Source organism: Xenophilus sp. Marseille-Q4582 (assembly GCF_916700565.1).
GTDB lineage: Bacteria > Pseudomonadota > Gammaproteobacteria > Burkholderiales > Burkholderiaceae_C > Xenophilus.
Genome location: NZ_CAKAKO010000001.1, coordinates 1 through 227,069 on the forward strand (window position 1 = coordinate 1; position 227,069 = coordinate 227,069).

Genomic DNA, 227,069 nt, shown 5'->3' on the forward strand with positions numbered 1-227,069 from the left:
CGTGCGTTCTGTACTCAGAAACGGGCTCGATCACCCCAGCCGCTACCAAACTGCACGGGCCGGTCTGGCCGCCTCAACGGCGGTCAGACTCTACCGCGCTGGTCTGGTTTAAAGATACAAGCCCCGGAGGCGGCCCGGAGGCCGGCGGCGGCGAGCAGCGGGCGGCTGAAAGCCCGGCCGGCCCGGTGCGCCGCGCGAACGGCGAGAATCCCGGCCTCCCTTCGAACATCCGGGACAGGAAGACGACAACATGGACTGGCAGGTCTGGTTGGCCTATTGCGTGGCCGCGTGGGTGATTGCGCTGTCGCCCGGCTCGGGCGCGGTGCTGAGCATGAGCCACGGCCTGGCCTATGGCGTGCGCCGCACCACGGCCACCATCGTGGGGCTGCAGATCGGCCTGGCTTTCACGCTGCTGGTGGCGGGCGTGGGCATCGGCGCCCTGCTGATGGCCTCGGCCACGGCTTTCCTGGTCGTGAAGATTGTGGGCGCGGCCTACCTGCTGTGGCTGGGCTGGCGCCAGTGGCGCGCCCCCGTGGCGCCCGACCCCGGAGGCGCCTTCGCGGCCGGCGAAGGGGCGGGCCACGTGCTCTCGGTGCGCCAGCGCGTGCTGCGCGGGGCGCTGACCAACATGACCAATCCCAAGGGCATCGTCTTCATGGTGGCCGTGCTGCCGCAGTTCATCGACCCGAAGCGCCCCTTGTGGCTGCAACTGCTGATTCTCTTGCTCACCACCACGGCGGCCGACGTGGTCGTGATGCACGGCTACGCCTGGCTGGCGGCGCGCCTGCAGCGCCTGCTGCGCAGCGCCCGCGCGCGGCGTTCGCAGAACCGCGTGTTCGGCGGCGTGCTCATGGCCATGGGCGCGAGCCTGTTCCTGGTCAAGCGCGCGGCGGCCTGAACGGCCCCTGCAGGGCGTCCAGGCGCGCGCTTTGGGTACAGTGTCCGCTGCGGCGCGGCCTGCGGGCGGCGCCGGTGTTTCCTCCCATCCATCTCTCTTCCCGGAACCCGAGTTGTCTATGTGTGGAGCTGAACTCCATGCGCTGCCCGAAGGCGTGCAGCGCGTCGCCCGCCACCTGCAGGCCGCCGGCCATCCCCACGCGCCCCGCATGCTCGACGATGCCGCGCGCACCGCGCAGCAGGCGGCCGACGCGCTGGGCATCGCGCTCGGGCAGATCGCCAAGAGCATCATCTTCCGCCGCAAGGCCGACGACGTGGCCGTGCTGGTCATCACCTCGGGCGACCGCCGCGTGGATGAAAAGAAGGTCGATGCGCTGGTCGGCAAGACCGGCCGCGCCGATGCCGATTTCGTGAAGGCCAAGACCGGCTTCTCCATCGGCGGCGTGTCGCCCGTGGCGCACGCCGAAAAGCCCGTGGTGCTGATCGACGCCGAGCTGTTCCGCTTCGACGAGATCTGGGCCGCGGCCGGACATCCGCATGCCGTCTTCCGCCTGCAGCCGCAGGACCTGGCCACGCTGACCGGTGGCGCGCCCGTGGCCGACGTGGTGCAGCCGCCGCCCGCGGCGGCCTGATCGAGGACGCCGTCGATGTCGCAAGGACTGCCCGGCCACCACGCCGACCCGCATGCCGTGCTGCGCGAACGCGCGCAGCAGGTGCGCAAGCAAGCGCTCGCGCAAGGGGTAGCCGAAGGGGACGGCGCGTTGCCCGTGGCCTCGCCCTGCGTGTCGGTGTGCCGGCTGGACCCGGAGCGCCTCGGCTGCGAAGGGTGCCTGCGCACGCTCGACGAGATCCGCGCCTGGAAGGTGATGGACAACGCGCAGCGGCTGGCGGTGTGGCGCCTGATCGAAGACCGCCTGAACACTGTCACGGAGACGCCTGGACCATGAAGCACATCGACTTCTACCTGGACTTCATCTCGCCCTATGCCTACCTGGCCTTCGAGCATCTGCCGCAGGCGCTGGAAGGGCTGAGCTACAGCGTGGACTACCGGCCCGTGCTGCTGGGCGCGATGATCCGCCACCACGGGCAGCTGGGGCCGGCCGAGATCCCGGCCAAGCGCACCTGGACCTACCGGCACGTGCTGTGGCTGGGCCATGCGCACGGCATTCCCATCGACATGCCGGCCACGCATCCCTACAGCCCGCTGGCGCATCTGCGGCTGGCGCTGGCCGCCAGCGGCGCGCCTACCATCAACCGCTACCTGGCCGAAACGATCTTCCGCGAGGTCTGGCGCGGTGGCGCCGAGGCGGCCGACCCGGCGCGCCTGGCGGCGCTGCAGGCCCGCCTGGCGTCCGCCCAGCCCCTGGCGATGGCGCCGGGCGACGCGGCCGTGAAGGCGCAGCTCAAGGCCAACACCGACGAAGCGATCGCGCGCGGCGTGTTCGGCGTGCCGGCCTTCGTGGTGGACGGCCAGCTGTTCTGGGGCTTCGACAGCCTGCCCGCGCTGCGCGCCTGCCTGCAGGGCGACCCCTGGTTCGACGGGCCGGGCTGGCGGGCTGCCGACCAGCGGCCTTCGGCGCTGCCCGCGACCCGGCCGGCCTGACCGGCCCCGCACCGACGCCGCGCGCCTCGGTGCTTTCCCGGGGGCAGGCGCTGGAAAGTGTGCATTTCTGCATGCTGAAAGGCCGGCAGCGGGTTTGTCCCTAAATCGTCAGGAACGGTTCAGTTTGGCGCAAGCATTCGGTCAGTCAGTCTCCCAAGAATGCGCGCAGGTCCATGGCCATGGACCCCTGGCAATTCAAGACACAGAGGAGACAAGCATGGCAGCCACACTGGATTCGAAGGGAGTGCCGCATCCCGCGCCACGTCCCATGTCCGCGGAGGAGAAGAAAGTCATCTTCGCCTCGTCACTCGGCACGGTGTTCGAGTGGTACGACTTCTACCTGTACGGTTCGCTGGCGGCCATCATCGCCAAACAGTTCTTCAGCGGCCTGGATGCGGGCGCGGCCTTCATCTTCGCGCTGCTGGCCTTCGCGGCCGGCTTCCTGGTGCGGCCCTTCGGCGCCATCGTGTTCGGCCGCCTGGGCGACATGATCGGGCGCAAGTACACCTTCCTGGTCACCATCCTGATCATGGGCCTGTCGACCTTCATCGTCGGCCTGCTGCCCAGCTACGCGACCATCGGGGTGGCGGCGCCGGTGATCCTCATCGTGCTGCGCATGCTGCAGGGCCTGGCCCTGGGCGGTGAGTACGGCGGTGCCGCCACCTACGTGGCCGAGCATGCGCCGCACGGCAAGCGCGGGGCCTACACCTCGTGGATCCAGACCACGGCGACGCTGGGCCTGTTCCTGTCGCTGCTGGTGATCCTGGGCGTGCGCACCGCGCTGGGCGAGCAGGCCTTCGGCGACTGGGGCTGGCGCATCCCGTTCCTGGTCTCCATCCTGCTGCTGGGCATCTCGGTGTGGATCCGCCTGAGCCTGAACGAGTCGCCGGCCTTCCAGAAGATGAAGTCCGAGGGCAAGACCTCCAAGGCGCCGCTGTCCGAATCCTTCGGCCAATGGAAGAACCTGAAGATCGTGATCCTGGCGCTGGTGGGCCTGACGGCCGGCCAGGCCGTGGTCTGGTACACGGGCCAGTTCTATGCGCTGTTCTTCCTCACGCAGCAGCTCAAGGTCGATGCCACCACGGCCAACCTGATGATCGCCGCCGCGCTGCTGCTGGGCACGCCCTTCTTCATCGTGTTCGGCTCGCTGTCCGACAAGATCGGCCGCAAGCCCATCATCATGGCGGGCTGCCTGCTGGCCGTGGTCACCTACTTCCCGGTCTTCAAGATGCTGACCGAGGCCGCCAACCCCGACCTGGCCCGCGCCCAGGCCACGGCCGGCGTCACGGTGACGGCCGATCCCGCGACCTGCTCCTTCCAGGGCAACCCGGTGGCGCGCGAGATCGACTTCCGCAGTTCCTGCGACATCGCCAAGCGCTACCTGGTGCAGAACTCGGTGAGCTACGAGAACGTGGCCGGCCCGGCCGGTTCGCCCGCCGTGGTGAAGATCGGCGACAAGACCGTCACCGCCCCCGCGGGCAACGTGGTCAACCTCAAGTTCGACGAGGCCTCGTCCAAGTCCATCGCCGCCTTCAAGAAGGAAGTGGCGGACGACCTGAAGCTGGCCGGCTACCCTGCCAAGGCCGACCCGGCCAAGATGAACAAGCTGATGATGATCCTCATCCTGTTCTGGCTGGTGCTGCTGGTGACCATGGTCTACGGCCCGATCGCGGCCATGCTGGTCGAGCTCTTCCCCACCCGCATCCGCTACACCTCGATGAGCCTGCCGTACCACATCGGCAACGGCTGGTTCGGCGGCCTGCTGCCCACCACCTCCTTCGCCATCGTGGCCTCCACCGGCAACATGTACAACGGCCTGTGGTACCCGATCGTCATTGCCGGCATCACGCTGGTGATCGGCACGCTGTTCGTGCGTGAAACGAAGGATGTCGACATCTACGCCAACGACTGATCGTCCTCATCTCTCCCCGCTGGCGCCGGCTTCACGCCTGCGCCAGCGCCGGCCGCCCTGCGCGGCCGGTTCAGCCAAGCGGCCTGCGCATGTCGTGCCGGTGCCCGGGCCTTTTCGCTGAACCCAACCCCAGACATCAAGGAGACCCTCGCATGTGGAAGATCGCCGTCGGCTTTGTCATCTTTGCCGCCATTTCCCTGTTCGTGATCATGAAAGCCGGCGACAAGATCGAGATGGGCGGTGAGCAGCACACGGGGGACATCCAGCATGCGCCTGGCAAGCCCGCCGAGCCCGCGCCGACCAAGTAAGGCTTCGGGATTCAAAAAAGGCGGCGTCGCCGCACTCCCTTTCGCCTTCCCATCGATCAAAGGCCCGCCGCACATCGAGTGCGGCGGGCCTTTGCCCTTGACGCGCGGCGGCAGCGCTCAGCGCTTGAAGCGGCCCTCGCTGATGATGGACAGGTCGGCGTAGTCGATGCCGCTGTGGTCCTGCGGCGAGTAGCTGACCTCCAGCCCGCCCAGGTCGTAGTCGCGCATGCCCTCCAGCGCGGCCAGGATGCGGGCGCGCGTGGGCTTGGGGCCGGCGCGGCGCAGCGCTTCGATCAGCACCTTGGCCGAGGCGTAGCCCTCCAGCATGGCGGGCGACAGTTCCTTGCCGCGCGCCAGGCCCATGGCCTCCTTGACCATCGGCGTCGCCATCGAGCGCTCGTTGGGAAAGACCTGCGTCACGATCACGCCGCGGCTCGCATCGCCCAGCGCCTGGATGAAGCCGCTGGAGGCGTTGTTCGACAGCGTGACCACCTGCGCGGCCGAGCCGGCCTTGCGCAGCGCCTTCACGCCTTCGACCACCGCCGTGCCCGAGCCGATCCACACGACGGCCTGCGCCTGGGCCTGCACCAGCTGCGGCACGATGGCCGCGTAGTCGGGCTTGTCGCGGTCGGCCGCCACCACCGCGGCCGGCTCGATGCGGGCCGCGGCGAAGCCCTTGCGCGCGCCCTCCAGCGCATCGGCGCCGAAGGAGTCGGTCACGTGGACCACGGCGATGCGCGTCATGCCCACCGTGCTCAGGTGATGCACGGCCTTCTCGGCCTCGCGCTGGTAGGTGGCGCGCACGTTGAACACGTGGCGCTGCAGCGGCTTGTGCAGCACCATGGCGCCGGTCGAGGGGCCGATCAGCGGCACGCCATGGCGGTCCAGGTGCGGGATGATGGCCTGCGTGTGCGGCGTGCCGCGCGTCATGAACAGCGCGACGGCCTTGTGGTCCTCGATCAGCGCGCGGCCGTTCTCGCCGGCGCGCTTGGGGTCGAAGCCGTCGTCCAGCCGCACCACCTCCACCGGCTCTCCGTGCACGCCGCCCTGGGCGTTCACGGCATCGATGAGCAGCTTCGTGCCCGCGATGGTTTCGTTGACGCTGGACGCCACGGGGCCCGTGATGCCCGCGGTCTGGCCGATGACGATCTGCGCGTGCGACGGCGTGCCGGCCAGGCCCATGGCCAGACACAGTGCGGCCGCGCCCCCACCGAGGCGGAATGCACCCATGCTTGCTCCTGCGTTGTCTCCGAACCCGCAAGCCATGGGCGCTGCGGTGCGCATGCCCAGGCCGCTTGATGTGACCAATTGTTAAATCGGTTCTGGATTTGTTTTCACGGGACAAACCCGCGGCACGGCTGCCAGGCCGTGCCCCGGGGCAGGACGAGGCGCCGGCCGCGGCGCTCAGGCCGGCGTCTGCAGCGAGCCGGTGCGCACGAAGCTGTCGACGTTCGCGATCAGCAGGTCGCCCATGGCCCGCCGCGTCTGTGCGGTGGCGCTGCCCACGTGGGGCAGCAGCACGACGTTGTCGAGGGCGAAGAGCGCCGGCGGCACGTTCGGCTCGTCGGCGAACACGTCGAGCGCGGCGCCGCCCAGCGTGCCGGCCTGCAGCGCGGCCACCAGCGCCGCCTCGTCGATGACCGAGCCGCGCGCGACGTTGACCAGGTAGCCGGCGGGGCCCAGCGCGGCCAGCACCTCGGCCGTCACCAGCCCGCGCGTGGCCTCTCCGCCTGCGCAGGCCACGATCAGGAAGTCGGCCCACTGGGCCAGCGCTTGCAGCGAAGGTTCGTGCGCATGCGGCAGCCCATCGACCGGTCGGCGCGTGTGGTAGCGGATCTCCATGTCGAAGCCGCCCAGGCGCCGCGCGATGGTCTGGCCGATGCGGCCCATGCCCAGCAGGCCCACGCGGCGGCCGCTCACGCGCGTGCCCAATGGGCCGGGCCCTGTGCGCGGCCAGTCGCCGCGGCGCACCAGCCGGTCGGCGCGGCCCATGCCGCGTGCCACGTCGATCATCAGGCCCACCGCGAGGTCGGCCACGCAGTCGTTGAGCACGTCGGGCGTGTTGCTCACGGCGATGCCGCGGCGCGCGGCGGCCTCCAGGTCCAGCGCGTCCACGCCCACGCCCAGGCTGCACACGGCGCGCAGCTGGGGCAGGGCGGCCATCTGGGCCTCGCTGGCGCCCTCGGTGGCGGTGGTGACGAAGACGGTGATGTGGGAGGCGTGCTGCGCCGCGAGCGTGGCCAGCTCGTCGCGGTTCGCGGCGCTCAGGCTGCGGGGATGCATCTCGCGCAGCGCGGCCTTGAGCGGCGGCGGCACGGTGGGCGCCAGCAGCAGGCGATGAGTCGGAGCGTCGGTCATGTCTTTGGGGTTTGAAGCGCGGCGAAGGCCGCGAAATCGACTTCGCGGAAGATGGCGTTGTGCTGCGCGCGGACCTGGTCGGCCTGCAGGCTGCGCGCGCGGTAGGCCCCCCAGCGCGGATCGGCCTCCAGCGCGGCGCGGCGCGCGTCGCGGTCCGCCAGGTCGCGGTAGCGCCAGGCATGCACCACCTGGTTCTGCTCGCCGATCTCGCTGGCCAGGTACAGCACGGGCTCGCCCAGGTGGCTGACCTGGACGGCGCGGCCCTCGGCTGCATAGAGCGCGAGGAACTCACGCATCGCGCCCAGGCGCAGGGTGTAGGTGCGGACTTCGATGATCATGGGTCGTTGCCAAAGAAAGGGCTGTGTCAGAGGTCCGCCAGCGCGCGGCGCAGCAGCTCGTCCAGCGACGGATCGGGCACAAAGCCCAGCGCACGCGCGGTGGCGGCGTCGTGCGTGGGCCAGCGCGCGAACTGCGGGATCAGCGTCGGGTCCGGCGCGTAGCGGATGCGCCGCGCGACCTCGGTGCCATGGCTGCGCATCAGCGCGGCCACTACCTCGGCCACGGTGGCGCGCAGCGAGGGCAGGGTCCAGGCGCGCGTGGCGGGCAGCCGGTCCGCGTCGATGCGCATCGCATGCAGCAGCGCGTCCACGCAGGCCGGCAGCGACAGCAGCCACAGCGTGCCTTCGGCATCCACCGGGCAGTCGTAGGCGCGGCCCTGCGCCAGTTCGCGGATCAGGTCGCTGGCGAAGGAGGAGCGCGCGCCGTTCGGGCCGGCGGGCCGCGCGACGATGCTGGGCAGGCGCGGCGAGCGGCCGTCGATCCAGCCGCGGCGGCTGTAGTCGGCCAGCATCACTTCGAGCGCCAGCTTCTGCGCGCCGTAGCTCAGCGTGGGCACCAGCGGCGTGGCGTCATCGATGTGCGCGGGCAGCGGCAGGCCGTAGATGCCGATGGAGCTGCTCTGCACCAGCCGCGGCATTTCGCCCGTGGCGAGCGCCTGGGCCCGCAATGCCTCGAACAGCGCCAGGCTGGCCTGCAGGTTGACCTGCAGGCCCAGATCGAACTCGCGTTCGGCCTGCCCGCTGGTGATGGCGGCCAGGTGGAAGATCTGCTGCGGCCGGCCTTCGAGCGCTTGGGCGCGCACGGCCGGGTCGGCAATGGAGCCCTGCACCACGCGCAGCGCGGGGTGCGCGGGCAGCTTGGCGGCATCCAGCGCCAGGTCGACCACGGTCAGTTCTTCCAGCGGCAGGCCGGCAGCCGGTTCGCACAGCCGGCGCACCAGCGCCTGGCCGACGAAGCCGCCGGCGCCGGTCACGAGGATTCGGGTCATGTCAGTGCTGCCCGGCCGCCCGTAGGCACTGACGCGCCCCCTTGGGGGGCAGCGGACCGCGCGGAGCGGGGGGACGTGGGGGCCGATTTCATGCAATCACTCCTTCGGCGCGCAGCGGGGCGCACCAGCTCAAGCCTTCGGCCGGCGTGCCGCGCGGCCGGTATTCGCAGCCCAGCCAGCTGTGATAGCCGGCGGCCGGCAGTTCGCGCACGGCCTGCAGCAGGCCACCCTGCGACAGATCGGGTTCGAAGCGCTCGGGCGCACCGCCGATCTGCACATGGCCGATCCAGCCGCGCGCCTGTGCGAGTTCGGCGCCCAGGTCGAGGCCTTCCCTGGCGCAGTGGTAGCAGTCGAACTGCAGGCGCAGGTGCGGCGAGTCGAACTCGCGCAGGATCGCGATCACCTGCGAAGGCAGGTGGTACAGGTAGCCCGGCATGTCGGCGCGGTTCAGCGGCTCCAGCGTGAGCGTCATGCCATCGGCCTGGGCCGCGGCCAGCGCATGCGCGAGGTTCTGCCGCAGCGCCTGCTGGCAGGCGTCGGGCCTGTGGCCTTCGCAGTGGCCGGCCATCACGTGGATGCGGCGGCAGCCCGTAGCCTCGGCCACGGCGCGCGCCTGCGCGAAGGTCTCGCGGAACTCGGCCTGCGCGCCCGGGATGGCGGCCCAGCCCAGGCGGCCCGGGCTGTTGGGCCGGAAGGGCGTGTTGATCAGCACCAGCTGCAGCCCATGGCGGCGCAGCGCGCCGGCGTACCACGCGGGTTCATGCGCATAGGGCGCGAACATCTCCACGCCGGCAAAGCCGTCCGCCGCCGCGGCGGCCAGACGGTCGTCCGCCGGCAGCGCGCCGTAGAGCCAGTCGAGGTTGGCCGCCAGTCGCAGCGGTGCATCGCCGGCGGCAAGCGCCGGCGCGCGGGACGCGCCGCTCATCCCTGTCGCGCCTGGGCCAGGAAGGCCTCGCGCCGCTGCGGCGTCATCAGGCTCACCACGGCCGACAGCTCGGCCGGGCCCAGGCCCATGGCCTCGGCCAGGCGCAGCACCTGTTGCACCGCGCCGGTGACGGGCATGGGCGCGCCGCTGTCCTTGGCGACGGCGGCCACGGTGTCGATGTCCTTGAGCATGGTGGACAGCGCGCCGATGATCTGCGGCTGGGCCTGCGCCATGCGCGGCGCGAAGACCTGCAGCGGCTTGGAATCGGCCCAGCCGCCGGCCAGCGCGGGCGCCAGCCGTTCCACGGCGATGCCGTTGCGCTCGGCGAAGCCGATGGCCTCGGCCAGCGCCACCACGGCCGTGGCCACCAGCGTCTGGTTGCACAGCTTGGTCGCCTGACCGGCGCCGCTGGTGCCCATGTGCGTGATGTTGGCGCCGTAGGCGCGCATGGCGGCGAAGGCCTGCGGCAGGTGGCGTTCGGCGCCGCCCACCATGATGGCCAGCGTGCCGGCTTCCACGCCGCCGATGCCGCCCGAGACCGGCGCATCGAGCCAGTCCGCGCCGCAGGCGGCATGCAGGCGCTCGGCCAGCTCGCGCGTGCGCTGCGGGTGGATGCTGGAATGGTCCACGATCCAGCGCAGGCCGGGCGCGGCGGCCACGCCCTGCGGGCCGAAGACCACGGCCTCGGCCGCATCGGCGTCGAACAGGCACATCAGCACGCCGTCGGCGCCGGTCGCGGCCTCGGCCGGCGTGGCGGCGGCGATGGCGCCCTGCGCGCGCAGCGGCTCCACCTTGGCGGCGGAGCGGTTCCACACGCGCACCTGGTGGCCCGCGGCCAGCAGGCGGCGCACCATGGGCGCGCCCATCAGGCCCAGGCCGCAGAAGGCCAGGGTCAGCTTCGTCGCCGAGTCTGCCGTCGAGTTGCTCATGGCCGTGCTCATGCGTTCTCGTCCAGGGCGGGGTAGGGCCAGTCGGCGTTGCCCGAATGCGTGACGGCGCCCAGGTGCGTGGGCCCCACCAGCTTGGCGAACTTCTCCAGCGCGCCGGCCAGGCGCTCGCGCTGGTAGGGCTGCCAGGCGGCGCGGCGCTGGGCCAGTTCGGCCTCGGGCACGTCCAGCGTGATGCTGCCGGCGGCGGCATCGATGACGATGCGGTCGCCGTCGCGCACCAGCGCGATCGGGCCGCCCGCGGCTGACTCGGGGCTGGCGTAGCCGATGCACATGCCGCGCGTGGCGCCCGAGAAGCGGCCGTCGGTCAGCAGCGCGACCTGTTCGCCCCGGCCCTGGCCGTAGATGGCGGCCGTCACGGCCAGCATCTCGCGCATGCCCGGGCCGCCGCGCGGTCCTTCGTTGCGGATCACCAGCACGTCGCCCGCTTCGTAGGCCTGGGCCGCCACCACCTTGGCGCAGTCCTCCTCGGTCTCGAAGACGCGCGCGCGACCGTCGAACTGCAGCGACTTCAGGCCCGCGATCTTGATCAGCGCACCGTCGGGGCAGAGATTGCCCTTGAGCACCACCAGCCCGCCCGAGGCATGAATGGGCGTGGCCGATTCGCGCACGATCTCGCCGTCGGCGCCCGGAAAGGCCGCCAGTTCCTCGGCCAGCGTGCGGCCCGTCACGGTCATGCAGTCGCCGTGCAGGTGGCCGCTCTTGAGCAGCGCGTTCAGCACCACGGGCACGCCGCCGATGCGGTTCAGGTCCTTGGCCAGGTACTTGCCGCCCGGCGACAGGTTGGCGATCAGCGGGGTGCGCTTGAACACCTCGGCCACGTCATCGAAGGTGAAGGCGATGCCCGCCTCGTGCGCGATGGCCGGGATGTGCAGCGCCGCGTTGGTGGAGCCGCCCGTGGCCGCCACGGCGGCGCAGGCGTTCTCCAGGCTCTTGCGCGTGACCAGCGAACGCGGCAGCGGGCCGCCCTCGTCGATGATCTTCATCACCAGCCGGCCGGCGCGCCGCGCCAGCGCCAGCCGTTCGCTGTACACGGCCGGCAAGGTGGCCGTGCCCAGCAGCGACAGGCCCATCGCCTCGCCCACCATGGCCATGGTGTTGGCCGTGAACTGGCCGGGGCAGGCGCCCACGGTCATGGCGCAGGTGCGCTCGATCTGGTCCAACTGCTGCAGGTTGATGGCGCCGGTCTGGTAGCGGCCCGTGGCCTCGATGGCGGTGAGCACGGTGCGCTCCTCACCATCGGGCGAATAGCCCGGCAGCATCGAGCCGCCGTAGACGAAGACCGAGGGCGTGTTCAGCCGCACCATCGCCATCATCATGCCGGGCAGCGTCTTGTCGCAGCCCGCGAAGGTGACCAGGCCGTCGTAGGCATGGCCGCGCACCGCGAGTTCCACGCTGTCGGCGATCAGTTCGCGCGACAGCAGGCTCATGCGCATGCCGTCATGGCCCATGGAGGTGCCGTCGGACACCGAGATGGTGGTGAACGAAACCGGCACGCCGCCGCCTTCGGCCACGCCCAGGCGCGCGCTGTCGGCCTGGGGCGAAAGCGACTTGGAGCAGGGCGTGTTGTCGCCCGCCGTGCTCACGATGCCGACCAGCGACTTCTGCAGGTCCTCGCCGTCCAGGCCGGTGGCGCGCAGGAAAGCGCGGTGCGCGGCGCGCGAGGGGCCGTCGGTGACGGCGCGGGAGCGGTGCTTGTGGAGCGACTTGTTCTCGGTCATGGTCGTGGGCAGGGGTTATCGGTCTCAAAAATCACGCCCCATCTTTCCAGATGGGAGAGGGGCCACAGGACGGGCGGTGTCAGGCCAGGTCGAGGTCCAGTCGGTCGAAGACCCAGCTGATGTCTTCCTCGATGCGCCGGCGCGCGGTGGCGGCATCGCCGGCGCGCAGCGCGGCGATGCACTGCTCGTGCAGGTGGTCGGCCGGCTGCTCTTCGGTGTGCAGGAACTCGCGCGTGGCGCGCAGGTAGGCGCCCGACTGCAGCCACAGGCTTTCGATGCTGGCCAGCAGCACGGGCGATTGCGCGGCCTGGTACAGCGTGAAATGGAAGACCAGGTTCTTCTCCAGGCTCACGGCCACGCCTTCACGGGTGCGGCGGGCGGCGGTGATCTCGCGCGCCAGCACTTCCAGCTCGTCCAGCTGCGCGGGCGTCAGGTGCGGCGCGGCCCATTCGATGGCCGTGCCCTCGATCAGCAGGCGCGTGCGGCGGATGTCGACCAGGCGCTCGCGCGTGATCAGCGGCACGCGTGTGGTGCCGTTGGGCAGCGGCTCCAGGCCCTGCTGCGCCACCAGGCGGCGTAAGGCTTCGCGCACGGGCATGGTGCTGGTGCCCAGCGCATCGGCCAGGTACTGGATGCCCAGCGGCTGGCCGGCGCGGTATTCGCCATGCATCAGCTTGTTGCGCAGTGCCTGGTAGACCGACTCGTTGACCGAGGAGCGCGTGATGGGCGTGAGCAGGCTCAGCGCATCGGGCGCAGGGTCGAAAGGGAGGGCGCTGGCCATCGCGGGAATAGATCTGTGATGTTTGATCAAATCTTAGCGGAGGTGGACGGCCGACGCAATCCGGGCCGGGGCGGATGCGAGAGGCGCGCCGGCCGCAGGCGCGCGGCCGGCCGGTCTCTGCGTGCGCTCGTGCCCGAGCGGCGGCCGGGCGGGGCGGGCCGCGGGGCGCAGCGCTCTGCGGGTGGCATCCGGCGCCGCCTCCCCTCGCGCTGCGGCCGTGGCGTGCTCTCCTGCGCGCGGGTCCGGCCTGCGCTTTCGGGGCGCGGTGCGCCCGGCAAGGCAGAGTCCCTGCCGTGGCGCACCGCGGCTGGCCTTGCGCGGCGGCCGGGCATGTCCCGCCGCGCCGAAGGCCCGGCCCGCCCTTCCTAGAATGACCGCCCCCTTCTTTCCGGCACCCCCAAGGCACGCATGACTCAGGGCTCCATCCGCATCCGCGGTGCTCGCCAGCACAACCTCCGCAACCTCGACCTCGACATCCGCACCGGCGAGCTGACGGTGGTCACGGGGCCCAGCGGGTCCGGCAAGTCCAGTCTGGTGTTCGACACGCTGTATGCGGAAGGGCAGCGCCGCTACGTGGAGACCTTCTCGGCCTATGCGCGCCAGTTCCTCGACCGCATGGACAAGCCGGCGGTCGACAAGGTAGAAGGGGTGCCGCCGGCCATCGCCATCGACCAGACCAACCCGGTGCGCAGCTCGCGCTCCACGGTCGGCACGATGACGGAGCTCAATGACCACCTGAAGCTGCTGTTCGCGCGCGCGGCGCAATTGTTCGACCGGCAGACGGCGCTGCCGGTGCGCCACGATTCGCCCGACACCATCTATGCGGAACTGCGGCAGCGGGCCGAGGCGGCGGGCGATCCGCGCCTGGTCGTCACCTTTCCGGTCGAGCTGCCGGGCAGCACCACCGAGGCCGAGATCGAGCAGTGGCTGTCGGCCAGCGGCTTCACGCGCGTGCAGGCGCGGCGCGAAGAGCCGCGTGCCTATGAGTCGGGCCCGCGCACGAGCGCCGCGCCGGGCCGCCCCAAGCAAGCGAGCGCCCCCTCGGGGGGCAGCGAACCTCGCGAAGCGGGGAGCGTGGGGGTCGTCAAGATTCTGGATGTGGTGGCAGACCGCTTCCGCATCTCGAACACGGAGCGCGCGCGCGTGGTCGAGGCCATCGAGGTCGCGCTCAAGCGCGGCACGGGGCGGGTGACGGTCTATGCGCTGCCTGCTGAAGAGGGTGGCGCGGAGCAGTTGTGGAAGTTCTCGACGGGTCTGCATTGCCCCGAGAGCGACATCCGCTACGCCGACCCGATCCCGTCGATGTTCAGCTTCAACTCCGCCGTCGGCGCCTGCGAGGCCTGCCGCGGCTTCGGCCGCGTGATCGGGGTGGACTTCAACCTCGTCATCCCGAACGACAAGCTCACCTTGCGCGCGGGCGCGATCAAGCCGATCCAGACGCCGGCCTGGAAGGAGATCCAGGACGACCTGATGCGCCATGCCGAGGCGGCGGGCATTCCGCGCGACACGCCCTGGGCCAAGCTGACCGAGGAACAGAAGCACTGGGTCATCGAAGGCACGCCCAACTACAAGGAAGGCAACTGGAGCAAGCAGTGGTACGGCATCCGCCGCTACTTCGCCTACCTGGAAAGCAAGGCCTACAAGATGCACATCCGCGTGCTCTTGTCCAAGTACCGCAGCTACACGGCCTGCCCGACCTGTGGCGGCGCGCGGCTGAAGGTCGAGAGCCTGCTGTGGCGACTGGGCAGCCAGGCCGACGCCGATGCCGTGCTGGCGCCGGAGAAGCGCTTCATGCCCGTGGGCGTGCCGTGGACGCGCGCACAGCTCGAGGCGCTGCCGGGCCTGAGCCTGCATGACCTGATGCTGATGCCCATCGAGCGGCTGCGCGCCTTCTTCGACCGCATCGAGCACCAGGGAGACGGCAGCAGCACCGAGGGCGAGGCCCAGGCACTGAAGCTGCTGTTCGAGGAGATCACGACGCGACTCAGGTACCTGCACGACGTCGGCATCGGCTACCTCACGCTCGACCGCCAGAGCCGCACGCTCTCGGGTGGCGAGGTGCAGCGCATCAACCTCACCACCGCGCTGGGCACTTCGCTGGTCAACACGCTCTTCGTGCTCGACGAGCCCAGCATCGGCCTGCACCCGCGCGACATGGACCGCATCACCGAGGCCATGCAGCGCCTGCGCGACGCGGGCAACACGCTGGTGGTGGTGGAGCACGACCCGGCGGTGATGATTGCCGCCGACCGCGTGATCGACATGGGCCCGGGCCCCGGCGCGCGCGGCGGCCAGGTCGTGTTCGACGGCACGGTCGATCAGCTGCGCGGCGCGCACACGCTCACGGGCGAGTACCTGGGCGGGCGCAAGCACATCGGCATGGGCTTCAAGCGCCCGGTGGGCGACGGCACGCCGCGCCTGATCCTCGAAGGCGCGCGCGAGCACAACCTGAAGGACGTCACGGTGGAGATCCCGCTGCAGCGCCTGGTCGCCGTCACGGGCGTCAGCGGCTCGGGCAAGTCCACGCTGATCCAGGATGTGCTGGCCCCGGCGCTGATGCGCCACTTCGGCAAGCCCACCGAGGGCGCCGGCGCGTACGATCGCCTGCTCGGGGCCGATCACCTGAGCGACGTGGTGTTCGTCGACCAGTCGCCCATCGGGAAGACCGCGCGTTCCAACCCCGCGAGCTACGTGGGCGCGTGGGATGCCGTGCGCGAGATCTTCGCCGTCGCGCCCTTGTCGAAGCAGCGCGGCTACACGGCCGCGAAGTTCAGCTTCAACTCCGGCGACGGCCGCTGTCCGACCTGCGGCGGCTCGGGCTTCGAGCATGTGGAGATGCAGTTCCTGTCGGACGTGTACCTGCGCTGCCCCGACTGCGACGGCAAGCGCTACCGGCCGGAAATCCTCGAAGTGACGATCGAGCGCAAGGGGCGCGTGTTCAACGTCTCCGACGTGCTGGAACTGACCGTGGCCGAGGCCACGGAGCTGTTCAGCGCCGACCGCGAGGTGCAGCGCGTGCTGCAGCCCATCGTCGACGTCGGCCTCGACTACGTGAAGCTGGGCCAGCCGGTGCCCACGCTCTCCGGCGGCGAGGCGCAGCGCCTCAAGCTCGCGGGCTTCCTGGCCGAGGCGGCCAACGGCGCCAGCAAGTCGCGCCAGCCGCTGGCGAAGAAAGGCCAGCTCTTCCTCTTCGACGAGCCCACCACCGGCCTGCACTTCGACGACATCGCGCGCCTCATGCGGGCGCTGCGCAAGCTGCTCGACGCGGGGCATTCCCTCGTGGTGATCGAGCACAACCTCGACGTGATCCGAGCCAGCGACTGGGTGATCGACCTCGGCCCCGAGGGCGGCGAGGGCGGCGGCCAGGTGGTGGCCGTGGGCACGCCCGAGCACGTGCGCACGCTCACGGGCACGCACACGGGGGCGGCGCTGGCGGCCTACGAGGCCGCGCTCGGCCCGGCGGCGCTCGTGGCACGCGAGAAGGCCCCGCGCTACGAGGTGGCGCCTGCACCGGGACGCGAGGCGATCGAGATCGTCAACGCACGCGAGCACAACCTGAAAAACCTCAGCGTGGATATCCCGCGCGGGCGCTTCACCGTCGTGACAGGCGTCAGCGGTTCGGGCAAGTCCACGCTGGCTTTCGACATCCTCTTCAACGAAGGGCAGCGCCGCTACCTCGAGTCGCTCAACGCCTACGCGCGCAGCATCGTGCAGCCGGCCGGCCGGCCCGAGGTGGATGCGGTGTACGGCATCCCGCCCACGGTGGCGATCGAGCAGCGCCTGTCGCGCGGCGGGCGCAAGAGCACGGTGGGCACCACGACCGAGGTGTGGCACTTCCTGCGCCTGCTGTACGTGAAGCTCGGCGTGCAGCACTGCGTGAAGGACGGCGCCGCGGTGCAGCCGCAGACCCCCGACAGCATCGCGGCGCAACTGCTGAAGAACTTCAAGGGCCAGCACATCGGCCTGCTCGCGCCGCTGGTGGTCAACCGCAAGGGCGTCTACACCGAGCTGGCCGACTGGGCGCGGCCGCGCGGCTACACCCACCTGCGGGTGGACGGCGAGTTCCTGCCCACCACGGGCTTCCCGCGCATCGACCGCTTCAAGGAGCACACCATCGAGCTGCCGGTGGCCAGCCTCGACATCGAGCCCGCGCGTGAGGCCGAGCTGCGCGCGGCCCTGGCCACCGCGCTGGAGCATGGCAAGGGCGTGGTGCATGTGCTGCACGGCCTCAGGGGGCTGAAGGCCGCCATGCTGGCCGGCAGCTCCACCGCCGGCATCGGCCGGGTGCAGGTCTTCTCGACCCTGCGCGCCTGCCCGGTGTGCGCCACCTCGTACGCCGAGCTGGACCCGCGCCTCTTCTCGTACAACAGCAAGCACGGCTGGTGCCCCGACTGCGTGGGCACGGGCGTGAAGCTGACGAAGGAGCAGCGCAAGGCGCTGGACGATTCGACGATGGCCGAGGACAACCGCGGCCGCGAGCAGACCTTCGCCGAGCCGGATGTGGAGGATGTGGCCGACGTCGCCTGCCCGACCTGCGAGGGCACGCGCCTCAACGCCACGGCGCGCGCCGTGCGCTTCGCGGGCGTGGGCATCGCCGACATTGCGCACCTGTCGGTCACCGACATCCGGAAATGGGTTGAGACCCTGGCCATGAGCGGCCGCGAGGCTGACATCGCGCGCGACCTGATTCCCGAGATCAAGAGCCGGCTCGAGTTCCTGGAGGAGGTGGGCCTGGGCTACCTCACGTTGGACCGCGGCGCACCCACGCTCTCGGGCGGCGAGGCGCAGCGCATCCGCCTGGCGGCGCAGCTGGGCAGCAACCTGCAGGGCGTGTGCTACGTGCTCGACGAGCCGACCATCGGACTGCATGCGCGCGACAACCAGATCCTGCTCGACGCCCTGCACAAGCTCGGCGACAAGGGCAACACGCTGGTCGTCGTGGAGCACGACGAGGACACCATCCGCCGTGCGGACCATGTGATCGACATCGGGCCCAGCGCCGGCAAGCGCGGCGGCCGCGTCGTCGCGCAGGGCACGGTGGACGAGGTACAGAAGTCGGAGGAGTCGCTGACCGGCCGCTACCTGCGCGATGCGATCCGGCATCCGCTGCATCCGCGCCGCCCCGTGTCCGAGAGCGCGGAGGAGGGCGAAGGCGCTGTGTCCTGGCTTGCTGTGGCGGGCGCGAATCTGCACAACCTGCAATCGGTCAACGTGTCGGTGCCGCTCAACCGCCTGGTGGTGGTCACGGGCGTCAGCGGCTCGGGCAAGTCCACGCTGGCGCGCGACGTGCTGCTGGCCAACGTGCAGGCGATCGTGCAGCAGCGCACGACCAAGGCCGGGCGCGACGCCGACGCGGCGGGCAAGCGCCCCAAGTGGTCCGGCTGCACCGGCGTGGCCGGCTACGAAGGCATCGACCGCGTGCTCGAGGTCGACCAGACGCCCATCGGCAAGACGCCGCGCAGCTGCCCGGCCACCTACATCGGCTTCTGGGACACCATCCGCAAGCTCTTCGCCGACACGCTGGAAGCCAAGGCCCGCGGCTACGGCCCGGGGCGCTTCAGCTTCAACACCGGCGAAGGCCGCTGCCCCACCTGCGAAGGCGCGGGCGTGCGCACCATCGAGATGAGCTTCCTGCCCGATGTGAAGGTGCCCTGCGAAAGCTGCCACGGGGCGCGCTTCAACCCCGAGACGCTGGCCGTCACCTGGCGCGGCAAGAGCATCGGCGACGTGCTGCAGATGGAGGTCGACGAAGCCGTCGAGTTCTTCGCCAGCATGCCCGTCATCAGCCACCCGCTGCAGCTGCTCAAGGACGTGGGGCTGGGCTACCTCACGCTGGGCCAGCCGAGCCCGACGCTGAGCGGCGGCGAGGCGCAGCGCATCAAGCTGGTCACCGAGCTGAGCAAGGTGCGCGACGACGTCACGCGCCGCGGCAACCGGGCGCCGCACACGCTCTACGTGCTCGACGAGCCCACGGTGGGCCTGCACATGGCCGACGTGGAGAAGCTCATCCATGTGCTGCACCGCCTGGTCAACGGCGGCCACAGCGTGGTGGTGATCGAGCACGACCTGGACCTCATCGCCGAGGCCGACTGGATCGTGGACTTGGGGCCCGAAGGCGGCAGGAACGGCGGCCAGGTCGTGGCCAGCGCGCCGCCCGAGGCGGTGGTGGCGCTGGGCACGCACACGGGCGTGGCGCTCGCGCCGGTGCTGGCGCGCTGAGCGGCTCGGCTGCGCAGGGCCACATGTCAGGCAGGCGCACGATCCTCAGCACGGCCAGCCCGCGCCGGGCACCTCGACTTCGGTGGCCCACAGGGCCGCATCGGTCAGCGAGCGGGCCTGCCCCGGCACGCCGTCGGGCGCCACGCACACGTACAGCGTGCGCCGCGCCGGCCCGCCGAGCATGCAGGCATAGGCGCCCAGCGTGCCGGTATCGATCTGCTGCAGGATGCGGCCGCCTTCGGCCACGCGCAGCACGCGCCGGTGCCGCGCATCGGCCAGCCACACCGCGCCCTCGGCGTCGAGCGCCATGCCGTCGGGGGCGACCACCATCGCCTCGCGCACGGCCGGCATGCGCAGGTCGGCTGACACGGGGCCGAACACGGCCCAGTCGCGGCGCGGGCCCGGCGTGCCGTCGGCGGCAAGAGGGAATGCCGAGATGCGGTTGCCCATGGTCTCGGCCACGATCAGCGTGCGGCCGTCGGGCGTGATGACCGAGCCGTTGGGAAAGTACAGGTCCTCGGCCACGGCGCGCACCGTGCCATCGGGCCACACGCAGGCCAGGCGCGCTGGGGTGAGCTTCGCATCGCCGCTGCGGTCGAAGCCGAAGTTGCCCACATAGGCGCGGCCCCGGCCGTCGACCACCATGTCGTTGATGTGGCCGCCCGCGATGGCCGAGAGGTCGGCATGCGGGACCAGCCGGCCGTCCGGCTCCAGGCGCAGCACGCGGCGCTCGCGCATCGCGCACACCAGCAGCCGCCCGTCGGGCAGCCAGCCCAGGCCCGAGGCCCGGGCGGGTACCTCGCACACTGTCTCGACGCGGCCGGCGGCATCCAGCCGCAGCACGCGGTGAGTGTAGAAGTCCGACAGCCACAGCCGGCCTTCATGCCAGCGCGGGCTTTCGAGGAAGCTGAAGCCGGCGGCGATCTCGGTGAAGCCGTTCGGGGGCATGGCGGTCTCCGGGGGGCAGGTGTCCCATTCTGGGCGGCGCCCCGGGCGGAGGCGGTCGCTTGCGCGTCAAGCCGGCGGGCCGCAGCGGACGATCGGTCGCTCAGCGCAGGAAGCGCCCGTCCTTGCCCACCACGGTGATCTCGACGAAGTCGGAGCCGTGGTGGTGGCCGGCGCTGTAGGCCAGCTTGTAGCCCTGCAGGTCGACCGTGCCCAACCGCTCCAGGGCCTGCGCGATGGCCGCGCCGTTGGCGTTGCGGCCGGCCGCGCGCAGGCCTTCGATCAGCACGCGTGCGTTGATGTAGCCGGCGTAGTGGTCGTAGTCGATGGGCTTGCCGGCGCGCTCCATGGCCTGCTGGAAGCCGCGCGCCAGCGGGGTGGTTGCGCGCCAGGGGTAGGGCGTGACGCGCGCGACCGCGAGGCCGTACGCATCGGCGCCCAGCGCCTCGAGGATGGCCGAGCCCACGGACAGCGACAGCGTGTACAGCGGAATGCCCTTGCGCGCGTGGCTGGCCTTCACGAAGGGCACGACGGCGGGGCCCGCCACGATCATCAGCACGGCCTGCGGCTGGCTCGCGTAGGCGGCCTCGGCCACCGCGCGGGCATCGGCGCCCGCGGCCTCCAGCGGCAGCGCGGCGGTCACGGTGCCGCCCTCGGCCGCCACGATTTTCTGCACCAGCGGCAGCATCGCGGTGCCGAATTCGTTGGCCTGGTAGACGATCGCCAGCCGCCTGAACTGCACCTGCTGCAGGTAGCGCACCATCTGCACCAGTTCGTCGGCGTAGCTGGCCTGCGTGGTGAAGAAGTAGGGGTTGTGGCGCGTGCGCAGGCCGGGGCTGCCGGTGTAGGGGCCGATGAGCGGCGTGCGCAGTTCGGCCACCACGGGCAGCGCCGCCGCGGTCTGCGCCGTTCCGACCGTGCCCAGCAGCGCGACGGCCTGGTCCTGCAGGACGAGCTGCCGCACGTTGGCCGCCGTGCGTGCGGGGTCGAAGCCATCGTCCAGCTGCACCAGCCGCAGCGGCCGGCCGTCGATGCCGCCCTGACGGTTGACTTCGTCCAAGGCCAGCCGGCTGCCGCCGGTCAGGCCCGTGAGCGTGGGCGCCATCGGCCCGCTGAGCGGCAGCGTCTGGCCGATGACCCATTCAGGCGCCGCCGCGCGCGGCTGGGTTCGGCCCGGCAAGGCCAGGCTGGCGGCGGCCGCGGCAGCCAGCCATTGGCGGCGGCTCAGCGCGCTCGGGGCAGGGGTTCGGTTCACGGCAAGGCTTTCCAGGGATTCGGACGGCCGGGTTGTAACCAGCGGTGACGCAGCCGCCGCCTCGGGTTATGCCTAGCGTGCTGACGCATGGGCGACACGCCAGCCCCCCCGCGGGGCAGGCCCACCGGGACTTCACGGATTGCTGGGCTGGCGGGGCGGCGGCCCAATGGGGCCCGCTGAGCCCCGCAAGGGGCTTTCTTGATGACGCCCCCCACGAGGAATGTGCCCATGCGACGTCGCCTGCTGCTGTGCTCCGCCCTGCTTTCGGCCTTCGGCCTCACCCCGGCCGCGCAGGCGCAGGCCTGGCGCACCTTCCCCGAAAAGCCCATCAAGCTGATCATCGCCTTCCCAGCCGGCGGGCCGACCGACCTGACCATGCGCGCACTGGCCGACAACGCCTCCAAGGTGCTGGGCCGGCCGGTGATCGTGGAAAACAAGCCCGGGGCCGGCGGCACGCTGCCCGCGCAGGCGCTGCAGGGCGCGCCGGCCGATGGCTACACGGTGGCGCAGATCCCGCTGGGCGTGTTCCGCCTGGGCTACACCACCAAGATCAACTGGGATCCGGTGCAGGACATCAGCTACATCATCAACGTGACCGGCTACGCCTTCGGCATCGTGGTGCCCACCGACAGCCCGATCAAGAACTGGGCCGACTTCGTCGCCTATGCGAAGGAGAACCCGGGCAAGCTGACCTACGGCTCCACCGGCACGCTGACCAGCCCGCACCTGACCACCGAGGTGCTGGCGCAGCAGGCCGGCATCGAGCTTCAGCACGTGCCCTACAAGGGCAACGCCGACCTCATGCAGGCCATCATGGGCGGGCAGGTGATGGCCGCGGCCGACAGCACGGGCTGGGCCCCCTTCGTCGAAGCCGGCAAGCTGCGCGTGCTCAACACCTGGGGCGCCAAGCGCCTGGCCAAGTTCCCCGACGCGCCCACGCTCAAGGAGCTGGGCTACGACATCGTGCAGAACTCGCCCTTCGGCATCGGCGCGCCCAAGGGCACGCCGCCCGAGGTGGTCAAGCGCCTGCACGACGCCTTCAAGAAGGCCATGGAAGATCCCAGCTACATCGCGGCCCTGGCCAAGTACGACATGCTGCCCGACTACAAGAGCTCGGCCGACTACACCCAGTTCGCCAAGGACACCGTGGCGCGCGAGAAAGCGGTGATCGACAAGCTGGGCTTGGGCAGGCCGCAGTAGAGCCGGGCGTTCAAGGCCCGTGGCGCGCAGCGAGCGGCCGTGCGCCGCTCATTGGTAGGCCTCGGTCTGCATGCGCACCAGCGCTTCGGCGCGGATCGGCAGCCGGCCCCGGATGCGGCACATGTCCGTGCCGTTGAAGAGGGACAGCGCCAGGCGCAGGAACTCGTTGGCCAGCGGCATCCTGGGCTCGTAGCAGTAGGTGAGCCGGATCTTCAGGAGGTTGGCGTCCTGGATGTTCTGGCCCGAGGTCGCCTTGACCCGTGTGCTGCGGTACATGAGGCTGTCGTTGGGAATGAAGCGCGGCTTGCCGGCCGCGTTGACGCCGTGGTCGGCGAAGCTGGCGGCCGTGGGGTTGAGCACGTCGATGGACATGTTCAGTGCAATCAGGTCCGCATGCGCACGCACGATGGCACTGGCCAACTCTGCGCTGCCCGTGCCGGTGCGCATGTACAGCGGGGCCAGCGCGGTGCGGCCGGCCATGTGCATCTTGCTGGTGGGTCCCGCGCGCGCATGGTCCACCGCCCCGGCGCGCGCGGCCGCCAGCGCCGCCATGTCCACCACCGCCTTGGCCTTGAACATCAGCGCCACCTCGGCGATGGCGAAGATCACCATCAGGAAGATCAGCAGCGAGACCGACATTTCCACCAGCGTGGCGCCGCGCATGGCGCTGGCGCGCGTCGGGCGCGCGCGGCGGGGGGCGAAGAGCGAGGGCTTCATGGCTGCAGCTCCGGTGTGCGGGGGAGGGGCGGCGCGACGGCCTGGAACTGCAGCCGCTGACCGGCCCGCAGGTCCAGCCGCGCGAGGGTGCCGGCCGCGCATTCGAGCACCGCGTGCGCCCGGGCTGCGCCGCGCAGCTGCCAGGGGCGCAGCGTGCAGGTCTGCAGCACGGTGCCTTCGCGGCCGAGGAAGAGCACATCCAGCGGCTGCCGCATGCCCCACATGTGGACGCTGGCGCAGGGGCGGATGAGCAGGGCCAGGTCGGGCGGCAGCGGCACGCCCAGCAGGCCGCGCAGCCGGCTGCCGAAGGACGCGGCCAGGCGCACGCGCAGGTCCAGGCAGCGGCCCGCCCGCCACGCGGCCAGCGCGGGCAGGTGCGACAGCGGATCGGGCGCAGACGCGGCGCCCATCAGAAGCCTCCGGACATGGCGATCTTCTGGTACAGGAAGTAACCCAGGAAGGCGAAGGTGCCCGGGAAGATGAAGATGACCAGCGGGCCGAGCATCAGCACCGGCGCCTCGAAGGCCTTCTTCTCGGCCGCCAGGAAGCGCTCGGCGCGCCGCTGCGCCGCCTGCTCGCGCAGCACCGGGGCGAGCGAGGAGCCCACGCGCTCGGCCTGCACCATGGCGCTGACCATGTTGGTGATCTCGCGCACGCCCACGCGGTCCTGCATCTGCTGCAGCGCGTCGGCGCGCGTCACGCCGGCCGAGATGTCGCGCAGCACGCGCGTGAACTCCTGGCGCAGCACGCCCGGCGGCCCCTTGGCCAGCGTGAGCCGGATCGCGCCCGACAGGTTCTGCCCGGCCTCGATGCCCAGCACCAGGAAGTCCAGGAAGTCGGGCAGCTCGCGCACGATGCGCTTGCTGCGCAGCTTGCGCGCATCGTTGAGCCGCAGGTCGGGCAGGAAGAAGCCGAGCGCGCCGGCCAGCACCAGGTACAGCGGATCGAGCGCGCCCAGCATGCCCAGGGCCAGCGCCATGGCCAGCGCAGCCAGCAGGCCGCCGATCACCTTGACGCCCAGGAACTGGTCGACGGTGAGCAGGTAGTGCATGCCGCTGAGCAGCAGCCGCCGCTGCAGGTTGGCGCGGTAGGCGGCGGGAAAGAAATGCGCGGTGCGCGCCGTGGCCCAGTTCACCAGCGGCCAGATGCGCTGCAGCAGGCCGGGCAGCGGGTCCATGAACTCGCGCTCGTCCCGGGGCACGCTGCTGAATTCCAGGTACAGCAGCACGAGGAAGATCACCACGGCCAGCGCGGCCGTGGCGAAGATGGCGAGCAGGATCCCGTTCATATGTCGATGCTCATGATCTTCTTGATCACCCGGAAGCCGATGTGGACCCAGATGAGCACGCCGATGAACACCGCCCAGCCCAGGACCGAGTTGAACATCGGCGCCATGGCCGGCGGGTCCAGCTTGTGCAGCATGTAGAGCATGAAAAAGGGCAGGCCGGACATCACTAGCGCCTGCATGCGGCCCTGGGCCGTGAGCGCGAGCACCTTCTTTTCCATGTTCTGGCGGTCACGCACCGAGCGCGAGAGGTTGTCCAGCGATTCCGACAGGTTGCCGCCGCTCTCGCGCGCGATCTTGATCGCCGCCACGACCATGCGCATCTCGGCCGTGCGCACGCGCTCGGCCAGGTGGTCCAGCGCCAGGTCCATGTCGATGCCCACGCGGATCTCGCGCAGCGTGAGGTCGATCTCGTTGCGCAGCGGCACCGGGCCGTCCCGCGCCACCGAGTCCAGCGCCCCCATCAGGCTGCCGCCGGCGCGGATGGCGCCGGCCATCATGGCCAGCACGTCCGGGATCTGGCCGTCGATGGTGGCCTGCAACCGCTTGCGCTGCCATTCGAAGTACTTGCCGGGCAGCACGAAGCCCGCCACCGCAAGCAGGAAGCACCACAGCAGGCTGCCCAGCACGAACCAGCCCGCCAGCACCAGCCCCACGGCGAGCAGGCCCTGGATCAGCCAGCGGTTCTGCGACAGCCCGGCGAACAGGGCGCTGCGGCCGCGCGCGGGGGCTGCGCCGTCCGCGCGCGAAAGCAGCCGGCTGCCGCCCAGGTAGGCGAGCAGGCCCAGGCTCAGCGCCGCGAGCAGGGGGATCAGCAGCTCAATCATGGGCGTCGGGGGCGTCGAAAATGGACAGCGGCGGCGTGCGGATGCCGGCCGCGCGCAGTTCCTCGATGAACTCCGGGATCGCGCCCGTGGCCACGAACTGCCCGCGCACGCGGCCGTCCTCGCCGAAGCCCTCGGGCTTGAAGACGAACAGGTCCTGCATCTGGATGGTGCCGCTCTCCACGCCCGTCACTTCGGTGATGGCGGTGATCTTGCGCGAGCCGCACTTGAAGCGCGTCTGCTGCACAACCAAGTTCACGGCCGAGGCGATCTGCTCGCGGATGGCCGTCACGGGCAGGTCCATGCCGGCCATCAGCACCATCACCTCCACACGGCTGAGCATGTCGCGCGCAGAGTTGGCGTGGGCGGTGGTCAGCGAACCGTCGTGGCCGGTGTTCATGGCCTGCAGCATGTCCAGCGCCTCGCCGCCGCGGCATTCGCCCACCACGATGCGGTCCGGCCGCATGCGCAGCGCGTTGCGCACCAGTTCGCGGATCGGCACGCCCCCCTTGCCTTCGCTGTTGGCCGGGCGGGCCTCGAGCGACACCAGGTTGGGCTGGTGCAGGCGCAGCTCGGCGGCGTCCTCGATGGTGACGATACGCTCCGTGTCCGGGATGAAGTTGGACAGCACGTTGAGCAGCGTGGTCTTGCCCGAGCCCGTGCCGCCCGAGATGATCATGTTCTGCGCCTGCTCCACGGCGAAGGACAGGAACTGCAGCATCTGCGGGCTCAGCGAGCCGAACTTGAGCAGGTCCTCCCCGTACAGCCGGCGCACCGGGAACTTCCGGATCGAGATGCACGGCCCCTTGAGCGCCAGCGGCGGGATCACCGCGTTCACGCGCGAGCCGTCCTTGAGCCGCGCGTCCACCATGGGCGAGCTCTCGTCGATCTTGCGGCCCAGCGGTGCCACGATGCGCTCGATGGCGCCCAGCACGGCCTTGGGCGAGGAGAAGGTCACTTCGCTGCGCGTGATGCGGCCTGCGCGCTCGATGAAGATCTCGTTGTGCGCATTGACCATCACTTCGGTCACCGCCTCGTCCTGCAGCAGCGGCTCCAGCGGCCCCAGGCCCACCGCCTCGGCCACCACCTGGCGCGCGAGTTCGCCCACGTCGATCTCCTCGGGCAGGCCGAGGTCGGGCAGGGCCAGGTAGACCATGGCGTTGGTCGCCGCGCGCAGCTCCTCATCGCTCATGGTGGTGATGTCGGTGCGCCGCACGTCCATGAGCGCGATGACGGCATCGTGCACCTTGATCCGCCAGGGCAGGTAGATGTCCTGCGGCGGGGCCTTCGCGGCGCCGGCCCGCGGCGGCGCTTCGGCGGGAAGGGGCGCGGCGCCGGGCATCGGCGGCCGCCCGGGCGGCGCGGCCTCGGCCGGCACGGCACGGGGCGCCGGCTCCCGGCTGCCGCCCGGCGCCGGCCGGGCATGCGGCCCCTGGGCGCCTGCGGCATCCGGCAGCGGCGGCGGCGGGCTGTCCTGCGCGGCGCTCTTCTTCGCACCGGCGCCCCCCACCACGTAGATGGAGTAGCCGCCGACCTGGATCTCGTCGCGCGACGACAGCGGGCCGTAGGACTTGATCCGCCGGCCATTGACGTTGACGCCCACCACCTGGTTGACCGACACCACCTGCGGGCCGTCCTCGTCGAAGCTGATCTCGGCATGGCGCTTGCCGATGGACCAGCCCTTGATGACGATGTCGCAGGCCTCGTCCTTGCCGATCGACAGGGTGCGCCCTTCCACGCCGCGCTCCTCGATGGCGCCCTGCGGCGTGCGGATGACGATGCGCGTCTGGCCGGCGGCTGCGGTGTTCACAGGCGTCTCCCGGCTCAGGGCAGCGCCGGCGCGGCGGCGGGTGCCGCGGGCGGCGGGGGCAGCGGCGCCACCGTCTGCGCAGGGACCGCCGCGTCCGGCGCCAGCACCTTGCGCTGGCGCAGCCGCTCCTCGGCCGACTCGGCCAGGCGGCCGCCCTGGTTCAGGCGCTCCACCACCTGCAGGCTGTCCGGCGTGACCACCGAGGGCGTGATGAGCAGCACCAGCTCCGTGCGTTCGCCGTTCAGGTCCTTGTTGCGGAACAGGTTGCCCAGCACCGGCACGTTGCCGATGCCCGGCACCTGGTCCACCACGTCCGAGGCCCGCAGCTGGCTCAGGCCCGACACCAGCATCGCGCGTCCGTCCACCAGGTCCAGCTGGGTGTCGGCGCGGCGGGTCAGCAGGCCGGGCACGCCCATCACCATCACGGAGGGATCGATCTGGCTCAGCTCCATGCCCAGGTTGGCTCGGATGTTGCCGCGCGTGTCGCACAGCGGCGCGATCTCCAGCCGCACGCCGTAGGGCTTGTATTCCACCGAGACCTGGCCCGGTCCGCTGGCGATCGGGATCGGCAGCTCGCCGCCCGCGGTGAATTCCGCTTCGCCGCCGCAGCGCGAGGTGAGCTGCGGCGAGGCGATCACGTAGGCGTCGCCGCGCTGCTCCAGCAGGTTGATGCGCGAAGTGATGTCGGTGGCCAGCGCGAAGGTCCAGACCAGCGGATTGATGACCTGCGAGCCGCTGCCCTGCACCGTCGCCCGCCCGTTGGCCGAGACGCTGGGACCGTTGATCTCCTGCGCCCAGCGCACGCCCAGGTTGTCCAGCGCGCTGCGCCGGATCTCGATGATCTGCGCGTGCATGTAGATCGTGCGTTCCCGCAGGTTGCTCTGGCCGCCGATGATGGGCACGAACTGCGCGGCGTAGGCCTTCTCCAGGGCCTCCACCTTCTTCACCTGCAGGGCGTCCAGGTCGGTGGCCTCGAAGAAGATCTTGTCGCCCACCGGATTGACCACCACGTTGGGGTCGTTGCGGAACAGGGCCCGCACTTCGGTGGCGATGCGCGCCATGTTGTTGAGCGTCACGCGCACCGTGTAGTGGCGCTGCGAGCGATCCTTGAGCCAGACCGTGAGGCGCGCCTCGCCCGCGTCGTTCGCCACCAGCAGCACTTCGCGGTTGCTGATGTTGGAGGCCGAGAGCACCTTGCCGTTGCCGATGGCGATGCGCGCCACGTCGCTGGGAAAGTTCAGCGTCTGCGTGTCGCCCACATAGAGCTGCAGCGCGGATTCGGCCTGCACGGGCACGGCGGCGGGCTGGGAAAGGGCCGCGGGCGTGAACAGCGCGCTCAGGGCGGCGATGGACAGGCTCGCGTGAAGGTGGGTCCGGTTCATGAAGGGCAAGGAAGAGAAAGTCTGGAAGGCCTGCGATGCCACCGGACGCATCGCCAGAAGGAATGGGGTGTGGGGTGCCTGAACTGTGGCGGCTGTATGTGGCAGGCGCGCGACGGCGCGTGCAGCGGGCCGCTTCGGGCGGGCGCCGGTGCGTTCCCGGCTGACTATTCGCTTCCGGCCGCCGGCGCCGGCGCGGCGGGCCCGCCGGCCAGGTTCGTGGGCGTCCAGGCGGCCGGGTCGATGGCCGCCTGGCTGGGCGCCGGCCCGGCCAGCGCCGGTGCGCCCGGCGGATTCGGGGCGTTCCGGCCGGCGGCGGGTCTGCCCGGCGCGGCCGGGAGGCCGGTGTTCATCGTCGGCGTGCCGGGCATCACCAGCTGCGGCAGCAGCACGCCGCCCTGCTGCCCGCCCACGTACATGGCGACCAGCGCGCCCGAGGGCCGCGGCTGCCCGGCAGCGCCCAGGAGGTCGGCCGCTGTGGTGATGGCATAGCCCGGGCTCTTCGCATCGGTGGCGTGCTTGAGCACGGCGCGCAGCGCGCCCTGCTCCTGCGCCAGGATGACGCGGCCCGTTTCCGAGGGCGACAGGTCCAGCGTCAGCGTGCTGTACTGCCGTTCGACCGGCTCGCCGCCGCCCGGCGGCACCTCGCGCCGCGTGATGTTGCCCGTGGCCTTGACGAAGATGTTCTGCAACAGCGGAACCACGACCCGGTTGTTGCCGCTGCCGCCGCCGCCCTGCGGCTGGACGGATTCGGCGATGTAGAACAGGTCGATGCGGTCGTTGGGCCGGATCATTCCCGAGATCGAGTTGAGTTCGTCCACTGCGATGGTCAGGGCCCGCTTGTCGCTCTGGATCGAGTCCGAGAACGAAGGCGTGGCGCCGCTGGACAGGTAGCCCCATTGCAGGGAACGCCCGCGCGGCAGGTCCAGCTTCAGGGTCTGGCCTTCGGCGCGCTCGATGTCCTCGGGGAACACGGCATCCGGCGGCACCAGGTCGGCCGCGACCTGGCGCACCGCGAAGTTGCCGGTGTCCACCACCGCGTTGCGCGGCACGTCGGTGCGCGCGACGACCACGCCCACCAGGTCCCTGTCCTTGTCGGCGAACTCGGCCCGCAGCCGGTCGGACATGTTCGTCAGGTAGAGATGGACCAGGAAGGCGGCCAGCGCGGCGAGGCCGATCGCGGCCGCCAGAAGAAGAAGGCGGGACTTGGGGCTGGAAGCCGGGATGCTCATGCGGATGCTCTGCGGTGGCGGACGGTCACTTGGCCACGCCCACGGTGGGGCTGCCGATGGCGTAGGTCGAGGCGCTGTGGTTCTGGCGGAGGGACGTGAGCAGCTGCTCCAGCGGGGAAGGGTTGCCCGTGAACAGGAACAGGCAGACGAAAACGGCGCCGATGGCGTACTCGACGGTGGCGAGGCCGGCCTGGGCCCGCATGCGCAACTGCCGGCGGCGCCAGGAGGAAGTTTGTGAGCGGTTCATGACGATGGTGTGGCCGTGGGACCGGCTCGGGTGGGCGTTCACTGGGTTTCGTTGAAGACGATCAGGGTGGCGCCGTCGCGGCGCTGCAGGTCCACGCGCATCTGCCGGCCGGGCTTGGCGAAGCCCAGCTGGCGATGCGCCCCGGCGTCCAGCGTTTCGTCGCGCACGCGCTGCCAGCCCTGCAGCAGCATCTGCGCGCGCAGGTAGTAGGCGTTGGACTCGACCGAGTAGCGGTTGCGCATGCTGGTGGTCACGTGGCCCCCGGCCGCTTCCACGCTCTCGAGCACCTGCAGCACGTCGGTGCCGGGCATGCGGGGCGTGCCGCGGGCCAGCTTCTCGGGCGCCTGCACGCGCTCCGGCACCATGGAGGACACCAGCACCGTGTAGCCGCTGCGCTCGGGCAGCAGCTCCACCGTGATCAGGCGCTTGTCCACCATGCCCGACAGCAGGCGCCGGCCCTCGAACACCACGTCCGACATCACGCCGCGTTCGCCGCGCTGGCTGAAGTAGTCCTTGTAGAAGCGCTCGATGGGCGCCAGGTCCTGCACCTGCATCATCGAGATCTGCATCGGGCTGCCGTTCATGCGCATGTGGGGCGCGATCTGCTCCACCGCCTGGTCGCGCGGCAGGGGCAGCGGGGGCAGCACCTCGGGGGGCGCCGCGCCGCCCGGCTGCGGCCATGCGGCGGACCCCGCCAGCGCCAGGCCCAGCGCAAGCGCTGCCGCACGCGCGCGCACCGCGCTGCCGCGCGGCCGGGCCGGCGCCGTTCCCGTGCAGAGCCTGTCCTGGCGCATGCAAGGCGTCCTGTTCCAGCGCCGCCAGCCTCAGCGCCGGCGATCCGGCGGCAGCCGGTCCGCGTCCACGTAGCCCGGCTTCAGGTTGCTGCTGTTGAGTGGCGTGACGATGAAGCCGACGACGTCGCGGATGGTGTTGAGCACGCTGTTGTCGAAGATGTTGCTGGGCACCAGGGGCTTCACGCGGCGTTCCTCGTGCTGCCAGCCGCCCACGTTCCAGGGGTCGCCCATGGCGGCGGCGGTCTCGGTGAAGGTGACGAAGGGCAGGTACGGCTGCCGGCCGTTGGAGACAGCCGAGACGTTCAGCGCATGGGGGCGCAACTGCACCTGCGCCTGCCAGATGCCGCGCGACTCCAGGTCGATGCGCGGGCTGCCGCTCAGCGGGGAGGTGACGGCGCTGAGCTGGTTGAGTGCGTCGGCCACGCCCGTCGAGGTGCGGATGCCCGTGTCCGCCAGCCGCAGCGCAGGCCGTGAGCCCTGCTCGTTCTGGCCGTTGAGCCGCTCCAGCTCCACGCGGTCGCGGCCGTCGTGGCCTTCGGTGTAGGTCACCAGGTCGCTGTTGCGCGGGCCCTGCTGGGGCAGGGTGGAGCGGATGGCCGGGCCGTTGCCCGTGTGGCGCACGAACACGCGGTCCAGCATTTCCTGCTGCACGGTGGCCTGCGGCTTCTGCACGCGCAACTGGCCGGTCAGCGGCGAATCGGTGGGCGCGCTTTCGAACCACACGGTGCGTTCCCAGGCCGCATAGCGCGCGGCGCTCAGCGCCAGGTTGCGCGAGGTGCCGTAGGAGTTGATGGCCCAGGCGAAGACGAAGAGCGGGATCAGCACCAGCAACAGGGCGACGACCATTTCCGTCATGGCCTGGCCGCGCTGGCGGCGCTGGGGCGCCGGCAAGGCGCGAGGGCGGCGGCGCGAGAGGAGCGGTGTTCGCATCGGAGGCCCCTCAGTCGAAGGCCTGCAGCGCGCCGATGGCGGCCAGGGGCACATCGGTCAGGCGCGCCTGCCAGTAGGGACTGAACAGGTTCGCGTACTCGCCACCGCTGTAGTAGCGGTTGCGCAGGTGCTGCGCGTCGTTCACCGACTCGTAGCTGCGGTAGGGCCGGTGGAAGTAGACCTGGCTGGCCGCGACCGCGACGGCGTTGTTGCGGCCCGTGGGCAGGCGGAAGGCGCCGTCGGCCTGGCCGGTGCCCAGCGCCGTGTCGCTGAGCTGGGACTTGGGATCGCTGGCGCGGTTCAGCCGCTTGGACGCGGCGACCACGATAGGAGGCGATTCCTTCAGGTCGTCGTTCCTGTTGAAACTGCGCAGGTCGAAGTACGGGCGAATGCCCTGGTAGCCGCCGTTCATCTTCTGGCGCGCGTTGAAGGCGCGGTTGGCCGTACGGCGCGCCAGGCCGCCATAGCTCTGGCTGCCCCGGTTCCAGGTGTTGGTGCCGGTTTCCGCGCCGCCCCAGCTCAGGTAAATGCGCGTAAGGAAGAGGTTGATCTCGGCGCCGTCCAGCCCGGTCCAGGTCTCGTTGTTCTCGCGCATGTTGGAGCCGCCGCGGAAGATGAGCCAGCGGCGGTCACGCGTGAAGTTGTCGCGCGAGTCGTTCACGACGTTGCGGAAGCGGTCGTAGGCCTGGTTGTTGTTGTTCCGACGCTGCCTGCTATAGCTGATGAATGTGTCGAGGCTGGCGGCCGTGGCCAATGCGCCCCCCACACTTATGTCCCAGATCGCATGAGGATCGTTGGCGCGGATCACATCATCCACATTGGACTTCGCGTCGACGATCGTGAGGCCGCGCACAGCCAGCTGGGACCCTGACAAGGCCTCGATGATCGCCGTCTCAAAGGCAATGAACGGCGTCATCATCGGCGGCAGCCGGTCGATCAGGTTGTCCACGCGCTCCAGCGCCGTGGCCAGGCCCTGCAGGGCCTGCAGGCCCGGCACCAGGCCGATCACGCGCATCACGGTAGCGGCGTTGCGCGAGAGCTGGCCCAGGTTCTGGGTGAGCGAAACCAGGCTCACCACCTGCCCGACCGCCACGTGGTTGGCCACCATGGCGCGGTTGGTGTAGGCCATGTAGTTCATGTCGCGGGCCAGCGTGGAAGCAGCCGCGTAGGCGCCGCCGTCGGCCGCGTTCATGACCTTCTGCTTGGAGTGGCTGGCCTGCTGGACGTTGAAGACCCCGAGGGTCATCACCGTCAGGAAGATGAGGGCGCCCAGCGCGAGGATGGTCGCCTGACCCCGCTCGCGCCGGGCCCGGCGACGCTCCTGAAAGAAGCTTGGCTTGTTCATGATGCGTCGCACGGTGCGCAGATCAGTAGTTCTGCAGGGTCTTGTTGACGTTGTCCTTGGCCTTGTCCTTGGCGTCGTTCATTTCCTGCACCGACTGCTTGTTGCCGCCCGCCAGCACCGAGGAGGCATTCGACACCTGGGCGCGCATCGTGTCGCCGAAGGCGGCGTACACGGCGATGGAGCCCAGCGCGATCAGCGCGACGATGATGATGTACTCGACCATGCCCTGGCCGCGCTGGCGGTTGCGGACCTGCGGGGCGGTGCGAAGGATGCTGTTCATGGTGTGTTCCTGCTTGATGATGAGTTAAGAGGGAAAGGAAGCCGCCGGAGCAGACGCCACCGGCCGGTCAACGCTGCGGCCCTAGGAATCCAGCGGGCCGGGCAGGTTGCGGGGGGCGGGAACCGGGATCAGCAGCAGCGCGTTCCCGATTCGCCGTGAAGAGAGGTGTGGGTGTTCGGGCCCTTGCCGCGGCCCGGAGGCAGCCTGGCGCAGGTCTTCCGGGTGGCCGGCCAGCCGGGGCGGTGGGACGGCGGCGCGCCAGGGCTGCGCCCCGGCCAGCAGATGGCGCTGGCGCGCCAGCACCTTCGTCACATAGGCCTGTGTTTCCGGATAGTCGGGCACCGCCCGGCCGGCGCGCTCCACCGCCAGGGGGCCGGCGTTGTACGCGGCCAGGGCCAGGCGGGCATCGCCCGCGTAGCGGTCCAGCAGGTCGCGCAGCAGCCGCGAGCCGCCCTGTGCGTTCTGCCAGGGGTCGAACGGGTCGCTCACGCCGTATTGCCGCGCGGTGGCGGGCATGAGCTGCATCAGTCCCATGGCCCCCTTGGCGGAGACGGCTTCCGGGCGGAAGCCCGATTCGGCCCAGGCCACGGCATGCACCAGGTGCGGGTCCAGGCCGGAATCCGCCGCCGCGCGGGACAGGAGCGCGAGGGAAGCCTTGCAGTCGCCGCAGCCGGCCGCGCGCCCCGCGGCCGCGGGGCGGGCCGCCCGGCCCGGCTCATGGATGGCGCCCCGGCCGATTGCCCGGCCGGCCGCCGCCAAGACCGGGGTTCCGTCGGCGCGGAGTTGGATGGCTTGGGCCGACGCAGCGCCCGCCATCCAGAAAAATGACAGGCACAGCAGCATCGGCCCCCCATTGAAGGTGGACCTGTTCATGGAATTGATGGCTGCCGCACAGGTTTGTGCGTTGCGGCAAATTCTAGGAAGCACTTGCGGCGGCGCGCAAAACAAATCGGTTCAAGAATTCAACGACTCAAGAGTTATTGAATTTATTCCCGGCGCGCCGGCCCGGCTGTCATTTTTCCTTCACGAAAATGGGCTACAAACGCCGCAAAAAGGCCAACAACGCGAAGCGCTGGCCCAGCACACAGGGTTCATGCAGCAGGAGAAGGCCGGCCGATGCCGGCAATGCCATGCCGGAGTGGAATGCATCCGCAGTTACCGAATTTCTGAAAGCCGTGGCGCATGAGACACGGCTGCAGATCGTGCGGCTGCTGTACCTGCATCCGCAGGAGGAAATGTCGGCGGGCGTCATCTCGGTGGAACTCGAGGTTCCGCCCAATTTGCTTTCGTTTCACCTCAAGGAATTGGTGGTGGTGGGCGTCATCAGCAAAAATGTTTCTGGAAGAAACGTTTTCTACGCTGTCACACCCCGTACCCGCAAGTTCGTGCATATTTTCCGGGACGAATTCGGAATCCGGAAGGCGGCAGACGACGAGGTCTGGACGACCGTCTGGAGCGATTTGAAGACGAGGTGATTTCTTGATGCGTTTTCCCAGTGCTTCCCGTGCGCTTGCACAGGCCGCCGCGATCTCGGCCACGCTGGTGTTGTTGGCTGCTTGTGACAGTCAGTCCCCACCTTCGTCCGCAGCGGCAGCCACGCCGGCCCCGGCCCCAGCGTCTGCCGCCGCGCCCACCACACCCACCGCCGTGGCCGCGGGAATGCCGGACGGTTGCGCGAGCGCGTTCTCGCAATTGCAGCAGTGCCACCGTCAATTGGCCGCGAGCAGCCAGGCGAGCGCGGGCCAACTGGAGCGCTCGGCCACCTATTTGCGCCGCCTGCAGGCGTGGTGGGAAATGGACCGGAACAATCCGGCCATTCTGAATGCCTGCCAGGCGATTGCTGCGGGAGGCATGGAATGCGCGCCCGAAGCCGATGGCGACGAGGCGGAAAGCGCCGCGGAATTCAAGATGCTCATGGAGCAGTTCGACGCCGCTGGCGTGCCCCGATGAATTCGGGCGCCACAGGCGCATCGGTCGGTGGCAGGTGGCAGGAATTGCGGGCCGGCCCGCAATGAATGAGCGACTCCCTTGACGCAGGCGCCGAAATGGCCGCGAATTTCGTGCGATGAACAGGGCTTGCTCGGCATCGCGGGCCAATTTTCTTCGGCCGGATTCCCGCTGGTCTCCCGGCCTCACGGATCGCATGCCCGGGATGGCTGCGGGCCGCAAAAATATGGGTGCTGCCATTTCGGAGGGCATGGCCGCGAGCGCCTGAATTGCGAAGGCGGCGCAAGCGGGCGTTATTTCATTCGCGGCCATGCGCTGGTCGCGCTGGGTGAGCGGAATTGCGGGAATTCTTTTCCATCCATGATTCCGCGCGCCGTGCATGCCAGCGATGCGCGGCCGATTCCCGCGACGGGGATGGTGGCGTGGCGCACTGCCGCGCGCCGGGCGGTGGCGGCTTTCCTGATCCTGCCCCCAGCCGGGTGGCGGGAGGCGTGGGCCGCGGATCCCGGTGCGGGTTCATCGCGCAGAATCGGCGCTTTCCTTCCTTGTGCGCCTGGCGCCTCCCCTGCAAACGTGTCAGAACCCAAACGCCGAAGTGCCTCTTCCTCCCCGGCCGCGGGAGCGCTCGATCCCGGTGCGCCCCGTGCCCGCAGCGGCCGGCGCCGGGCGACGGACGCGGGCCTCGAGGCCCGCATCCTCGACGCCGCCCTGGAAGAGTTCGCCGAGCACGGCTTCGCGGGTGCGCGCATCGAACGCATCAGCAGCGCCGCGAACACGGTGGACCGCATGCTGTACTACTACTACGGCAACAAGGAGCGGCTCTACCAGGCCGTGCTGGAGCAGGCCTACGCGCAGATGATCGGCGCGCAGCGCGCCTTCGTGACCCCCGAGGACCCGGTGGCCGCCATGCGGCAGCTGGTCGAGCATTCGTGGGACCACTACGTGAGCCACCCGCACCTGGTGCGCCTGCTGATGAACGAGAACCTGCTGCGCGGGCGGCACATCGTGCAGTCGGAGCAGGTGGGGCCCACCTCCTTCCCGCTGGTGGAGACGGTGAAGACGGTGCTCGAGGCCGGCCAGGCGCGGGGCGTGTTCCGCGCCGACGCGCAGGCCACGCAGGTGCTCATGACCATCATGTCGCTGGGCTTCTTCTACCTGTCGAACCAGCACACCTGCTCAAGCTGGATCGGCGTCGACCTGATGACGCGCCCGCGCCGCAACGCCTGGCGCGCGCACATCTGCGACGTGGTGCTGGACTACCTGGGCGCGCCTGCCGCAGGGCCGGCCGCGTCGCCGGCCGGGAAGGCCGCGGCGGCGCCGCGCGCCTCCCGCAAGCGCGCCGCCTGAACCGTGGGCCCCGGCTTCAGCCAGCGGCCGAGATCGCCTGCCAGCTTTCGCGCACGAAACGCGCGAGGGCCGCGTTCTGGCCGATCAGCGAGAAGCGCGCGTTGTGCGCGTAGTCGGGCAGGTTGATCATCTCGGTCGTGATCCAGCGCAGCGGCGAATCCGCATGCGTGTGGTGATGCGCCAGTACCTTGCGCACCACCTCGCGCGTCATGGCCGTGGCGCCGGCCTCCCAGGGCGAATGCCATTCGCCGGGCGCGGGCTTGGTGAAGGGGTAGAGGATGCCGCGGCCCGGCTCGCCGGCGCGGTACGGGAAGATCGAATGCGCGGGCACGGCGGCCACGGCGTTCGCCGGGTCCTGCACCGACCACAGGTTGCGCGGCCCGTTGGGAGCGGCGCAGCGCACCTGCAGCCAGCGCACGATGCCCATGTCCAGCCACTGGTCGACGAAGCTGCCGGGCTGGAAAGGGTCGAGCGCGGCGCTGCTGTCGCCGTCCAGGCCGCAGATCGCCAGCTCCTGCGCGTTGCCGATCTTGAAGATCGCATGGCTGTAGTCCAGCGTGAGCCAGAAGGGAATGCCGCGCCGGCGCACGGCTTCGGCCACGGGGGCGATGCGGCGCGGGTCTTCGCTCCACATGTTCACGTGGTACTCCAGCGCGGGCTCCACGCCGTGGGCCATGCCCAGGTCCCAGGCGCGCAGGTAGAAGTCCACCACCTCCTCATTGGTGATGGGCCGGCCTTCGCCATCGTGCCAGTACAGCATGATGTTGTGCGTCTTCGCGCCCACTTCGGCCGCCAGTTGCAGCTTCTGCGGCAGCAGGGCGTCGTCGCGGCCCAGCGCATAGAACCAGCTGGCCGTGTGCACGGGCAGCTGCTGTTCGGCGATGCAGCGCTGGAAGGCGGGCAGGTCGGCGGCGCCGGGCAGGCGGTCGAAGTAGTCGAAAGCGCCGGCCTCGCCCACCAGGCGGAACTGGGTGTCGATGTCGGCCTCGGTCAGCGAGACCGGCTGCGCGAACGAGGAGGCCTGCGCCCCGCGGCCGTTGCAGCCGATGGGCGGCAGGGTGCGCGCGGGCGCGGCGACGGTATCGGTGGCAGTCATCGGGCTCAGGACGGGTTGCGCAGCTTGCGGATCAGCGCCTCGTCGGGCTGCAGCTTGCTGCCGTCGATGTAGGTGCCCGTGGGCATCACGCCCTTGCCGTTCTTGAGCGTGGTGCGGCCCACGTAGATGCCCATCGTCGACTGGTTGTCCTGCGGGCGGAACATCGCCGGGCCGAAGGGGGTGCTGAACTCCAGGCCCTTGAAGGCGGCGATCAGCTTCTCGGTGTCGGTGGAGCCGGCCTTCTGGATGCCGGCGGCCAGCGCCTTCACCGTGGCATAGCCCACCACGGAATTCAGGCGCGGGTAGTCGTTGTATTTCTTGCGGTAGGCGTCGATGAAGGCCTGGTGCTCGGGCGTGGCGATGCTGGTGTAGGGGTAGCCGGTCACGATCCAGCCTTCGGGTGCGTCGTCGCGCAGCGGATCCAGGTACTCGGGCTCGCCGGTCAGCAGGCTGACCACCTCGCGGCCCTTGAACAGGCCCCGCGTGTGGCCTTCGCGCGCCAGCTTGGTCAGGTCGGCGCCGAACATCACGTTGAAGATGGCGTCGGGCTTGGCATCGCCGATGGCCTGCACCACCGAGCCGGCGTCGATCTTGCCCAGCGGCGGCGCCTGCTCGGCGACGAACTCCACATCGGGCTGCAGCGTCTTGAGGTTTTCCTTGAAGGCGGCGACCGCGGCCTGGCCGTACTCGTAGTTGGGGTAGATCAGCGCCCAGCGCTTCTTCCTGAGCTTGGCGGCTTCCTCGACCACCGAGGCTGACAGCGCATAGGTGCCCGAACGCAGCCGGTAGGTGTAGCGGTTGCCGTTGTCCCAGACCACCTTGTCCGACAGCGGGCCCGAGGCCAGGAAGAAGGTCTTCTTCTGCTTGGCGAAGTCGGCCAGCGCCAGGCCCACGTGCGAGAGCGTCACGCCCGTGAGCACCTCCACCTTCTCGCGCGTCAGCAGTTCCTCGGCGATGCGCACGGCTTCGCCGGGGTTGGCGTTGTCGTCGCGGAACACGGTTTCCAGCTTGCGCCCGCCCAGCACGCCGCCGGCGGCGTTGATCTCCTCCTGCGCCAGCAGCCAGCCCTGGCGGTAGGGCGTGAGGTTCTGCGGCAGCGCCTTGTAGCTGTTGATCTCGCCGATCTTCAGCGCCGGCTGTGCGCCGGCCAGCGGCGCGGCCAGCGCCAGGCAGCCGGCCAGCACGAACGAAGGGGAAAAGCGCGTGGGGGTCATCGAAGGCTCCTCGTCGGGGGTGGAGGGAGAGGGGGCGCAAGACGGCTCAGCGGGCGGGGGCCGCGGCCATCTCCTCGACGATGCGTCGCATCTTGATCGAGGAGGCGTCCAGGCTCAGGTGGATGCGCTTCCAGTCGCGCGGCTTGTCCTCGTTGCGCTGGATGGCTTCGAGCACGGCCTTGTCCTCGTTGAAGGCCAGGCGCAGGTTGTCGCGCAGCCGCTCATCCACCTCGGGGTCGGCCGGCGAGTTCTTCAGGCACAGCCAGTGCTGCACGCAGCTGCGCTGGTCCACCGGCGTGATGAAGTGGCAGGCGTACATCTGGATGCAGTCCTCCCGGTTGCCCTCGGGGGCGCCGGTGCCGGTCCTGGCCGAGCCGAAGTCGATCACTGCGATGCTGGGCGCGTGGTAGTGGTAGTAGTGCCAGCGGTCCACGTTGCCGCCGAAGTCCTTCAGGCCCTGGAAGACGGGGATCAGCGGGCCGTCGATGACCCAGCGCCAGGTCACGACCTTGTTGCCCTGGCGCTCGTGCATCACGCGCGTCTCTTCCCGGCCCGCGCTGGCCAGCGTGCTCTTGTGCACGTAGACCACGTGCGTGGGGTCGCACAGGTTGTCGGCCAGGTTCAGGTAGTTGGCCTGCACCGGCAGCGCATCGCCTTCGACCACGCTGTAGTTCGGGTCGTCGTACTCGGGCAGGTGAAAGACCTGGCTGCGGTCCGCGCGCGCCGGCTCGCCCATCCACACCCAGACCATGCCCATGCTCTCGGCCGTCGGGTAGCTGCGCACGGCCGCGCCGGCCGGCGGCCGCTGCATGCCCGGAGCGGCGACGCACTGGCCGCTGCAATCGAAGCGCAGGCCGTGGTAGCCGCATTCCACCGCGTCCTCCTTCAGCGTGCCCAGCGACAGCGGCGCCAGGCGGTGCGGGCAGACGTCCTCGAGCGCGGCGACCTGGCCCTGCGCGTTGCGCCAGACCACGAGGTCTTCTTCGAGCACGCGGCGCGTGGCCAGGCGAGGGCCGATGTCGCGGGACCAGGCCAGGGGGTACCAGGCGTCGTAGGCGTAGGCAGTCATCGTGGGGGCTCCTGTGTCTGTGTGGCAGCGCCGCCCGGCGGCGGCGCTCGATCGGCTCGATCCTCGTCAAGCACATCCTGTGCCGCATGTTAAGTAAGTGTCTTCTCCATTTTTATGGAGAAAACACTTACTTTTGGTGCGTGCCACCCGCTCGCGGGGCGCGTGACACGCGCTTTCGGTGCGGCCGTGGCTTGCCCGGACGGGCTGGGCCTGCGGATGATCCTGGGCATCCTGCGCGGCGGCGCGCCCGGGGGGGCTCCTGGGCCGCCTGGCGAACTGGACCGTGGCCGACGCGCCCTTTGCCGGCGGCTTCGCGGCGCTCATCGGCGTGGCGCTGGGCGCGACCACCGGGTGGCCGGCCTGTGCTTCTTCCGCTTCGTGTTCAGCCCCAACCAGGCCTTCCTGCAGGCGCGCATCGACCGGGGTGGCGTGGTGGCCACGTACATCGGCCTGCCGCTCTTCCTCGGCGTCTGGGCCGCCTACCGCCTCGTGCGCGGCGGCGGCATCGTGCGCTACGCGGACATTCAATGCCCGGCGCCGAAGTTCTGAGCACAGGGCCGGCGGACAAAGAAAAAGCCGGTGCGGGACACCGGCTGGTCTGGAAGGCGCCGTGCGGCGCTCAAGCCTGCGGGCCTTGCAGGCCTCAGATGCCCACCACCGACACTGCCTTGGTGTTCAGGTAGGCCTCCATGGCCTCGGGGCCGCCTTCGGTGCCGTAGCCCGAATCCTTGATGCCGCCGAAGGGCAGTTCGGCCGAGGGCGTGGCCGGCTGGTTGATCCACAGCATGCCGGCCTCGACCTTGTTCGACAGCAGCTGCACGTTCTTGAAGGACTTGGTGAACGCGTACGCGGCCAGGCCGTAGGGCAGGCGGTTGGCTTCGGCGATCGCTTCTTCCAGGCGGTCGAAGGCGCGGATGCCGGCGATGGGGCCGAAGGGCTCGTTGTTGAACAGGTCCGAATCGGTGCCGATGTTGCCGATCAGCGTGGGCGCGAAGAAGTTGCCCGCCTCGCCGACGCGTTCGCCGCCGGTCAGGATCTCGGCGCCGCGCTGGCGCGCGTCTTCCACCACCTTGGCCATGGCCGTCACCCGGCGCGGGTTGGCCAGCGGGCCCAGCGTGGTGCCTTCGGCCAGGCCGTCGCCCAGCTTCAGCGCCTGCGCATGCTTGGTGAAGGCCTTGCTGAACTCGTTGACCAGGCTGCTGTGCACCAGGAAGCGGGTGGGCGAGATGCAGACCTGCCCCGCGTTGCGGAACTTGGCGGCGCCCGCGGCCTTCACGGCCAGTTCCACGTCGGCGTCCTCGGCCACGATCACAGGGGCGTGGCCGCCCAGTTCCATGGTCACGCGCTTCATGTGCTGGCCGGCCAAGCCCGCCAGCATCTTGCCGACCGGCGTGGAGCCCGTGAAGGTGACCTTGCGGATCACCGGGTGCGGAATCAGGTACTCGGAGATTTCGGCCGGGTTGCCGAACACCAGGCCCACCACGCCGGCCGGCGCGCCGGCATCGACGAAGCAGCGCAGCAGCGCGGCCGGGGCGGCCGGGGTTTCTTCGGGCGCCTTGCACAGGAAGGAGCAACCCGTGGCCAGCGCGGCGCCGATCTTGCGCACGATCTGGTTGACCGGGAAGTTCCAGGGCGTGAAGGCGGCCACGGGGCCCACCGGCTCCTTGATCACCAGCTGTTGCGCGGCCACGTTGCGGCCCGGCACGATGCGGCCATAGACGCGGCGGCCCTCGTCGGCGAACCATTCGATGATGTCGGCGCCGGCCATCACTTCACCGCGGGCTTCCACCAGCGGCTTGCCCTGCTCCTGCGTCAGCAGGCGCGCGATGCCGTCGGCGCGCTCGCGCAGCAGCCCCGCGGCGCGGCGCATCACGGCCACGCGCTCGTACACCGAGGTGTCGCGCCAGACCTCGAAACCCTTCTGCGCCGCGGCCAGCGCACGGTCCAGGTCGACGATGCCCGCATGGGCCACGGTGCCGATCACCTGGCCGGTGGCCGGGTTGCGCACGTCGATGGTCTTGCCGCTGGCGGCATCGACCCATTCGTTGGCGATCAGGAGCTGGGTGTTGGTGTACGAGGAGGCGGTCATGGCAGGCTTGTCTTCCAGGAGAAAGTGCAGAACGGCGAGGGCGGCATGCCGCGGACGAAAGCAGGCAGGCCGGGCGGAAAAGCCCAGCATCCTACCCAGATGGCGCGACCGGCGCAGCGCGGCCGGCGCGCCCACGCGCCGGCCAAGGTCAACGCGCGGCCAGGATGGCCTGCGCCACCTGCACGAAGCCCGCGCCGCGCTCGCCGGGCGCCACGTAGGTCGGCCGGTGCGCCAGGTGCGGCAGGAAGCGCGCGATGTTGGCCACACCGATGCTGTGGCGGAAGGCCTGGAACATGAGCTGGTCGTTGGTGGAGTCGCCCACGTAGGCCCAGCGGTCCATTTCGGCGTCGAGGTCGCGGCCCCACAGCTCGCGCACGATCCAGCGCGCGCCTTCGCGCTTGTTGTGGTCGCCGTACCAGCCGTTGATGTGGATGCTGCTCACCGTGGCGTGCAGGCCTTCGCGGCGCATGGCCTGCACCACCTGGTCGATCTGCGCCTCGCCGAGCTGCACGAACTCGCTGTGGTCCACGGCGATGTCGCATTCGCGCCCGGCCGAGTCGGTGGCGCGACGCGCGCCCGGGATGTCGCGCTCGATCCGCGCCAGCACCTGCTGCATGCGCGCGTAGTTCGCCTCGCGCGTGGCCGCATCCTGCTGGTAGCGCTTGTGCAGCGTGCCACCGGCCTGCGGCACCAGCGCCATCGCGCCGTTCTCGGGCACGATCGCATCGACCGGCCAGGCGGCGGCGAAGGGCTCGCTCCAGCCCACGGGCCGGCCGGTGATCGGGATGACGTGCAGCCCGGCCGCCTTCAGCGCGCCCAGCGCCTGCACCACCGCGGGCGGCACGGCGCCGTCGGTGGTGAGCGTGTCGTCGATGTCGGTGAACAGGCCGATGAGGCGGCGCCGGTCCTCGGCCGGCCAGTCGGTCAGCGGGCGCATGGCGACTCAGCCCGCCGTCTGCAGCGCCAGCCCGGCATGCTCGCGCAGCGGGTGGAAATGGATCTTCGGGAAGCGCTCCTGGGCGAGCCGCACGTCGTAGGGCGAGGTGCACAGGTAGGCCAGCGTGTCGGCCGCGTCGCGCGCCATGCGCAGCGGGTAGGCGTTCTCGAATTCGCGCAGCTCGGCCGGCGTGTCGGCCGTGATCCAGCGCGCGCCCGTGTACTGGCAGCCTTCCAGGCGCACGTCGCAGTCGTACTCGGTGTTCAGCCGGTGCTGCACCACTTCGAACTGCAGCTGGCCCACGGCGCCCAGCAGCATGTTGCCGCCCGCTTCGGGCTTGAAGACCTGGATCGCGCCTTCCTCGCCCAGCTGCATCAAGCCCTGCTGCAGCTGCTTGGTGCGCAGGGGGTTCTTGAGCACCACGGTCATGAACATCTCGGGCGCGAAGAAAGGCAGGCCCGTGAACTGCAGGTTGGCGCCGTCGGTCAGCGTGTCGCCCAGCTGCACGCCGCCATGCGTGGTGAAGCCCACGATGTCGCCCGCGTAGGCCTCTTCCACCGCCTCGCGGCGCTGGCTCATGAAGGTGACCACGCTGGTGGGCCGCAGTTCCTTGCCGGTGCGCTGCACCTTGAGCTTCATGCCCGGCGCATACCTGCCCGAGGCGATGCGCACGAAGGCGATGCGGTCGCGGTGGTTGGCGTCCATGTTGGCCTGCACCTTGAACACCACGCCCGAAAAGCCGGTGTCCTCGGGCTGCACGATCTTCTCCACCGGCTGCTTGTTGACCAGCACCGTGCTCTTGCGCGCACCGGGCGGGGGCGACATGTCGACCACCGCGTCCAGCACCTCCATCACCCCGAAGTTGTTCACGCCGGAGCCGAAGAACACGGGCGTGAGCTTGCCGGCCAGGAAGGCTGCGTGGTCCCACTCGGCCGAGGCACCCTGGGCCAGTTCCATGCTTTCCAGCGCGTCGTCGAAGGCCTGGCCGAAGCGCGCGCGCAGACGGTCGGCGTCGGCCAGCGGGATGGTCTCGAAGTCTTCGGGGCGGCGCTCGCTGCCGGACTCGAACACCGTCATGCTCTGCGTGCGCAGGTTGATGATGCCGCCGAAGCTCTTGCCCTGGCCCACCGGCCAGGTGATGGGACAGCAGGGCATGCCCAGCTCGCGCTCCACCTCGTCGAGGATGTCCAGCGGGTCGCGCACCTCGCGGTCCATCTTGTTGACGAAGGTGATGATGGGCGTGTCGCGCTGGCGGCAGACCTCGATCAGGCGCCGCGTCTGCGACTCCACGCCGTTGGCGGCGTCGATCACCATCAGCGCCGAGTCCACGGCCGTCAGCACGCGGTAGGTGTCTTCCGAGAAGTCCTTGTGGCCCGGCGTGTCCAGCAGGTTGACCACGTGGTCGCGGTAGCTCATCTGCATCACCGACGACGCCACCGAGATGCCGCGCTGCTTCTCGATCTCCATCCAGTCGGAGGTGGCATGCCGGCTGGCCTTGCGCGCCTTCACCGAGCCGGCGATCTGGATCGCGCCCGAGAACAGCAGCAGCTTTTCCGTCAGCGTCGTCTTGCCGGCGTCCGGGTGGGAAATGATGGCGAAGGTGCGGCGGCGGCGGGTTTGGTCGGCGAAGGGGGATGGCACGGGCGGACTCCAGGCGCCGGGGCCGGAGCGGCTCCGGCGGGCGCGGGCGCACCAGCGAAGGGGCTGGTGTCTGGGCAAAGCCCCTGATTATCCCGCCTCCGGCCTGCCAGGGGATCGGCGCGGGCCGCCGCCGCGGGCCGTCCCCTTTCCTGATGACTGTGGATTCATCAATTCTGGCGAATCGACAAGGCCTGCGGCCCGGCGCGTCTGCCGCTCGGCGGCCGCTGCTCGATCTCCGGGCGCCTCGCACAGGCCGCGCACCCGGCCGGCGCGGGTCAGAACTTCGCCTGCAGACTCAACGTGACGTTGCGCGGCTCGCCCCACCAGCCCTGGTTGTAGAAGCCGATCTGGCTGTAGTACTGCTTGTCGAACAGGTTGTCCACGTGCAGCGTGGCCGCCAGGCGCGGGCTGAACTGGTAGCGCGCCATCAGGCTGGCGACGGCATAGGCCTCCTGCTCCACCGCCACGCGGCCCAGCGGGCTGGTGGCCGTCTGCCAGATGCGGCTTTGCCAGCGCACGCCGCCGCCCAGGGTCAGGCTCTGCAGCGCGCCGTCGAAGCGGTGCGTGGCGAAGAGCTTGAGCAGGTTGCGCGGCTGCGTGGTGTCGGTGGGGTTGCCCTCGCCGTCCTTGCCGCGGAAGTGGGTCAGACTGGCGCTCAGTTGCCAGCGGGGCGCCACCTCGCCCGCCACTTCCAGCTCGATGCCCCGGATGCGCGCGCCGTTCACGGCGTGGTAGGCCTGCGTGTCGGGACGGCCCTGCACCGTCACCCCGGGGATGGCCTGGGCCAGATGGTCCTGCTGCGTCTCGAACAGCGCGACGGCGCCGTTCAGCCGCCCGCCCAGCCACGCGGCCTTCAGGCCGGCCTCGAAGGCGCGGCCCTCGACCGGGTCCAGGATCGCGCCCTGCGGGTCGCGCGCGTTCTGCGGCGTGTAGATGCCGGTGTAGCTCGCATAGGCGGTGTAGGTGTCGTTCAGGTCCCACAGCAGGCCCGCATAGGGCGTGACCACGTCCGTGTAGCGGTACTGCCGCACGCTGCCGAAGTAGTCCTGGTCGATGCGCCAGCGGCTCAGGCGCGCACCGGCGATCAGGTGCAGGCCCTCGGCCAGCGCGAAGCGGCCCACCCCGTAGGCGCCGGACTGGCGGATGTCCGTCTTGTCCGAAAGGGTGCTGGCGGGCGACCACAGCGGCTCGGCGATGTGCGGCTGGCGCCACAGCATGAAGCTGCCGAGGGCCGGCCGCGTGAGCGGCGCGTGGCTGCGGATGGCGATGCGGTCGTCCACCGTCATCCAGCCGAAGGCCAGCTCGTGCGTGCGGCCGAAGGCCTGCAGCGGCCCGCTGGCCATCAGGTGCGCGGCGTCGCGCTCGCGGTCGCCGCGGTAATGGATGAAGGAGCCGCGCATGCCCAGGCCGGTCGCGCGGTCGGGGTAGCCGTCGCGGTAGAGGTAGCGCATGCGGTAGTTGCCATCGTTGCGCGTGTAGGCCGCGCGCACCGTCCACCGGTTGCCGAAGCGGTGCTGCAGGTCGACGAAGGCATTGGTGTTCTCGTTGCCGAAGTGCGCCCAGTCCGTGTTGTTGGCCACCGAGCGGTCGAAGTCGGCGCGGCCCCCGTCGCGGTAGAACAGCGGAAAGCCCGCCGCCATGCCCGGGCTGTCGTTGCGCTGGTACTCCACGCCCGCGTTCAGGCGCGTGGCGGGCGTCAGGTCGACCGCCACCGCGCCGTACAGGCCCTTGCGGCGCTGGCCGAAGAAGCTCACGTAGCTGTCGCTGTCGGAATGGAAGCCGACCAGCCGGCCGCGCACCCGGCCGTCGGCCGCCAGGGACGCGGAGAGGTCGAACTCGGCCCGCCGCAGGTTCCAGCGCCCCGCCGTCAGGCCCACGCTGCCCGCGAATTCGCGCAGCGGCTGCTTGCGGATGAAGTTGACGGTGGCCGAGGGGTCGCCCGCGCCGCTGAGCAGGCCGGTGGCGCCGCGCACCACTTCCACGCGGTCGTAGAAGGCGGTGTCCATGTCCGTGGCGCCGAAATTCCAGAAGTTGTTGATCGGCGAGGCCAGGCCGTCGAACTGGAAATTGCTCACCGTGAAGCCGCGCGCGGTCACGCGCTGGCGGTTGCTGTCGCTGCGCCAGATGGAAATGCCGGGCGACTGGTCCAGCACATCGATGGTGCTTTCCAGGCCGCGGTCGGCGATCTCCTGTCGCGTCATCACGCTGACGGACTGGGGCGTTTCGCGGATGGACAGGGCCAGCCCGGTGGCCGTGCCCATGCTGCGGGTGGTGTAGCTGCCGGAGCCCTCGGTGCGGGCGTCGGCGCTGCCCGTCACGGTGACTGGGGCGAGTTCGCCCGCGTCGTCCTGGGCTGCCGCGGGCGTCCAGGCGCCGCCCAGCAAGGCGAGCGGCGCGAGCTGCCATGCCCAGGAGCGCTGATTTTTCAAAATGCGAATCATTCTTGGAATTCCGAGGAAAAGCGGAACTCTGGAAAGGACCGCGACGCTGCGCCTGTGGGCGCCGCCGGCACGGCTATGCGCGGCGACGGGAATCGGTGGCGCCCCGTCCGTCGCGGCACAGCTCGCTGGGCGCCCGTCCGAAACGCGTGCGGAAGGCGGTGGCGAAGTTGCTGGCGTGGGCGTAACCCACGAAGTGCGCGGCTTCCTGGACGCTCCAGCCCTGCGCCAGCCCCTCGCGGGCGCGCTGCATGCGGCGTTCGCGCAGGAAGGCGAACACCGGCTGGCCATAGGCCACGCGGAACTTCTCGCGCAGCGTGGTGGGACTCATGCAGGCCAGCCGTGCGAGTGCGTCCAGCCGGTGATCGTGGCCGGGTTCCTCTTCCAGCCGTTCGCGCACGCGGGCGAGCAGCCGGCGGTCGCGCGGCGTCAGCCGGTGCATCGCGGCCGCCGGTTGTTCAGCCGCTTCGGCGGGCGCCAGGGCGTGTGCCAGCAGTTGCAGGCTCAGCGCCTCCTGCTGCAGCGCGGCCATGGCGCCCTGCCAGGGGCTGGCCAGCATGTGTTCGATGCCCAGGCGCAGGTGCGGCGGCAGCGGGCGCCTTTGCAGCGGCAGGGCCGGTCGTGCCAGGGCCTGCTGCAACAGCTGGGCGAGCGCGTCGTCGCCCGCGGCCTCCGGCACTTCCACCGACACGTTGATGCCGCGCACGCGCTGGCCCGGTCCATGCAGGGCCTGCAGCGACTGCCGGTCGTCGAAAAGCATGCCCACGGCGTGGCCCGCCGTCAGCGCCGCCTGCTGGTGCGCCACGCGCAGCGAAGCCGCGCCGTCCAGCAGGGCCGCGATGCTGAGGCGCCGGCCGGTCTGCTCGGCCGTGGTCTCGTAGCCGTGGGCGATGTGGATGTCCGAGCACACCAGCGTGAGCCCGGGCCGCACGCGCCGGTCCAGCAGCCGGCCCTGGAAGACCGTGTCGCCCTCGTGGGGCGTGCTGCCGACGAAGCGCAGGCCGAAGCCGTGCCGCGCGCTCATGTCGTGGAGCTGCGCGGCGCTGAAGTGGACGGTGGAGGCGGGTGCAAGGAGGTCGGTCATGCCGGCGACCCGCGTGGCTGTGGCTCGCCGCCGACGAGGGGCGGCGGGTCCTGGCTGGCAAGGTGCCGCGGATTATCGGCGTCGGGCCCGCACCCGCCCGTCACCTGGATTCAGTCGATGTTGTCTACCGTGTCCGGGTCCGGCACGTCGCCGATCGCCACGCGCGTGGCCTGGGCCTGTGCATGCAGCCAGTCGCAGAAGGCGCGGATCTCGGGGCGCTGTGCGCTGCGCGGCGCGACGATGAGCCAGTAGGTCATCGGCGAATCCAGGCGGTGCTGCGGCAGCACTTCCACTAGGTCGCCGTTGGCCAGGCTTTCCGACACCAGCGTGCTGCGCGCCAGCACCACGCCCTGGCCCGTGAGCGCGGCCTGCGCCATCTGGTAGGCGTAGTTGAAGTACAGCCAGCGCCGCGGCTGCGCCTTGGGCAGGCCGTGGGCGTCGAACCAGCGCCGCCAGGTCAGCCATTGCAGGTGGCTGCGGTGCGCGTCGCCGGCCTCGATCAGCGTGAAGCCCACCACGTCCTTGGGTTCGCGGATCGGCGGGCTGCTCTTGATCAGCCAGGGGCTGGCGACCGGCGTGAGGCTTTCGCCGAACAGGCGGAAGGCGCCCTGCGGCATGTTCTCGGGCGGGCCGTAGCGCAGCGCCAGGTCGATGTCGGTGATGTCCAGGTCCACCGCCGTGTCGGTGGCGTCGATGCGGATGTCGATGTCCGGGTGCTCGCGCTGGAAGGCCTCCAGCCGCGGAATGAGCCACATCGAGGCGAAGGAGGCGAAAGTGGTCAGCGACACGCTGCGCCGCCCCGCGCTCTGGCGGATCTGGCGCACCGTGCCGTCGATGCGCGGCAGCGACTGCTGCACGGCCAGCAGCAGTTGGGCGCCGGCGGTGGTCAGCTCCACCGCGCGCGTGTGGCGCAGGAACAGCGGCACGCCCACCTCGTCTTCGAGCGACTGGATCTGGCGGCTGACGGCCGACTGGGTGAGGGCCATTTCCTCGGCGGCGGCGCGGAAGTTCAGGTGCCGCGCCACGGCCTCGAAGGCGCGCAGGTAGCCGGCGCCAACGGGACGGCTGCGCAGGTGGGTCTGGGAATGCTGCATGGGCGAAGGCGGGCGGGGCGGGGAGCACCGGGTGATTGATGCGCAAAGCGAATCAGTAGGCTAGCGCCTTTTCATTGGACCGCCAAGCGCAGCATGCGCATCATTGGCCCCGTACCGCATGATTCCACGTTCTGGATGCCGCGGTGCATTGATGAAAGATCGGAGTTCACCATGACCGCGCTCGACGCCACCTGCAGCACCGTTTCCGCTTCTTCCCTGGCCCTGCCCGGGCGTGCCGGCACGGTTCCGCCGGCGGTGCGCCGCGGTGCCTGGCAGCTGGCGCCCGGCCAGGCGACCACGCTGCGGGCCCGCGAGGCGCATGTGCTGAGCGTGCGCCAGGGTCGGCTGTGGGTCACGCTCGACGCCACGGCCACCTGGGGCAGCGAGGACCTGGTCCTCGGCCCCGGCGAGCGGCTGCAGGTGCCGGCCGGCCAGCGGCTGGTGATGGAGCCCTGGGACGGCTACGGCGCGACCTGGAGCTGGGACCGGGCCGCCTGAGAAGGTGTGAACGAACCCCACATGCCCGCTCATCCCGCCCAGGTGCACGCCCTGATCGTTGCAAATGCTCGCCATAGCCCGAGCTATGGCTGCGCTTTGCGCCTCGATGGCGCACCCCTGGACGGTCTGCTCGGCCACGCGGGATTCATTCACACCTTCTGAGCGCCGGGCGCCTGCGGGGCGGTGGCGCACGGCGCCGCCCGGCCGGCTGCCTTCATGCCCCGGCGGCGCCGGCCCACAGCGCCACGGGCGCTGCGCCCGCACGCCGCGCGGCGGCGGGCAGGGATCATGGAGCACCATGACTCAATCCTCCGCCCGGCCCTCCCTGCCCCTGCTGCTGCGCAGCGTGGATCCGCCCAAGCAGTGCGGCGCGTGCCTGCTGCACGACCTGCCGGACCTGTTCCTGCCGGCGTCGCCCGAGGAGCGGGCGGCGATCGCGGCCTGGCGGTCGGGTACGCGCGAGGTGCGGGCGGGCGGCAGCATCATCGACGAGCGCGAGCGCAGCACGCACCTCTACACGCTCTACTCGGGCTGGGCCTTTCGCTACAAGACGCTGAGCGACGGGCGCCGGCAGATCCTGCACTTTCTGTTGCCCGGCGACCTGATGGGGCTGCAGGACGAGTTCGCCGAGGGCCGCACCTACGGCGTCGACGCCGCGACCGACGTGCGCCTGTGCGCCTTTCCGCGCGACAAGCTCTGGGCCTTCTTCCATGCGCAGCCGAACATGGGCTATGCCATCAGCTGGCTGGCCGCGCGCGAGGAGAAGATGATGGACGACGCCCTGGTCACCAACGGCCGGCGCAACGCGGCCGAGCGGGTGGCCATGCTGCTGATGCACCTGTTCCGCCGCGCCGAACACCTGGGCATGACCGAAGGGCGGCGCCTGGCCTTCCCGTTCAACCAGCAGCACATCGCGGACGCGCTGGGCCTGTCGCTGGTGCACACCAACAAGACGCTGCGCAGGCTGCAGCGCGAAGGGCTGCACCGCCTCGAAGGCGGCGTGCTGGAGATCCTCAATCCCCATGCGCTGGAGCAGCTGGGCGACTATTTCGAGCGTCCGGTGCGGCCCGTGCCCGTGCTCTGAGCGGCGCGCGCCGCGTCAGCCCGGCGGGGCCGCAGCCGCCGGGGCCGCGGAGGCAGGCGCCGGCGATTCGTGCAGGGCCCGCAGGTCCCGCGCATAGTCCTGCAGCCGCTGCGCGGCGCGGGCGCGCTGCGCGGGGCTGGTGCTCGCATGCAGGGCCGCGAAGTCGGCGCATCCTTCTTCCCACAGCGCCTGCTGCTGGGCCTGCCACGGGCCGGGCGGCGGCGACTGCAGGCGGTCCAGCTGCGCGGCGAGGGCGGCCCGGGCGGCGGCTTCGCTGACCGGCGTGCGCTGCCAGCCGCGCAGCAGCGCCAGCAGTTCGGCCTGGCGGCGGCGGCGCTCGGCATCGATCCGGGCAGCGTCGAAGCGCGAGGCCGCGATGCCCTGGCGCAGCAGCGCACGCTGCGCCTCGGTGAGGCGGCCGTAGAAATCCTCGTAGCGCTTGCGCTGCTCGTCGTAGCGGCGGGCCTGCTGCTGGGCCGGGCTGCGTGCGAGCCAGTCGCGCCGGAATTCCTCGTTGTCGCGCGCCTGGTGACGCGCCAGCGCTTCGGTCTGCGCCGGCCCCAGGGTCAGCGCGATGCGCGCGGCTGGCGCTTCGGCCAGCGCGGCCGCCGCGCGCAGCCGGGCGCGCACGGCTTCGCCGAAACGGCAGGCCTGGGCGGCGCTGATCTCGCCGGCCACCAGGGCCTGCGCCTCGTCGAGCAGGACCGCCAGGCGCGGCAGTTCCTCGCGCCGGTGCTCGGCCTGCCATTGCGCCAGCGCGGCGCGTATCTGCAGCGACTGCGCGTCGTCGAAGTCCAGGCGGCGGTCCAGCCACCAGTAGGCCAGCGTGGGCAGCTGCTCGTAGCCCAGCCGCAGCGTGCTGCAGCCGGCCAGCAGGGCCGCCATGCACAGCGCGGGGATAATCCGCGCCACCCGGCGGGCGCCCGCGCGCCCGTGCGCTGGGCCCTTCGATCGGGCGCCGGCCCGTGTTCCAAGAAGAGGCATTTCCCGTGATTCCTGCCAGCCATTCCACCGATCCCGCGCAGCCAGCGGGCCCCGTCGACGTCGTCATCATGGCCGCCGGCAAGGGCACGCGCATGAAAAGCCGCCTGCCCAAGGTGCTGCACCGGCTGGCCGGCCGGCCGCTGCTGGGCCATGTGACCGCCACGGCCCGGCGTTTGGGGGCGCGCCGCGTGGTGGTGATCACGGGCCATGGTGCCGAACAAGTCGAGGCCGCCGTGCAGGACTTCGGCGCATCGCAAGCATCGCAGCAGTTGGCCTTCGCGCGCCAATCGCCCCAGCTGGGCACCGGGCATGCCGTGCAGCAGGCACTGCCGCACCTGAGCGGCGACGGCACCGTGCTGGTGCTGTCAGGCGACGTGCCGCTGATCGCCGAGTCCACCCTGCGCGCGCTGCTGCAAGCCAGCGGCGGCGAGCGGCTGGCGCTGCTGACGGTGGAGCTGGAAGATCCGACCGGCTACGGCCGCGTGGTCACGGCGCCGTCGGGCGGTGTGCGTGCCATCGTCGAGCACAAGGACGCCAACGAGCAGCAACGCGCGATCCGCGAGATCTACAGCGGCGTGATGGCCGCGCCCGCCGCGCGCCTGCGCCACTGGCTGGGCCAGCTGCGCAACGACAACGCGCAGGGCGAGTACTACCTGACCGACGTGGTGCGCATGGCGGTGGACGAAGGCACGGCCGTGGTCGCGCAGCGCACCACCGACGAACTGCAGGTCACGGGCGTGAACAGCCCCGCGCAACTGGCGGCGCTGGAGCGTGCCTGGCAGCGCCGCGAAGCGGATCGGCTGATGGAGGCCGGCGTGCGTCTGGCCGACCCCTCGCGCTTCGACCTGCGCGGCACGCTGGACTGCGCGGGCGACGTGGAGATCGACATCGGCTGCATCTTCGAAGGCGAGGTGACGCTGGGCGAGGGCGTGCGCATCGGCGCGCACTGCGTGATCGCGAACGCGCGCATCGAGGCCGGCGCGGTGATCCACCCCTTCACGCACATCGACGGCGGCAAGCCGGAAGGCGTGGTCGTGGGGGCCGGGGCGCTGGTCGGCCCTTACGCGCGCCTGCGCCCGGGCGCGCAGCTGGGCGCCGAGGTGCACATCGGCAACTTCGTCGAGGTGAAGAACAGCCAGCTGGCCGACGGCGCCAAGGCCAACCACCTGGCCTACCTGGGCGACGCCACGGTGGGCGCGCGCGTGAACTACGGCGCCGGCAGCATCACGGCCAACTACGACGGCGCCCACAAGCACCGCACCGTGATCGAGGCCGACGTGCACGTGGGCAGCAACTGCGTGCTGGTGGCGCCGGTCACGATCGGGGCCGGCGGCACCATCGGCGGCGGCTCGACCATCACGAAGAGCACCGAGCCCGGCGCCTTGACCGTGGCGCGCGGGCGGGCCGTGAGCTTTGCCAACTGGCAGCGGCCGAAGAAGGCAACGAAGTAAGGGGCTGCGGGCGGGCGGATGGCCCGCCTTTGACCCGGTTGCCGGCAGGCCCTTGTATTGACCTTCACATTGGTTGAGCTTTCATCATGGCGGCACTTCCATCCCCGCTGCCCGCCCGATGCACGATCTCGACCCCGCGCTGCTGCGCGTCTATCTGCGCCGCCTCGGCTTTGCCGCCCCGCCGCCGCCCACGCTGCACACCCTCCACCTGCTGCAGCTGCGGCATTCGGCCGCCTTCGCCTTCGAAACCCTCAGCACGCTGCTGCACCTGCCGGTGCCCATCGACCTGCCGTCGGTGGCGCACAAGCTGCTGGTCGAGGGGCGCGGCGGCTATTGCTATGAACTGAACGGCCTGTTCCTGGCGCTGCTGCGCCGGCTGGGTTTCGAGGCGCAGCCCCTGACGGGGCGTGTGCTGATGGGCGCCACGCCGGGCGTGCCGCCCGCGCGCACCCACCTGATGGCGCGGGTGCGCCTGGAGGGGCGGGACTGGCTCAGCGACGTGGGCTTCGGTGGCATGGTGCCCACCGCGCCGCTGGCGCTTCACGAGGCGGGGCCGCAGCCCACGCCGCACGAGCCGTACCGGCTGGACCGCGAGGGCGATGCCTTCACCTTGCGCGCCTGGGTGAACGAGGCGTGGAAGGCGCTCTACGTCTTCGATCTCGCCGCGCCGGCGCCCATCGACCTGGAAGTCGGCAACTGGTATGTGTCCACGCATGCCGACTCGCCCTTCCTGGGCCGGCTGGTCGCGGCGCGCACGGGCGCCTTCTGCCGGCACACGCTGCGCGGCGGCAGCTATGCCGTGCACCGGCTGGGCCAGGCCAGCATGCGCGTCGAGTTGCGGGACGCCGATGCGGTGATCGGGCTGCTGCGGGAGGTCTTCGGGCTGCGGCTGCCGGCGCATTCGCAGCTGCGCCAGGCCATCGCGCAGCAATGGCGGCGCCCCGCCGAGGACGAGGCCGCGCCGGCCCAAGCCGTGGCCGCTACCTGATGCGCGACAGCAGCACGATGCCGCCGAGCACCACGAGGCCGCCCGCCATCTGCAGCGGGCTGATCCATTGCCCCAGCACCACCCAGGCAAAAAGCAGCGTGGCGACGGGCTCCATGTTCATCACGGGCGCGTTGCGGGCCATGTCCAGCCGCGGCACGAGGATGAACAGCACCGTGAAGGCCGTGCAGTACAGCCCCATGAGGAAGGCCAGGCCGGTCCAGCCCGCGGCGTCCTGCGGCCAGGCCACGCCGCCCGGCACCAGGCCGGCCAGGCCCGCCAGGCTCATCGCGGTGCACACGGTGGCCATGGTGTAGAAGCTGCGCACCGCGCCCGGCAGCGCGCGCAGCCGGTGGTCGCTGACCCAGATGCTGAGCGCGAACACCACGGCCGCGCCCAGCGCGAACGCGATGCCTTCGCCCCAGGCCGTGCCATCGCCGGCGGCGCCCCGGGCTTCGGCCAGGCGCGCGGGCACGTCCAGCGCGAGCAGCAGACCCACGAGGATCACGCCCATCACGCCCCAGGCCGGCTTCGTCGGCCGCGGGCCGCCCGTGGCCCAGGTGAGCAGGGCCAGCAGGATGGGAAAGCTGTTGGACACCAGCAGCGCCAGCGCCACCGGAATGCGCGCCACGGCCGAGTACAGGCACAGGCTCTGCACGGCGATCAGCAGGCCCAGCACCAGCTGCCAGCGCCGGGTTTCGGGCGGCAGGCGCAGCGCGTCGCGGCGCCAGGCCACCAGCGCGCCCAGCACGAGCAGCGTGAGCCCCGCGCGGCACAGGATGGCCGTGAGCAGCCCCACGCCATGGTCGAAGGCCAGCCGCGCCGCGACGTGGTTGGCGGCAAAGCCGCAGGCGACGGCTGCCAGCACGAGCATGGCGGTGGGGCGGGGCAGGGCAGCGGTCATGGACAAGGCAATGTGCCGGCGCGGTGGCCCGCGCGGCAGGAAGAGAAAGCAAAGGCGGGCGGGTTGCGCCGCGGCGATGGATGCGCGTCGCGCGCCAGGGGCGCAAGGAGGGCAGGGCCGTCTGGGCTTTCAGGCCCCATCGGCGCGCGGCAACGGTAGCAGCGTCTGGAACTTGGCGCGGCGCACGCTGAAGAAGGCCTTCACGTTGCGCACGTTGGCGTCGGCCGTGAACAGGCGCTGCACCAGGGCGTGGTAGGCGGGCATGTCGCGCACCGTCACCACCAGCATGAAGTCCGGGCCCGGCGACACGCGGTAGCACTGCTGCACGGCCTCGTCGGCGCAGGCGCGGATCTCGAAGGCCTGCAGCGATTCGGCGTCCTGCCGGTCCAGCACCACCTCCGCCAGGGCCGTGAGCAGCGCGGTGCCCAGGCGCTCGGCCGACAGCACCGCCACCTGCTGCTCGACCAGGCCCAGCGCGCGCAGGCGCTGCACGCGGCGCAGGCAGGTGGGCGGCGACAGGTGGCAGTCCTGCGCCAGCTGCTGATTGGTGCGCGAGGCATCGCGCTGCAGCGCGTCGAGCAGGCGCCAGTCGATCGCGTCCAGGCTCAGAGATTCCATACTTCAGTCAAAAATGGAACAAAAATCCATTTCAATCAAGAGCTGCAAGAATAATTCAAAATAGAAAGAATTTCGAAAGCATTGTTTGTGGTTCGCTGCCTAGCATCGCGCCATTGCATTTCAGCAGGAGAGCTTCCATGTGCGGCATCGTCGGCGCCACCTCGCATCGCGACATCGTTCCCATCCTCGTGCAGGGCCTGTCGCGGCTGGAGTACCGCGGCTATGACTCCTGCGGCGTGGCCGTGCAGGCCGGCGGCCTGCAGCGCGCCCGCACCACGGCCCGCGTGGCGGACCTGATGGCGCAGGTGCAGCAGGACCGCGTGCAGGGCCTGACCGGCATCGCCCACACCCGCTGGGCGACGCATGGGGCGCCCGAGGTGCACAACGCGCACCCGCATTTCAGCCACGGCCCGGGCCAGGCGCCCCACACGGCCACGCGGCCCGCGCGCATCGGGCTGGTGCACAACGGCATCATCGAGAACCACGAAAGCCTGCGCGCCGCGCTGCAGGCCCGGGGCTATGTGTTCGCGAGCCAGACCGACACCGAGGTCATCGCGCACCTGATCGACAGCCTGTACGACGGCGACCTGTTCGAGGCCGTGCGCGCCGCGGTGGCGCAGCTGCACGGCGCCTACGCGATCGCCGTCATCAGCCGCGACGAGCCGCAGCGCGTCGTGGGCGCGCGCGCCGGGTCGCCGCTGGTGCTGGGCGTGGGGCAGGGCGACGAAGGGGGCGAGAACTTCCTGGCCAGCGACGCGATGGCGCTGGCCGGCGTGACCGACCAGATCGTCTACCTGGAAGAGGGCGACCTCGCCGACCTGCAGCCCGGCAAGTACTGGATCGCCGGCCGCGACGGCCGCCCGGTGCAGCGCAAGGTGCGCACCGTGCGTGCGCACAGCGGCGCGGCCGAGCTGGGCCCGTACCGCCACTACATGCAAAAGGAGATCTTCGAGCAGCCGCGCGCCATCGGCGACACGCTGGAGGGCGTGCTCGGCATCGCGCCCGAGCTCTTCGACGGCGCGAGCCAGGACGGCCAGCCCGGCGCCAGCGCGCACCGCGTGTTCCGGGCCATCGACAAGGTGCTGATCCTGGCCTGCGGCACCAGCTATTTCAGCGGCTGCACGGCCAAGTACTGGCTGGAGAGCATCGCGAAGATCCCGGCGCAGGTGGAAATCGCCAGCGAGTACCGCTACCGCGAGTCGGTGCCCGACCCCAAGACCCTGGTCGTCACCATCAGCCAGAGCGGCGAGACGGCCGACACGCTGGCCGCCCTGCGCCACGCCCAGAGCCTGGGCATGGAACACACGCTGACCATCTGCAACGTGGCCACCAGCGCCATGGTGCGCGAATGCAAGCTGGCCTACATCACGCGGGCCGGGGTGGAAATCGGCGTGGCTTCGACCAAGGCCTTCACCACGCAGCTGGCGGGCCTGTTCCTGCTGACGCTGGCGCTGGCCCAGGCCAAGGGCCGCCTGTCGGACGGGCAGGAAGCGCGCTGGCTGCAGGAGATGCGCCACCTGCCCGTGGCCCTGCAATCGGTGCTGGCGCTGGAGCCGCAGCTCATCAGCTGGGCCGAGGACTTCGCGCGCAAGGAGAATGCGCTCTTCCTGGGGCGCGGGCTGCACTACCCCATCGCGATGGAAGGCGCGCTCAAGCTCAAGGAGGTGACCTACATCCACGCCGAGGCCTATGCCGCTGGCGAGCTCAAGCACGGCCCGCTGGCGCTGGTGACCGACCAGATGCCGGTCGTGACCGTGGCGCCCAACGACGCCCTGCTGGAAAAGCTCAAGAGCAACCTGCAGGAAGTGCGAGCGCGCGGCGGCGTGCTCTATGTGCTGGCCGACGCCGACACGCACATCGACAGCAGCGAGGGCATGCACGTCATCCGCATGCCCGAGCACTATGGGCAGCTGTCCCCGCTGCTGCATGTCGTGCCGTTGCAGCTGCTGGCCTACCACACGGCCTGCGCGCGGGGCACCGACGTGGACAAGCCGCGCAACCTGGCGAAGTCGGTGACGGTGGAGTGAGGCGCGGCGCGGGCGAGGGCCCGCCGCCTGCTCAGCCCGCGCGCAGGCTGTCGATCAGTTCGATGTACTGCTGTTTCGCCGCCTCGGCCGAGAGGCCCTTGTTCTTGGTCCAGGCGTCCCACTTGGCGCGCGCGACGATGTCGCTGAAGCTGGGCTTCTTCTCGGTGTTGTCGCCAGCCGTGGCCTGCTTGAACAGGCCGTAGATCTTCAGCAGTGTGGGGTTGTCGGGCTTGGCCGGCAGTTGCAGGGCCTGGGCCTGGGCGGTCTCGAAGCGGGCGTTCAGATCGTCGGACATGGGGAGGTCAGCCGTTCAAAAAAGGCCGCATTGTGCGGCCTGCCGGCACGCACTCGCGCAGGCCTTCAATCCCTGAGGGCTTGCCGGGCCAGTTCCTGGTCGAGACGCATGCGCAGGTCCAGCGGCTCGAGGGCGGCCGCCTCTTCGTACAGCCGCGTGGCCTCGGCCAGGCGGGCGTCGCCGTGCAGGGCCAGCAGGGCGCGCGCGTATTCGATGCGGCCGATGGCCGACTGCGGGCTCAGCGCCAGGCCGCGCTCGAACAGGGCCTGGGCGGCGTCGGCGCGCACGCCGTAGGTCATGCGGCCCACCAGCGGGCCGACCTTGTCGATCACCTCGGCATGGAAGGCGCCCAGCGCGAAATGGGCCTCGGCATGGGCCGGGTGCCGCGCGAGCAGGTGTTCCAGCGTGCCCTTGATCTGGCTGCCCAGGCCCTGCGCCAGGGCGCGCGCCACGCTCACCGCCTGCGCATGGCGGCCCAGCGCGTAAGCCAGCCAGTACAGCGCGGGCGCGTCGTCGGGCTGCGCCTGCAGCCGGCCCTGGGCGCGCCCGGCCACCTGGCGCAGCAGCGCCAGGCGGGTGGCTTCGCGCGGCTCCACGTAGCACGCGTAGACGGCCGTGCTCTGGTTGAGCAGGGCCAGCCCCGCCTCGCCCTGGGCCTGGGCCTGCTGCGCGGCGCGCGCGAAGTCGCCATTGTGGAACGCGGCCCAGCCTTCGAGCAGAGAGCCATCGGGCCGCGTGCCGTCGGCGGGGTGCAACTGCGGCCAGAGCGCGCGCACCTCGTCGGGGCCGAAGCGCCGCGGGGGCGCCAGGGCGCAGCGCGCCCAGGCCGAAGGGCTCAGGCGCTGGGCCTCGGACGGAGACAGCAGCGGCAGCGCCGGGGCGGTGGAGGGGGCCAGGGTGCTCATGGCGGCTCTTTCCTTTCGCAAGGCAGCGGGGTCAGTGGGGCAGGGCCGCGCCTTCGGCCTGGCGCTCGGGCGGCCGCGTGGCGCCCGGCGTGGGCAAGGCCTGCCAGTTCTCCCGCTGCGCTGGCCGCACATGCGGCGCGAGCAACTGCAGGATGTGGGCCGTGCCGCGCGCCAGGGCCAGCGGCGCATGCACCGGCTCCAGCGCTTCGCGCGGGTCGCCCGCATATTCATAGTTGAGCCAGAAGCTCAGCAGCACGACCATGTTGCGCGCCAGCATGCCGGCTTCTTCCTCGTCCAGCGTCAGCTGGCCGCTGGCGGCCAGCCGGCGCAGCAGCACGCGCAGCGCGGCCTCCTGCGTGCGCAGCATGGTCTGCAGGCGGGTTTCGAAGTCGCGGCTCTTGCTCAGCAGGTCGTTGAGGTCGCGGTACAGGAAGCGGTAGCGCCAGACCAGGCCCATCAGCGTGCGCACCAGCTCGGCCGCGCCGTCCAGGTCGCCGGCCGCGTCGGCGCGGGCCAGCGCCTGCTGCAATTCGGCCTCGCAGTCCTGTTGCAGACGGTTGATCAGCGCATCTTTGGCCGGGTAGTGGTAATAAAGGTTACCGGGGCTGATGCCCAGCTCGGCCGCGATGCGCGTGGTGGAGACGTTCGGCTCGCCGAAGCGGTTGAACAGGTCGAGCGTGCATTCCAGGATGCGTTGCGCGGTGCGTCTGGGCGCCTTCTTGGCCATGGAACCCCCGTTTGTCTCTGGGCCCACTCTACCCCAATGCCCAGGCTGCGCCGTGCTGCGCTGCCGCAACCGAGGGCCTTCTGCGGCCGGCCGGCAGCCGCCGGGCGGTGCGCTACATCTTGATGCGCCAGAAAAGTGCGGCCACAGCCGGCCCGGCCATAATCCGCGGCACGGGCCTCCCGGGACGGGCGGCCTTGTTCCATTTGTTCAAGACAAGAAAGCAGGAAACCATGATCCTTGTCACGGGCGGCGCAGGCTTCATCGGCGCGAACTTCGTGCTCGATTGGCTCACTCACCACGACGAAGCCGTCATCAATCTCGACAAGCTCACCTACGCGGGCAATCTGCAGACGCTGGCCTCGGTGGCCGGCGACCCGCGCCATGTCTTCGTGCGCGGCGACATTGGCGACAGCGCCTTGGTGGACCGCCTGCTGGCCGAGCACCGCCCGCGCGCGGTGATCAACTTCGCCGCCGAGTCGCATGTGGACCGCTCCATCCACGGCCCCGAGGACTTCGTGCAGACCAACGTGCTGGGCACCTTCCGCCTGCTGGAGAGCACGCGCGGCTACTGGAATGGGCTGCCCGAGGCCGAGAAGGCGGCCTTCCGCTTCCTGCATGTCTCCACCGACGAGGTGTACGGCACGCTGGCGCCCAGCGACCCGGCCTTCACCGAGACGAACCGCTACGAGCCCAACAGCCCCTATTCGGCGAGCAAGGCCGCCAGCGACCACCTGGTGCGCGCCTGGCACCACACCTACGGCCTGCCGGTGCTGACCACCAACTGCTCCAACAACTACGGCCCCTATCACTTCCCCGAGAAGCTGATCCCGCTGATGATCGTCAATGCCCTGGCCGGCAAGCCGCTGCCCGTGTACGGCGACGGCATGCAGGTGCGGGATTGGCTGTACGTGCGTGACCACTGCAGCGCCATCCGCCGCGTGCTCGAAGCCGGCCGGCCGGGCGAAACCTACAACGTGGGCGGCTGGAACGAGAAGCCCAACATCGAGATCGTCAAGACGATCTGCGCGCTGCTGGACGAGCTGCGCCCGCGCAGCGATGGCCAGCCCTATGCCGCGCAGATCAGCCACGTGACCGACCGCCCCGGCCATGACCGGCGCTATGCGATCGACGCTCGCAAGCTGGAGCGCGAACTGGGCTGGAAGCCGGCCGAGACCTTCGAGACCGGCATCCGCAAGACCGTCGAGTGGTACCTGGCGAACCAGGAGTGGGTGGCCAACGTGCAAAGCGGCGGCTACCGCGACTGGGTGGCCAAGCAGTACGGCGAGCAAGGGCTGCCGGCATGAAGATCCTGCTGTTCGGCAAGGGCGGGCAGGTCGGCTGGGAGCTGCAGCGCAGCCTGGCGCCGCTGGGCGAGCTGGTGGCGCTGGACTTCGACAGCACCGAGCTGCACGGCGACTTCAGCAGGCCCGAAGCCCTGGCCGCGACGGTGGAGGCCGTGCGCCCCGACGTGATCGTCAATGCCGCGGCCCACACGGCCGTGGACAAGGCCGAGAGTGAGCCCGAACTCGCGCGCGCGCTGAACGCCACGGCGCCCGGCGTGGTGGCCGCCGCCGCCCAGCGCGTGGGCGCGCTCATGGTCCACTATTCCACCGACTACGTCTTCGACGGCGGCGGTGAGCGCCCCTGGCGCGAGGACGATGCGACCGGGCCGCTGAGCGTCTACGGCCGCACCAAGCTCGAAGGTGAGCAACTCGTCGCGGCGAACTGCGCGCGGCACCTGATCTTTCGCACCAGCTGGGTCTACGCCGCGCGCGGCGGCAACTTCGCCAAGACCATGCTGCGCCTGGCGGGCGAACGCGACCGCCTCACGGTGATCAACGACCAGTTCGGCGCGCCCACCGGGGCCGAGCTGCTGGCCGATGTGACCGCCCATGCCATTCGCGACACCCTGCGCGAGCCGGCCAAGGCGGGGCTGTACCACCTGGTGGCCGGCGGCGTGACGACCTGGCACGGCTACGCCCGCTTCGTGCTGGAACAGGCACAGGCGGCCGGCGTGGCGCTCAAGGCCGGGCCGCAGGCGGTGGAAGCCGTGCCGACCAGCGCCTTCCCCACGCCGGCCACGCGCCCGGGCAACTCGAGGCTGGACACGCGCAAGCTGCAGGAAACCTTTGGTTTGCGATTGCCGGACTGGCAGCAGGGCGTGGCGCGCATGTTGCGGGAGATTCTCTGAAGCCATTGCCACGGCCGCGCGCGGCCTGGACTGGAATGCGCAGTCGGTTGTGACGAGGCGCACAAGCCGTGGCGCCCCGAAGGGCCACAATCGCGAGCCGCACTGATCGGTACGCTGGCCTTTCCGGTCCCGATACACAAAAGCTCAAGAAGCCCATGACACAAGCACGCAAAGGCATCATCCTGGCCGGGGGGTCGGGCACGCGCCTGCACCCCGCCACGCTGGCCATCAGCAAGCAGTTGCTGCCGGTCTACGACAAGCCCATGATCTACTACCCGCTCAGCACCCTGATGCTGGGCGGCATGCGTGACATCCTCGTGATCAGCACGCCGCAGGACACGCCGCGCTTCCAGCAATTGCTGGGCGACGGCAGCCAGTGGGGCGTGCACCTGCAGTACGCGGTGCAGCCCAGCCCGGACGGCCTGGCGCAGGCCTTCATCATCGGCGACAAGTTCATCGGCAACGCGCCCAGCGCGCTGGTGCTGGGCGACAACATCTTCTACGGCCACGACCTGGCCGTGCTGCTGGACAAGGCGAGCGCGCAGCCGGCCGGCGCCACCGTGTTCGCCTACCACGTGCACGACCCCGAGCGCTACGGCGTCGTGGCTTTCGACGAGCGCGGCAAGGCCGTCAGCATCGAGGAAAAGCCGGCCCAGCCGAAGAGCAGCTACGCGGTCACGGGCCTGTACTTCTACGACAACCAGGTCGTGGACATCGCCAAGGCGGTGCGCCCCAGCGCACGCGGCGAGCTGGAGATCACCGCCGTGAACGAGGCCTACCTGCACCAGGGCCGGCTCAGCGTGCAGATCATGCAGCGCGGCTATGCCTGGCTGGACACGGGCACGCACGAGAGCCTGCTCGAAGCCGGCCAGTTCATCGCCACGCTCGAGCACCGCCAGGGCCTGAAAATCGCCTGCCCCGAGGAAATCGCCTGGCGCGCCGGCTGGATCGGTGACGAGCAGTTGCAAAAGCTGGCGGACCCGCTGCGCAAGAACGGCTACGGTCAATACCTGCTGCGCCTGCTCAAGGAAGGAAAAGTCCGATGAAGATCACCCCCACCGCCATCCCCGAGGTCCTGATCCTGGAGCCCAGGGTCTTTGGCGACGAGCGTGGTTTCTTCATGGAGAGCTTCAACAAGAAGGTCTTCGACGGGGCCGTGGGCCGCGCCGTCGATTTCGTGCAGGACAACCATTCCCGCTCCAGCCGGGGCGTGCTGCGCGGCCTGCACTACCAGATCCAGCAGCCGCAGGGCAAGCTGGTGCGCGTCACGCGCGGTTCCGTGTTCGACGTCGCCGTCGACATCCGCCGCAGCTCGCCCACCTTCGGCAAGTGGGTCGGCATCGAACTGAGCGAAAGCAACCACCGCCAGTTCTGGGTGCCGCCGGGCTTCGCCCACGGCTTCCTGGTGCTCAGCGAGAGTGCGGACTTCCTGTACAAGACGACCGATTACTACGCGCCGGCGCATGAGCGCAGCATCGTGTGGAACGATCGTCAACTGGCAATTGAATGGCCTGAGATCGGCCAGACCCCCGTGCTGTCGGCCAAGGACGCTGCCGGTGCGGCGTTGGCTGAGGCCGACCTTTTCGAATGACTGGCTGAGGAGCCACGCTGCAGGAGGCTGCGGAGCTTCCGGTTGGAATCCCGGATCCGGGATCCCCGCTGTTCCGAGCCTCCTGTCAGCTGATCGATGGACGTGTTTCACGCCTCCTCGTGCCGACGGACGGCGCAGGCCGCGGGCACCCGCGTTGCCGTCTGTATGGATATTGCTCGAGACACAAGCATGAGTACTGAAACGGGTTCATGGCCCAATCCATTCTCGCCGCTGATCCGGTATTCCTATCTGATCCGGCAACTTGTCGCGCGCGACATGAAGAGTCGGTTTCGGCGTTCCAGCTTGGGCTTGCTGTGGCTGGTCGTCAGTCCGCTGCTCCTGCTGACCGGCTACACGCTCGTGTTCGGTGTCCTGCTGAAGGCGCGCTGGGGGGGCGCAGGCAGTAGCGTCGAGTTCGCCTTGGTGCTTTTCTCCGGCCTGATCTTCTACAACTTCTTCAGCGAGGTTATCGGCCGCTCGCCATCGCTTCTTTATGACAACCAGCCTTTTGTCAAAAGAATGGTGTTTCCGCTGGAGGTGCTGAACTGGTCCCTTCTTCTATCGGCCGCCATCAATTTTTTCATCGGCCTGCTGACTTGGTGCGTGTTCTATCTCGTGGTTCACAAGAGCCTGCCGGCCACGCTGCCGCTGATTCTGCTCGTGTTCATTCCTTTCGCCGTTTTCGCGCTGGGATGCTCCTGGCTGCTTTCGGCCTATTCCGTCTACCACCCGGACGCTGAGCACGTGGTGCCGATTCTGCTGCTGCTGACCATGTTCATCTCGCCCCTTTTCTTTCCGGTCGAGTCCCTGCCGGAGGGTTTCCGCAGCGTCTTGCAATTCAACCCCCTGTCGCATGTCCTTGAACAGGCGCGTGCCGTGCTCATCGGTGGCCGGGCACCGGACGTGACCACCATCGCGGCCGGCACGGCCATCGCATTGCTGACGGCCTGGCTGGGCCATGCATCCTTCATGGGAAACCGGGATGGATTCGCCGATGCACTCTGAGTTGGCCATCCGCGTACGGGGACTGAGCAAGTACTACGAGTTCGAGCATGTCCACGAATGGAGTTTGCTGGGCGGCCAGCGGCAGCGTGAGCGCAGCGGCCAAGGCTATCTGGCGCTTTCCGACATCAGCTTTGAGATCCCGCGGGGGCAGGCCGTTGGGTTGATCGGTCGCAATGGTGCCGGCAAGAGCACCCTGCTCAAGATTCTGACGGGAAGCCTTCGACCCAGCGAGGGGGAGGTCGAGGTGCGGGGGCGGGTCTCCGCCCTGCTGGAACTCGGTGCCGGTTTCAACTCGGAGTTCACGGGCCGCGAGAACATCTTCCTGGTGGGCGCGGTCCTCGGCATGTCCGAGGAGGAGGTTCGGGCCAAGTACCAGGCCATCGTGGACTTCGCGGACATCGGCGTGTTCATCGACAAGCCGGTCAAGTCCTATTCAAGCGGCATGATGGTCCGGCTGGCTTTTGCGCTGCAGGTGCATGTGGATCCCGACATCCTCATCATCGATGAGGCCCTGAGCGTGGGAGACATCTTCTTTCAGCAGAAGTGCATTGCGAAGATCCGCGAGATCCTGGAGCGCAACGTCACGCTGCTGTTCGTCTCCCACGGGCTCAATTCGGTCAAGAGCCTTTGCTCGCGCGCCATCCATCTGGACAAGGGCTGCATGCGGGCGGACGGTCCCGCGGAGGAAGTGTGCAACGCCTACCAGAATGCCATGACCAGCGTGTCGACGCAGGACTGGCGCCTGGCCGTGGAGGCGTCGAAGATGGCCGAGGATGGGGCTGCTTTCATGGCCGTGCAAAGGGTGAGTGCGCCCACCGCCGCCGAAGCCGACCCGGATTTCGAGCGTCGGCTCACCCAGCAGTCGGGCAGCGGTGAAATCCGCTTCACCGGTTTGACCTTCGTCGACGCGCAGGGACGGCCCGTGACGGTGATGGAGCAGGCGGGCTCCATCCGATTGCGTGCCTATCTTCAAGCGCACGCCAGCGTTCCGGAAGGCGCAGCCATCGGCATCCTGGTGCGCGATGCGGCCGGCGTGGACCTGATCGCCTTCAACTCCGACTTTTACCAGTACCGTTTGCCGGCTTTCGAGGCAGGACGCACCTACATCTGGGAACTGGACCTGGAGCTGCCGTTGGCGCGCGGCTACTACTCCTTTCAATGCGGCATCAAGCCGCATCCCCAAAGCGACTACTTCTACCATCGCTGCTTCAACGCCGCCTTGCTGGAGGTGGCGTCGAATCCGGTGACCTGGGGAGCCTACGGCGGCCGCATCATCCACAGTCCCTCGGCAGCACGCGTCCTGCAGATCGATGGAGGCACCTGATGTTCGTCTCCGTTCTCCTGCCTTTCGTGGACCGCGGCAGCGGCCCGTTGTTCCATTGGGTGATGCTGGCCCAGATGGCTCGCTTCGAGGTGGAGGACGTCGCCTTCATCGGCGACTCGGCGTACTTCGATGAGTCCTCCATCCCTTTCGGAGACTGGCTCAAGCTTGGCGGGTTGCGCTTCCAGTGTCCGGACCAGCGCAAGTTCCGCGCCTTCCACAAGATCGAGCTCGCACCTGAGCTCTTCGCCGACATGGCGGTGCGCATCGGCGGTGGTCATCTGGATCTGTTTCGGCACCTGCTGACGGAGCCTGATCCCGCATTCGCGGCGTGCCTTGAGCAGCACCTGCGCGAACTGGCGCAACACAACGATATCGAGGCGTTGCTCAGCTGGTGCAACCTTCCGGCGCTCAGTCGGGCGGCGGCTCAGATGGGCGGGGTCCCCGTGATCCACAACGAGCTGGGACCCTTGCGCAGCCCGCTGTACCGGGACACCATCTACTTCGACTTCCATGGCGTGAACGGCTGCACCAGTCCGCCCACCTGGTCGCAGGACTGGGTGAGGCAACAGCTCGAAGGAAGCGACCTGCTGGAGCCCGCCCGATTGCGCGGGCTCCTCGTGGCGGACTCCGCGCGCGTCCAAGCGCTGGAACGCACCCCGCCCGTCTTTCGCGCGGGTGTGGCCTTGCAGGTCGAAGACGATTCCAACGTCGTGGCCTATGCCAGCGGCTGGACGCCGCTCCAACTGCTCTATGACGCCATCGGCCGATTCGGTGCCGATCAGGTGAGCGTCCGCGGCCATCCCGGCGCGCACTTCGTCTATCGAGGAGGACTGGGGCAGGCCGATGCCTCCACCGATTCCCTGGCTTTTCTGGCCAGCGTCGAGGAACTGGTTTCCGTCAACTCCAGTCTGTTGGCCGAGGCCGCGCTTTGGGGGCGGCGCTTCGATGCCAAAGGCGACACCCCGATGCGCTTCCTGGCGCAGGCCTTGGCCACGCGCGAGCCGGAATGGGCGAAGGTGGCGCTCAACGCCTTCTTTCTGGCCTACCTCGTCCCTGCCGATCTCCTGTTCGATCCGGCTTATTACCGTTGGCGGTTGACCATGCCGACCTTGGCCCGGTGCCATGAGCGGCACATGGCAGCCCTGCACCTGCGCAGCGGCACGGCCATCGAGGAGCTGCCCGGCGGGTCGGATGGTTTGCGTGCCAGCGGCGGGTTGGTTCGCGTGCCTGCCTTGTGGACTGGCACGCTGAGCCTGGAGCGCCAGCTGGAGCAGATTCGTGTGCAGCTGGACCAGTCTCGGCAGCAGGCGGCGCTGCGCGAGGCCGAGCTGCTGGGCGAACTGGCGGGTGAGCGCGAGCGGGCGAACCGTTGGGAAGCCGAAGCCAAGCAGAACTGGCGCGACAAGGAGGCTCTCGGTGCACGCTTGACCGAGGCCGAGGCGCGAGAGGCGCAGGCGAGGGCAAGACGCGACACCGAACTGGAGCGTGCCCTGGAGCGAGAGCGGCTGAGTCTGCAAGAATTGGCACAGGCTCGCGCAGAACTCGACAGCGCCGAGGCGGAGCGCCTGCAGTTGCATGAAAGTTACGTGGCGCTCAGTCAGGCTGTCGAGGCCCTGGCTGAGTGGAGTCGACGCGTGCCACACCGGCTCGGGGACGAAGCAGTTGTCTCCGACGAGCCGCCCGTGCCTGCTGCGGCGGCCGCGACGGAAGCCGGCCTGGAGGCACGTCCGGCCGCCGGGCAGGCTGACGTGGAGGCTGTGCTGTTGGCTCAGATCGACAGACTGTCCCGCAGGCTTGTCGCTGCAGAGGGTGAAGATGCGCTGCCTTCGGGCGAGCAGGCGCCGGTCGGCGCGGAGCCTTTGGCGCAGGTGCAGTGGCTCCAGGCGCAACTTCAAGCCTTGCAGGCAGACCTTTCGAACCAGCGGTGGCAGAACTTCTGCGTACGTCAGGCCCATGCGGCACTGCAGGCAGACATTGCAGAGGGGGGGGGCGCTCTGGTGCAAGCCTTGCGTGGCGAGGGCATGGACCCAGGCTGGAATTTTCCGGATCGTATCGGCGGGCTGGCGGCCGCCGTGGCCGCACACATGGCCGCCCTGCGTTCCCGACTTGAGGCCACCCGCAGGCGGCCTCTCACAGTGCTTGAAAGAATCACCGGACGCCCGATGGATAGGGAAGCGAAATGAAGATCAGTCAGGGAGTCAACCGTGCGCCGCGTACGCCGGACGTGAGCGCAGTCATCACTTTCCATGCAGAAGGCGTGCTGGCGCATCCCACGCTGCACTCCATCGAGCGTTGCCGCAACTTTGCCGAAGAGCGCGGGTTGTCCGTGGAGTTTGTCATCACGCTGGACAATGCCGACGCCGAGACGCGGCGGGTGGTCACGCAGCATCCGGCGCTGCGCCCGAATGACCAGATCCACGAAGTGTCGTTCCGCGATCTCTCCAGTTGCCGCAACTTTGCCGTCGCGCAATCCGGTGGCCGCTACATCGGCACTTTCGACGGCGACGACTACTTCTCGAAGAACTGGATCGCCACCTGTGTCGAGCGGATCCGGGGCGATGGCGGCAAGAACATCTTCCATCCGGAACTCATGCTGGCCTTCGGAGGCTGGAATGCCTACTGGTGGCAGGTGGACCAGTTGGAAGAGTACTACCGGCCGGGGGCTCTTCTGACGACCAACTACTGGAACGCCTGTGCATTCGCGGAACGCGAGGTCTTCGAGAACTGCCCCTACCAGGTGTCGCGCGTGGGCGAGGCTGGGTTCGGCTTCGAGGACTGGCACTGGAACTGCGAAACCATCGCGCTCGGTTATGTGCATCGCCTGGCGCGCGGCACTGTGCGCTTTGAGCGTCGCAAGGAAGGGGGCTCCCTCAACATTGCTCACCAGCAGGCGGGGGCCGTGATTCGCGCATCCCGCTTCTTCGACAAGGGGGCGCCGAATGTATGAACTCCTGCGGCTTTGCCACGGCGCGCTCGATCGCTCGCTGGGCAAAGTTCTCTCGCCGCGAGCCCTGCAGGCCTTTCGCACCACGAGCCTCAGGATTGCAAGCAGGCTGTTTCCTGCACGTGTGCAAATTTCCACCGCGCAGGAACTGGAAGCGCTAGCGCTGAGCCAGCCGTGGAACCCTCCCGAACTGCCGGACTGGGTGAAAGCCGAGCTGGCCGAGATTGCCCGGGATATCGACCCCGCCGTGCATCCGGCCGGCGAATGGGTGAGTTCGGCCACTTTCTACGCCGCGCCCTGGACATACAGCCTGCCCGGCGATTCCTACTTCCATCTGAAGGCATTGCTCCCGCCCCACCTGGACCACATCATCTTCGTGCCCTGGCTCAAGAGTGGCGGTGCTGATCTCGGTGCCATCCATTTTGCCAATGCCCTGGCCACGGATTTTGCGCAGCGCGTTGCCGTGATCGCCACGGAGAACGCATCCTCTCCGTGGAGCGATCGGCTCGCGGCTGGCGTGACCTTCGTGCCTGCCGGCTCCGCCCTGGAGGAACTGGAGGCGCAGCATCGCATCGACGTCGTGGTGCGCTTGCTGCTGCAGATATCGCCCGGCGTCATCCATGTGATGAACTCCAAACTGGCCTGGGAAGCCGTCAAGCGAAACGGGCTTGCGCTGCGCCAGCATTCCCGGATCTACGCCAGCCTGTACTGCGATGACATCAACGAACAGGGGCTGCCGGTCGGGTATGCGCGCAGCTATCTGGGGCATTGCCACGCGATGCTCGACGCAGTGGTCAGCGACAACCCGGTCACCCCGCGGCTGTGGTGCCGGCAAATGGGCTTGCGGGAAGACCTGTTCCATGTGGTGCGCTTCCCAGCGCCTCAGATGGCGGCCTGGCCAGCGCCCGAAGCGGCCGAGGTTGCCGATGGCGAGGTCTTGCCCGAACGGCACGTGCTGTGGGCAGGGCGGCTTGACCGTCAGAAGCGTCCGGACCTGCTGGCGCGCATTGCCAAGCGCATGCCGGAAGTCATTTTCGACGTGCATGGCGGGGCCGTGATGGACACGGGCATGGAGCGGCTTCTGGCAGGGATCCCGAACATCCGCTTGCATGGTCCCTACAGCAGCTTTGCTGATCTGGGTCAGCGGCCGACACCGGTCGCCTTCCTCTACACCTCGGCATGGGACGGCCTGCCGAACGTGCTGCTGGAAGCCGCCAGCGTCGGGCTGCCCATCGTGGCTTCTGATGTAGGGGGAATTTCGGACCTCCTGGATGGCGCGCAGCGCGTCGACCCTTTTGAGGACGTGGAAGGATACGTGGCCCGTCTGCAGCTGCTGATCGACGCACCCGCGCAGGCGCTGGCATGGCGGCAGCACCAGTTCGAGCGCATCCGCCAAGCCCATTCCAGGAACAGTTTCCTGCACGGCGTTGCCGCGCTTCCGGGTTACGTGAAACCCATTTCGGCCGATTCGCCAGGGCAGCCCTCGCAAGCCGCCCTGGCGGAGGCCGCGGGTCTGGATGCCTCTGCAGGCGAATGGCGTCATGGGGGCGTCCCTGCCGAGGTGTCGTGCGCAGCGCCTGCGCAGTCTGTGGTGGCTTCATGAAGTATCTGATCTGTGGGGGCGCGGGCTACATCGGCGCCCATCTGTGCAAATGGTTGGCGCGCGTGGGCCACGAGGTGACCGTGCTCGACAACCTGTCGACCGGCCACCGCGCGGCGGTGCGCTGGGGACGTCTGATCGAGGCCGACATCGTGGACCGTGCGGGGCTGTTCCGTGCGCTGGAAGGGGTCCATGCCGACGCCGTGGTCCACTTGTGCGCGCGCTCCCTTGTGGGTGAGTCCATGGCCGTGCCCTACGACTACTACGCCAACAACGTCGCGGGCACGCTCAATGTCCTGGAATGGATGCGCACCCGGAATGTGGACAAGTTCCTTTTCTCATCGACGGCCGCTGTGTTCGGCCATCCGCAAGCAGAACTGATCGACGAGGGGCATCCGACCCTGCCCATCAATCCTTATGGGCGCAGCAAACTCATGGTCGAGCGCATCCTGCAGGATGCCGCGCAGGCCCATGGCTTGCGCTCGGTCGCCTTGCGCTACTTCAACGCATGCGGTGCGGATGAGCAAGGCGATATTGGCGAGTCGCACGAACCCGAAACACACCTGATCCCCAACGTGCTCCGTGCCGCGTTGTCAGGTGAGCGCGTGCGCATCTTCGGCGATGACTACCCCACGCCCGACGGCACCTGTGTGCGCGACTACGTGCATGTCAACGATCTGGCGAGTGCGCATGAACTGGCATTGAAGTTCATGGCGTGCAACGAGGGGGCGCATGTTTTCAATCTCGGCAATGGTTGCGGCTTCAGCGTGAAGCAGGTGCTGGCTGCGGCCGAAGAGGTGGTCGGGCGGGCCATTGCCGCAGAAGCGATGCCCAGGCGACCTGGCGATCCGCCGGTGCTGGTCGCCGCCAGCCGCAAGGCCCGTGAAGTGCTGGGTTGGTCCCCGGCCTACACCGACATGACCCGCATCATCGACACCGCCTGGCGCTGGCACCGCAACCCGGCTTACTGACAACCCGCCAGCGTGTCGGACGTCCAGCGCCCTCGGCGGCGGCTCGATGCGCAACTGAGGAAATCCGCAATGAAGAATCTTCCCAAGATCCTGGTGGTGCTGGCCATCATTGCTGCCAGCCTTTACTTCGTGCATCGACTGGAGCAGTGCAGCATCGCTGGCGTACAGCCGGCCCCGGCCCCGGCCCCGGCCCCGGCCCGGCCGCCCCTGGGCCAGCCGCCGTATCTGCGCCCAGCGCCGCCCCGGCTGAGCTTGTGTACCCGGACGCCAAGGCCCGCGAGGCTCTGAAGCTCGGATACGAGGTCTATCAGGCGCACGGGGACGGAACGTACATGGTCCTGCCCCTGCCGCCAGGCACCGCGCTCAGGACAACCCTGTCCCTGCGGGCGCAAAAGCCTGGGCTCAAGTTGGAAATGGTCGATGCGCAGTGTGCGGCGCCGGTGCAAGTGCGGGCCTATCGGGCCGATCGCCGTGAACCCGTGGCGGAGCTGACTCTGGAGGCTGGCGCAAAGTCCGGACCTGTGCGCCTGCCACTCGAGGCGCTGGAAGGCCTGCCGGCGCTGCTGACCTTCGAGATGGCTGCTGAGGCACAGAACAATTGGAACTGCAATCTGGCCGCCGCCTGGGTCGAATGACTGCGCCGTCGAAAGGGGCCGGCCGGATCTTCGGGTTGGACCTCATGCGGGCGTTTGCCGTCCTGCTGGTCCTGGTGGGCCATGGTTCGGCGCACCATCAGCCGCCCGAATGGTTCGGTGGGTTCTGGCGGGCGCAGGGAACGCTCGGCGTGGAAGTCTTCTATGTGCTCAGCGGTTACCTGATCGGTGGCATCTTGTGGCGTCTGGCCAAGAAAGGGCAGCTTCACACACTGGGGGGCGTGTGGAAATTCTGGTGCCGCCGATGGGCCAGGACATTGCCGCTGTACGTGTTCTTCGTCCTTGTGTACCTGCGTTTCGACTACCTCGGCGTGGCGAAGGTCGAAGTCGCGTATCCCTACGCGTTCTTCATGCAGAACTTTGCCTGGAGCCCGCTGCCTTTCTTCACGCACGCCTGGAGCCTGGCCGTCGAAGAGTGGTTCTACTTCCTTTTCCCTCTGCTCTGTCTTCTGTTGCTGGCAGCCGGCTTCGGCGCGCGCCGTGGCCTGCTGCTGGCGTGCGGCGTGTTCGTGGTGCTCCCCCTGGCCATGAAGATGTTCCTGGCAATGGACATCCGCGACTACCGGACCTTCGATGACCAATTGCGCATGGTGGTGCTGGCTCGGCTGGATGCGATCGCCTTTGGCGTTCTCGTGGCCCTGCTGAAAGCGGAATGGCCCCCGGTGTTCGAATGCTTGCGACGCTTCGGCATGTGGCTCGTGCCGGCGCTGGTCATCGTCATGGTGTACCTCGCCCACGGCGCACCAGGGCTGATTGGCCACTACTGGGCGATGGTGCTGTTCCTTCCGCTCGTCTCCGTGTTGCTGGCGCTTGTGCTGCCTGCGGTCGAGAGCATCAGGACTTTGGGATGGCGGCCGCTGGACAGCTTCGTCCGCTACACGAGCCTCGTCTCCTATTCCCTGTACCTGGGCCACATTTGCATGCTCACGTTGACGAACGCCGCGCTCGACATGGCCGGCGTGCGCGTGGCGGGCCCGTGGCAGACGATGGCCGTGTACCTTGCCTATGCAGGCGCCTTCTATGGCTTTGCCACGCTCACCTACTTCTACGTCGAAAAGCCATTCCTGGACCTTCGCCCGCCCGAGGCCGACGCCGCTTCGGGGGCGCTGCAGCCCCCTTCGGCGCCCTTTCTTCGATGAGATAATTGATGCTTGAGCCGCGAGTGCTTGCCGAAGGCGGCGTACCCATGCGGACGGACATCCTCTGCTTTCCTCCTCCATGCCTGCGCGCCGCCAAAGCAATCTGATTGCCGTTCTCGACAAGGACCAAGCTTGGCCATGTTCGATGGCATGCGGTGATTCCTTCCGCAGGACAGGCCCTTGAACCCTCACGCCGCACATCCCACATCCTTCGGGTCACTGCTGTCCGGTCTGTGGTCTCACCGGCACCTCATCGCGCAAATGACGCGGCGAGAGATCGTGGGGCGCTACAAAGGGTCCGTCATGGGCCTGCTGTGGTCCTTCCTGAATCCCGTGCTCATGTTGGTGATCTACACCTTCGTGTTTTCGGTGGTGTTCAAAGCTCGTTGGGGCGGCACGGACGAGTCGCGCGCTCAGTTTGCAGTCATCCTCTTTGCCGGGATGATCGTCCACGCGCTCTTCTCCGACATCCTGAATCGCGCGCCGACGCTCATACTCTCGAACGCCAACTATGTGAAGAAAGTGGTGTTCCCGTTGGAAACCCTGGTGGCGGTGGCGGCAGGCTCTGCGCTGTTCCAGGCGATGGCCAGCTTGATCGTACTGATCGCTGCGATGGTCGTGCTACAGGGCGACCTGCCATGGACGGTTGTCTTCGTTCCCGTCGTCCTGGCTCCGATGCTCGTCCTGGCGATGGGGCTGGCCTGGCTGATCGCTTCGCTGGGCGTTTATCTGCGCGATGTGGGGCAAGTGGTCGCCGTCCTCACAACGGTTCTGCTCTTCCTGTCGCCCGTTTTCTTCCCTGTGAGCGCGTTGCCCGAGTTCTTCCAGCCCTGGATGCGGGCGAATCCTCTGACTTTCATCATTGAACAGACACGCAGCGTGCTCATTTTCGGACACATGCCCGATTGGCTGCATCTGGGTGCGTACCTGATCGCTGCCTCCGTGGTGGCGTGGTTGGGGTACCTGTGGTTCCAGAAAACGCGCAAGGGGTTCGCGGATGTCCTTTGAAGTGGCGAGCCGTCCTCAAGGCCTGGACGAGGCAGGGCAGGACGCGGCTGTCGGCGCCGATGCGTTGAGCCGTCTGCGCCATCAGCTTAGTGAACTGCAGCGGCGCGAGCTTCAGTGGAGCGACCGTGCGCACGAAGATGCCGTCACCTTGGCTCGTCTGCGCGTAGAACTGCACGATGAGCAGGCGCGGGTGCGCGTGATGCGCCAGCAACTCGATGAAAGTGCCACAGCCATCCAGCGGCTGCAGGCCAGTCATGCAGATGTGCAGGCGATGCGGCATCAGCTGGACGCCCTGGGGGGGCGGTTGACCGTCCTGCGCACCGCTCTGGATGAGAGCGAGCGACGGGTGTCGGCGCAGGCACGTGTGGCCGCACGTGCGCAGGCGCAGATGGATGACCTGCCGAACCGGATCAGTCAGGCGCTGGCAGCAGAACGCCAGGCGCGCGAAGCCGTTCAGGAGCAGGTGGCGCGCCACGAAGAGCGCTATCAGCAGATGCTGGCTTCCACCAGTTGGCGGCTGTCCAGTCCGATCCGGTGGGCTGGACTCCAAGTCAGACGGGCCCGGCGATTGATGCGCTTGGTGCCGGTGGCTGCAGATCGCAATGGTGGATGGATGGGCGCTTCGCGAGAGGTATACGCCGCCTGGCAAGACGCCGGCGTGACGGGCCTGCGGCGCATGGCGCTGCAGCTCGAAACCGATCCTCCGTTGATTGGCGGCTCGGCGGACGTGGTGGCCGAGCCTATGCAACCCCCCGTGGCCGACCCTCACGACTACGCCGAATGGGTGCGGCGTTATGACACCTTGGATGACGATCGGCGAAACCACCTCCGTCAGCGTGCGCAGGCTCTCCCCCGTCAGCCCCTCATTTCAGTGGTGATGCCGACCTACAACGCCAACGGGGAATGGCTGGATGCCGCCATCGAGTCCGTGCGTGCGCAGATCTACCCTCATTGGCAGCTGTGCATTGCCGACGACGCATCCCCTGATGCGCAGGCTCGGGAGCGCCTGCGCGCATGGGCTGAGCGGGATCCGCGGATACAGGTGGTATTTCGAGAGACCAACGGGCATATTTCACTGGCATCCAACAGCGCGCTGCAGCTTGCACGCGGCGATTGGGTGGCACTCATGGACCACGATGACCTGCTGGCCGAGGATGCGCTGTTTCGGGTGGCCGAGGCGCTGAACCTGAGCCCCGAACTGCGGCTCCTGTATTCGGACGAAGACAAGCTTGACGCGCAAGGGCAGCGTGTGCACCCCTACTTCAAGCCTGACTGGAACATCGACCTCTTCTATTCCCAGAACTACTTTTCGCACCTGGGGGTCTACCATGCGGCGCTGGTCAGAGAAGTAGGCGGTTTTCGCCCGGGCTTCGAGGGCTCGCAGGACTATGACCTGGCGCTGCGCTGCATCGAGCGGGTCCGCCCTGATCAGATCCATCACATCGCGCGCGTGCTCTACCACTGGCGCGTCCATGCGGACAGCACAGCCAGCTCCCAGGAGGCCAAACCCTATGCGCAACTGGCTGGCGAAAAAGCACTGAATGAGCATCTGACCCGTGCCGCCATACGGGGCCAGGCGCAATGCGATGGTCCGTTCTACCGCGTGCGTTATGCGGTCCCGGATCCGCAACCACTGGTTTCACTCATCATTCCCACGCGCGATGCGCTGGGTTTGGTGCGCCAATGCATCAACAGCATCCTCGCGAGAACCGACTACCAGAACTACGAAATCATCTTGGTGGACAACGGTTCCACCGACCCGGAGGCCGTCGCCTACTTCCGCTCGCTGGCAGAGTTGCCCGGCTTCAAGGTCATCCGTGACGAGCGCGAATTCAATTACTCGGCGCTGAACAACCTGGCGGTCAGCCACGCAAGCGGAGAGCTGGTTGGACTCATCAACAATGACGTCGAGGTGATTTCTGAAGAATGGCTGGGAGAAATGGTGTCCATCGCCCTGCAGCCCGGCGTGGGCGCGGTCGGCGCGCGCCTTTGGTATCCCGATTACACGCTGCAGCACGGCGGCGTCTTGCTGGGCGTCGGTGGGGTCGCCAACCATGCGCATCGGGCCCGGGCGCAAGGGGATCCCGGCTATTTCGGCCGTGCCCAGCTGATCCAGGGCTTCTCTGCAGTGACAGCCGCCTGCCTGCTGATCCGTAAGGCGCACTATCTTGCCGTGGGCGGGCTGAACGAGGCCGATCTCAAGGTGGCCTTCAACGACGTGGACTTCTGTCTGCGGCTGCGGCAGGCGGGGCTGCGCAACGTCTGGACCCCCTATGCGGAGCTGTTTCACCATGAATCGGCAACGCGTGGCCAAGACCAAAGTCCCGAGAAGCGGGCGCGTTTCGTGTCCGAAGTGGACTACATGATGCGCACCTGGGGCCCTCTGCTTTCGCGGGATCCTGCATACAACCCCAATCTCACCCTCGACATCCACGCCCAGGATTTCTCGCTGGCGTGGCCGCCGCGGGGGGCGTGAGACCAAGGGCGGCGTGCCTTGCCCCTCGCTCGCCCGATGTGCTTGTCGTCGGACTGCGCATCCATGGCCTCGAAGGCGCAGCGCGGTTCGGTGGCCAGGCTGAGCCTGTCCAACGCCAGGTGGCGGCTGCTTGCTGCGCATGCCTGCATGGGGCCGGGCACCGGCCCGACCGTCGTCGTGCGTTCTCGCGGATAGGCAGAAAGGACTTCTCTTGAGATCGGATGCCTTCAGTGCCGGCATGGGCCGGCCCCTGCCCTGGCGCGAGCACCTGGCCGTCTGCGTTCTGCTGGGGCTCGCATGCGCGGCGCTGCATCACGGCGCCCTGCGCGTCGGGTGGACTTTCGACGATCCTGCCCACCTGCGGATGGCGGTGACCCACTCCCCTTGGCAGTACTTCACGCAGCGCGAAGTCATGCTGCAGCAGTCCTATGCGCACGTGTCGCCCTGGAATGTCCTGTTCTACGAAATCGGCCTTCCCTGGGCGGGACTCGACGCCCGCGGCCATCATCTCCATCTGCTGGCCGTGCTCTGGGCCGCGGCGTGGGCGAGCTGGGCCTTGCTGCGGCGCGGCTGTGGGTTCGCCGCGGCGCTGACGGGCGCGCTGGTCTTTCTGGCCATGCCGGCCACGGCGGTGGTCGGGCAGATGCTCATGACCGGGCACTATGCCTACGGCCTGCTGTTCTCGGTCCTGGGCATCCATTCGTGGGCGGCGGCGCTGGAGAGGGCAGGGGCGGGCCGCCACGGGCGGGCTTCGGCATTCGCGCTGCTGGCCGCATTGCTCTACGCCCTGGCCTGCCTGTGCAAGGAGCTGTACGCCCCGCTGCCGGCGGTGTTGCTCTTCTTTCCCGCAGCCCGCGTCACCCTGCGCCAACGCATGCTGCTCCTGCTGCCTTCCGTGGGCGTGGCAGGGGCCTACCTGCTCCTGCGATGGTGGCTGTTCGATGGCGTGGGGGGGTACGCCAGCCTGAACGTCGACGAGCACGCAATGCCGCCATGGACAACCGTGCTGGAGGAACTGCGAGTGCTCCTGATGGGCGCGGGAGCGCTTGGCTGGGCCGCCTTGGCTGCATTGGTCCTGCTTCTCGGCCTGGGCGTCGCCGGCCGCCGGCCGAGACGGGCCCCGGCCGGATCGGGAGCCGTGCTCTTCTGGGGCGCCTGTGCCGTCGCGGTGCTGCTGCCCGTCGTGCCGCTGGCAAAGAGCGGCACGCTCAGCTTCGGCCATCACCGCGTCGCGCTGGCCATGGCCTGGGCGCTCGCCGTGGCCGCGGCCTGGGCGCTCCATCGTGCGCCGCGGGGCGCCTGGCTCGTTGCTGCTGCGCTTGCCGCGCTGCTCGTCATGGGCCAGCGGCATACCTCTCAGCTCATTGCCCAGTTCAGCCAGCCCAACGCCACGCAGTACGCCTTCCAGCTGGCGTCCGCCGCCCAGGACCGGCTCGTTCCACGGGATTTCCAGCGCATCTCCTATCTGAGGGACATGGCGGCGGTGATCGAGCATTGGGAAGGGCGCCCGTCGGCCACGGTGGTGGTGGACGAAGACGCGCTGGTGGCGCTGGGTCCGCTGGAGGGTGCAAGGGCTCAGGCCTGGGCTGACGAATGCCGTTGCGTGCGGCCGCTCGGAGCGGACTATCAGCAAAAGGTAAGCGATTGGCTGGAGCGCCTGTCACGAGGCCTGGGGAAACCCCTGCAAGTCGAAATCGAACTCCACAGCGCGGGGCTGCGCAAGGCCCTTCGCTGGCGGTTGAGCGGGCAGGAGGATGCGCCACGGGCATGGCTGGACGCCGTGGGCGTCGGGCGCCTGGACCTGAGCGGACCCCAAGGCACCTTCGCCTTCGGTCTGGACAACACCTTGCCCATGCCCGACCCGCTTGGATTGCGCCTGACCGTGCAGACCCGCGACGGGGCGCTGATCCGCTCGCCCGTGTTCCATCTGCCGCTCGCCGGCTCGCCCGCTCAGCATTGGAGCTCGGCCGCTGCGAGCCCTGCCTCCGCTGAGCGGGCTGAATGAAAGCGTGCGCAAACTTCTGGTCATGGTCAGCCATCGCGGCCCTGAAAGAACTGTGGCGCAAAGCAGACGCCTGAAGGTTCTCGGCGCCACGCCCCGCGTGCCTGTGTTATGCCATGTGGCACACTTGATTACGGTTCTTTCGGCGGTCATGGACATATGACCACTGGCCAGCTTGGTAAATGCAGCACCGTGTGACGCCCGTCACATGGGGGGTAGGGACCGGCGGCTAGTATCCGAACCGCTAAAACCCGGCGTTCGCGCCATTTTTTCAATCCGTACAGGAGCTTTTCAATGGCTGTTATCGACAACTATGGCCCGAACGAACAGGCGATCATCGAACTGTTCTCGGCCGTGTTCAACAAGGCCCCCACGCCTGACCTGATCGCTGGCGGCGCAGCGGCTCTGGCCGATGGCGCCACGCCCGGCCAGATCCTGGATCTGCTGTTCAACTACCCTGACGTGCCCTTCACGGGCTACAAGTCCAGCGCTCCCACCAACGCCTTCGTCACGACCCTGGTCAACAACCTGACCGCCGGCAGCAGCATCTCTGCCGAAGTCAAGGCTGCATGGGTTGCCCTGCTGGCCCCCGAAGTGGCTGCTTTCGACAGCTATGGCGACTTCGCCGCCACCGTCGTCGCACTGGTGAGCGGTGGTGACTGGGAAGAAGGTTCCGACCTGGCCGCCCTGCAAGCCAACCTGGCTGCCAAGGCTGAAACCTCGGCCGAAGCGTCCTATGACTCCACCGACACGTATGGCGGCTGGAACAGCCTGCCCTCCGCACTGGGCGGCGGCGGCGGCGAGACCCCCACCGGCCTGGAACTGACCGTTGGTCAGGACAACATCGTCGGCACCAGCGGCAACGACACCATCACGGCTTCCCTGGCTCAGAACTCCCTGGGCGCCGTGTCCAACACCTGGGATTCGGGTGACAAGATCGATGGCGGCGAAGGCTACGACGTCTTCAACGCCACGCTGACCTCCGTGGTCACGGGTGGTGTGCCCGTCGGTCCTGCCATCGACGCCAACATCAAGAACGTCGAAGAAGTCCACATTCGCGCGCAGTTCGCCAACCTGGACCTGCTGGGCAACGGCTTCAACACCATCGATGCCGAGAATGCTTCCGGTGTGCAGCAATGGTGGTCGGACAACAGCCGCTCGACCGTCATCATCGAAGACATCCGCACGCGCCCGGAGCACACGACCTTCGGCATGCGTCAGACCGACCCCATCGGCCACGATGGCTTCTTCACCTTCCGTGACGGCACTGCCGCTGGCCCGAGCCTGGTTGCCCTGTTCGACCCCGCTCAGCTGACCAACACCATCAACAACAGCAACTCCAGCCTGACGCTGCTGCTGACCAACAATGCTGATCCGGCATCCGAACTGGCAGCTTTCTCGCTGGAAGCCGTCGGCTTCACGCTGGGTGGCGTTGAATTCGTGTTGGATGGCCTGGGCAGCCCTGCGACTTATGCCGCCCTGGTGACCGCCCTGGAAGCCGCCATTGCCGCTGAGCCCGAACTGGCTGGCGTGACCGTCACGCTGAACGCCGACAACAGCATCACCCTGACCGACGTCGACCAAGGCCGCGAATTTGTGGGCCTGGGCTACGGCTGGGACGGCGGTCTGCAGCCCCCGTCGGGCCAGCTGGAATGGGATCTGGTTGTGGGCCAGCCCGTCCAGGAAGAAGTGCCGATCAAGACCAACATCATCCTCGACGACGTGGGCCGCAGCGCCCAGGGCGGCTCGGCGCTGATCGGTTCCTTCGCGGAAACCGGTGGCATCGAGCAGTTCGACGTCAAGGTGGACCGCAGCAGCTGGGTCACCAGCCTGACCTCCACCAACAATGCGCTGGAAACGGTCAACATCTCGCATCTGAACGCAGGCGCCACGAGCTACCTGTACATCGGTGACAGCACGCGTGACAACCAGTCGCCCAACGGCAACCCCGGCAGCGCAGACTACGCCACCACCACCGACGACCGCCTGACGGCCTACACCGGTGGCGGCCTGATCCCGATCAACCCCAACGCAGGTTCCTTCGGCGCTGGCCTGGTGGACGTACGTACCTTCAACGCCGCGGGCTTCGAGGGCGAATTGAAGGTGGGCGCGGCACTGACCGCCGCTTCCATCGACAAGTACCTGATCGGCGCCACCGAGCCCGTGCAGTTCACCTACACCCTGGGTGACGCAGGCTCCAACCTGTCGCTGTTCGTGGACAACGCCCTGGCGGCCGACCCCGACTTCGCGCTGGACATCATCGGCGGCCTGGGCGATGACCGTGTCAACCTGACTGGCGCCGCCACCAAGCGTGCCATCAGCATCGACGGCGGTGAAGGCTTCAACACGCTGGAAGTGGACACCTCGGTGGGCACGACGGCGGCCAACTCTTTCGAGAGCGTCACCAACATCCAGAAGCTGGTCGTGGCTGGCAATGGCGGCGCCACCATCGACTTCGATACGGGCAAGCTGGACGGCGTGGAAGAAGTGTGGGTGGCCACCGAGTCCAACGGTTCCACGACGCTGCGCGACCTGCAGGCTTCGGTCGACACGGTCTACATCAGCGGCAAGAACCAGACCCTGGGCGCCAACGCCAGCAACAACAACCAGTACCAAGGCACGGTCACCATCACCAACGCCGCAGCCGCTGCGCTGACGGTGGTGCTGGACAACACCGCGCGCCTGGACGGCCTGCTTGACGTCGACAGCCTGGTGATCGACGGTACGCCTGCCAGCGGCAACAGCGCCGTGCGCGAACTGACCATCCTGTCGGACGGTGCGCGCGACGTGGTGAACGAGATCGACGTTGTGGACGCTCTGCGCGTGAACACCTTCAATCTGGAAGGCACGCAAGATCTGACGGCTTACATTCACTCGGCATCGAACTGGACGGCACCTCTGCCGGCCGACCGCGACAGCCTCACGGTGGACGGTAGCGAACTGACGGGCGACCTGCATCTGCTGGTCAACACCAGCGTGGCTACGACCATCGACGGTACGGTGGATCGCACGAATACGTTCACCGGCACTGCTGGCGCTGATGACGTGCTGCAGTTCACGAACTTCAACGATCCTTCGCTGCTGTTTACGACGACCAACACCAAGATCACCGGCTTCGAAACCCTGGTGTTCGGTGACAACAATGGCTACAACGACGCCATTGATGGTTCCTACAGCGGTGGCGAATACACCGGTGGGGTGAACGGCAGCTTCAACAACGGTGCCACCACCGGCGTTGAAAGCTACTTCGTGGATCACTTCCACGGTGGGGCGACGGCCTATCGCGTTGGCACGGCGGGTGTGACGGACGACGATTTTGGTCTGGAACTGATCAACCTCGGCGACAACGTCAACGTGGGCGTCTTCACGGCCGATTCGTACTCGGACGGCGCTGATACGGCACTGACGCTGCGTTCGTCCGGCGTCCTGTCTGCGGTGAATGTGGACCTGACTCACACGAGCTTCACGGGCTCCACCACCTATGATCTGGGTGACTGGGCTGGCGGCGGTCTCGCTCTGGAGGTCGGCGGTTATCGCACCATCAACCTTGATCTGGATTCGGGTCGCAATGGCACTGCTTCCCTGAACTACGACTTCGATCTGGTGCTGCTGGACCGCAATGGTCTGCAAAGCAACGAGTCGAACTTCGTGTTGACGGGTGATGCCGCTGCAAATTGGGCAACGCAAGGCGTGGCTGCGCGTGAACTGATCCTGACGGGCGGCAACGCTGCTGCTCGCAATGGCGATGCATACGCGTCCGATAGCGTGCAGTTGGCTGATCTGGACGCAGCGTTGGAAGTTATCGATCTGAGCGGTTACGCCGGTCAGGTCACTGGCAACATCGACGCCGCCTACACGGGTGCGGGTGTCGTTGGCGATCCGGCTGTGACGGACGTGAAGGTGGTTCTGGGTGGCTTCGATGTCAACTGGACTGTGAACACGTCGACCGGGGTGGGCGAAGGCTACAACACCACGTTCGAGTTCACTACGACTGGTGCTGGTATCGCAGCCGGCGCGGGCACGTCGCAAGTGACCTGGACCATCAACAACTTCATTGGCGCAGACGACACCGGGGTGAACGCCAACCCGTATGGCACCATCAACAGCCATACGATTCTGGATGTGAGTGGTCTGGGCATCACGGCCTACAACCAGCTGCGTGTGACCTACGACGGTGCGGATACCTTCATCCGTTCCGAGGCTGAAACCCTGGCTGGCAACGGCTACTCGTGGGAAATCAAGCTGGCTGGTGCTGACTACTCTGAAGCTGGAGATCTGGGTATCTCTGAAAACTTCATCTTCGCCTGAGCTTCGGCTTAGTCAGCGACTGAGAAGTTCGCGGCTCCCTACACCGTCCGCTTTGGCGGGCGGTGCCTGGAAGCTGCGACAATCCAAAGCTGCTCTTCGGGGCAGCTTTTTTTTTAGAGAAGGATCCGACCATGTTCAACAACCACGTGCCGTTCAACAAGGAGCGCCATCGGGATCTGCGCTTCACGGCCAACCAGCCCTATCACTTCGCCGCGAAGGAGATGCTCATTCCCATCGTCGCCAGCGAAGTGCAGATCGCGGCGCGCGAATACACGATCGTCTTCCCGGTGGAGTCGGGCGGCGTGCCTCAGGTGCTGACGGGGGTGGAGGCCGGAGTCAATGCGTATGTCGCTCAGACGGGGCACTGGGTAGGACGCTATGTGCCGGCGCACGTGCGGCGCTACCCCTTCATTCTGGTTGATGCCCCGGCTTCGCAGCAGGCCTCGGAGTCGGGCGAGCGCAGTTATTCCCTGCATGTGGTGCCGGATGCACCTCATCTGAATTCGCCCTCGGGCGCTCTGCTGCTGAACGAGGCTGGCGAGGCTACGCCTGCGCTGGAGCAGGTCTTCAAAGCGCTCAAGAGTCTGCACCTCGACCACGAACGCACCCAACTACTCACCCAGCAAATTGAGGAAGCGGGCTTGCTGGTGGCGCAAGGCATCCAGGTCAAGAACAAGGATGGCAAGGTCAGTGGCCTGAAGGGCTTCCGCATCGTTGACTCGCGCAAGCTGGCTGAATTGGACGCGGAGACCCTGGGCCGCCTGCATCGCAGTGGCGCGCTGGCGCTGGCCTACGCGCAACTGCTGTCGCTGTCGAACCTGCGCGATGGGGTGCTGGCACGCGCCACCAAGCCAGGCGCCGCGCCGGCTGCTGGCGCTGTGCCTGCCGAGGGCGGCGAGATCAATTTCGAAGGCGTTGATTGGGCGAAACTGTTCCCCAAGAACTGAGATCGGCCGCCACCTGAGGCGGCCCGTGGACAAGGATTCCTCAATATGCTGTTTTCACACCATGAGCCGCTGGACCGCGAGAAGCATGCCGGTCTGCGCTTCTCGCCCCGGCAGACGTGGCAGTTTGCCGCCGAGGAGCTGCGGATCCCGGTCGTCTCCGGGGAGGCGCTGCTTCTGGCGCGCGAGTATGTGCTGGCTTTCCCGCTGGCGGAGGGCGGTCTTCCGCACGCGCTGACGGGCATTCGCACCAATACCTATGTGAATGCCAAGGGGCAGTGGAATGCGCGGCAGGTGCCAGTGCATGTGCGCCGCTATCCCTTCGTGCTTGCCGAGCATCCGGCCACGGCTCAGAGTTCGGAGACGCGGCGCGACTTCACCCTGCACGTGGTGCCGCAGGCACCGCATTTCGCAGCGGGTAAAGGCGTCGCGCTGTTCGGGGCTTCCGGCGCGCCTGCCCCGGTGCTGGAAGAGGTGCAGAAGCTACTCGTTCGGTTGCATGCCGACACGGAACTGACGCAGTTTCTGGTGCAGCAACTGCGCGAAGCCGGATTGCTGGTGGAGCGGGAACTGCGTCTGCAGGCGGCGGCCGGCGGGCCGGTAGCCGTGGTGCAAGGCCAGGCCCTGGTGGACGAGCAGGCGCTGGCTGCCCTGTCGCCCGAGGTGCTGCTGCGACTGCGGGACACGGGGGCGCTGGCGCTGGTACACGCTCATCGCGTGTCGCTGACCAACTTAGTGGACAGCCGCTGGGCCTGCGTCTTCGCTGATCAGCCGGTGGGCGCCAGCCACGCCCCGTTGCCCGCAGCCTCTGCGTTGCGCAGCGCCTTGGCCGGACTGTCGACGCGGCCCAAGGTGGATGCACCCGCCGATGCCGCGGGGCGGTTGCGTGCGGTGCTGGCTGGCAAGAAGTGACCTAGCCTCCCGCCGCGGCTTCCCGTGGCGCGCGCTGGCTGGCGGGTGCTGCGAACCTCAGAGGTCCACGTGTGGGCACGAATCAACCGAAGGTGTCCAGCATTCCCAGGCCAAACAAGGGGCCGTATTCACCACCCGCGTATTGAATCCAGGCGCTGGTCGTGAAGGCCAGCATGTCGGACAGTACTTCGGGTTCGAGCAGCGGCGGCACGGCTGGGTCTTCGTACACGGTCTGGAGCAGGCCGAAGTAGGCGGTCAGCGTGGCCTCGTTGCCGGCCTGCAATTCGGCCGCATGGACGTTGGTGAACTGGATGATCTCGTCCATCTCCTGGGCGTCGATGGCATTGAAGGTGCGGATCAGCGTGCCGTAGTACAGCGACTCCAGATTGGCGCCGGTCGCCGTGAAGCTGCCCAGGTGCGAGAAGCCCAGGTCGTCGGTACTGAAGGTACCGTCGGCGCTGCCGGCGTAGCGCGTGGGGTCGAAGGCCGCGTTGTAGTCAGCCAGGCTCACGCCGCTGTCGAGCACCTTGGTCCGGATTGCCTCGGTGGAGAGCGCGCCGGCCTGATCGTTGAAGCCCACCAGGTGCTGGAAGAAGGCGGGCAGGTCGCTACCTACGAGCGGCACGCCGGGGTTGCCGCCGCTGGTTCCGCCGAGCACGCTGGTGTCCAGGCCGTGAGCGGCGAAGATGCTCTGGAAGTCACCGGCACTCAGGCTGCCGCTGATTTCAGCCAGCACGTCCAGCCGCAGGCCGAAGGCCACGGCGGCATCGTAGAGTTCGGTAGGAGCGGTCGACGCGAACTGATTGACCAACGGGCGCACGTCGCCCAGGGTCAGGCCGTAGGGCGCCAGTGCGCTGATGGCTGGGCTGAGCCCGGCCTGCGCAAAGTAGCTGTTGACCAGTGACTGTTCGACGCCCAGCAGGTCAGCGATGATGTCGAACTTCAGGCCGATGCTGTCAGCGGCGGCGTAGATCGCGGCGGGGTTGTCCAGGTGGTCGACAATGACTTCGCGCGCATCATCGGCGCTGATGCCGAACTGCGCCAGGAACTGGGTCGTGTGGGGGCTGGGCATGGAATGACGCTTGGCAGAGTGGATGGAAGCATGGTTTATAGCCAAGCCATGCGGCCGCAGCCATAGTGCCCTTGGCCGAGGCGCAGGCCGGATCTGGCCGACCGCCTAGGCCGCATGTTCTGGTTGCAACGATTCGATCGAGGTTGAACAGCGGATCATGCCGGGGGACTAGAATCAGGGGTTGTCCTTATTTTCCGGAATGCGTGCCGGCCACGCGATCCGCTCCGGTTGCCGCGCGTCGCATGCATTCAGCGCGGCGCGTTCTTCATCCAGGCCTTTTCTCCCATGAGTACTGCTGCCAAGCCCGTGCGCAACGAAATTCTCGAGGCGCTGCGCAGCTTCAAGAGCGCCTTCTGTTCGGTGGGCGTGTTCAGCGCCATCCTGAATCTGCTGATGCTGGTGCCGTCGATCTACATGCTGCAGGTCTACGACCGTGTGCTGGCCAGCCGCAACGAGACGACGCTGTTGATGCTGACCCTGATCACGCTGGGCTTGTTTGCCTTGCTCGCACTGCTGGAGTTCGTGCGCGGCCAAGTCATCATCCGGGTGGGCGCGCAGGTGGACATGCAAATGAACCAACGTGTGTACACGGCGGCTTTCGAGCAGAACCTGCGGCGCAGTGCGGTGAACGCAGGCCAGTCGCTGGGCGACCTGACGACGATCCGGCAGTTCGTGACGGGGCCGGCATTGTTTGCCTTCTTCGATGCGCCCTTCTTTCCCATCTACCTGGCGGTGATCTTCTATTTCAACACCAAGCTGGGGCTGCTGGCACTGGTGGGTGCGGTTTTGCTCATGCTGCTGGCCTGGGTGAACGAGCGGGTGTCGCACAAACCGCTCAAGGAGGCCAACTCCATGGCCGTGGTGTCCAGTCAGCAGGCCACCAACAATCTGCGCAACGCCGAGGTGATCGAAGCCATGGGCATGCTGCCTGCGTTGCGCAATCGCTGGTATGGCGTGCACGACAAGTTCCTGCGCCTGCAAGCAGAGGCCAGCGACAAAGCTGCCACGGTCACGGCCGGCACGAAGTTCGTGCGGCTGTCCCTGCAGTCTCTGGTGCTGGGGCTTGGGGCTTTGCTGGTGGTGGAGGGCGAGATCACTGCCGGCATGATGATTGCCGCCTCGATTCTGATGGGCCGTACGCTGGCGCCAGTGGAGCAGGTGATCGGCGCCTGGAAGCAGGTGGCGGGCGTGCGCAGTGCCTATGGCCGCCTGAAGGAACTGCTGGATGCCAATCCCGCACGAGTCGCAGGCATGTCGCTGCCGCCGCCCAAGGGCAATATTGCTCTGGAGGGCGTGCTCGCGGCGCCGCCGGGTGTGACTGCGCCTGTGCTCAAGGGCGTCAGTTTCGCGGCCGAGGCTGGCGACGTGGTCGGGATCATCGGACCCAGCGCGTCGGGCAAGTCGACACTGGCCCGGCTGCTGGTGGGTGTGTGGCCCGCTGCGGGCGGCAAGGTTCGCCTGGACGGCGCGGACGTCTATCAGTGGAACAAGGACGAGCTGGGGCCCTATCTGGGCTATTTGCCGCAGGACATCGAATTGTTCTCGGGCTCCATCAGCGAGAACATTGCCCGCTTCGGGGAGGTCGATGCCGAGAAGGTGGTGCAGGCGGCCAATCTGGCGGGCGTGCATGAACTGATCCTGCGTTTTCCCAAGGGTTATGACACGCAGCTGGGGGATGGCGGTGCGGGTCTGTCCGGTGGGCAGAAGCAGCGCATCGGTCTGGCGCGGGCTCTGTATGGGCTGCCGAGGCTGATCGTCCTGGACGAACCGAACTCCAACCTCGACGATGCCGGAGAGCGTGCGTTGTCGGCCGCGCTGGCACAGCTGAAGGCCTTGGGCCGAACGGTGGTGGTCATCACGCACCGGACGAATCTGCTGAGCGTGACGGACAAGCTGCTGTTGCTGGTCGAGGGGCAGGTGCAGGCCTTCGGTCCTTCGCGGGAAGTGCTGGCCACGTTGGCGCGGTCGGCTGGAGCGGCGCCAGCCGCGTTGGCAGGCGTGCAACCTCAACCGAACAAGCCGATCTGAGTCTCATGAATCTCAAGCTTCCTTCCAATGCCGGGGGCGCCAAGCAGGAATTGGCCACGCCCGTGGATGTCGAATTGGTTTCCGGTGGGCGCTTCGATGAGCGGCGCTTCACGCGCTGGGGCTGGCTGCTGGTGCTCGGCGGTTTCGTCGGTTTCATGGTGTGGGCGGCGTTCGCGCCGTTGGATCAGGGAACGCCGGTGAGTGGGACCGTGATCGTGGGCGGCAACAGGCAGGCGGTACAGCATCCCACTGGCGGAATCATCGAAGACATTCTGGTGAGTGAGGGCTCCGTCGTGAAGCAGGGCGACGTTCTGGTGCGCATGAACGCGACCACGCCGACCGCGCAGGCCAATGTGCTGCGCAGCCAGTTGACGACCGGCTTGGCGGTGCAGGCGCGTCTGCTGGCGGAACGCGACGGGCTGGCGCAGGCCCAGTTTGCCCCGGAGCTCAAGGCGCGGGAGGGGGAGCCGGAGGCCGCCGGGGCCATGGCGCTGCAGCGGCAACTGCTGGCTACGCGTCGCGCGGCGCTGCAAAGCGACCTGTCGGTGATTGAGCAGACCATCCGCGGCCTGGAAATTCAGCTGGCCACGCTGCGCGAAAGCAACCAGAGCCGCCGCCTGCAGGAAGCTTCGCTGAAGGCGCAGTTGGCCGACACGCGCGAACTGTCCAACGAAGGCTATGTGCCGCGCAATCGGCTGATGGAACTGGATCGTCAATATTCGCAATTGGTGGCCGCATTGGCCGATGACGCTGGCATGAGCGGACGCATCCAGAGCCAGATACTGGAGCAGAAGCTTCGCCTGGCCCAGCGCCGTGATGAATATCAGAAGGAAGTGCGCACCCAACTGACAGACATCGAGCGCGACGTGCAGACCACACAGGCGCGACTGAAGGCTGCGGAGTTCGAGTTGGCGCATGCAGAGGTGCGTGCGCCGGCGGGAGGCATCGTGGTGGGTATCAACGTGTTCACGCGCGGTGGCGTGGTGGGTGCTGGTCAGAAGCTGATGGACGTGGTGCCGCAGGATCAGCCATTGGAGGTGGAGGGGCAACTGCCAGTCCATCTGGTGGACAAGGTGCATCCGGGTTTGCCGGTGGATTTGTCCTTCCCGGCTCTCAACCGCATCACGACGCCGAATGTCCCGGGTGAGCTGACCGTGGTGTCTGCAGACCGCCTGACTGACGAGGCGACGCACCAGCCCTACTACAAGGTGAAGGCGAAGGTCACTCCCGAAGGCGTGAAGGCCTTGCACAACCAGCAGATTCGACCTGGCATGCCGGTGGAGATTTTCGTCATCTCTGGCGAGCGCTCCTTTCTCAACTATCTGATCAAGCCCCTGCGCGACCGAGCCGCGCGTGCGCTGACGGAGGAGTGAGCGGGATGCATCCACGACGCAAAGTACTGGCGCGGTGCGTGACCTTGCTGCGCCCGCTGGCTGCGGCGTTGCTTGCAACGGGAGCCTTGGCAGCGCATGCCTTCAATCTGGATGACGCCCTTGTTGCTGCGCGCCAGCATGATGCCCAGTTCCGAGCCGCGGTGGCAGAGTTCGAGGGCAGCAAGGAGTACCGCATCCAGGGGCGTGCCGGCTTGCTGCCCGAGGTGTCGCTGAGCGGGTCGGCGTCGCGCAATCACCTGGATCGCGAGCAGCCTTACACGGACAGCCGGGGCGTGGAGCAGATCGCGAAGACCAGCCAGACCTATGATGCCAACAGCCTGAACCTGCAGGTGAGGCAGGCGCTGTACAACCGCGAGGCGATCGCGAACATGCGGCGTGGGGACGCTCAAACCCGCTTGGGCGCCTGGGTGATGGACGCGAACAGCGACGCTCTCACGTTGCGGCTGGTCGAGGCCTACAGCAGAGTATTGTTGGGTCAGGAGCAGTTGCGCCTGGCAGAGGCCCAGGTTTCGGCCATGACGGAAGGTGCTAGGGCGGCGGAGCGTCTCTTCAGTCGTGGTGAAGGAACTCGCACGGACGTGCTGGAGAGCACTTCCGGGCTGGAACTTGCTCTGGCCCAGCGCATAGAAGCCCAAGCGGCGCTGGATGACGCTTTGGCGGCGCTGCGGGCCGTGGTGGGGCCGCAGGTCGATCTGTCCTCGTTCCGTGGCTTGTCCGTCGAGCGTTTCGAATTCGAACCGCTGCAACCGGCACGCCTGGAGGATTGGCGCGCATTGGCACGGGAGGCGAATGCAGACATCATGGGGCGGCGCATCGCGGTGGAGGTGGCCGAGCAGGATCTGGCACGCGCGGACGCCGGACATCATCCCCGCGTTGATCTCTATGCAGTGCTCAGCCGCAGCCGCTCGGATTCGGTCAATACGCTCAATCAGCTCAATGAGCAGGCTGGCATCGGTATTCAGGTGCAGGTGCCTCTATACCAGGGGGGGCGGATCAATTCCCTGCAGCGCCAGGCTCTGGCGGGGCTGACCCAGGCGCAGGCTCTTTTGGACAATACCGAGCAAGAGGTAAACCTGAAGCTGCAGACGCAGTACATGGCGCTGTTTTCCGGCGCTCGGCGCATTGTGGCGTTGCAGGCCGCATTGGAGTCGGCGACGGAGCAGATCGAGGCCACGAGGAAGAGCGTGGCAGGTGGCGTACGTATCCGTTTGGACGTGCTGCGCGCACAGCAGCAGCAAACGCAGGTGGCGCGTGAGCTGGCTCAGGCCCGCTTCAACCATGTGATGGCGTGGCTAACTCTGCGCTCCCTGGGCGGGCAACTCAAGCAGGCTGATCTGGGCGAGGTCCAGCGAAAGTTGGAGCAGGGGATGCTGGCCACCCCGGCGCGCATCTCGGCCACAGCGGGGGGCTGATGGCGGCACAGCGTGCGTCTGCGGCCGACGTAGCGATCGAGGTCCAGGGGCTGCGCAAGGTTTACCGCCTCTACGACAGGCCGGTGGACCGGCTCAAGCAGATGCTGCGGCCGCAGGGTCAGGCGCGCTACCGGGAGTTCGTCGCGCTGGACGACGTGAGCTTCGAACTGCGCCGCGGCGAGGTGCTGGGTCTGCTGGGGCGCAACGGCGCGGGAAAGTCCACACTGCTGCAGGCGATCTGCGGCACGCTCACGCCTACCGCCGGCGCTGTGGCGGTGCGGGGGAGGGTGGCCGCGCTGCTGGAGTTGGGCGCGGGTTTCAACCCCGAGTTCACGGGGCGCGAAAACGTGTACATGAATGCGACCGTGCTGGGGCTGAGCCGCGCGCAGATCGACGCGCGCTATGACGCTATTGTGGATTTCTCGGGCATCGGCGATTTCATCGACCAGCCGGTGAAGACTTATTCCAGCGGGATGTACGTGCGCCTGGCCTTCGCCATCGCCACCAGTGTGGATCCGGACATCCTGGTCATCGACGAGGCGCTGTCGGTAGGCGATGGCGCCTTCTCACGCAAGTCCTTCGACCGCATCATGCAGCTCAAGGAGAAGGGCGCGACCATCCTTTTTTGCTCGCATTCCACGTACCAGGTAGAGGCGCTGTGCAGCCGTGCGCTGTGGGTGGAGAAAGGGCGCATCCGCATGGATGGAGCCTCGGCTGCCGTGGTGGCGGCCTACAGCCAGTCGCTGATGAGCGACGCGCCGGTCGCCGCGCCCTCGGTCGTGCGGGAGGGCTCGGCCGTGGCGGCCCAGATGGGGGCGGCGACGCAGGGGCATGCGCGCCTGCTTCAGGTGCGGGCGTCGAACGGCGAGCAGACCGGCGCCCGGTTGGGCATGGAAAGCGGTGAGAGCGACCTTGTGATTGATGTGGCCTTCAGCGCGGACCCGGCGTTGCCGGCGCCGACCCTGGGCTTCGAGATACAAACGGACCTGGGGCAGACGGTCGCCAGCGGTGCCTCGCTGATCGATGACGTGGTGCTGGTGCGCGACGAGGCGGGGGTGGGGCATGTGCGCCTCGAACTGCCGCACCTGCCTTTGTTGCGGGGACGCTATTTCGTCAGCCTCTATCTGGGCTGCGAGCGGATGCTGCATCTGTACGACCACGCGCTTGCGTGCGTGGAGCTGGACGTGCGCCAGCGCGGCCTGGAGCGCGGGCTAGTGCAACTGCCGCATGCGTGGCGCAGCACCGCCGGCAGTGGCCAGGGGTGAGGCGTGCACGTCGCGGTGATGCCTGACCTGCGGGATGCACGTCTGGCGGCCTTGTTCACGCAGGTCTTCGGCGCGCCGATTACGGCGCAGATGCTGGAATGGAAATACGGTGACGGGCGGGGGCGCTGCACGGGCGTGTTTGAGGAGGGGCGCCTGGTGGCCCATTGCGGCGTCACCTTCCGGCGCGCGGTGGTGGAAGGTGCCTGCGTCACTGTTGAGCAGATCGGCGATCTGATGGCCACGGGCAGCAAGCCAGGCGGGCTGGCCCGGGAGCAGTCGGCCTTCCATCTGCTGCTCAGACAGGTATTCGACGCGATGCCCCGGCCCGCCAATCCGCAGGGCATCGCCTATGGCTTTCCCAGTGCCCGTGCCATGCGGCTGGCGCAGCGGCTGGGCTTGGTGCTCGACGTGGATTTGATGCATGAGTTGCACTTTGCGCCCCGCGCGGGCGCGGGCAGCATGGTGGAGCTGGATGCGCTGTCGGCACGCTTCACCGCCCTGGCGGCACGCCTTTGGCGCGAGATGGCTGCGGGCCTGGGCCACGGGCTGGTGTGCGTGCGCGATGCGGCCTACCTGCGCTGGCGCTATGCGCAGCATCCCACGCACCGCTATCGCTTCTTTGCCTTGCGTGGCCGCTGGTCGTGGCGGCCGTCCATGCTGGCGGTGTGCCGTGCCGAGGAAGACCGCTGGGAACTGATGGACCTGGTCGGGCATCCGGCCTACATGCCGCAGGCGCTGCGTGTGCTGCAAGCCTGCATGGCCGGTCATGGCGCCGGTGGCCTGATGCTGTGGCTGACGCGCGCCCACGCACAGCGTCTGGGCGCCCTGGCCGACAAGGTGCAGCCCCTGCAGTTCCACATCATCGCGAACCCTGCCAGTTGCCCTGACCAGCCGGGCCGTTTCGTGGACCGCTGGTGGCTGACCGCGGGAGACACGGACTACCGATGAGCGTCGGCAACGAGCCCTTGGGCGCTTACGTGGCCTTGATCGCGCGCGCGCGCCGGTTGCGGCGCCTCCCGTGGGCGTGGAAGGCCCGCCTAGGCATGCGCGAGGGGCGGGCGCGTTCCTTTCTGCTGTCTCGCGAGGCGGCGATCGTTGCGGCGATGCAGGCCAGGCTGGGCGTGGATGCGCAGTCTGCGCAGGTGCACTTTCGGCAGCTGTGCGAAAGCACGGGGGTGGCAGCGCAGATGGTCTGGCATCTGCCGTTCATGGACGACGCATGGCTGGGCCTACGGGTCCGACTGGAAGACGAGTCGCCGATGGCGGATCTGGCGTGGCGAGGCGGGCTGGTGGTGTCGCACCACTCGTACCACCAGAACCTGCTGCCGGTCGCCTTGCGGCGCTGGGGCATCGGCGCTCATCCGGTGGCCAACTCGCCGGCGGTGTTCTCCAGCACCGCATTCGGCGCGCATGGCTTTCTGCAGGAATTTACCCACTACCTCGACCGTGCGACGGTGGCGCAATTGGGACGAGGGGCGCAAGCGCTTTACATCGACCGGAAGCGCGCGTTTCCTCGCGAGGTGCGGCAGGTGTGGACGCGGCGCGAAGTGGTGTTCATGTGCGCGGATTTCAATGACGCCTTGCCGACACAGTCGCCGCATGCCTTCCTGTCTGGAACGTTGGCACCGCCCACGGGCCTGATGCGCATGGCACTGGCGGCGGGCGTGCCGGTGTTTTTCGCCGGCCTGGCCTGGGACGGGCAGGCGCGGTGCTACCGCATGGCCTTGCAGCCTTTGCGCCTGGACGGGCTGGACACGCTGGTGCAGGCCTATGTGGCTGCGCTGGACGCCTGGATTCGCCGCGCGCCCTGGAGCTGGCAGGGGTGGGAAAGCATGGCGGGTGCCGGCGCATGAGGCCGGACCGGACGCCGAAGGGGGCCGTTCACGCCTGGCGCGGATGGCTGACGGCCGTGACGATCTGGCTGGCGCTGGCGGCGACGGCGGTGCTGATCCCGCCCCTGCAGTCGCCCGACGAAGGCGGCCATCTGGCGCGGGCTGCCATGCTGGCCGAGGGGCGCCTGTTCATGCACGCGCCCCCGGGCCGCGACAGCGGCAGCGAATTCGATGCGAATCTGGTGCGCTTCGTGGTGGTGGGCACCTCCATCTCTGGCGCGCCGGATGCCACCCACGGGCCGGCGCAAAAGCAGGAACTGGCAGCGCTGCGCTGGGGCGGCGCGCCCATGTTCGTCGAGGCGCCCGCCATGAGCTACTACCTGCCGCTGCTCTACATGCCGCAGGCGCTCGGCCTGTCTCTGGGGCAGGCGCTGGACCTGAGCATCCTGCAAAGCTACTGGCTGGCGCGGGGCGCCAGCTGGAGCGCCTGCACCTTGCTGCTGCTGCTGGCATGGCGCGTGATGCCGCTCAGCCCACTGGCTGTGGGCCTGATGCTGCTGCCCATGACGATGTTCCAGATGGCGTCGCCCACGCTGGATGGCATCGTCGGTTGCCTTTCGGTCTGCGCCCTGGCGGTGTTCTGCCGGGCGTACCGGGAGCAGGATTGGTTGACGATGCCTCGTGCGTTGCTCTGGGTTTGCGCCATCGCGGCGCTCGCGGCTGCGCGCACGCACCTTCTGCCGCTGCTGCTGCTGCCCTTCGTGCTGGCGTGGCGGCACCGCCGTGCGCGGGAGGCATGGCTGGGTGGCGCGGCTGCCGTGCTGGCCCTCGGCTGGGTGTTGGCCATGCTGACCCTCACACGGGATACGCGCATCCCGCGCACCCACGGCTCTTCGGAATTGCTGGCGCATTACATCCGTCATCCGCTGGATTTCCTGCAGGTGGTCTGGGCGTCTTTGCGCGACCCTGTGCTGGGCGCGGGCTATGCAGAAGGCTTCGTCGGCCGCCTGGGTTGGCTGGACACGCCCCTGCCGTCCGGCAGCCACGACTGGCTCTGGCTGGGTCTGGGCCTGTGCGCCTGCCTGTCGCTGGGCTGGACACCCCAGACCGGCGAACGGCGCGCCTCTGAGCTCTGGGCGCGCATCAGCCTTGGCCTGGCGGCCTTCGCGTCGGTGCTGCTGACTTTTCTGGCGCTGCTGGTGACCTGGACCGCCCAGCATCCGGCCACGCATGTGGATGGCATCCAGGGGCGGTACTTCCTGGTGCCGGCACTGATGCTTGCCCATGCGCTCAGCGGTACGGCGCCCGAGCAGTGCTGGCGGCGCAGGATCGCGGGCGCGCCCGTTGCCTTGCTGGCGGTCATCGCCTTCGGGGCGTTGTCAGGGTGGGCGATCGTGGCGGCGCTGGTCGCTCGCTATCATTTCCCGTTTTCTTGACGTTGGGGCGGCCGGGGGCCGCTGCGCCGTCTTGCGTTCTGGAGCCCCGCGTGGAAGCCAAGCTGATTCCCTTTTCCGTATCGCCTGTGCCTGAGGGGGAGTCCGTGCTGGCGTTGGCGCCGCATCCGGACGACGAAGTGTTCGGGTGCGGGGGGGCGCTCATGCTGCATGCGCAGGCCGGCGCACGCGTGCACGTGGCAGTGCTGACCGACGGGGATGCGGGGGGCGAGCGGGGCGTGCGGCGTGCCGAGAGCATCCGGGCGGCTGCCGTGATGGGCATTGCCGAGCCCGAGTTCTGGGGGGTACCCGACCGGGGCGTGCTCTATGGTGAAGCGCTGGTCCTGCGCATCGTCGGGCTGATCGAGGCCCTCGGAATTCAGGTGTTGTATGCGCCGTCATTGTGGGAAAACCATCCAGACCATCGCGCCACGGCCCTGGCAGCGCGCGAGGCTGTGCGGCGCCACGGCGGCTGCGCGCTGATGGCCTACGAGGTCGGGGCCCCGCTGCGCCCCAATCGGCTGCTCGACATCACGGCCGTGCAGGAACGCAAGCAGGCCGCCATGAAGTGTTTTGCGTCGCAGCTGGCGGTCCAGGCCTACGACCGCCACCTGACGGCCTTGAACGTCTTTCGAACCTACACCCTTCCTGCCACCGTGGAGGTTGCAGAGGCCTTCGAGTTCGCCGATGCACAAATGCTGCGCGCGCGCGCGCAGTCCTATCTGGAGTCCGAGTACACCCGCCAGCGCGAGGCGCACCTCGTGCTGCTGCCCGAAGACACGGACATTGTCAGCGTTCTGATCCGCAGCATGGGGCGTCCCGAACTGGAGCGGGCCTTGTCGTCCGTGGCTGTGCAGACCTGGCCGAGGGTGGAAGTAGTGGTTGTGAACGCCAAGGGCCAGGCACATCCTCCTTTGCCCGAGTGGTGCGGCCGTTTTCCGCTGCGTCTGGTGGAAAGCGGGCAGCCCTTGCAGCGCAGCGCGGCCGCCAACCGCGCGCTGGATGCCGCAAGGGGCGATGTGCTGCTGTTCCTCGACGATGACGACTGGCTGGAGCCCGATCACCTGGCCAAGCTGATGCAGGGGCTTGAAGCCCGGCCGGACGCGATTGCGGCGGTGACCGGCGTGCGTGCGCTGGACGCTCAGGGGCAGGAGTTGATGACATGGACAGGCAAGGATGGCGTGCATCGGCTGATGCTGGCCAACCAGATGCCCATCATGAGCGTGCTGTTCAGGCGTCCATGGCTCAATGGGGCGAGGTTCGACGAAGGGCTGGATATCTACGAGGACTGGGACTTCTGGCTGCAACTGGGGGAGCGTGGTACTTTCGTGGGCGTGCCCGGTGTCAGTGCAAGTTACTTGATCCGCCCCTTTGATGGCTCAGGAGTTCACCAGAAGGAGGTCGCGGCCGCAGGGCTGCGTCGGATCCGGGACAAGTGGCGCAAGCGCTGGCCAGACAGCTGGTATGACAGGCTCGAAGCCGATCTGGTCGCCAGTGAAGGGCGCTGCCTGGGTCTGCAGCAGCAGGTCCGCGATGCCGGCCTGGCGCAGCAGGCCGATCAGGCCGCCATCGCTGAGCTGCGACAGGCGTTGGCTGCTGCGCAGGCCGCCCAGCAGCGGGCGCAGGAGCAGCATCTGACCATGCAGCATCTGCGCAACATCGCAGAGCAGCAGCGTGCACAGGCTGAGCATCTCTGGACTGCCACCGATCAGTTGCGTGTTCAGTTGCTGCAGGAGCGTGACGCATTGGCCGCAGAGCTGGAGCGAACACAGCGGACATGCCAGGATCTGGACGCCCAACTGACCGCCGTGCTGAGTTCGCGCTCGTGGCGTCTGGCGGCGCCTGTCAGGCTGGCCGGAAAGACGCTGCGCCGCCTGCTGGGGCGCAGCGCCTGACGGCCGGGCACCGGCCTTCGTTCCTGCCGGTGCAGGGCAAGGGGCGCCGATGGTCCGGACGGCCCGGGCTCTCAGAAGGTGTATCTCAGTCCCACATGTGCGCTGTTGCCTCTGAGGCGGAACAGGCCGATGTTGGCGCGCTGATGAAAGACTTCCGCGCGTGCAATCACTTGCCAGCGCCCCTGGAACGGGGCCGAGAGATAGCTCAGGTTGAGCTGGCTGCGGGTCAGCCGCCGGCGTACGTCGCCGAACAGGATGCTGTAGAACTCGGCATCCCGGCTGTGGGCGTAGGAGGCCTGCATCTCGACCTGCCCCCAGGCTGAAAGATCCATGCGGTAGCCGACGGCAAGGTCCTGCCGGTATTGCGTGCCGCCGGGCCTTTCGCCGCGGGCCCGGTCTTCCCCGGCGCGCGCCAGCAGCGTCCAGCGATGCCTGCCATGGGCGCAAACGCCCGCGAGCTGCAGGGCGTGCATGTCGCTGAGCAGTCCGTCCTGCGTGGGGTGATGCCGCCATTCACGCTCCACGCTTCCCTGGATGCGGCACGGCCATGCGCTTTGGAGCCCGAAGCGCTGATCGATGCCCACCGCGGCGCGCTCCCGCTGGAAAAGCGCACTGCCGCCGTAGTTGTAGTCGAGCGTCGAGATCGCAAGGAACCATTGCCGGGCGGACGACGGGGTGTCGCTGCCGCCGAAGCTCAGCATGGCGTCGGCTTGCCATTGGCGAGAGCCCGCAGCGCTGAAGTCTGGCGTGTTGCGCTGCCGCCAGTCCAGCAGCGTGGAGAGCACCATGCCCTGACCGAGCGCGTGACTGCTTTCCAGCCGGGCCTCCACCAGGTGGCTGGAGGATGGCTGCGGCAAGGACTGGGGGGCCAGCTCCAGCGTGACGGGGGTTTCTCCAGGGATGTTGAAGGTCAGGCCTCGTACGGACGGGCCGGCATTGGCGTTGCTTTCCCGGCCCGTGAGCAGGCTGACTTCGCCGCGCCACCGATGCCTGGACAGGTTGCGTTCCGGCGGCGGGGCGATGGCCGCGATCAACTGCCGCGCCCGCGCATCGGGTGCCAGCTCGCGCTCGATGAAGGATAGTACGGCCAGCGACTCATCGAAACGCCCCAGTGCGCGCACCACCCTGGCGTAGTCCAGCCAGGCGGCGACGTCGTTGGGATGCAACATGACATGCCGCTCGATCAGCGGAAAGGCTTCAGTGAAGCGTTGCGCGGCGATTAGCGAGGCGAAGTCCGTCTCATTTGGGCCGACTGCTCCCCCTGCTCCGCTCGCCTGCTCGCTCTTTTGGCGGGTAGCAGGCGTGCTGTCTTCAGGATGTCCTTGAAGCGTCTGCGACTGCGCCGATGCGGTGAACACCAGCAGCGCAAGCGCCCATCCTGGTAGGAATCCGTTCATCACACGAACCGCACCTGCGAAGCACTGACAAAATCTACCAAGGTGGTACGGCTCAGGGAAGCGCGGCTTGGGGAGGGGTTTCAACGACCAACGACAGTCGGAAATCGAAGACCTGAACACGCCATACGAGGGGCGTGCATGGCAACGTCGACGAGAGTGGGAAGAAGCGTCGTGTCAGCAAGCGGATGGGACGTCATCGGGTCCAAGCGGTAGCTCCATACAGGAGGATGCCTGGCGTCAGCGTGTGTTCGAAGGCATATCCGGCTTGCTGCCCCCTGTTGGCCAGAGCCCCGCTGAGCCGCATGGTCTGTCCGTAGTAGTCGGAGAGGAAGCGGCCGTCCGACTCGATCTTGCCGACAGCACTCATGCTCACGACGCCCGCGTTGGCGGGCGCGACGTCCAGGTAGGTGGCAAAACGCTGCGTGTCGAAATTCATCGACAGCCCTGCGCCCGTGACGGTGGCAGGGGTCAGGGTGTTGTTGGTCAGCGAATACACCTCATACCTGGACAGGGCAAAGGTGGCCTGGCCTCCGGTGATGGGCAGGGCTCGCGAGCTATTCGAGCGCAGCAAGCCAAATACGGCATTCCCGCCCGCGGCTTCATCGCGGCCGGGTCGCCGTTGGCTCGCGTAGCTGCTGCTGGCATCGGCCGGGTCCGCGTACGCGGCCCAGCGTCCCCACCAGATCTGGGGGTTGTCCTCGGCCGCAAGCGTGATCGGTTCGGCCACCACCGGGGGCCTGGTGGGGATTTCGGTGGGCGGCTTCGGAGAAACTTCCAGGTCCGTGTCATCACGCGACTTCAGCGCGACCGGAATGACTTCCGCCCATTGCTCGGCGCGGCTGGTCGTCACGCTTTCCGCCGCCAGCGCGGAGGCCTGGTGCTTGGTCACTTCGCGAGCATCCGACAGCACGACGGTGTTGTGCGTCCCGGCGGTCTGCGTGGATGGATTCTCTGTGGTTTGTACGTCCAGGCGCCTGGGTACCAGATGGGCCACGGGATCCATGGCCCCTGCCTGGATCGCATAAAGCCCGCGGCCCTGCTCGTCTAACTCCAATGCCGCTGCACCTGCGCAGGGGCCCAGCGCTGAGGCGGAGCACCCTCTCCCCAGCGGCGACATGATGATCGCCCCCTGGAACAGGCTCGCCCGCGTCAGATCCTCGGTCGTCTGCACGTTGAAGTCCGTGCCCCGGATGCCGATGGCCGCCACGGGCGTGTTGATGCGGAAGCGGTCCTTGGTCGCTTCGCCCGCCTTGCCCGTGATGGAGCGCAGGGCCCCCTCCTGCAGGAAGAACCGGATGCGGTTCTGGCTCGGGTCGTTGGGGGCGTAGGTGTAGTCGTCGATGCGCAGGCGCGTCATCGGCCGCACCGCGACGGCCGCGCCATCGATGAAGCGGATGTGCAGGTGGCCGTTGTCGCTGGTCTCGATCTGCTGGCCGGGCATGACGGCGCTGCCGCGGCGCAGCACGGTGCCGGCCTCGGGGCCGCTGGTGATGCGCGCCTCTCCGATCATGAACGTGACTTCACCCGCGCGGTCGGGGACGGCCGCGTGGGCGGCCAAGGCCCAGGACAGGGCTGCAATGAGAGGCAGGCACGCTGTTTTCATGGTGTCATCCTGTGATCGGAAATCGTAGGCTTCTCGTCCAGTGCTGCGAATACCTCGCGCGGCTCGCTCAAGCCTTCCAGAAGGAATACGCCCTGGCTGCGGTGCAGGTGGCGCGGCAGCCGAGCGGCGATTATCGGCCCGATAAGCACGCCTTGGGCCAGTTCGGCCGTCAGCTGTTGCAACCGGATCGCCACCGTCACCGCCTGCCCCAGCGCGGTGTGGTTGCGGCGCGAAGCGGGGCCGAAGGAGCCGATGAGCACGCGGCCCTGTTCGATGCCCACGCCGACGGCCAGGGGCTCCAGGTCGGCCGCAGGCTGGGGCAGCAGGTCGGCGGCGAATCGGACGATCTGGTGCGCCGCGCGCAGGATGTATTGCGGATCGGCGCTGCGGGGCCAGGAGGCCAGGACCGCGTCGCCCACGTATTCCTCGATGGTCCCGCCGTGCTCCTCCACGGCCTGCGCACACAGACTGAAGAACAGGTGCAGCACGTGCGCCGATTCCTCGGCCGGGCGCCGTTCGCACCAGGCCGAGAAGTTGCGGATGTCGGCATGCAGCAGCACCAGCTCCGCATGTTGCGCGTCCAGTTCATTGGCCGGCACGCGGAAGGCGATGGCTTGGGCCGTGGAGCGCGGCAGGTAGCTGGCCAGGTTGTTGTAGACCAGTTCGCGTTCGTGTCGCGTGATGGCCAGCTCGGCGGCCCCCAGGCCCATGCCGGTCAGGGTGGCGAAGGCGGCCGGCAAGGTGGCGCCCACCCACAGGTGCTGCTCGATCAGCAGCCAGCCCTGCAGGCCGTACAGGCCCAGCGCCAGCAACAGGCCCGCCACGGGCAGGATGACGACCAGCGCCCGCCCGCGCCGCATCGACAGGGCCAGCAGCGCCAGCGCGGCCACGGCCGCCGCCAGCACCTGGCCCAGCCGCTCGCCGCGCGGCACGTAGGGCGTGCGGTCGTCCAGCAGCGCCGAAATGAGCTGCGTGTGCACTTCCACGCCCGACACCGTGCCCCCCAGCGGGGTGGGCACCGCGTCGGCGATGCCGAGGGCCGTGGCACCCACCAGGGCCCAGCTGCCGCGCAGCAGCTCGGCGGGCGCCTTGCCCTGCAGCACGTCGGCCGCCGAGATGGAAATGAAGGCCGAGCGGGCCTTGGCGTAGGAAGCCAGCCACTCGCCGTTCGCGCCCAACGGTACCGAAATGCCCGGCAGCTGGGGATGGGCGATGTGCCACGCCGGCTCGAGCAGGCCGGCGCCCGGGGTGACGGTGAGCGTGGGGGGCAGGTCGCTGGCGCGCAGCAGCGCCGCCAAGGTCAGCGACGGGTAGACCTTGCCGTCGAAGCACATGAGGGCCGGCACGCCGCGCACCGTTCCGTCAGGGCTCACGGTGGGGGTGATGTGGCCCGCCGCCGCGCCGCTGATGTTCTCGCTGATGCCGAGGTAGCCGCGCGCCGCCACCGTATAGGGGCCGCAGCCCGGGCTGTCCAGCGGCGCGGCCAGCCGGCCCACGCGTGGCGGGAAATGCACGTCCTCGTCGCTCACCAGCACCTGCCCCAGCACCAGCGGCAGCGAACGCGCCGCCAGCGACAGCTGCGCGTCGCCTTCGCGTGCGTCGGGCAGCACGATGTCGAAGGCGACCAGGCCGGTCTCCATCGCATGCAGGCGCTCGGCCAGCTCGGCCAGGCGTTCGCGCGGCCAGGGCCAGGGGCCGATCTGCGCCAGGCTCTTTTCATCGATGTCGACGATGACGACGCGCCGTTCGGCCTGCGGCAGGGGCGAGGCGCGCCACCAGAAGCCGGCCGTGCGGTCGTCGATGCCGCTGCTGAAAGCGGGCCAGGCCCACTGCAGGCCGCAAACGCCCAGCGCCACGAGCAGGAGGACGAGCACGCGCAGACGCCAGCGCGCGAGCCTGGCGTCCAGGGCGGGGGGGCGCGCGCCGAACATCATGGCCGTGAATTTAAGGCTCTCTTGCGACAGCGCATGTGCGGCTGGTCACAACTGAGCGCAATCTATTACTCCGATAATCTTCGGCCGGCTGCAGGTCCCCGTGCCCTCAGCCTCTTTTTGTTTGTTTCCGGACCAGAACTTAGCCCCGCTTCTTCGCGTGCCCATCCTGAATGTCGTTGCCCGTGGCCTGCCGTTGCTCGACGGCCTGCCGGATGAGGCGCTGGAAAAGACGGCCAGTCAGATGACGGAGCAGGCGTTCGCGCGCCGGGCGGTGATCCTCAAGAAGAACGAGCCGGCACACGGCTTGTTCTTTCTGATCGACGGGCGCCTGCAGGCGGTAGATTTCACGCTCGACGGGCGCGAGGTGGGCCTGTTCTTCATCGAGGCCAAGCAGACCTTCGGCGAGCTGGCGCTGGCCGACGACGGGCTGCAGCCCGAGTTCGTGATCTCCGTGGCGCAGTCGCGCGTGGCCTTCCTGCCGGCGCCCGCGGCGCGCGAGCTGCTGGCGCGCTACCCGTCGGTGGCCAACGGCGTGCTGCGGCGCATTGCGCAGCGGCTGCGCTCGGTGACGGACCAGCGCACGCTGATCGCGCTGCCCAATCCCATGCAGCGCATCTGCGTGCAGCTGGTCAAGCTCAGCACCCGCCAGGCGGACGCCAATGGCGGGGGCAACAGGCTGGTGCTGGTGCGCCAGATCCCCACGCACCAGGAGATCGCGATCATGGTCAACACCAGCCGCGAGACGGTGACGCGGGTGTTTCAGGCGCTGGTCAACAAGGGGGTGATCCAGCGCGCGGGCAACGACGTGGAGGTCACCGACCCGCAGTACCTGGAAGACCTCGCAGCAGGGAAGATCGAGCCGCCCAAGCTGTCCTGAGCCCCGGCTGCAGCCCCGGTGATGAGGGGCAGGGTCACTCGGCCAGTTCGTTCACATGCGTGCCCGGCTCCAGCCGGCGCATGTTGGCCACGCGGCCGTCTTCCAGGTGCACGATCAGGTTGCACTCCTTTTCCAGCAGCTTGGGTGAGTGTGAGGCCAGCACCAGGATGCCGGCGCTCGTGATCATGTCCTTCATGCGCTGCTCGGCCTTGGCGCGGAATTCCGCGTCGCTCACGGACAGCCATTCGTCCATGAGCAGGATGTCGGCCTGCACGCTGGTGGAAATGGAGAAGGCCAGGCGCATGGCCATGCCGGTGGAGTACGTGCGCACGGGCATGGCCAGGTACTCGCCCAGGCCACTGAATTCACAGATCGAAGGCGTGAGCCGGTCGATCTCGCGCTTGGTCAGGCCCATGACCAGCCCGCGCAACGTGATGTTCTCGAAACCCGTGGCCTCGGGCTCGATGCCCAGGCCGGGGTCGATCAGGCTGGCCACGCGGCCTTCGCGGATGAAGCGCCCGCCCGCCGGGTTGTACACCCCGGCCAGGGTGCGCAGCAGGGTCGACTTGCCGGCGCCGTTGTGGCCGATCAGGCCCACCCGGTCGCCGTTCTTGAGTTCGAGGTTGATGCCGCGCAGCCCCTGCACGATGGTGACCCCCGTCTCCTTGCCGAAGCGCCCGCCGCTGACCGATGCGGCCACCGTCTTGCGCAGCGAACTGGCGCCGGCGCCATAGATGGGAAAGTGGACGGACACGTCCTGCAGCGAGATGCGAGCCATGGGCCAGGTCGGTGGGCGCTAGAGCCAGTAAACGATGCGGCGGCGGTGCTTGGAGAACAGGTAGGCGGCTGCCACGATGTTCACCGCCGTCCACGCCAGCATGCCCAGCCAGGTGCCCGCCGACGGCGCGTGGCCCAGCAGCGGGGCGCGCAGCAGGTCGAGCAATTGCGCCAGTGGGTTCCACAGCACGTACTGGGCGCGGTCCGGCAGGTTCTCCGGCATCCAGAACACGGGCGTGAGGAACATCAGGAATTGCATGACGCTGATCACGATCTGCGCCACGTCGCGAAAACGCGCCGATACCATGCCCAGCAACAGGCCCAGTGCATGCGCGTTGACCAGCGCCAGCAGCATGCCGGGGATGAACAGCAGCATGTTCCAGGACAGCGGCACGCCCGCCCACCAGGCCACCGGCACGTAGAGCACGATCTGGTGTGCGAGCTGGATGGTGTTGCGCGCCGTACTGCGCCACACGAACATGGCGACCGGGAAGTGCCCCTGCTTGAGGTAGTTCGACGACAGGATGAAGATGTTGCAGGCATCCACCACCAGGGCGTTGAAGAAACTCCAGAAGATGATGCCCAGCGCCAGGTGCGGAAAGTAGCGGCCCAGGTCGGTGCCGAACAGGCCGCTGTAGAGCGGCCCCATGCCGGCGATCATCACGCCCATGCTCAGCGTGAGCCAGAAGGGCCCGAGGATCGAGCGCCGGTAGCGCAGCAGGATGTCGAACCACGCCATCGTCCACCACACGTCCACCCGGCGCGTGCCTTCCCACCAGTCGGCCCAGGCGCTGCGATGAAGGTTCGAATAGGCAGTGGTCATGCGAGGCGATAGAGGCGAACCCGGTATTCTATCGACGGGGTTCTGACGCCTCAGGGACGGGCGCCCGCCCAGGGATAATCGCGGGCTTTGCCCGTCCCGACGGCCTTTGGACCGCCTCCCGGCTGCTGCGCACGACCGACCGCCCGTGGAACAGAACCCGCTGCCTCATCTCAAGTACCGCCCCGACATCGACGGCCTGCGCGCGATCGCCGTCATGGCGGTGGTGCTGTACCACGCCTCGCCGCATTGGCTGCGCGGCGGCTTCGTGGGCGTGGACATCTTCTTCGTCATCTCGGGCTACCTGATCTCCACCATCATTTTCGGTAGCCTCGCCGGCAAGGGCTTCAGCTACGCCGAGTTCTACGCGCGGCGCATCCGCCGGCTGTTCCCATCGCTGCTGCTGGTGCTGCTGTGCACGCTGGCCTTCGGCTGGTACGTGCTGCTGGCCGACGAGTTCCGCCAGCTGGGCGAGCACGTGCTGGCCAGCGCGGGCTTCGTGCAGAACCTGGCGCTCTGGTTCGAGTCCGGCTACTTCGACACCGTGGCCGAGAGCAAGCCGCTGCTGCACCTGTGGTCGCTGGCGGTGGAGGAGCAGTTCTACATCGTCTGGCCCGTGCTGCTGGGCCTGGCCTGGTGGGGCCGCCGCCGCATGCTGCCCTGGATGCTCGCGGCGGCCGGACTGTCCTTCGCGCTGAGCCTGGTGCTGGTCTTGCGCGCCCCCGACGCGGCCTTCTACATGCCGCTTGCGCGCGTGTGGGAACTGGCGGCCGGCGGCATCCTGGCCTGGCTGGGCCTGCGCCGGCAGGCGCATCACACCAGCCGCAGCGGACAGTGGATGAGCGCGCTCGGCCTGGTGCTGATCGCGGCCGGCGTGCTGCTGATCGACCGCCACAAGTACTTCCCCGGCTTCTGGGCGCTGCTGCCCGTGCTGGGCACCTGCCTGTGCATTGCCGCGGGGCCTGGCGCGTGGCTCAACACGCATGTGCTGGGTTCTCGGCCTTTCGTGTGGATGGGCCTCATCAGCTACCCGCTGTACCTGTGGCACTGGCCGTTGCTGGCCTATGCGCGGGTGTTGGAAGAGGGCGTCGACCCGCCGCGCGCCGTGCGCTTCGGCGCCGTCGGCGTGGCCGTCCTGCTGGCCTGGCTCAGTTACCGCTTCGTCGAGAAGCCGCTGCGCCATCGCCACGGCTGGCCCGTGATGGCGGCGCTGGCGGGTGGCATGGGCGTGCTCGCGCTGCTGGGGGCCGCGATCTGGGCGCAGAAGCTGCCGGCGCGCATCAGCGACCCCGGCGTGCAGCAGCTGGTGGCGGCTGGCAGCGACTGGGCCTACCCCGACGGCATGAAGCCCTTCGAGGTCCACGGCCAGGTGTTCCAGCGCGTGGACGGCAGCGGCGACGGCCGGGGAACCGTGCTGCTGATTGGCGACAGCCACGTGGAGCAGCATGGGCCGCGCGCCACCGAACTGGCCCGCACGCAGCCCGGGCACCTGAGCCGCCTGGTGTTCGCGACGCGCGGCGCCTGCCCGCCCATCCCCTTCCTGCTGGAAGACCGCGACCCGGTCTGCGGCGAACGGCTGGACGCGGCCCTGCGCTATGCGCTGACGCCCGAGGTGGGCACGGTGGTGCTGGGCGGCTGCTGGTCCTGCTATTTCGACGTCGGCGACGCGGCCAACGTGCCGGGCGCCAATGCCGCGCCGGCGCCGGACCGGTACTACTACCTCGAAGGCGGCCAGCGTCACTACCTGCGCGGGGGCGACGGGGTGCAGAAGTCTCTCGACGCCCTCGGCGCGCTGCTGCGCCAGCTGCAGGGCGCGGGCAAGAAGACTTTCCTGCTGCTCAACATCCCGGTGGGCGAAGCCTTCGAGCCGCGCAGCCGCCTCAGCGGCGAGCGCTGGGGCCACATGACGGCCGCGCCCGTGTCCATGCACGCGCCCTTGCCGGCTTCGCAGAAAGCGCTGCACGAGCGGCTGGCGCGCATCGCGCAGGCGAACGGGGCCCGGGTGCTGGATCCGCTGCCCACGCTGTGCACGCCCGAGGGCCAATGCCTGCGCACCGATGCCGAGGGCGCGCCGGTGTACAAGGACGCCACCCACCTGCGCGCGCGCTACGTGCGCGAGGCGGCCACGTACATGGACGCTGCGTTGCTGGCACCGCCTGCGCTGGCGCCTGCCGGTGCGTCTATACGATGAGAAACCCCATGTCGGTCATCCAGAAATTGTGGGCGCACGGCCCGAGCCTGATCAAGCGCCTGCCGCAGGCCTGGCGCGTCTTCCGGCGTGCGGGCTGGCGCGGCGTCGAATGGGAATTGCGCAGGCGCACGCGCCCGCAGAACGATTACGGCCGGTGGGTGCGCACCTACGACACCTTGGATGAGGCGGCGCGGGCCCGCATTCGCGCGCGGGTGGCGGAGATGGCCGCGCCGCCGCGCATCGCCGTGCTCATGCCCTGCTACAACCCCGACCCGCGCTGGTTGCGGGCCGCGGTCGAATCGGTGCGGGCGCAGCTGTACCCGCATTGGGAGCTGTGCATTGCCGATGACGCATCGACCGCGCCTGGCGTGCGCGAGGCGTTGCAGCAGATGGCGGCGGCCGACCCGCGCATCCGCCTGGTGCTGCGTGAGCGCAATGGCCATATTTCCGAAGCCTCCAACAGCGCGCTCGGCGTCGTCACGGCCCCCTGGACCGCACTGATGGACCATGACGACCTGCTGCCGCCCGATGCCCTGTTCCATGTGGCGCAAGGCATCCAGTCCCATCCGCAGGCGAGGCTGATCTATTCGGACGAGGACAAGATCGGCGACGACGGCCAGCGCGCGGACCCCTACTTCAAACCCGACTGGAATCCGGACCTCTTCCGCTCGCAGAACATGTTCAGCCACCTGGGCGTACTGCACACGCAACTGGTGCGCGAAGTGGGCGGCTTCCGCAAGGGCCTGGAAGGTTCGCAAGACTGGGACCTGGTGCTGCGCTGCACGGAACGCGTGCAGCCTGAACAGATCCTGCACATTCCGCGCGTGCTCTACCACTGGCGCATCCACGCGCAAAGTACGGCCAGCTCGATGAAGGCCAAACCCTACGCCGTGGTGGCTGGCGAGCGCGCACTGAACGAGCACCTGGCGCGCATGGGCGTGCGTGGCTCGGCCGAACACGTGGGCATGGGCTATCGCGTGCGCTATGCGCTGCCGGATGTGCCGCCGAAGGTGTCCATCGTCATCCCCACGCGAAACGCGCGAGGGCTGGTGCGCCAGTGCGTGGAGTCCATCCAGCGTCGCACCACCTACCCGGACTGGGAAATCCTGCTGGTGGACAACGGCTCCGACGACCCTGCCGCCGTCGCCTACTTCCAGCAGCTTGCGCAGCAGCCGCGCATCCGGGTGCTGCGCGACGACGGCCCCTTCAACTATTCGGCACTGAACAACCGCGCGGTGGCCCAGGCGCAGGGCGAGGTGATTGCACTGCTCAACAACGACATCGAAGTGCTCACCCCTGGCTGGCTGGAGGAGATGGTGAGCCTGGCGCTGCAGCCGGGTGTGGGAGCGGTGGGCGCGCGCCTGTGGTACCCCAACCGCACCTTGCAGCACGGCGGCGTGCTGTTGGGCCCGGGTGGGCTGGCCGTGCACGCCAACAAGGGTCTGCCACGCGGGCTGCACGGTTATGCAGGGCGTGCGGCCCTGCTGCAGAGCTTCTCGGCCGTCACCGCTGCTTGCCTGGTGGTCCGCAAATCGTCATACACCCAGGTAGGCGGGCTCGACGAAACGCATCTGCCCGTGGCCTACAACGACGTGGACTTCTGCCTGCGTCTGCGGGCGCTGGGGCTGCGCAGTGTATGGACGCCCTATGCAGAGCTGGTGCATCACGAATCCGCCACGCGCGGCGACGACCTGGCGGCTCCGCACCGCGAGCGTTTCGAGCGCGAGCGGCAGGTCATGTTCTCGCGCTGGCAGGCCCTGATTGATCACGACCCGGCGTACAACCCCAACCTGCGGCTGGACAGTGAGGACATGGGCCTGGCCTGGCCGCCGCGGCGTGGGGCGCTGTGACGCCGATTGCAGGCACGTCGCTTCCCACCACCGTGTCGGTGGCGCTGTGCACGCACAACGGCGCGCGCTACCTGGCCGAGCAGGTGCGCAGCATCTGCGCGCAGCACGACTGCCTGCCGCTGGAGATCGTGCTGTCGGACGATGCGTCCACCGACGCCGGCGTGGCCGTGGCGCGCGACACCCTGGCGGCCTGCGGCATGGCCGGGCGCATCGCGCTCACGGTGTTCGAGAACCGCCCGCCGCTGGGCGTGGTGCGCAACTTCCAGCAGGCGGTGAGCGCCTGCCGCGGCGAGCTGATCGCGCTGTGCGACCAGGACGATGTGTGGCACGCGGGCCGGCTGGCGCGCATGGCGGCGGAGTTCGCGGCCCGGCCCGACCTGCTGCTGCTGCATTCCGATGCGCAACTGGTCGACGGCCGGTTGCAGCCGCTGGGCCAGACCCTGTTCCAGGGCCTGGAGGCGCGGCCCGACGAGATCGCCAGCATCCGGCGCGGTGACGCGCTGGCGGTGCTGATGCACCGCAACCTCGTGACCGGCGCCACCACGGTGTTCCGGCGGCGGCTGCTCGAAGTGGCGCTGCCTTTTCCGCCCGAATGGGTGCATGACGAATGGCTCGCGGCGCTGGCCGCCGCCACCGGCCGCATGGACGTCATCGACGCGCCGCTGATCGACTACCGCCAGCACGGCGCCAACCAGATCGGTGCGCGGCGCATGACCTTGGGCGAGAAGGTGCGCAAGGCCCTGGCGCCGCGCGGCGACAAGCACGCGAAGCGCGTGCATCGCATGCGTTTGCTGCAGGAGCGTCTGTCGAGCCTGGGGCCGGCGGTGCCCCCATCGGCCCATGCGCTGGTCTCGCAGAAGCTGCGGCACCTGCAGTTCCGGGCCGGTCTGCCCGGCGCACGGCCCTTGCGCTGGGCGCCCGTGCTGCGCCATGCCTTGCAGGGCGACTACGGCCGCTACGACCGGGGCTGGCAGGCGGTCGTGCAGGATCTGCTGGAGGCCGGTTGAGCGCCCAGTGTGGCGCAGCTCGCAGGCCAGCGCGGGGCGCTCAGCGCCGGGCTTCCTGCGCGAGCAGCGCCCGGTAGCGCCAGAACGCCGCCGACAGCCACACCCGCGCCAGGCTGCCCAGGTGCCAGCGCAGGTGCCGCGCGCTGCGGTGACTGGCCCGCTGGGCCTCGTGGCGCGCCTGCAGGTGCTCGGCGATGCGGATCTGCCAGCCGGCCAGCCGCAGGCGGGCGCAGATGTCGAAGTCTTCGCCGTACATGAAGAAGCGTTCGTCGAAGCCGCCGATGGCGCGGTAGGCCGCGTTGCGAAACAGCATGAACAGGCCCGGGATCCAGTCGGGCTGCGCGGGCGTGGGGTAGCCCGGCTGGCGCCGGGCGAGGATCTCCGCCGGCGTGATCAGCCGGCGGTGCGCTTCCGGGTCCTGCTTGCCGGGCTCCACGATGCGCGGCGCCAGCAGCCCGTCCTGCGCTTGCGCGTGCCTCAGCAGCGGCGTGAGCACGTCGGCGTCGAAGCGCATGTCGGGGTTGAGCACCAGGAACCAGTCGCTGGCGCCCAGTGCCGCATCCTTGGCAAAGGCGGCGTTGTGGTTGGCACCGAAGCCCCGGGCCTGCGCGTTGTCGATGCGCACGAGCGGGAAGCGCCAGGTGCGGCCAGCCAGCAGATCGGGCTCCGGGATGTTGACCGTGAGCACCACGCGCGCCACCACGCTTGCGCAATACCGCTCCAGCTTTTCCAGCAGCGGCAGGATGAGGGCCAACTGCCCGTGGCTCACGATGGAGACGGTGATCGGCGGGCGCGGGGCGGAGGGGGCAGACATGGTCTAATTTCGGCCACGAATTCTAGGTGGCCCCGCCCGCCCGTTCGGGCCTCTTCCAGGGCCGGGCGGCCTCGCCCACCGCGCTTCATGATCGCCCTCATCGTCATCAGTTTTCTCGCATCGGCCATCGCCGTGCTGTACTTCATGCGGCGCGCGCGCCGGCATGCGCGCCGCTACAGCCTGGACATGCCGCAGCGTTTCCACCGCGGCCACGTGCCGCGCCTGGGGGGGGCGGGCATCCTCGTCGGCGCCGGCACGGGCTGGCTGGCCGCGGGCATCACGGGCGCCGACCCCTTCAATGTGGACTGGCCGATCACCGGCGCGCTGCTGCTGCTGGGCTGCATCGCGCCCGCGGTGCTGGGGGGCGTGGCCGAAGACATCTCGCAGCGCGTGCCCGTGCGGGTGCGCCTGGGGCTGACCACGGCCTCGGCCGTGCTGCTGGTCTGGCTGCTGGGGTTGGGCGTGCATCGGCTGGGCTACTATCCGGTCGACCAATGGCTGCAGGCCACGCCGCTGGTGGCCGCCTTCATCGCGGTGCTGGCCCTGAGCGGCCTGCCGCATGCCTTCAACATCATCGACGGCTACAACGGCCTGGCGGGCACCGTGGCCGTGCAGGTGTGCCTGGCCATCACGCACGTGGCGCTGCAGCTGGGCGACCGCCAGCTCGCGGCCATGGTGGTGTGCCTGATGGGCGCCACCGGCGGCTTCCTGCTCTGGAACTACCCGCGCGGCAAGATCTTCGCGGGCGACGGCGGCGCGTACATCTGGGGCATGGTGATCGCGATCGCCTGCGTGCAGCTCGTGCAGCGCCATTCGCTGGTCTCGCCCTGGTTCCCCATGCTGTTGCTGATCTACCCGGTGTGGGAGACGCTGTTCTCCATCTACCGCAAGGCCGCGCGCGGCCAGTCGCCGGGCACCGCGGATGCCCTGCATTTCCACCAGCTGATCTTCCGCCGCATCGTGCGCCCGGCCGTGGAGGACAGCGAGGCGCGCCAGCTGCTGTCGCGCAACAACCGCACCTCGCCCTACCTGTGGATGTTCGCTGCGCTCTCGATCGTGCCGGCCGTGCTGTTCTGGAACCGCACGCTCATCCTGGCGCTGTTCTGCCTGCTGTTCGTCGTGACCTATGTGACAGCCTACCTGATGATCGTGCGCTTCAAGGTCCCGCGCTGGATCAGACCTTGAAAGCAACCCCCAGGCCGCTTCGCGTCTCCCCCTTCTGCTGCGCGAAGGGGGCGCAGCCGGTGGCCGGGCGGAGCCCGTTCCACGGGTGCCTTGAACCGTAGACCCCTCTCTTTCATCCTTTCAACCACGAGGCCTTGCATGACCGACCCCGTCCTGAACATCCCCCCGCGCGACAAGGCCGAGATCCTGGCCCAGGCGCTGCCCTACATCCGCAAGTTCCACGGCAAGACCATGGTCATCAAGTACGGCGGCAACGCCATGACCGACCCGGGCCTGCAGCAGGACTTCGCCGAGGACGTGGTGCTGCTCAAGCTGGTGGGCATCAACCCGGTGGTGGTGCACGGCGGCGGCCCGCAGATCGAGGCCGCGCTGGGCCGCCTGGGCAAGAAAGGCGAGTTCATCCAGGGCATGCGCGTGACCGACGCCGAGACCATGGAAGTGGTGGAGTGGGTGCTGGCCGGCGAGGTGCAGCAGGACATCGTGGGCCTGATCAACCAGGCCGGCGGCAAGGCCGTGGGCCTGACGGGCCGCGACGGCGGCCTGATCCGCGCGCGCAAGCTGCGCATGGTGGACGCCGCCGACCCGAGCAAGGAACACGACGTCGGCCAGGTGGGCGACATCGAGAGCATCGACCCGTCGGTGGTCAAGGCGCTGCAGGACGACCAGTTCATCCCCGTGGTCAGCCCGATCGGCTTCGGCGAGCACAACGAGAGCTACAACATCAATGCCGACGTGGTGGCGGCCAAGCTGGCCACGGTGCTGCAGGCCGAGAAGCTGCTGATGCTGACCAACATCCCGGGCGTGCTGGACAAGGACAAGAACCTCCTGACGGAACTCACGATGCGCCAGATCGACGACCTGGTCGCCGACGGCACCATCTCGGGCGGCATGCTGCCCAAGATCGCCGGCGCCATCGATGCGGCCAAGAGCGGCGTGAATGCCGTGCACATCATCGACGGCCGCGTGCCGCACGCCATGCTGCTGGAAGTGCTGACCGACCAGGCCTACGGCACCATGATCCGCGCGCGCTGAGAAGCCGCGTGCCGACGGGCTCGCAACGAGGCCTCGCAACGCGGCGAGCGTGGCTGGACCCTGCCGCGACCACCGCGGAATTCAGTTGGCTCGATCGTGAAATTTTTCACGAATCAAGGCTTGGCGGCGCGCTCAAAGAGGGCGGATGTGGTCAAGTTTGCACGCGGGGGCCCGCTCTCGGTGCAGAGCGTGTCAGAATCATTTTTTTACAAAATGGTTGCACCCATGCAAGTCAACGAGCCCGGTCACACGGCCAGCACGGCAGAGGCGCCGAAGGCCGCTCCCCCCGTGCGCAAGCGGCCCAAGCCGGGCGAGCGGCGCGTGCAGATCCTGCAGGCGCTGGCGGCCATGCTGGAGCAGCCCGGCGCCGAGCGCGTGACCACGGCCGCGCTGGCGGCGCGGCTGGGCGTGAGCGAGGCCGCGCTGTACCGGCACTTCGCCAGCAAGGCGCAGATGTTCGAGGGCCTGATCGACTTCATCGAGCAGAGCGTGTTCACCCTGGTCAACCAGATCACCGAGCGTGAACTGCCCGCGCGCGAGAAGTCGGCGCAGGTGGTGCGCGTGCTGATCCAGTTCGCGGAAAAGAATCCGGGCATGACGCGCGTGATGGTGGGCGATGCGCTGGTCTACGAGAACGAGCGCCTGCAGCAGCGCATGAACCTGTTCTTCGACAAGCTCGAAGCCGCTCTCAAGCAGGTGCTGCGCGACAGCGCTGCGGCCGAGGGCCATGCGGCGCCCACGGCCGATGCGCAGGCGCGCGCGGCCGCGCTGACGGCGCTGGCGATGGGGCAGTTGCAGCGCTTCGCGCGCTCGGGGTTCCGGCGCGCGCCCTCGGAGCACCTGGACGCCAGCCTGGCCCTGCTGCTCTGAGCGGCGCGATTCCCCAGACTTCCAGGGCCGCATCGCGGCCCTTCGTCTTTGGGGCGCAGCCGCCCCGCGGCCCGCGGCCCGGGGACCCGTGTTCGCTATGAGCGGGATAGCGCTTCTTGTCTCGCGCCGGCTTTGCCGCGCCACCAGAATAGGGCCTTCACTCCCCCCCGATCCATCTCTGGCCACAAGCGCCAAGGAGCCTGTCCATGACGAGCGCGAACGCCGCAGCGAAGTGCCCTTTCCACTCTGCAGCCGCCGGCAGCGGCACCACCAACCGCGACTGGTGGCCCCAGCAACTGCGGCTGGACCTGCTGCACCAGCATTCCTCCAAGTCCGACCCCATGGGAGCCGACTTCGACTACGCGCGTGAATTCAACAGCCTGGACTTGGCGGCCGTGAAGAAGGACCTCGCCGAGGTCATGACGAACTCGCAGGACTGGTGGCCGGCCGACTTCGGCCATTACGGCGGCCTGTTCGTGCGCATGGCCTGGCACGCGGCCGGCACCTACCGCATCGGTGACGGCCGCGGCGGCGCGGGCCGCGGACAGCAGCGCTTCGCCCCCCTGAACAGCTGGCCCGACAACGTGAGCCTGGACAAGGCGCGCCGCCTGATCTGGCCCGTCAAGCAGAAGTACGGGCGCAAGATCTCCTGGGCCGACCTGATCGTCCTGACCGGCAACGTCGCGCTGGAAAGCATGGGCTTCAAGACCTTCGGCTTCGCGGGCGGGCGCCGCGACGTGTGGGAGCCCGACCAGGACGTGTATTGGGGCCGCGAGACCACCTGGCTGGGAGGCGACATCCGCTACAGCCAGGGCTCGCCCGGCGCGGACAAGGCGCATGGCGTGCTGGTCAAGGACGACGACAGCGAAGTGCCGCACACGCGCGACCTGGAGAACCCGCTGGCCGCCGTGCAGATGGGCCTGATCTACGTGAACCCCGAAGGGCCGGACGGCAAGCCCGACCCGCTCGCTTCCGCGCGCGACATCCGCGACACCTTCGCGCGCATGGCCATGGACGACGAAGAGACCGTGGCGCTGATCGCCGGCGGCCACACCTTCGGCAAGACGCACGGCGCGGCTTCGGCCGAGAACGTGGGCCAGGAGCCCGAGGCCGCCGACCTGGCGCAGCAGGGCCTGGGCTGGGACAACCGCTACGGCAGCGGCAAGGGCGCCGACACCATCACCAGCGGCCTGGAAGTGACCTGGACGCGCACGCCCACGCGCTGGAGCAACGATTTCTTCTGGCACCTGTTCGGCTACGAGTGGGAGCTGACCAAAAGCCCGGCCGGCGCGCACCAGTGGGTCGCCAAGGACGCTGAGCCCACGATCCCGCACGCCTTCGACAAGACGAAGAAAATCAAGCCCGCCATGCTGACCTCGGACCTGGCGCTGCGCTTCGACCCGGTCTACGAAAAGATCTCGCGCCGCTTCATGGCCGACCCGGACGCGTTCGCCGATGCCTTTGCGCGCGCCTGGTTCAAGCTCACCCACCGTGACCTGGGCCCCAAGAGCCGCTACCTGGGCCCCGAAGTGCCGGCCGAGGACCTGATCTGGCAGGACCCGATCCCCGCCGCCGCGCAACCGGTCATCGATGCCCAGGACATCGCCGCGCTCAAGGAGCGGATCGCCGCCACGGGCCTGGGCATTGCGCAGCTGGTCTCCACGGCCTGGGCCTCGGCCTCCACCTTCCGCGGCTCCGACATGCGCGGCGGCGCCAACGGCGCGCGCATCCGCCTGGCGCCGCAGAAGGACTGGGCCGTCAACCAGCCCGAGCAACTGGCAACCGTGCTCGCGGCGTTGGAAGGCGTGCAGAAGGACTTCAACGCCACGGCCACCGGCGGCAAGCAGGTGTCGCTGGCCGACCTGATCGTGCTGGCTGGCGGCGTGGGCGTGGAGCAGGCCGCGAAGAAAGCCGGCCATGCAGTCACCGTGCCTTTTGCGCCGGGGCGTACCGATGCCCTGCAGGCGCAGACGGATGTCGACTCCTTCGCCGTGCTCGAGCCCGTGGCCGACGGCTTCCGCAATTGGAGAAAGGAGCCGCAGAAGGCACGCGATGCCGTGCCGGCCGAAGTGCTGCTGGTCGACCGCGCGCAGCTGCTCACGCTCACGGCGCCCGAGATGACGGTGCTGGTCGGTGGCTTGCGCGTGCTGGGCGCCAATGCGGGCCAGAGTGTCCATGGCGTGTTCACCGACCGCCCCGGGACGCTGAGCAACGACTTCTTCGTGAACCTGCTGGACATGGGCACGGCCTGGACGGCGACCTCCGAGGCCAAGGACCTGTACGAAGGCCGGGACCGCCGCAGCGGCGCCTTGCGCTGGACCGGCACGCGCGCCGACCTGGTCTTCGGCTCCAACGCGCAACTGCGCGCGCTGGCCGAGGTCTATGGCAGTTCGGACGCCGAGCGGAAGTTCGTCGACGACTTCGTCGCCGCCTGGACCAAGGTCATGAACCTGGACCGCTTCGACCTGGCGCGCTGATGCGCCGCAGGCCTGGCGCATGAACGCAGAGAACACCTGCCTCGGCGGGTGTTTCTTCTCGGGTGCGTGAAACGCGGGGATGCCGAAGGCGACGCAGCTCAGGCCGCGGCTTCGACCGAAGCCCCGACCTTGGCCCCCGCCGCCACGATCTCGGCCCAGGTCGCGTCGTCGAGCACGATGCCTTCGCGCGCCCGCACCGCCCGCGCGGCGCGTTCAGGCTCGCCCGCGATCTGCACCCGCGCATGGCCTTCCCCCGGCGGACCGGCATGCAGCCAGTCCACGAAGGCGCGGGCCTCGGCTTCGAAGGCGGCCTGGGTGCCCAGCCGTGCCGGATCGATCAGCACCGTGAGCATGCCGTTGTAGACGCTGCGCTTCTGGTCCGCCTCGCGGTGCCAGGTGCCGCCGCCGCTGAGTGCGCCCCCCAACAGTTCGCAGGCCACCGCCATGCCATAGCCCTTGTGCTCGCCGAAGGTCATGAGCGCGCCGAACAGGCCGTTGGACTGCGGCACGACCACCACGCCCGGGTCGTTGGTGGGCGCGCCTTGCTCATCGATCAGGTAGCCGTCCGGCACGCGCTCGCCCTTGTTGTGGGCCACGCGCATCTTGCCCTGGGCCACGCGGCTGGTCGCGAAGTCCAGCACGAAGGGCTCCTGTCCTTGCAAGGGGATGCCGATGCAGCAGGGGTTGGTGCCGAAGCGCCCGTCGCCGCCGCCGAAGGGCGCGACCACGGGCCGCGACAGCACGTTGACGAAGTGCAGCGAGACCAGGCCGGCTTCGATCGCCATCTCGGCGAAATGGCCGATGCGGCCCAGGTGGTGGCTGTTGCCCACCGTCATGATGCAGCTGCCGTGTTCCCTGGCGCGCGCGATGCCCATCTGCATGGCCTGCTCGCCCACGACCTGGCCGTAGCCGCGCTGGCCGTCCAGCGCGAGCAGGGTGCCGATGTCGACGGTGGCCTTGGCAGAGGTGTTGGGCTGGAGGCCGCCTTCGAGCACGGCGTCCACGTAGCGCGGCACCATGCCCACGCCATGCGAATCGTGGCCCGAGAGGTTGGCCAGGACCAGGTTGGCCGCGACCTTCTGCGCCTCGGCGGCACTGCTGCCGGCCGCCTGGATGACGTGCGCGACCTGGGCGGTCAACTGTTCGGAAGAAATGGTTTTGCTCATGGGCCGCGACCTTACATGACTGCGCCAACTTGCCACGGCACGAACTCGTTCTGCCCATAGCCGTGCTTCTCGCTCTTGGTCTGCTGGCCCGAGGCCGTGGCCAGCACGAGTTCGAAGATGCGCTGGCCCATCTCCTGGATGCTGGCCTGGCCGTCGACGATCTCGCCGCAGTTGATGTCAATGTCCTCCTCCTGGCGCTGCCACAGCACGCTGTTGGTCGCGAGCTTGAGCGAAGGCGAGGGCGCGCAACCGTAGGCCGAGCCCCGGCCTGTCGTGAAGCAGATCATGTTGGCGCCGCCCGCCACCTGGCCCGTCGCGCTGACCGGGTCGTAGCCCGGCGTGTCCATGTAGACGAAGCCGTGCGCGGTGACGGGCTCGGCATACTCGTAGACGGCCTCCAGGTTGCTCGTGCCGCCCTTGGCCACGGCGCCCAGCGATTTCTCGAGGATGGTGGTCAGCCCGCCCGCCTTGTTGCCGGGCGAAGGGTTGTTGTTCATCTCGCCTTCATTGAGGGCGGTGTAGCGCTCCCACCAGTGGATGCGCTCGACCAGCTTCTCGCCGACCTCGCGGCGCACGGCGCGCCGCGTGAGCAGGTGCTCGGCGCCATAGACCTCGGGCGTTTCCGATAGGATGGCCGTGCCGCCATGCGCGACCAGGATGTCCACGGCCGCGCCGAGCGCCGGGTTGGCGCTGATGCCCGAGTACCCGTCCGAGCCGCCGCACTGCAGGCCGATCGTGATGTGGGCCGCGCTGCAGGGCTCGCGCTTCACCGCGTTGGCGCGCGGCAGCATCTCGTTGATGAGGGCGATGCCCTTCTCCACGGTCTTGCGCGTTCCACCTGTGTCCTGGATGTTGAAGGTGCGGAAGTTCTCGCCCTCGGCCAGGTGGCCAGTCGCGAGCCAGGCGTTGATCTGGTTGGCCTCGCAGCCCAGGCCCACGACCAGCACGCCCGCGAAGTTGGCATGCGTGGCATAGCCCGTCAGCGTGCGGTTCAGGATCTGCATGCCCAGGCCCTGCGCGTCCATGCCGCAGCCCGTGCCGTGCGTGAGCGCGACCACGCCGTCCACGTTCGGAAAGGCGGCCAGCGCCTGCGGGTTGGTCTGGCGCGAGAAGTGGTCGGCGATGGCGCGTGCGGCGGTGGCCGAGCAGTTCACGCTGGTCAGCACGCCGATGTAGTTGCGCGTGGCCACGCGGCCGTCGGCGCGCTTGATGCCCATGAAGGTCGCTTCGCGTCTCGCCGGCGCCGGCTTCACGTCGGCGCCAAAGGCGTAGTCGCGCGCGAAGTCGCCCTTGTCCGGGCCCATGTCGAGGTTGTGCGTGTGCACGTGCTCGCCTTGGGCGATGGGCTTGCTCGCGAAGCCGATGATCTGGTTGTAGCGGCGCACCGGCGCGCCTTGGGCGATGGCGTGCGCGGCGACCTTGTGGCCGGCCGGGATCAGGCCGCGCACCGCGAAGTCTTCGACGGTGGCGCCGCCGACCAGCTGGCTGCGTGCGATCACCACGTCGTCGGACGGATGCAGGCGGATGAAGGGGGTCATCGTGGGGCCTCTTTCGGGCGGGATCAGAAGAACATCTTGGGCAGCCACAGCACCAGTTGCGGCACGTAGGTGATCAAGGCGAGGCTCAGCAGCAGCGGCACCAGCCAGGGCAGGATGGCCATGGTGGTGCGCTCGAACGAGAGCCCGGCCACGCGCGCCAGCACGAACAGCACCAGGCCCATGGGCGGATGCAGCAGGCCGATCATGAGGTTCAGCACCATCACCAGCCCGAAGTGCACGGGGTCGATGCCCAGCTGCAGCGCGATCGGCAGCAGGATGGGCACGAGGATGGTGATGGCCGCCGTGGGTTCCAGGAAGCAGCCGACGAACAGCATCAGCAGGTTGGCCAGCAGCAGGAACACCCAGGCTTCCTTGGTGAAGCTCAGCACCCAGTTGGCGATGTCGGTGGTCACGCCCGTGGCCGTCAGCATCCAGCCGAAGATGGACGCAGCCGCCACGATGAACAGCACGGTGGAGGTGGTCTCGATGGTCTCCAGGCAGACCTTGAGGAACATCTTCCACTTGAGCGTGCGGTACCAGACGAAGCCCAGGATCATGGCCCAGACGCAGGCCGCGATGGCGCCCTCGGTGGGCGTGAACAGGCCCGTGCTCATGCCGCCGATCAGCAGCACGGGCGTCATGATGGGCAGCAGGGCCTCGAACTTGAACAGCTTGTCCAGGATGAACAGCGAGGCCAGGCCCGCGAACACCGTGGGCTGGGCCGGCAGGTCCAGCTTGTCGACCAGCAGCCACAGGCCCAGCGGCCAGCCGACCACGACGGTCAGTTCCGACAGCGCCTTGACGAGCCGCGGGCCGCTGAACTTCATGTCGCGGCCCCAGCCGTTCTTGTGCGCGTAGTAGGCCACCGTGAGCATCATGAGGATGGTCATGAGCAGGCCCGGCATCAGGCCCGCGAGGAACAGCGCGCCGATGGAGACATTGCCCATCATCCCGTAGATGACGAAGGGCAGGCTGGGCGGGATGATGGGCCCCAGCGTGGCCGAGGCCGCCGTCACGCCGACCGCGAACTCCGTGCTGTAGCCATGCTCCTTCATGGCCTTGATCTCGATGGTGCCCAGGCCGGCCGCGTCGGCGATCGCCGTGCCGCTCATGCCCGCGAACACCACCGAGCCGACGATGTTCACGTGGCCCAGGCCGCCCTTGAGCCAGCCCACCAGCGCCAGCGCGAAGTTGTAGATGCGCGTGGTGATGCCGGCGTTGTTCATGAGGTTGCCGGCCAGGATGAAAAAGGGCACGGCCAGCAGCGGGAAGCTGTCGATGCCGCTGACCATGCGGTGCACCACCACGAAGGGCGGCAGGTTGCCCGAGATGAGGATGTAGACCAGCGAGGCGCCGGCCATGGCGATGGCCACCGGAATGCCGCCGGCCATGAAGAACAGGAACAGGATCTTGAGCATGGCTTCTTGTGCTTCTTATCGGTCGTCGAGGGTCGACTCGGGGCGCTCGAGCACGCTGTAGCCGCGTGCCCAGTGGATGCGCGCGACCTGCAGCGAGCGCCAGGCCATGGCCGCGAAGCCCAGGCAGCACACCGCGTAGACGATGTTCATGGGCGCGTCGATGATGGTCATGCGCGTGTTGCCGCCGATCCTGAACATCATCTGCACCGTCATGACGGCCGCGGCGACGAAGAACGCGATGCGCACCACGTCCACCCCGCGCGACACCCAGCGGCCCACGGCAGGCGGCATGTGGCGGTAGAAGAAGTCGACCTGGATGTGGTTGTTCTTGCGCACGCCGATGGCCGCGCCGATGAAGACCACGCCGATCAGCATGTACCGCGCCACCTCCTCGGTCCAGGCGGCCGAATCGTTGAGCACATAGCGCGTGACGAACTGGTAGAGCACGGTGGCGCCCAGCAGCCAGAACAGCGCCAGCGCCACCCAGCCTTCGGCGATCGTGCCGGACAGGTCCACCTCCTCGTCCTCGGCATGGAAGTGGCCTTCATCGTCGATGATTTTTTGTTCAGTCATGTTGCTCGCCCCCAGTCTGTGCGCCCTGCGTGCGCTTCGCCAACCCCCTGCCCGGGGGCCACGCCAGCGGGCCGGCGAAGCCGGTTCCGCGGTGTGTCAGGCTTCTGGTCTTTGATCGTTGGTGATGACGCTGGCGCCGTACGCTTCGCCGGACCTCACTTGATGGCCAGGATGCGGTCGTAGTCCTGCTGGCGGTAGCCGTGGTCGGTGGGCTTGGTGTTCTTGAGCACGGCGGCGCGGAAGGCGTCCTTGTCCACCGTGATCACGTTGTTGCCCTTCTTCTTGAACTCCTCCACCAGGCGGGCTTCGGAGGCGATGATCTCGCGGCCGGTCTTCTCGGCGGCTTCCATCATCACGTCGCCGAAGATCTTCTTCTCCTCGGCGCTGAGCTTGTTCCACAGGCTGCCGGAGACCACGGTCAGCAGCGAGTCGACGATGTGGCCGGTCAGCGAGATGTTCTTCTGCACCTCGTAGAACTTCTTGGCCTCGATGGTGGGCAGCGGGTTCTCCTGCGCGTCCACGGTGTTGTTCTGCAGGGCCAGGTAGACCTCGGCGAAGGCGATCGGCGTGGCGTTGGCGCCCAGCGCGCGCGGAAAGGCCAGGTAGGCCGGCGCGTCGGGTACGCGGATCTTCAAGCCCTTCATGTCCTCGGGCTTGCTGACGGGCTTGGCCGCGCTGCTGGTCACGTGGCGCGCGCCGTAGTAGGAAAGGGCCGTGATGTGGTTGCCGGTCTTGTCGTCGTAGCCCTTGGCCAGCTCCTTGAACACGTCGCTCTTGGCGTACTTGAGCTGGTGCTCGGCATCGCGGAAGATGAACGGGAAGTAGCTGATCGACAGCGGCGTGTAGCTGCGGCCCGCGAAGCTCGCGCCGGTCAGCACGATGTCCACGGTGCCAAGGGTCAGGCCCTGGTTGATGTCGGCCTCCTTGCCCAGCGTGGAGGCCGGGAAGACGGTGATCTCATACTTGCCGTTGGTGCGCTTCTTGATCTCCTCGCCGGCCCAGACCGAGTACTTGTGGAAGGGCTCGGAGGTCTCGTAGACATGGGCCCACTTGAGCTTGGTCTGGGCCTGGGCCGCGCCGAACAGGCTGGCGGCGCCCAGGGCGACCGCGCAGGCGGCAAGGGCGCGCCGGGTGAATCGTTGGCTGAAGGTCGTCATGGCTCGTGGTCTCCGTCGTTGGGGTTGCTGACTTGCAAGGTGCTGGCGTTCAGGTCTGCTGCGCGCGCCGCCAGCTCGCGCTGAATCGTTGGTGGGAACGGTCCATGTGCGTGTGCATCGCCGCGCGCGCGGCGTCGGCGTCGCGCGCAGCGATGGCATCGCGAATCGCTTCGTGTTCCGCGATGGCCTTGCGCCAGGAGGCCACGGTCTCGAAGTAGCCGCCCAGGCGGGTGAAGATGGGGCGCCGGCGCGAATCCCAGAAGCCCTGCACCGTTTCGAGCAGCACCGCGTTGTCGCAGCACTGCGCGATGGCCAGGTGGAAGGCGCGGTCGCCCTCCAGCGGCATGACCTGCCGCGCTGCCATGTCGCGCATCTCTTCGATGGCGCGGCTCATCGCGTCCAGCTGCGCGCGCTTGCGCTGCAGCGCCGCGATGGCGGCGGTTTCGCCCTCGACCACGCGGCGCGCGCGGATCAGCTCCAGCGGCCCCCATTCCGGTTCGGTGACCGGCGGCGTTGCAGAGGGCGCGCGTTCCAGCACGTAGACGCCCGAGCCCGTGCGCACCTCCACATAGCCTTCCACCTCCAGGGCGATCAGCGCTTCGCGCACCGAAGGCCGGCTCACGCCCAGCTGGCGTGCCAGGTCGCGCTCCGCGGGCAGGCGCGCACCGGGCGCGAACTCGCCCGCGGCGATCAGGCCGCGCAGCTGTTCGGCGATCTGCCGGTACAGGCGTTGGGGTTCGACGGTCTGCAAGGGCACGAAGTCTTTCCGGTGCGGGCTTCTACGGAGTGGACAAGTGGTCAGGCCAATTCCAGAATACGTTGCGTGAAACCGGTTCCGAATCCGGCCTAACCCGAATCGGCGCGGCGAACCGGGCCAAGACAAGGAGACAAGGCGAATGCGACTGCAGGGAAAGACCGTGCTGGTCACGGCGGCAGGCCAGGGCATCGGCCGCGCCAGCGTGCTGGCCATGGCGGCCGAAGGGGCGCAGGTGTGGGCGACCGACGTGAACGAAGCCTTGCTGGCGGCCTATGCCGGCGTGGCCCACGTGCACACGCGCCGGCTCGACGTGCTCGACAAGGCCGCCATCACGCAGGCGATCGGCGAACTGCCGGCGCTGGACGTGCTCTTCAACTGCGCCGGCGTGGTGCACAACGGCACGGCCCTGCAGGCCAGCGACGACGACCTGGACTTCGCATTCCGCCTCAACGTGCGGGCGCAGATGTGGACCATCCAGGCCGCCCTGCCGCGCATGCTGGCGCAGGGCAGGGGCAGCATCATCAACATGGCCAGCGTGTGCTCCAGCATGAAGGGCCTGCCGAACCGCTTCGTCTATGGCACCACCAAGGCGGCCGTGCTGGGCCTGACCAAGAGCGTGGCGGCCGACTACGTGGGCCAGGGCATCCGCTGCAATGCCGTGTGCCCGGGCACGGTGGACACGCCCTCGCTGGGCGAGCGCATCAACGCCAATGCCGACCCGGCGGCCGCGCGCCAGGCCTTCATCGCGCGCCAGCCCATGGGCCGGCTGGCGCAGGCCGAGGAGATCGCGCCCGTGGTGGTCTTCCTGGCCAGCGACGAGTCGGTGTTCGCCACGGGCCAGGCCTTCACGGTCGACGGGGGCATCACGATATGAACGGGCTCGACCTGCAGGGCCGCCACGCGGTGGTCACCGGCGGCGCGACGGGGCTGGGCCTGGGCATCGCGCAGCGCATCCTGCGCTCGGGCGGCAGCGTGACGCTGTGGGACCGCGACGCGCAGGCGCTGGCGAAGGCGCAGGCCGAACTGGGCGCTGCCGCAGACACGCTGACGGTGGACGTGGCCGAGCACGCGAGCGTGGCCGAGGCCGCACGCCGGACGGCCGCCGCCCATGCGGCGGTGGACATCCTCGTGAACTGCGCGGGCATCACCGGCCCCAACGCCAAGCTGTGGGACTACCCGCCCGAGCAGTGGATGCAGGTGCAGCAGGTCAACCTCAACGGCTTGTTCTTCTGCTGCCGCGAGATCGTGCCGCTCATGCGCGCAAAGAACTACGGCCGCATCGTCAACATCGCTTCGGTGGCGGGCAAGGACGGTAACCCCAATGCCAGCGCCTACAGCGCCAGCAAGGCGGCCGTCATCGGCCTGACCAAGTCGCTGGGCAAGGAACTGGCCGAGACGGGTATTCGCGTGAACTGCGTGACGCCCGCGGCCGTGAAGACGGCCATCTTCGAACAGATGACGCGCGAGCACATCGGCTTCATGCTGTCCAAGATCCCGATGGGCCGCTTCGGTACAGTCGACGAGGTGGCCGCGATGGTCGGTTGGCTCTGTTCCGAAGAATGTTCATTCTCGACCGGCGCGGTGTTCGACCTCTCGGGCGGCCGTTCTACCTACTGAATCTCCAAAAGGAAAACAAGACATGAAACTCGTCCGCTATGGCAACCCCGGCAAGGAGAAGCCCGGCCTGATCGACGCCAACGGCCAGCTGCGCGATCTCTCGTCCGTGGTGCCTGACATCGGCGCGGCCCAGCTCGGCGACGCGGTTTTGGCCAGGATCCGCAAGGTCAAGACCGACAAGCTGCCGCTGGTGCGCGGCAAGCCGCGCTTCGGCAGCCCGGTGGCCAACGTGGGCAAGTTCATCGCCATCGGCCTGAACTATGCCGACCACGCGGCCGAATCCAACATGCCGATCCCGGCCGAGCCCGTGGTCTTCACCAAGGCCAACAGCTGCATCCAGGGCCCGAACGATCCCATCATGCTGCCCAAGGGCTCGGTCAAGACCGACTGGGAGGTGGAGCTGGGCGTGGTCATCGGCACGCGCGCGCACTATGTCTCGCAGAAGGACGCGTTGAACTACGTGGCCGGGTACTGCGTGGTCAACGACGTCAGCGAACGCGCCTGGCAGCTCGAGCACGGGCTGACCTGGGACAAGGGCAAGGGCTTCGACACCTTCGGCCCGATCGGCCCCTGGCTGGTCACGCGCGACGAGATCGCCAATGTGCAAAAGCTCGGCATGTGGCTGGACGTGAACGGCCAGCGCATGCAGACCGGCAACACCAAAACCATGATCTTCAACGTGGCCAAGCTGGTCAGCTACGTGAGCCAGCTCAACACGCTGATGCCGGGCGACGTGATCACCACGGGCACGCCGCCCGGCGTGGGCATGGGCATGAAGCCGCCCGTGTTCCTCAAGAAGGGCGACGTGATCACGCTGGGCATCGAAGGCCTGGGCGAGCAGCGCCAGGAAGTGGTGCCGTTCAAGCCCTGAAGCCGCGCTGACGCGCGCCACGCGGCGGCTTCACCGCGCAGGCCCCGACCGCCTCCGACTAGAGGCGGATCGGGGCCTTCTTGCTGGGCCGGCGTTCCTGCGAAAGCGCGTCATTCCCGCCGCGTACGGCAGATGGCGTATGTATGAAGAAATGGATAAACTTCATACTGGCGGCGCCATCTCCGCACGGCCTGCGAGCCGGGCAGAGGTCGGCATGACCGACGCCGCATGGAACGCTTCACCATCTCCCTCGACGACGAACTGGCCCACGAGTTCGACCACCTCATCGCCACGCGCGGCTACGGCAACCGCTCGGAAGCCGTGCGCGACATCCTTCGCGGGCAGCTGGCGCGGCTGCGGGAGGACGACGATGGCGAGGCGGCCTGCGTGGCCAGCCTGTCCTATGTGTATGCGCATCACGAGCGCGAACTTTCCGAGCGCCTGGCGCGCCACCAGCATGCGCAGCACGAACTCACCATCGCGGCGGTGCATGCGCACCTCGACCCCCACCGGTGCCTGGAAACGGTGTTGCTCAAGGGGCCGGCCCGCCAGGTGCGGCAGTTCGCCGACGCCCTGATGGCCGAACGGGGCGTGCACCATGGGCAGCTCAACCTGGTTCCGACGGCCCTGCCTGCGGATGAGCGCGCGCGGCGCCTGGCGCGCGAGTCCCGCGCTTTGCAGCCGCCGCACGCGCCTCGCCCGCGCCGCGGCTGAGGCCGCGGCACGCGCCCCGGCCCGCCAAGGCGGGTGCCACTTCACTCATTTGCGAAGTGATCGATGACCCAGACCCCGTGGCGGCGTCCCCGTCTGGCGGCCCTGCCCGCCCTCCTGGCCATGGCCGCCGCAGTCGCGCCGACGCTGCTGCGGGCCCAGCATGCGGCGCAGCCCGAGGCGGCGGCGCCAACCCTGCCGCCAGTCGAAGTCAAAGGCGAGGCGCTGGGCCAGGGGGCCGCTGCCTTCCCGGCCACCACCTTCGAAGCCGACGACCTGCGCCAACTGCACCCGAGCCGCCCGCAGGAGCTGTTCCGCCACGTGCCGGGCATGAACGTGCAGGACTACCAGCTCTCCGGCGTGGCAGATGCGTTCGTGCTGCGCGGCTTCGGCGGCGGGGGTCATGGCGGCGACCTGGGCGTGGTGCTCGACGGCATTCCGCTGAACGAAGCCATGTCGCATGCCGACGGCTACGTGGACTTCAACGTCATCGTGCCGCTGGAGATCGAGCGCCTGCGGGTGTTCCGCGGGCCGGTCTCGGCCCTGTACGGCAACTTCAACCGCGCCGGCCTGGTGGCGGTGGAAACGCGCAAGCGGGGCAGTGACAAGGACCTGGATGTGAGCGTCGGATCGCACGGCGCGCTGGACGTGCAGGCGGCGTTGGGCTTCCAGCTCCGCGAGGGCGAGTCCCTTCACCTGGCTGCGCAGCACGTGCGCACCGACGGCTTCCGTGCCCATTCGCAAGCCGAGCGCAGCACGCTGGCCGGCCGCTGGGCCAAGGTCGTGACCGCCGACCTGGAGGTGGCGCTGTCGGCACGGCTGCACACGGCCCATGGCGATTCGCCCGGCTACCTCACGGAGAACCAGTTCGCCGTCGATCCCTATGGCCAGGATCCGCGCGCCATGAACGACGGGGCCCGCAAGCACTTCGGTACCGTGCGCGCCGATGTGAACCACAGCCTGGCCCCCGGTCTGCGGCTGCTCAGCTTCGTCTATCACACGCGGCAGGATTTCACGCGCTACTTCTCGCGGCCCGTCGGCGGCACGGCCTGGCGCCAGCGCGAAGAGACCTACGACCGCCAGGTGTTCGGCGCCGGCACCAGCCTCAACGGCCGCACCGCCGCGGCCTGGGGGCCGCTGAACTGGGTGGCCGGCATCGAGACCTTCCGGGAGAGCACCGGCTACCAGTATTTCGACGGCCTGTTTCGGCGCGTGCGGCTGAACCCGGCCATCAGCGACCGCACGTCCGACCTGAACAGCCTGTCGGCTTTCGCAGAGGTGGAGGCGCCGATCCATCGGCTCTTCAAACCTTCGCTGGGTCTGCGCTGGGACCGCTTTTCAGGCGGCTGTGAGCGCAACGGGCCGGAGACGGCCACGGATCCCTGCGGGTCGCTGGCGCGCGTCAGCCACACCAGCCCCAAGCTGGGCGTGCGTTCCGAGGTGCTGCCGCAGTTGGAGTTGCGCGCCAGCTGGGCGGAAGGCTTCGCGCCAACACCTTCGCCAAGTACGCGCTGGGCGCCTCGCAGCTCGACCCCAACGTGTTCCGGCAGACCGAGGTGGGGGCGCTGTGGAGGCCGCGCCCGGGCGTGGCCGTGGACCTGGCGGCCTATCGCCTCACGTCCTCCGACGAGATCCGCACGGTCGCACCGGGCGTGTACGAGAACGACGGCGCCACGCGCCGCACCGGCGTCGAGGCCAGTGCGCTGTGGGCCGTGCGCAAGGACCTGGCGCTGTCGCTGACCTACGGCAGCGCGAATTCCCGCGTGACCGAGAACGGCAACGCGGCGCTGATCGGCAAGCGCGTGGCAGGCGTGCCACGCTCCATGACCACCGCCACGGCCGCCTGGACGCCGGTGCCGAACTGGACCGCTTCGCTGACCTGGCGCCGCGTGGGCCGCTACGCCGTGAATGCCGACAACAGCCTGCATGACGGCGGCTATGCCACCGTGGACCTGGGCCTGCGCTACCGCGCCAGCGGCGCCCGGCCGGACGAACTGCATGCCACGCTCGCCAATGCGGCTGACAAGGCCTATGCCACCTCGGTCTCCGTCATCGGGGGCATGCCGCTCTTCGCACCGGGCGCGCCGCGCACGCTGAAGCTGGGCGCCCGTTTCTCTTTCTGAAAGGAATCCCATGGGGGTCTGCGTCATCCGTGCCGCGCTGTGCGGGCTGGGCCTGGGCCTGATGCTGGGCGCGGCCCAGGCCCACAACGTCTGGCTGATGCCCGAGGCGGACGGCAGCTACCTCGTGCAGTTCGGCGGCCACCAGGGCCGGCTCGAGGCCTACCCGGCCGAGAAGCTGACATCGGTCGCCGCCTACGACACGCGCGCCCATCCGATCGCCGTGCAATCGCGCACGACGGCCCAGGGCGTGAAAGTGCGGCCCGAAGGCAAGGCCGCGCTGCTGGTCGCGGCCTTCGACAACGGCTACTTCAGCGGCACCGACGCCGGCCCGCTGGTGAACCGGCCCATGAACGAAAACCCCGGCGCCACGCGCGGCGTGCGCGCGCTCAAGTTCCACAAGTCGGTCATCGAATGGGGCTACGTGGCGCGCATGGTCGTGGGGCAGCCCTTCGAGATCGTGGCCGCCCGTGCGGACCACCCGCACGCGGGTGCGCCGATGCGCGTGCGCGTGCTCAAGGACGGCCGGCCCGTCGCCGGCGTGCGTCTGTCCATCGGCGAGCACGGCATACCCGTCCACACCGGCAAGGACGGGACCGCGACCGTGACCCCGGCGCAGGGGCGCAACGAGCTGATGGCGATCCTGCGCCTGCCGGTCACCGGCGATCCGCGGACCACGAGCCTCAGCTACGAATACCTCTACGCCTTCGAGGCGCACGCCCATTGAGCGGCGGCGCCGGGGGCACGGCGGTCATCGCGCCTCGTACCAGCGGCGTGAGCGGTTGACGACGGCCACCCCTGGGGTTTCGACAGTGACCTCGGGCATGGCCAGGAGACGCTGGTGGAAATCACGAATTTCCTGGCTGGCGTGGGCTGACAGGAACGAGGCCGCCAAGGCGGCCGGTCAAAGAGAAGCAGCCTTTGGGCGGCTTTTCTCTTGCGTCTCGCGTTTAACTGTCCAATCCAGGGAGTGGCGTGATGCGTTCAGTTATCCACAGACCCACTGGAAAGCAGAATCGCGCCAAAACCGGCGTCGAAAAGCGCCAAAGGCGGCGTGAAAACGTGCCAAAGCGCGCGGCGCACCATTCGCGCCATTCGCATAACCTGCTCACGCACTAGGTCTTTGCATGGCAGGGTCTGTGGGTCTCCTGCAAAATAGAACGACCGTTCGTTTTATTCAAAACCTTCGACCATGGCATCGTCCCTTTCCGCCAAGACCGGCCGCGCCGCGCCCAAGGGGCAGCAGACCAAGGCCGTGATCGTGGACGCCGCGCTCGCGCTGGCCGCGCAGATCGGGCTCGAAGGCCTGTCCATCGGCGCCGTGGCCGAGCTCACGCAGATGAGCAAGTCGGGCGTGTTCGCGCACTTCGGCTCGCGCGAGGAACTGCAGATCTCGGTGGTGCGCGAATACCACCACCGCTTCGAGCAGGAAGTCTTCTTTCCGGCGCTGAAGGCGCCGCGCGGCCTGCCGCGCCTGCGCGCGATGTTCGCCAACTGGATGAGGCGCACCTCGACCGAGATCGACTCGGGCTGCATCTACATCAGCGGGGCGTCCGAATTCGACGACCGGCCCGGCCCGGTGCGCGACGCGCTGGTGGAGTCGGTCAGCATCTGGCAGGCGGCCGTGCTGCGCGCCATCGAGCAGTCGCAGTCCGAAGGGCATCTGGAGGCGCAGTCCGATGCGCGCCAGCTGGCTTTCGAGATCCACGGCCTGATCCTCGCCCTGCATTACGAAGCCCGCTTCCTGCGCGTGCCCGGCTCGATCGCGCGCGCCAACACGGGCTTCGCCAACATCCTCGCGCGCGTGGCCACCGATGCCGCGCCGCCCGCTTCGACCGCTGACGGCGGCAGAACGGCCGCGCGCCGGCTCAAGCCGGTGCGCTGATCCGCCGTTGCGTCTTCCTTTCCTTCGTTTTTCCAGCAACCTCTCTCCAGGAGACTCCCGGATGCCCAGCTATACCCCCCCGCTTCGCGACATGCAATTCGTGCTGCACGAAGTCCTCCAGGTCACCGAGGAGTTCAAGGCGCTGCCCGCGCATGCCGAGACCGATGCCGACACGATCAATGCCGTGCTCGAGGAGGCCGGCAAGTTCGCGTCCGAAGTCACCTTCCCGCTGAACATCAGCGGCGACACCGAGGGCTGCGTACTCGACAAGGAAACGCACGCCGTCACCACGCCCAAGGGCTTCAAGGAGGCCTACGCGAAATACGTCGAAGGCGGCTGGGCGGCGCTTTCGTGCGATCCGCAGTACGGCGGCCAGGGCCTGCCCTTCGTGGTGAACCAGTGTGTCTACGAGATGCTCAACAGCGCCAACCAGGCCTGGACCATGTACCCGGGCCTGTCGCACGGCGCGTACGAGGCGCTGGTGGCACACGGCACCGAGGAACAGAAGAAGACCTATCTGCCCAAGCTGACCAGCGGTGAATGGACCGGCACCATGTGCCTGACCGAGCCGCATTGCGGCACCGACCTGGGCCTGCTGCGCACCAAGGCCGAACCGCAGGCCGACGGCACGTACAAGCTCACGGGCAGCAAGATCTTCATCTCGGCCGGCGAGCACGACTTCACCGACAACATCATCCACCTGGTGCTGGCCCGCCTGCCCGACGCGCCCAAGGGCAGCAAGGGCATCAGCCTGTTCGTGGTGCCCAAGTTCCTCGTGAACGCCGATGGCTCGCTGGGCGCGCGCAACCCCATCTTCTGCACCGGCCTGGAGCACAAGATGGGCATCCATGGCAACGCCACAGCGCAGATCAGCCTGGACGGCGCGGTGGGCACGCTGGTGGGCGAGCCGAACAAGGGCCTGGCCGCCATGTTCGTGATGATGAATGCCGCCCGCCTGGGCGTGGGCAACCAGTCGCTGGGCCTGACCGAAGTGGCCTTCCAGAACGCACTGGCCTATGCCAAGGACCGCATCCAGATGCGCTCGCTTTCGGGCGTGAAGGCCAAGGACAAGGAGGCCGACCCGATCATCGTGCACCCCGACGTGCGCAAGATGCTGCTGACGGCCAAGGCCTATGCCGAAGGCGGCCGCGCGCTGCAGATCTTCTGCACCTTGCTGCTGGACAAGGCACACAACCACCCCGACGAGAAGGTGCGCAAGGACAGCGATGAACTGGTCGCGCTGCTCACGCCCATCGTCAAGGCCTTCATCACCGACAACGGCCACATCAGCACCAACGCGTGCATGCAGGTCTTCGGCGGCCACGGCTTCATCAAGGAATGGGGCATGGAGCAGTTCGTGCGGGACAACCGCATCAACATGATCTACGAAGGCACCAACACCATCCAGTCGCTGGACCTGCTGGGCCGCAAGGTGCTGGGCAACAACGGCGCGTCGCTCAAGAAGTTCGGCAAGCTGGTGGCGAAGCTGGTCGAAGAAGAAGGCGTGAACGAGAGGATGGCCGAGTTCATCAACCCGATCGCGGGCCTGGGCGACCAGCTCACCAAGTTCACCACCGAGATCGGTTTCAAGGGCTTCCAGAACCCGGACGAGGTGGGTGCGGCCGCCGTGGACTACCTGCGTGTGGCGGGCCATTTCGTGTTCGGCTACCTGTTCGCGCGCATGGCGCAGGTGGCGCTGCGCGAGATCGCGGCCGGCAACACCGATCCGTTCTACACGGCCAAGCTGCAGACCGCGCGCTTCTACTTCGCCAAGCTGTTCCCGGAGACGGCGACGCTGATGCGCACCGCGCGTGCCGGCAGCAAGGTGCTGATGGACACGGACGCGGCGCTGGCCTGATCCGCTGCGGCGCTTCGCTGCGCCCGGACCTTTCTTCTTCGGAGACGTCATGACAACTCGAATCGCTGTGCTGGCCCTCCTTGCCGTCGCCGCACCGGCGTGGGCGCAGATGAGCCCGGTGGGCCTGTGGCGCAATGTCGATGACAAGACCGGCGAGGCGAAGGCGGAGATCCGCATCGACGACGTCGGCAGCGGGCGGCAGGCGCTGTCCGGCCGCATCGCCAAGACGCTGAAGAAGGATGCCAAGCCCGACGCCACCTGCGACGAGTGCCCGGACGACCGCAAGGGCCAGCCCGTCACCGGCCTGGAAATCATCCGCGGCGGCACGAAGGCCGAGGGCAAGGACGTCTGGGAAGGCGGCCGCATCCTCGATCCGGAGAACGGCAAGGAGTACCGCGCCAGCTTCACGCCCATCGAGGGCGGCAAGAAGCTGGAAGTGCGCGGCTACCTCGGCCCTTTCTGGCGCACGCAGACCTGGATCCGCATCCAGTAACCCATTCAACGGAATTTTTTTCCATGTCCCAGTTCAATGTGAAGAAGGTCGCCGTGCTCGGCGCCGGCGTGATGGGCGCGCAGATTGCGGCCCACCTCGTCAACGTGCGCGTGCCGGTCGTGCTGTTCGACCTCCCCGATAACAAGACCCCCACGCTCCCCGCTTCGCGTGGTTCGCTGCCCCCCGAGGGGGCTGGTGCCGCCTTGGGGCGGCCCGGCGTCGGCACCGAAGGCCCCAAGAACGGCATCGTCCTCAAGGCCATCGACAACCTCAAGAAGCTCAAGCCCGCGCCGCTGGGCGTGCCGGAAGACGCCGAGCTGATCCAGGCGGCCAACTACGAAGAGCACCTCGCGCTGCTGGGCGAGTGCGACCTCGTGATCGAGGCCATCGCCGAGCGCATGGACTGGAAGCTCGACCTGTACAAAAAGATCGCGCCGCATGTCGCGCCGCACGCGATCCTGGCCTCCAACACCTCGGGCCTGTCGATCACGAAGCTGGCAGAAGCCGTGCCTGAGAGCATCCGCCCGCGTTTTTGCGGCATCCACTTCTTCAACCCGCCGCGCTACATGACGCTGGTGGAACTGATCCCCACGCCCACCACCAACGCGCAGGTGCTCGACGACCTCGAGACCTTCGCCGTCAGCGTGCTGGGCAAGGGCGTGGTGCGCGCCAAGGACACGCCCAACTTCATCGCCAACCGCATCGGCATCGCCGGCATGCTGGCCACGCTCAAGGAGGTCGAGAAGTTCGATCTGAGCTTCGACGTGGTGGACGACCTGACCGGCAAGCGCCTGGGCCGCGCCAGCAGCGGCACCTTCCGCACGGCCGACGTGGTGGGCCTGGACACGCTCGCCCACGTGGTCAAGACGCTGCAGGACAACCTGAGCGAGGCGACCGATCCGTTCTACCCGAACTTCGCCACGCCGCCTGTGCTGGCGAAGCTGCTGGAACTCGGAAACCTGGGCAACAAGACCAAAGCCGGCTTCTACAAGAAGGCGGGCCGCGACATCCTGCGTTTCGACTTGGCCAAGGGTGACTACGTGCCCGCGGGCGCCAAGGCCGACGAGGTCTACGGCCGCATGCTCAAGAAGCCGGCCGGCGAACGCCTGAAGCTGCTGCGCAACGCCGAAGGCCTGAACGGGCAGAACCAAGGCCAGTTCCTCTGGGCCATCCTGCGCGACGGCTTCCACTACGCGGCCGTGCACCTGGCCGACATCGCCGAGAGCGCGCGCGACGTGGACCTGGCGATGCGCTGGGGCTTCGGCATGCAGCAAGGCCCCTTCGAGCTGTGGCAGGAAGCCGGCTGGTCGCAGGTCGCGCAGTGGATCCAGGAAGACATCGATGCCGGCAAGGCGCTCTCGAAGGCGCCTCTGCCCGCGTGGGTGTTCAATGGTCCGGTGGCCGAGGCCGGTGGCGTGCACACGCCCGAAGGCTCGTGGAGCGCCGCCGAGCAGCGCTTCGTGCCCGAGCGCCGTCTGCCCGTGCATGCACGCCAGCTCTTCCCTGAATCCGTGCGCGGCAGCGGCGCGAAGCGGGCCGAAGAGGCAGGCACCACGATCAGCGATGAAGGCGACGTGCGCGTGTGGACGCTGGATGGCGAAGTGCTGATCGCCAGCCTGCATTCGAAGATGAACGCCATCAGCCCCGACGTGGCCGAAGCGCTGGGTGAGGCTGTGGCGCTGGCCGAGCGCGAGTACAAGGGCTTGGTGATCTGGTCGCCGGACGACAAGTTCTCCGTCGGCGCCGACCTGCAGGCCATGCTGCCCGCCTTCGTGGTGGCCGGCATCGACGCCGTGGAAGGGGCCGAGCAGGCGCTGCAGGACGTGATGCTGCGCATCCGCTATGCCCACGTGCCCGTGGTGGCCGCCGTGCGCGGCCTGGCGCTGGGTGGCGGCTGCGAGCTGGCTATCTACAGCGCGCGCCGCGTGGCCGCGATGGAAAGCTACATCGGCCTGGTGGAAGTGGGCGTGGGCCTGGTGCCCGGCGCCGGCGGCCTGACCTACATCGCGCGCCGCGCCGCCGAGAACGCGGCGGCCTCGACGGGCACCGACCTGCTGCCCTTCCTCACTGAAGGTTTCACGGCCGCGGCCATGGCCAAGGTCGGCACCAGCGCGCTGGAATCGAAGAAGCTCGGCTACCTGGTCGAGGGCGACGTGATCGTGCCGCACAAGGACGAACTGCTGTACGTCGCCATCCAGCAGGCCAAGGCGATGCAGGAGGCCGGCTGGCGCCCGCCCATGAAGCGCCCCTTCCGCGTGGCGGGCCGCAGCGGCGCCGCCACCATCCGTGGCCAGCTGGTCAACATGCGCGACGGCGGCTTCATCAGCGCGCACGACTTCCACATCGCGAGCCTGATCGCGAACGTGGTCACGGGCGGCGACGTTGATGCCGGCACCCTCGTCACCGAGGAGTACCTGATGGGCCTGGAGCGCGCCGCCTTCTGCGCGCTGGTGCAGCACCCCAAGACCCAGGAACGGATCATGGGCATGCTCTCGACCGGCAAGCCGGTCCGCAACTGAGCCGCGCATGACCGCCAGCAGCAGCGCCGCCAGTCCCCTCTCCCGCGAGCGGGAGAGGGTTAGGGTGAGGGCAAGAGCACTCCGCTCCGACCCCACCGAGGCAGAGTCGCTGCTGTGGTTTCACCTGCGCGATCGCCGGCTCGGCGGGTTCAAGTTCCGACGTCAACGACCCATCGGCCCGTACTTTGCGGATTTCGTATGCGTCGAAGAAAAGCTCGTCATCGAACTGGACGGCGGGCAGCACGTCGAGCGGGCCGAGCGCGATGCCGTGCGAACTGCATGTCTCGAGCGCGAAGGGTTTCGCGTGCTGCGCTTCTGGAACAACGAGGTGCTGACGCAGACGCCTGCGGTGCTCGAACAGATCCTTCGCGCTTGCACGCACCCTCACCCCAACCCTCTCCCGCCAGCGGGAGAGGGAGAAAGTCAACAAGGACCCCTGACATGAAACAGATCCAGGACGCCTACATCGTCGCCGCCACGCGCACCCCCATCGGCAAGTCGCACCGCGGCTTCTTCCGCAACACCCGGCCCGACGACCTGCTGGCCACCACGCTGAAGGCGGCGCTGGCGCAGGTGCCGCGGCTCGATCCGCAGACCATCGAGGACATCGTCTGCGGCTGCGCCATCCCCGAGGCGCAGCAGGGCCTCAACGTCGCGCGCATCGGCGCCGTGCTGGCCGGCCTGCCCACCAGCGTGGGCGGCATCACCGTCAACCGCTTCTGCGCCTCGGGGCTGTCGGCGGTGCAGATGGCGGCCGACCGCATCCGCGTGGGCGAGGCCGAGGTGATGATCGCCGCCGGCGTGGAAAGCATGAGCATGGTGCCGATGATGGGCAACGCGCCTTCGCTGTCGCCGTCCATCTTCGAACGCGACGGCGACGTGGGCATCGCCTACGGCATGGGCCTCACCGCCGAGAAGGTGGCGCAGCAGTGGAAGGTGAGCCGCGAGGCGCAGGACGCCTTCGCGCTGCAGTCGCACCAGCGTGCGCTCGCGGCGCAGCAGGCCGGTGAGTTCGCCGACGAGATCACGCCCATCGAGGTGACCGACCGCGGCTTCGACGCCGCGACCGGCGAGGCCACGTCGAAGACGCGCACGGTGAGCCTGGACGAAGGCCCGCGGCTGGACACCAGCCTCGAAGGACTGGCCAAGCTGCGCACCGTGTTCGCCGCGCGCGGCAGCGTCACGGCGGGCAACAGTTCGCAGACCTCCGACGGCGCGGGCGCGCTGATCCTTGCCAGCGAGGCGGCCTGCCAGAAGTACGACCTGCAGCCGCTGGCGCGCTTCGTGAGCTTCGCGAGCAAGGGCGTGCCGCCGTCCATCATGGGCATCGGTCCCATCGAGGCGATTCCCGCCGCGCTGCGCTATGCCGGGCTGAAGCAGGACGACATCGACTGGATCGAACTGAACGAGGCTTTCGCCGCCCAGTCGCTGGCGGTGCTGAACACGCTGAAGCTGGACCCGGCCAAGGTCAACCCGATGGGCGGCGCGATCGCGCTGGGCCACCCGCTGGGCGCGACCGGCGCTATCCGATCGGCGACAGTGGTTCACGCCCTGCGCCGCAAGAATCTGAAGTACGGCATGGTCACCATGTGCGTGGGCATGGGGCAGGGCGCTGCCGGCATCTTCGAGCGCGTGTAGCCCACCCGGCCCGGCGCCGTGCCCACCAGGAGACAGAACCACATGAACAAAGAGGTGCACATCTTCGATCAGGCGCTGGCGCTGGAACACAGCGACACGCAGTCCGGCCTGTTTGCGGGCACGGCCAGCGCGGACTACTGGAACATGGTGGGGCCCTTCGGCGGCACCACCGCGGCCCTGATGCTGCGCGCTGTGCTCCAGCACCCCGACCTGCTGGGCACGCCCATCGCGCTGACGGTGAACTATGCCTCGGCCATCGGGCCGGGGGCGCTCGAGGTGCTGGCCATTCCGGTGCGCACCAACCGCTCCACGCAGCACTGGCGCATGGAAATCCGCCAGCCCGGCGAAGACGGGCGCATGCAGGTCAACACCACGGCCACGGCTGTGACGGCGGCCCGCCGCGACACCTGGAGCGGCCATGACCTGCCCATGCCCGCCGTGCCCCGGCCCGCCGACGTGGCCCGCTTCGACATGGGCCCCAAGGGCGTGGCCTGGTTCAACAAGTACGAGATGCGGCCCGTCCGTGGCCCGATCCCGTCGCGCTGGGAAGGCGAAGAGAGCCCGAGCGAGACCCTGCTGTGGCTGCGCGACGCGCAACCGCGTGCGCTGGACTTCTGCGCGCTGGCCGCGATGAGCGACCTGTTCTACCCGCGCGTGTGGCTGCGCCGCGCGAAGCACGTGCCGGCCGGCACGGTGTCCATCACCACCTATTTCCATGCCGGCGAAGCCGAGCTGGCCGAGGCGGGCACGGGCTACCTGCTGGGCCGCGCGCAGGGCCAGCAGTTCTTCAACGGCTTCTTCGATCAGGCGGCGCAGCTGTGGAGCGAGGGCGGGCGGCTGCTCGCCACCAGCAGCCAGATCGTCTACTTCAAAGAATAGGGCTCCTCATGACGGCGACTTCCCGCAAGGCGGCGCTGATCGTCGGCGCCGGCGATGCCACCGGCGGCGCCATTGCGCGGGCTTTCGCGCGCGAAGGCTATGTGGCCTGCGTCACGCGGCGCAGCGCCGACAAGCTGCAGCCGCTGGTCGCGCAGATCGAGGCCGAGGGCGGCCAGGCGCGCGCCTTCGGCAGCGACGCGCGCAAGGAAGAGGAGGTGGTCGCGCTCGTCGAGCAGATCGAGACCACCGTCGGCCCGATCGAGGTGATGGTGTTCAACATCGGCGCCAACGTGCCCGAAAGCATCCTCACCGAAACGGCGCGCAAGTACTTCAAGGTGTGGGAGATGGCCTGCTTCTCGGGCTTTCTCAATGCGCGCGAAGTGGCCAAACGCATGGTGGCGCGCGAAATGCCCGCCAGCGGCCACCGCGGCACGATCCTGTTCACCGGCGCCACGGCCTCGCTGCGCGGCGGCGCCAACTTCGCGGCCTTCTCGGGCGCCAAGATGGCGCTGCGCGCATTGGCCCAGAGCATGGCGCGCGAGCTGGGGCCGCAGGGCGTGCACGTGGCGCACACGATCATCGACGGGGCCATCGACACCGAGTTCATCCGCAGCAACTTCCCCGAGCGCTATGCGCTCAAGGCGCAGGATGGCATCCTCAACCCCGACCACATCGCGCAGAGCTATGTGATGCTGCACCGCCAGCCGCGCGATGCGTGGACCCACGAGCTGGACCTGCGGCCGTGGATGGAGAAGTTCTGATGCGCGGCATGCGCGGCATGCGCGGAACACCGCCGTCCGGCCCACGCACCCGAGCCTTTCAAAAGAACCGGAGACAACCGTGACCCAGACCGTCGACTTCTTCTTTGATGTGGGCAGCTCTGCCGCTTACCTGGCCTGGACGCAGCTGCCCCGGCTGCGCACGGACACGGGCGCGCAGATCGTCCACAAGCCGATGCTGCTGGGTGCCGTGTTCCAGGCCATCGGCAACCGTTCGCCGGCCGAGGTGAAGGCCAAGGGCGACTACATGCTGCAGGACTTCGGCCGCTTCGCCCAGCGCTACGGCGTGCCCTTCGCGTTCAACCCGCATTTCCCGGTCAACACCCTGACGCTGATGCGCGGCGCCACCGCCTTGCTGATGAAGCAGCCCGAGCGCTTCGAGGCCTACGTCGCCGCCGTGTTCCAGGCGATGTGGGTCGACGGCGTGAACATGGGCGATGCGGCCCAGGTGGGCGCCGTGCTGCACCGGGCCGGCTTCGATCCGCAGGCCGTGCTGGCGCTCGCGGCCGAGCCGGAGGTCAAGGAGCAGCTCAAGGCCGTGACCACCGAAGCCATCGAGCGTGGCGTGTTCGGCGCGCCCACCTTCTTCGTCGGCGACCAGATGTTCTGGGGCCAGGACCGGCTCGATTTCGTGCGCGAAACTCTCGCGTCCTCTTCCTAACCTTCGCATCCGACCATGAGCGACATCCTGCAGCACACCGAAGCCGGTGTGAGCACCCTGACCTTCAACCGCCTGGACAAGAAGAATTCCATCACCAGCGCCATGTACGCGCAGCTGGCCGACGCTCTGGAGCAGGCGAAGGACGACGCGGCCGTGCGCTGCGTGCTCATCCAGGGCGACGCGACCATCTTCTCGGCCGGCAACGACATCGGCGACTTCCTCAACGCCCCGCCCTCGACGCAGGACTCGCCGGTGTTCCGCTTCCTGCGCAACATCGCGCAGTTCCCCAAGCCCATCGTGGCAGCGGTTTGCGGGCCGGCCGTGGGCATCGGCACCACGCTGCTCTTCCACTGCGACCTGGTCTATGCCGGCGACAACGCGGCCTTCTCGATGCCCTTCGTGAACCTGGGCCTGTGCCCCGAGGCGGCGTCGAGCCTGCTGGTGCCGCAGATGTTCGGCTATCACCGCGCCGCCGAGGCGCTGCTGCTGGGCGAGCCCTTCATGGCCGAGGCGGCGCTCGAAGTGGGCCTGGTCAACCGCGTGGTGCCGCCCACGGAATGCAACGGCATCGCGCAGCAGCAGGCGCGCAAGCTCGCGGCCAAGCCGCTGTCAGCACTGGTTGAGACCAAGCGCCTGATGAAGAAGGGCCAGACCGCCGTGGTGCTGGAACGCATGGCGGAAGAAGGCGCGAGCTTCGGCCGCATGCTGCGCGAGCCCGCCGCGCGCGAGGCCTTCACGGCCTTCATGGAAAAGCGCAAGCCCGACTTCAGCAAGGTCTGAGGGCCTGTGCTGTTGTTGCCCTGCTTTCCCAACGCCCGACCTTTCTGACGATCCGTGCTGTCCCCTGCCATCGCCAATCCTGCCGCCACGGCCCCCGTTGCTGCGGCGGCCTTCGAGCCTGAGTTCATCCAGTTGGTGAGAGATGTCATCGAGCAGCACGTGCCTTTCAACCGGGTGCTGGGCCTGGAGGCCACCGAGATCACGCCCGCCGGGGTGGCGGGCCGCATCGCGATGCGGCCTGAACTGGTCGGCAGCGTGGCGCACCAGCGGCTGCATGGCGGCGTCATCAGCGCGGCGCTCGATTCGATGGCCGGTCTGGCCATCATGGCGGCCATCGCCGCCCGCCATCTGGACGAGCCGCCCGCCAGGCGCCTGCAGCGCTTCGGACGCCTGGGCACCATCGACCTGCGGGTCGACTACCTGCGCCAGGGCATCGGCACCGAGTTCCGGCTGACGGCGCGCGTCCTTCGCCTGGGCTCGCGGGTGGCCAGCACGCAGATGGAGTGCCTGGGCGCGGAGGGCGAGCTGATCGCGACCGGCGCTGCGGCTTATATCGTGTCCTGATGCCGATAGGCCGCAAGGGCCATGCGGCGGCCATCGGCGCCACCGCGGCGTCGGAAGGCGGGGCCCTTCGGAGCCGCGCGCCCGCAGGGCCGGCTGCGCGCTACTCCACGCCCAGCAGGTCGTAGACCCGGCTCACATGCTGGCCGAAGGCCGGGCTGGTCTTCAGGTGCAGCTTGCGCGGCGCCGGGAGTTCGATCGGGAAGAAGTCGGCCATGCGCGCCGGGCCGGCCGTGAGCACGGCGCAGTGCGTGCCCAGGAACACGGCTTCCTGGATGCTGTGGGTGACGACGATGAAGGTCTTGCCTGTCTCTTCCCAGATGCGCAGCATCTCCAGGTTCATCTTCTCGCGCGTCAATGCATCCAGCGCGCCGAAGGGCTCGTCCATCAGCACCAGCTTGGGATCGTGCACCAGGGCGCGTGCGATGGCGGCGCGCTGCTGCATGCCGCCCGACAGCTCGTAGGGCAGCTTGTCCGAGAAGCCCGCCAAGCCGACCATGTCGAGCAAGGCCAGCGCGCGGGTGCGGGCGGCTTTCAGGTCCAGGCCCAGGATCTCGGCCGGCAGCAGCACGTTCTCGAGGATGGTGCGCCACTTGAGCAGCAGCGGCTGCTGGAACACCATGCCGACGTCGCGGCCGGGCTGGAAGGCCTGGCCGTCGCCCGCGCCGCCGATCTCCAGCGTGCCGCCGTCATGGCCGTGCAGCCCGGCCAGGATCTTGAGCAGCGTGGACTTGCCGCAGCCCGAGGGGCCGACCAGCGACACCATGTCGCCCGCGTGGATGTCCATCGACACGTCGGAGACCGCGAGGAACTCCTCGTTCTTCTTGCGGTAGACCTTGCGCAGCTGGCGCATGCGGATCAGCGGTTCGCTCATGGGATTCGAGCCTGTGGTGTTCGGCGGGTGGGGCGTGGCGGATGCAGTGAGCCGGCTCAGGCCAGCCAGCGGTCCAGGTTCTGGCGCACGAAGGCATCGTCCGACAGGTCGGCCCCGTGCTGGCGGTAGACGCGGTCGATCTCGGCGGCCTGGCCGGCCCCCAGGCCCTCGGCCGGGTCCAGGCACCAGATGCCTTCGAGCAGGCCCTGGCGGCGCAGCACCTCGTGGCAGCCGGCGATGCAGCCATGGAAGTTGTTGCGCACGTCGAAAAAGGCTGAATTGCAGTCGGTCACGCGGGCGTCCAGCGCCAGCAGCTCCGGCGACAGGTGGCCACCGGCCGCTGCCAGCTCCGCCTTGATGCGCGCCAGTTGCTCCACCGCGCGCGCCGTCCACACCGACCAGTGGCCCAGCAGGCCGCCGCGGAATCGCAGGTCCACCGGCTGGCCGTCGCGCTGGGCGCGAAAGGGCAGGGCCAGGTCCAGCACGATGTGGTCGTCGTTGCCGGTGTAGAGGAACACGCGCTCCTCGGCCCGCGCGTCGACCACGCCGCGCACCACGTCCAGCGTGCGGTAGCGGTTGAAGGGCGCGACCTTGATGGCCAGCGCGTTGGGAATGCTGGCGAAGCGGCGCCAGAAGTCGCTGGACAGGATCGGGCCGCCCACCACGGTCTGCAGGTAGAAGCCGATCAGCGGAATCTCCTGCGCCACGGCTTCGCAATGCGCGATGAGTTCATCCTCGGAGGCGGACGCGAGGGCCGCCAGGCTCAGCAGGCCGGCGTGGTAGCCCAGGCCGACGGCGGTCTGCGCCTCGGCCCGCGCCTGCGCCGTGGGGCCGCACAGGCCGGCCACCATCGCCATCGGCCGCTGCGTCCACGCGGCGCGGTCCTCGGCCGCGGCGCGCAGCACGGTCTCGTACAGGCCGCGTTCGCGGATCGCGAACTGCGTGGTGTGCACGCCGACGGCCAGGCCGCCGGCGCCCGCGTCCACGTAGTAGCGCGTGAGTGCGCGCTGGCGCCGGCGGTCGAACTGGCGTTCGGCGTTCAGGGCCAGCGGATGCGCGGGGATCACCGTGCCCTGCGCCAGCAGGTTCAGCACGTCGGCGGGAAGGTCGTTGCGATGCAGGGCCATGGGATTCCTGGGGGGCGTGGAAGGTGCCGTGCTCAGCCGTACTCGGGGCCGGCGATGGCGTGGATGAAAGCGGTTTGCCCGCGCGCGGGGCCGACGGCGCGGCGCATGCGCGCAAAGGGACGCTGCTCGGTGAAGCCGGCCTGCGCCAGGCGCGCGCGCAGCGCCTCGCGTGCGTCCGGCACGTCGATGAAGACGCGGCCGTCCAGCGCGGCGCAGGCCTGGTCGAACAGGCGCAGGGCCGCGGCGGCGTCGGTCGCGATCAGCGGGCCGATGTGATGCGCCACGCGGCCGTGCCGCACGACGGCAAAGCCCTGCGCGTCGCGCAGCAGATGGCTGCCTTCGCGCTGGGCCAGGTCGTGCAGCACGGCCGGCCGGGGCTGGCCCAGGGCCTGCGCGTCCAGCTCGGCCAGGGGCGCCAGCGTGTCCGCGCGGGCAGGGCCAACTGCGCGCAGCGTGGCGGTCGCCGCGCGCGCCTCGCGCTGCCAGCGCGCCAGCCGCCACAGCGGCTCGAAGCCGTATTGCCGGTACAGCGCTTCACCGGCGGGGGTGGCGTCCAGCCAGGGCGTGCGGCTTTCGCCTTCGAGGTCCTGCAGGCAGGCCTCGAACACCGTGCGGCCCAGCCCGCGGCCCCGGCAGGCTGGGTCGACCAGGATCATGCTGATCCAGGCGTCGTGCGCGCCCATGGGCAGCACGGCGCCACTGGCCACGATGCGCTGCTGCGCATCGCGCACGACATGGATGCGGCCTTCGCGGGCAAAGAGCTGCCAGTCCTGCGCGGTCTGGTTCCACTGGCTCTGCACCACCAATTGCTCCAGAGCGGCCAGCGCTGCGGCGTCGAGCCCCTGCAGGCGCTCGGCGCGCCCAGGCGCATCGGCTTCAGTACTTGCCATCGCGCTTCTCGAACTTGGTCGGCTTGCCGTACAGCCGCTGTTCGCGCGCGATCCAGTCGGCCACCCAGCCGATCTGCTGCGAGAGCGGCACGCGCGGGTAGCCGAACAGGCGCTCGGCCTCGCCCGTGTTCATGAGCCAGGCGGTGGGCGCCTCTTCGCCCGTGATCTGCACCGGCTTGCCGAAGCGCCGGCCGAATTCCTCGGCCAGCCAGCGGATGGAGGTGGTCTCGGGGCCGGTCACGTTCAGCGGCGAGGTGGGCACCGTGGCCGCGGCCAGGCAGCGCAGCGCCTGCGCGTTGGCGTCGCCCTGCCAGATCACGTTCACATGGCCCATGGTCACGTCGACCGGCTCGCCGCGCCACACCTTCTGCGCCACGTCGGCCAGCACGCCGTAGCGCAGGTCGATGGCGTAGCTCAGGCGGTACAGCCGGCCCGGCGTGCCGTGCTGCTGCGAGAAGTACTCGAACATGCGCTCGCGGCCCACGCAGGAATTCGCGTACTCGCCGGGCGGGTCGGGCGGCAGGTCTTCGCTGGCGCCCTGGCCGTTGACTGGCACGAAGGGGTACACGCAGGCGGTGGAGAAGGCCACGATGCGCGAGTGGCGGAAGGTCTGTGCCACCAGCGCGGGCACGTGCACGTTCATGGCCCAGGTCAGCGAGTTGTTGCCCTCGCCGCCGAACTTGCGCCCGGCCATGAAGATGACGTTGGGGCACTGCGGCAGGCGGGCCAGGGCGTCGGCGTCGAGCAGGTCGCAGGGCAGCGTTTCGACGCCGTGGCGGGCCAGCGTTTCGCGCACGCCGGCTTCGCTGAAGCGCGCCACGGCGATCACGCGGTGCTCGGGCGCCATCGCGTTGCGCGCCAGGCGCGCCAGCGTGGGCCCCATCTTGCCGCCGGCGCCGAGGATCAGCAGGTCGCCCGGCACGCGCTTCAGGTCGTCGATCAGCGCCTGCGAGGGCAGGGCCAGGAAGTCTTCGAGCGCCTCTTCGGTCTCGAAGCGCGAAGGGAAGGGGGTGGTGTCGAGCGTCATGGCGGAGGCAGCGGGGGCGGTCATTGGATGCGGGCGTCCTGGGTGATGAAGCGGCGTTCCAGCAGCAGCACCAGCAGGTACAGCAGCACGCCGATGCCGGTGATCAGCAGCACGGCCATGAACACGGCCGCGGTGTCGAGCGAGGCCTGCACCTGGATCATCAGGTAGCCCAGGCCCTTGTCGGAGGCGATGAATTCGCCGACCACGGCGCCGGCCACGGCCAGCACGGTGGCCACCTTCATGCCCGAGAACACGTAGGGCAGCGAACCCGGCAGCTGGATGTAGCGGAACAGCTGCCAGCGCGAACCCTTGAGTGCATGCACCAGGTTCAGCAGGTCGGGCTCGGTCTCGTTCAGGCCGCGGATGGTGGTCAGCAGGATCGGGAAGAAGCACAGGCTGAAGGTGATCAGGATGTTGGGCCCGATGCCGTAGCTGAACCACACGATGATCAGCGGCCCCAGCGCCACCTTGGGGATCATGTTGAGCGTCACCAGCAAGGGGAAGAGCAGCACGGTGAGCCAGCGGCTGGTGATGAACAGCAGCGCGCCCAGGATGCCCAGCACCAGGCCCAGGGCGTAGCCGCCGAAGACCTCGACGGCCGTGACGGCCGTGTTGGCCAGCCAGCGGTGGTTCTCGTTGGCCAGCGTGGCCAGCACCGCCGAGGGCGCCGGCAGCACGAAGGGCTGGATGGCGAACAGGCGCACCGCCGCTTCCCACAGCAGCACGCAGCCCACGTGCACGACCGCCACCAGGGTCCAGCGGCGCCACAGGCCGCGGTCAGCGTCGACGGGCGGGGCGTCCGGGGCGGAGAGCGCCGCCGTGGCGGTGGCAGGGGCCGTCATGTGCAGGTTCCTTCGTCGAAGCCGTGTTGCACGGAATCATAGAAGTGGCCTGCGTGCTAGTCAACCAACTGGTTGATAAGAGTGTGCGGCGGGCTGCCGCCGTGTGCGTCAGGGCCGCAGGGCGTTGAGCGCGAAGTCGATCACGTGCCGGCGCCGCTGCACCAGCGCGCCGCGCGAGCCCAGCGGCTTGCCGAAGATGGCCGACAGCGTGTGGTTGTTGGAGAAGAAGAAGTAGGAGATGCCGGCGATCGAGATGTAGAGGTGGATGGCGTCGATGTCACGCCGGAACACGCCCTGGGCCACGCCGCGCTCCAGCGTGGATTCGAGCATCTCGATGAAGGGCGAATGCATGCGCTTGAGCCGCTCCGAGGCCAGGATGTGCTGGCCCTGGTTGCGGTTCTCGTCCGCGAGCAGCGCGATGAATTCGGGGTGCTCGGCCAGGTAGTCGAAGGAAAAGCCGATGAGCTGCGTCATGGCCTCCACGGGCTCCAGCGCGCCCAGCGACAGCGCCTGTTCCTTCTCGCGGATCTGCGCGTAGACCGATTCGAGTGCGACCAGGTACAGCCCCTGCTTGCTCTCGAAGTAGTGGTACACGAGCTGCTTGTTGACGCCGGCGGCGCGGGCGATCTCGTCCACGCGCGCGCCGGCGAAGCCGTTGCGCGAGAACTCCTCGACCGCGGCCTGGACCAGCGCCTCCTGCGTGGCGGCGGCGTCGCGCCGCGCGCCCGTGCGGGCGCCTGTGCGCGCCGGGGCCCGTGGCGCGGCGGGAGCCGCCGCTTTCTTGGTGGCCGGTGCCGGCTTCGGCCGGGCCGTGGCAGGAGGGGCCATGCGTTGTCCTTGTGCAGAAACGGAAGCGATTGCTTGTCAACCAAACAGTTGGTAGTATGAATTCTAGTCTTGCGAATCCGCCCTCATTCTGGAGTGATCCCATGCCCCGTGCCGCGTCGACCCGTCTTCTTCCCTGGCTCTGCGCCGCCGGCCTGTCGCTGGCCGCGGGCGTCGCGCAGGCGGCGGACAACGTCAGCCTGATGCTGAACTGGACGCCCACCGCGGACCATGCGCCGCTGTACTTCGCGCGCGCCAAGGGCTGGTACAAGGAGGCGGGCATCGACCTGAACATCGAGGCCGGCAAGGGCTCGGCCCTGTCGGCCCAGCGCGTGGGCGTGGGCGGCGCCAACCTCGGCATCGCCGACCTGCCGACTGCCATGCAGGCGGTGGGCAAGGGCGCGGACCTCAAGGCCGTGATGGTGATCTACGCCAACAGCCCGCAGGGCTTCTACTGGCTCAAGTCCTCGGGCATCCAGGGGCCGAAGGATTTCGCGGGCCGCAAGATCGGCAACCCGCCGGGTGACGCCGCGCGCCTGATGTGGCCGGCCTTCGCCAAGAAGAACGGCATCGACGCCGGCGGCGTGAACTTCGTCAACGTGAGCCCGCCGGCCAAGGTGGGGGCGCTCAAGAGCAAGTCGGTGGACATCATCAGCGACTTCTACAACGAGCATGACCTCAAGGTGCGCGAGTTCGGCGACGACCTGGGCTTCGTCTCGTGGCGCAGCGTGGGCGTGAACGTGTACGGCAACTCCCTCGTGGTCAACGGCGCCTTCCTCAAGTCCAAGCCCGAGGCGGTGCGCAAGTTCATGGCCGTGACGCAGCGCGCCTACGATGCCTGCGTGAAGGACTTCACCCCCTGCCTGGAAGCGCTCACGGCCTCGGTCAGCGGGCTGTCGCCCGACAACCAGCGCGACCAGTGGGAGCGCATCAAGCAGCTGATGCGCGACGACACCACGACCAAGGTGGCGCTGGGCGCCTTCGACCCGGCGCGCGTGAAGGCCGACTACGAGCTGGTGCGCGAGCTCATCGGCATCGAGAAGGCCTTCGATCCGGCCGCCCTGGTGACCAACGAATACCTGGACAAGGGCGTGCGGATGGCCCCTTGAGGCGGGCCCCAGGCCGCGCGGTGCGCCGGATGCGCCGCCCGGTCAGGCGCGCGGCGGCAGCGGGCGCGGGCGGCCGTTGTCGTCGATGGCCACGTAGGTCAGCGTGGCCTCGGTCACCTTCACGTACTCGCCCTGCAGGCGGATGCGCTCGGCGAACACCTCGACCTTCACGGTGATCGAGGTGCGCCCCACGCGCGTGACGGCCGCGTAGAAGGACAGGATGTCGCCCACCTTCACGGGCTGCTTGAAGATGAACTCGTTGACCGCCACCGTGGCCATGCGGCCGGCGGTGTAGCGTGCCGGCAGCACCGAGCCGGCCAGGTCCACCTGGGCCATCACCCAGCCGCCGAAGATGTCGCCGTTGCTGTTGGTGTCGGCCGGCATCGGGATCACCTTGAGCACCAGTTCCATGTCGGCGGGCAGGCTCTTGAGCGGGGCGCTCGGGCTCGTGGAGGCGGTCATCGGCACAATCGTGAGTAAAACAACAGGGCCGCGATTGTCACGCAGGTGACGGCCCCTTCCCATGTCCCGCGCCTACGCCTCCTCCACTGCCGATCTTCCTGTGGCGCCGCCCCCGGTGGCCCGGGCCGCCCCGCGTTCTGACGCCGCCACGCTGCGGCGCCTGTTCCCCTACCTGTGGCGCTACAAGTGGCGCGTGCTGGCGGCGCTGGCCTTCATGGTGGGCGCCAAGCTGGCCAACGTGGGGGTGCCGGTGCTGCTCAAGCACCTGGTGGACGCGATGAACCTGAAGGCCGGCGATGCGCAGGCCCTGCTGGTGGTGCCCGTGGCGCTGCTGCTGGCCTATGGGCTGCTGCGCTTTTCCACCTCGCTGTTCACCGAGCTGCGCGAACTGGTCTTCGCCAAGGCGACCGAGGGCGCCTCGCGCAGCATCGCGCTGGAGGTGTTCCGCCACCTGCACAGCCTGAGCCTGCGCTTTCACCTGGAGCGCCAGACCGGCGGCATGACGCGCGACATCGAGCGCGGCACGCAGGCCGTGCATTCGCTGATCTCGTACTCGCTCTATAGCATCGTGCCCACGCTGATCGAGCTGCTGCTGGTGCTGGGCATCCTGGCGGTGCGCTTCGATCTCTGGTTCGCGGTCATCACCGGCGTGGCGCTGGTGCTGTACATCGCCTTCACCGTCTTCGTGACCGAATGGCGCACCCAGTTCCGCAAGGCCATGAACGAGCTGGGCGCGCGGGCACAGAGCCGGGCCATCGATTCGCTGCTGAACTACGAGACGGTCAAGTACTTCGGCAACGAGGCCTTCGAGGCGAAGCGCTACGACGAACAGCTGGAGCGCTACCGCCGCGCCGCGGTCAAGAGCCAGACCACGCTGTCGCTGCTCAACACCGGGCAGCAGCTGCTGATCGCCGTCAGCCTGGTGGCCATGCTGTGGCGCGCCACGCAGGGCGTGGTCGATGGACGCCTCACGCTGGGCGACCTGGTGATGATCAATGCCTTCATGATCCAGCTGTACATCCCGCTCAACTTCCTGGGCGTGCTGTACCGCGAGATCAAGCAGAACCTGGTCGATCTGGAGAAGATGTTCGCGCTGCTGGAGCGCGAGCGCGAGGTGGCCGATGCGCCCGGTGCGTTGCCGCTGCGCACCGAAGACACGACCGTGCGTTTCGAGGACGTGCATTTCGCCTACGACCCGGCGCGGCCCATCCTGCGCGGGCTGAGCTTCGAGATTCCCGCCGGGCAGACGGTGGCGGTGGTCGGGCCGTCCGGCTCGGGCAAGTCCACGCTGGCTCGGCTGCTCTACCGCTTCTATGACGTCTCGCCGGGGCAGGCGGATGCGCACAGCGGTCGCATCACGATCGGCGGCCAGGACATCCGCAACGTGACCCAGGCCAGCCTGCGCGCGGCCATCGGCATCGTGCCGCAGGACACGGTGCTGTTCAACGACAGCATCGGCTACAACATCGCCTACGGCCGGCCCGGCGCCACGCAGGCCGAGATCGAGGCCGCCGCCAAGGCGGCGCGCATCCATGATTTCGTGGCCGGCCTGCCGCAGGGCTACGAGACGCCGGTGGGCGAGCGCGGCCTCAAGCTCTCGGGCGGCGAGAAGCAGCGCGTGGCCATCGCGCGCACCCTGCTCAAGAACCCGCCGATCCTGATCTTCGACGAGGCCACCTCGGCCCTTGATTCCGCCAACGAGCGCGCGATCCAGGCCGAACTGGAAAGCGCGGCCCAGGGCAAGACCACGCTGCTGATCGCGCACCGCCTGTCGACCGTGGTCCATGCGCAGCAGATCCTGGTCCTGGACGCGGGCCGCATCGTCGAGCGCGGCACGCACGCGCAACTGCTGGCTGCCGGCGGCCGCTATGCGCAGATGTGGGCCCTGCAGCGCAGCGAGCCGCAGGCCCCTGCGCCAGCCCTGTCCTGAACCGATGTCCTTCCGGAGTTTCACGTGACCGACAAGATTCCGCTGCTCGTCCTCAACAGCCTGCTGCCGAAGCACCAGGCGCAGATCGGCGCCGTGTACGAGCTGCACTACGCGCCCACCGACGCCGAGCGCGCCGCGGCCATCGCCGCGCACGGCGCGCGCATCCGGGCGCTGCTGACCATTGGCGTCACGGGCATCCGCGAAGACGAACTGGCCCGTCTGCCCCGGCTGGAGCTGGCCTGCTGCCTGGGCGCCGGCTTCGAACTGCTGCCCATGGACGCCCTGCGCGCACGCGGCATCGTGACCGCCAACGGCGCCGGCACCAACGACGACTGCGTGGCCGACCATGCCTTCGGCCTCTTGATCGGCAGCGTGCGCGGCATGCGCATGCTCGACCGGCTGTGCCGCGAAGGCGTGCGGCGCGAGCAGATCGCGCAGCAGCGCAACGTCTCGGGCAAGAAGCTGGGCATCCTCGGCCTGGGCACCATCGGGCAGAAGATCGCGAAGCGGGCGGCGGGCTTCGACATGGCGATCGGCTATCACAACCGCAGCCCCAAGGCCGATGTGCCGCACCGCTATTTCGATTCGCCGCGCGCGCTGGCGCAATGGTGCGACTTCCTGGTCTGCGCCACGCCCGGCGGGCCGGCCACGAAGCACCTGGTGAATGCCGAGGTGCTGCAGGCGCTGGGGCCGGACGGCTTCCTGGTGAACATCGGGCGCGGCAGCGTGGTCGACACCGAGGCCCTGGCCAGCGCGCTGCGCGAAGGCCGCATCGCCGGCGCCGGGCTGGACGTGTACGAAAGCGAGCCCCACCCGCCCGAGCCGCTGATCGGGCTGGACAACCTGCTGATCACGCCGCATGTGGCTGGCTGGTCTCCCGAGGCCACGCAGGCCAGCGTCGACCGCTTCCTGGCCAATGCCGAAGGGCATTTCTCGGGCCGCGGCGTCATATCGCCGATCTGAAGCGCTCGGCCCTGGCGGCGCGTCTTCCGGGCGGGTTCCCCCGGCCACCCCGGGCAGGGCGCCGCCTGATAATCGCCGGCCATGGAAACCAAATGGCTCGAAGATTTCGTGAGCCTGGCCGAAACCCGCAGCTTCAGCCGATCGGCGCAGCTGCGGCACGTGACGCAGCCGGCCTTCTCAAGACGGATCCAGGCGCTGGAGGGATGGGCCGGCACGGACCTGGTGGACCGAAGCTCCTACCCCACGCGGCTCACGCCCGCGGGACAGACCCTCTACACGCAGGCGCTGGAAATGCTGCAGGCGCTGCAGAGCACGCGCGCCATGCTGCGCGGCCATTCGGCCGTGGCGCAGGACGTGATCGAGTTCGCCGTGCCGCACACGCTGGCCTTCACCTTCTTCCCGGCCTGGGTCACCTCGCTGCGCGAGCCCTTCGGTCCCATCAAGAGCCGGCTGATCGCCCTCAACGTGCATGACGCCGTGCTGCGCCTGGTGGAAGGCAGCTGCGACCTGCTGATCGCTTACCACCACCCGTCGCAGCCGCTTCCGCTGGACGCCAACCGGTACGAGATGGTGAGCCTGGGCGAGGAAGTGGTGGCCCCCTGGGTGCGGCCCGAGGCCGACGGCTCGCCGCGCTACCTGCTGCCGGGCCAGCCGGGCCGCCCCCTGCCGTACCTGGGCTATGCGCCCGGCGCCTACCTGGGGCGGGTGGTCGACCAGTTGCTCAAGGACTCGGGCCGCCCTGTGCACCTGGACCGGGTCTATGAAACCGACATGGCCGAGGGCCTGAAGGTCATGGCGCTCGAAGGGCATGGCATCGCCTTCCTGCCCGAAAGCGCGGTGCGCCGCGACGTGCGCGCCCGCAAGCTGGTGAGTGCATTGCCGCCGGAGATGGCCGGCCTGGTCGCGACCATGGAAATCCGCGCCTACCGCGAGCGGCCGGTGCCGCTGCCGGCCAAGGCCGGGTCGCGCTCACCGTCGTCGCGGACCGAGGAATTCGAAGGCCTGCAGCCCAAGCGGGCGGCCGATGCACTGTGGGCCTTCCTGGCCGAAGCGTCCGCCGCCTTGCGCTGACGCCAGGGCGGCCTGCGCCCGGGATGACAAAGTCATGACCGTCGCGCATGCCAAGCTGCGCATACGGCATTGGAAACGGTCCCACGTCGCCCCTACAGTGCGGCCTGCCCGGCCGGCGCCGCTTTCGCTGCCCGTGCCGGGCCGGAAGTTGAGACGACCCCACAAGGCCACGGCCCGGAGACGCACCCTGAAGCTCGCGCACCCGCTCCTGCACCGCTTTCCCTGCCGCGCCGGCGCGCAGCAGATGCCCCGGGGCGGCAGGGCAGCGGCGGGCTTGCGTGCATTCTTGCCGGATCTCGTGTCCGTCTGGGCACAAAGGCTGCTTGAGTGCTTGTTTTCGCAACGAGATGCCGCAGGGTGCGCCAGAATGGTGAACGCCCCTGAAAGGCGCCGGCGCGGAGCTTGCTTCGTGCACCGGGGTGATGCGGGTAATCCCGTGAAACGTCTGTGTCTAGAATTTCGTCGTATTTCCTCAGTCCATTCCCAAGGAGTCCCTATGAAGAAACAAGCACTGGTTCTGGCCGTGGCCGCACTGGCTGCGGGCGGCGCTTTTGCCCAGGCCGGTGACACGCTGGCCAAGATCAAGTCCAGCGGCACCATCAGCCTGGGCGTGCGTGACTCGTCCGCGCTGTCGTACACGCTGGGCAATGGCAAGTACGTGGGCTTCCACACCGAAATGGCCGAGCGCATCATTGCCGATCTGTCCAAGGCGGCCGGCAAGGAGATCAAGATCACCTACACCCCGGTGACCTCGCAGAACCGCATTCCGCTGGTGCAGAACGGCACCGTGGACATCGAGTGCGGCTCCACCACCAACAACGCCACCCGCGCCAAGGACGTCGACTTCGCCCACAACACCTACATGGAAGTGGTGCGCACCGCCGTCAAGGCCAACTCCGGCATCAAGGACCTGAAGGACCTGAACGGCAAGACCGTGGCCGTGACCACCGGCACCACCTCGGTGCAGCTGCTGCGCAAGAACAAGCGCGCCGAAGGCGTGAACTTCAAGGAAATCATGGGCAAGGACCACGCCGACAGCTTCCTGCTGCTCGAATCGGGCCGTGCCGACGCCTTCGTGATGGACGCCTCCATCCTGGCGGCCAACATCTCCAAGTCGCGCAATCCGAAGGATTACGAGATCGTCGGCCCCGAACTGTCGGTCGAGCCCATCGCCTGCATGGTCCGCAAGGGCGACACGGCCTTCCTGAAGGCGGTCAACGACAGCATCGAGCGCCAGATCAAGGACGGCTCGCTGGCCAAGCTGTACGACAAGTGGATGGTGCAGCCGGTGCCGCCGACCAACACGCCGCTGGGCCTGCCGCTGTCCGACGCGACCAAGGCCGCCTGGGCGAACCCCAACAACAAGCCGGCTGAAGAGTTCGTCAGCAAGGAATAATCGCCGGCCGGCCCATCGACGCCCGCCCGCCGTGGCGGGCGTTTGTTGTTTCTGGCGCCGCAAATCCGACATCAACAGCGAGGAAAGCCCATGGGAAATTGGGATTGGCAGGTGTTCTGCAAGGACACCATCGAGGGAGAGGTCGTCCCCCGGTGCTTCGGCTCCGGCGGAAGCGTGACCTATCTGGACTGGATGCTGTCCGCCTGGGGCTGGACCGTTTCGGTGGCGCTGTGCGCCCTCGCCGTGGCGCTGGTGGTGGGCTCCATCGTGGGCGTGCTGCGCACGCTGCCCGACAGCCCCTGGCTCGTGCGCCTGGGCAATGCCTGGGTCGAGCTGTTCCGCAACATCCCGCTGCTGGTGCAGATCTTCCTCTGGTACTACGTGGTGCCGGCGCTGGTGCCGCCGATGCGCGACTTCCCGCCCTTCATCCTCGTGGTGATCGCCCTGGGCCTGTTCACCTCGGCGCGCATCGCCGAGCAGGTGCGCTCGGGCATCCAGGCCCTGCCCAAGGGGCAGCGCTATGCGGGCATGGCGGTGGGCTTCACCACCGCCCAGACCTACCGCTACGTGATCCTGCCGATGGCCTACCGGATCATCATTCCGCCGCTCACGAGCGAATCGATGAACATCTTCAAGAACTCGTCGGTGGCTTTCGCCGTGTCGATCGCCGAGCTGACGCAGTTCTACCTGCAGGCCGGCGAGGAGACCTCGCGCCAGATCGAGATCTACATCGGCGTCGTGGCCCTGTACGTGATCTCGGCCATGGCGATCAACCGCATCATGGCCTTCGTGGAGAAGAAGGCGCGCGTGCCCGGTTTCGTGGCCGCGGGCACGGGCGGAGGACACTGACCATGAACCCCCACGCTCATCACCTTGTGTATTCGCTGCCCTCCGAGGGCGCGCAGGCCTGCCTTGGGGCGGCCCGGCGGGAGGCCTGACATGAATCTCGACTTCGGTTTCTACAGCTGGGACGTCATCAGCAGCTACGTCCTCAAGGGTCTGTACTTCAGCGTTTTCCTGACCTTCGTGGCCACATTGGGCGGCGTGTTCTTCGGCACGCTGCTGGCGCTGATGCGCCTGTCGGGCAAGAAGTGGCTGGACCTGCCGGCCGCCGTGTACGTCAACGGCATGCGCTCGGTGCCGCTGGTGATGGTGATCCTGGGCTTCTTCCTGCTGGTGCCCTTCGTCATCGGCCGGCCCATCGGCGCCGAGACCTCGGCCATCATTACCTTCATCGCCTTCGAGGCGGCCTACTTCTCCGAGATCATGCGCGCCGGCATCCAGTCGATCCCGCGCGGCCAAGTCTTCGCCGGACAGGCGATGGGCATGACCTACAAGCAGAACATGACCCTCGTGATCCTGCCGCAGGCCTTCCGCAACATGCTGCCGGTGCTGCTCACGCAGACCATCATCCTGTTCCAGGACACCTCGCTGGTCTATGCCATCGGCGCCTATGACCTGCTCAAGGGCTTCGAGACGGCCGGCAAGAACTTCGGCCGGCCGACCGAAAGCTACCTGCTGGCCGCCATCGTGTACTTCGTGATCTGCTTCTCGCTGTCCTACGTGGTCAAGCGGATTCACAAGAAGATCGCCATCATCCGCTGAACAACCGATCCAGGAAGGAAAGTTCCATGTCCGAAAAAATGATCGAAATCAAGAACGTCTCCAAGTGGTACGGCCCGGTTCAGGTGCTCAACGACTGCTCGGTGAGCATCAACAAGGGGGACGTGGTGGTGGTGTGCGGCCCTTCGGGCTCGGGCAAGTCCACACTCATCAAGACCGTGAATGCGCTGGAGCCGATCCAGAAGGGCGAGATCATCGTCAACGGCATCAAGGTCAACGACCCCAAGACCAACCTGCCGCAACTGCGCTCCAAGGTGGGCATGGTGTTCCAGCACTTCGAGCTGTTCCCGCACCTGTCGGTGACCGAGAACCTCACGATCGCGCAGATCAAGGTGCTGGGCCGCAAGCCCGACGAAGCCAAGGCACGCGGGCTCAAGATGCTGGACCGCGTGGGCCTGATGGCGCACAAGGACAAGTTCCCGGGCCAGCTCTCGGGCGGCCAGCAGCAGCGCGTGGCCATCGCCCGCGCGCTGTCCATGGACCCGATCGTGATGCTGTTCGACGAGCCGACCTCGGCGCTCGACCCCGAGATGGTGGGCGAGGTGCTGGACGTGATGGTGAGCCTGGCCAAGGAAGGCATGACCATGATGTGCGTGACCCACGAAATGGGCTTCGCGCGCAAGGTCGCCAGCCGCGTGATCTTCATCGACGTCGGCGGGCGCATCCTGGAGGACTGCACGAAGGACGACTTCTTCGGCCATCCCGAAGCCCGCCAGCCGCGCACCAAGGACTTCCTGAACAAGATCCTCCAGCACTGAGCCGCGCGCCGCCGGCCCGTCGATTGCACCGGGCTGGTGCATTTGTATATAGCAAAGCGGTCTGAAGGTCGCGGGTTTATGCAGATATGCTGCATAACTCGCGGCCTTCGGCGTTGCTTCGGCATGGAGGAGGGAAACCCGTTTCGGAGGCCGTTCTTCATTCCCAAGGAACCGCTTCGATGTCTTTTCGCCCTCTGCTGCGCGCCCTGTCGGCCGCCACCCTTTCCTTCGCCGCGCTCGGCGCCAGCGCCCAGACGCTCACCGTCGCAGCCTCGCCCGTGCCGCATGCCGAGATCCTCGAGTTCGTGAAGCCGCAGCTCAAGGCGCAGGGCGTGGACCTGCAGGTGCGGGTCTACACGGACTACGTGCAGCCCAACCTCGTGGTCCATGACAAGGGCGCCGACGCCAACTACTTCCAGCATCGGCCCTACCTGACGAGCTTCAACAAGGACCGCAAGACCGCGGTCGCCGAAGTGCCGAACAGCGGCGTGCACATCGAGCCCTTCGGCGCCTACTCGACCCGGATCAAGTCGCTCCAGGACCTGAAGGAAGGCGCCGTGGTGGCCATTCCGAATGACCCGACCAACTCCGGCCGTGCGCTGTCGCTGCTGGCGCAGCAGGGCCTGATCCAGCTCAAGGACCCGAAGAGCATCCAGGCCACCGCGCGCGACGTGGTGGACAACCCGCGCAAGCTGCGCTTTCGCGAACTGGAAGCCGCGCAACTGCCGCGTTCGCTGCCCGACGTGGACCTGGCGCTGATCAACACCAACTATGCGCTGGAGGCCAAGCTGAACCCGGGCAAGGACGCGCTGGCCCTCGAGGATGCGCTGAAATCGGAGTACGCGAATTTCATCCCCGCGCGCAGCGAGCGCGTGAATGCCCCCGAGATCCAGAAGCTGGTCGCGGCGCTGCGCTCGCCCGAGACGAAGAAGTTCATCCAGGAGAAGTACAAAGGCGCGGTGATCCCGGCCTTCTGAGGCGGTGGCGCAGCGCCTCTGGGAAAGCCGTCGGGCAACGCGGCGGCCGCCGCGCACGGGGCTTGGGCCGCATCGTGCAGGGCGGCCCCGGGCCGGGGCCGGCCTTCATTTCTCCAGCAGCTGCCGGGCGGCCTGCACGATCTGGGCCGTGCCGACGCGGGACTCGGCCTCCAGGGTCTGTGCATAGCCCACCGGGATGCGCGGCGCGCCCAGCCGGGCGACGCGTGCGCCGGTGTGTTCCGCCACGGTGGCGGCCACTTCGGCGCCGAAACCGGCCGCCTGCACCGCTTCATGCACCACCAGCAGGCGACCGGTGCGGCCGGCGCTGCCCAGCACCGCCTCGCGGTCCCAGGGCCAGATGGTGCGCAGGTCCAGCACCTCGGCCTGGATGCCTTGCGCCGCCAGTGCGTGCGCGGCTTCCACGCAGGCATGCACCTGCCGGGACCATGAGACGAGGGTGAGATCGCCTCTCCCGCTGCAGCCATGCGCGATGCGGCAGGGGCCCAGCGGCACGGGCGTGCCATCCACCTCTCCCTGCACGCCCCACAGTTCCTTGTGCTCCATGTAGACCACGGGGTCGCCGCAGGCCAGGGCCGCCTTCAGCAGGCCATGGTTGTCGGCGGGCGTGCCGGGGGCCACGACGACCAGGCCGGGCACGTGGGCGAACCACGATTCGAAGGACTGCGAGTGCTGTGCGGCCGAAGCCGTCCAGATGCCGATGGGCAGCCGTGCGACCAGTGGCACACGGCCCTGCCCGCCGAACATGTAGCGGTTCTTGGCCGCCTGATTGACCAGTTCGTCGATGGCGCACAGCGCGAAATCGGCCACGCGCATCTCGACCACGGGCCGCAGGCCGGCCAGCGCCATGCCCACGCCGGCGCCCATGATGGTGGCTTCGGAGATCGGCGTGTCGATCACGCGCTCGGCGCCGAACAGCTCGGCCAGCGGGCGCCCGTCGGGCGTGCGGTACTGCCCGAAGACGCCGCCGCGCCCCAGGTCCTCGCCCATGGCGATCACGCGCGGGTCGTCCTGCATGGCCTCCTGCAAGGCCACGGCGGCCGCCTGGGCATAGGTGAGGGTGCGCTTGTGCATTGCGGTGCTCGTCATTTCCAGAACCCCTCGCCGAGGGTCAGGACATCGGTGTACGCGGCGCTGGCCGCCGGCAGGGGCGCCGCGGCAGCGGCCGTGAGTGCGGCATCGATCTCCGCGCGGGCCTCGGCCTCGATGCGGGCCGCCGGCTCGGCCTGGCCGCGCGCATGCAGGCGTTCGCGGGCGCGCGCGATGGGGTCGTCCTTGAGGGCTTGCGCCACCTCGCGCGGATCGCGGTAGGTCGCGGGATCGACCGACACATGGCCTTTCTGGCGATAGGTGAGGGCATGCAGCAGGCGCGGTCCGCCGCCGGCTCGCACCTCGGCGATGAGCGCCCGGGCGGCCTCGCTCACGGCTTCCACGTCATTGCCGTCCACGCGCGTGGCGGCAATGCCCAGGCTTTCGGCGCGCGCGCTCGCGGCCTGCGTGCCGGCCGTCATGGGCGCGGAGCGGGTGGTGGCGGAAATGCGGTTGTCCTCGCACACGAAGAGCACGGGCAACTGGTAGACCTGCGCCCAGTTCAGGGCCTCGAGGAAAGGGCCGCGGTTGATGGCCCCGTCGCCGAAGAAGCTGACGGCGATGGCGTCGATGCGCTGGAGCTTGAGCGCGTGGGCCGCGCCCACGGCAATGGGCAGGCCGGCGGTGACCACGCCGTTGGCGCCCAGCATGCCCACGGAGAAATCGGCGATGTGCATGGAGCCGCCCTTGCCGCCGTTGTAGCCGCTGGCGCGGCCGAACAGCTCGCACATCATGCGCGTGGCATCGGCGCCCTTGGCCAGCGTGTGGCCGTGGCCGCGGTGCGTGGAGGTGAGCAGGTCGCGCGCCGTGAGATGCTGGCAGACGCCGGCGGCCACGGCTTCCTGACCGGTCGACAGGTGCAGCGGGCCTTTGACATGCACCGGCGAGGCCTGGTCGGTCGCGGCGCCGCCCCAGCTCACGCCCCCCTGGCTGGCGGCCTCCGCGGCGTCCTCGAACGCGCGGATGCGCACCATGGTGCGATACAGATCCAGTAATTCAGTCATGACGGACAGTGGAAATGACACTGCCCGCGCCAGGCACGGGCAGTGGGAGTCGGTGCAAGGACGAGCAGGAAGAAGGGCTTACTTCTTGCGCGCCGCGATGGACTTCTCGGCCAGGTCCACGAGCTTGTTGCCGATCTGCGGCTTCCACTTGTCGTACACCGGGCGCGTGGCCTTCACGAAGGCTTCGCGCTCGGCCGGCGTGAGCTGGGTGACGGTGACGCCCATGCCCGCGATCTCCTTGAGCAGCGGCTTGTCGGCCTCCACCAGGCCCTTGCGTGCCAGCGCGATCTCTTCCTTGCCGGCGTCGATGGCCGCCTGGCGGACGATGGCCTGGTCGGCCGGCGTCCAGGAGTTCCAGATCTCCTTGTTCACCACGAAGACCAGCGGGTCGGCCACATAGCCCCAGGTGGTCACGTATTTCTGCCCCACGTTGTGCATCTTCAGCACGGTGAACAGGAACAGCGGGTTCTCCTGGCCGTCGACCGCGCCGCTGGCCAGCGCGGGCTGCGCATCGGCCCAGCTCATCTGCGTGGGGTTGGCGCCCAGGGCGCTGAACATGTCCGAGTAGATCGGCGAGCCCACCACGCGCAGCTTCATGCCTTTCATGTCCGCCGGCGACTTGATCGGGCGCTTGGAGTTGGTCACTTCACGGTAGCCGTTCTCGCCCCAGGCCAGCGGCACCACGCCCGCCTTGTCCAGCCGCTCGAACAGCGCCTTGCCCACCTCGCCCTGCGTCAGCGCATCGATGGCGGCGTAGTCGGGCATCAGGAAGGGCAGCGAGAACAGGTTCAGTTCCTTGACCTGCGGCGACCAGTTGATGGTGGAGCCCACGGCCATGTCGATCACGCCCTGGCGCAGCGCGCTGAACTCGCGCGTCTGGTCGCCCTGGATCAGCGAGACGCCGGGGTACAGCTTGATGTTGATGCGGCCCTGCGTGCGCTCCTTGACCATGTCGGCCCACAGCTTGCCGGCCATGCCCCAGGGCGTGGGCGGGCCCAGCACCAGCGACATCTTGTATTCGGCCTTGTAGTTGGCCTGCGCCAGGGCGCTGCCCGAGAAGCTGGCCAGGGCCGTGGCCACGGCGGCCAGGCCCAGCAGGGTGCGGCGGAATTTCATCTTCAGGTCTCCTTGGGTGATGAGCGTCAAAAAGCAGGGCTGCGGAATCAGTAGCCGAGGTATTCGGGCAGCCACAGCGCCAGCTGCGGCCAGGCGATCACGGCCACCATGACCAGGAACATGGCGAACAGCATCCAGCCGACCCAGCGCACGGTTTCTTCCATGCGCACGCCGGCGATGCGGCAGGACACCATCAGGTTCACGGCCAGCGGCGGCGTGAACTGGCCCAGCGCCACCTTGAGCGTGAGGATGACGCCGAACCACACCGGATCCCACTGGTAGTGCTGCATGATGGGCCACAGCAGCGGCACGAAGATCAGGAAGATGGACACGCCGTCGAGGAACATGCCCACCGTGATCAGCAGCAGGATCAGGAGCGCCAGCACGCCGTACTCGCCCAGGCCCGAATTCACGATCGCCCGGGCCACCGGATCGATCACGCCCAGCGTGGACAGCGAGTAGGCGAAGATGCCGGCCAGCGACACCACCAGCAGGATCACGGCCGACAGCTCGCCCGCCTCGCGCAGGATCGGGAACAGGTCGCGCACCGTGATGGTCCTGTGGATCACCATGCCGACGAAGAGCCCGTAGAACACGGCCACCACCGCGGCCTCGGTGGGCGTGAACCAGCCCATGCGCATGCCGCCCAGGATCAGCACCGGCGCCGCCAGGCCCCAGATCGCCTCGCGCAGGCTCTTCCAGAAGGGCGGACGCGGCAGCGTGGCCTCCAGCGCGCCCATGCGGTGGCTGCGCGCCATCCACACCGCGGGCACGATCAGTGCCAGCCCGGCCAGGATGCCCGGGACCATGCCCGCCGCGAACAGCGCCGGCACCGAGGCGCCCGGCACCAGCACCGAATAGACGATGAAAGCCACCGAGGGCGGGATCAGGATGTCGGTGGCCGCCGCGGCGCCCACCACGCTGGCCGAATAGGCCTTGGGGTAGCCCGCGCGCGACATGGCCGCGATCATCACGGCGCCCACCGCCGCCGCGTTGGCCGGGCCCGACCCCGAGATGCCGCCCAAGAACATGGCCACCACGATGGCCACCAGCGGCAGCATGCCCGGGCCGCGGCCCACGATGGCGATGGCGAAGTTCACCAGCCGCAGCGCCACGCCCGAGCGGTCGAAGATCGAGCCCACCAGCACGAACATGGGGATCGCCAGCAGCGGGTACTTGCCCAGCCCGGCGTAGAAGTTCTGCGGCACGGCCAGCAGGCCGAACCATTGCGCGTCGGCATTGGCCAGCGCGATGCAGGCGGCGCCGGCCAGGCCAAGCGCGGCGCCGATGGGCACGCCCAGCAGCATCAGGGCCAGGAAGCCGACGAAGAGCAGCGTCGCGATCATGCTTGCGCGTCCGTGGCGGTGTCGGGGGTGGCGCGGCTGCGGCGGATGAACAGGCCCACGGCGCGCAGGCCGATGCCCGTGCACACGATGGGCAGCCAGATCGAGTACCACCACTGCGGCAGGCCGAGGCCGGGCGAGGTTTCCTCGAAACGGTAGTCGTCCCACACCACGCGCAGGCTCAACGCGGCGATCAGGAAGAACAGCGCCGCCACCATCAGCGCGCCCAGCTGCGCCAGCCGCTTGCGCCGCAGCGCCGAGCCGCGCTCGGTGAAGTACTCGATGCGGATGTGGCGGTCGCGCGCGACCGCCGCGCTGCCGGCCACCATGGCCAGCAGGATCATGAGGAAGACCGAGAACTCCTCGGTCCAGGCGAAGGACTGGTCGCTCAGGTAGCGCACCAGCACGTTGGCGAAGGTGATGCAGGCCAGCAGGGCCATGATGATCACCGTGGCCCAGTCCTCGATGGCGAGCGGCACCTTGACGGGCTCGTCGGCGGCGGGAAGGTCGGAGGGGAGGGGGCTGGCAGCGTCCAGCTGGGCGCCGGACTCGGGCGGAGTGGTCATCGGAACAAGGGCAACAAGAGGCGCAGGCTCTGTCGCCGGCAGGCCGCTGCCTGGCGCGGGCCCTGCGCCTGGACAGGAAAGCAGCGGCGGATGCTACGGGCGCAACGCCCTGCCGGCCATGGGGGCTTTCCTTAGAAAGCGCTTTGGGCGACAGCGCTGGATGACCGCTGCAGGACAGCAAAAGACAGCGCGAAGGCCCCGCAGGCGGGGCGCGACCGCGATAGTATCTGTACATGCATATGGGGTATCCTGTTAGCTCCAGGATGCCCAAAAAGTGCTGGATAAATATACAGCAATCGACTCCGGCGGAGTCAACCCCTATCCGCGCACGTGGAGCGAATTTCTCGCCCGCTTTCCGACTGAGGAGGCCTGCCTCACCTACCTGGAGGCGTTGCGTTGGCCGCAGGGGTTCGTCTGCCCGCGTTGCGCAGTCGCATCCTCGCCTTCACGCGTCAGTCGCGGTCGGCTGCTGTGCAAAGACTGTGGCCATCAGAGTACGGTCACCGCAGGCACGATCTTCGACAAGACGCGCACGCCACTGCGGGTGTGGCTGGCTGGCGCCTGGTACGTGACCAACCAGAAGCTGGGGGTCAGCGCGCTTGGCCTACAGCGGGTGCTGGGGCTGGGTGGCTATCAGACAGCGTGGACGATGCTGCATCGGTTCCGCAAGGCGATGGTCCGCCTGGATCGGGAGCGGCTGGGCGGATTGGTCGAGGTCGACGAAACCTACCTGGCGATCACCGACCGTGAAGCGCCCATCTCCAAGGCCAAGCGCAAGAACAACACCAGCAAGGTGCTCATCGCCATAGCCGTGGAGGTGCATGAGCCCAAGGGGTTCGGCCGCATCCGGCTGCAGCGCGTCGACAGCGACGCGGACGTCTGCGTCGTGCCATTCGTCGAGGCGAACATCGAACCAGGCTCCGTGGTGAGGACCGACGGCTCGGCGGCTTACCGTTCGTTGACGCAGCGCGGCTACACCCACCAGCGCACCGTCATGCTGGGCTCCGACGTTCCCGCTCACGTCTCCATGGTCGGCGTCCATCGCGTGGCATCGCTGGTCAAGCGATGGATCCTCGGAACCCACCATGGCGCTGTCCAGCCGGGCCATCTCGACGCCTACCTGGACGAGTTCGTCTTCCGCTTCAACCGGCGGACCTCCGGCTCTCGTGGTCTGCTGTTCTACCGGCTGCTGCAGCAAGCCGTCATCACCGATCCGCTCACTTACAACGATGTCGTCAGTCGGCAACCCGTGGTTGCCAACTCGGAGTAGGATGGCTGTATGAACATCCAGCAGTTGGCTCGAATTGGAGCTAATTGGATACCCCATACATGCATACAGTAATTCCGCGCTGAGGCCATGGAGCTGCGCGACAAGCTGGCGATCCTGGCGGACGCCGCCAAGTACGACGCCTCGTGCGCGTCCAGCGGCACGAACGCGCGCGACTCGCGCGGCGGGCGCGGCATCGGCTCCACCGAAGGCATGGGCATCTGCCACAGCTACGCGCCCGACGGGCGCTGCATCTCGCTGCTCAAGATCCTGCTGACCAACCATTGCCAGTACGACTGCCTGTACTGCGTGAACCGGGCGTCGAGCAACGTGCCGCGCGCCCGGCTGCGCGCGCACGAGGTGGTGCAGCTCACGCTGGACTTTTACCGCCGCAACTGCATCGAGGGCCTGTTCCTCTCCAGCGGCATCGTCAAGTCGCCCGACCACACGATGGAGCAGGTGGTGGAGGTGGCGCGCTCGCTGCGCGAAGACCATGACTTCCGTGGCTACATCCACTTGAAGACCATCCCGGACGCCAGCCCCGAGCTGATCGCGCGCGCCGGCCTTTATGCCGACCGGCTCAGCATCAACGTCGAGATGCCCACCACCGAAGGGCTGCGGTCGCTCGCGCCCGAGAAGGACGAAAGCGCGATCCGCCGCTCGATGGCGCGGCTGCGCCTGCAGATCGACGCCACGCGCGAAGAGCGGCGGCGGATGGTGCCGATCCGCGCCTTGCCCGGCGCCCCGGCCGTGGCTGCGAAGCCGCAGCCCTTCGCGCCCGCCGGCCAGAGCACGCAGATGATCGTGGGCGCCGACGCCACGGACGACCGCCGCATCCTGGCCACCAGCGCCACGCTCTACGGCGCCTACCGGCTGCGCCGGGTGTACTACTCGGCCTTCAGCCCCATTCCCGACGCGGCGCGGGCGCTGCCGCTGGTCGCGCCGCCGCTGATGCGCGAGCACCGGCTGTACCAGGCCGACTGGCTCATGCGCTTCTACGGCTTCGAGCACCAGGAGATCGTGCCGGCCGCCGATGGACTGCTGCGCCTGGATGTGGACCCGAAGATGGCCTGGGCGTTGGCGCATGCCGAGCGCTTTCCGGTCGACCTGAACCGCGCGCCGCGCGAGATGCTGCTGCGCGTGCCGGGCCTCGGCGTGACCGCCGTGGAGCGCCTGCTGCAGGCGCGCCGGGTGCGCCGCCTGCGCGCCGACGACCTGCGCGCGCTGCGCGTGCCCACGCGCAAGGTGCTGCCCTTCGTGGTCGCGGACGGGCACCGGCCGGCAGCGGGCGATGCGAACCGGGTGGCACGGCTGGCGGCGGCGGCGCCCCGGCAAGCCTCGCTGTTCTGAGGGGGGCTGATGCAGGTGCGCCTGATCGATCCCATCGATCTCGAAGGCTTTCGGCAACGGGCGCGGCGACTGCTCGCGGCGCGCGTGCCGCCGCAGGAGGTGCATTGGTGCGAGGGGGCGGGGGAAGGAGGGTTCGAGGCTGATGCGCCCGACGATCTGTGGGCTTCCGGGCCCGCGGCGGCCACGACCGCGGCTGCGCGCGACGTCGCCCCGCGTGTGCCCGCCGCCTTCCTCGACCTGTGCCGCCGCGTCATCCTGCACCGCGACCCGCAGCGGCTGGATTTGCTCTACCGCTTGCTCTGGCGGCTGGTGCACGAACCCGCGCTGCGCCACGACCCGCTCGACGCCGACCGGCTGCTGGCGCAGCGCATGGCCCGCGCCGTCGGCCGCGACATGCACAAGATGCGCGCCTTCGTGCGTTTCACGACCGTGCAGGAGGAGGGCGGCGCCACGCGGCACGTGGCCTGGTTCGAGCCCGAGCACCGCATCGTCGAAGCCAACGCGCCCTTCTTCGCGCGCCGCTTCGCCCAGATGCGCTGGGCGATCCTCACGCCGCAGCGCTGCGTGGCCTGGGACGGCCAGGCGCTGCGCTTCGAGCCGGGCGCCGACCGGTCCGCGAAGCCGCCGCCCGATGCCGGCGAGGCGCTGTGGCTCACCTACTACGAACACATCTTCAACCCCGCGCGCCTCAAGCTGGCCATGATGCGGCGCGAGATGCCGGTGCGCTACTGGAAGAACCTGCCCGAGGCGGCGCTGATCGCCCCGCTGTCGGCGGCGGCGCAGGCGCGCAGCCAGCAGATGATCGAGGCGCCCGCCACCGCGCCGCGCCGCATCCGCGCACCGCAGCAGATCCATGTCGTGCCCGCCGCCGGCGTGGCGCCCGTCAGCCTGGACGAGCTGCGCGCCGCCGCCCATGCCTGCCGCGCCTGCCCGATCGGCGCGCTGGCCACCCAGGCCGTGTGCGGGGAAGGGCCGCTGGCGCCGGCCCACATGCTGGTCGGCGAGCAGCCGGGCGACCAGGAAGACCTGTCGGGCCGCCCCTTCGTCGGCCCGGCCGGCCAGTTGCTGGACCGGGCCATGGCCGAACTGGGCTGGCCGCGCGAGAGCGTCTACCTGGCCAATGCCGTCAAGCATTTCAAGTTCGAGCTGCGCGGCAAGCGGCGCATGCACAAGACGGCCGGCCAGCGCGAGGCCCTGGCCTGTGCGCCCTGGCTCGCGCAGGAGATCGATCTGGTGCAGCCGCAGGCGCTGGTGGCGCTGGGCGCCACGGCGGCACGCACGCTGCTGGGCCGGCCCGTCGCCGTGCAGGCCGAGCGCGGCCGCTGGCTGCGCGAGCGCGCCGATGGCCGCCCCGTGTGGGTCACGCTGCATCCGTCGGCCCTGCTGCGCCTGCCCGACCCCGAGCGGCCCCAGGCCTGGCGGCAGTGGCTGGCGGACCTGGCGCGGGCCCGTGAAGGGGCCGCGCCCCTGCAGCCGGCCTGAACGCGGCGCCGCACGGGCCGGGGTGGCGATGGGACAATCGCCCGCCATGACCGACACCCTCACGATCACCCGACCCGACGACTGGCACCTGCATGTGCGCGATGGCGCGCCCCTGAAGGACGTGGTGCCGCATTCCGCACGCCAGATGGGCCGCGCGCTGATCATGCCCAACCTGCGTCCGCCCGTGATCACGGCGCAGATGGCCGCCGACTACCGCGAGCGCATCCGGGCCGCCCTGCCGGAAGATGCCCGCTTCGAGCCCGTGATGTCGCTCTACCTCACCGACAGGCTGCCGCCCGAGGAGATCGCGCGCGCCGCGGCGGCGGGCGTGAAGGCGCTCAAGCTCTATCCGGCCGGCGCCACCACCAACAGCGATGCCGGCGTGACCGACATCCGCAAGACCTACGCCACGCTGGAGGCCATGCAGAAGCACGGCCTGCTGCTGCTGGTGCACGGCGAGGTGACGGACCCCGCCGTGGACCTGTTCGACCGCGAGGCCGTGTTCATCGACCGCGTGCTGATCCCGCTGCGCCGCGACTTCCCCGAACTGAAGATCGTCTTCGAGCACCTGACCACGAAGGAAGGCGCGCACTATGTGCGCGATGAAGGCGGCGACGTCACGGCCGCCACCCTCACGGCCCACCACCTGCTCTACAACCGCAACGCCCTCTTCACCGGCGGCATCCGCCCGCACTACTACTGCCTGCCCGTGCTCAAGCGCGAAACGCATCGCCTGGCCCTGGTCGAGGCGGCCACCAGCGGCAGCCCGCGCTTCTTCCTGGGCACCGACAGCGCCCCGCACCCGGCCCACCTGAAGGAGCATGCGCTGGGCTGCGCCGGCTGCTACACCGCGCTCACGGCCATCGAGCTGTATGCCGAAGCCTTCGACAAGGCCGGCGCGCTCGACAAGCTGGAAGGCTTTGCCAGCTTCCACGGCCCCGACTTCTACGGCCTGCCGCGCAACAGCGACACCCTCACCCTGAAGCGCGAAGCCTGGACCGTGCCCGAAACCGTGCCCTTCGGCGAGGCGACGCTCAAGCCGTTGCGCGGAGGCGAGACACTGAACTGGAAGGTGTTGGTGTGAATGCGGCTCTCGATCGTGCCGGGGCGCGCATTGCTTTGCTCATCGATGCGGACAACTCGCCAAGCAGCAAGATCGAAGTGATCTTGGCGGAGTTGTCCACTTTCGGCGAAACCAATGTGCGACGCGCGTACGGAAACTGGAAGAAAAGCGAGCTCAAGGGCTGGGAGGAAAAGCTGCATGAGCATGCGATCCGGCCCATGCAACAGTTCGACTACAGCAAGGGAAAGAACGCGAGCGACATGGCCATGGTCATCGATGCACTGGATCTTCTCTATACCGACCGCCCTCATGCTTTCGGCATCGTTTCCTCCGATGCGGACTTCACCCCGCTGGTGATGCATCTGCGCGCGAAGGGCGCAGCGGTCTATGGGTTCGGCGCGCAGAAGACGCCAGAGCCTTTTGTCAACGCATGCTCGCGCTTCCTCTTCTTGGACAAACTGGGGGCGCCTTCCAATGGCGACCTCCATGAAGCGGGCGCTCCTGCGGGAGAAGCCGCGCCGGCCGTACCCTTGCGCGTACCGACGGCGCAACTGAAGCAAGACACCAAGCTGGTGACGCTGCTGCGAAATGCCGTGCAGGCCGCCGTGGACGAAAGTGGATGGGCGCGCGTGGGCGCGGTGGGGCAGCAGATCGCGAATCAAGCCTCTTTCGATGCTCGGAACTATGGCTATGCCACTTTGAGCAAACTGCTCGTGGCCTCCCAGTTGTTTGAACTCGCGCACGAGGGGACTTCGCAGGTGTCGGTGCGCGACAAGCGCGCAGCCAAGGCGAACAAGTCCGCATGAGCCCCCCGGCGCGCCTGACGACACCCGGACAGGCAGGCTGGTCGCACGCTCCTTGGGTACTCGATGCTGACATTGCTCATGCGTCGTGCACGCTCGCACAGACGATGCCTGTGTATGCGGCCCTGAGCGCGCAGGCGAGGGAGCGAGCGATTCGATTCGTTGCCCACGACTGCCTGCCCGCTGGGGAAGCCTACGAATCCTTCATCGCCCGCACCGGCACCATCCCCACGCGCGACAACCCGCACGATTTCTTCAACGGCCTCGTGTGGCTGGCCTTCCCGCAGGCCAAGCGGCGGCTCAATGACCTGCAGGCGGCGGAGATCGCACGGCGCGGCGTCGGGCCCACGCGCGGGCCGCTGCGCGATGCGCTGACGCTGTTCGACGAGAACGGCGCCGTGCTCGACGCGCCGCCGGCGCTGTGGGAGGCCCTGCTCGCGCGCGAATGGCAGCGGCTCTTCATCGAGCAGCGCGCGCTGTGGCGACAGGCGCGGCTGCTGGTCTTCGGCCACGCGCTGATGGAAAAGCTGCTGGCCGGCCGCAAGGACGCCACTGCCCACGTGCTCCTGGCGCCGCCGGGCGGCGGCGCTGCGGCGCAGGCGCCATCCGCGCCCTCCCTCGCACCCGAAGACGCCGCCATCGCCACTGCCCTGCAGCCCGCGCACCTGGCCCAAAAACCCTTCACGCCGCTGCCCATCCTCGGTGTTCCGGGGTGGTGCAAAAGCAATGAAGACTTTTGCTTTTATGATGATCCGCAGGTCTTCAGACCGCGCCGGACACCAGAAAGAACAACTCCAAAAACCTCCGCGCGCGACCGCTGCGCCGCTTGAAGCGGGCCATCCGGCCCCCATCTGCGCGGCAATTCCTCCCACGGAGAAATCCCCTTGAAACGCATTTTTCTCTTTGTCCTGACCAACGTGATGGTGGTGGCGGTGCTGGGCATCGTCGCCAGCCTGCTGGGTGTCAACCGCTTCCTGACCCAGAACGGACTCAACCTCGGCGCGCTGCTGGGTTTCGCGCTCATCATGGGCTTCGGCGGCGCGACCATCTCGCTGCTGATGTCCAAGTTCATGGCCAAGCGCGGCACGCCGGGCTTTCGCCTGATCAACGAGCCGCAATCGCCCGACGAGGCCTGGATCGTGGCCACCGTGCGCAAGTTCGCCGACCAGGCCGGCATCGGCATGCCCGAAGTCGGCATCTTCGAGGGCGAGCCCAATGCCTTCGCCACCGGCGCGTTCAAGAACTCGGCGCTGGTGGCGGTGTCCACGGGCCTCTTGCAGAACATGACGCGCGAGGAAGTCGAGGCCGTGATCGGCCACGAGGTGGCGCACATCGCCAACGGCGACATGGTGACGATGACGCTGATCCAGGGCGTGATGAACACCTTCGTGGTGTTCCTGTCGCGCGTGATCGGCTACGCGGTGGACGCCTTCCTGCGCCGCGGCGACGACCGCGAGTACAGCGGCCCGGGCATCGGCTACTACGTGAGCACCATCGTGCTGGACATCGTGCTGGGCTTCGCCGCCGCCATCGTGGTGGCCTGGTTCTCGCGCCAGCGCGAGTTCCGCGCCGACGCCGGTGCCGCGCAGCTGATGGGCCGCAAGCAGCCCATGATCAACGCGCTGGCCCGCCTGGGCGGCCTGCCGGCCGGCGAGCTGCCCAAGAGCGTGGAAGCCATGGGCATCACGGGCAAGCTGGGCAGCCTGTTTGCCACCCACCCGCCCATCGAACAGCGCATCGCGGCGCTGCAGAACGCGCAGTGACCCGCTGCACCCCTGCGGTGCGATGACGCGACAAGGCCCGCTTCTGCGGGCCTTGTGCTTTTCGGCCCTGCCCCCGCGCGCAACAGGTCTCATGTGTCCTCTGCGGCATCGCCGTGGTTCAGGCAGCCTCGCGGAGGCGCTCGGTCTGCTGGCCTTGCAGGATGGATTGCAGCGCATCCGCTAGCTGCAAAGCGGCGTCCGCGACATGGTGACGCTGGCGCCATCCGACGTATCCGTCCGGGCGCACCAGAACCGCGCCCGAAGCTTCGATGCCGTAAGCGGTCCAGAACGGGACCGAGAAATCCCCATGCAGGTCGACGAGTTCACCCACCGTGGCGCCGCGGTTGATCAGATGCGCCATGACCGGAACACCACTGCGCGCGGACGCGTCGCGCGCTGCCTGCAGCCATGGGTGACCCTCGGGCCCGACCAACAGGACGAAGTCCCGTCCCAGAAGGTCGAGGGTCGAGATCACCTGCTGCCCCTGCAGGAGTTCCATATGCGGTGCGCGCGTGCCCGGAAGACCGAATGAACCACGGGGATCGATGTCCGGCTTGCCGTCGTCGACATAGTCTGCCTCGGCCCGCACGGCATGTGATCGGTAGCGGTTGAACTCGATGTGCATGTCTGGCACGGCCGCTTGCATGCCGTCGGTCCCCAGGTCCGGGTCAGAGCGCAGCACATAGCGGTTGTAGGCCTGCTCGATCGCCAGTTCGCCGACGGGTTGCCGTTCCGCTTCGTAGGTGTCCAGCAACGAAGGGTCGGCCAGTCCCCGGTGCACGAACGCCAGCTTCCAGGCGAGGTTGTGCGCGTCCTGGATGCCGGTGTTGCCACCGAAGCCCCCCGTGGGCGTCATCGTGTGCGCGGCATCCCCGGCAATGAAGACGCGACCGTGCTGGTACTGCTCGGCCACTTCGCAGACCGCTCGCCATTTGGCGACATCCAGGACCTGCACCTCCAGATCGTCTTCCCCGACCGCCTTGCGCACCAGTTCGGCCGCGCCTTCGGTCGTGATGCTGTCGGCAACCCAGCGCGCGGCGGGATCGGTCTTGATGTCGCCGACATTGAAGACCACGAGGAAGCCTCCCAGTCCGGTCTTCTCCAATCGAAAGAAGCCGCGCACGTGGGCGTTGTTGACGTAGATGACACCCAGGTTGCGTCCGCGCAGCGCACGCGAACAGTCCGCGCGAAAGTAGATGGTGATGCTGCGCGACATCAGGCCATGCCCCTGCATCGCGATGCCCAGCTTCTCGCGGACCGGGCTGCGGTTGCCATCGCAGGCGACCATGTAGCGCGCCCGGATGCGGCGTGTCTCGCCGCTGTCGACCTGGCGCACCGTCGCGGTGACGCAGGACGCATCCTGCTCGAAATCGATCAGCTCCGTCGCATGCAGGAACTGCGCACCGAGTTCGCGCGCACGCTCCAGCATCAGAGGTTCCAGGACCTGCTGGGGCATGAACAGGCGGCGCGCCGGACTCACATCGGCCACGCCATGATTGATGTTGGGGATGTAGTTGGCGATCTCGCGCCCCGCCAGCGTCTCGACCGCATTCATGCTGCCATCGGCATCGTAGAGCGCCAGCGCGGCAGCACGCACCTGGTGCTCGATGCCCGCTTCGCGCATCAACTCCATCGTGCGCAACTGGAAGTAGCCCGCGCGCGGATGGATCGCGGTGCCGCGGTGCTTCTCCACCACGAGGCATGGGACGCCATGGCGCGCCAGGAACATCGCCGACGCAAGGCCGACCAGACTGCCACCGACGATGAGGACCGGAACGTCCTGGAGATCCAGGGAGGAATTCATAGCGCAACACTCCAAAAGGTCAAAGGGATGCAGCAAGTGTTGCCGTGCGTGGCGGCCACGTATTTCAAGAAACGCGTGCGTTTTTCCATCTCCGTGCATGGCATGTTTCATGCGACCGCCGGGCTGCGATAACGATCCCTGCGCGGCTCGACACTGCGATGGTGCAGCGAAGGGCAACAGCTGTGCATCCATCTGTAGAGTCGATCAAGAACGGAGCCCCATGCACCCACCCGTTTCACCGCCACGCGCCCGCGGCGAGTTCCCGATGCATGAGACCCATGGCATCGCACTGTGGCCGCAGCATCGGTTTCTCGCCGACAGCCGTGGCCGCGGCTGGCACGACGTCTACACCTCCCTGGCCACGGAGCATTCGTGGAACCAGACATTGCACGCCGTGCCGCATCTGTGCCTGGCCTATTGCAGGAACCGTCCCGCCCACATACGCCGGGTCATCGACGACGAGGGGGACCGCATCAATGTGCAGTTGCGTCCCCGCCTGCTCGGCATGGTGCCGGCGGACCGCGACTCGCATTGGCAGTTGCAGGGCACGCCCGAGATTCAGCTGATCTACCTGCGCCGCGCGATGGTGGAGCAGGTGGCCATGGAGGCCTGCGACGCCGACCCTGCGCGCATCGAGATCCAGCCGAGCCTGGGTTTCGCAGATCCCTTCATCGAACAGTTGGCGATCGAACTGCTCGAACTGGCGCGCCACGACGCGGGCTTCTCGGATGGCCTGCATGCCGATGCGATCGCGCGGCTACTGGTGCTGCATCTGCTGCGTCGACATGGCACGCGAGTGCGCAGCGGCGGCCCGGTGGAACGCACCGAAAGGCTGGCCGATGCCCGCATCCGCCATGTCCGCGACCTCATCGAGAGCGCGCTCGACGAAGACCTGAGTCTGGCGCGCCTGGCGGGTGAAGCCGGCATCGGCAGCCACGCCTTCTCGGCCGCCTTCACCCGGGCGATGGGCATGACGCCGCACCGCTATGTGCTGCAGCGTCGGATCGAGAAGGCCAAGCGGCTGCTGCGCGAGGGCACGCTGCCCATGGTCGATGTCGCGCTGCAAACGGGCTTCTCCAGCCAGAGCCATCTCACCACGGCGTTCCGCCAGGCCACCGGCGTGACGCCGCGCGCCTACCAGCGCAGTCAGTGACCTGGCATCAGAATCAGAAGCGCCGGGCGCAATGCCCGGCGCCTGCGGGTCAGGCGCCCAGGAAGGCCTTCTGCACCGCGGCATCCGCCCTGAGCGATGCCGCCGGGCCCTCCCCGACGACCTGGCCAGCCGCCAGCAGATAGCCTCGGTCCGCAATCGCCAGCGCCTGGCGTGCGTTCTGCTCGACCAGCATCACGGCGATGCCGAGATCACGGACCTTGCGAATGGCCACGAACAGCTCCTGGCACATCAGTGGGGACAGCCCCAGCCCCGGTTCGTCCAGCAGCAGCAGGCTGGGTGCGCTCATCATGGCCCGACCGATGGCGACCATCTGCTGCTCGCCGCCGCTCATGGTGCCGACCAACTGGCGCTGCCGCTCCGCCAGCCGCGGGAACAGGCCGAGCACCGTCGCAAGGGTCTGTGCCTCCGACTGGCGCGCGCGGCGTGGCAGCGCGCCCAGGCGCAGGTTCTCGGCCACGCTCAGGCTGCCGAAGACGCCGCGCCCCTCCGGCACGATGGCCAGGCCGGCCTCCACGACCTGATGCGGCGCCATGGCATGCAGCGCCTGACCTTGCAGGACGATGTGGCCGCTGTAGGGGGTCAGCCCGGCCAGGCTCCGGAGCAGGGAGCTCTTGCCCGCGCCGTTGGCCCCGAGCACAACGACGATCTCGCCGCAGCGTACGTCCAGGGAAATGTCTTGCAAAGCCTGGTGGCGCCCGTAGCGCACCGCGAGTCCACGGACTTCAAACATCGGCTGTGACCTCCTCACCCAGATAGCAGCGCAACACCTCGGGATCGGCCAGCACCTGCGCCGTCGGACCCTGGGCGATGACGCGCCCGTGGTGCATCACCACGGCGCGCGAGCACAGTGCTCGGACGGCTTCCATGACGTGCTCGACCATCAGGATGGCGATGCCCTCGGCCGCCAGCGAACGCACCAGCGCGATAGCCTGCTGCAACTCGGTGGGATTGAGGCCCGCCAGCCATTCGTCCAGCATCAGCAGGCGCGGTTGCAGCGCCAGCGCGCGCGCCAGTTCCAGGCGCTTCTGGTCGATGTAAGTCAGCTCGCTGGGTTGCGACTGCGCCTTGTCTGCCAGGCCGACGCGCTTGAGCCAGTCGCGTGCGTTCGCACCCGTCTGGCGGGCCCCGCCAGCATGGAAGGCCACCGCCAACTGCACGTTCTCCGCGAGCGTGAGCGAGGGCAGTACGCGCACCAACTGGAACGTGCGCGCGATGCCGGCACGCGCCACGCGGTGTGGCGCCCAGCCAGTGATGGGCTGGCCGTCCAGCAGCACGGCGCCCGCATCCGGCGCGAACACGCCTGAAATCAGGTTGATCGCGGTGCTCTTGCCTGAACCGTTGGGACCCAGCAGTCCCACCAGCTCACCGGCGCCGACGGTGAAAGACAGGCCGTCGACGGCCACCAGGCCGCCGAAGCGCCGGACCAGCCCCCGGACCTGCAGCAGCGGCTGCTCCAGACGGTCGTTCATGCGGCGCTCCTGTCGGGTGGGACGCGACGCGCCAGCCGCAGCCGCCAGGTGCCGATCCAGCCGGCGATCCCCTGCGGCAAGGCGTACACGATCAGCATGAACAGCAGGCCCAGCAGCAGGCTGAAGGCATTCGGCGCCGTCGCCATCAGCAGCTCGAACAGCAGCGCCAGCGGCACGACGCCCAGCAACGGCCCCAACAAGCGCGCCGCGCCGCCGAAGAGCGCCATCGCCAGCACCTGGAACGAGACGTTCGGATTGAACGCGATGCCCGGGTCGATATAGGTCCAGCGCGTGGCCATGAGCGCACCGGTGCAGCCGATGCAGGTGGCGCTGAACACGAAGGCCAGCAACTTCACGCGCGTCAACGGCACGCCGCAGTGCGCGGCCGCCAGTTCGTCATCGCCCACGGCGCGCAACGCCAGGCCCCAGCGCGAGCGCATCAGCAGCGCCCGCGCTCCGATGACAAGCGCGCACAGTGCCAGCAACTGCCAGTAGATGGCGGCGGCCGACAGATCGCTGAATACGTAGCGGCTCAGCGTCTGCGTGTAGTTGACCTCGAACCAGGTCACGCACTGGCGCAGCAGTTCGGACAGGCCGAAGGTGAACGCCACGAAGTAGATGCCCGACAGACGCAGCGTCGACAGGCCGACCACCAGTGCCAGCAACAGGCTGATGGCACCGGCCGCCGCCAGCACCAGCGGCCAGGGCATGGCTTCATGGAGCACGGCCGTGGCATAGGCACCCACACCGAAGAAGGCCGAGGTGGCCAGCGAGACATAGCGCGTCGGCCCGGAGAACAGGGCCCAGGCCGACGCGAGCGTGCCCCAACTGGCCAGGGCGATGCCGAGCGACAGGTGGTAGTCACTGGTCCACAGCGGTGCCGAGACGGCCAGCAGGCCCACCAGGAGGCCGGCGACGCAGATGGCTGGTGACTTCATCGCGTGCGCCCTCCGAACAGGCCCGTGGGCCGCCACAGCAGCACCACGGTGAACAGCGCGAAGGTCACCGCCATCGCCAAGCCGGGGTCGACATAGGTGGCGACCAGGCTCTCGGACAAGCCCAGCAGCAAGGCCGCGACCAGGCAGCCCTGCACATGGCCCACCCCGCCCATGATGACGATGACCAGCGCCTTGGCCGTGAAGACGATGCCTGAATTGGCATTGAAGGTCTGGAACAGGCTGACCAGCACACCGGCGAGCGCCACCAGCGCGCCGCCGACCCCGAACACCAGAGCGCTCACGCGCGGCCCGTCCACACCGACCAGTGGAGCCAGCGACGGGTCGGCCGCCACGGCGCGCAGCGCCACCCCCCAGCGGCTGCGCGTCAGTCCGAGGTACAGCGCGATACAGGCGGCCACGGCCAGGCCCAGCGCCAGCAGTCGGTTGGCCGCGACGATCTCGCCGGCCAGCGACACCGGCCATGCCATGAACGTGTAGCTGTGATAGGCGCCCCCGAAGATCAGAAGCATCATGCCCTGGAAGACGAACATGAACCCGAACGTTGCCAGGAGGCTGCTGACCTCCAGCTCGGAGCGGTCCCGCGCACGCCGGACCAGTGGATGCAGGCCGACACGGTACAGCCACACGCTGACCGCAAAACCCGCGGGCACCACGAGCAGGGAGACCCACAGGGGACTGATGCCCGCATGGGTGGTGGCCCACCAGGCCGCGAACGCCGCCATCACCAGCCCCTCGCCGTACGAGAGGTTCATGATGCGCGCCACGCCGTATTGCAGGGTGAGGCCGATGGACATCAGCGCATACATGCCGCCGAGCAACAGGCCATTGAGAAGAGCCGCAGCCATCCGTGCGTCTCCGATCAGTTGGCCGCGGGCCAGGGGGCCTTGGGCACGGTCAGCGCGGCGGCGCCGGGATGGTGTGCGGGCGCCACGCCGACAAACTCGTCGCCGCGCCACTGGCCCAGGGTCCAGGGCCGCGCCGGCAGGTTGTTCTCGAACTTCCAGGGGCCGAAGATGGTGTCGAAAGTGCCGGTCTGCAGTTCCCGGATGATGGCGGGGCGGTCCAGGCGACCCACCCGTTCGATGGCCTGCTGCAGCATCTGCAGGCTGGCCCAGGTGGTCAGGCTGCCCATGCGGTCGGGCTCCGCGCCGGTCATCTCGCGGTGCTGCTTCAGATAGTCTCGCGCCGCTGGAATGTCCGGATTCCACCCACCGGTGCCGATAACGCCTTCGGCGGCAGCGCCGAACCGCTTCTTGAACTGCGGGAACGCCGTGCCGACGCCGGTGATGAACACCTTCGGCGAGAGGCCTGTGAGCCGGGCCTGCTCGGTCAGCGCGAAGGTGTCGGGCGGATAGCTGAAGGCCAGCAGCACATCGGGTGCCTGCGCCTTGATCTCGGAGACGATGGGAGCAACGTCCTGCGTGCCGATGGGGTAGGTCTTGTCATACACCAGCTTGAAGCCGGCCTTGGGCAGTTCCTGGCGGGCCACGCTGGTGCCGGCAACGCCCCAGGCGTCGGCGATTCCCACCAGGGCGACGGTGTTGCCGATGCGGCCCTGGTCGCGCAGTTGCACCAGCATCTTCGCGATGTTCTGCGCGCCGATCTCGATGGGGCCGAGGGGCCAGAAGCTGCCGGGCCAGCGTTTGACGAAGTCGGCCGTGCGCGTGGTCATGGCGGTGGCGGCCAGGTGCGGATAGCCGGCCCGGTGCAGCACGGGAGCCACAGCCATGTTCAAGGCCGTGCCCCAGGGCGCCAGTACAAGGTCGACCTTGTCCTGCGAGATCAGCCGTTCGACGGCACGCACCGCTTCCTCCGGGCTGCTGCGGTCGTCGTACTGCACGACCTCGACGGGGACCCGCCGTTCACCCAGCTTCAGGCCTCCGGCGGCCTGGAGTTGGCGAATCCAGAGATCGTAGTTCGGTGCCGATGACACGGCAGCACCGCCGGCGTTCGGGCCGGTCTTGGACAAGGCCCAGCCGATCCGGACCACCTGCTGCTGGGCCAGCGCGGGCAAAGAGGGGATGGCTAGACCGAGGGCGAACCGGGACAGCACCCGGCGACGAGACAAAGACATGGCGAAGCTCCTGAAGGATCAAGCGAGTTCGCCGAGTCTGTCCAGCACCGTCGCAACCGTCTTTCAGTATTCGTGCGACGCGTTGCAGGAAATGGGATTGGACACGGCCCGCGTGACATCACGCCCCGTGGCCTGCTCCATGTCGCGCACCTGGCGGCTCAGGGCCGACTGTGCGATCAACAGGCGCTCGACCGCCTGGCTGAAGCCGCCGGTGTCCACGATCTCCACGGAGTAGCGCAGTTGGCGGTGCGGGAGCATGTCGAGCACCTGGACCCCCCGTGCCGGGGGGGCGGGTCAGGCGGCAGAGGACGGCGCCGCCGCCTTCAGAAAGCGCCGCGCCTCACCCAGCGGAATGCCGTACATGTCGGCAAAGGCATCCACATCGGTCTGGCCGCTGGCGGCAAAGGCGCGCTGCAGGGCCTCGCGCCGCGCGGTCACGCGGCCGTGCTCGGCGAAGGCATCGTCGATCAGCGCCAGCGCTTCGGGCTTGGACACGCGCGCCTGCTCGGTATAGGCCGCGCGGTCCAGGCCCGAGGCCTCGATGGCTTCGGCCAGGCGGGCGATCAGCTTGGGGCGCAGGTCTTCCTGCGTGCGGCCCTGGCGGCGGCGGTGCAGTTCGACGATGGCGTGGTGCACATGCTCGGGCGCCACGGCTTCCACCACCTCGCCATCCAGGCTGTGGCGCGGCAGGCGTTGCGCGATGGCGTCCAGGTAGCGGCCCGAGCGCGCATGCAGGCCCAGCGCCACCTTCAGTTCGGCTTCGGGCAGCTCTTCAGGGTGGCGCTCGCGCAGCGCTTCGTAGATGCCGCGCTGCAGCGGCAGGAAGCGCGCGCCGAAGAGGTTCGGGTACAGCTCGGCCAGCTTTTCGAGCATCGGATGCACCTGCCGTTCGGGCTTGGCGGCCGGCTTGTTCGCGGGCTTCCTGCCGCGGCCGCTGTCGGCGCGCGCGTCTTCGTTCTGCGGCCGGCGTTCGCCGCGCGTGGTGCCCGGCGCCGGCGCGGCGGTGCCGGCCGCATCGCTGCCACCACGCCGGCCCCGGCCACCGCGTCCGCGTCGTGGGCGCGGCGGCGGCGTGCCTGTGGCGGGGCCGCTGCCATCGGCGTTGCCGGTGGGGGCGTTGTCAGGCGTGGCGGGCGCCGCGGTCGACGGTGCCGCGTCGGACGCTGGCACAGGTGCGGGCGTCGCGGGGCGGGCTTCGGAGTTCACGTCGGTGTCGGTCATGTCGGACAGGAAACTGGAGAAAAGGATCAAACGTGGCGTTGCCGGTCGGCGCGTTTCAGCGCGGACGGAACATGTGGAAGCGGTTGTCGGGCGTGACCGCGAAATAGTCGGCCGGGCCACCGGCCCGCAGAATGGGCTCGGCCGCAGCGGTGTCGTAGATCCCGTCCTTGAGCAGTCGGCGCGCGATGTGCACGCCCACCACCTCGCCCAGCACCAGCCAGGTGTCGACGCGCTGGCCGTCCGCGCCCTGCAGCTGCAGCAGTTGCGTGAGCCGGCATTCGAAGGACACGGGGCTCTCGGCCACGCGCGGCGCGCCGATGCGGCGCGAGGCCACGGGCGTGAGGCCGGCCAGCGCGAACTCGTCCACCTCGGGCGGCACGGCCGCGCAGCTGGCGTTCATGGCTTCGGCCAGCGGGCGGGTCGCCAGGTTCCAGCCGAATTCGCCGGTGGCCTGGATGTTGCGCAGCGTGTCCTTGGCGCCGATGCTGGCGAAGCCGACGATCGGCGGCACGTAGTTGAAGGCGTTGAAGAAGCTGTAGGGCGCCAGGTTCAGGCGGCCCTGGCCGTCGCGCGTCGAAATCCAGCCGATGGGCCGCGGCCCGACCATCGCGTTGAACGGGTCGTGCGGCAGGCCGTGGCCCTGCGCGGGCTCGTAGAAATGGACGTCGGCTTCGATCATGGTCGCTGGAGGACGCTGTCGGGGCGCGCGGCCAGGCTGCGCGCGATCAGCAGACGGAAGGGCAGCAGCATGGCGGCACCCACGGCCAGCTTCACGGCGAGGTCGCCCAGCGCCCAGGTGATCCACGGCCCGCCGGTGCCGGCGAAGCCAATGCCCCAGAACACGGCGCTGTCCAGCACCGCCGCGGCCAGCGTGGCCACCAGCGGTGCACGCCACCAGAGGCCGGCGCGCAGGCGGTCGAACACGCGGATGTCCAGCAGCTGCGAGGCGATGAAGGCCGCGCCCGAGGCGAGCGCGATGCGCGCCGGCGCGAGCCACAGCGAGGCCAGCACCGCCACCGCGAAGCCGACCCAGGCCACGCGCCGCGCCAGAGCGGGCCCGAAGCGGCGGTTGACCAACTCGCTGACCAGGAAGGCCACGGGGTAGGTGAAGGCGCCCCAGGTCAGCCAGTCGTTGATCGCGAACTGCACCAGGATATTGGAGCCCAGCACCACGGCCGCCATGGCGGCGATGGCCAGGGCGAACCAGCCCGCAGTCGGCCGGGCGAAAGCGTTGCGTGAAGGCTGTGGGTTCATGCCGGCACCCGCTGCGCTTCCTGCTCGGCCGCCAGGGCGCGCGCCACGGCTTCGCCCACCTTGATGCCGTCCACGCCGGCCGACAGGATGCCGCCCGCGTAGCCCGCGCCTTCGCCGGCCGGGTACAGGCCGGCCATGCCCGGGCATTGCAGCGTGTCGGCATCGCGCGCGATGCGGATGGGCGAGGAGGTGCGCGTCTCCACGCCCGTGAGCACCGCGTCGTGGCGATCGAAGCCGGGGATCTTCCTGCCGAAGGCCGGGAAGGCTTCGCGCAGCGCGTCGATGGCGTAGGCGGGCAGGGCGCCGTGCAGGTCCCCCAGGCGCACGCCCGGCTTGTAGCTCGGCTGCACCTCGCCGAACTCCTTCGAGGGCGTGCCGGCCACGAAGTCGCCCACCAGCTGGCCCGGCGCGCAGTAGTCGCCGCCGCCGAGCACGAAGGCCTGCGATTCCAGCCGCCGCTGCAGCTCGATGCCCGCCAGCGGATGCGGCCGGCCCTGCACGCGTTCCAGCGTTTCGGGCGACAGGTCGAGGTGCTGGTAGTCGGTCGGGTAGTCCTCGGGCGTGATGCCGACCACGATGCCGGCGTTTGCGTTGCGCTCGGCGCGTGAATACTGGCTCATGCCGTTGGTCACCACGCGGTTGGGCTCGCTGGTGGCGGCCACCACGGTGCCGCCGGGGCACATGCAGAAGCTGTAGACCGAGCGGCCGTTGCTGGCGTGGTGCACCAGCCGGTACTCGGCCGCGCCCAGCGCCGGATGGCCGGCATGGCGCCCCCAGCGCGCGCGGTCGATCAGGCCCTGCGGATGCTCGGCGCGAAAGCCGATGGAGAAGGGCTTGGCCTCGATGGGCGCGCCGCGTTCCCACAGCATGGCGAAGCTGTCGCGCGCGCTGTGGCCCAGGGCCATCACCACATGGTCGCAGCGCATCTCCTGCGTCTGGCCCGTGGCCTGGTCGCGCACCACCAGCCCGCGCAGGCGGCCGGCTTCCACGCGCACGTCCGTCACCTTCTGCTCGAAGCGGATCTCGCCGCCCAGCGACTCGATCTCGGCGCGCATGTTCTCGATCATCTTCACCAGGCGGAAGGTGCCGATGTGCGGGTGCGCCTCCCACAGGATTTCCTCGGGCGCACCGGCCTTCACGAACTCTTCGAGCACCTTGCGGCCCAGGAAGCGCGGGTCCTTGATCTGGCTGTAGAGCTTGCCGTCCGAGAAGGTGCCGGCGCCACCTTCGCCGAACTGCACGTTTGATTCGGGATGCAGCTCCTTCTTGCGCCACAGGCCCCAGGTGTCCTGGGTGCGCGCGCGCACGGTCTTGCCGCGCTCCAGCACGATGGGCCGGAAACCCATCTGCGCCAGCAGCAGCGCCGCGAACAGCCCGCAGGGGCCGAAGCCGACGACCACGGGGCGCAGGCCGCTTTCGGCGCCGCCGGCAGCCGCCCGCACCGGCGCGCGGTAGGCCATGTCGGGCGTGGGCTGGAGGTGCGGGTTCTTGGCGTTGGCGGCCAGCAGGGCCGCTTCCAGGGCCGGATCGGCGAGCGCCACGTCGGCGATGTAGACCACCAGCAGCTGCGGCTTGCGCGCATCGAAGCTGCGCTTGAAGACGGTATGGCTCGCGACCTGCGCGGGCGAAAGGCCCAGCGTCTGCGCGATCAGCGCGGGCAGCGCCTCGGGCGCGTGGTCGAGGGGGAGCTTGAGTTCGGAAAGTCGGATCATGGCGCGGGGCCCGTGGTGATCGGGCATTCGGCGGGCTGCATATTGTCCACGACCGGGCACTGCCGGCCAAACACGCAGGCCGGCGCGCTCAGCCCATCTGCCGCTGCGCCTTGACCCAGCGCTTGAACACGTCCGGGTCTTCCAGCATCCGCTGTTCGCGCTGCAGGTCACGCAGGGCGTTGTGGAGCTTCGCGATCTCGTGCCGCAGCCGGTCGGCCAGCAGCTCCGGGCGCAGTTTGCCGTGCGGGTTCAGGCCGTGGCGGGCCTTGAAGCCGGCTTCGACGGCGCGCACTTCCTGCTGGAGTTCGGCCAGCTGGCCTGCGAGCACCCGGTTGTAGTGCGCCAGCTGGGCGTCGGCCAGCCCCTGCAGGTGGCGGGCGTCGATCTGTTCGATTTCCAGTTGCAGCTGCAGCAGGTCCAGCAGGCGGTGGGCGGCATAGGCCTCGTTCACGCGCTGCATCAGCGCGGTCTTGCGCAGGCGCTCCTGTTCGTCGGGCTCGCGGTCGGGGTGCAGGGCGCTCACCAGCTGGCGGTACACCGCGCGCACGGACTGCGTGGCCTGCACCACTTCTTCCTTTTGCTGGTGGGCCTGCTGCGCGCGCGTGGTGCCCTTGCGCTGGCGCTCGGCGCGCCGCTTTTCGCGCGCGGCCTCGGCCTTGGCGCGGGCGGCGTCCATCTCGGCTTCCACGCGGCGCAGCAGGGCTTCAGTCTCGTCGTCGGCCTCGGTGCCGGGCGCCGCCGCTTCGTTGGCCGGCGCATAGCGCTCGTACATGCCCGCCAGGTGGCGGCGCCGCGCTTCGTCGTCTTCGCCCAACAGCAGGCTTTCGGCGATGCTCGCGATCAATGCGTGCAGCGCTTGCGCATCGGTGCGGCCCAGCCGCATGCCGCCCGAGGCGGCATGGTCCAGGAAGTCCAGCAGCGCCACATGCTGGTCGCGGTACTGGGCGTGCAGCGGCAGATAGTCCTGCAGGTAGCGCTGCTCGTAGGCGTCGATGGCGGCGCTCCAAGCATCGAGCAGGGCGCGCTGCGCAGCGATGTCGTCGTGCAGCCGGTGGAAGCGCTGCTGCTCGGCGCTCTGCGGGGCCGAGTTGCCGTCGCTCGGGCTCAGGTGGAGGCGGCGGGTCGGTGGGGTGGGCATGGTCGCCACAGAGAGGGCGGCGCGCTCAGGCCGCGCTGAGCGCCTGCCAGGCGCTGAACAGCAGCGTGCCGCCGGCCAGGCACAGCAGTCCGCCCACGAGCAGCTTGAGCGTGCGCGGGTGGAACTGGTGCGGCAGCCAGCGATGGAAGCGCGACACCAGGTAGACGGCCGGAAAGGCCGCTGCCGTGAGCGCGGCGGCCTGCCACGAGAACTGGCCCGTGGGCAGCACCACGACCAGCCGCACCAGGCCGCTGAGCGCAAAGCTGAGCAGCAGCACGCGCCGGATCACGTCGGCGCCCAGCGGCTGGCGGTACATGTGGAAGACCAGCGGCGGCCCGCCGCTCGAAAAAAGGCCGCTGAGCAGGCCCGAGAGCACGCCGATGAAGGTGAAGCTGCCGCGGCCGGAGAGTTGGGCGCGGGCGCGGGTCTGCCGCATGAAGAGCAGCGCGCAGACCACGATGGCCGCGCCCAGCAGGCCCCGCAGCAGGTCCATGGCCGTGCCGCTGAGCCAGGCCAGCAGCATCAGCCCAGCCAGGACGCCGACGACACTGCCGTTGAGGATGGGGCGCAGCAGATGCCAGGGGTTCTGGCCCGGATGGTTGCGCAGGTAGGCCCAGGCATTGACCAGCGAGAGCACGGTGGCGGCATTGGCGGCGTCGTTGATCGACGCGATGTGCAGCACCGACGACAGCCCGAGCAGGATCAGGCTGAAGGCGAAGCCCGTGAGGTTCTGTGCATAGGCGGCCAGCGCGGCGCAGCCGGCAAAGGCGAGGGCAGGCCCTGCCAGGGCCTGGAATTGAAGGGACATGGGCAGGGTGGGAAGGCCGCCCGGCCCGGGGGCCGGTGCAGGGGCGCGCCCGGAGCGCAAGCGTGCCGTGGCGGGAGAGGTCGAAGGCTTGGAGAGCGGGGCTGCCCCGCATTGTCGGTGAGCCGCTCACCCCGCCGCCTCAGGGCGGCCCCGCGGCCCGGCTGTGCATGGGGCGAGCCGGACGCGGGCCGGTCCATCAAGCCGGCAGGAAGCCTTCGATGGACAGGTAGCGCTCGCCCGTGTCGTAATTGAAGCCCAGCACCACGGCATCGGCCGGCAGCTCGGGCAGCTTCTGCGCGATGGCGGCCAGCGTGGCGCCCGAGGAGACGCCCACCAGCATGCCTTCCTCGCGCGCGCAGCGGCGCGCCATTTCGCGCGCCGGCTCGGCATCGACCTGGATGATGCCGTCGAGCAGTTCGGTCTGGAGGATCTGCGGCACGAAGCCGGCGCCGATGCCCTGGATCGGGTGCGGCGCCGGGCTGCCGCCCGAGAGCACGGGCGAGGCGACGGGCTCGACGGCATAGACCTTGAGCTTGGGCCACTTCTTCTTGAGCACTTGCGCGCAGCCCGTGATGTGGCCCCCCGTGCCCACGCCGGTGATGAGCGCGTCGATGCCCTCGGGGAAATCGGCCGCGATCTCCTCGGCCGTGGTGCGCACGTGCACGGCGACGTTGGCGGGGTTGTTGAACTGCTGCGGCATCCAGGCGCCGGGCGTGCTGGCGACCAGTTCCTCGGCGCGGGCGATGGCGCCCTTCATGCCCTTCTCCTTGGGCGTCAGGTCGAAGGTGGCGCCGTAGGCCAGCATCAGGCGGCGGCGCTCGATGGACATCGATTCGGGCATCACCAGCACCAGCTTGTAGCCCTTGACGGCGGCCGCCATCGCCAGGCCGATGCCGGTGTTGCCGCTGGTGGGCTCGATGATGGTGCCGCCGGGCTGGAGGGCGCCGGATTGCTCGGCGTCCTCGATCATGGCCAGGCCGATGCGGTCCTTGATGGAGCCGCCGGGGTTGCTGCGCTCGGACTTGATCCACACCTGCTGGCCCGGCCGGGCCACGCCGTTGAACAGGCGCTGGACGCGGATGTGCGGGGTGCGGCCGATGGTGTCGAGGATGGTGTTGGCTTTCATGCAGGTCTCCGGCAAGGGGTGGGACAGACGGGTGAACCAGGCATTGTGGCGATAATCGCGGTGTGAAGCACGCCAGACCGCCGCTGGTGCAAGTGCCGAAAGGCCGCACTGGAGGAACGTCCGGACTGCACAGGGCAGCGCAGGAGCTAACGGCTCTCCACCGCGAGGTGAGGATCAGAGCAACAGAGACGAGTCCCGACGGGAGTGCCGCAAGGCCAACCGCCGGGGGTGAAACGGGCAATCTCTGCGCGCAGCAATACCAAATAGGCCAGCGTTGATGTGGCCCGCGGAGCTGGCGGGTAGGTAGCACCGAGCCGTGCGGGTGACCCACGGCCCAGATGAATGGCGGTCACGCGGCGGCATCCGCAAGGAGGCTGCCGTGCACAGAATCCGGCGTATCGGCGCGCTTCACACTTCTTCCCAAGGCCCTCCCGGTGGAGGGCCTTGCTTCTTCTGCCTCGCCGGGCGTCCTCAGAACCGCTCTTGTGGCCGCAGGCAGCGCCAGTGGCCGGGCGCGAGGCCGGCCATGGGCATCCGGCCGATGCGCAGGCGCCGCAGCGCGGTCGGCGCCAGGCCGGCATTGCGGCACAGCGCCGCGATCTGGCCCGGCTCCGGCCCGTGCAGCACCACGCGCAGGCCGGTCAGCGTCTCGGTCCGGCGGCTGATGCTGGCGCGCGCGGGGCGAAGGCGCTGCAACTGGGCCGCATCGACGGCGCCGTTCACCTCGATGCTGAATTCATGTTCGACCAGCGGCGCATCGTCCAGCAGGCGGCGCGCCACGCCGGGCACCTGGCTGAAGACGACCAGGCCGCTTTCCTCGACCTCGAGCGAGGCCACGCAGCGCTGGTTCATGAACAGGCCGGGCACGGCGGGGCGGCCGTGCAGCGCGTCCTGGCCATCGCGCTGCAGCCGCGCCCAGAAACCCGGCGCACTCCAGTCCAGGCCGGCCGGCTTGTGCACCAGCAGGGTGGCGGGCGCCATGGCCTGCGGCCGGGCGCCCGGGGCCACGGCCACGCGCTGGTCGGCGCGCACGCGCTGCTGGGGCTGGGTGGCGAGCTCGCCGTCCACGGTCACGGCGCCCTGCGCCACCAGTTGCTCGGCTTCGCGGCGCGAGCAGTGCAGTTGGGCCGCCACGCGCTTGGCCAGGCGCTCCCCAGGGTCAGTGTCTTCTTCGCTCATTCATTCCGTGCGGGCATGGGGCATGCCCGCGCCAAGAGCCGCGGCTGCTCTCCTAGATTGTGGTCCGGCGCGCATCGGCGCGCCGGGCTTCGAGCTCGCGCAGGCGTTCCACATGGGCCTGCAGCGAGCGCAGCGCCACCGGCCACAGCGCGCGCGGCGTGTCACCGTAGGCGATGGCCACCCAGTCCTCGGGCGTGCCGTGGGGATTCTGGCGCAGCGCGGCCGCCACCTTGGCCTCGCGCTGCAGGCGGTGTGCCTTGAGCCGCGCGATGGCCGTGCGCGCGAAGCCCAGCACGTGCCCGTGCGCGGGCAGGATGAATTCCGCCTGCAGCTCCTCGCAGGCCGCGTCCAGCCGGTCCAGCGATTCGAGGTAGTCGCTCATGTGGCCGTCGGGCGGGTCGATGACGGTGGTGCTGCCATTGAGGATGTGGTCGCCCGAGAAGAGCAGGCCGTCTTCCTCCAGGAACAGGCACAGGTGGTTGGCCGCGTGGCCCGGCGTGTGCAGCACGCGCAGCGTGTGCGTCACGCGGCGGCCCGGCTCGCCTTCCAGCGGCGCGCCTTCGAGCTGCAGCCGCTCGTGGTTCTCCAGCGCGCGGTCGGGCACGAAGCGCGCGCTGGCGCGGGCGGTGGGTGCCGAGGGCAGGCCGAGGATCGGCGGGCGCGCGGTCTGGCACAGGGCCTGCAGCGGCTGCGCGCCGGGCGAATGGTCGGCATGCGAATGGGTGCAGATGATGGCGCGGATGTCGCCATGGGTGGCGCGCCAGAGCCGGCCCACGTGGCCGAAGTCGTTCGGCCCGGGGTCGATGACGATGTAGCCGCTGTGCGCGTCGCCCACGATGTAGCTGTTGGTGCCCGGCCCGGTCATGGCGCTGGGGTTGGGCGCCGTCAGGCGGCGCACGTTGCGCAGCAGCGGCACGGGGGTGTGGGTCTGCCAGTCCAGGCTGTGCAGCAGCTGGCCGTCGGGGCAGGCCAGGGCCAGCTCGCCGTAGGGGCTGTCCTGCTCCATGAAGCGCGCCTCGCGGCCTTCCAGCCAGGCGCCGCGCGGGCAGCTGCTCCACAGCGGCTTTTCGCGCATGCAGGCCTGCAGCACGGCGTCGACGCGGTCGAAGGCGGCCAGCCGCTGCAGCGTGCGCACGGTGGGGAAGATCATCGGGAAGCGGTCGGCCTCGTGGCGCGCCAGGGCATCGGCCGGGCGCACCCAGGTGGGTTCGAACTGCTCGATCTCGTCGGCCTGGGGCGTCTGGCCCTCGGGCATGCGCGCCACCATGAACAGCACGTCGAAGCGCTTGGGCAGGTCGCGGTCGGTCACCCAGTGCGCCAGCGCCCAGATGCGGTCGGTGGACAGGCGCAGGCCGCGCATCGCGCATTGCTCGGCAAAGGGCACGGCCGGGTGGTAGCCGCGGTCCAGCGCGGCGATCTCGTGCGGCAGCACCGGGCGGCCGTCGGGATGCTCGGCCAGCAGCACGCCCAGTTCCTCGAAGGTCTCGCGCACGGCGGCCACGGCATGGGCCAGGTGGTGGCGGCTCTGGGTGCGACGGCGCATCGCGATGGGGCGGGCCTGCACGTCGGCGTCTTCCACGCGCCCGCCCGGGAACACGTAGGCGCCGGGCGCGAAGCGGGCCACGGCGGCGCGGCGCGTCATCAGCACTTCCAGGCCGTCCGGTGTGTCGCGCAGCAGCAGCAGGGTGGCCGCGGCCTGGGCCGCCGCGGGTTCGCGGACGGCGTGAAGCTGTTGGGAAAGCCGGACCATGGGGGCGGATGATACGTAGCGTGTGTGATCGCTGCAGGGCAGGCCGCCGGGCGGCGCGGGCCGCTCAGGGCGGGCAGCCCTGGCCGGCACGCAAGGCCTGGGCCCGGCCGGCCGTGTCGGGGTGGCTGCTGAACCAGTCGGCCCCGGCGCTTTCCCCGGGGACGGGCGTGGCGCCGTCGGCGCCCGGCGCGCCGCCGGCCTTCTCCTTTGCGGGCCGCGGCGGGCCGTCGATGGTCTGCAGCAGGTCGGCCATGGGCGCCACCGGCAGCCCGGCCTGCCGCATCAAGGCGACGGCGAAGCAGTCGGCCTCGCGCTCGTGGTCGCGGCGGTACGCCAGGTGCGTGAGCACGGTGCTGGCCGTCGCCACCAGGCTGGAGACATCGCCCAGCGCCAGGCCGAGTCCGACGTTGAGCACGCCTTGTTCCACCACCAGCCGCGTGCCGTGGCGGTGCACCACATGGCCCATCTCGTGCGCCAGCACGCCGGCCAGCGCGTCGTCGCCGAGCTTCGCGCGTTCGGCCGCGCGCACCAGCGCGTCGGTCATCACGATCTGGCCGCCGGGCAGCGCGAAGGCGTTGGCCGGCATGCCGCTGCGCAACGCGAGCTTCATGGGCGGCGCGTAGCCGCGGTAGCGTGCGAGCGGCCCGGGCCGCTCCTGCGCGAGGGCGGCGCGCCACTGGGCATCCAGCGCCTCGAAGCGCGCCTGCAGCGCGGCCTGGCGCTCGGCCGGCAGGCGGCTGGGGCGCAGGAAGCCGTCGTCCAGCTCGCGCATGGCCTCTTCGCTGAGCGTCTGCTCCCAGCCCAGCGGCACGAAGCGCGTGAGCTGGGTGGCCGCCCAGGGTGTGCCCCAGCGGTAGAAGGCCACCAGCCCCAGCACCGAGAGCAGCAGTACGGTGGCGAAGACCTGCCAGCGGGTCTGCATGCGCTGCGCCAGGCCGGGACGCGCACCGGCCGCCTGCAGCGCGGCCTGCCAGCGCGTGGCGTCCTCGATCTCCAGGCTGCCGTGCGGGCCCAGCCCCACCACCAGCCGGCGCGGTGCGTGGCGGCCGCTCCAGGTCTCGGGCCAGTCCACCGCGTCGTGCGCCAGGGCCGGCGGCGCGGGCGTGCGGGTGTTCAGCGGATGCACCTGCAGACCCGGGCCGCGCGCACCCGGCCGCAAACCCACGAGCACCGGCTGCGGCGTGCTGTGGATGCCGTCGAACCAGCGGGCCGGCACCAGCTCGGCGGGCGCGGCGGCAGGAGCGGGCGAGGCGGTCATGGACGCAGGCGCCATCCGGTCAGCCGATCAGGTCCAGGCCGAGCGCATCGGCCACGGCATCGCCGAAGCCCTGGTTCTGCTGTGCTTCCATGCGGCCCACGAGCTGGTCGAGCTCGCCCTTGATGTGCAGCGTCACCGATTCCGCCTTCATGCGGTACTCGGCCACGCGCGCGAAGGGCCGGTACAGCCCGAAGGTGATCAGCCCCAGCAGGATGTTCTTGAGCCGCAGGCCCACGAAGGCGCCCGGCCGCAGCCCGCTGCGAAAGCGTGCGACCGCGCCCAGGCCGACGTTGTTCCACATCAGCTGGAACATGCGCGCCTCGCGGTAGGCCAGCGCCGGCGAGCCGGCCAGGAAGAGCGCGAAAAAGCCGACGAAGAACAGCAGCATGATGAGCAGCACCATGCCGAAGCCGCGGCCACCGCCGCCGCCCAGCACGTTCAGCACGCTGCCCAGGCCCGCCAGCACGGCGATCAGCGCGGCCGCGCCGACCAGGGCGAGCACGGTGAGCAGGAACACGCCCACCGTCGCCGCCCAGATGCGCAGGAAGTCGCCGAACACGGGCTTCCAGCGGCCGGGCTGGCCGCCGATGCGCGTGCGCGTGACCAGCAGGCGCTTGTAGTTGAATTCCAGGCGGATGAAGCACAGGACGCTCAGGAACAGGGCGGCCAGCACCACGCCGCCCATGGCCCAGGTGGGGCGGGGCAGCGGGTCTTCCTCGTCGGGGTCGGTGCTGTCGCCGTTCGCATCGGCATCGGGATCGGCATCCGGGTCTGCGTCCCGAGTGGCTTCGTCCTCGTCGCTGGCCGCCTGCGCCGCCGCGATGGCGGCCTGCAATTCCTCCAGTTCCTCGTCGGTGAGAGTGATCTGATCGCTTTCTTCGGCGGCTTCGGTGTCCGCCTCCGAGCGCGCGCCGGGCCGGGTCGGGTCGGTCTTGACGCCTTCCGTGCCAGGGCCGCGCCCGGCGTCGCCCGTCGGCGATGGATCGGCCTGCGGGGCAGGCGGCGAGAGCGCCTCCCGGGCCTGCTGCGCGCGCTGCTCGGCCTGTGCCGCGTCCACCATCTGGCTCAGCGCCAGGCCCGCCGCCAGCCAGACGGCGGCGATGGCGAACACCGGCCAGCTCGCACCGTACACCTCGCGCCACCTGGCGCCGAAGTGCAGGCGCAGCCCGCGCCAGCGCGTGTGGAACAGGCGAAAGCGCATCGCGCTGCCCCAGAGCCAGGGCGCCAGCAGCACGCCGACCAGCATGATGACGCCCACGATCCAGTCCATGCCCGTGTGGCCCGCCACCTCCATGGCGACGTAGAGCGCCGCGAACAGCAGGAAGCCCACCACCATGCTGCGGATGCCCGCCGTGAACTCCAGCGGCTGGCCGGCCACCTCGGTGTGGCCGTAGAAATAGCGGATCGTGCGCCGCCGCGCCCAGGGCGTGTACAGGCCCAGCGTGACGATGGACAGCAGGACGTTGACGATCCACACGCCGAAGTACACGCCGCCATCGCCGCGGAAGGCGATGCGGTGGGCTTCGATGGACGGGGGACGCTCTGTTGTTGTGGGCGGGGGCGGCATCTCGGCCGCCGGGCCCGCGGTGCTCTGGGGGTCGTGCATCGGTGGCTCCTCCTCCTCTGAGGGCGGGCGCAGTGTAGGTCTTCGCCCGCCCGGCCTCGGCCCTCGCTTGACGCCTTTTGCCTACGCGTGGCGGCGCGGCGACAGGCGCATGATCGGCGCTTCTCATCTGCCTGCATCCATTCATGCTGATCCATTGCACGGCCTACCGCGAGGGCCAGCGCGCTGGCGAAGTGCCCCTGGAGGCACTGAAGGCGCGGCTGCAGTCGGCCGAGGCGGAAGGCGACGGCGCCCGCAGCTTCCTCTGGGTGGCCCTGCACGATCCCACATCCGAAGAGCTGGCGCCGCTGCAGGTCGCCTTCGGGCTGCACCCGCTGGCCGTGGAAGACGCCCTGCAAGGGCGCCAGCGGCCCAAGGTGGAGGAGTACGGCGAATCGCTGTTCGCCGTACTGCATCTGCTGAGCTTCGAAAGCGACGAGCCGCATGCCGCGCGGCCGTTCCCCAGGCCGGCCTCGCCGGCGCACCCGCCGCGCCTGCAGGCCGGGCAACTGGCCATCTTTGCCGGACCGCACTACATCGTCTCGGTGCGCAGCCGCAGCGAAGAGAGCCTGGCTCCCGTGCGCGAGCGCTGCGAGCGCGAGCCCGAGCTGCTGCGCGAAGGGCCGGGCTTCGTGCTCTATGCGCTGATGGACGAGGTGGTGGACCGCTACTTCCCGCTCACCGAGCGCATCGAGGACGAGCTGGAGGCGATCGAGAAGCAGATCTTCACCCAGGGTGCGGGGCGCGAGATCCTGCAGCGCCTGTACGCCCTCAAGCGCCGCCTGCGCCTGCTGCGCCATGCCGTGGCGCCGCTGCTGGAGGCCGCGGCGCGCCTGCACAGCGGGCGCGTTCCCCTCTTGTGCGCGCCGGTGCAGCACTACTTCCGCGACGTGTTCGACCACGTGAGCCGGCTGGCGGCGGCGCTGGACAGCACACGCGACAGCCTCGCCACGGCGATCCAGGTCAACCTGTCGCTGGTCACCATCGACGACACCGACGTGACCAAGAAGCTCGCCGCCTGGGCCGCCATCTTCGGCGTGTGCACGGCCTTCGTGGGCGTGTGGGGCATGAACTTCGACGTCATGCCCGAGCTGCACTGGCGCTGGGGCTACCCGGCGGCGCTGGGCCTGATCCTGGCCGTGTGCCTGCTGCTGTACCTGCGCTTTCGCCGCGCGGGCTGGCTCTGAGAACGTGTTTACGATCTTCTGAGTAGCAGCCCCAAGAACGCCATGTGAATGAACTGCAAGCTGGTGTTGAGCAGCCTCTCGCAGTTCTTCCACAGCCTGCGGTTCTTCTCCAGCCACGCAAAGCTGCGCTCCACCACCCAGCGCTTGGGCATGACCTTGAAGGTGCGCAACTCGCTCCTTCTGGCGATCTGCACCGTCACATGCCCGCTCAGAATCTCTTGCACACCCTGCGCAGAGGGCTGGCCTGCGTAGCCGCTGTCGCACAGCAGGCTTTGCACCCCTGCGAGCCTGGGCTTGCAACGCCTGAGCGCCGCCAAGGCTCCCTTGCGATCTGTCACTTCCGCCGTTGTCACGGCCACCGCGTGCGGCAGCCCCTGGGTGTCCACGCAGATGTGGCGCTTGATCCCAGAGACCTTCTTGCCCGCGTCATAGCCCTTCAGGCTCGCCGTGTCGGTGTTCTTCACGCTCTGCGCGTCCACGATCAAGAGCGTGCTGCAAGCGTTGCGCCCCAGTCTCTCGCGGGCCGCGCCAACCTGATTTTTTGAGAACGTGTTCAGTGTCCAACGGGCCGCGCTGCGCCTTGCCGGGTGACCTGCAAGGCGCAGCGCGCCGCTCGTAGTGATCTACGAGCAAGCGCTGCAATGCCGCAGGACGCCCGGCAAAGCGGCTGCCCGAAGGGTTGGGGCGAAATCGGGCCCGCTCAGCGCCGCGTCGCTTGCATGGGCACCCGCCCATGCGGCGCGCCGCAGCGGATAATTCCGCGATGCGAATCCGCTTCACCAAGATGCAAGGCGCGGGCAACGACTTCGTCGTGCTCGACGAGACGCGCGGCCCGCTGGGCCTGACGGCCGGGCAGTACCGCTTCCTGGCCGACCGGCACTTCGGCGTGGGTGCCGACCAGATCCTCAGCGTGCGGTCCGCGGCGGCGCCGGACATCGACTTCCAGTACGTGATCCACAACGCCGACGGCGGCGAGGTGGAGCAGTGCGGCAACGGCGCGCGCTGCTTCCTGCGCTTCGTGCGCGAGCAGGGCCTGACCGACAAGGACGTAGTGCGCGTGCAGACGCTGGCCGGCGTGATCGCGCCGCGCATGAACGCCGACGGCCGCGTGACCGTGGACATGGGCCCGCCGGTGTTCGAGCCGGCGCGCGTGCCCTTCGACACCGCGGGCCTGGAGCCGCAGCCCACGGGCGACTGGGAAACCTGGCACCTGGCACTCTCCACCGAAGCCGAACACCCGACCGTGCCGCTGGCCGTGCTGTCCATGGGCAACCCGCATGCGGTGCAACTGGTGGACGACGTGGAGACGGCGCCCGTGGCCGTCCAGGGCCCGCTGATCGAGCACCACCCGCGCTTTGCGCAGCGCGTGAACGCGGGCTTCCTGCAGGTGCTGGACCGCGGCCAGGTGAAGCTGCGCGTGTTCGAGCGCGGCGCCGGCGAGACGCTGGCCTGCGGCACCGGCGCCTGCGCGGCCGTGGTCGCGGGCATCCGCCTGGGCCTGCTCGACGCGCGCGTGGACGTCCACACCCGGGGCGGCGTGCTGACCATCGAATGGGCCGGCGCGCAGGGCGACCTGGGCGCCCCCGTGTTCATGACCGGCCCGGCCGTGACCGTGTTCGCGGGCGAGATCGAGGTGCCCGACCGGGCCTGAGCGCGGGGCCCGCCGCGTTTCGTCGGAAGCGCTTGCGCCCGGTGCTCGCCTCATTGCCCCATTGCCGTCCAGGCCAACAGCTCAACCTTGCCATGAACCCCATCACCGAAGACGACATCGCCCACTACCTGTCCATCACGCCGGACTTCTTCGAGCGCCATGCCCAGCTGCTTGCGCAGGTGCAGCTCACCAGCCCGCACGGCAACCGGGCCGTGAGCCTGCAGGAGCGCCAGGCCGAGATGCTGCGCGAGAAGATCAAGGCGCTGGAGCACCGCATCATGGACATGGTGCGCCACGGCACCGAGAACGTGATGACGGCTGACCGCCTGCAGCGCTGGACGCGCACCCTGCTGACCTGGCGCGAGCCGCGCAGCCTGCCCTGGGAGATCCTGAGCGCGCTGCACCAGCAGTTCATGGTGCCGCAGACCGGCATCAAGCTGTGGGACCTGGATGCGGCCTATGCCGACGAGGGCTACGCCCAGAACGTGAGCGAGGACGTGAAGGCGCTGGCCACCTCGCTGACCACGCCTTACTGCGGCCTCAACGCGGGCTTCGAGGCGGCCTCCTGGCTCAACGATCCGCAGCAGGCCGTGTCGGTGGCCCTGCTGCCGCTGCGTGCCGAGGCGGACCAGCCGGCCTTCGGCCTGCTGGTGCTGGCCTCGCCCGACGCGCAGCGCTACCACGCCGAGATGGGCACCGACTTCCTCGAGCGCATCGCCCAGCTGGCGTCGGCGGCGCTGTCGCGCCTGCGCCGCTGATGCGCGAGGCCGCGCGCCCGGACGGCCCATCGCTGGCGCGCGCCGGTTCACGCATCTGGCTGCGCCGGGTCGGTGGGGCGGGGGCGCTGCTGGTACTGGCGGTCGCCGGCCTGGGCGTGCAAGCCTGGTGGCATGGCCGGCAACGGATGGCTGCGCCGCCGCCCGCGCCGGCCGACGTGGCGCTGGTGCTGGGCAACCGGGCCTGGATCGACGGTGCACCGAATCCCTGCCTGCGTTCGCGCGTCGAAGCGGGCGTGACCCTGGCGCGCGCGGGCCGCGTGTCGCAGTTGCTCATGAGCGGCGGCGTCGACCATGAGGACGGCCGCATCGAGGCCGTGGAAATGGAAGCGCTGGCGCGCGCCGCCGGCCATGCCGGCCCGGTGCTGCGCGAAGCGGCCTCGCAGTCCACGCGCGAGAACCTGATGCTTTCCTGGCCGCTGCTCGCGCAGGCTGGCGTGCGGCGTGTCGTGATCGTCTCCGAAGCCGGCCACCTGTGGCGCGTGCAGCGCCTGGCGGCGCGCAGCGGTTTCGACCAGGCCTTCGAGGTGCAGTACCAGGCCAGCCAGTGTGATCGCCGCCCGCTGCGCGCGCTGCAGGCTGCCTTGCGAGAGCCGCTGGCCATCCTCAAGAATGCGGCCCATGGCTGGATCTGAGAGGGCCCCCGATGCCCAGGCGGTCGCCGACACCGACGAAGGCCTGGTCACGCGCTACCTGGAACAGGCGCGCGTGCAGCGCCGGCTGGCACCGCGCACGCTCGACCTGTACGCCGAGCACCTGGCCCTGCTGCGCGAACGCGCGCGCGAGGCGCAACTGCCGCTGCAGCGCGTGCAGACCGCCCATGTGCGGCGCTGGATGGCGCAGCTGCACGCGGCGGGCCGGCAGCCGCGCGGCATCGCGCTGGTGCTCTCGTGCTGGCGCAGCTTCTACCGCTGGCTGGGGCAGGAAAGGCTGATCGCCGCCAACCCGGTGCAGGACGTGAAGGCGCCCAAGGCCGGCCGCCCGCTGCCCAAGGCGCTCGCCGTGGACGACGCGATGCGCCTGGCCGACTTCCAAAAGCCGGATGCCGACCCGTGGACCGAGGCGCGCGACAGCGCCATCGTCGAGCTGCTGTACGGCTGCGGCCTGCGCGTGAGCGAACTCACGGGGCTGGACCGCCGGCCCTCGAAGGCCGCGCGCGGCTGGGTGGACCTGGACAGCGCCGAAGCCAGCGTGCTCGGCAAGGGCGACAAGCGCCGCGCCGTGCCGCTGGGCCGCCAGGCGCTGGCCGCGCTGCAGGCTTGGCTGGCGCTGCGCGACCAGGCGCCGGCCTGCGCCGACGAAGACAGCGCGGCCGCGCTTTTCGTCGGCGCGCGCGGCGCGCGCCTCACGCCGCAGGCGGTGTGGAAGCTGCTGCGCACGCGCGGCATCCAGGCCGGTCTGGCGGCGCCCGTGCATCCGCACATGCTGCGCCATTCCTTCGCCAGCCACGTGCTGCAGTCCAGCAGCGACTTGCGCGCGGTGCAGGAACTGCTGGGCCACGCCAACATCGCCACCACCCAGGTCTACACGCGGCTGGACTTCCAGCACCTGGCCAAGGCCTACGACGCCGCGCACCCGCGCGCGCATCTCCGCTCCCCCGAGCGCCCGCAGGCCGACGCCCCGCCGAGTGCCGGCAGGCCGCCGGCGAGCGCCGACAAGAAGTCCTCATGAAAGTCCTGCGCCTCAAGCCCGGCAAGGAGCGTTCGCTCCTGCGCCGCCATCCCTGGGTCTTCGACGCGGCCATCGCCAAGGGCGGCGGCGACGCCGGCGAGACGGTGCGCGTGGAATCGCACGAGGGCCAGTTCCTGGCCTGGGCCGCCTTCAGCCCGGCTTCCAGGATCCGCGCGCGGGCCTGGAGCTTCGACGTGGCACAGCGCATCGACGCCGCCTTCCTCGCGGCGCGCGTGCAGACGGCGGTGGCCGCGCGCGCCCGGTTCGACATCCGCAGCGACGGCGTGCGCCTGGTGCACGGCGAGGCCGACGGCCTGCCGGGCCTGGTCGTGGACCGCTACGGCGACACGCTTGTCGCGCAGTTCTCGTCGGCCGGCGTGGAGCGCTGGAAGGCCGTGCTGGCCGATGCGCTGCTCGCGGCCACGGGCTGCACGCGGCTGTACGAGCGCTCCGACACGAGCAGCCGCACGCGCGAGGGCCTGCCGCCGGCCACGGGCTGGCTGCGCGGCGAGGGCGCGACCGGGCTGCGGATCCAGGAGCACGGCTGGCACTTGACGCTGGACGTGGCCACGGGCCACAAAACCGGCTACTACCTGGACCAGCGCGACAGCCGCGGCCGCATGGCCGCGCTGGCGGCGCACCGGCGCTTTGCGCGCGTGCTCAACTGCTATTGCTACACGGGCGGCTTCACCGTCGCGGCGGCCAGCGGGCTGGCGTCCGTGGGCGCGCTCGCGGGCGCGCAGCTGGTGTCGGTCGATTCCTCGAAACCGGCGCTGGAGCGCGCGCAGGCGCATCTGGTGGACAACGGCTTCGGGCCCGGGCAGGGCGTGCGGGCGGAATTCCTCGACGCCGACGTGAATGCCACCTTGCGCCGCTTCATCGAGGAAGGCCGGCAGTTCGACGCCATCGTGCTCGACCCGCCCAAGTTCGCACCGACGGCCGCCCATGCCGAACGCGCGGCGCGCGCCTACAAGGACATCAACCGCCTGGCCTTCAAGCTGCTGCCGCCGGGCGGCGTGCTGCTCACCTTCTCGTGCTCGGGCGGCATTTCGGCCGACCTGTTCCACAAGATCGTGGCCGGGGCCGGCCTCGACGCGGGCGTGGACGGCTACATCACCGAGCGCCTGGGCGCCGCCGCCGACCACCCGATGACCCTCGAATTTCCCGAGGGCGAGTACCTGAAGGGCCTGGTGGTGGTGCGCAAGTAGCGGCCGGCGGCGCGGATCGGGGCTCGCCACAAGCCGCGCGGGCCGCAGGTTCTTTGCCGGCAGCCTACACTTTCGCCCCTTTCCCTTCGACCCCCACCTGCGGAGCGCCCATGGCCCTGATTCCCGCCACCATCCTCACCGGCTTCCTCGGCTCCGGCAAGACCACCCTGCTCAAGCGCGTGCTGACCGAGGCCCACGGCCAGAAGATCGCCGTGGTCGAGAACGAGTTCGGTGAAGAGAACATCGATTCCGACATCCTGGTCACCGAGTCCAAGGAGCAGATCGTGCAGATGAGCAACGGCTGCATCTGCTGCACGATCCGCGAGGACCTGCGCGAGACGCTGCAGCTGCTGGCGGCTAAGAAGCGCAAGGGCCTGCTGGACTTCGACCGCGTGGTGATCGAGACCACCGGCCTGGCCGACCCCGGCCCGGTGGCGCAGACCTTCTTCATGGACGACGAGATCGCCGAGAGCTACCTGCTGGATTCCATCATCACGCTGGTGGATGCCAAGCACGCGCCGCAGCAGCTCAACGACCGCCAGGAGGCGCGCCGCCAGGTGGGTTTCGCCGACCGGCTGTTCATCAGCAAGACCGACCTGGTGGGCGAGGAAGAGACCGAGGCGCTGATCCATCGCTTGAAGCACATGAACCCGCGCGCGCCCATCGAGCGCGCGCATTTCGGCGAGGTGCCGCTCGAGGGCTTCTTCGACCTGCGCGGCTTCAACCTGAACGCCAAGCTGGACATCGACCCGGACTTCCTCAAGGAAGACGAGCACGGCCACGAACACCATGACCACGACCATGAGCATGGCGAGCACTGCGACCATCCCTCGCACCAGCACGGGCATGGCCACGGGCACCATCACCATCACGACGACGACGTCAAGAGCTTCGTCTACAAGGCCGACCGGCCCTTCGACCCGGCGCGGCTGGAGGACTTCCTGGGCGCGATCGTGAACATCTACGGCCCGCGCATGCTGCGCTACAAGGGCGTGCTGCACATGCAGGGCACCGAGCGCAAGGTCATCTTCCAGGGCGTTCACCAGCTCATGGGCAGCGACCTGGGCCCGCAGTGGGCCGAGGGCGAGGCCCGCACCAGCCGCATGGTCTTCATCGGCATCGACCTGCCGCGCGACATCCTGGTCCAGGGCCTGGAGCAGTGCCTGGTCTGAGAGCCTGTTCAGTGTCTACAAGGGGCCGCGCAGCCGCCTTGCCGGGTGGCCTGCAAGGCGCAGCGCGCCGCTCGTAGTGATCTACGCGCAAGCGCTGCAACGCCGCAGGACGCCCGGCAAGGCGGCTGCCCGAAGGGTTGGGGCGAAATCGGGCCCGCTCAGCGCCGCGTCGCTTGCATGGGCACCCGCCCATGCGGCGCGCCGCAACGCCGATCGCCTCCCGATTGCGCCCCAACGCGACCCCTTGTAGACACTGAACAGGCTCTGAGGGCTGAACGATCCGCCGGGCGCGTTCGGCCACGCCGGATCCCCTCACACCTGCCGAGGCGCCGGGCCGGTTCTTGAAGGACGTCGCCGCCTCGCGAGGCCGGCGCAAAGCCCTTGTCTTTCGCGGGTGACGCCGGCGCCCGCAACCTCTATACAATCCGCGCGCCCGTGCCGGCCCCCCGGCTCGAACCGCGTCCTCTTGCAGGGCGCGCCACAGCTGCCGGGGCCGGTTCCACACGGGGTGCCGCGGCCCTGCGCAAGAGGGGGTATAACCCCCGACTCGCCACGGATCCGTGTTCGACAGCATCGTTGGCGGTGGCCCAGCCATCGCCGGCCTGTGGGAGGAGACTGCATCCGTGAAAGCGCGAACAAGTCCGACCAAGGAGTCTGTGACCGTGAAGAAGACCGCCGCCCCCGCCAAGCCAGCCGCCGCACCTGCCGCGGCCGCGCGCAAGTCCGCCGCCCCGCAGGCGTCGCCGGCTCCGGCCGTGGCCGCGGCTCCCGCCGCCGATGCCTTGCCGCCGCGCGCGCGCGCCTCGGCGCGCCTGACGCAGCTGACCGTTCCCTCCATGCCTCAGGCGGTGGCCTCCACCGCCCCGAAGGCCAGTTTTACCCAGACCATGTCCACTGCCCTCGTTTCCCCCGCGCCCGTGGCGATCAAGAAGGATCCCAAGCTCGCCAACAACTGGAAGACCAAGACGGCGGAAGAGCTGACCGACGCCGAGGTCATCGCGATGCCCGACAGCGAGTACATGAACGACAAGCAGATGGCCTTCTTCCGGCTGAAGCTGCTGGCGCTCAAGCGCGGCATCCTGGAGAACGCGGGCGAGACGACCGAGCACCTGCGCGAGGACACGGTGGTCGTGCCCGACCCGGCCGACCGCGCCACCATCGAGGAAGAGCATGCGCTGGAGCTGCGCACGCGCGACCGCGAGCGCAAGCTGCTCAAGAAGATCGAGCAGTCCATCGCCCGCATCGACGCGGGCGACTACGGCTACTGCGACGAGACCGGCGAGCCCATCGGCGTCGGCCGCCTGCTGGCGCGGCCCACGGCCACGCTGTCGCTCGAGGCGCAGCAGCGCCGCGAACTCAAGCAGAAGATGTTCGGCGATTGAGCTTCGCGCGCGCCAATCCCTGCAGCCTGCGATGAAAGCACGCCTGTGTTCCCGGCCCGAAGAGGCGCCGCCTGCGAAGGCCGGCGCCCGCGGCCGCTGCCACTGACATGAGCAAGGAAGAGGGCGGCGGCCGCCTGCTGTCGAAGGTGGCGCGATTCGTGCGCAATCCGCTCAAGGATTGGTCCGAACTCGACGCGGCCGACCGGGCCGGCCAGCCGTCGCCGGTCGACAGCAACGGCTACAGCCGCGAGGCGCTCAAGGAACTGATCGAGCGCCGCCAGCGCAACGAGTTCGTGCGCCGGCGCGAGTTCGACATGCTGCGCAAGCTGCGCCAGCGCGAGGCGGCGGGCGTGCGCGACGGCTCGGGCTCGCCGTCCTCCTTCCACCTCAACACGGCCGGCAAGACCGATGGCCGCGCGCTCACGCTCAAGAAGATCGACGAGATCGAGGAGCAGATGTCGCAGCAGTGGTGGAAGGGCCGCCCTTCCCAGGCCGGCACGGTCGAGGGCGCGGCGGCGGCCGATCCGCTTGCGGCGCAGCATGCCCGTGCGTATGCGGACACGGCGCCCGGCGAGCCGCCGCCCGACGTGCTGCCGGCGGCGCCTTCGGCCGCCCTGCCGGCTTCGCGCCTGCAGGCCGCAACGGTGGTCGAGGAAGCCGCCCTGCGTTTTGCCGAAGGCGACGACGGCCAGGCCGAGGCGCTGCTGCTGGCCGCCGTGGCGCCCGACGGCGCCCAGGCGGAAGACGACGACACCTGGCGTGCGCTGCTCGATTTCTACCGCGCCAGCGGCGACGCCGAGAAGTTCGCCGCGGCCAGCATGCGCTACGCGCAGCGCTTTCGCAAACCCGGCCCGGAATGGGTGTCGCTGCGGGCGCTGGCGCGGCGCCATGACCCTCCCGCGTCCCAGGCCGCGATCGACTGGTACTGCCCGCCGCAACTGGGCCGCGACGGCCTGATCGAGTTGACGCAGGCGCTCTCGCGTGCCGGGGCCGTCTGGCGCCTGGACTGGCGCGCGCTGCGCGGCATCGACGCCGACGCCGTCGCGCCGCTGGGCACGCTGTTCAGCCACTGGGCCGATTCGCCGACGCAGGTGCGCTTTTGCGGCGCCGAGCGGCTGATCGCCGTGCTGGCCGAGGCCACGCCGCTGACCGTGCGCGAGACCGACCCGGCTTGGTGGCAGGTCTACCTGTCGGTGCTGCGCCTGATGCACCTGCCCGACGATTTCGAGCTCGTGGCGCTCAACTACTGCATCACCTACGAAGCCTTGCCGCCGTCCTGGCAGGAGCCGGTGGGCAGCTACGGGACCGTCGACGGCCCGGCAGGCGGCCGCGCGGGCGGGCTGCAACTGGCCAGCGACGCGGCAGGCGACGCCCCGGACGTGCAGTTGTCGGGCGAGATCCAGGGCGCGAGCCCCTCCGTGTGGCAGCGGCTGGCGGCTGACCTGGCCGAAGCGCGCGCGCCGGCCGTCTCCTGCGCGGCACTGGTGCGGCTGGACCTGGCCGCCACCGCCGGTCTGCTGACCTGGCTGGAAGCGCGCGGCGCGCAGGAGCCGCGGGTCGAGTTCACCGACGTGCACCGGCTGCTGCTGGCCTTGTTCGGCCTGGTGGGCATCACCGAGCACGCGAGCGTGCTGCCGCGGCGCTGATCGCCACGCGGCGGCCTGCCGGACCGCCCGGCGCGGGCCTCGTCCCCAAGGCCGGGCGGTCCGGTGCGGAGCGCACGGCATGCGGCGAGGCCTCCCCGCTGCGATTCACGGGGCCTGTGCGGCCACCGGCCCTTGCAGCGCCCGCCGGCCGCCCCCATGTGCCTGCGATGGAACAATTTCACGGCACCACCATCGTCAGCGTGCGCCGCAAGACCCCCCAGGGCGACCAGGTCGCCATCGGCGGGGACGGCCAGGTCACGCTGGGCAACATCGTCATCAAGGGCACGGCGCGCAAGGTGCGGCGGCTCTACCACGGCCAGGTGCTGGCCGGCTTTGCCGGCGCGACGGCGGATGCCTTCACGCTGTTCGAGCGCTTCGAGGCCAAGCTGGAAAAGCACCAGGGCCAGCTGGCGCGCGCGGCCATCGAGCTGACCAAGGACTGGCGCACCGACCGCGTGCTGCGCAAGCTCGAGGCGATGCTGCTGGTGGCCGACAAGGACGTGTCCCTCATCATCACGGGCAATGGCGACGTGCTGGAGCCCGAGGGCGGCGTGGCCGCCATCGGCTCGGGTGGCGCCTATGCGCAGTCGGCGGCCAAGGCGCTGATCGAGAACACCGAGCTGCCGGCCGAGGAAGTGGCCAGGAAGGCACTGCAGATTGCGGGCGAACTCTGCATCTACACCAATTTGAATCACACGGTCGAAGTTCTGCCCTGACTGGAGGGTGGTGCGTTGAGCGTTTGGCGTTCAGCGCGAAGACCTCCGGCATCCCCGCCCAACGCGCAACGCAAAACGCTCAACGTCCCATGTCCATGACGCCCCAGGAAATCGTTTCCGAACTCGACAACCACATCGTCGGCCAGCCCGGCGCCAAGCGTGCCGTGGCCATCGCGCTGCGCAACCGCTGGCGCCGCCAGCAGGTCGACGCCAAGCTGCGCGCCGAGATCACGCCCAAGAACATCCTCATGATCGGCCCCACGGGCGTGGGCAAGACCGAGATCGCGCGCCGCCTGGCCCGCCTGGCCGACGCGCCCTTCATCAAGGTAGAGGCCACCAAGTTCACCGAGGTGGGCTACGTGGGCAAGGACGTGGATTCCATCATCCGCGACCTGGCCGAGGTGGCCGTCAAGCAGACGCGTGAAGCCGAGGCCGCCAAGGTGCGCATGCGGGCCGAGGACGCGGCCGAGGACCGCATCCTCGACGTGCTGCTGCCCACCGCACGCGACGCCGAGGGCCGGCCCACGAGCGACAGCGGCAACGCCACGCGCCAGGCCTTCCGCAAGAAGCTGCGCGAGGGCCAGCTCGACGACAAGGAGATCGAGATCGACGTCGCCGAGCAGCGCGCGCCGCTGGAGATCATGGGCCCGGCGGGCATGGAGGAAATGACCGAGCAGCTCAAGGGCATGTTCAGCCAGTTCGGCGGGGCCAAGCGCAAGACGCGCAAGCTGCGCATCGCCGAGGCCCTGCGGCTGCTGATCGACGAGGAGGCGGGCAAGCTGCTCAACGAGGACGAGGTGCGCGCCCAGGCCATCGCCAACGCCGAGCAGAACGGCATCGTCTTCATCGACGAGATCGACAAGGTCGCGGCGCGCCAGGAAGCGCAGGGCGCCGACGTGTCGCGCCAGGGCGTGCAGCGCGACCTGCTGCCGCTGGTGGAGGGCACGGCCGTCAGCACCAAGTACGGCGTGGTGCGCACCGACCACATCCTCTTCATCGCCTCGGGCGCCTTCCACCTGAGCAAGCCCAGCGACCTGATCCCCGAACTGCAGGGGCGCTTTCCGATCCGCGTGGAACTGGCCTCGCTGTCGGTGGCCGATTTCGAAGCCATCCTCACGGCCACCCGCGCCTCGCTGGTCAAGCAGTACCAGGCGCTGCTGGCCACCGAGGGCGTCACGCTGGATTTCACGCCCGAGGGCATCACGCGGCTGGCGCAGATCGCGCATGACGTGAACGAGCGCACCGAGAACATCGGCGCCCGCCGCCTGTCCACCGTGCTCGAGCGCCTGCTGGACGAGGTCAGCTTCGACGCCGTGCGCCTGCAGGGCCAGACCGTGCGCATCGACGCGGCCTATGTCGACGGGCGCCTCGCGGCACTAAGTCACGACGAGGACCTTTCACGCTTCATCCTGTGAGGCCGGGCAGTTGGCCGGCAGGGCTCAGGAAACACTTTCATTCAACAGGTTAAGTGTTTGTTCCTAAAAGGATTTTTAAGCCGTTTCTTGTCGCGGAAGCGTCGCTAAGTCCTTGATTCCATTACAAAAAATACCGTGAGCGCCCGCTTGCGGCCCCGGCATTTGCTGCTACAGTGCAAAAAAGTGCAGTTAAGTGGGAAAACGTGCCAGAAAGCTTGTTCTGAAGCGCTGGCAGGGTCCCAAACCGGGGAATCTGGGTCTTGTTCCAAGGCGCGTCATCGCTGAGTCTGGATGCCAAGGGGCGGTTGTCGGTGCCGACCCGGCATCGTGACGTCCTGCTCGCGACCGCCGGCGGCCAGCTGACCCTCACGCGCCATCCCCATGGCTGCCTGATGATTTTTCCGCGGCCGGAGTGGGAGAAGTTCCGCGACAAGATCGCGGCCCTGCCCATGAATGCCCAGTGGTACAAGCGCCTGTTCCTGGGCAGCGCCATGGACGTGGAGATGGACGGCACTGGCCGCGTGCTGGTGTCGCCCGAGCTGCGCGAGGCCGCAGGCATCACGCGCGAGACGCTGCTGCTGGGCATGGGCAGCCATTTCGAACTGTGGGACAAGGCCACGCACCAGGCCAAGGAGGCCGAGGCGCTGGCGGCCATGGACCCGCAGACCCTGCAGGACCTGGCTTTCTGATGGAGCGGAACTTGAACGCTCCCCTGGTCCACACCACCGTGCTGCTCGACGAAGCCGTGGACGCCTGGCTGGCCGGCGCGCCGGCCGGCGACGGCGGCGCCTCGGGCTGCTTCGTCGATGCCACCTTCGGCCGCGGCGGCCACAGCCGCCTGGGCCTGAGCCGCATGGCCGCCGACGCGCGCCTGATCGCCTACGACAAGGACGCCGAAGCGGTGGCCGAGGCCAGCCGCATCGCCGACGCGCGCTTTTCCATCCGCCATCAGGGCTTCGCCGCCCTCGGGGAGCTGCCGCCGGGCAGCGTCGCCGGCGTGCTGATGGACCTTGGTGTCAGCTCCCCCCAGATCGACAACCCCGCACGGGGTTTTTCTTTTCGTTACGACGGCCCGCTGGACATGCGCATGGACACATCGCGCGGCCAGAGCGTGGCCGACTGGCTGGCCACAGCCGAAACCCAGCAGATTGCAGAGGTGATCCGTGACTATGGCGAAGAACGGTTTGCTGTTCAGGTTGCAAAGGCGATTGTTGCTCGCCGACAGGAACGGGGCCCAGTTTCAACCACCGCCGAGCTGGCCGAGCTCGTGGCTGGTGCGGTCAAAACCCGCGAGCCGGGCCAGAACCCTGCAACGCGCACATTTCAGGCTCTTCGGATTTTCATCAACGCCGAGCTTGAAGAGCTGCAACAGGCGCTGAGCGCCAGCCTGTCGGTGCTGCAGCCGGGCGGCCGGCTGGCGGTGATCAGCTTCCATTCGCTCGAAGACCGCATCGTCAAGCAGTTCATCACCGAGCATTCCAAGGAGATCTACGACCGCCGCGCCCCGTTTGCCGCGCCCAAGCCCATGCGCCTGAAGGCGCTGGGCCGCATCAAGCCGTCCGAGGCCGAAGTGGCGGCCAATCCGCGCGCGCGCAGCGCCATCCTGCGCGTGGCCGAGCGCACCGAGGTGCCGGCGTGATGCGTGCCGTTTCGTGCCGGACGCGGAGGCATCCGTGATCGCCAGGCTCAACCTCCTGCTGCTGATGCTCGTCATCGGCACGGCCATGTTCCTGGTGCACACGCAATACCAGTCGCGCCAGCTGTACACGCAGCTCTACCGCGCGCAGGGCGAGGCGCGCCAGCTGGAGACCGAGTTCGAGCGCCTGCAGGTCGAGAAGCGCGCCCAGGCGACGCCGCTGCGCATCGAGAGGCTGGCCAAGGAGCAGATCAAGATGCGCACGACCACGCCGGCCATCACGCACTACGTGCGGGCCGACGGCAGCGTGATCCCGGCCGTGGCGCCGCTGCCGCCGGCCGAGTTGGCGCGGCTGAATGCGATCGCCGCGCAGGCCGGCCGCGCGCCCAGTGCGCGCACGCCCCCGCCGCCCCTGCCCGCGGCCGCGCCCAGGAGCGCCCGATGAGCAGCCGCCGCAGCGTGCGCTACACCACCAGCCCCCTGCTGGCGAGCAAGACGCCGGTCTGGCGCAGCAAGTTCATCGTCGCCGCCATCGCGCTGGGCTTCGTGGTGCTGGCCGCCCGCGCCGCCTACGTGCAGGTGATCGGCAACGACTTCTACCAGCGCCAGGGCGTGGTGCGCTTCGAGCGCACGCTCACGCTGCCGGCCAACCGCGGCCGCATCCTGGACCGCAACGGGCTGATCCTGGCTTCCAGCGTGATCGCGCCCAGCGTCTGGGCCATTCCCGAGGACGTGGAACGCAACGACCCCGAGACGCGCGCCAAGCTGCGCCAGGTGGCGCAGCTGCTGGGCATGAAGCTGCAGGACCTGGACAAGAAGCTGGCCGACGAGGACAAGACCTTCGTCTGGATCCAGCGCCAGGTGGACGAGCCCATTGCCAAGCAGATCGCGGCGCTGGGCATCAAGGGCCTGCACCAGACGCGCGAATACAAGCGCCAGTACCCCGAGGGCGAGGCCGCCGCGCACGTGGTGGGCTTCACCAACGTGGAAGACCAGGGCCAGGAAGGCATCGAGCTGTCCTTCAACAAGGCCCTGGGCGGCCAGCCCGGCTCGCAGCGCGTGATCAAGGACCGGCTGGGCCGCGTGATCGAAGGCGTGGGTGAGGTGACCCCGCCGGTGGACGGCAAGGACATCCAGCTGTCCATCGATTCGAAGGTGCAGTTCTTCGCCTACCAGAAGCTGCGCGACGCCGTGAACCAGCACAAGGCCAAGGCCGGCAGCGTGGTGGTGCTCGACGCGGTGACCGGCGAGGTGCTGGCGCTGGCCAACTACCCGAGCTACGTGCCCGACAAGCGCCAGAACCTCACGGGCGAAATGCTGCGCAACCGCGCGCTGACCGACACCTTCGAGCCGGGCTCGACCATGAAGCCGATCACCGTGGCCATGGCCATGGAGGCCGGCCGCGTCAAGCCCAGCACGGTGATCGACACCAGCCCGGGCCGCTTCCAGCTCGGCGGCTTCACCATCCGGGACACCCACAACTACGGTGCGCTCACGGTGGAGGGCGTGATCCAGAAGTCCAGCAACGTGGGCTCGATCAAGATCGCGCAGAAGATGACGCCGCAGGAGATGTGGGACACCTACACCGCGCTGGGCTACGGCCAGAAGCCGCAGGTGCAGTTCCCGGGCGCGGTGGCGGGCCGCCTGCGCCCCTGGAAGAGCTGGAAGCCGGTGGAGCAGGCCACCATGTCCTACGGCTACGGCCTGTCGGCTTCGCTGTTCCAGATGGCGCAGTCGTACACCTCCTTCGCGCACGACGGGCGCATCGTGCCCGTGACCATCCTCAAGAGCAGCGAGCCGGCCGTGGGCCAGCGGGTGTTCTCGCCCGAGCATGCCGCCGCCGTGCGCAAGATGCTGCAGATGGCCGCCGGCCCCGGCGGCACCGGCCAGCGCGCGCAGACGGTGGGCTATTCGGTGGGCGGCAAGTCGGGCACCGCGCACAAGCAGGTGGGCAAGGGCTATGCCAGCAACAAGTACCGCTCCTGGTTCACCGGCATGGCGCCCATCGACAAGCCGCGCATCGTCGTGGCCGTGATGATCGACGAGCCCAGCGCCGGCCAGTACTTCGGCGGCACCGTGGCCGCGCCCGTGTTCAGCGAAGTGGTGCAGCAGACGCTGCGCATGATGAACGTGCCGCCCGACCTGGCCGTCAAGCCCATGGTCGTGACGCAGGACGTGGACGAGAGCTTCTGATGGCCCTGCAGTCCGCCTTCCTCCAGCCCCTCTTCGACGTCGACAGCGCCGTGCAGTGGCTGCGCGCGCGCGGTGCGAAGGCGCTGCGCGTGGACAGCCGCGCCGTGCAGCCCGGTGACGCCTTCATCGCCTGGCCGGGGGCCGCCACCGACGGCCGCGCCTATGTGCAGGCCGCATTGGCCCAGGGCGCCGTGGCCTGCCTGGTCGAGGCCGAGGGCGTGGATACCTTCGATTTCGGCAACGGTGAAGGCACGCTGGCTGCCGTGGCCAGCTACGCCGGGCTGAAGGCCGCCACCGGTCCCATCGCCGCGGCTTGGTGCAATGCGCCCTCGCAGGCGCTGGACCTGCTGGCCGTGACCGGCACCAACGGCAAGACCTCCACCGCCTGGTGGCTGGCGCAGGCGCTCAACGCCGGCGCGGCGCAGCCACAGTGCGCGCTGATCGGCACGCTCGGCGTGGGTGTGCCGCCTGAGCTGACCTACACCGGCCTGACCACGCCCGACCCGGTCACGCTGCAGCAGAGCCTGCGCGGCTTCGTGGACCAGGGCTTCTCGGCCTGCGCGATCGAGGCCTCCTCCATCGGCATCGCCGAGCGCCGGCTGGACGGCACACGCATCGCGGTGGCCGTGTTCACCAACTTCACGCAGGACCACCTCGACTACCACGCCAACATGGACGCGTACTGGCAGGCCAAGGCCGAGCTGTTCCGCTGGCCCGGCCTGCGCGCGGCGGTGGTCAACATCGACGACCTGCGCGGTGCCGCGCTGGTGCAGGAGCTGCTGAACAGCGGTGCGCGCGGCCTGGATCTGTGGACCACCTCGGCCCAGGGCCGCCCGGCGCGTCTGAGCGCGCAGGGCGTGGGCTACGGCAGCCAGGGCCTGCAGTTCGACGTGGTGGAGCAGGGCCTGGCGCCCGCCCGCCTGGCCACGCGCCTGACCGGCGACTACAACGTGGCCAACCTGCTGGGCGTGATCGGCGCCCTGCGCGCGCGCGGCCTGGCGCTGCGCGAGGCGGTGGCCGCCTGCGCCGGCCTGGACAGCGTGCCCGGCCGCATGGAACTGGTGCCCGCGCCGGGCCCGAATGCCCCGCTGGCCGTCGTCGACTACGCCCACACGCCCGATGCGCTGGACAAGGTGCTCACCGGCCTGCGTGCCTTCGCCGACCAGCGCGGCGGGCGCCTGTGGTGCGTGTTCGGGTGCGGGGGCGACCGCGATCCCGTCAAGCGCCCGCTGATGGCGGCGGTGGCCGAAACGCGGGCCGACGCCGTGGTGCTGACCAGCGACAACCCGCGCAGCGAGTCGCCTGCGGCCATCCTCGCGCAGATCCTGCGCGGCTTCGCGAACCCCGATGCGGTGCAGGTGCAGCCCGACCGCGCCCGGGCCATCGCCGACGCCCTGGCGCAGGCCGCGCCGGCCGACGTGGTGCTGATCGCCGGCAAGGGCCACGAGGCCTGGCAGGAGATCGCGGGCGAGCGCCATCCTTTTTCCGACCGCGCGCATGCGCTTGCGGCGCTGCAGGCCCGGGGCACCGCATGACCGCTTCGACGACGCCGATGTTCACGCTGGCCGATGCCGCCGCCTGGGTGCCCGGCGCGCGCCTCGTCGGCGACGGCGCCACGCCCATCGCGCGCGTGCACACCGACACGCGCACGCTCGCGCGCGGCGACCTGTTCGTCGCGCTGAAGGGCGAGCGTTTCGATGCCCATGACTTCCTGCCGCAGGCCGGCGCGCAGGGCGCCGCGGCGGCCGTGGCGCAGGGCGGACTCGAGGCCGCGGGACTGCCGGGCCTCGAAGTGCCCGACACGCTCGCCGCGCTGGGCGCCATCGGCCGCGGCTGGCGCCGGCGCTTCACGCTGCCGCTGATCGCCGTGGCCGGCAGCAACGGCAAGACCACCGTCACGCAGATGGTCGCGTCCATCCTGCGCGCCGCCGCGCCGGACGCCAGCCTGGCCACGGCGGGCAACTTCAACAACGAGATCGGCGTGCCGCTCACGCTGCTGCGCCTGCGCCCCGGGCACCGGCTGGCGGTGGTCGAGCTGGGCATGAACCATGTGGGCGAGATCGCACGCCTGGCCGCCATCGCCGAGCCCACCATCGCGCTGGTCAACAACGCGCAGCGCGAGCACCAGGAGTTCATGGCCACGGTGCAAGCCGTGGCGGCCGAGAATGGCGCGGTGTTCCGGGCGCTGCCCTCGGACGGCACGGCCGTGTTCCCGCAGGGCGATGCCTTCACCGAACTGTGGGAAGGCATGGCCCGGGAAGGTGGCCCGCGCCGCTGCCTGCGCTTCGGGCTGCATGCGCAGGCGGACGTGGCCCTGGCACAGGCCGCGTGGCGCAGCGACGACCGGGGCGGCGCCTGGGACTTCGAGGCCCGCACCCCGCTGGGCCCGGTGCGCGCGCGACTGGCGATCGCGGGCCGGCACAACCTGCACAACGCGCTGGCCGCCGTGGCCTGCGCGCTGGCGGCGGGCGTCTCGTGCGACGAGATCGGCGCCGGCCTGTCGGCCTTCGAGCCGGTGTCGGGCCGCTCGCGCAGCCTGCCGCTGCGCTGGCACGACGGCCGGGCGCGCACGCTGGTGGACGATGCGTACAACGCCAACCCCGACTCGGTGCGTGCGGCCATCGACGTGCTGGCCGAACTGCCCGGCCCGCGCCTGCTGGTGCTGGGCGACATGGGCGAGGTCGGCGACCAGGGCCCGCAGTTCCATGCCGAGATCGGCACCTATGCGCGCGAGCGCGGCATCGAGCAGTTCTTCGCGCTCGGCGAGGCCTCGGCCCATGCCGTTGCGGCGTTCGACGCGCCCGGCGCGCGTCATTTCAAGGACATCGAGACGCTCAACGCCGCCGTGCTGCAAAGCCTGGATGCGGCGCAGAGCGTGCTCGTCAAGGGATCGCGCTTCATGGCGATGGAGCGCGTGCTGCGCGCCATCCAGGCCCGGGCGCCGGCACACACCCACAACGAGGAGGAGACCGGTCATGCCCCATGAAACCGGCGCACGCCCATGCTGATGAGCCTGGCCCAGTGGCTGCAGGCGCAGAACCCCGACTGGGGCTTCCTGCGCGTGTTCCAGTACCTCACCTTCCGCGCCCTGATGGCCGCGCTCACGGCGCTGCTCGTGGGCCTGGTGGCCGGCCCGGCGGTGATCCGGCGCCTGCGCGCCCTCAAGATCGGCCAGCCCGTGCGCGGTTATGCGATGGAAACGCACCTGGTCAAGAGCGGCACGCCCACCATGGGCGGGGTGCTGATCCTGTTCGCCATCGGCGTCGCCACGCTGCTGTGGTTCGACCTGGCCAACCGCTTCGTCTGGATCGTGCTGTGGGTCACGCTGGGCTTCGGCGCCATCGGCTGGGTGGACGACTGGCGCAAGGTGGTCCACAAGGACCCCGAAGGCATGCGCTCGCGCGAGAAGTACATGTGGCAGTCGCTGATCGGGCTGGTGGCCGCGGTCTACCTGCTGTTCGCGATCTCCGAAAGCTCCAATGGCCGCGTGTTCGAGCTCTTCGTGAACTGGGTGCGCGCCGGCTTCGCGATGGACTTCCCGCCCAAGATCGACCTGATCGTGCCCTTCTTCAAGGAGATCAGCTACCCGCTGGGCGGCATCGGCTTCGTGATCCTGACCTACCTGGTCATCGTGGGCGCGAGCAATGCCGTGAACCTGACCGACGGCCTGGACGGCCTGGCCATCATGCCGGTGGTGATGGTGGGCTCGGCGCTGGGCGTGTTCGCCTATGTCTCGGGCAGCGCAGTGTTCAGCAAGTACCTGCTGTTCCCGCACATCCCGGGTTCGGGCGAACTGCTGGTGGTCTGCTCGGCCATGGCCGGCGCGGGCCTGGCCTTCCTGTGGTTCAACACGCATCCGGCGCAGGTCTTCATGGGCGACGTGGGCGCACTGGCGCTGGGCGGCGCGCTGGGCACCATCGCCGTCATCGTGCGCCAGGAGATCGTCTTCTTCGTGATGGGCGGCATCTTCGTGGTCGAGGCGATCTCGGTCATGGCCCAGGTGGCCTACTTCAAGTACACCAAGAAGCGTTTCGGCGAGGGCCGCCGCATCCTCAAGATGGCGCCGCTGCACCACCATTTCGAGAAGAGCGGCTGGCGCGAGACCCAGGTGGTCGTGCGCTTCTGGATCATCACCATGCTGCTGTGCCTGGTGGGCCTGTCCACGCTGAAGCTGCGCTGAGCGGACCGGAAAGAACGCCATGCAGCATCTGAACCAGCTTCCCGTGCTCATCCTTGGCCTCGGCGCGTCCGGGCTGGCGATGGCGCGCTGGTGCGCGCGCCACGGGGCCGCGGTGACGGTGGCCGACACGCGCGAGGCGCCGCCCCAGCTGGCGCAACTGCAGGCCGAACTGCCCGGCATGCGTTTCGTGCCGGGCCCGTTCAGCGCCGCGCTGGTCGAAGGCTCGCCGATCCGCGCCGTGTACCGCTCGCCAGGCCTGTCGCCTGCGCAGGTCGCGCCCGTGGTCGACGCCGCGCGTGCGATCGGGCTGGTGGTGGGCGGCGAGCTGGACCTGTTCGCGCAGGCGCTGCGCGACATCGATGCCCAGCGGCGTGCGGCCTACGCAGCGGCGCTGCAGGTGGCCCAGGCGCAAGCCGATGCGGCCGCGGCTGCGGCTGCGGTCGAACCGCACGCGGCGGTGGCGCCGGCTGTGGAAGAGGCCGTGGCGGAGCCCGCAGCGGGCGCCGCCGCGCCCGAGACTGCCGAGGCCGAGGCCGAAGCCGTGGACGCACTGGCACGGCAGGACTCCGACACCCTGCCGCCGGTGCCGGCGCAAGAGGTGGAGCCGGCCGCCACACAGGAAGCGGCGGCGGCCGAATCCGATCCCGTCGAGGTGCCTGCGCCAGTGGAAGCCCCTCTGTCGCCCGGCAACGTTCAGGCGCCTGCCGTCGCGGACGCCGAGGTGCCGGCCCCCGCCCCGCGTGTGGGCGAGGGCAGCACCCCCTACGTGCCGCATGCCGCCCGCGAGGCGGCCGAGTTCGTGGCCCGCATCGCCGAACTGAGTGCGCCCGCGCCGCAGCCCGAGGAGGAACTGGCACCCGCGCCCGTCGCGCCGGTGCCGGTGCGCCCGAGCCTGCCCGAGGGCTACACGCCCGCCGTGCTGGCCATCACGGGCACCAATGGCAAGACCACGGTCACCTCGCTCACGGGCCAGCTGATCGAGAGCGCCGGCAAGACGGTGGCCGTGGCCGGCAACATCGGCCCGACGCTGCTGGACACGCTGGCTGGCCACCTCGATGCCGGCACGCTGCCCGACGCCTGGGTGCTGGAGCTGTCCAGCTTCCAGCTCGATGGCGTGCAGGGCTTCGAGCCCACGGCCGCCACGGTGCTCAACATCACGCAGGACCACCTGGACTGGCACGGCGACCTGTCGGCCTATGCCGGCGCCAAGTCGCGCATCTTCGGCCAGACCGGGCTGATGGTGCTCAACCGCGAAGACCCGGCCGTGATGGCCATGCTGCCGCCGACCGGCCGCCCGACGGCGGCAGCAGCCCCCTCGGGGGGCAGCGCAGCACACGCAGTGGCAAGCGTGGGGGCCAAATCCTTGCCGCCGCCGGTGAAGGTCAAGCCGCAGAAGCCGCTGGTGCGGGCGCACCTCACCTTCGGCGCCGACCTGCCGCAGCGCCCCGGCGACTTCGGCATCGAGCGCGTGAACGGCATGGCCTGGCTGGTGCGCGCGCACGAGGCCGACGAGACGCAGAAGCGCAAGCGCGGGGCCGCGCAAGAGCAGGAGATCCACCTGCAGCGCCTGATGCCCGCCGATGCGCTGCGCATCCGCGGCCAGCACAACGCGCTCAACGCCCTGGCGGCACTGGCCCTGGCGGCCTCGGCGGGTTGCCCGCTGGCGCCCATGCTCTACGGCCTGCGTGAATACCGCGGCGAGCCGCACCGCGTGGAGCCCATCGCGCTGATCGACGACGTGGAGTACTTCGACGACAGCAAGGGCACCAACGTGGGCGCGACCGCGGCCGCATTGCTGGGCCTGGGCGTGGAGCGCAAGCTGGTCGTGATCCTGGGCGGCGACGGCAAGGGGCAGGACTTCAGCCCGCTGGCCGAACCCGTGTCGCGCTACGTGCGCGCCGCCGTGCTGATCGGCCGCGACGCAGCGCAGATCGAGTCCGCGCTGGACCAGACCGGCGTGCCGCTGCTGCACGCGGCCGACATGGCGGCCGCCGTGCGCACCGCCGCGCGCCAGGCGCAGACCGGCGATGCCGTGCTGCTGTCGCCGGCCTGCGCGAGCTTCGACATGTTCAAGAGCTACGTCCACCGCGCCGAGGTCTTCGCCGCCGCCGTGCAGGCCCTGGCCGACGATCCCGAGCCGAACGAAGCGCAGGGTGAAGGAGAGGCCGCATGAGCCGCGCCCAGGCCGCCGCCACGTCCGCCGCCGGCAGCCGCTTCGGCGCCTGGTGGGAGCGCCTGCGCGGCCGCGCCGCCGACGCCATGCCCATGCACCTGCCGGTGCGCCTGGGCGGCGGCGACTTCACGCAGACCAAGGCGGCGCCCGTGCGCGTGCTGGGCTTCGACCAGGCGCTGGTGTGGGTGGTGGTGGCCCTGCTGCTGTGGGGCCTGGTGATGGTCTATTCGGCCTCCATCGCGCTGGGCGACAACCCGCGCTTCGCGCGCGCCAACTACAGCGAAGGCTTCTTCGTGCTGCGGCACGGCGCCTACATCTTCGTGGCCTTCGTGGCCGCCATGCTCACCTTCCAGGTGCCGATGCGCACCTGGGAGCGCTGGGCGCCGTGGATCTTCGTGGCGGCGCTGCTGCTGCTGGTGCTGGTGCTGGTGCCGGGCATCGGCCGCGTGGTCAACGGGGCGCGGCGCTGGCTGCCGCTGGGCATCATGAACTTCCAGCCCTCGGAGCTGGCCAAGGTGGCGATGGTGCTCTACGCCGCCAGCTACATGGTGCGCAAGATGGACGTGAAGGAGCGCTTCTTCAAGGCCGTGGTGCCCATGGGCGTGGCCGTGGTGGTCATTGGCATGCTGCTGCTGGCCGAGCCCGACATGGGCGCCTTCCTGGTGATCGCGGTGATCGCGATGGGCATCCTGTTCCTGGGTGGCGTGAACGCGCGCATGTTCTTCCTGATCGCGGCGCTGATGGTCTCGGCCTTCATGGTCATGATCCTGACCAGCGAATGGCGGCGCGAGCGCCTGTTCGCCTACCTGGACCCGTTCAGCGAGGCGCACGCGCTGGGCAAGGGCTACCAGCTCTCGCACGCGCTGATCGCCATCGGCCGCGGCGAAATCTTCGGCGTCGGCCTGGGTGCCAGCGTCGAGAAGCTGCACTGGCTGCCCGAGGCCCACACCGACTTCCTGCTGGCCGTGCTGGGCGAGGAGTTCGGCCTCGTCGGCCTGCTGCTGATCATCGCGCTCTTCTTCTGGCTCACGCGCCGCATCATGCACATCGGCCGCCAGGCCATCGCGCTGGACCGCGTGTTCTCGGGCCTGGTCGCGCAGGGGGTGGGCGTGTGGATCGGCTTCCAGGCCTTCATCAACATGGGCGTGAACCTGGGCGCGCTGCCCACCAAGGGCCTGGGCCTGCCGCTCATGAGCTTCGGCGGCTCGGCCATCCTGATGAACCTGGTGGCGCTGGCCATCGTGCTGCGTGTGGACTATGAGAACCGCGTACTGATGCGGGGGGGCCGCATATGAAGACGGCTCTGGTGATGGCCGGCGGCACCGGCGGCCACATCTTCCCGGGCCTGGCCGTGGCCGAGGAGCTGCGCGCGCGCGGCTGGCGCGTGCACTGGCTGGGCGCGCCCGGCAGCATGGAAGAAAAGCTGGTCGCGCCGCGCGGCTTCGCCTTCGAGCCGGTGCAGTTCGGCGGCGTGCGCGGCAAAGGCCTCGCCACGCTGGCGCTGCTGCCCTTCAAGCTGCTGCGCGCCTTCTGGCAGGCCCTGGCCGTGCTGCGGCGCGTGAAGCCCGACGTGCTGGTGGGCCTGGGCGGCTACATCACCTTCCCGGGCGGCCTGATGGGCGTGGCCACGGGCCGCCCGCTGGTGCTTCACGAACAGAATTCCGTGGCCGGCATGGCCAACAAATGGCTGGCCAAGGTGGCCGATCGCGTGTTCACGGCCTTCCCGCATGTGCTGGAAAAAGCGCCGTCGGCGCAATGGGTGGGCAACCCGCTGCGCGCCGAGTTCCTCGCACAGCCCGGCCCGGCCGAGCGCTTCGCGGGCCGCAGCGGCCCGCTCAAGCTGCTGGTGGTGGGCGGCAGCCTGGGCGCGCGTGCGCTCAACACCGTGGTGCCGCAGGCACTGGCGCGCATCGCGCCGGCCGAGCGGCCCATCGTGCTGCACCAGAGCGGCGCCAGGCAGATCGACGAGCTGCGCGCCAACTACGCCGCGGCCGGCGTGGAGGCCGAGCTCACGCCCTTCATCGACAACGCCGCCGAGGCCTATGCCCAGGCGGACCTCATCGTGGCGCGTGCCGGCGCCAGCACCGTGACCGAACTGGCCGCGGTGGGCGCGGCCGCACTGTTCGTTCCCTTTCCCTCGGCCGTGGACGATCACCAGACCACCAACGCGCGCTTCCTCGTCGATGCGGGCGGTGGCTGGCTGGTGCAGCAGACCGAGCTGACCCCCGAACTGCTTTCCGATTTGATCCAGAAGACCGATCGCGCCGCACTGCTGGAGCGCGCGCTCAAGGCCAAGAGCCTGCAGAAGACCGAGGCCACGATCGCCGTGGCGCAGGCGTGTGAGCAACTGGTGCACAGGGGGGTGGACCCATGAAGCGGGCCGTCCGCCACATCCACTTCGTGGAGCGCATGAAACAAGCCGACGAGCAGCTTCGCACGGGAGGTGCGGCATGAAACACGCCATTCGCCACATCCATTTCGTCGGCTTGGGCGGCTCCGGCATGAGCGGCATCGCCGAGGTGCTGCTGAACCTGGGCTACGCCATCTCGGGCTCGGACCTGGCCGACAGCGCCACCTTGCGCCGGCTCGCGGGCCTGGGCATCCGCACCCATGTCGGGCATGCGGCCGCGAACATCGCGGGTGCCGATGCCGTGGTCACCTCCACCGCGGTGAAGGCCGACAACCCCGAGGTGCTGGCCGCGCGCGAGAAGCGCATCCCCGTCGTGCCGCGCGCGCTGATGCTGGCCGAGCTGATGCGCCTGAAGCAGGGCATCGCCATCGCCGGCACGCACGGCAAGACCACCACCACCAGCCTGGCCGCCAGCGTGCTCGCGGCCGCGGGGCTGGACCCGACCTTCGTGATCGGCGGCCGCCTGAACAGCGCCGGCGCCAACGCGCGCCTGGGGCAGGGCGACTACATCGTGGTGGAGGCCGACGAGTCGGACGCGTCCTTCCTGAACCTGCTGCCCGTGATGGCGGTGGTCACGAACATCGACGCCGACCACATGGAGACCTACGGGCACGACTTCGGCAAGCTGCAGCGCACCTTCGTCGACTTCCTGCACCGCATGCCCTTCTACGGCGTGGCCATCCTGTGCGTGGACGATCCGGCGGTGCGCCAGATCGTGCCGCAGGTGACCTGCCCGGTCACGAGCTACGGCTTTTCCGAGGACGCGCAGGTGCGCGCCATCGACGTGCGCGCCGTGGGCGCGCAGATGCATTTCACGGTGCAGCGCCGCAACGGCGTGACCTTGCCCGACCTGCCCGTCGTGCTGAACCTGCCGGGCGAGCACAACGTGCGCAACGCGCTGTCGGTGATCGCCATCGCGGTGGAGCTGGGCATTCCCGACGAGGCGGTGCAGCGCGGCCTGGCCGAGTTCAAGGGCGTGGGCCGGCGCTTCCAGCGCTATGGCGATGCCGCGGCGCCCGCGGGCGGGCAGTTCACGGTCATCGACGACTACGGCCACCACCCCGTGGAAATGGCGGCCACGCTGGCCGCGGCGCGCGGCGCCTTCCCCGGCCGCCGGCTGGTGCTGGCCTTCCAGCCGCACCGCTACACGCGCACGCGCGACTGCTTCGAGGACTTCGTCAAGGTCATCGGCCAGGCCGATGCGGTGCTGCTGGCCGAGGTGTATGCCGCCGGCGAGGCGCCGATCGTGGCGGCCGACGGCCGCTCGCTCACGCGCGCGCTGCGCGTGGCGGGCAAGGTGGAGCCGGTCTTCGTCGACGACATCGGCGCCATGGCGCAGGCCGTGATCGACAACGCGCGCGACGGCGACGTGGTGCTGTGCATGGGCGCCGGCTCCATCGGCGGCGTGCCGGCCCAGATCGTGGAGCGTGCAGGCCTGGCGGCCGCGCGCGGAGAGCAACCCGCATGAGCAGCAGCAACCCTTCTTCCATCGACCCGCGCAGCCTGGGCAAGGTGGCCGTCCTCTTCGGCGGCCGCTCGGCCGAGCGCGAGATCTCCCTTCTGTCTGGACGCGGCGTGCTGCAGGCGCTGCAGTCGCGCGGCGTGGACGCGCATGCCTTCGACCCGGCCGAACGCGACCTGGTCGAGCTGCGCCGCGACGGTTTCGCGCGCTGCTTCATCGCGCTGCACGGGCGCCACGGCGAAGACGGCACCGTGCAGGGGGCGCTGGAGCTGCTGGGCATTCCGTACACCGGCTCGGGCGTGATGGCCTCGAGCGTGGCCATGGACAAGGTGATGACCAAGCGCCTGTGGCTGGCCGAAGGCCTGTCCACGCCGCGCTACGTGCGCCTGGGCGCCGACCAGCAGTCGCGCGAGCGCGTGCGCGCCGTGCCCGACGAGCTGGGCCTGCCGCTGATCGTGAAGCCGCCGCGCGAGGGCTCGTCCATCGGCGTGACCAAGGTGCAGGGCTACTCGGACATGCAGGAGGCCGTGCAACTGGCCGCGCGCTACGACGCCGACGTGCTGTGCGAGGAATTCATCGAAGGCGAGGAAGTGACCTGCGCGGTGCTGGGCCAGGGTGCCGACGCGCAGGTGCTGCCGGTGATCCGCATCGCCGCGCCCGAGGCCGGCTACGACTACCAGAACAAGTACTTCACCGACGACGTGAAGTACCACTGCCCGGCCGGCCTGCCCGACGCGCTGGAGCAGGAGATCCGCCGCCTCACGCTGGCCGCCTACCGCAGCCTGGGCTGCCGCGGCTGGGGCCGGGCCGACCTGATGATCCGCGCCAGCGACCGCAAGCCCTTCCTGCTGGAGATGAACACCTCGCCCGGCATGACCGGCCATTCGCTGGTGCCGATGTCGGCGCGCGCCGTAGGCATCGCCTACGAGGACCTGTGCGTGCGCGTGCTGGCCTCGGCCGCGCTGGACAGCGCGGCGCCCGACGCGTTCGTGAAGGAGCGCGGCTGATCCCATGGCCACCGATGCACTCACCCCGCCGCTGGACGTCCGGCTCATGAACCTCACGGCGACGCTGCTGCTCGCGCTGTGCGGTCTCATGCTGCTGGCCGCGGCCGGCTGGTGGGTGCTGCGCCAGCCCTTCTTCCCGCTGGCGGCCATCAAGGTGGATGGCGACGTGGCCCACAACAACGCCGCCACGCTGCGCGCCAATGTCGCGCCGCAGCTGGCCGGCAATTTCTTCACCGTCGACCTGCAGAACGCGCGCAAGGCCTTCGAATCGGTGCCGTGGGTGCGCAAGGCGGTGGTGCGGCGCGAATTCCCCAACCGGCTGCGCGCCACGCTGACCGAACACGTGCCCGTGGCCTTCTGGGGCACCGAGGACCAGTCCGCCATGGTCAACACCTTCGGCGAGGTCTTCGAGGCCAACACGGCCGAGGCGAGCGACGAACTGCCGCGCCTCATCGGCCCCGACGACCAGAGCGGCCATGTGCTGGGCATGTTCCGCGAACTGCAGCCGCTCTTCGCGGCCAGCGAACTGGGCCTGGACCAGCTCGTGCTGTCGCAGCGCGGCAGCTGGCAGGCCACGCTGGACAGCGGGGCCGTGATCGAGCTGGGCCGTGGCAACAGCGACGAAGTGGCGGCCCGTGCGCGCCGCTTCCTGACCAGCGTGCGGCAGGTCGCCGCCCAGTACAACCGGGGCGTGGACGCCGTGGAGAGCGCCGACCTGCGCCACAACGACGCCTATGCGCTGCGCCTGCGCGGCGTGACCACCGTCGCCCCCGACACCCCGCAGGCGGCGCGGGCGCCGGCTGCCGCCCGAGCGCAGCCTGCCGCGGCGCGCCGGCCCTGAAACACGAGAGAGAAGAAGGCTCAACCCAGGACACAAGATGGCCAAAGACTACAAAGATCTGGTTGTCGGACTCGACATCGGCACTGCCAAGGTGATGGCCGTGGTGGCCGAAGTGCTGCCCGGCGGCGAGCTCAAGCTCGCGGGCCTGGGTGTGGCGCCATCCAACGGGCTCAAGCGCGGCGTGGTGGTCAACATCGACGCCACCGTGCAGAGCATCCAGCAGGCCCTGAAGGAAGCCGAATTCATGGCGGACTGCAAGATCAGCCGCGTCTACACCGGCATCACGGGCAGCCACATCCGCGGCATCAATTCGAGCGGCATGGTGGCGGTGAAGGACAAGGAGGTCACCACCGCCGACGTGGCGCGCGTGGTGGAGACGGCGCGCGCCATCAACATCTCCAGCGACCAGCGCCTGCTGCTGGTGGAGCCGCAGGAGTTCGTGATCGACGGCCAGGACGTGAAGGAGCCGATCGGCATGAGCGGCATGCGCCTGGAAGCCAAGGTGCACATCGTCACCGGCGCCCAGAGCGCGGCCGAGAACATCATCAAGTGCGTGCGCCGCTGCGGCCTGGAGGTGGACCAGCTCATGCTCAACCCGCTGGCCTCCAGCCAGGCGGTGCTGACCGAGGACGAGCGCGAGCTGGGCGTGGTGCTGGTGGACATCGGGGCCGGCACCACCGACGTGGCCATCTTCACCAATGGCGCGATCCGCCACACGGCCGTGATCCCGATCGCGGGCGACCTGATCACCAGCGATATCGCGATGGCGCTGCGCACGCCCACCAAGGACGCCGAGGACATCAAGGTCGAGAACGGCTATGCCAAGCAGCTGCTGGCCGACGCCGACACGCAGGTCGAGGTGCCGGGCCTGGGCGACCGCGGTCCGCGCATGCTGAGCAAGCAGGCGCTGGCCGGCGTGATCGAGCCGCGCATCGAGGAAATCTTCCAGCTCGTGCAGCAGGTGGTGCGCGAGTCGGGCTATGAAGAGGTGCTGTCCTCGGGCGTGGTGCTCACGGGCGGCAGTGCGGTGATGCCGGGTATGCTGGAGTTGGGCGAGGACATCTTCCTCAAGCCCGTGCGCCGCGGCATTCCCAAGTATTCGAGCGCCTTGTCCGACATGGTGGCGCAGCCCCGAGCGGCTACCGTCATGGGTTTGCTCGAGGAAGCACGCTATGCGCGCATGCGCGGCTACAAGGTGGCGGCCAAGAGCGGGACGGTGAAAACCGCCTTCGGCCGGTTCAAGGATTTCATCGTCGGGAATTTCTGAGATGGAGCACCTTGTCCAACAGGCACTGGCCGCCACTTGGCACACCGGTCCGCCCCGCCATTTCAACGAGCGATGGCGACGAACCGGTCCACCCTTCTGAGTCCTGTCGCGTTGTTCACTGTCAAAGAAAACTGTCTTCCTTCCATACGGCAACTGCAAGCTAAGCAATCAAGGAGTTCACGATGCCCATCGAAATGATCGAACCGAACGAAGAGTTCAACCAAGGCACGCAAATCAAGGTGATCGGCGTCGGCGGCGGCGGCGGCAATGCCGTGGCCCACATGATCGCCCGCAGCGTGCAGGGCGTGGAGTTCATCTGCGCCAACACCGACGCCCAGGCCCTGGCCCGCAACAACGCCCACAAGTCCATCCAGCTGGGCAACACCGGCCGCGGCGCGGGCAGCAAGCCGCAGGTCGGCCGCGAGGCCGCCGAGGTGGCCGTGGAAGACATCCGTGCGTCCATCGAAGGCGCGCACATGCTGTTCATCACGGCCGGCATGGGCGGCGGCACGGGCACGGGCGCCGCGCCCGTGATCGCACGGGTGGCCAAGGAAATGGGCATCCTGACCGTGGGCGTGGTCACCAAGCCCTTCGACTGGGAAGGCGGCAAGCGCATGAACAATGCCGAAGCCGGCCTGGCCGAGCTGGAGGCGAACGTCGACTCGCTGATCGTGATCCTGAACGAGAAGCTGCTGGACGTGCTGGGCGACGACGTGACGCAGGAGCAGGCCTTTGCGCATGCCAACGACGTGCTCAAGAACGCCGTGGGCGGCATCGCCGAGATCATCAACGAGTACGGCCATGTGAACGTCGACTTCGAAGACGTGCGCACCGTCATGGGCGAGCCCGGCAAGGCGATGATGGGCACGGCCTCGGCCAGCGGTCCGGACCGCGCGCGCATCGCCTCGGAACAGGCTGTCGCCTGCCCGCTGCTCGAGGGCATCGACCTGTCGGGCGCCAAGGGCGTACTGGTGCTGGTCACGGCCTCGAAGGAGTCGCTCAAGCTGTCGGAGTCCAAGCTCGCGATGAACACCATCCGCGCCTATGCCTCGCCCGACGCGCACGTGATCTACGGCGCCGCGTACGACGAATCGCTGGGCGACGAGATGCGCGTGACCGTCGTGGCCACGGGCCTGTCGCACCAGAACGCGAACCGCGCGGCGCCCGAGCTGCAGGTCATCCGCACCGGCACCGACAACATCGGCTTCCAGGTGCCGACGCTGGGCGGTGGGGCCCAGCCCAGCTACGACAGCATGGCCGTGCCCAGCGTGTGGCGCACGAACCGCACCATGGCCGCGGCCAAGGTGGATGCGCTGTCGTCAGGGGGGATGGACGATTTCGAGATCCCCGCTTTCCTTCGCCGCCAAGCCGATTGATACCTCATCCGGCTACTGCGCGGCCCGATCTTGCGCCTGCGGTCCTCGCCGTACGGGAGTACGGCTGTGGTCCTCGACGCAACCTCGGGCCGCTCGCTACGCCGCCTGAGGCATCAATCACCGCCGTTGCCGCTGACCTTGTTCACGGCGCGATCGGTTTGGCAAGACCGGCGTGCAAGCGCCGGTGACTATTGCGGACATAGGCAGGGCCGTGCGGTTGCGCGCGGGGCCGCCGCCTAAAATCATGGGCATGCTGCAGCAACGCACCCTCAAGTCCATCTCCCGCGCCGTGGGCGTGGGGCTGCACAGCGGGCAGCGCGTGGAACTGACGCTGCGGCCCGCGCCGGCGGACACGGGCATCGTGTTCCGGCGCGTGGACCTGCCGGAGCCGGTGGACATCCCGATGCGCGCCGAGGCGGTCACGGACACGCGCCTGGCCTCCACGGTGTCCAACGGCGGCGCCAAGGTGCAGACGGTCGAACACATCATGTCGGCCTGCGCCGGGCTGGGCATCGACAACCTCTACATCGACATCACGGCCGACGAGGTGCCCATCCTCGACGGCTCCGCCTCTTCCTTCGTCTTCCTGCTGCAGAGCGCGGGCATCGAATTCCAGAAGGCGCCGCGGCGCTTTTTGAAGGTGCTGCGGCCGGTGGAAGTGCGCGAAGGCGAGGGCGACCAGCTCAAGTGGGCGCGGCTGGAGCCATACCACGGCTACAAGCTGAGCTTCGAGATCGACTTTGACCACCGCGTGGTCAGCGCCACGGGCCAGCGCTTCGAGTTCGATCTGGGCAGCGGCCAGTACAACCGCGACATCGCGCGGGCGCGCACCTTCGGCTTCACCAAAGAGGTCGAGTACATGCGCAGCAAGGGCCTGGCGCTGGGCGGTGGGCTGGACAACGCCATCGTCATGGACGACACCAAGGTGCTCAATGCGGGCGGGCTGCGCTACGACGACGAGTTCGTGAAGCACAAGATCCTCGACGCGATGGGCGACCTGTACATCGTCGGCCATCCGCTGCTGGCGGCCTACAGCGCTTTCCGCTCGGGCCATGCGCTCAACAACAAGCTGCTGCGCGAACTGCTCGCCCAGCCCGGCGCCTGCGAACTCGTGACCTTCGAGAGCGAACGCGCCGCGCCGCGCGGCTTCAACGAGATCGCGCGCGCCTGGTAGGGCGCAGCCGCGTCGCCGTTCCTTCCTGCATTCCCACGCGCCATGCTGCTGTTCCGCTGGGCCATCCTGCTGCTGCTCCTGGTGGCGGGCGTGTGCTTCATGTTCTACGCCGCCACGGGCCGGCCCCACTACCGGCGCATCGGCTGGATCGTGCTCAAGTGGACGCTGCTCGCGGCCCTGGGCTTCTTCGCGGTGCTGATCGCGGAACGCGTGGCCTGACGCCGGGTGGCGCAAAGGCCATCTTCCGCATGAACCCGGGCGCTGCGGCGCCCGTTGTCGCTTGCTCGCGTGCGCACTAGCGCGAGCGCCCACCCCGGTACATGCCCGTCACGCGCGGCGCCAGCGGCGTGGCCTGTTCCAGCCGCGCCAGCGTGCGGCCGACCTGGGCGTGCGTGATGGCCAGGCCCAGCGCATCGGCCGCGTCGGTGCCGGGCGGGCCGGGCAGATTCAGCAGGCGCTGCACCATGGCCTGCACCTGCGCCTTCGCGGCGCTGCCGTGGCCGGCCACGGCCTGCTTCATCTGCGTGGCCGTGTATTCGGCCACGGTCAGGTCGCGCGCCACCAGCGCCGTCAGGCAGGCGCCGCGCGCCTGGCCCAGGCGCAGGGTGGACTGCGGGTTGACGTTGACGAACACGATCTCCACGGCCGCGCTGTCGGGCTGGTAGCGCTGGATCAGCTCGCCGATGCCGTCGAACAGCACCTTGAGCCGCGCCGGCAGTTCGTCGGTGCCCATGTGCCGCGTGCTGATGGTGCCGCTGGCCACGTAGTGCAGGCCGGCGCCTTCGCTGTCCACCACGCCGAAGCCGGTGACCTGCAGGCCGGGGTCGATGCCGAGGATGCGCATGGGCGGGTCGGCTCGGCTCAGGGCAGCGACACCGCGCCCATGCGCGCGGCGATGGTGGCGGTGCGGCCGTTGAGGTACGGCGAGCGCGGGCGCTTCTCGTAGAACTTGGGGCTGGGCAGCATCACGGCCAGCCGCGCGGCTTCCTGCGCGCTGAGCCGGCTCGCGCTCTTGCGGAAGTAGTGCTGCGCCGCGGCTTCGGCGCCGAACACGCCTTCGCCCCATTCCACGTTGTTGAGGTAGATCTCGAGGATGCGGCGCTTGTCGAGCAGGGCCTCCAGCACCAGCGTGAGCATCAGTTCCTGGCCCTTGCGCAGCAGCGTGCGTTCGCCCGACAGCAGCAGGTTCTTGGCCAGCTGCTGCGTGATGGTGGAGCCGCCGCGCAGCTTGGGTTCGGCGGCGGTGCGCCCCAGCGCCTCGGCGCGCGCGGCGCGGGCTTCGGCCTTGGCGTTGCGCTCGCGGGCCTTCTCGATGGCGTCCCACTCCACGCCGCCGTGCTCGCCGAAGCCGGCGTCCTCGCTGGCGATCACGGCGCGCTTGAGCAGGTCGCTGATCTGGTCGTAGGGCACCCATTGCTGGCGCCAGCCTGCCTCGGCGCCGTCGCGCCGCGCGATCTGCCACATCTCCGAGCGCTGGAAGGCGGTGGATTGCGGATCGATGAGCGCCATGGCCGCGATGCGCAGCACGAAGAAGAGCTGCAGCGCGAAGCCGGCCAGCAGCAGGCAGCCGATCCAGCGCAGCGCAGCTCTCATGGTCGGCGCGGGGCGTTCAGCAGGTCACGCAGCTCCTGCAGCACCCGGGCCGCGGGCGGGCGCACGCCGCGCCACAGCGCGAAGGCTTCGGCCGCCTGCTCGACCAGCATGCCCAGGCCGTCGCGGGCCTGCGCGCCATGCGCCTCGGCCCAGGCCAGGAAGCCGGCGGCCGCGGGGCCGTACATCATGTCCACGGCCAGCGCGCCGGGGCGCAGCACGCGCGCGGGCACGGGCACGCCGCCCCCGGCCAGGCTGGAGGCGGTGGCGTTGACCACGACGTCGTAATCGCCGGCCACGGCATCCAGGCCGCAGGCCTGCAACGCCACGCCGTGGGCGCCGGCCAGCGCCGCATGGCGGTCCACCAGCGCACGGGCCTTGTCCTCGGTGCGGTTGCACAGCACCAGCCGGCGCACGCCGGCCGCCAGCAGCGGCCCCAGCACGCCGGCCGAGGCGCCGCCCGCCCCGATGAGCAGCAGGTCAGCGCCGGCGAGCGGGCGGCCTGCATTGCCCTGGATGTCGTTCACCAGGCCCGCGCCGTCGGTGTTGTCGCCCAGGATGCGGCCGTCGGCCTCGAAGCGCAGCGTGTTGACGGCCCGTGCGAGTTCGGCGCGCGGCGTGCGGTCGGTGGCCAGCGCCGCGGCGTCGAACTTGAAGGGCACGGTGATGTTGCAGCCGCCGGCCCGGTCGCCGGCTTCGCGCACCTCGTCGCGCCAGGCCTGCACGCTGGCGGCAAAGCCGTCCAGCGGGGCCAGGCGGCGGCCGTAGTCCAGGGCCTGGCCCGTCAGCGCGGCAAAGCGCGCGTGGATCCAGGGCGAGCGGCTGTGCTCGACGGGGTGGCCGATGACGCAGTAACGGTCCATGGGAAACGCAGGAGGGGTCAGTTGGCGGGCGAGGCCGGGGCGGACTGCAGCGAGGCGTTGCTGACCTCGGTCTCCAGCGCCCCATCACGCGTGAACTTGAAGCGCGAGGGCATCAGCAACTGGTCGGTCTGCCGCCGCATGGCGTCGGTGAAACGGCCGAAGTTGCCGATGCTGGCCACGATGGCCTGGGCGCGCCGGTCCAGCTCGCGGTTGCCCGAGCCTTCGACGATCTCGGTGCCCAGCAGCCGGCCGTCGTGGTTCACGTGCACGATCATGGTCAGCTCGCCGTAGAGCTTCTTGCCTGCGACTTCCGGGAAACGCTCGGTGCCGCGCGCCTCGATGCGTCGGCGCAGCGTGTCCACATACACGGCGTAGGTGGCCTCGCGGGTGGCAGGGCTCACGTAGCGGCGCTTGGGGCGCGCGTTCTCCTCGTTCACTCGGCGCTCGATGGCGGCCAGCAGTTCCAGCAGCTGGCGGCGCTTTTCTTCCTGCGCGACCTGCTCGCTGGGCTGGCCGGCCAGTCGCGGATCGGGCCGCGGCATCGACGCGAGCTGGTCGCGCACCTGGGCCAGCAGCATCATCTGCTGCTCCTGCAGGGCGTCGATGCGGCGCTGCGCCTCTTCGGCCGAATCGCCCACGGTGGTGAAGGCCGAGGGCGGCAGCGGGCTGGTGGCGCGGCCCTTGTCCAGGTCGCCACCGCCGGCCAGCGAGGTCTGCGCCACGGCCTGCGCCTTCTCGGGCACCTCGCCGCGGCCCTTGGCGTTGACGAGGATGATTTCCAGCGGCGACTCTTCGAACACGCGGTTGAAGGTTTCCGGCGCCGCGAAGCGGAGGGTCAGCAAGGCCGCGTGGGCCAGCACCGACAGTCCCAGGGCGATCTGCAGCGTACTGAGTTGGCGCAGCTTCATGGCGGGCGGGCAGGGCGGATGAGGAGGCGGGTGGACAGGCCTTGTATCTTCAACGCTCAGGGCGCGGCGCCGGCCGCCGCAGGCGCGCCCGCCTCGGCGTCGCCTTCCGACAGGTCCACGGCAATGGCCAGCGGGCCGGCGGCGGCCATGTCGTCGTCCGCCTCGGTGTCGTCCAGGGTCTGCGGCGCGGAATTCGGGTCCAGGTGCTCGACCACCGTGCCGGTGACGGCCAGCGCGATCAGGTCGATGTCGCCCAGGCGCACGCGCACGCGGCTGCCGCGCGGCAGGCCCTGCGCGCCCAGCACGGGCAGCACCAGCGGCAGTGCGTCCGCGCGCACCAGGGTCTCGCCGCCGCCGCCGTCCTTGATCAGCGCGGCGTCCAGCTCCTGGATGTTCTGCTGCTGCAGGTACTTGAGCGTCCAGAAGCGTTCCATGCTGCCCTGGTAGGCGTTGTAGCTGCTGTAGGCCGCGTCGAAGCCCGAGAGGATGGAGAACAGCTCCGAATCCTTGGGCTTGAAGGGCGCGGCCAGCGCCGCCGTGCGGCCGTGGCGCGCGGCAGCGATGATCTGCCACTGGTTCACCAGGTCGGTGTAGCGGCGCAGCGGCGAGGTGCTCCAGGCGTAGCTCTTCACGCCCAGGCCGGCGTGCGGCAGCGACTTGGTGCCCATGCGCACCTTGATGCCGGGCGCCAGGCTGGCCTGGCTGCGGTACAGGGCGGGCACGCCGAGTTCGGCCAGCCAGCCGCCCCAGGTGCTGTTGGCCAGGATCATGGCCTCGGCCACGATCAGGTCCAGCGGTGCGCCGCGGCGGCGCGTGCTGATCTGCACTTGCTCGGCGCCCGTGGGCTCGTCGCCCGCCACGCCCAGCAGCCGGAAGTTGTAGTCGGGGCGGCTGAAGGTCTCGGGCTTGCCGCGCATGGCTTCGCGCCCGGCCTTGAGGTGCTTGGCCAGGCGGAACAGGAAGGACAGCGGCACGCGCAGCGCCTCGACCTCGGCGGGCGCGGGGCTGCCGTCGGGCTGCGTCAGCCAGGCGGCGTCGATCACCTCGTCGAGCTGGTCGTGGCGCAAGTTCAGCGCGATGTTGACGCGCTCGATGCGCGTCTCGGTGCCCACCACGTCCAGCGTGTCTTCATGGAAGCGCACGTACAGCGACAGGGCGGGCCGCACGCCGCCGTCCAGCAGCGTGTAGGTCTGCACCACCGCGTCGGGCAGCATGGTGATCTTGTGGCCCGGCATGTAGACCGTGGACATGCGCGCGCGCGCGACCTGGTCCAGCGCGCTGGCGGGCGAAATGGCCAGGCCCGGCGCCGCGATGTGGATGCCCACCGTGACCGTGCCGCTGCCGATGCCCTGCACCGACAGCGCGTCGTCGATCTCGGTGGTCTGCGAATCGTCGATGGAGAAAGCGTTGACGCCCTCGGCCAGCGGCAGCTCGTCGGCGATGGGGGGCGCCTCCAGCGTGCCGAAGCCGGTGCCCTTGGGAAAGTTCTCGAAGAGGAAGCGCTTCCAGTGGAACTCGTAGGGCGAGTCGATGGCGCCGGCGCGCTCCAGCAGCTCCAGCGGCGCGCGCTGCGCCTTGCGCGAGGCTTCGACCACGGCCTTGTACTCGGGCGCGTTCTTGTCGGGCTTGAACAGGATCTTGTAGAGCTGCTCGCGGATGGCGGGCGGGCACTGGCCCTGCGCGAGCGCCGCGGCCCATTCGTCGATCTGGGCCTGGACCGCCTTCTTCTTCTCGATGGCCGCCAGCGCCTGCTGCACGATCTCGGCCGGGGCCTTCTTGAAGCGGCCCTTGCCGGCACGGCGGAAGTAGTGCGGCGCCTCGAACAGCGCGAACAGTGCCGCGGCCTGCTGGGCCAGCGTGGGCTTGTCGCTGAAATAGTCGGCGGCCAGCTCCGCGAAGCCGAATTCCTCGTCGGGCGCGAATTCCCAGGCGAGTTGCAGGTCCATGCCGGCGGCCAGGCCGCGGGCCTCGGCGATCAGCTCGGCCGGCGCCGGCTTCTCGAAGCGCAG

At 69.2% G+C, this 227,069-nt stretch carries 197 protein-coding genes, 1 other RNA gene and 4 pseudogenes (1 of these 202 running past the window's edge); 115 read left to right on the plus strand and 87 right to left on the minus strand.

Features of this window, described 5'->3' with window-relative positions; genetic code table 11:
* The first annotated feature begins 250 nt into the window (after positions 1-250).
* From LG388_RS00005 to LG388_RS00030, 6 genes are all read left to right on the plus strand, one after another.
* On the plus strand, positions 251-898 hold the full coding sequence (locus LG388_RS00005) for a LysE family transporter (protein WP_225780800.1): 648 nt from the start codon (positions 251-253) through the stop codon (positions 896-898).
* Positions 899-1,016: 118 nt separating this feature from the next.
* A complete protein-coding gene (locus LG388_RS00010) occupies positions 1,017-1,529 on the plus strand; it encodes a YbaK/EbsC family protein (protein WP_225780801.1) in 513 nt (170 codons plus the stop codon).
* Positions 1,530-1,544: 15 nt separating this feature from the next.
* A complete protein-coding gene (locus LG388_RS00015; protein ID WP_225780802.1) occupies positions 1,545-1,844 on the plus strand; it encodes a DUF1289 domain-containing protein in 300 nt (99 codons plus the stop codon).
* The gene (locus LG388_RS00020; protein WP_225780803.1) at positions 1,841-2,500 is read left to right on the plus strand and encodes a 2-hydroxychromene-2-carboxylate isomerase; all 660 of its coding nucleotides are present in this window, start codon (positions 1,841-1,843) and stop codon (positions 2,498-2,500) included. Before LG388_RS00015 ends, LG388_RS00020 begins: the two co-directional genes overlap by 4 nt.
* Positions 2,501-2,717: 217 nt before the next feature.
* The gene (locus LG388_RS00025; RefSeq protein ID WP_225780804.1) at positions 2,718-4,412 is read left to right on the plus strand and encodes an MFS transporter; all 1,695 of its coding nucleotides are present in this window, start codon (positions 2,718-2,720) and stop codon (positions 4,410-4,412) included.
* A 152-nt stretch (positions 4,413-4,564) separates the two neighbouring features.
* Positions 4,565-4,720 carry a hypothetical protein gene (locus LG388_RS00030; RefSeq protein ID WP_225780805.1) on the plus strand — a complete coding sequence of 52 codons (156 nt, stop codon included), beginning with the start codon at positions 4,565-4,567 and terminating at the stop codon, positions 4,718-4,720.
* A gap of 117 nt (positions 4,721-4,837) precedes the next feature.
* On the opposite strand, the gene LG388_RS00035 is transcribed toward LG388_RS00030, so the two are convergent.
* From LG388_RS00035 to LG388_RS00070, 8 genes are all read right to left on the minus strand, one after another.
* Positions 4,838-5,950: an ABC transporter substrate-binding protein gene (locus LG388_RS00035; protein WP_225780806.1), complete on the minus strand. Its 1,113-nt coding sequence runs from the start codon at positions 5,948-5,950 to the stop codon at positions 4,838-4,840.
* Between the two features lie 174 nt (positions 5,951-6,124).
* Positions 6,125-7,078 (minus strand): 2-hydroxyacid dehydrogenase, encoded by a 954-nt coding sequence (locus tag LG388_RS00040; protein WP_225780807.1) that lies wholly within the window; start codon positions 7,076-7,078, stop codon positions 6,125-6,127.
* Positions 7,075-7,416 carry an NIPSNAP family protein gene (locus LG388_RS00045; RefSeq protein WP_225780808.1) on the minus strand — a complete coding sequence of 114 codons (342 nt, stop codon included), beginning with the start codon at positions 7,414-7,416 and terminating at the stop codon, positions 7,075-7,077. Before LG388_RS00045 ends, LG388_RS00040 begins: the two co-directional genes overlap by 4 nt.
* 26 nt (positions 7,417-7,442) lie before the next feature.
* The gene (locus tag LG388_RS00050) at positions 7,443-8,405 is read right to left on the minus strand and encodes an NAD-dependent epimerase/dehydratase family protein (protein WP_225780809.1); all 963 of its coding nucleotides are present in this window, start codon (positions 8,403-8,405) and stop codon (positions 7,443-7,445) included.
* An 88-nt stretch (positions 8,406-8,493) separates the two neighbouring features.
* Positions 8,494-9,330, minus strand: coding sequence for a hydroxypyruvate isomerase family protein (locus LG388_RS00055; RefSeq protein ID WP_225780810.1), 837 nt, complete (start codon positions 9,328-9,330; stop codon positions 8,494-8,496).
* A complete protein-coding gene (locus LG388_RS00060; RefSeq protein WP_225780811.1) occupies positions 9,327-10,271 on the minus strand; it encodes an NAD(P)-dependent oxidoreductase in 945 nt (314 codons plus the stop codon). Before LG388_RS00060 ends, LG388_RS00055 begins: the two co-directional genes overlap by 4 nt.
* Positions 10,268-11,998 carry a dihydroxy-acid dehydratase gene (ilvD, locus tag LG388_RS00065; RefSeq protein ID WP_225780812.1) on the minus strand — a complete coding sequence of 577 codons (1,731 nt, stop codon included), beginning with the start codon at positions 11,996-11,998 and terminating at the stop codon, positions 10,268-10,270. The genes LG388_RS00060 and ilvD overlap by 4 nt, the downstream gene beginning before the upstream one ends.
* Before the next feature lie 79 nt (positions 11,999-12,077).
* The gene (locus LG388_RS00070) at positions 12,078-12,779 is read right to left on the minus strand and encodes a GntR family transcriptional regulator (protein ID WP_225780813.1); all 702 of its coding nucleotides are present in this window, start codon (positions 12,777-12,779) and stop codon (positions 12,078-12,080) included.
* Between the two features lie 408 nt (positions 12,780-13,187).
* On the opposite strand from LG388_RS00070, the gene uvrA reads away from it, so the two are divergent.
* Complete coding sequence (gene uvrA, locus LG388_RS00075; RefSeq protein WP_225780814.1) at positions 13,188-18,998, plus strand: excinuclease ABC subunit UvrA; 5,811 nt, start codon at positions 13,188-13,190, stop codon at positions 18,996-18,998.
* Positions 18,999-19,043: 45 nt separating this feature from the next.
* On the opposite strand, the gene LG388_RS00080 is transcribed toward uvrA, so the two are convergent.
* Positions 19,044-19,946: an SMP-30/gluconolactonase/LRE family protein gene (locus LG388_RS00080; RefSeq protein ID WP_225780815.1), complete on the minus strand. Its 903-nt coding sequence runs from the start codon at positions 19,944-19,946 to the stop codon at positions 19,044-19,046.
* A gap of 100 nt (positions 19,947-20,046) precedes the next feature.
* Positions 20,047-21,198 (minus strand): ABC transporter substrate-binding protein, encoded by a 1,152-nt coding sequence (locus LG388_RS00085; protein WP_225780816.1) that lies wholly within the window; start codon positions 21,196-21,198, stop codon positions 20,047-20,049.
* 228 nt (positions 21,199-21,426) lie between these two features.
* Here LG388_RS00085 and LG388_RS00090 point away from each other — a divergent pair, with 228 nt between their 5' ends.
* Positions 21,427-22,398, plus strand: a complete 972-nt coding sequence (locus LG388_RS00090; RefSeq protein WP_225780817.1) for a tripartite tricarboxylate transporter substrate binding protein — start codon at positions 21,427-21,429, stop codon at positions 22,396-22,398.
* A gap of 48 nt (positions 22,399-22,446) precedes the next feature.
* Here LG388_RS00090 and LG388_RS00095 read toward each other — a convergent pair whose 3' ends face one another.
* The 13 genes from LG388_RS00095 to LG388_RS00155 form a co-directional block, all read right to left on the minus strand.
* On the minus strand, positions 22,447-23,115 hold the full coding sequence (locus tag LG388_RS00095) for a TadE/TadG family type IV pilus assembly protein (RefSeq protein ID WP_225780818.1): 669 nt from the start codon (positions 23,113-23,115) through the stop codon (positions 22,447-22,449).
* Entirely contained in the window at positions 23,112-23,525 is a 414-nt protein-coding gene (locus tag LG388_RS00100; protein WP_225780819.1) for a DUF192 domain-containing protein, read from the minus strand. The genes LG388_RS00095 and LG388_RS00100 overlap by 4 nt, the downstream gene beginning before the upstream one ends.
* A complete protein-coding gene (locus tag LG388_RS00105) occupies positions 23,525-24,403 on the minus strand; it encodes a type II secretion system F family protein (RefSeq protein WP_225780820.1) in 879 nt (292 codons plus the stop codon). Before LG388_RS00105 ends, LG388_RS00100 begins: the two co-directional genes overlap by 1 nt.
* Positions 24,400-25,227, minus strand: coding sequence for a type II secretion system F family protein (locus LG388_RS00110; RefSeq protein ID WP_225780821.1), 828 nt, complete (start codon positions 25,225-25,227; stop codon positions 24,400-24,402). Before LG388_RS00110 ends, LG388_RS00105 begins: the two co-directional genes overlap by 4 nt.
* Positions 25,220-27,034 carry an ATPase, T2SS/T4P/T4SS family gene (locus LG388_RS00115; RefSeq protein WP_225780822.1) on the minus strand — a complete coding sequence of 605 codons (1,815 nt, stop codon included), beginning with the start codon at positions 27,032-27,034 and terminating at the stop codon, positions 25,220-25,222. Before LG388_RS00115 ends, LG388_RS00110 begins: the two co-directional genes overlap by 8 nt.
* Positions 27,035-27,048: 14 nt before the next feature.
* Positions 27,049-28,416 carry a type II and III secretion system protein family protein gene (locus LG388_RS00120; protein WP_225780823.1) on the minus strand — a complete coding sequence of 456 codons (1,368 nt, stop codon included), beginning with the start codon at positions 28,414-28,416 and terminating at the stop codon, positions 27,049-27,051.
* 164 nt (positions 28,417-28,580) lie between these two features.
* Positions 28,581-29,645, minus strand: a complete 1,065-nt coding sequence (cpaB, locus tag LG388_RS00125) for a Flp pilus assembly protein CpaB (RefSeq protein WP_225780824.1) — start codon at positions 29,643-29,645, stop codon at positions 28,581-28,583.
* A 25-nt stretch (positions 29,646-29,670) separates the two neighbouring features.
* The gene (locus LG388_RS00130) at positions 29,671-29,892 is read right to left on the minus strand and encodes a hypothetical protein (RefSeq protein WP_225780825.1); all 222 of its coding nucleotides are present in this window, start codon (positions 29,890-29,892) and stop codon (positions 29,671-29,673) included.
* A gap of 38 nt (positions 29,893-29,930) precedes the next feature.
* A complete protein-coding gene (locus LG388_RS00135; RefSeq protein ID WP_225780826.1) occupies positions 29,931-30,686 on the minus strand; it encodes a hypothetical protein in 756 nt (251 codons plus the stop codon).
* 30 nt (positions 30,687-30,716) lie between these two features.
* Positions 30,717-31,616, minus strand: a complete 900-nt coding sequence (locus LG388_RS00140) for a hypothetical protein (protein ID WP_225780827.1) — start codon at positions 31,614-31,616, stop codon at positions 30,717-30,719.
* A 10-nt stretch (positions 31,617-31,626) separates the two neighbouring features.
* The gene (locus tag LG388_RS00145) at positions 31,627-32,961 is read right to left on the minus strand and encodes a pilus assembly protein TadG-related protein (protein WP_225780828.1); all 1,335 of its coding nucleotides are present in this window, start codon (positions 32,959-32,961) and stop codon (positions 31,627-31,629) included.
* A 22-nt stretch (positions 32,962-32,983) separates the two neighbouring features.
* Positions 32,984-33,241, minus strand: a complete 258-nt coding sequence (locus LG388_RS00150) for a Flp family type IVb pilin (protein WP_225780829.1) — start codon at positions 33,239-33,241, stop codon at positions 32,984-32,986.
* A gap of 81 nt (positions 33,242-33,322) precedes the next feature.
* A complete protein-coding gene (locus tag LG388_RS00155; RefSeq protein ID WP_225780830.1) occupies positions 33,323-34,114 on the minus strand; it encodes a lytic transglycosylase domain-containing protein in 792 nt (263 codons plus the stop codon).
* 158 nt (positions 34,115-34,272) lie between these two features.
* On the opposite strand from LG388_RS00155, the gene LG388_RS00160 reads away from it, so the two are divergent.
* From LG388_RS00160 to LG388_RS00170, 3 genes are all read left to right on the plus strand, one after another.
* Positions 34,273-34,716, plus strand: coding sequence for a helix-turn-helix transcriptional regulator (locus LG388_RS00160; RefSeq protein ID WP_225780831.1), 444 nt, complete (start codon positions 34,273-34,275; stop codon positions 34,714-34,716).
* A gap of 172 nt (positions 34,717-34,888) precedes the next feature.
* Positions 34,889-35,191 (plus strand): hypothetical protein, encoded by a 303-nt coding sequence (locus LG388_RS00165; RefSeq protein ID WP_225780832.1) that lies wholly within the window; start codon positions 34,889-34,891, stop codon positions 35,189-35,191.
* Positions 35,192-35,761: 570 nt separating this feature from the next.
* Positions 35,762-36,535, plus strand: coding sequence for a TetR/AcrR family transcriptional regulator (locus LG388_RS00170; RefSeq protein ID WP_225780833.1), 774 nt, complete (start codon positions 35,762-35,764; stop codon positions 36,533-36,535).
* Between the two features lie 16 nt (positions 36,536-36,551).
* Here LG388_RS00170 and LG388_RS00175 read toward each other — a convergent pair whose 3' ends face one another.
* The 3 genes from LG388_RS00175 to LG388_RS00185 are packed head-to-tail and all read right to left on the minus strand — an operon-like array spanning position 36,552 to position 39,914.
* A complete protein-coding gene (locus LG388_RS00175) occupies positions 36,552-37,631 on the minus strand; it encodes a sugar phosphate isomerase/epimerase (RefSeq protein WP_225780834.1) in 1,080 nt (359 codons plus the stop codon).
* 5 nt (positions 37,632-37,636) lie between these two features.
* Positions 37,637-38,845, minus strand: a complete 1,209-nt coding sequence (locus LG388_RS00180) for an ABC transporter substrate-binding protein (protein WP_225780835.1) — start codon at positions 38,843-38,845, stop codon at positions 37,637-37,639.
* Between the two features lie 46 nt (positions 38,846-38,891).
* Positions 38,892-39,914, minus strand: coding sequence for an aromatic ring-hydroxylating dioxygenase subunit alpha (locus LG388_RS00185; RefSeq protein ID WP_225780836.1), 1,023 nt, complete (start codon positions 39,912-39,914; stop codon positions 38,892-38,894).
* A 378-nt stretch (positions 39,915-40,292) separates the two neighbouring features.
* Here LG388_RS00185 and LG388_RS00190 point away from each other — a divergent pair, with 378 nt between their 5' ends.
* A complete protein-coding gene (locus LG388_RS00190) occupies positions 40,293-40,463 on the plus strand; it encodes a hypothetical protein (RefSeq protein ID WP_225781835.1) in 171 nt (56 codons plus the stop codon).
* Positions 40,464-40,557: 94 nt separating this feature from the next.
* Here LG388_RS00190 and LG388_RS00195 read toward each other — a convergent pair whose 3' ends face one another.
* From LG388_RS00195 to LG388_RS00220, 6 genes are all read right to left on the minus strand, one after another.
* On the minus strand, positions 40,558-42,003 hold the full coding sequence (locus LG388_RS00195; RefSeq protein ID WP_225780837.1) for an NAD-dependent succinate-semialdehyde dehydrogenase: 1,446 nt from the start codon (positions 42,001-42,003) through the stop codon (positions 40,558-40,560).
* 148 nt (positions 42,004-42,151) lie between these two features.
* Positions 42,152-42,940: an HAD-IIB family hydrolase gene (locus LG388_RS00200; RefSeq protein WP_225780838.1), complete on the minus strand. Its 789-nt coding sequence runs from the start codon at positions 42,938-42,940 to the stop codon at positions 42,152-42,154.
* A gap of 6 nt (positions 42,941-42,946) precedes the next feature.
* The gene (locus LG388_RS00205; RefSeq protein ID WP_225780839.1) at positions 42,947-44,581 is read right to left on the minus strand and encodes a peptide chain release factor 3; all 1,635 of its coding nucleotides are present in this window, start codon (positions 44,579-44,581) and stop codon (positions 42,947-42,949) included.
* Positions 44,582-44,856: 275 nt separating this feature from the next.
* Positions 44,857-47,010 carry a TonB-dependent siderophore receptor gene (locus tag LG388_RS00210; RefSeq protein ID WP_225780840.1) on the minus strand — a complete coding sequence of 718 codons (2,154 nt, stop codon included), beginning with the start codon at positions 47,008-47,010 and terminating at the stop codon, positions 44,857-44,859.
* Positions 47,011-47,095: 85 nt separating this feature from the next.
* Entirely contained in the window at positions 47,096-48,103 is a 1,008-nt protein-coding gene (locus tag LG388_RS00215; protein WP_225780841.1) for an AraC family transcriptional regulator, read from the minus strand.
* 110 nt (positions 48,104-48,213) lie between these two features.
* Positions 48,214-49,197: a LysR substrate-binding domain-containing protein gene (locus LG388_RS00220; protein ID WP_225780842.1), complete on the minus strand. Its 984-nt coding sequence runs from the start codon at positions 49,195-49,197 to the stop codon at positions 48,214-48,216.
* A gap of 171 nt (positions 49,198-49,368) precedes the next feature.
* Between LG388_RS00220 and LG388_RS00225 the strand changes: the two genes are divergently transcribed.
* Both LG388_RS00225 and LG388_RS00230 read left to right on the plus strand, forming a co-directional pair.
* Entirely contained in the window at positions 49,369-49,695 is a 327-nt protein-coding gene (locus LG388_RS00225) for a DUF2917 domain-containing protein (RefSeq protein ID WP_225780843.1), read from the plus strand.
* Between the two features lie 298 nt (positions 49,696-49,993).
* Positions 49,994-50,779, plus strand: a complete 786-nt coding sequence (locus tag LG388_RS00230; protein ID WP_225780844.1) for a Crp/Fnr family transcriptional regulator — start codon at positions 49,994-49,996, stop codon at positions 50,777-50,779.
* Between the two features lie 15 nt (positions 50,780-50,794).
* On the opposite strand, the gene LG388_RS00235 is transcribed toward LG388_RS00230, so the two are convergent.
* A complete protein-coding gene (locus tag LG388_RS00235) occupies positions 50,795-51,664 on the minus strand; it encodes a DUF6279 family lipoprotein (protein WP_225780845.1) in 870 nt (289 codons plus the stop codon).
* A gap of 167 nt (positions 51,665-51,831) precedes the next feature.
* Here LG388_RS00235 and glmU point away from each other — a divergent pair, with 167 nt between their 5' ends.
* Positions 51,832-53,214, plus strand: a complete 1,383-nt coding sequence (gene glmU / locus LG388_RS00240; RefSeq protein ID WP_225781783.1) for a bifunctional UDP-N-acetylglucosamine diphosphorylase/glucosamine-1-phosphate N-acetyltransferase GlmU — start codon at positions 51,832-51,834, stop codon at positions 53,212-53,214.
* Positions 53,215-53,332: 118 nt separating this feature from the next.
* Positions 53,333-54,202: an arylamine N-acetyltransferase gene (locus LG388_RS00245; protein WP_225780846.1), complete on the plus strand. Its 870-nt coding sequence runs from the start codon at positions 53,333-53,335 to the stop codon at positions 54,200-54,202.
* Here LG388_RS00245 and LG388_RS00250 read toward each other — a convergent pair.
* Together LG388_RS00250 and LG388_RS00255 are read right to left on the minus strand one after the other, a co-directional pair.
* A complete protein-coding gene (locus LG388_RS00250) occupies positions 54,195-55,103 on the minus strand; it encodes a DMT family transporter (RefSeq protein ID WP_225780847.1) in 909 nt (302 codons plus the stop codon). The genes LG388_RS00245 and LG388_RS00250 overlap by 8 nt on opposite strands.
* 129 nt (positions 55,104-55,232) lie before the next feature.
* Positions 55,233-55,721: an Lrp/AsnC family transcriptional regulator gene (locus LG388_RS00255; protein ID WP_225780848.1), complete on the minus strand. Its 489-nt coding sequence runs from the start codon at positions 55,719-55,721 to the stop codon at positions 55,233-55,235.
* Between the two features lie 137 nt (positions 55,722-55,858).
* On the opposite strand from LG388_RS00255, the gene glmS reads away from it, so the two are divergent.
* Positions 55,859-57,748 carry a glutamine--fructose-6-phosphate transaminase (isomerizing) gene (gene glmS / locus LG388_RS00260; RefSeq protein ID WP_225780849.1) on the plus strand — a complete coding sequence of 630 codons (1,890 nt, stop codon included), beginning with the start codon at positions 55,859-55,861 and terminating at the stop codon, positions 57,746-57,748.
* 31 nt (positions 57,749-57,779) lie between these two features.
* Here glmS and LG388_RS00265 read toward each other — a convergent pair whose 3' ends face one another.
* The 3 genes from LG388_RS00265 to LG388_RS00275 all read right to left on the minus strand — a co-directional run bounded on the left by LG388_RS00265 (position 57,780) and on the right by LG388_RS00275 (position 59,675).
* Complete coding sequence (locus LG388_RS00265) at positions 57,780-58,043, minus strand: acyl-CoA-binding protein (RefSeq protein ID WP_225780850.1); 264 nt, start codon at positions 58,041-58,043, stop codon at positions 57,780-57,782.
* 65 nt (positions 58,044-58,108) lie between these two features.
* Positions 58,109-58,948, minus strand: a complete 840-nt coding sequence (locus LG388_RS00270) for a hypothetical protein (RefSeq protein WP_225780851.1) — start codon at positions 58,946-58,948, stop codon at positions 58,109-58,111.
* A 31-nt stretch (positions 58,949-58,979) separates the two neighbouring features.
* Entirely contained in the window at positions 58,980-59,675 is a 696-nt protein-coding gene (locus LG388_RS00275; RefSeq protein WP_225780852.1) for a TetR/AcrR family transcriptional regulator, read from the minus strand.
* Between the two features lie 230 nt (positions 59,676-59,905).
* On the opposite strand from LG388_RS00275, the gene rfbB reads away from it, so the two are divergent.
* The 18 genes from rfbB (at position 59,906) to LG388_RS00365 (ending at position 84,743) form a co-directional block, all read left to right on the plus strand.
* Positions 59,906-60,979: a dTDP-glucose 4,6-dehydratase gene (rfbB, locus tag LG388_RS00280; protein ID WP_225780853.1), complete on the plus strand. Its 1,074-nt coding sequence runs from the start codon at positions 59,906-59,908 to the stop codon at positions 60,977-60,979.
* Positions 60,976-61,866, plus strand: coding sequence for a dTDP-4-dehydrorhamnose reductase (gene rfbD / locus LG388_RS00285; RefSeq protein ID WP_225780854.1), 891 nt, complete (start codon positions 60,976-60,978; stop codon positions 61,864-61,866). Before rfbB ends, rfbD begins: the two co-directional genes overlap by 4 nt.
* 155 nt (positions 61,867-62,021) lie before the next feature.
* Positions 62,022-62,912 carry a glucose-1-phosphate thymidylyltransferase RfbA gene (gene rfbA, locus LG388_RS00290; protein WP_225780855.1) on the plus strand — a complete coding sequence of 297 codons (891 nt, stop codon included), beginning with the start codon at positions 62,022-62,024 and terminating at the stop codon, positions 62,910-62,912.
* On the plus strand, positions 62,909-63,457 hold the full coding sequence (gene rfbC / locus LG388_RS00295; protein ID WP_225780856.1) for a dTDP-4-dehydrorhamnose 3,5-epimerase: 549 nt from the start codon (positions 62,909-62,911) through the stop codon (positions 63,455-63,457). The genes rfbA and rfbC overlap by 4 nt, the downstream gene beginning before the upstream one ends.
* Positions 63,458-63,646: 189 nt before the next feature.
* Positions 63,647-64,462: an ABC transporter permease gene (locus LG388_RS00300; RefSeq protein WP_225780857.1), complete on the plus strand. Its 816-nt coding sequence runs from the start codon at positions 63,647-63,649 to the stop codon at positions 64,460-64,462.
* Complete coding sequence (locus tag LG388_RS00305) at positions 64,440-65,786, plus strand: ABC transporter ATP-binding protein (protein ID WP_225780858.1); 1,347 nt, start codon at positions 64,440-64,442, stop codon at positions 65,784-65,786. The genes LG388_RS00300 and LG388_RS00305 overlap by 23 nt, the downstream gene beginning before the upstream one ends.
* Positions 65,786-67,969 (plus strand): hypothetical protein, encoded by a 2,184-nt coding sequence (locus LG388_RS00310; protein WP_225780859.1) that lies wholly within the window; start codon positions 65,786-65,788, stop codon positions 67,967-67,969. The genes LG388_RS00305 and LG388_RS00310 overlap by 1 nt, the downstream gene beginning before the upstream one ends.
* Positions 67,966-68,733, plus strand: a complete 768-nt coding sequence (locus tag LG388_RS00315; protein WP_225780860.1) for a glycosyltransferase family 2 protein — start codon at positions 67,966-67,968, stop codon at positions 68,731-68,733. Before LG388_RS00310 ends, LG388_RS00315 begins: the two co-directional genes overlap by 4 nt.
* Positions 68,726-70,333, plus strand: a complete 1,608-nt coding sequence (locus LG388_RS00320; protein WP_225780861.1) for a glycosyltransferase family 4 protein — start codon at positions 68,726-68,728, stop codon at positions 70,331-70,333. Before LG388_RS00315 ends, LG388_RS00320 begins: the two co-directional genes overlap by 8 nt.
* Positions 70,330-71,301 (plus strand): UDP-glucose 4-epimerase GalE, encoded by a 972-nt coding sequence (galE, locus tag LG388_RS00325; protein ID WP_225780862.1) that lies wholly within the window; start codon positions 70,330-70,332, stop codon positions 71,299-71,301. The genes LG388_RS00320 and galE overlap by 4 nt, the downstream gene beginning before the upstream one ends.
* A 332-nt stretch (positions 71,302-71,633) precedes the next feature.
* Positions 71,634-71,936, plus strand: coding sequence for a hypothetical protein (locus LG388_RS00330; RefSeq protein WP_225780863.1), 303 nt, complete (start codon positions 71,634-71,636; stop codon positions 71,934-71,936).
* Positions 71,900-73,093, plus strand: coding sequence for an acyltransferase (locus LG388_RS00335; protein ID WP_225780864.1), 1,194 nt, complete (start codon positions 71,900-71,902; stop codon positions 73,091-73,093). The genes LG388_RS00330 and LG388_RS00335 overlap by 37 nt, the downstream gene beginning before the upstream one ends.
* Positions 73,094-73,273: 180 nt before the next feature.
* Positions 73,274-74,101 carry an ABC transporter permease gene (locus LG388_RS00340; RefSeq protein ID WP_225780865.1) on the plus strand — a complete coding sequence of 276 codons (828 nt, stop codon included), beginning with the start codon at positions 73,274-73,276 and terminating at the stop codon, positions 74,099-74,101.
* On the plus strand, positions 74,091-76,577 hold the full coding sequence (locus tag LG388_RS00345) for a glycosyltransferase (RefSeq protein WP_370630065.1): 2,487 nt from the start codon (positions 74,091-74,093) through the stop codon (positions 76,575-76,577). The genes LG388_RS00340 and LG388_RS00345 overlap by 11 nt, the downstream gene beginning before the upstream one ends.
* Before the next feature lie 211 nt (positions 76,578-76,788).
* Positions 76,789-78,582 (plus strand): hypothetical protein, encoded by a 1,794-nt coding sequence (locus LG388_RS00350; RefSeq protein ID WP_225780866.1) that lies wholly within the window; start codon positions 76,789-76,791, stop codon positions 78,580-78,582.
* A gap of 291 nt (positions 78,583-78,873) precedes the next feature.
* Entirely contained in the window at positions 78,874-82,887 is a 4,014-nt protein-coding gene (locus tag LG388_RS00355) for a hypothetical protein (protein WP_225780867.1), read from the plus strand.
* A 131-nt stretch (positions 82,888-83,018) separates the two neighbouring features.
* Positions 83,019-83,834 carry a SapC family protein gene (locus LG388_RS00360; protein ID WP_225780868.1) on the plus strand — a complete coding sequence of 272 codons (816 nt, stop codon included), beginning with the start codon at positions 83,019-83,021 and terminating at the stop codon, positions 83,832-83,834.
* A 45-nt stretch (positions 83,835-83,879) separates the two neighbouring features.
* Entirely contained in the window at positions 83,880-84,743 is an 864-nt protein-coding gene (locus tag LG388_RS00365; RefSeq protein WP_225780869.1) for a SapC family protein, read from the plus strand.
* A gap of 82 nt (positions 84,744-84,825) precedes the next feature.
* On the opposite strand, the gene LG388_RS00370 is transcribed toward LG388_RS00365, so the two are convergent.
* Complete coding sequence (locus LG388_RS00370) at positions 84,826-85,815, minus strand: hypothetical protein (protein WP_225780870.1); 990 nt, start codon at positions 85,813-85,815, stop codon at positions 84,826-84,828.
* A 285-nt stretch (positions 85,816-86,100) separates the two neighbouring features.
* On the opposite strand from LG388_RS00370, the gene LG388_RS00375 reads away from it, so the two are divergent.
* The 8 genes from LG388_RS00375 to LG388_RS00410 are packed head-to-tail and all read left to right on the plus strand — an operon-like array spanning position 86,101 to position 97,074.
* Entirely contained in the window at positions 86,101-87,843 is a 1,743-nt protein-coding gene (locus LG388_RS00375) for a type I secretion system permease/ATPase (protein ID WP_225781785.1), read from the plus strand.
* 5 nt (positions 87,844-87,848) lie between these two features.
* Positions 87,849-89,216, plus strand: coding sequence for an HlyD family type I secretion periplasmic adaptor subunit (locus LG388_RS00380; RefSeq protein ID WP_225780871.1), 1,368 nt, complete (start codon positions 87,849-87,851; stop codon positions 89,214-89,216).
* Between the two features lie 5 nt (positions 89,217-89,221).
* A complete protein-coding gene (locus tag LG388_RS00385; protein ID WP_225780872.1) occupies positions 89,222-90,649 on the plus strand; it encodes a TolC family outer membrane protein in 1,428 nt (475 codons plus the stop codon).
* Positions 90,649-91,914 carry an ABC transporter ATP-binding protein gene (locus LG388_RS00390; protein WP_225780873.1) on the plus strand — a complete coding sequence of 422 codons (1,266 nt, stop codon included), beginning with the start codon at positions 90,649-90,651 and terminating at the stop codon, positions 91,912-91,914. The genes LG388_RS00385 and LG388_RS00390 overlap by 1 nt, the downstream gene beginning before the upstream one ends.
* Positions 91,915-91,932: 18 nt before the next feature.
* The gene (locus LG388_RS00395; protein ID WP_225780874.1) at positions 91,933-92,862 is read left to right on the plus strand and encodes a GNAT family N-acetyltransferase; all 930 of its coding nucleotides are present in this window, start codon (positions 91,933-91,935) and stop codon (positions 92,860-92,862) included.
* Entirely contained in the window at positions 92,859-93,767 is a 909-nt protein-coding gene (locus LG388_RS00400) for a hypothetical protein (protein ID WP_225780875.1), read from the plus strand. Before LG388_RS00395 ends, LG388_RS00400 begins: the two co-directional genes overlap by 4 nt.
* A 56-nt stretch (positions 93,768-93,823) precedes the next feature.
* Positions 93,824-95,182 carry a DUF2142 domain-containing protein gene (locus tag LG388_RS00405; RefSeq protein WP_225780876.1) on the plus strand — a complete coding sequence of 453 codons (1,359 nt, stop codon included), beginning with the start codon at positions 93,824-93,826 and terminating at the stop codon, positions 95,180-95,182.
* Positions 95,183-95,232: 50 nt separating this feature from the next.
* Positions 95,233-97,074: a PIG-L deacetylase family protein gene (locus LG388_RS00410; RefSeq protein ID WP_225780877.1), complete on the plus strand. Its 1,842-nt coding sequence runs from the start codon at positions 95,233-95,235 to the stop codon at positions 97,072-97,074.
* A 71-nt stretch (positions 97,075-97,145) separates the two neighbouring features.
* On the opposite strand, the gene LG388_RS00415 is transcribed toward LG388_RS00410, so the two are convergent.
* From LG388_RS00415 to LG388_RS00425, 3 genes are all read right to left on the minus strand, one after another.
* Positions 97,146-98,471 carry a tetratricopeptide repeat protein gene (locus LG388_RS00415; protein WP_225780878.1) on the minus strand — a complete coding sequence of 442 codons (1,326 nt, stop codon included), beginning with the start codon at positions 98,469-98,471 and terminating at the stop codon, positions 97,146-97,148.
* 193 nt (positions 98,472-98,664) lie between these two features.
* Positions 98,665-100,074, minus strand: coding sequence for a FecR domain-containing protein (locus tag LG388_RS00420; protein ID WP_225780879.1), 1,410 nt, complete (start codon positions 100,072-100,074; stop codon positions 98,665-98,667).
* The gene (locus LG388_RS00425; RefSeq protein WP_225780880.1) at positions 100,071-101,948 is read right to left on the minus strand and encodes a CHASE2 domain-containing protein; all 1,878 of its coding nucleotides are present in this window, start codon (positions 101,946-101,948) and stop codon (positions 100,071-100,073) included. The genes LG388_RS00420 and LG388_RS00425 overlap by 4 nt, the downstream gene beginning before the upstream one ends.
* Before the next feature lie 217 nt (positions 101,949-102,165).
* Here LG388_RS00425 and LG388_RS00430 point away from each other — a divergent pair, with 217 nt between their 5' ends.
* A complete protein-coding gene (locus LG388_RS00430) occupies positions 102,166-102,885 on the plus strand; it encodes a Crp/Fnr family transcriptional regulator (protein WP_225780881.1) in 720 nt (239 codons plus the stop codon).
* Between the two features lie 34 nt (positions 102,886-102,919).
* On the opposite strand, the gene LG388_RS00435 is transcribed toward LG388_RS00430, so the two are convergent.
* Entirely contained in the window at positions 102,920-103,663 is a 744-nt protein-coding gene (locus LG388_RS00435; protein WP_225780882.1) for an ABC transporter ATP-binding protein, read from the minus strand.
* 18 nt (positions 103,664-103,681) lie between these two features.
* Positions 103,682-104,485, minus strand: coding sequence for an ABC transporter permease (locus LG388_RS00440; protein WP_225780883.1), 804 nt, complete (start codon positions 104,483-104,485; stop codon positions 103,682-103,684).
* Between the two features lie 145 nt (positions 104,486-104,630).
* Between LG388_RS00440 and LG388_RS00445 the strand changes: the two genes are divergently transcribed.
* From LG388_RS00445 to LG388_RS00455, 3 genes are read left to right on the plus strand one after another with little or no spacing between them, the layout of a single operon-like run.
* Positions 104,631-106,673, plus strand: coding sequence for an acyltransferase family protein (locus tag LG388_RS00445; RefSeq protein ID WP_225780884.1), 2,043 nt, complete (start codon positions 104,631-104,633; stop codon positions 106,671-106,673).
* Positions 106,674-106,681: 8 nt separating this feature from the next.
* Positions 106,682-108,523, plus strand: coding sequence for a glycosyltransferase (locus LG388_RS00450; RefSeq protein WP_225780885.1), 1,842 nt, complete (start codon positions 106,682-106,684; stop codon positions 108,521-108,523).
* On the plus strand, positions 108,520-109,530 hold the full coding sequence (locus LG388_RS00455) for a glycosyltransferase family 2 protein (protein WP_225780886.1): 1,011 nt from the start codon (positions 108,520-108,522) through the stop codon (positions 109,528-109,530). Before LG388_RS00450 ends, LG388_RS00455 begins: the two co-directional genes overlap by 4 nt.
* A gap of 40 nt (positions 109,531-109,570) precedes the next feature.
* On the opposite strand, the gene LG388_RS00460 is transcribed toward LG388_RS00455, so the two are convergent.
* Complete coding sequence (locus tag LG388_RS00460; RefSeq protein WP_225780887.1) at positions 109,571-110,344, minus strand: glycosyltransferase family 2 protein; 774 nt, start codon at positions 110,342-110,344, stop codon at positions 109,571-109,573.
* Between the two features lie 87 nt (positions 110,345-110,431).
* Here LG388_RS00460 and LG388_RS00465 point away from each other — a divergent pair, with 87 nt between their 5' ends.
* The 4 genes from LG388_RS00465 (at position 110,432) to katG (ending at position 115,908) form a co-directional block, all read left to right on the plus strand.
* Entirely contained in the window at positions 110,432-111,529 is a 1,098-nt protein-coding gene (locus LG388_RS00465; protein ID WP_225780888.1) for a glycosyltransferase family 4 protein, read from the plus strand.
* Between the two features lie 138 nt (positions 111,530-111,667).
* Positions 111,668-112,561 (plus strand): acetylglutamate kinase, encoded by an 894-nt coding sequence (gene argB, locus LG388_RS00470; RefSeq protein ID WP_225780889.1) that lies wholly within the window; start codon positions 111,668-111,670, stop codon positions 112,559-112,561.
* A 225-nt stretch (positions 112,562-112,786) separates the two neighbouring features.
* On the plus strand, positions 112,787-113,431 hold the full coding sequence (gene slmA / locus LG388_RS00475) for a nucleoid occlusion factor SlmA (RefSeq protein ID WP_225780890.1): 645 nt from the start codon (positions 112,787-112,789) through the stop codon (positions 113,429-113,431).
* 206 nt (positions 113,432-113,637) lie between these two features.
* Positions 113,638-115,908, plus strand: coding sequence for a catalase/peroxidase HPI (katG, locus tag LG388_RS00480; protein ID WP_225780891.1), 2,271 nt, complete (start codon positions 113,638-113,640; stop codon positions 115,906-115,908).
* A gap of 98 nt (positions 115,909-116,006) precedes the next feature.
* Here katG and LG388_RS00485 read toward each other — a convergent pair whose 3' ends face one another.
* The 6 genes from LG388_RS00485 to LG388_RS00510 form a co-directional block, all read right to left on the minus strand.
* Positions 116,007-117,074 carry a malate/lactate/ureidoglycolate dehydrogenase gene (locus LG388_RS00485; RefSeq protein WP_225780892.1) on the minus strand — a complete coding sequence of 356 codons (1,068 nt, stop codon included), beginning with the start codon at positions 117,072-117,074 and terminating at the stop codon, positions 116,007-116,009.
* 11 nt (positions 117,075-117,085) lie between these two features.
* Positions 117,086-118,612, minus strand: a complete 1,527-nt coding sequence (locus tag LG388_RS00490; protein ID WP_225780893.1) for a UxaA family hydrolase — start codon at positions 118,610-118,612, stop codon at positions 117,086-117,088.
* Positions 118,613-118,635: 23 nt separating this feature from the next.
* Positions 118,636-120,030 (minus strand): TRAP transporter large permease, encoded by a 1,395-nt coding sequence (locus LG388_RS00495; protein WP_225780894.1) that lies wholly within the window; start codon positions 120,028-120,030, stop codon positions 118,636-118,638.
* 15 nt (positions 120,031-120,045) lie between these two features.
* Positions 120,046-120,603: a TRAP transporter small permease gene (locus LG388_RS00500; RefSeq protein ID WP_225780895.1), complete on the minus strand. Its 558-nt coding sequence runs from the start codon at positions 120,601-120,603 to the stop codon at positions 120,046-120,048.
* A 155-nt stretch (positions 120,604-120,758) separates the two neighbouring features.
* Complete coding sequence (locus LG388_RS00505; protein ID WP_225780896.1) at positions 120,759-121,760, minus strand: sialic acid TRAP transporter substrate-binding protein SiaP; 1,002 nt, start codon at positions 121,758-121,760, stop codon at positions 120,759-120,761.
* Positions 121,761-121,809: 49 nt separating this feature from the next.
* Positions 121,810-122,517, minus strand: a complete 708-nt coding sequence (locus tag LG388_RS00510) for a FadR/GntR family transcriptional regulator (protein WP_225780897.1) — start codon at positions 122,515-122,517, stop codon at positions 121,810-121,812.
* Between the two features lie 139 nt (positions 122,518-122,656).
* On the opposite strand from LG388_RS00510, the gene LG388_RS00515 reads away from it, so the two are divergent.
* From LG388_RS00515 to LG388_RS00595, 18 genes and pseudogenes are all read left to right on the plus strand, one after another.
* Positions 122,657-123,391, plus strand: a complete 735-nt coding sequence (locus LG388_RS00515) for an SDR family oxidoreductase (RefSeq protein ID WP_225780898.1) — start codon at positions 122,657-122,659, stop codon at positions 123,389-123,391.
* Positions 123,388-124,134 (plus strand): SDR family NAD(P)-dependent oxidoreductase, encoded by a 747-nt coding sequence (locus tag LG388_RS00520; RefSeq protein ID WP_225780899.1) that lies wholly within the window; start codon positions 123,388-123,390, stop codon positions 124,132-124,134. The genes LG388_RS00515 and LG388_RS00520 overlap by 4 nt, the downstream gene beginning before the upstream one ends.
* A gap of 22 nt (positions 124,135-124,156) precedes the next feature.
* Positions 124,157-125,005: a fumarylacetoacetate hydrolase family protein gene (locus tag LG388_RS00525; RefSeq protein ID WP_225780900.1), complete on the plus strand. Its 849-nt coding sequence runs from the start codon at positions 124,157-124,159 to the stop codon at positions 125,003-125,005.
* Between the two features lie 228 nt (positions 125,006-125,233).
* Positions 125,234-125,719 carry a nickel-responsive transcriptional regulator NikR gene (gene nikR / locus LG388_RS00530; RefSeq protein WP_225780901.1) on the plus strand — a complete coding sequence of 162 codons (486 nt, stop codon included), beginning with the start codon at positions 125,234-125,236 and terminating at the stop codon, positions 125,717-125,719.
* Positions 125,720-125,839: 120 nt separating this feature from the next.
* Positions 125,840-127,839, plus strand: a pseudogene (locus tag LG388_RS00535) (TonB-dependent receptor).
* 10 nt (positions 127,840-127,849) lie between these two features.
* Complete coding sequence (locus LG388_RS00540; RefSeq protein WP_225780902.1) at positions 127,850-128,563, plus strand: DUF4198 domain-containing protein; 714 nt, start codon at positions 127,850-127,852, stop codon at positions 128,561-128,563.
* Between the two features lie 465 nt (positions 128,564-129,028).
* Positions 129,029-129,721 (plus strand): TetR/AcrR family transcriptional regulator, encoded by a 693-nt coding sequence (locus LG388_RS00545; protein ID WP_225780903.1) that lies wholly within the window; start codon positions 129,029-129,031, stop codon positions 129,719-129,721.
* A 61-nt stretch (positions 129,722-129,782) separates the two neighbouring features.
* Entirely contained in the window at positions 129,783-131,579 is a 1,797-nt protein-coding gene (locus LG388_RS00550) for an acyl-CoA dehydrogenase C-terminal domain-containing protein (protein WP_225780904.1), read from the plus strand.
* Between the two features lie 49 nt (positions 131,580-131,628).
* On the plus strand, positions 131,629-132,072 hold the full coding sequence (locus tag LG388_RS00555) for a DUF2147 domain-containing protein (RefSeq protein WP_225780905.1): 444 nt from the start codon (positions 131,629-131,631) through the stop codon (positions 132,070-132,072).
* Positions 132,073-132,095: 23 nt separating this feature from the next.
* Positions 132,096-133,587: pseudogene (locus LG388_RS26760) on the plus strand (3-hydroxyacyl-CoA dehydrogenase family protein); the annotation flags it as partial.
* 119 nt (positions 133,588-133,706) lie between these two features.
* Positions 133,707-134,591 (plus strand): annotated as a pseudogene (locus tag LG388_RS26765) (enoyl-CoA hydratase-related protein); the annotation flags it as partial.
* Between the two features lie 7 nt (positions 134,592-134,598).
* Positions 134,599-135,036, plus strand: coding sequence for an endonuclease domain-containing protein (locus LG388_RS00565; RefSeq protein ID WP_225780907.1), 438 nt, complete (start codon positions 134,599-134,601; stop codon positions 135,034-135,036).
* Positions 135,033-136,229, plus strand: coding sequence for an acetyl-CoA C-acyltransferase (locus tag LG388_RS00570; RefSeq protein ID WP_225780908.1), 1,197 nt, complete (start codon positions 135,033-135,035; stop codon positions 136,227-136,229). Before LG388_RS00565 ends, LG388_RS00570 begins: the two co-directional genes overlap by 4 nt.
* Positions 136,230-136,271: 42 nt before the next feature.
* On the plus strand, positions 136,272-137,108 hold the full coding sequence (locus LG388_RS00575; protein WP_225780909.1) for an acyl-CoA thioesterase II: 837 nt from the start codon (positions 136,272-136,274) through the stop codon (positions 137,106-137,108).
* An 8-nt stretch (positions 137,109-137,116) separates the two neighbouring features.
* A complete protein-coding gene (locus LG388_RS00580; protein ID WP_225780910.1) occupies positions 137,117-137,869 on the plus strand; it encodes an SDR family oxidoreductase in 753 nt (250 codons plus the stop codon).
* Between the two features lie 79 nt (positions 137,870-137,948).
* Positions 137,949-138,548, plus strand: a complete 600-nt coding sequence (locus tag LG388_RS00585) for a 2-hydroxychromene-2-carboxylate isomerase (RefSeq protein ID WP_225780911.1) — start codon at positions 137,949-137,951, stop codon at positions 138,546-138,548.
* 15 nt (positions 138,549-138,563) lie between these two features.
* Positions 138,564-139,328, plus strand: coding sequence for an enoyl-CoA hydratase (locus LG388_RS00590; protein WP_225780912.1), 765 nt, complete (start codon positions 138,564-138,566; stop codon positions 139,326-139,328).
* Between the two features lie 54 nt (positions 139,329-139,382).
* Positions 139,383-139,892: a thioesterase family protein gene (locus tag LG388_RS00595; protein WP_225780913.1), complete on the plus strand. Its 510-nt coding sequence runs from the start codon at positions 139,383-139,385 to the stop codon at positions 139,890-139,892.
* 100 nt (positions 139,893-139,992) lie between these two features.
* Here LG388_RS00595 and LG388_RS00600 read toward each other — a convergent pair whose 3' ends face one another.
* The 6 genes from LG388_RS00600 to LG388_RS00625 all read right to left on the minus strand — a co-directional run bounded on the left by LG388_RS00600 (position 139,993) and on the right by LG388_RS00625 (position 145,477).
* Complete coding sequence (locus LG388_RS00600) at positions 139,993-140,763, minus strand: ABC transporter ATP-binding protein (protein ID WP_225780914.1); 771 nt, start codon at positions 140,761-140,763, stop codon at positions 139,993-139,995.
* A 56-nt stretch (positions 140,764-140,819) separates the two neighbouring features.
* A complete protein-coding gene (locus tag LG388_RS00605; RefSeq protein ID WP_225780915.1) occupies positions 140,820-141,890 on the minus strand; it encodes a dihydrodipicolinate synthase family protein in 1,071 nt (356 codons plus the stop codon).
* 32 nt (positions 141,891-141,922) lie between these two features.
* On the minus strand, positions 141,923-142,780 hold the full coding sequence (locus LG388_RS00610) for a GNAT family N-acetyltransferase (protein ID WP_225780916.1): 858 nt from the start codon (positions 142,778-142,780) through the stop codon (positions 141,923-141,925).
* Positions 142,767-143,831 (minus strand): NAD(P)-dependent oxidoreductase, encoded by a 1,065-nt coding sequence (locus LG388_RS00615; RefSeq protein WP_225780917.1) that lies wholly within the window; start codon positions 143,829-143,831, stop codon positions 142,767-142,769. The genes LG388_RS00610 and LG388_RS00615 overlap by 14 nt, the downstream gene beginning before the upstream one ends.
* The gene (locus LG388_RS00620; RefSeq protein WP_225780918.1) at positions 143,828-144,649 is read right to left on the minus strand and encodes an ABC transporter permease; all 822 of its coding nucleotides are present in this window, start codon (positions 144,647-144,649) and stop codon (positions 143,828-143,830) included. Before LG388_RS00620 ends, LG388_RS00615 begins: the two co-directional genes overlap by 4 nt.
* Positions 144,650-144,757: 108 nt before the next feature.
* Positions 144,758-145,477, minus strand: coding sequence for a TetR/AcrR family transcriptional regulator (locus LG388_RS00625; RefSeq protein ID WP_225780919.1), 720 nt, complete (start codon positions 145,475-145,477; stop codon positions 144,758-144,760).
* 101 nt (positions 145,478-145,578) lie between these two features.
* On the opposite strand from LG388_RS00625, the gene LG388_RS00630 reads away from it, so the two are divergent.
* Positions 145,579-146,583 (plus strand): ABC transporter substrate-binding protein, encoded by a 1,005-nt coding sequence (locus LG388_RS00630; RefSeq protein WP_225780920.1) that lies wholly within the window; start codon positions 145,579-145,581, stop codon positions 146,581-146,583.
* A 42-nt stretch (positions 146,584-146,625) separates the two neighbouring features.
* On the opposite strand, the gene LG388_RS00635 is transcribed toward LG388_RS00630, so the two are convergent.
* A complete protein-coding gene (locus tag LG388_RS00635) occupies positions 146,626-147,045 on the minus strand; it encodes an acyl-CoA thioesterase (RefSeq protein ID WP_225780921.1) in 420 nt (139 codons plus the stop codon).
* Between the two features lie 61 nt (positions 147,046-147,106).
* Between LG388_RS00635 and LG388_RS00640 the strand changes: the two genes are divergently transcribed.
* The 8 genes from LG388_RS00640 (at position 147,107) to LG388_RS00675 (ending at position 155,763) form a co-directional block, all read left to right on the plus strand.
* A complete protein-coding gene (locus LG388_RS00640; RefSeq protein WP_225780922.1) occupies positions 147,107-148,975 on the plus strand; it encodes an ABC transporter ATP-binding protein/permease in 1,869 nt (622 codons plus the stop codon).
* A 24-nt stretch (positions 148,976-148,999) separates the two neighbouring features.
* Positions 149,000-149,938, plus strand: coding sequence for a 2-hydroxyacid dehydrogenase (locus tag LG388_RS00645; protein WP_225780923.1), 939 nt, complete (start codon positions 149,000-149,002; stop codon positions 149,936-149,938).
* Positions 149,939-150,019: 81 nt separating this feature from the next.
* Positions 150,020-151,009, plus strand: coding sequence for a LysR family transcriptional regulator (locus LG388_RS00650; RefSeq protein ID WP_225780924.1), 990 nt, complete (start codon positions 150,020-150,022; stop codon positions 151,007-151,009).
* A 496-nt stretch (positions 151,010-151,505) separates the two neighbouring features.
* Positions 151,506-152,405 (plus strand): amino acid ABC transporter substrate-binding protein, encoded by a 900-nt coding sequence (locus tag LG388_RS00655; protein ID WP_225780925.1) that lies wholly within the window; start codon positions 151,506-151,508, stop codon positions 152,403-152,405.
* A 90-nt stretch (positions 152,406-152,495) separates the two neighbouring features.
* Positions 152,496-153,254, plus strand: a complete 759-nt coding sequence (locus tag LG388_RS00660; RefSeq protein ID WP_225780926.1) for an amino acid ABC transporter permease — start codon at positions 152,496-152,498, stop codon at positions 153,252-153,254.
* Between the two features lie 90 nt (positions 153,255-153,344).
* Positions 153,345-154,010, plus strand: coding sequence for an amino acid ABC transporter permease (locus tag LG388_RS00665; RefSeq protein WP_225780927.1), 666 nt, complete (start codon positions 153,345-153,347; stop codon positions 154,008-154,010).
* Between the two features lie 38 nt (positions 154,011-154,048).
* The gene (locus tag LG388_RS00670; RefSeq protein ID WP_225781786.1) at positions 154,049-154,786 is read left to right on the plus strand and encodes an amino acid ABC transporter ATP-binding protein; all 738 of its coding nucleotides are present in this window, start codon (positions 154,049-154,051) and stop codon (positions 154,784-154,786) included.
* Between the two features lie 179 nt (positions 154,787-154,965).
* The gene (locus tag LG388_RS00675; protein ID WP_225780928.1) at positions 154,966-155,763 is read left to right on the plus strand and encodes a MetQ/NlpA family ABC transporter substrate-binding protein; all 798 of its coding nucleotides are present in this window, start codon (positions 154,966-154,968) and stop codon (positions 155,761-155,763) included.
* Between the two features lie 105 nt (positions 155,764-155,868).
* Here LG388_RS00675 and LG388_RS00680 read toward each other — a convergent pair whose 3' ends face one another.
* From LG388_RS00680 to LG388_RS00700, 5 genes are all read right to left on the minus strand, one after another.
* Positions 155,869-156,870 carry an alpha-ketoacid dehydrogenase subunit beta gene (locus LG388_RS00680; protein ID WP_225780929.1) on the minus strand — a complete coding sequence of 334 codons (1,002 nt, stop codon included), beginning with the start codon at positions 156,868-156,870 and terminating at the stop codon, positions 155,869-155,871.
* Positions 156,867-157,874 (minus strand): thiamine pyrophosphate-dependent dehydrogenase E1 component subunit alpha, encoded by a 1,008-nt coding sequence (locus LG388_RS00685; RefSeq protein ID WP_225780930.1) that lies wholly within the window; start codon positions 157,872-157,874, stop codon positions 156,867-156,869. Before LG388_RS00685 ends, LG388_RS00680 begins: the two co-directional genes overlap by 4 nt.
* Positions 157,875-157,952: 78 nt before the next feature.
* Entirely contained in the window at positions 157,953-158,990 is a 1,038-nt protein-coding gene (locus LG388_RS00690; RefSeq protein ID WP_225780931.1) for a DctP family TRAP transporter solute-binding subunit, read from the minus strand.
* Between the two features lie 47 nt (positions 158,991-159,037).
* Positions 159,038-160,336 (minus strand): TRAP transporter large permease, encoded by a 1,299-nt coding sequence (locus LG388_RS00695; RefSeq protein WP_225780932.1) that lies wholly within the window; start codon positions 160,334-160,336, stop codon positions 159,038-159,040.
* Complete coding sequence (locus LG388_RS00700) at positions 160,333-160,899, minus strand: TRAP transporter small permease (protein ID WP_225780933.1); 567 nt, start codon at positions 160,897-160,899, stop codon at positions 160,333-160,335. The genes LG388_RS00695 and LG388_RS00700 overlap by 4 nt, the downstream gene beginning before the upstream one ends.
* A 295-nt stretch (positions 160,900-161,194) precedes the next feature.
* On the opposite strand from LG388_RS00700, the gene LG388_RS00705 reads away from it, so the two are divergent.
* From LG388_RS00705 to htpX, 7 genes are all read left to right on the plus strand, one after another.
* Entirely contained in the window at positions 161,195-162,169 is a 975-nt protein-coding gene (locus tag LG388_RS00705; RefSeq protein ID WP_225781787.1) for an IS1595 family transposase, read from the plus strand.
* Positions 162,170-162,256: 87 nt separating this feature from the next.
* Positions 162,257-163,516, plus strand: coding sequence for a putative DNA modification/repair radical SAM protein (locus LG388_RS00710; RefSeq protein WP_225780934.1), 1,260 nt, complete (start codon positions 162,257-162,259; stop codon positions 163,514-163,516).
* A 9-nt stretch (positions 163,517-163,525) separates the two neighbouring features.
* The gene (locus tag LG388_RS00715) at positions 163,526-164,998 is read left to right on the plus strand and encodes a UdgX family uracil-DNA binding protein (protein ID WP_225780935.1); all 1,473 of its coding nucleotides are present in this window, start codon (positions 163,526-163,528) and stop codon (positions 164,996-164,998) included.
* A gap of 46 nt (positions 164,999-165,044) precedes the next feature.
* Positions 165,045-166,082 carry a dihydroorotase gene (gene pyrC, locus LG388_RS00720; protein WP_225780936.1) on the plus strand — a complete coding sequence of 346 codons (1,038 nt, stop codon included), beginning with the start codon at positions 165,045-165,047 and terminating at the stop codon, positions 166,080-166,082.
* Positions 166,079-166,867 carry an NYN domain-containing protein gene (locus LG388_RS00725; RefSeq protein ID WP_225780937.1) on the plus strand — a complete coding sequence of 263 codons (789 nt, stop codon included), beginning with the start codon at positions 166,079-166,081 and terminating at the stop codon, positions 166,865-166,867. The genes pyrC and LG388_RS00725 overlap by 4 nt, the downstream gene beginning before the upstream one ends.
* Positions 166,868-166,971: 104 nt before the next feature.
* Positions 166,972-167,694: a DUF3025 domain-containing protein gene (locus tag LG388_RS00730; RefSeq protein WP_225780938.1), complete on the plus strand. Its 723-nt coding sequence runs from the start codon at positions 166,972-166,974 to the stop codon at positions 167,692-167,694.
* A 54-nt stretch (positions 167,695-167,748) separates the two neighbouring features.
* Positions 167,749-168,627, plus strand: a complete 879-nt coding sequence (htpX, locus tag LG388_RS00735) for a protease HtpX (RefSeq protein ID WP_225780939.1) — start codon at positions 167,749-167,751, stop codon at positions 168,625-168,627.
* A 118-nt stretch (positions 168,628-168,745) separates the two neighbouring features.
* Here the strand turns inward: htpX and LG388_RS00740 are convergent, their stop codons facing one another.
* Positions 168,746-170,431, minus strand: a complete 1,686-nt coding sequence (locus LG388_RS00740; RefSeq protein ID WP_225780940.1) for an FAD-dependent monooxygenase — start codon at positions 170,429-170,431, stop codon at positions 168,746-168,748.
* A gap of 265 nt (positions 170,432-170,696) precedes the next feature.
* On the opposite strand from LG388_RS00740, the gene LG388_RS00745 reads away from it, so the two are divergent.
* Positions 170,697-171,584, plus strand: coding sequence for an AraC family transcriptional regulator (locus LG388_RS00745; RefSeq protein WP_225780941.1), 888 nt, complete (start codon positions 170,697-170,699; stop codon positions 171,582-171,584).
* A gap of 49 nt (positions 171,585-171,633) precedes the next feature.
* On the opposite strand, the gene LG388_RS00750 is transcribed toward LG388_RS00745, so the two are convergent.
* The 13 genes from LG388_RS00750 to cysK form a co-directional block, all read right to left on the minus strand.
* The gene (locus LG388_RS00750) at positions 171,634-172,335 is read right to left on the minus strand and encodes an ABC transporter ATP-binding protein (protein WP_225780942.1); all 702 of its coding nucleotides are present in this window, start codon (positions 172,333-172,335) and stop codon (positions 171,634-171,636) included.
* On the minus strand, positions 172,328-173,074 hold the full coding sequence (locus LG388_RS00755) for an ABC transporter ATP-binding protein (protein WP_225780943.1): 747 nt from the start codon (positions 173,072-173,074) through the stop codon (positions 172,328-172,330). Before LG388_RS00755 ends, LG388_RS00750 begins: the two co-directional genes overlap by 8 nt.
* A complete protein-coding gene (locus LG388_RS00760) occupies positions 173,071-174,012 on the minus strand; it encodes a branched-chain amino acid ABC transporter permease (RefSeq protein ID WP_225780944.1) in 942 nt (313 codons plus the stop codon). Before LG388_RS00760 ends, LG388_RS00755 begins: the two co-directional genes overlap by 4 nt.
* On the minus strand, positions 174,009-174,878 hold the full coding sequence (locus tag LG388_RS00765; RefSeq protein ID WP_225780945.1) for a branched-chain amino acid ABC transporter permease: 870 nt from the start codon (positions 174,876-174,878) through the stop codon (positions 174,009-174,011). The genes LG388_RS00760 and LG388_RS00765 overlap by 4 nt, the downstream gene beginning before the upstream one ends.
* Before the next feature lie 14 nt (positions 174,879-174,892).
* Positions 174,893-176,107: an amino acid ABC transporter substrate-binding protein gene (locus LG388_RS00770; protein WP_225780946.1), complete on the minus strand. Its 1,215-nt coding sequence runs from the start codon at positions 176,105-176,107 to the stop codon at positions 174,893-174,895.
* 63 nt (positions 176,108-176,170) lie between these two features.
* Positions 176,171-176,365 (minus strand): LysR family transcriptional regulator, encoded by a 195-nt coding sequence (locus LG388_RS00775; RefSeq protein ID WP_225780947.1) that lies wholly within the window; start codon positions 176,363-176,365, stop codon positions 176,171-176,173.
* Between the two features lie 36 nt (positions 176,366-176,401).
* A complete protein-coding gene (locus LG388_RS00780; protein WP_225780948.1) occupies positions 176,402-177,328 on the minus strand; it encodes a ProQ/FINO family protein in 927 nt (308 codons plus the stop codon).
* Positions 177,329-177,383: 55 nt separating this feature from the next.
* Complete coding sequence (locus LG388_RS00785; RefSeq protein ID WP_225780949.1) at positions 177,384-178,007, minus strand: flavin reductase family protein; 624 nt, start codon at positions 178,005-178,007, stop codon at positions 177,384-177,386.
* Entirely contained in the window at positions 178,004-178,582 is a 579-nt protein-coding gene (locus LG388_RS00790; protein ID WP_225780950.1) for a VUT family protein, read from the minus strand. The genes LG388_RS00785 and LG388_RS00790 overlap by 4 nt, the downstream gene beginning before the upstream one ends.
* A complete protein-coding gene (locus LG388_RS00795) occupies positions 178,579-180,294 on the minus strand; it encodes an NAD(P)/FAD-dependent oxidoreductase (protein ID WP_225780951.1) in 1,716 nt (571 codons plus the stop codon). Before LG388_RS00795 ends, LG388_RS00790 begins: the two co-directional genes overlap by 4 nt.
* Before the next feature lie 88 nt (positions 180,295-180,382).
* The gene (locus tag LG388_RS00800) at positions 180,383-181,432 is read right to left on the minus strand and encodes a J domain-containing protein (protein WP_225780952.1); all 1,050 of its coding nucleotides are present in this window, start codon (positions 181,430-181,432) and stop codon (positions 180,383-180,385) included.
* A gap of 25 nt (positions 181,433-181,457) precedes the next feature.
* On the minus strand, positions 181,458-182,240 hold the full coding sequence (locus LG388_RS00805) for a sulfite exporter TauE/SafE family protein (RefSeq protein WP_225780953.1): 783 nt from the start codon (positions 182,238-182,240) through the stop codon (positions 181,458-181,460).
* Between the two features lie 196 nt (positions 182,241-182,436).
* Positions 182,437-183,366, minus strand: coding sequence for a cysteine synthase A (gene cysK, locus LG388_RS00810; RefSeq protein WP_225780954.1), 930 nt, complete (start codon positions 183,364-183,366; stop codon positions 182,437-182,439).
* 64 nt (positions 183,367-183,430) lie between these two features.
* Between cysK and rnpB the strand changes: the two genes are divergently transcribed.
* Positions 183,431-183,780: RNase P RNA component class A (gene rnpB / locus LG388_RS00815), an RNA gene on the plus strand.
* A 57-nt stretch (positions 183,781-183,837) separates the two neighbouring features.
* Here rnpB and LG388_RS00820 read toward each other — a convergent pair.
* From LG388_RS00820 to LG388_RS00835, 4 genes are all read right to left on the minus strand, one after another.
* Entirely contained in the window at positions 183,838-184,545 is a 708-nt protein-coding gene (locus LG388_RS00820; RefSeq protein WP_225780955.1) for an RNA pseudouridine synthase, read from the minus strand.
* Between the two features lie 52 nt (positions 184,546-184,597).
* Positions 184,598-186,295, minus strand: coding sequence for an MBL fold metallo-hydrolase (locus LG388_RS00825; protein ID WP_225780956.1), 1,698 nt, complete (start codon positions 186,293-186,295; stop codon positions 184,598-184,600).
* A 64-nt stretch (positions 186,296-186,359) separates the two neighbouring features.
* A complete protein-coding gene (locus LG388_RS00830) occupies positions 186,360-187,553 on the minus strand; it encodes a M48 family metallopeptidase (RefSeq protein WP_225780957.1) in 1,194 nt (397 codons plus the stop codon).
* Between the two features lie 19 nt (positions 187,554-187,572).
* Positions 187,573-189,120 (minus strand): YjgN family protein, encoded by a 1,548-nt coding sequence (locus LG388_RS00835; RefSeq protein ID WP_225781788.1) that lies wholly within the window; start codon positions 189,118-189,120, stop codon positions 187,573-187,575.
* Between the two features lie 182 nt (positions 189,121-189,302).
* On the opposite strand from LG388_RS00835, the gene LG388_RS00840 reads away from it, so the two are divergent.
* Entirely contained in the window at positions 189,303-190,343 is a 1,041-nt protein-coding gene (locus tag LG388_RS00840; protein ID WP_225780958.1) for a magnesium and cobalt transport protein CorA, read from the plus strand.
* An 8-nt stretch (positions 190,344-190,351) separates the two neighbouring features.
* Here LG388_RS00840 and LG388_RS00845 read toward each other — a convergent pair.
* Positions 190,352-190,885: pseudogene (locus LG388_RS00845) on the minus strand (IS5 family transposase); the annotation flags it as partial.
* 221 nt (positions 190,886-191,106) lie between these two features.
* Between LG388_RS00845 and dapF the strand changes: the two are divergent.
* The 27 genes from dapF (at position 191,107) to LG388_RS00980 (ending at position 221,918) form a co-directional block, all read left to right on the plus strand.
* Positions 191,107-191,994, plus strand: coding sequence for a diaminopimelate epimerase (gene dapF / locus LG388_RS00850; protein WP_225780959.1), 888 nt, complete (start codon positions 191,107-191,109; stop codon positions 191,992-191,994).
* A gap of 92 nt (positions 191,995-192,086) precedes the next feature.
* Positions 192,087-192,752, plus strand: a complete 666-nt coding sequence (locus LG388_RS00855) for a DUF484 family protein (protein ID WP_225780960.1) — start codon at positions 192,087-192,089, stop codon at positions 192,750-192,752.
* Positions 192,752-193,405 (plus strand): YdcF family protein, encoded by a 654-nt coding sequence (locus LG388_RS00860; RefSeq protein WP_225780961.1) that lies wholly within the window; start codon positions 192,752-192,754, stop codon positions 193,403-193,405. Before LG388_RS00855 ends, LG388_RS00860 begins: the two co-directional genes overlap by 1 nt.
* Positions 193,392-194,441 (plus strand): tyrosine recombinase XerC, encoded by a 1,050-nt coding sequence (locus tag LG388_RS00865; protein ID WP_225780962.1) that lies wholly within the window; start codon positions 193,392-193,394, stop codon positions 194,439-194,441. Before LG388_RS00860 ends, LG388_RS00865 begins: the two co-directional genes overlap by 14 nt.
* Positions 194,438-195,649 carry a class I SAM-dependent rRNA methyltransferase gene (locus LG388_RS00870; RefSeq protein WP_225780963.1) on the plus strand — a complete coding sequence of 404 codons (1,212 nt, stop codon included), beginning with the start codon at positions 194,438-194,440 and terminating at the stop codon, positions 195,647-195,649. Before LG388_RS00865 ends, LG388_RS00870 begins: the two co-directional genes overlap by 4 nt.
* Before the next feature lie 110 nt (positions 195,650-195,759).
* Positions 195,760-196,821: a GTP-binding protein gene (locus LG388_RS00875; RefSeq protein WP_225780964.1), complete on the plus strand. Its 1,062-nt coding sequence runs from the start codon at positions 195,760-195,762 to the stop codon at positions 196,819-196,821.
* A gap of 623 nt (positions 196,822-197,444) precedes the next feature.
* Positions 197,445-198,203 (plus strand): RNA polymerase-binding protein DksA, encoded by a 759-nt coding sequence (dksA, locus tag LG388_RS00880; RefSeq protein WP_370630067.1) that lies wholly within the window; start codon positions 197,445-197,447, stop codon positions 198,201-198,203.
* 107 nt (positions 198,204-198,310) lie between these two features.
* Positions 198,311-199,849 (plus strand): STAS domain-containing protein, encoded by a 1,539-nt coding sequence (locus tag LG388_RS00885; protein ID WP_225780966.1) that lies wholly within the window; start codon positions 198,311-198,313, stop codon positions 199,847-199,849.
* A 167-nt stretch (positions 199,850-200,016) separates the two neighbouring features.
* Entirely contained in the window at positions 200,017-200,565 is a 549-nt protein-coding gene (gene hslV / locus LG388_RS00890) for an ATP-dependent protease subunit HslV (protein ID WP_225780967.1), read from the plus strand.
* Positions 200,566-200,654: 89 nt separating this feature from the next.
* On the plus strand, positions 200,655-201,980 hold the full coding sequence (gene hslU / locus LG388_RS00895; protein ID WP_225780968.1) for an ATP-dependent protease ATPase subunit HslU: 1,326 nt from the start codon (positions 200,655-200,657) through the stop codon (positions 201,978-201,980).
* A gap of 260 nt (positions 201,981-202,240) precedes the next feature.
* Positions 202,241-202,669 carry a division/cell wall cluster transcriptional repressor MraZ gene (gene mraZ, locus LG388_RS00900; RefSeq protein ID WP_225780969.1) on the plus strand — a complete coding sequence of 143 codons (429 nt, stop codon included), beginning with the start codon at positions 202,241-202,243 and terminating at the stop codon, positions 202,667-202,669.
* Positions 202,670-202,680: 11 nt separating this feature from the next.
* On the plus strand, positions 202,681-203,619 hold the full coding sequence (gene rsmH, locus LG388_RS00905) for a 16S rRNA (cytosine(1402)-N(4))-methyltransferase RsmH (protein WP_225780970.1): 939 nt from the start codon (positions 202,681-202,683) through the stop codon (positions 203,617-203,619).
* A 37-nt stretch (positions 203,620-203,656) separates the two neighbouring features.
* Complete coding sequence (ftsL, locus tag LG388_RS00910) at positions 203,657-204,061, plus strand: cell division protein FtsL (protein ID WP_225781789.1); 405 nt, start codon at positions 203,657-203,659, stop codon at positions 204,059-204,061.
* On the plus strand, positions 204,058-205,809 hold the full coding sequence (locus LG388_RS00915; protein ID WP_225780971.1) for a penicillin-binding protein 2: 1,752 nt from the start codon (positions 204,058-204,060) through the stop codon (positions 205,807-205,809). The genes ftsL and LG388_RS00915 overlap by 4 nt, the downstream gene beginning before the upstream one ends.
* Entirely contained in the window at positions 205,809-207,344 is a 1,536-nt protein-coding gene (locus tag LG388_RS00920) for a UDP-N-acetylmuramoyl-L-alanyl-D-glutamate--2,6-diaminopimelate ligase (protein ID WP_225780972.1), read from the plus strand. The genes LG388_RS00915 and LG388_RS00920 overlap by 1 nt, the downstream gene beginning before the upstream one ends.
* Positions 207,341-208,795, plus strand: coding sequence for a UDP-N-acetylmuramoyl-tripeptide--D-alanyl-D-alanine ligase (murF, locus tag LG388_RS00925; protein WP_225780973.1), 1,455 nt, complete (start codon positions 207,341-207,343; stop codon positions 208,793-208,795). Before LG388_RS00920 ends, murF begins: the two co-directional genes overlap by 4 nt.
* A 15-nt stretch (positions 208,796-208,810) precedes the next feature.
* Complete coding sequence (gene mraY / locus LG388_RS00930) at positions 208,811-209,989, plus strand: phospho-N-acetylmuramoyl-pentapeptide-transferase (RefSeq protein ID WP_225780974.1); 1,179 nt, start codon at positions 208,811-208,813, stop codon at positions 209,987-209,989.
* Between the two features lie 19 nt (positions 209,990-210,008).
* On the plus strand, positions 210,009-212,162 hold the full coding sequence (gene murD / locus LG388_RS00935) for a UDP-N-acetylmuramoyl-L-alanine--D-glutamate ligase (protein ID WP_225780975.1): 2,154 nt from the start codon (positions 210,009-210,011) through the stop codon (positions 212,160-212,162).
* Positions 212,159-213,457 carry a putative lipid II flippase FtsW gene (gene ftsW / locus LG388_RS00940; protein WP_225780976.1) on the plus strand — a complete coding sequence of 433 codons (1,299 nt, stop codon included), beginning with the start codon at positions 212,159-212,161 and terminating at the stop codon, positions 213,455-213,457. Before murD ends, ftsW begins: the two co-directional genes overlap by 4 nt.
* Positions 213,454-214,536, plus strand: coding sequence for an undecaprenyldiphospho-muramoylpentapeptide beta-N-acetylglucosaminyltransferase (gene murG, locus LG388_RS00945; protein ID WP_225780977.1), 1,083 nt, complete (start codon positions 213,454-213,456; stop codon positions 214,534-214,536). The genes ftsW and murG overlap by 4 nt, the downstream gene beginning before the upstream one ends.
* Positions 214,537-214,612: 76 nt before the next feature.
* Positions 214,613-216,040, plus strand: coding sequence for a UDP-N-acetylmuramate--L-alanine ligase (gene murC, locus LG388_RS00950; RefSeq protein ID WP_225780978.1), 1,428 nt, complete (start codon positions 214,613-214,615; stop codon positions 216,038-216,040).
* Positions 216,037-217,041, plus strand: coding sequence for a D-alanine--D-alanine ligase (locus LG388_RS00955; RefSeq protein ID WP_225780979.1), 1,005 nt, complete (start codon positions 216,037-216,039; stop codon positions 217,039-217,041). The genes murC and LG388_RS00955 overlap by 4 nt, the downstream gene beginning before the upstream one ends.
* A 4-nt stretch (positions 217,042-217,045) precedes the next feature.
* Positions 217,046-217,882 (plus strand): cell division protein FtsQ/DivIB, encoded by an 837-nt coding sequence (locus LG388_RS00960; protein WP_225780980.1) that lies wholly within the window; start codon positions 217,046-217,048, stop codon positions 217,880-217,882.
* Between the two features lie 37 nt (positions 217,883-217,919).
* The gene (gene ftsA / locus LG388_RS00965) at positions 217,920-219,149 is read left to right on the plus strand and encodes a cell division protein FtsA (RefSeq protein WP_225780981.1); all 1,230 of its coding nucleotides are present in this window, start codon (positions 217,920-217,922) and stop codon (positions 219,147-219,149) included.
* A 182-nt stretch (positions 219,150-219,331) separates the two neighbouring features.
* Positions 219,332-220,525, plus strand: a complete 1,194-nt coding sequence (ftsZ, locus tag LG388_RS00970; RefSeq protein WP_225780982.1) for a cell division protein FtsZ — start codon at positions 219,332-219,334, stop codon at positions 220,523-220,525.
* 250 nt (positions 220,526-220,775) lie between these two features.
* Positions 220,776-221,699 carry a UDP-3-O-acyl-N-acetylglucosamine deacetylase gene (gene lpxC, locus LG388_RS00975; RefSeq protein ID WP_225780983.1) on the plus strand — a complete coding sequence of 308 codons (924 nt, stop codon included), beginning with the start codon at positions 220,776-220,778 and terminating at the stop codon, positions 221,697-221,699.
* A gap of 42 nt (positions 221,700-221,741) precedes the next feature.
* Positions 221,742-221,918, plus strand: coding sequence for a hypothetical protein (locus LG388_RS00980; RefSeq protein ID WP_225780984.1), 177 nt, complete (start codon positions 221,742-221,744; stop codon positions 221,916-221,918).
* Between the two features lie 76 nt (positions 221,919-221,994).
* On the opposite strand, the gene ruvC is transcribed toward LG388_RS00980, so the two are convergent.
* The 5 genes in view from ruvC to LG388_RS01005 are tightly spaced (at most 56 nt apart) and all read right to left on the minus strand, a layout consistent with a single transcriptional unit that may run on beyond the window.
* Entirely contained in the window at positions 221,995-222,543 is a 549-nt protein-coding gene (gene ruvC, locus LG388_RS00985) for a crossover junction endodeoxyribonuclease RuvC (RefSeq protein ID WP_225780985.1), read from the minus strand.
* 17 nt (positions 222,544-222,560) lie between these two features.
* Positions 222,561-223,292, minus strand: coding sequence for a monofunctional biosynthetic peptidoglycan transglycosylase (gene mtgA / locus LG388_RS00990; protein ID WP_225780986.1), 732 nt, complete (start codon positions 223,290-223,292; stop codon positions 222,561-222,563).
* The gene (gene aroE, locus LG388_RS00995) at positions 223,289-224,152 is read right to left on the minus strand and encodes a shikimate dehydrogenase (protein ID WP_225780987.1); all 864 of its coding nucleotides are present in this window, start codon (positions 224,150-224,152) and stop codon (positions 223,289-223,291) included. The genes mtgA and aroE overlap by 4 nt, the downstream gene beginning before the upstream one ends.
* 17 nt (positions 224,153-224,169) lie before the next feature.
* Positions 224,170-225,060: an energy transducer TonB gene (locus LG388_RS01000; protein WP_225780988.1), complete on the minus strand. Its 891-nt coding sequence runs from the start codon at positions 225,058-225,060 to the stop codon at positions 224,170-224,172.
* Positions 225,061-225,116: 56 nt separating this feature from the next.
* Positions 225,117-227,069: the 3' portion of a ribonuclease catalytic domain-containing protein gene (locus tag LG388_RS01005; RefSeq protein WP_225780989.1), read on the minus strand. The gene runs 126 nt beyond the window's last position; only the last 1,953 of its 2,079 coding nucleotides appear in the window; its start codon lies beyond the right edge, outside the window; it ends in the stop codon at positions 225,117-225,119.

Bases quoted from the DNA above. Each gene is read 5' to 3' on its own strand.
- LG388_RS00310 (WP_225780859.1), top strand. From the start codon at position 65,786: ATGTTCGTCTCCGTTCTCCTGCCTTTCGTGGACCGCGGCAGCGGCCCG.
- LG388_RS00685 (WP_225780930.1), bottom strand. From the start codon at position 157,874: ATGACTGAATTACTGGATCTGTATCGCACCATGGTGCGCATCCGCGCG.
- LG388_RS00545 (WP_225780903.1), top strand. From the start codon at position 129,029: ATGGCATCGTCCCTTTCCGCCAAGACCGGCCGCGCCGCGCCCAAGGGG.
- LG388_RS00825 (WP_225780956.1), bottom strand. From the start codon at position 186,295: ATGGTCCGGCTTTCCCAACAGCTTCACGCCGTCCGCGAACCCGCGGCG.
- LG388_RS00670 (WP_225781786.1), top strand. From the start codon at position 154,049: ATGATCGAAATCAAGAACGTCTCCAAGTGGTACGGCCCGGTTCAGGTG.
- LG388_RS00755 (WP_225780943.1), bottom strand. From the start codon at position 173,074: ATGAACGACCGTCTGGAGCAGCCGCTGCTGCAGGTCCGGGGGCTGGTC.
- LG388_RS00140 (WP_225780827.1), bottom strand. From the start codon at position 31,616: ATGCGAACACCGCTCCTCTCGCGCCGCCGCCCTCGCGCCTTGCCGGCG.
- LG388_RS00745 (WP_225780941.1), top strand. From the start codon at position 170,697: ATGCATGAGACCCATGGCATCGCACTGTGGCCGCAGCATCGGTTTCTC.
- LG388_RS00185 (WP_225780836.1), bottom strand. From the start codon at position 39,914: ATGACTGCCTACGCCTACGACGCCTGGTACCCCCTGGCCTGGTCCCGC.
- LG388_RS00575 (WP_225780909.1), top strand. From the start codon at position 136,272: ATGAACAAAGAGGTGCACATCTTCGATCAGGCGCTGGCGCTGGAACAC.
- mtgA (WP_225780986.1), bottom strand. From the start codon at position 223,292: ATGAGAGCTGCGCTGCGCTGGATCGGCTGCCTGCTGCTGGCCGGCTTC.
- LG388_RS00150 (WP_225780829.1), bottom strand. From the start codon at position 33,241: ATGAACAGCATCCTTCGCACCGCCCCGCAGGTCCGCAACCGCCAGCGC.
- LG388_RS00870 (WP_225780963.1), top strand. From the start codon at position 194,438: ATGAAAGTCCTGCGCCTCAAGCCCGGCAAGGAGCGTTCGCTCCTGCGC.
- LG388_RS00220 (WP_225780842.1), bottom strand. From the start codon at position 49,197: ATGCAGCATTCCCAGACCCACCTGCGCAGCCGTCCCGTTGGCGCCGGC.
- murC (WP_225780978.1), top strand. From the start codon at position 214,613: ATGAAACACGCCATTCGCCACATCCATTTCGTCGGCTTGGGCGGCTCC.
- LG388_RS00555 (WP_225780905.1), top strand. From the start codon at position 131,629: ATGACAACTCGAATCGCTGTGCTGGCCCTCCTTGCCGTCGCCGCACCG.
- LG388_RS00025 (WP_225780804.1), top strand. From the start codon at position 2,718: ATGGCAGCCACACTGGATTCGAAGGGAGTGCCGCATCCCGCGCCACGT.
- LG388_RS00155 (WP_225780830.1), bottom strand. From the start codon at position 34,114: ATGAACAGGTCCACCTTCAATGGGGGGCCGATGCTGCTGTGCCTGTCA.
- glmU (WP_225781783.1), top strand. From the start codon at position 51,832: ATGGCCGCCGGCAAGGGCACGCGCATGAAAAGCCGCCTGCCCAAGGTG.
- ftsW (WP_225780976.1), top strand. From the start codon at position 212,159: ATGAGCCGCGCCCAGGCCGCCGCCACGTCCGCCGCCGGCAGCCGCTTC.
- LG388_RS00690 (WP_225780931.1), bottom strand. From the start codon at position 158,990: ATGAAATTCCGCCGCACCCTGCTGGGCCTGGCCGCCGTGGCCACGGCC.
- LG388_RS00195 (WP_225780837.1), bottom strand. From the start codon at position 42,003: ATGACCGCCTCCTCGTACACCAACACCCAGCTCCTGATCGCCAACGAA.
- ftsA (WP_225780981.1), top strand. From the start codon at position 217,920: ATGGCCAAAGACTACAAAGATCTGGTTGTCGGACTCGACATCGGCACT.
- LG388_RS00955 (WP_225780979.1), top strand. From the start codon at position 216,037: ATGAGCAGCAGCAACCCTTCTTCCATCGACCCGCGCAGCCTGGGCAAG.
- LG388_RS00305 (WP_225780858.1), top strand. From the start codon at position 64,440: ATGGATTCGCCGATGCACTCTGAGTTGGCCATCCGCGTACGGGGACTG.
- LG388_RS00790 (WP_225780950.1), bottom strand. From the start codon at position 178,582: ATGAACCCACAGCCTTCACGCAACGCTTTCGCCCGGCCGACTGCGGGC.
- LG388_RS00565 (WP_225780907.1), top strand. From the start codon at position 134,599: ATGACCGCCAGCAGCAGCGCCGCCAGTCCCCTCTCCCGCGAGCGGGAG.
- aroE (WP_225780987.1), bottom strand. From the start codon at position 224,152: ATGGACCGTTACTGCGTCATCGGCCACCCCGTCGAGCACAGCCGCTCG.
- LG388_RS00435 (WP_225780882.1), bottom strand. From the start codon at position 103,663: ATGGCTCGCATCTCGCTGCAGGACGTGTCCGTCCACTTTCCCATCTAT.
- katG (WP_225780891.1), top strand. From the start codon at position 113,638: ATGACGAGCGCGAACGCCGCAGCGAAGTGCCCTTTCCACTCTGCAGCC.
- murG (WP_225780977.1), top strand. From the start codon at position 213,454: ATGAAGACGGCTCTGGTGATGGCCGGCGGCACCGGCGGCCACATCTTC.
- LG388_RS00460 (WP_225780887.1), bottom strand. From the start codon at position 110,344: ATGTCTGCCCCCTCCGCCCCGCGCCCGCCGATCACCGTCTCCATCGTG.
- LG388_RS00010 (WP_225780801.1), top strand. From the start codon at position 1,017: ATGTGTGGAGCTGAACTCCATGCGCTGCCCGAAGGCGTGCAGCGCGTC.
- LG388_RS00680 (WP_225780929.1), bottom strand. From the start codon at position 156,870: ATGACGAGCACCGCAATGCACAAGCGCACCCTCACCTATGCCCAGGCG.
- LG388_RS00230 (WP_225780844.1), top strand. From the start codon at position 49,994: ATGACTCAATCCTCCGCCCGGCCCTCCCTGCCCCTGCTGCTGCGCAGC.
- LG388_RS00650 (WP_225780924.1), top strand. From the start codon at position 150,020: ATGGAAACCAAATGGCTCGAAGATTTCGTGAGCCTGGCCGAAACCCGC.
- LG388_RS00040 (WP_225780807.1), bottom strand. From the start codon at position 7,078: ATGACCGACGCTCCGACTCATCGCCTGCTGCTGGCGCCCACCGTGCCG.
- cpaB (WP_225780824.1), bottom strand. From the start codon at position 29,645: ATGAGCATCCCGGCTTCCAGCCCCAAGTCCCGCCTTCTTCTTCTGGCG.
- hslV (WP_225780967.1), top strand. From the start codon at position 200,017: ATGGAACAATTTCACGGCACCACCATCGTCAGCGTGCGCCGCAAGACC.
- galE (WP_225780862.1), top strand. From the start codon at position 70,330: ATGAAGTATCTGATCTGTGGGGGCGCGGGCTACATCGGCGCCCATCTG.
- LG388_RS00770 (WP_225780946.1), bottom strand. From the start codon at position 176,107: ATGTCTTTGTCTCGTCGCCGGGTGCTGTCCCGGTTCGCCCTCGGTCTA.
- LG388_RS00080 (WP_225780815.1), bottom strand. From the start codon at position 19,946: ATGCCCCCGAACGGCTTCACCGAGATCGCCGCCGGCTTCAGCTTCCTC.
- LG388_RS00665 (WP_225780927.1), top strand. From the start codon at position 153,345: ATGAATCTCGACTTCGGTTTCTACAGCTGGGACGTCATCAGCAGCTAC.
- LG388_RS00800 (WP_225780952.1), bottom strand. From the start codon at position 181,432: ATGCCCACCCCACCGACCCGCCGCCTCCACCTGAGCCCGAGCGACGGC.
- LG388_RS00355 (WP_225780867.1), top strand. From the start codon at position 78,874: ATGGCTGTTATCGACAACTATGGCCCGAACGAACAGGCGATCATCGAA.
- LG388_RS00795 (WP_225780951.1), bottom strand. From the start codon at position 180,294: ATGATCCGACTTTCCGAACTCAAGCTCCCCCTCGACCACGCGCCCGAG.
- LG388_RS00855 (WP_225780960.1), top strand. From the start codon at position 192,087: ATGAACCCCATCACCGAAGACGACATCGCCCACTACCTGTCCATCACG.
- LG388_RS00785 (WP_225780949.1), bottom strand. From the start codon at position 178,007: ATGATCGAAGCCGACGTCCATTTCTACGAGCCCGCGCAGGGCCACGGC.
- LG388_RS00485 (WP_225780892.1), bottom strand. From the start codon at position 117,074: ATGAGCAAAACCATTTCTTCCGAACAGTTGACCGCCCAGGTCGCGCAC.
- LG388_RS00365 (WP_225780869.1), top strand. From the start codon at position 83,880: ATGCTGTTTTCACACCATGAGCCGCTGGACCGCGAGAAGCATGCCGGT.
- pyrC (WP_225780936.1), top strand. From the start codon at position 165,045: ATGACCGACACCCTCACGATCACCCGACCCGACGACTGGCACCTGCAT.
- LG388_RS00980 (WP_225780984.1), top strand. From the start codon at position 221,742: ATGCTGCTGTTCCGCTGGGCCATCCTGCTGCTGCTCCTGGTGGCGGGC.
- rfbC (WP_225780856.1), top strand. From the start codon at position 62,909: ATGAAGATCACCCCCACCGCCATCCCCGAGGTCCTGATCCTGGAGCCC.
- LG388_RS00030 (WP_225780805.1), top strand. From the start codon at position 4,565: ATGTGGAAGATCGCCGTCGGCTTTGTCATCTTTGCCGCCATTTCCCTG.
- LG388_RS00175 (WP_225780834.1), bottom strand. From the start codon at position 37,631: ATGACTGCCACCGATACCGTCGCCGCGCCCGCGCGCACCCTGCCGCCC.
- LG388_RS00660 (WP_225780926.1), top strand. From the start codon at position 152,496: ATGGGAAATTGGGATTGGCAGGTGTTCTGCAAGGACACCATCGAGGGA.
- LG388_RS00600 (WP_225780914.1), bottom strand. From the start codon at position 140,763: ATGAGCGAACCGCTGATCCGCATGCGCCAGCTGCGCAAGGTCTACCGC.
- LG388_RS01000 (WP_225780988.1), bottom strand. From the start codon at position 225,060: ATGAAGCTGCGCCAACTCAGTACGCTGCAGATCGCCCTGGGACTGTCG.
- LG388_RS00780 (WP_225780948.1), bottom strand. From the start codon at position 177,328: ATGACCGACACCGACGTGAACTCCGAAGCCCGCCCCGCGACGCCCGCA.
- nikR (WP_225780901.1), top strand. From the start codon at position 125,234: ATGGAACGCTTCACCATCTCCCTCGACGACGAACTGGCCCACGAGTTC.
- LG388_RS00635 (WP_225780921.1), bottom strand. From the start codon at position 147,045: ATGACCGCCTCCACGAGCCCGAGCGCCCCGCTCAAGAGCCTGCCCGCC.
- LG388_RS00675 (WP_225780928.1), top strand. From the start codon at position 154,966: ATGTCTTTTCGCCCTCTGCTGCGCGCCCTGTCGGCCGCCACCCTTTCC.
- LG388_RS00760 (WP_225780944.1), bottom strand. From the start codon at position 174,012: ATGAAGTCACCAGCCATCTGCGTCGCCGGCCTCCTGGTGGGCCTGCTG.
- LG388_RS00840 (WP_225780958.1), top strand. From the start codon at position 189,303: ATGCTGATCCATTGCACGGCCTACCGCGAGGGCCAGCGCGCTGGCGAA.
- LG388_RS00090 (WP_225780817.1), top strand. From the start codon at position 21,427: ATGCGACGTCGCCTGCTGCTGTGCTCCGCCCTGCTTTCGGCCTTCGGC.
- LG388_RS00750 (WP_225780942.1), bottom strand. From the start codon at position 172,335: ATGTTTGAAGTCCGTGGACTCGCGGTGCGCTACGGGCGCCACCAGGCT.
- LG388_RS00135 (WP_225780826.1), bottom strand. From the start codon at position 30,686: ATGCGCCAGGACAGGCTCTGCACGGGAACGGCGCCGGCCCGGCCGCGC.
- LG388_RS00580 (WP_225780910.1), top strand. From the start codon at position 137,117: ATGACGGCGACTTCCCGCAAGGCGGCGCTGATCGTCGGCGCCGGCGAT.
- dapF (WP_225780959.1), top strand. From the start codon at position 191,107: ATGCGAATCCGCTTCACCAAGATGCAAGGCGCGGGCAACGACTTCGTC.
- LG388_RS00160 (WP_225780831.1), top strand. From the start codon at position 34,273: ATGGGCTACAAACGCCGCAAAAAGGCCAACAACGCGAAGCGCTGGCCC.
- LG388_RS00055 (WP_225780810.1), bottom strand. From the start codon at position 9,330: ATGAGCGGCGCGTCCCGCGCGCCGGCGCTTGCCGCCGGCGATGCACCG.
- LG388_RS00655 (WP_225780925.1), top strand. From the start codon at position 151,506: ATGAAGAAACAAGCACTGGTTCTGGCCGTGGCCGCACTGGCTGCGGGC.
- mraY (WP_225780974.1), top strand. From the start codon at position 208,811: ATGCTGATGAGCCTGGCCCAGTGGCTGCAGGCGCAGAACCCCGACTGG.
- LG388_RS00860 (WP_225780961.1), top strand. From the start codon at position 192,752: ATGCGCGAGGCCGCGCGCCCGGACGGCCCATCGCTGGCGCGCGCCGGT.
- ilvD (WP_225780812.1), bottom strand. From the start codon at position 11,998: ATGACCGAGAACAAGTCGCTCCACAAGCACCGCTCCCGCGCCGTCACC.
- LG388_RS00525 (WP_225780900.1), top strand. From the start codon at position 124,157: ATGAAACTCGTCCGCTATGGCAACCCCGGCAAGGAGAAGCCCGGCCTG.
- LG388_RS00270 (WP_225780851.1), bottom strand. From the start codon at position 58,948: ATGAGCACCCTGGCCCCCTCCACCGCCCCGGCGCTGCCGCTGCTGTCT.
- LG388_RS00960 (WP_225780980.1), top strand. From the start codon at position 217,046: ATGGCCACCGATGCACTCACCCCGCCGCTGGACGTCCGGCTCATGAAC.
- LG388_RS00775 (WP_225780947.1), bottom strand. From the start codon at position 176,365: ATGCTCCCGCACCGCCAACTGCGCTACTCCGTGGAGATCGTGGACACC.
- LG388_RS00045 (WP_225780808.1), bottom strand. From the start codon at position 7,416: ATGATCATCGAAGTCCGCACCTACACCCTGCGCCTGGGCGCGATGCGT.
- LG388_RS00590 (WP_225780912.1), top strand. From the start codon at position 138,564: ATGAGCGACATCCTGCAGCACACCGAAGCCGGTGTGAGCACCCTGACC.
- LG388_RS00505 (WP_225780896.1), bottom strand. From the start codon at position 121,760: ATGACGACCTTCAGCCAACGATTCACCCGGCGCGCCCTTGCCGCCTGC.
- LG388_RS00215 (WP_225780841.1), bottom strand. From the start codon at position 48,103: ATGACCGACCTCCTTGCACCCGCCTCCACCGTCCACTTCAGCGCCGCG.
- LG388_RS00715 (WP_225780935.1), top strand. From the start codon at position 163,526: ATGCAGGTGCGCCTGATCGATCCCATCGATCTCGAAGGCTTTCGGCAA.
- LG388_RS00395 (WP_225780874.1), top strand. From the start codon at position 91,933: ATGCCTGACCTGCGGGATGCACGTCTGGCGGCCTTGTTCACGCAGGTC.
- LG388_RS00495 (WP_225780894.1), bottom strand. From the start codon at position 120,030: ATGCTCAAGATCCTGTTCCTGTTCTTCATGGCCGGCGGCATTCCGGTG.
- ftsZ (WP_225780982.1), top strand. From the start codon at position 219,332: ATGCCCATCGAAATGATCGAACCGAACGAAGAGTTCAACCAAGGCACG.
- LG388_RS00695 (WP_225780932.1), bottom strand. From the start codon at position 160,336: ATGATCGCGACGCTGCTCTTCGTCGGCTTCCTGGCCCTGATGCTGCTG.
- LG388_RS00615 (WP_225780917.1), bottom strand. From the start codon at position 143,831: ATGACCGCCCCCGCTGCCTCCGCCATGACGCTCGACACCACCCCCTTC.
- LG388_RS00620 (WP_225780918.1), bottom strand. From the start codon at position 144,649: ATGACGGCCCCTGCCACCGCCACGGCGGCGCTCTCCGCCCCGGACGCC.
- LG388_RS00835 (WP_225781788.1), bottom strand. From the start codon at position 189,120: ATGCCGCCCCCGCCCACAACAACAGAGCGTCCCCCGTCCATCGAAGCC.
- LG388_RS00630 (WP_225780920.1), top strand. From the start codon at position 145,579: ATGCCCCGTGCCGCGTCGACCCGTCTTCTTCCCTGGCTCTGCGCCGCC.
- LG388_RS00920 (WP_225780972.1), top strand. From the start codon at position 205,809: ATGGCCCTGCAGTCCGCCTTCCTCCAGCCCCTCTTCGACGTCGACAGC.
- LG388_RS00415 (WP_225780878.1), bottom strand. From the start codon at position 98,471: ATGAACGGATTCCTACCAGGATGGGCGCTTGCGCTGCTGGTGTTCACC.
- LG388_RS00375 (WP_225781785.1), top strand. From the start codon at position 86,101: ATGAGTACTGCTGCCAAGCCCGTGCGCAACGAAATTCTCGAGGCGCTG.
- slmA (WP_225780890.1), top strand. From the start codon at position 112,787: ATGCAAGTCAACGAGCCCGGTCACACGGCCAGCACGGCAGAGGCGCCG.
- LG388_RS00500 (WP_225780895.1), bottom strand. From the start codon at position 120,603: ATGACTGAACAAAAAATCATCGACGATGAAGGCCACTTCCATGCCGAG.
- uvrA (WP_225780814.1), top strand. From the start codon at position 13,188: ATGACTCAGGGCTCCATCCGCATCCGCGGTGCTCGCCAGCACAACCTC.
- cysK (WP_225780954.1), bottom strand. From the start codon at position 183,366: ATGAAAGCCAACACCATCCTCGACACCATCGGCCGCACCCCGCACATC.
- LG388_RS00710 (WP_225780934.1), top strand. From the start codon at position 162,257: ATGGAGCTGCGCGACAAGCTGGCGATCCTGGCGGACGCCGCCAAGTAC.
- LG388_RS00110 (WP_225780821.1), bottom strand. From the start codon at position 25,227: ATGATTGAGCTGCTGATCCCCCTGCTCGCGGCGCTGAGCCTGGGCCTG.
- LG388_RS00300 (WP_225780857.1), top strand. From the start codon at position 63,647: ATGAGTACTGAAACGGGTTCATGGCCCAATCCATTCTCGCCGCTGATC.
- LG388_RS00605 (WP_225780915.1), bottom strand. From the start codon at position 141,890: ATGGCCCTGCATCGCAACGACCTTCCCGCCGACGTGCTGAACCTGCTG.
- LG388_RS00730 (WP_225780938.1), top strand. From the start codon at position 166,972: ATGCCTGTGTATGCGGCCCTGAGCGCGCAGGCGAGGGAGCGAGCGATT.
- murF (WP_225780973.1), top strand. From the start codon at position 207,341: ATGACCGCTTCGACGACGCCGATGTTCACGCTGGCCGATGCCGCCGCC.
- LG388_RS00550 (WP_225780904.1), top strand. From the start codon at position 129,783: ATGCCCAGCTATACCCCCCCGCTTCGCGACATGCAATTCGTGCTGCAC.
- LG388_RS00225 (WP_225780843.1), top strand. From the start codon at position 49,369: ATGACCGCGCTCGACGCCACCTGCAGCACCGTTTCCGCTTCTTCCCTG.
- LG388_RS00450 (WP_225780885.1), top strand. From the start codon at position 106,682: ATGTCGGTCATCCAGAAATTGTGGGCGCACGGCCCGAGCCTGATCAAG.
- LG388_RS00180 (WP_225780835.1), bottom strand. From the start codon at position 38,845: ATGACCCCCACGCGCTTTTCCCCTTCGTTCGTGCTGGCCGGCTGCCTG.
- LG388_RS00035 (WP_225780806.1), bottom strand. From the start codon at position 5,950: ATGGGTGCATTCCGCCTCGGTGGGGGCGCGGCCGCACTGTGTCTGGCC.
- LG388_RS00265 (WP_225780850.1), bottom strand. From the start codon at position 58,043: ATGTCCGACGATCTGAACGCCCGCTTCGAGACCGCCCAGGCCCAGGCC.
- LG388_RS00740 (WP_225780940.1), bottom strand. From the start codon at position 170,431: ATGAATTCCTCCCTGGATCTCCAGGACGTTCCGGTCCTCATCGTCGGT.
- rfbA (WP_225780855.1), top strand. From the start codon at position 62,022: ATGACACAAGCACGCAAAGGCATCATCCTGGCCGGGGGGTCGGGCACG.
- LG388_RS00130 (WP_225780825.1), bottom strand. From the start codon at position 29,892: ATGAACCGCTCACAAACTTCCTCCTGGCGCCGCCGGCAGTTGCGCATG.
- LG388_RS00570 (WP_225780908.1), top strand. From the start codon at position 135,033: ATGAAACAGATCCAGGACGCCTACATCGTCGCCGCCACGCGCACCCCC.
- LG388_RS00520 (WP_225780899.1), top strand. From the start codon at position 123,388: ATGAACGGGCTCGACCTGCAGGGCCGCCACGCGGTGGTCACCGGCGGC.
- LG388_RS00005 (WP_225780800.1), top strand. From the start codon at position 251: ATGGACTGGCAGGTCTGGTTGGCCTATTGCGTGGCCGCGTGGGTGATT.
- LG388_RS00885 (WP_225780966.1), top strand. From the start codon at position 198,311: ATGAGCAAGGAAGAGGGCGGCGGCCGCCTGCTGTCGAAGGTGGCGCGA.
- LG388_RS00360 (WP_225780868.1), top strand. From the start codon at position 83,019: ATGTTCAACAACCACGTGCCGTTCAACAAGGAGCGCCATCGGGATCTG.
- LG388_RS00400 (WP_225780875.1), top strand. From the start codon at position 92,859: ATGAGCGTCGGCAACGAGCCCTTGGGCGCTTACGTGGCCTTGATCGCG.
- glmS (WP_225780849.1), top strand. From the start codon at position 55,859: ATGTGCGGCATCGTCGGCGCCACCTCGCATCGCGACATCGTTCCCATC.
- LG388_RS00865 (WP_225780962.1), top strand. From the start codon at position 193,392: ATGGCTGGATCTGAGAGGGCCCCCGATGCCCAGGCGGTCGCCGACACC.
- LG388_RS00345 (WP_370630065.1), top strand. From the start codon at position 74,091: ATGTCCTTTGAAGTGGCGAGCCGTCCTCAAGGCCTGGACGAGGCAGGG.
- LG388_RS00330 (WP_225780863.1), top strand. From the start codon at position 71,634: ATGGTCCTGCCCCTGCCGCCAGGCACCGCGCTCAGGACAACCCTGTCC.
- LG388_RS00100 (WP_225780819.1), bottom strand. From the start codon at position 23,525: ATGGGCGCCGCGTCTGCGCCCGATCCGCTGTCGCACCTGCCCGCGCTG.
- LG388_RS00765 (WP_225780945.1), bottom strand. From the start codon at position 174,878: ATGGCTGCGGCTCTTCTCAATGGCCTGTTGCTCGGCGGCATGTATGCG.
- LG388_RS00610 (WP_225780916.1), bottom strand. From the start codon at position 142,780: ATGGCAAGTACTGAAGCCGATGCGCCTGGGCGCGCCGAGCGCCTGCAG.
- LG388_RS00820 (WP_225780955.1), bottom strand. From the start codon at position 184,545: ATGAGCGAAGAAGACACTGACCCTGGGGAGCGCCTGGCCAAGCGCGTG.
- rfbB (WP_225780853.1), top strand. From the start codon at position 59,906: ATGATCCTTGTCACGGGCGGCGCAGGCTTCATCGGCGCGAACTTCGTG.
- hslU (WP_225780968.1), top strand. From the start codon at position 200,655: ATGTCCATGACGCCCCAGGAAATCGTTTCCGAACTCGACAACCACATC.
- lpxC (WP_225780983.1), top strand. From the start codon at position 220,776: ATGCTGCAGCAACGCACCCTCAAGTCCATCTCCCGCGCCGTGGGCGTG.
- LG388_RS00625 (WP_225780919.1), bottom strand. From the start codon at position 145,477: ATGGCCCCTCCTGCCACGGCCCGGCCGAAGCCGGCACCGGCCACCAAG.
- argB (WP_225780889.1), top strand. From the start codon at position 111,668: ATGACCGACCCCGTCCTGAACATCCCCCCGCGCGACAAGGCCGAGATC.
- LG388_RS00275 (WP_225780852.1), bottom strand. From the start codon at position 59,675: ATGGCCAAGAAGGCGCCCAGACGCACCGCGCAACGCATCCTGGAATGC.
- LG388_RS00070 (WP_225780813.1), bottom strand. From the start codon at position 12,779: ATGGCCAGCGCCCTCCCTTTCGACCCTGCGCCCGATGCGCTGAGCCTG.
- LG388_RS00390 (WP_225780873.1), top strand. From the start codon at position 90,649: ATGGCGGCACAGCGTGCGTCTGCGGCCGACGTAGCGATCGAGGTCCAG.
- LG388_RS00515 (WP_225780898.1), top strand. From the start codon at position 122,657: ATGCGACTGCAGGGAAAGACCGTGCTGGTCACGGCGGCAGGCCAGGGC.
- rfbD (WP_225780854.1), top strand. From the start codon at position 60,976: ATGAAGATCCTGCTGTTCGGCAAGGGCGGGCAGGTCGGCTGGGAGCTG.
- LG388_RS00640 (WP_225780922.1), top strand. From the start codon at position 147,107: ATGTCCCGCGCCTACGCCTCCTCCACTGCCGATCTTCCTGTGGCGCCG.
- LG388_RS00440 (WP_225780883.1), bottom strand. From the start codon at position 104,485: ATGACCACTGCCTATTCGAACCTTCATCGCAGCGCCTGGGCCGACTGG.
- LG388_RS00700 (WP_225780933.1), bottom strand. From the start codon at position 160,899: ATGACCACTCCGCCCGAGTCCGGCGCCCAGCTGGACGCTGCCAGCCCC.
- LG388_RS00245 (WP_225780846.1), top strand. From the start codon at position 53,333: ATGCACGATCTCGACCCCGCGCTGCTGCGCGTCTATCTGCGCCGCCTC.
- LG388_RS00105 (WP_225780820.1), bottom strand. From the start codon at position 24,403: ATGAACGGGATCCTGCTCGCCATCTTCGCCACGGCCGCGCTGGCCGTG.
- LG388_RS00250 (WP_225780847.1), bottom strand. From the start codon at position 55,103: ATGACCGCTGCCCTGCCCCGCCCCACCGCCATGCTCGTGCTGGCAGCC.
- LG388_RS00875 (WP_225780964.1), top strand. From the start codon at position 195,760: ATGGCCCTGATTCCCGCCACCATCCTCACCGGCTTCCTCGGCTCCGGC.
- murD (WP_225780975.1), top strand. From the start codon at position 210,009: ATGCAGCATCTGAACCAGCTTCCCGTGCTCATCCTTGGCCTCGGCGCG.
- LG388_RS00235 (WP_225780845.1), bottom strand. From the start codon at position 51,664: ATGGCGGCCCTGCTGGCCGGCTGCAGCACGCTGCGGCTGGGCTACGAG.
- LG388_RS00385 (WP_225780872.1), top strand. From the start codon at position 89,222: ATGCATCCACGACGCAAAGTACTGGCGCGGTGCGTGACCTTGCTGCGC.
- LG388_RS00145 (WP_225780828.1), bottom strand. From the start codon at position 32,961: ATGAACAAGCCAAGCTTCTTTCAGGAGCGTCGCCGGGCCCGGCGCGAG.
- LG388_RS00370 (WP_225780870.1), bottom strand. From the start codon at position 85,815: ATGCCCAGCCCCCACACGACCCAGTTCCTGGCGCAGTTCGGCATCAGC.
- LG388_RS00200 (WP_225780838.1), bottom strand. From the start codon at position 42,940: ATGCGCCCGCTGACCGACTGGCCGGCCGAGGACCGGCGCCGCCTCATC.
- LG388_RS00805 (WP_225780953.1), bottom strand. From the start codon at position 182,240: ATGTCCCTTCAATTCCAGGCCCTGGCAGGGCCTGCCCTCGCCTTTGCC.
- LG388_RS00060 (WP_225780811.1), bottom strand. From the start codon at position 10,271: ATGAGCACGGCCATGAGCAACTCGACGGCAGACTCGGCGACGAAGCTG.
- LG388_RS00120 (WP_225780823.1), bottom strand. From the start codon at position 28,416: ATGAACCGGACCCACCTTCACGCGAGCCTGTCCATCGCCGCCCTGAGC.
- LG388_RS00915 (WP_225780971.1), top strand. From the start codon at position 204,058: ATGAGCAGCCGCCGCAGCGTGCGCTACACCACCAGCCCCCTGCTGGCG.
- LG388_RS00050 (WP_225780809.1), bottom strand. From the start codon at position 8,405: ATGACCCGAATCCTCGTGACCGGCGCCGGCGGCTTCGTCGGCCAGGCG.
- LG388_RS00320 (WP_225780861.1), top strand. From the start codon at position 68,726: ATGTATGAACTCCTGCGGCTTTGCCACGGCGCGCTCGATCGCTCGCTG.
- LG388_RS00255 (WP_225780848.1), bottom strand. From the start codon at position 55,721: ATGGAATCTCTGAGCCTGGACGCGATCGACTGGCGCCTGCTCGACGCG.
- LG388_RS00315 (WP_225780860.1), top strand. From the start codon at position 67,966: ATGAAGATCAGTCAGGGAGTCAACCGTGCGCCGCGTACGCCGGACGTG.
- LG388_RS00420 (WP_225780879.1), bottom strand. From the start codon at position 100,074: ATGAAAACAGCGTGCCTGCCTCTCATTGCAGCCCTGTCCTGGGCCTTG.
- LG388_RS00020 (WP_225780803.1), top strand. From the start codon at position 1,841: ATGAAGCACATCGACTTCTACCTGGACTTCATCTCGCCCTATGCCTAC.
- ruvC (WP_225780985.1), bottom strand. From the start codon at position 222,543: ATGCGCATCCTCGGCATCGACCCCGGCCTGCAGGTCACCGGCTTCGGC.
- LG388_RS00380 (WP_225780871.1), top strand. From the start codon at position 87,849: ATGAATCTCAAGCTTCCTTCCAATGCCGGGGGCGCCAAGCAGGAATTG.
- LG388_RS00490 (WP_225780893.1), bottom strand. From the start codon at position 118,612: ATGACCCCCTTCATCCGCCTGCATCCGTCCGACGACGTGGTGATCGCA.
- LG388_RS00830 (WP_225780957.1), bottom strand. From the start codon at position 187,553: ATGACCGCCTCGCCCGCTCCTGCCGCCGCGCCCGCCGAGCTGGTGCCG.
- LG388_RS00015 (WP_225780802.1), top strand. From the start codon at position 1,545: ATGTCGCAAGGACTGCCCGGCCACCACGCCGACCCGCATGCCGTGCTG.
- LG388_RS00540 (WP_225780902.1), top strand. From the start codon at position 127,850: ATGGGGGTCTGCGTCATCCGTGCCGCGCTGTGCGGGCTGGGCCTGGGC.
- LG388_RS00465 (WP_225780888.1), top strand. From the start codon at position 110,432: ATGATCGCCCTCATCGTCATCAGTTTTCTCGCATCGGCCATCGCCGTG.
- LG388_RS00095 (WP_225780818.1), bottom strand. From the start codon at position 23,115: ATGAAGCCCTCGCTCTTCGCCCCCCGCCGCGCGCGCCCGACGCGCGCC.